Raw genomic sequence first — 174,621 nt, 5'->3', positions numbered from 1 at the left:
GGTGAAGACGGAGGCGTCCGACACCCGCGCCAGTGTCGCCTGGAAGGTCGAGCGCTCGGCGTCGACCAGCCGGGCGAACTGCTTGGGCATGCTCTCCCGCGACGCCGGCCACAGCCGCGTCCCCGTCCCACCGCACAGGATCATCGGGTGGATCTGGATCGAAGGTCGGGACATGGCGGCCTCTCCCGAGACGTCTCGGCGGGGTGGCGCGGCCGAGCCCGCCCCGCGCGGGTGCGATGGAGTGGCGGCCGCCGATTTCCGGATCTGCCCTTACCGTCGGGCCGGGGAGTGAACAACCTGCGCGCATAATCCGCGCCGCGACAGACTGGCCGCGTTCGGGGGGATGGTTATCTCTGGCCTGTCATGACTGAGCCCGTCCCCACCCGCCCGGCCGACGATCCGGATTCGTCCCCGCGCCGGATTCCCTCGGTGGAGCGCCTCGTCGGCGCCGCACCTCCGGCGGATCTCGAGGCCTACGGGCGGACGGGGTACACGGACGCCATCCGGGGGGTGCTGGCGGCGATCCGGGCCGGCGGCGGCCCCGTTCCGGATGCGGCGGCGATCCGGGCCGAAGCGTCCGCGCGGCTTGCCGCCGAGCACCGCCCGTCCCTCAGGCCGGTTTTCAACCTGACCGGGACGGTGCTGCACACCAATCTCGGCCGGGCCCTGCTGCCCCGCTCGGCCGCGGAGGCGGTGGCTGCCGTGATGGTGCAGGCGAGCAACCTCGAATTCGATCTCGCCACCGGCGCCCGGGGTGAGCGGGACGACCATGTCGAGGCTCTGATCTGCCGCCTGACCGGCGCCGAGGCCGCGGTGGTCGTCAACAACAATGCGGCCGCGGTCCTGCTGGTGCTGAACGCGCTGGCGATGCGCAAGGAGGTGGTGGTCTCCCGCGGCGAACTCGTGGAGATCGGCGGCTCGTTCCGCGTGCCGGACGTGATGGTGCGGGCCGGATGCCGCCTGCGCGAGGTCGGCACAACCAACCGCACCCATCTGCGCGACTACGCGGAGGCGCTCGGACCCCGCACCGGCCTCGTGATGAAGGTGCATCCGAGCAATTACGCCATCGCGGGCTTCACCGCGGCCGCGGATCCGGTCGCCCTGCACGCCCTCTGCCGCGAGCGGGGCGTGCCGCTCGCGGACGATCTCGGCAGCGGCAGCCTCGTCGACCTAGCCGCCTACGGGCTGCCCCCCGAGCCGACGGTCCGGGGCGCCCTGGAGCGGGCGGATGTCGTCACCTTCAGTGGCGACAAGCTGCTCGGCGCGGTCCAGTGCGGCATCGTCGCCGGCCGGAAGGACCTGGTCGCCCGCGTGCGCAAGAACCCGCTGAAGCGGGCCCTGCGCGTCGACAAGATGACTTACGCGGCGCTCGAGGCCGTGCTGCGGCTCTACCTCCACCCCGAGCGGCTCCGCGCGGAGCTGCCGACCCTGCGGCTGCTCACCCGCGCGCGGGACGCAATCGCCGCGCAGGCCGAACGCCTTGCCCCCGCGGTGGCGGAGCGGCTCGCCGGCCGGGCCACGATCGCGGTCGCCGACTGCATCAGCCAGATCGGATCCGGCGCCCTGCCGGTGGAGACCCTGCCCAGCGCCGCCCTGGTTCTGACGCCGGGCGGCCGGGGCCGCGGGCGGTGCCGGCGGCTCGCCGAGGATCTGCGCCGGCTTCCGGTGCCGGTGATCGGCCGCATCAGCGACGAGTCCGTCCGCCTCGATCTCCGGACGCTCGAGGACGAGGCCGGCTTCCTCGACACCCTGGCGGCGCTCCCGCCCGCCGAGAACGGGCTACGAACCCCCTAGGGTTGTTAAGAGAACGGATCGGAAGACTGGACCTTGCACGGCGGCCTCCCGTGTTATGGTATGATGACGAACCCGCGGTCGCGGTCGAGAGTGGCGGTGCATGGACCGCGATGGGCGAGCGATATGGCGTATATTGCCGAGACGGCTGAGGCGGAGCCGGAGACGGATCCGCTGCATCTCGATAACCAGCTTTGCTACGCGCTCTATGCTGCCGCGCATCGGATGACCAAGTCGTACCGGCCGCTGCTCGAGCGGCTCGGACTGACCTATCCGCAATATTTGGTCCTGCTGGTGCTGTGGGAACAGGATGGCGTCACGGTCTCGGAGATCGGCCGGCGTCTGCGCCTCGATTCCGGAACGCTCACGCCGGTTCTGAAGCGCCTGGAGAGCGCGGGTTTCCTCCTCCGGACCCGGCGCCAGTCCGACGAGCGCGAGGTCGAGATCGCCCTGACGCCGGAGGGCGCCGCCCTGCGAGCCGACGCGGTCTCGGTCCGCGAGAGCGTGATGTGTCAGCTCGAACTCAGCGAGCCGGAGATCCGCGCCCTGCGCAGGGATCTCAGCCTCGTCATCGAGCGGCTCAGCGTGAACGACTGAGCACCGCTCGGATGCGGGGACGCGGCTCCGGAGCTGGCGGCCTCACCGCCGCAGGCGGTTGCCCAGGACGAAGCCGTAGAGGCCCATCAGGATGATGCCGACGCCGCCCTCGATGCCGACCAGCAGGTTGGTGACGCGGCCGGTGGGCTTGAGGCCGATCTCCGGCGGGTTCGCGGTCATCATGTTGAGCGCGCTGTAGCTCAGGAGATCGAGCGGGTTGTAGGTCGGCCCGGCTTCCGGCCCCTCCACGATGAACAGGCCGCCGGTCAGGCCGAAGAGCCCGCCGAACAGCACGATCAGCAGCGCGAAGGCGCGGGCGATGCGTGACAGGCTCTCGCCGTAATCGCACAGCCACTCGACGAAGCGATCGGCGGTCCAGCGATAGCCGTGCCGCAGGAAGCCGGCCCAGTCCCGGCTGCTCCAGGCGGCGCGGGCCTGCTGCCCGGCATGGAAGCGGCCCATCCGGCGGCCGCGCTTATACGCCCAGCTCGCCGCGTCGTGGCTGCCGATGCTCTTCCAGTTCTGCTCAAGGGCGAGGTAGCTCGCCTGGGCGGCCTCATAGGCGCCGGCCACCTCCTCGCCGACCGCTCCCCCGAGCTGCTCCACGCTCATCCGCGTGCCGTTGAGCCAGGCCCCGGCGAAGCGCGCATGCCGCAGGCGGCACGTGGCGAGATTCAGCCGCACAAGGTCGGTATCCGAGAGATCCGCCCCCGAGAGATCGGCACCGTCGAGCTTCGCGCCGGTGAAATGCGCCCCCCGCAGGCGCGAGCCGGCGAGGCTCGCCTTGGTCAGGCTCGCCTCGGCGAAATCCGCGTGGGTCAGGTTGGCGTCCGCGAGCTTGGCTTCGTCGAGCCGCGCCCCGCGGAAGTTCGTGTCGTCGGCATCCGCCCCGGAAAAATCCGCGCCCCAGAGGTCGGCGCCGGCGAAATCGGTCCCGTCGAGGAGGGCGCCCGACAGGTCGGCGAAGCGCATCGCGGCGCGGCCGAACCGGGCATCCTCCAGCATCGCCCCGGCGAACTTCACCTGTCCGGCGACGATGTCGGTGAAGTCCGCCCCCGAGAGATCGGCCTCGGACAGGTCGGTCTCCTCCAGGATCGCGCCGGTGAAGCGGGTCGAGCGCCCGACCGCGCCCGCGAGCGTGGCCCGGCGCAGGTTGGCGCCGGAGAGGTCGGCCTCCTCCATGCGGGCGCGGGACAGGTCGGCGCCGGCGAGTGACAGGCCGCCGGATTCGGCATCCGTGCCGAGACCAGAATCCGCCTCGGCGGCCAGCGCGCCCGGCCCGGCGCTCAGTTGCGACAGGTCCGCGCCCGGTTCGCACAGCGGCGCCCCGGCGGCGATCCGGCCGAGGAGCGCGCGCAGGCGCGGCTCGGCCTGAGCGTCCGGCCACGCGTCGGTTGGGGTCCCCTGGTCCATGGTCGTTCCTTGCCGGAAGGCGCGACCGGACGCCAGACGCTTCGCTCAGAGGGCGCCGGTCGCCGACGCCACCCGAACGGCGATGGCCTTCGCGGCCGGCGTCTTGGACTGCTCGTCATGGTGCCAGAGCGGCAACAGGACGTTCAGCTCCGGATAGTATCCGGCGCAATTGCCTTCCGGGATGTCGTAGGCCACCACGCGCAGGCCGCCGACGCGCCGCGACACCTGATCGTCGGCCTCGGTCTCCACGGCGACGCTGCCGCCGTCCTTCAAGCCCAACCGCGCGATGTCCCGCCGGTTCATGAACAGCACGTCCCGCGTACCCTTCACCCCGCGGAAGCGGTCGTCGTAGCCGTAGACCGTGGTGTTGAACTGGTCGTTCGACCGCAGAGTGATCAGGTCGAGCACGTCCGGTCCGCGGGCGGGGAGATCCGGGTCGGCTTCGAGGCCCTCGGGCACCGCGAAATTCGCCTTGCCGGTCTCCGTCTCCCATTTGCGGTCGCGGGCGCCCAGCGGCTTCAGCAGGCCCCCGGGCTGGAACATCCGGCCGTTCAGGTCGTGGAACACGCTCGGGTAGGTCGCCTCGATCGCGTCGCGCACCCGCCCGTAATCGGCGACCCAGGCATCCCAGTCGACACGGGGATTGTGCGGCAGGGTCGCCTTGGCGATCTCCGCCACGATCCAGGGCTCGGAGCGCAGGTGCGGCCCGACCGGGTCGGCCACCCCCCGCGAGCCGTGGAACTGCGCGGTGGAACTCTCCATCGACACGGCCTGCGGCCCGCTCGCCTGCCGGTCGATCTCGATCCGTCCGAGGCAGGGCAGGATGTAGGCCACGGCGCCGTTCACGAGGTGGGAGCGGTTGAGCTTGGTCGAGATCTGCACGGTGAGGCGCTGCCGCCGCCAGGCCGGCTCCATCCGGCCGGTGTCGGGCACCGCCCGCAGGAAGTTGCCGCCGAGCCCGATGAAGGCCTTCACGCGTCCGTCGAGGACGCCCTCGCAGGTCTCCACCGTGTTGAGGCCCTTCTCCCGCGGCGGCTCGAAGCCGTAGAGTTCCTGCAGCTTGTCCAGCGGCGCGAGTTCGGGCTTCTCGGTGATGCCGACGGTGCGCTGGCCCTGCACGTTCGAGTGGCCGCGCACCGGGCAGATCCCGGCGCCGGGCTTACCGATATTGCCGCGCAGGAGCAGCAGGTTGACGAGCATCCGGACGGTCTCGGTGCCCTTGCGGTGCTGGGTCAGGCCCATCCCATAGATGCCGATCACCGCCTTCGCGCGGGCGTAGACCCCGGCGGCGGCCTCCAGCGCGGTCCGGGTGAGGCCGGAGCGCCGCTCCAGCGCGGCCCAATCCTGTGCGTCGCAGAAGGCGACGAAGGCCGCGAAGCCGTGGGTGTGTTCGGCGATGAAGGCGTGATCGAGCACCCGGGGCTTGCCGGCGGCCTCGGCCGCCCGGTCCAGGGCGAGCAGGGCCTTGCACAGGCCGGTGAGCGCTGCGAGATCGCCGCCGGCCTTCACCTGATGATACTGCGTCGAGATCTTCGTGGAGTAGCGGGTGAGCATTTCCACCGGCGATTGCGGATCGGTGAAGCGCTCCAGGCCGCGCTCGCGCAGCGGGTTGAAGGTGATGATCTGCGCGCCCCGGCGCCGCGCCTCCTGGAGCGGATGCAGCATGCGCGGCGAATTCGAGCCGACGTTCTGGCCGAAGAAGAGGATCAGGTCGGTGGTCTCGAAATCCTCCAGCAGCACCGTGCCGACCGGGGCACCGATCGATTGCGGCAGCGCCACCGAGGTCGGCTCGTGGCACATGTTGGAGGAGTCCGGCAGGTTGTTGTTGCCGTAGAGCCGCGCGAGCAGCGCCCACATGTAGCTGGTCTCGAGGGAGGCCCGGCCGGAGGCGTAGAACACCACGGATCGCGGATCCTGCGCACGCAGGTCCTTCAGCTCCCGGCCGATCTCGGCGAGGGCTTCGGCCCAGGCGACGGGCCGGTAGCGGTCCGTCGCCGGGTCATAGCGCATCGGGTGGGTCAGGCGGCCCTGCTCCTCGAGGGCGTAGTCGCTCCAGCCGAGGAGTTCCGTCACCGTGTGTTCGGCGAAGAAATCCGGGGTCGCCCGGCGGCGCGTCTGCTCCCAGGCGGTCGCCTTGGCGCCGTTCTCGCAATACTCGAAGGCCAGCGGCTTGGCCGGCTTCGCCCAGGCGCAGGACGTGCACATGTAGCCGTCCGGCTTGTTCTGCTTCAGCAGCATCGCCGAGCCGGTAACCGGCACGCCCTCGCGGGTCAGGATCTCGACGAGGGAGCGCGCCGAGCCCCAGCCGCCCGCGGGCCCTTGATAGGGCTCAATCCGGACGTCGTCGGTGTTCTGCTCGGCCATGGTGCCCTCCCAGCCGGTCCAGCAATGACCAGCACGAGGGAACGCGCGAGCGGGCGAATGGGATCACGGGCGCGTCACCGCGCCCCGGACGGGTTTCCTCGGCGGTGCCGTGGCCCTAACGTCGACATGCGGACAATTCGCCGAGGAGGACATCATGGCCAGCGTCGACGTTGAGATGGTGAAGTGTGCCTGCCAGGACTGCGTCTGCGTGATTTCGGTCTCCAAGGCCGTGTCGCGGGACGGCAAGGCCTATTGCTGCGACGAGTGCGCGGACGGACACAAGGATCACGCCGGCTGCGAGCATGCCGGCTGCGCCTGCCACGGCTGAGGCCGTTCCCGATCGCGTTGCGACGGTCTGGAGGATGCGTCTTCGGCCGAGACTGCCGCGACGCGCGCCCTCTCCCGTGCGGGAGAGGGTTGGGGTAAGGGACAAGACGCTTCCGGATCGCGCGCCATCACGGCTCGGCCGGGGTGCGCTACGTCCGGACGGACCCGAGCCCTCACCCTGTCCCTCTCCCGCACGGGCGAGGGGACCCGCGCCTCGCTGGGGACGGGCTCGGCTATCCTCACCGTCCCGACCTCGGTAAGATCCGGCCTCCTAGAAGTTCAGGCGCCGTCGTTCCGGGGCGCCGAAGGCGGGCCCGGAATGCCGACGCTCTGTCGGCGCGAGACCTGCCGCCGCGGCTGGACCGGGTTTCCGGCTCTCCTGCGCGACCCCGGCATGGCGGGCGATGTGGTCGCGGTCAGGAGACCGCCGCGAGCTTGTCGGCCATCGACTGGTCCTTGTCGCGGCGCGTCGAGAAGATCAGCGTGAAGAAGGTCCTCTGGACGCCGAGTTCGGCGAGCTTGGCCTCGCACCGCTCGGCCAGCGCGCAGATCTCCGACAGTTCACCCTCGATGTTCGTGCCGTTGGGATGCATCGTGGCGGTGAGCCCGCTCGACTCGATGATGTCCTTGATCGCCCGCACGTAGGGCGAGACCGAGGGGCCGACGCCCATCGGCACGATGCAGAGGTCGGCCGAAACTTTCATGGTGCCTGCCTGATCCGGGAGGGGCTGCCCCGGCGCGCTGACGCGACCGGCGGCGGGGCCTGCGGGCAGCCTATCGCCGGCCGTTCCGACTTTCCAGGCCAGCGGCGGGCGGGGCGTCACGCCTCGCCGGTTTCGAGCGCTGCCGCCCGCACGGAGGGCAGGCAGGGATTGGCGTTGTCGCTGCGCCACGCGAGCCACAGCTCCGGCCCGGTCGTCGTGGGGAGGGCGATCGGCCGGAGCCGTATATCGGCCATGCTGTTGCCCCGGGCGCTGCCCGGCACCAGCGCAACACCGATGCCGGCGCCGACGAGCGCCAGCATCGCGTGGACCTGATTCACCCGCTGCACGATCCGCGGCTGCACCCCCCTGGCCTCGAACAGCCGGTCGAGCAGGTCGATGAAGTAGCGACCGCCCCGGGGCGACCACGTCACGAAGGCCTCGCCGTCGAGGTCCCGCAGGGTCGGCGCGCGCGCCGTCGCGAGGCGATGCCCGCGCGGGACCGCGAGCAGGAGCCGCTCCCGCGCCAGCGGCGCGGTGGCGATCGCGGATTTCGGATCCTGCAGGACCGGGGCCGGCCGCAGGATCGCGAGATCGGTGCGGTTCTCGCCCAGCGCCAGGATCTGCTCGTCCGAGACCATCTCCTCCAGCACGAGGTCGACCTCGGGCAGCGTCCGGCGGACATGGGCCACGACCTGCGGCAGCGTCCGGTAGGCCGAAGCGGCGGTGAAGCTGAGGCGCAGCACCCCGCTCTCGCCCCGCGCGGCGCGCCGGGTGATGCGCGCGGCGTTCTCGGCCGCCGCCAGCACTCGATAGGCCTCCGCCAGGAAGGTGCGGCCCGCTGGCGTTAGGCGCACCGCCCGGGTGGTGCGCTCCAGCAGCGTCACGCCGAGCGTCTGCTCCAGCATCTGGATCTGCCGCGACAGCGGCGACTGGGTCAGGTTCAGCCGCGCAGCGGCCCGGCCGAAATGCATCTCCTCGGCGACGGCGACGAAGCTGCGGGCATGGCCGAGGTCGAACATTGATGCACGATCCGGGATAATCCAGCCAAAATCAACGTTGGACGCATCTAACGCCGGCGCCTAACCCCGGACGCGACACCGAACGGTGCGCACCAGGGAGAGGAATCGATGGCGAGCATGACCCCGGCCGAGATGGCCCGCGTGCTGGGCTCCGGCCTGCTGTCCTTCCCGGTCACGCATTTCCACGACGATTTCAGCTTCGACGAGACCGCCTACCGGGACAATCTCGGGCGGCTCGCCGACTACAAGGTGTCAGGCCTGTTCGCCGCCGGCGGCACCGGCGAGTTCTTCTCGCTGACGCCCGCCGAGATTGACCGTGTCCTGCGCGCCGCCGTCGAGGAGACCCGCGGCCGGACCCCGGTCATCGCCCCAGCCGGACAGGGCACAGCACTGGCGGTCGAGATGGCCCAGGCAGCCGAGGCCGCCGGCGCGGACGGAATCCTGCTGCTGCCGCCCTACCTCGTCGGCTCCGAGCAGGCGGGGCTCGCCGCCCATATCGAGGCGGTGTGCCGGGCGACCTCCCTCGGCATCATCGTCTACAACCGCGCCAACGCCCAGCTGAACGAGCAGACGATCACCGGCCTGTGCGAGCGCTGCCCGAACCTCGTCGGGTTCAAGGACGGCGTCGGCGACGTCGAGCTGATGACCCGGGTCTACGCTGCTCTGGGCGACCGCCTGACCTATGTCGGCGGCCTGCCCACCGCCGAGACCTTCGCGCTGCCGTATCTGGAGATGGGCGTCACCACCTACTCCTCGGCGATCTTCAACTTCCTGCCCGAATGGGCGCTGTCCTTCTACGACAGCGTCCGCCGCCGCGACCGCGACGCGGTCTACCGGGAACTGCGTGACTTCGTCCTCCCCTACATCGCGATCCGCAACCGCAAGCGCGGCTACGCGGTCTCGATCGTCAAGGCGGGCATGAGCGCCGTCGGCCGCCACGCCGGCCCGGTCCGGCCGCCGCTGACCGACCTTGACGCGGCCGAGCGCGCCGAGCTGACGGCCCTGATCGGCGACCGCCGCTGAGCCCCCGCGACGCGACCAACGACGGGCCCGCCGAGCCAACGGCGGCCATGACCCGCTTCCTGGATCAACCGGGCGGCGAAGAGCCAGGGAGAACGTCCATGAGTGCCAGTTCGAGCGGCGCGACGAGCACCCTGCTCGACGCCGCCGATGCGGGTCGCCGCACCCGCGTCCGCTTCCTCATCGTGGCGATGCTGTTCGCCGCCACCACGATCAACTACGCCGACCGCGCGACCATCTCGATCGCCGGGCCCGACATGGCCAAGGAACTCGGCCTCTCGCCGGTCCAGATGGGCTACGTCTTCTCGGCCTTCGCGTGGTCCTACGTCCTCGCCCAGATCCCGGGCGGCTGGCTCCTCGACCGCTACAGCGTCAAGTGGGTCTACGCCGCCGCGGTCGCCCTCTGGTCGGGCTTCACGCTGGTCCAGGGCGCCGTCGGCTTCTTCACCGGCCTGACAGCCGTGGTGCTGCTCTTCGCCCTCCGGCTCGCCGTCGGCCTCACCGAGGCGCCGGTCTTCCCCGCCAATGCCCGGATCGTCGCCGCGTGGTTCCCGACCCGGGAGCGCGGCATGGCTTCGGCGTTCTTCAACTCGGCGCAGTACTTCGCCACGGTACTGTTCACGCCGCTGATGGCGTGGATCGTCCACAATTTCGGCTGGCACCACGTCTTCACCAGCATGGGCCTGCTCGGCATCGCCTTCGCGGTGGTGTGGCTGCGCGTCGTCGACAGCCCGAAGAACCACCCGTCGATGAACCGGGCGGAGCGGGACTACATCGAGGCCGGCGGCGCGCTGCTCGACATGGACGGCCAGAGCCGGACCAGGCAGGGCGATGCCGGCCGGACGCTGCGCCAGCTGCTCGCCAACCGGATGCTGCTCGGCATCTACGTCGGTCAGTACTGCATCACCGTGCTGACCTACTTCTTCCTGACGTGGTTCCCGGTTTACCTCGTCAAGGAGCGCGGCCTGTCGATCCTGCAGGCCGGCTTCGCCGCGGTGCTGCCGGCGCTCTGCGGCTTCATCGGCGGCATCCTCGGGGGCGTGATCTCCGACCTGCTCCTGCGCCGCGGCTTCTCGCTGACGGCGGCCCGCAAGATCCCGATCGTCGGCGGCATGCTGCTGTCGATGAGCATCATCGGCTGCAACTACGTCCAGGCGGACGCCCTCGTGGTCGGCCTGATGGCGCTGGCCTTCTTCGGCAAGGGCATCGGCGCCCTCGGCTGGGCGGTCGTCGCCGACACGTCCCCGCGGGAGAGCGGCGGCCTCTCGGGCGGCCTGTTCAACACCTTCGGCAACACCGCCGGCATCACCACGCCGATCGCCATCGGCTACATCGTCCAGAGCACGGGCTCGTTCAACGGCGCCCTGGTCTTCGTCGGCCTGAACGCCCTCGTCGCCTGCTTCTGCTACCTCGTGGTGGTCGGCGAGATCCGCCGCGTCGAGCTCAAGGCCCACTGACCAGCCCGTCGGGCCGGCCCGGGGCCGGTCCGGCCCCGCATCGATCCCGCCTCGCGCCCGGCGAAGACCGGCCGGGGGCCCCGAGGAGGACGCCATGGATCACGCCACGTCGAACGAGAGCCGCCACGCCGCCCGCAACACGCCGACCGTGACCGAGATGACGGTCGTGCCGGTGGCCGGCCACGACAGCATGCTGCTCAACCTCTCGGGCGCGCACGGGCCGTACTTCACCCGCAACCTCGTGATCCTGACCGACTCCACCGGCGCCACCGGCCTCGGCGAGGTCCCCGGCGGCGAGGGCATTCGCAAGACCCTGGAGGATGCCCGGGACCTCGTGGTCGGGCAGCCGCTCGGCGCCTGGAACGCGGTGCTGAACGCCATGCGGACGCGCTTCTCCGACCGCGACATCGGCGGGCGCGGGCTGCAGACCTTCGACCTGCGCATCACCATCCACGCAGTGACGGCGGTCGAATCCGCCTTCCTGGACCTGCTCGGCCAGTACCTCGACGTGCCGGTGGCCGCCCTTCTGGGCGAGGGCCAGCAGCGCGACGCCGTCGAGATGCTGGGCTACCTGTTCTACGTCGGCGACCGCACCCGCACCGATCTCGAGTACCGCGCGCCCACGGCCCGCGACGGCTGGTTCCGCCTGCGCGACGAGGAAGCGCTGACGCCGGAGGCCGTGGCCCGCCTCGCCGAGGCCGCCTACGACCAGTACGGCTTCAACGACTTCAAGCTGAAGGGCGGCGTGCTGCGGGGCGAGGAGGAGATCGCCGCCGTCACCGCGATCCACGCGCGCTTCCCCAGGGCGCGGGTGACGCTGGACCCGAACGGCGCGTGGTCGCTCGACGAGGCGATCCGCCTCTGCAAGGGCCAGGGCCACGTCCTGGCCTACGCGGAGGATCCCTGCGGTGCCGAGGGCGGGTTCTCGGGCCGCGAGATCATGGCCGAGTTCCGCCGCGCCACCGGCCTGCCCACCGCCACCAACATGATCGCCACCGACTGGCGGCAGATGAACCACGCGATCCAGCTCGGCGCCGTCGACATCCCGCTCGCCGACCCGCATTTCTGGACGCTCGCCGGCTCGGTCCGGGTGGCCCAGCTTTGCCGCGACCACGGCCTGACCTGGGGCTCGCACTCGAACAACCACTTCGACGTGTCGCTCGCGATGTTCACCCACGTGGCCGCGGCGGCGCCCGGCAACGTCACGGCGATCGACACCCACTGGATCTGGCAGGACGGCGAGCGCCTGACCAAGGAGCCGCTGGCGATCCGCGGCGGCCTCGTGCGCGTGCCGGAACGGCCAGGCCTCGGTATCGAGCTCGACATGTCGGCGGTGGAGGAGGCGCATGCCCTCTACCGCGACCACGGCCTCGGCGCCCGCGACGACGCGGCCGCCATGCAGTTCCTGATCCCCGGCTGGACCTTCGACAACAAGAAGCCCTGCCTGGTCCGCTGAAGCCCGGCCCGGGCCCGCGCCTCAGACGCGCGAGCTCGGGCGGTAGAACGGCTCGTGCCGCGACGGGTCGATGTAATCGGCGTAGAAGCGTTTCGCGTGCGGCAGCAGGGCCTTCGAGAGCTGGCGCCGTTCGACCTCGTCGTCCGACAGCGCCCGCGACAGGTCGTCGTGCAGCGCCTTGAGGGCGGCGTCGCGGTCGACCCGGGTGAAGCGCCCGTCGGCGTAGAGCACCTCGCCCTCGCACAGCACCGCGGTGACGCCGCCGGTCTTGGCCCGCTGGATCACCGCGTCGAGGAGCGGCGTCTCCGGGTCGAGGTAGGGATAGGCGATCTGGTCCCAGTCGATCAGGACCATGTCGGCGCCCTTGCCCACCTCGATCGTGCCGAGGCTGTCGCCGTAGGGCGTGGTGCGGGCGCCGCCGACGGTCGCCATGCGCAGCACCTGCGCCATGCTCGGCACGTCGGCCTCGTCCATGCCGGGCACCCGGTGGGCGCGCAGCACGAGGCGCATCTCCTGCAGCATGTCGCGGTCGTCGTTGATGCCGGCCTCGTCGAGGCCGATCGCCGTGTTGATCCCCTTGGCCTCGAAGCGGTTGAGGGCCGCCACGCCGGAGCGCAGCCGGAAGTTCGACGAGCAATTGTGGCAGATGCAGGTGCCGGTCGCCGCCACCCGCTCGATGTCGGATTCGTTGAGCCAGACCCCGTGGCCGAGCGTCAGGCGCGGACCGAGCATGCCGAACCGGTCGAGATATTCGACGGCGGTGCCGCCGCCGCGCTTCTCCGCATAGGCCTTCTGGTAGGCGGTCTCGACGAGGTGCATGTGCATCGGCACGTCGTAGGACTCGGACAAACCGGCGAGGCCTTCGAGGGCTGCGTCCGAGCACCAGTGCAGGTTGGCGGGCGCGAGCTGAATCTTGGACCGCGAGGCCCCGGCCTGGCCGGCATGCAAGCTGCGGAACAGGGAGAAATTGTCCTCCAGAGACATCTGGAAGCGCTCGAACCAGCGCTTCATCGGGTCCTGCAGCGGCGCCGGAAGGCTCGCCACGAAGTCCATGTCGGCCTGGTAGACGAGGCGGTTCTGGTCGCGGACCGCGAAGCAGTACGAGACCCGCATGCCGATGTCGCGATAGGCGCGCAGCACCTCGTTGGAGCGCGCCTCGACCTCCTCCAGGCTGCCGGGCATCCAGCCATGGATGTGCTGGACCGTGGTGATCCCGGAGCCGACCATCTCGAAGGCCGAGTACAGGGTGTCGAGGTAGAGGTTCAGGTTGCGCGCCACCATGCGGGTGACGAACCACAGCTCCAGGGGCATGTCGGGCGACCCGAGCTGCACCGGCGTCAGGCCGACATGGTGGTGGCCGTTGACGAAGCCCGGCAGCAGGATTTCGCGGCCGGAGCCGATCACCGGGGCGTCGGGGTAGCGGGCGTGCAGGTCCGCGTAGGTGCCGACAGCCGCGATGATCCCGTCCTTCTGCAGGACCGCGCCGTCGGCGATCTCCTCCCAGCGATCGTGGTCGAGGGTGCGGGTGATCATCCGCCGGCTGCGGATCAGCGATGTGGCCATGGTCGTGTCCGTGTTGGGGGAGGGGTTCAGACGAGCGCTTCCTGCTCGGCGAAGGCCCGGTCGACCTCGTCGCGCAAGAGCTCGGTGAGTTGCCGCCGCATCGCCTCGGCCTCAGCCGAGAACGGGTCGCGCGGGCGGGCGAGGTCGTTGCGGACGATCGTCTTGATCCGCCCGGGGCGGGCGGTGAACACCACCACCCGGTCGGCGAGCGCCACCGCCTCGTCGATATGGTGGGTCACGAACAGCACCGAGGCGCCGCTGTCGCGCCAGACGTCGAGCAGGAAGTCCTGCATCTTCTGGCGGGTCTGGACGTCGAGCGCGGCGAAGGGCTCGTCCATCAGGAGCACCTTCGGGCGCATGGCGAGGGCGCGTGCCACCGCCACCCGCTGGCGCATGCCGCCCGACAGCTCGTCCGGCCGCTTGTCGAAGGCCTCGGCGAGGCCGACGCGCTGGAGCGCGGCCCGCGCGATGCTCCGGCGCTCGGCCTCCGGCACGCCCTTCAGCGACAGGCCGAAGCTGACATTCTGCCAGACGCTGAGCCAGGGCAGCAGCGAGGTCTCCTGGAAGATCAGGCTGCGCTCCGGCGAGGGGCCGGTGACCGGCGCGTCGAAGGCCAGGAGCTCACCGCCGGAGGCGGGTTCGAGCCCGGCGATCAGGTAGAGGAGCGTGCTCTTCCCGCAGCCCGAGGGCCCGAGGAACACCACGAACTCGCCGGGCCGCACGGTGAGGTCGATGTCGCGCAGGGCCTCGTGGGCGCGGGCGGTGCCGGCCGCCCAGACCTTGGCGACGCCGCGGCACGAGACGGCGTCGACGGGATCCGATTCAGAGGCCAAGGGACGACCCCGCGTCGCGCGGCAGCCAGTACAGCATCCGCCGCTGGACCAGCCGGAACAGCAGGTCGAAAGCGAAGCCCAGGAGGCCGATCAGCGTGATGGTGAAGAACACGAGCGACGGGTTGAAGGTGTTGCGCGCCAGCATGATCACCTGCCCGAGCCCGTAGCCGACGCCGGTCGCCTCGGCGACGAGCACGACCATCCAGGCGCCGAACAGGTTGAGGCGCAGCACCGCGAGCAGCCCCGGCAGGATCGCCGGCACGATCACCCGCGCGTAGATCTGGCGCTTCGACGCCCCCATGGTCCGGGCGACGTTGATGTAGTTGCGGTTGACCCCGTCGATCTGGTGGATGGTCGAGAGGACCATCGTGAAGAACAGGGCGATGAACACCATGAAGATCGCCGGGGCATTGCCGATCCCGAACATGAAGATCGCCACCGGCAGCCACGCGATGGGGGAGACCGGGGCGAGCAGCGTGATGGTCGGCAGGGTCAGCCGCTCGAACAGCACGACGTAGCGGATCGCCACCCCGACGAGGATCGACAGGGTCGCGGCCAGGGCGAGGCCCGCCAGCACCCGGCCCGTGGAGGCGAGCACCGTGATCAGCACCGCCATGGCGGGGCTCGGGCCGGCACTCATCCCGGTACCGATCTGCCAGCGCTGAGCGGTGTTGAAGAACCGCGCCTGCTCGGCGAGGTTGCCGAGGAAGATGTGCGGCGGCGGTAGCAGCTTGGCATCGGCGATGCCGAACGCCCAGAGCAGCTCCCACAGGCCGGCGAAGCAGCCGACCGAGACCAGCATCCAGCCGGTCCGGCGCAGCAGGGGGACGAGCCCGTCGGGCAGCGCGACGCGCCGGCCGAACGGGGGGCGCGGCCGGACGTGCGGGACGGCGGCGGCGCGGGCGAGATCTATGGCCATCCGCTCAGGCCGACTTCAGCTTGAGCTTGCCGTAGAGATCCGGGTTCTCGGCGATGACCTGTTCCAGCAGGGTCCAGTCGATCGCGTCGCGGCCGGGCTTCTTCTTGATGTAGCCCATCTCGGCGACGGAATCGGTCCGGTCGAGGATGAACTGCGTCTGGTTGCGGGCGTCCACCACCGAGGGCTGACGGCCCATGGCGAGCTGGGCGTTGCTCATCGAGGTCTTGTAGTAGGAGCCGACGAGCTTGTTCAGGGCGGCCTGGGGGTCGCCCTCCGCCAGGGCCTGGGCCTTCATCATGCCCTTGATCAGGGCCTTCACGGCGGCCGGGTTCTTGGCGATCAGCTCGTTGCGGACCGCCAGCACGCAGTCGGTGTAGCCCTTGCCGTAGATGTCGGTGCCGTCGGAGAGCTTCACGGCGCCCTTCACGTCGGTGAGGAGCGCCGTGCCGTAGGGCTCGATCGTCGAGATGATGTCGAGGGCGCCGGCGCGGAACGCCTCCACGGCCTCCGGGGTCGAGCCCATGTAGCGGACGGTGATGTCCTTGAACGCGACGCCATTCTTCTTCAGCCAGTCGTAGGGCAGGACCTCGAGCGTATCGAGCTGGAAGGTGCCGAGGGTCTTGCCCTTGAGCTTCTCCGGGCTGTCGAGGCCGGGCTGGGCGACCAGCACGCAGCCCTCGATGCCGCCGCCGGCCACGATCTTCACCGGGGCGCCCGCGTCGTAGAGGGCCATGAAGCTCGTGTAGGGCATCACGCCGGCATCGACCTGACCCATGCCGAGGAAGGTGACCTGATCCGAGAAGGTCGGCGTGTTGACGAAGTCGATGGTCAGCCCGTCATCCTTGGCGAGCTGCATCGCCTCGGCCAGGAAGAAGTTCAGGTTGCAGAAGCCGGTGCCGTGGGTCGCCCGGATGCCGGTGGCCGCCGCGGCCGCGCTGGTCAGGCCCGGACCCACCGCCAGGGTCAGCGCGGCGGCGGTCCCGCCAAGGAAGCGCCTGCGGCTGGGCTTGAACCGCGTGAAATCCGGGACGCGATAATCGCCGTGACGGTCGCACATATCGACTCTCCTCAGAGGGCGGATCGCGCGATCCGCCGGACGGCGCGTGCCGGTGCTGAAACGGAGGGATCGGAGCTCGGGACAGGCTCAAGGCAGTCGCGGAGATCCGGTCGCCCGGCACCTCACCACATCGACGGCACGCCAACCTCTAGCCGCCGCCGGGGCGACGCTGCGCTGGTGAATACGAACCAAGAAGCGTGCCAGACGCGGGGATCGACCGTAGTGGCGGCGCGCCTTGCCCGTCGGCGCTGTCGAAGAACTGCACCGCCGTCCTTGCGAGAGGAGCGAAGCAATCCAGCAGCGCCAGGCCTCCGGACGTCGCGCTGCCCTGGGTCACTTCGCTGCGCTCGTGATGACGGACATCGTCTTCGCGCCGCGATTCGACCGGTCCGACGCCCGCGAAAGCAGCTGAATGCCGCCGGCGTATTCAGCCGGGGTCTTTGGACAATGCTGGACCGGCCTCAGCCGCGCGCGGAGCGCTCCGCCCATTCCCGGCGCAGGATGGCGTACTGCATCGTGTTCTCGAAGATCGGGTTGCCCTGATCGTCGTCCGCGAACGAGATGAACTCGCGGAACAGGCCCTCGGGGCGCATCGTCAGCGCCTCGCACAGGCGGCGCGAGGCGGCGTTGTCCTCCTCGACGTAGGCGTAGAGCCGCCGCGCCCGCCGCTCGGAGAACAGGTGTTCGAAGAGCGCGGCCGCGGCCTCGACGGCGTAGCCCGCGCCGCCGTACGCGGCGTTGAAGTTCCAGCCGACCGAGAAGGTGTCGGGCGGTTCCGGGAGGCAGAACAGGTCGCCGATCAGCCGGTCGGTCGCGGCCAGACACACGGCCACGTGCTCGTCATCGCGGCCGCGCCGCTCGGCCTCCGCCTCCGCGTCGGCCGGCGTGTCGAGGCGGCTGCTCAGGAAGCAGCGCGCCCGCGGCCGGTGCAGGTAGGCGAACAGGTCGGCCGCGTCGTCCGGCCTGAAGCGCCGCAGGATCAGGCGGTCGGTCCGGATGGGGATCATCGGGCTCCCGGTCGGCGCCGCGCTACGCGGCCACGAGGTTGAAGGTGCGGTCGGCCGGCGCGAGGCTCACCCGCCGCCCCCAGTCGAAGGCGACGAAATCCTGCTCGATCCCGTCCGAGAACACCACGCCGCCCTCGTTCATCCGCGACACCACAGTGAGGGGCGATCCGGCGAACTTGCCACCGCGCAGGTCGGTGCCGGTGGCGACGCTCGGGAACGGCTCGCGCACCCAGTAGCCGAAGGCCGCCTCCTCGATGCCCACCTCCACGGTGAGGTGCGTCGCCTCGCTGATCGAGCGCGCCCAGCCGGTCAGGCCGGTGCCCGAGGCCACGATCAGGCCGCTCGACGAGTGGTCCTCCGCCCGCGCCCCGTCCTCGATCCGGTAGCGCGCCGACTGGTGGCTGCGGTGGCCGACGAAGATCTCGTTCAGGGCGAGCAGCCGCTCGCCGCCGTCGAAGGTCGCCTGCACCATGGTGCGCCGCTGCAGGGGGGCGGCGCCGGCCGCGCTGGCGGGCAGCAGGGCGCGCAGGGCTTCCACCCGCGCCCGGGCCAGCACGCCGTCGTAGAGGTCGGGCGCCGGGTTGACGCCGACCACCGGCTGCCCGTCGAGGTACTTGGCGACGTTGGCCACGAGCCCGTCCTGCCCCACGGCCACGACCACGTCCTCGGGGGCGAAGAGGAAGCGGTCGAGGTCGGGGCGCCGCACCAGGGCCTGCCGCCAGTCCAGGGGTACGGCGGACCGGGCCTCCGCAAGCACGGCCTGGAACTGGGCGTGGCGCGCCTCGACCTCGGCGAGCGTCTGGCCCCGGCTCTCCAGGAAGAACCGGACCTGGCCGCGGGTCGCGTGCCGGGCGATGAGCAGCTCGTAATCCGTGTCGCGGATCACGAAGACCACGCGGGAGGTGAGGGCCGGCATGGCGGGCCTCCTCAGCGCGGCGCGAGCCGCGCGGGAAGCGCGCCCCGGAACTCGCCGAGGATTGCCGCCAGCAGGTCGGGCGTGACGTTGACGTGCTCGATGGTCTCCAGCTTGCCGGCGAGTTCCCGGGCCGCCAGCCCGAGCAGCACGGCGGGCGGCATGTCCCGGTAGACGGCGGCGCGGCGCTGCTCCGCGTCGGCCCGGGCCCCCTCGACGAGGCGGATCCGCTCGGCCTCCGCGGCCGCCTCCAGGCCCCGCGCCTCCGCGACGCCGGCAGCCCGGTCGCGGGCGTTCTCGGCCTCCTGGGCGATCAGCACGGTCTCGCGCCGGGCGAGCTCGGTCTTCGTCGCGAGCTCGTTCTCCGCGATGGCGCGCTCCTTCTCGACCGCCAGGGCGCGCCGGGAGAAGGTCGCCTCGTCGGCCTTCTGCTGCAGGGCCTCGAAGGTCGGCGTCTGCAGGGCGCGCTCCAGCTCGCTGGTCGGCGCGAGGTTGGTGAGCCGCACCGACACCGCCGCGACGCCGATCTCGGCCAGCGCCGGGGCGGCGAAGAGCACCCGTTCCAGCACGGCGCGCAGCGGCTCCGGCCCGGCGTCGAGGAGGACGCCGATCGGGCTCGCCCCCAGATACTGGAGCGCCGCCTGGCTGGCGATGCCGCCGAGGCGGGCCTCGATCCGCTCGATCGGCTCGCCCTGCAGGCGTCCGGTGCGGAGGTCGATCGAGAAGTCGACCCGGCTCGCCAGCAGCTCCGGATCGACGACGTGCCAGCCGATCGTCCCCTGGACAACGACGGTCTGGAAGTCCCGGCTGCGGCCGCGGACGAACAGGGTCATCTCGCGGTCGTCGACCGGCACCTCGCTGATGCTGGCGGTCTCGGGCCGGAACCAGAAGACCAGACCCCGTCCGCTCTGCCGGACCCGGCCGTTGCGGAAGCGGATGATGTGGCTGCTCGCCTCGCTCCGGAGCTGGGCGATCACACCGATGTTGCGGACCGTGGCCATGATGGTCTCCTCAGAACTGACCCGACCTGTCGAAGCGGAAGAGTTCGGCGGGGCGGAACGCCGTCCCGGCCTCGCGGGCGCCGGTCGGCGCGATCCAGCCCCGGTCGCGCATGCGGCGGCGGAAGGCGGATTTGTTGAGGGGCGCGCCGCGGATCGCCGCGTGCACGTCCTGGAGCTGGCGGAGGGTGAAGTGCTCCGGGAGCAGCGCGAAGCCGACATCCGTGTAGTCGAGCTTGCCGCGCAGCCGCTTCACGGCCAGCGCGAGGATGTCGGCGTGGTCGAAGGCGAGGGCGAGGGGGGCGCCGTCCTCCGCCTCGGCCGAGACCGGGCCGCCGGCCTCGCCCGCCCACGGCACGACCAGCGTCGCCGCCGCGAGCCCGGCGCCGCCCGCCAGGGCCTCGGCGAGGGCCGCCTCCGGCAGCAGCGCCAGGTAGGCGACCGAGACGATGCGCATCCGCGGATCCCGGTCCACGGCGCCGAAGGTGTAGAGCTGCTCGAGCCGCGCCAGCTCGATCTTGGCCTTCTCGCGCAGGACGCGCTCCGCGGCGGCGTCGAGGGTCTCGGCGATGCCCACGAATCCGCCCGGCAGCGCCCAGAGGCCGGCCTGCGGTTCCCGGCTCCGTCGCAGCAGGAGGGCGGCGAGCCGGCCCGACCGGATCCCCAGCAGGACGAGGTCCACCGCCAGGGCAGGCCGGTCGTAGGCCGCCGGATCGTAGCCGGCCAGGAACTCGGGTTCGGTCATCAGTCGATTTCTGCTCATGTTGAGCATAACTAAGACGCAGATTGCGCATATGTCAAGACGAGGGCAGAGCCCGTCGCGCGCCGCCGCGGGGCGCACAGCTCCGCACCGGCTCCGCACAGATCCGCCCAGGCGCGGCCGCCGGGTGCGGTCCGAGCCCGGAAAAGGGCGAAGCTTCTCGTGGCGGCGCAGCTGCGGGCGCGGGAGCTTCAGCGGCGAGCCGGCACCGATCCGCCGGCGCAGGAGGTTTCCCGATGCCGTTCTTCGCTTCACGACCCGCGATCGAGCCCCCCCGCAACGCCGCGCTGTCGCCGCTCTTCCTCGCGCTGCTGGCGCTCCTCGTCATGCTCGCCTCGGCCCACGCGACGCCGAGCCCGACGCGGGGCGGCCTCACGCTGCGCGGCCCGGCCGGCACCGCGCCGGTCGAGGCCGTCCAGCTCGCGACCGACATCAGCGTCGACGTCAGCGGCCCGACCGCCCGGGCCACCGTCACCCAGGCCTTCCGCAACACCACGGCGGAGTGGGTTGAGGGCACCTACGTGTACCCCCTGCCGGAGGACGCAGCCGTCGACGGGATGAAGCTCGTCGTCGGCTCGCGCGTGATCGTCGCCGACATCCGCGAGCGGGCTGCGGCCAAACGCGCCTACGAGGCCGCGAAGGCGGCCGGGCAGTCGGCGGCGCTCACCACGCAGGAGCGGCCCAACATCTTCACCAACGCGGTCGCCAATATCGGCCCCGGCGAGACCGTGCTGGTCCAGATCACCTATCAGCAGACGATCCCCGTCTCCGGCGAGACGCGGACGCTGCGCCTGCCACTGGTGGTCGCGCCCCGCTACAATCCCGCCCCCGCCTCGGTGGACGCGGTCTCCCTCGACGGCGTGGCCGAGGCGGCCCGCGACCCGGTTCCGGACCGCGCCCGGATCAGCCCGCCGGTGCTCGATCCGGCCGTGTCCCCGCCGACCAACCCGGTGGCCGTCACCGTGCGGCTCCAGGCGGGCTTCGCCGTCGGCGCCGTTCACAGCGCCACCCACGCGATCCGCGTGACCGAGACCGGCCCGGAGTCGCGGACCGTCACCCTGGCCGACGGCGTCGTGCCGGCGGACCGCGACCTCGAGCTGACCTGGGCGCCGGTCGCGAGCCGGATGCCCGGTCTCGGCCTGTTCCGCGAGACTGTCTCCGGCCGGACCTACCTGCTGGCCGCCGTGAACCCACCGGCGGTCGAGGTCGACGCGGCCGCCCGGCCGGCGCGCGACGTCACCTTCGTCATCGACAATTCCGGCTCGATGTCCGGCGCCTCGATGCGGCAGGCCAAGGCCGGGCTGCTGGCCGGCCTCGGTCGGCTGACCCCGCGGGACCGCTTCAACGTCATCCGCTTCGACGACACCTGGGACGCGCTGCATCCCGAGCCGGTCCCGGCGACACGCGCGGCCCTGGCAGAGGCTGACGCCTTCGTGAGCGCCCTGGAGGCCCGCGGCGGGACCGAGATGCTGGCGCCGCTCAAGGCCGCCCTGGCGGATCCCCATCCGGAGGACGGGCGCGTGCGCCAGGTCGTGTTCCTCACCGACGGCGCCGTCGGCGACGAGGAGCGGATCTTCGCGGCGATCCACGCCGGTCTCGGGCGCTCGCGCCTGTTCATGGTCGGCATCGGCTCGGCGCCGAACGGCCACCTGATGCGCCACGCGGCCGAGATCGGCCGCGGCAGCTTCACGGAGATCCGCGACCTCGCGCAGGTCGGCGAGCGAACCCGCGCGCTCTACGAGAAGCTGGAATCCCCGGCCGTCACCGACCTGACCGCGACCTTCTCGGTCCCGGGCGTCGCCGTCACACCGGGCGCGCTGCCCGACCTGTACCGCGGCGAGCCGCTGGTCTTCGCCGCGCTTCTGCCGGGGGCGGACCATGAGACGGTCCACGGGACCGTGACCGTCTCGGGCCGGGTTGGCGGCCGGACCTGGACCCGGACGCTCCCTCTCGTCGAGGCGCGCGCCGGTGCCGGCATCTCCAAGGTCTGGGCGCGCTCCCGGATCGGCGAGACCGAGACAGCGCGCATCACCGGGCGCCTCGGCGCGGACGCGGCCGACGCCGCCATCCTGGCCCTCGCCCTGGAGCACGGCCTGACGACACGGCTGACCAGCCTCGTGGCCATCGACGCTACTCCGCGCCGCGCGCCTGGCACGCCGCTCGTCGCCGCCGACCTGCCGCTGAACCTGCCGGCGGGCTGGGACTTCGCCAAGGTGTTCGGCACGGACCGGCCCGGCGCCGCGCCCGCCGACGACGGGGCGGCCCGGATCGTGCCGATCCGCGCCGACGGCGCGGCCATCGACCTGCCGCAGACCGGGGCCGGGATCCGGGCGCAGCTCGGCCTGGGCCTGCTCCTCGCCCTGCTGGGTCTCCTGCTGGGCACCGGCCTGACGATCGGCGGCCGGCGGACCGGGGCCACGCGATGAGCCGCCGTCCGGCGACCGGACTGGGGAGGGCGCTGGCCGCCCTCCTCACCCTCGCGGGAATCGGGATGGCGGCACAGGCCGCCTGGATCCCCGCCAAGGCCGCCCTGGCGCAGGTGCTGCTGGAGCACGCCTTCGCCCGCACCCTGGCCGAGGGCCGGCCGGCCCGGCCCTGGCCCTGGGCGGACACCGAGCCGGTCGCCCGCCTCACGGTCGCCGGCCGCAGCTTCGTGGTGCTGCGGGGCGGGAGCGGTCAGGCCCTGGCCTTCGGCCCCGGCCATCTGGACGGCACCCCGGAGGCCGGCGCGCCCGGAACCGCCGTCATCGCCGCCCACCGCGACACGCAGTTCGCGGTGCTGGGGCAGCTTAGGCGCGGCGATCCCGTCACGGTGACCGGCCGCGATAGCCGGGCCCGGCATTTCCGCGTCACCGGCACGCGGGTGGCGCGCTGGGACGCCTCGGGCATCGACCCCCAGGCCCCCGGCCGGCACCTCGACCTCGTCACCTGCTGGCCCCTGGAGGCGCTGCAGGCCGGCCCGCTCCGGCTGATCGTCGAGACCGAGCTGGCCTCGGAGGCGGGGCGTTCCTGACCGGTCGGCGTGGACGGCCAGCTTGGCCGCGCTTGCGCAAATGTGCGGTTTCGTGCGGATCTGTGCGGGTCAAGCCCGTGCGAGCCGTGCCTGTGAGCGAGATCGAACTGTCCGAGGCGCAGAGCCGTGCCATTGCCCAGACCGTGCGCGAGGCGCTGGCCCGGCGGCGCATCTCCCGGCAGACGCTGGCCGAGGAGGCCCGGATCAGCATCTCGACCCTGGAGAAGGCGCTCGCCGGCCGCCGGCCCTTCACCCTGGCGACGACGATCCGGCTGGAGGAGGCCCTGGGCCAGTCCCTCCGCCAGGAGACGGGGCGACCGGCCCCGGAGACGGCCCGCCACGCACCCGACGATCTCGGCTCCTACTCGCGGGAGAGCGTGGCCTGGATCGAGGGGCGCTATCTCACCCTGCGGCCGTCCTTCGGGTCGGCGGGTGCGATCTTCGCCTACCGCACCGAAATCGCCTGGGATTCGGACGCGGCCCGCCTCGTGTTCCGCGAGGCCGAGCGGCTCGACGCCCCCTTCGCGCAATCGGGCAGCGTCGCCGTGCCGAGCCAGTCGGGCATGATCTATCTAGTGACCAACTGGCACGGGCAGCACCGTCTCGCCGTGCTGTGCCGCCCGAACATCCAGGGCGAGATGTACGGGGTTCTGACCACGCTCCACGCGGGGCGCGGCACGCAACTGACTCCGACGTCGGCGCCGCTGGCGTTGCTGCCCGAGCAGGCGGGCGCGTTCGGCTACGGACGCATCGGGCCGGAGGAGCCGGGCTACGCCCCGTACCGGGCCTATCTCGCCCGGGTGCACGAGGACGGCTACGCCACCTTCTTCACGGGGATCGCCTGACAGGACAGGACAGAGAGCGGAGAGGCCCGCGGCCGCCCGGCGCGGCGGGCAGGCTTGGAGCGGGTGAAGGGAATCGAACCCTCGTATTCAGCTTGGAAGGCTGCTGCTCTACCATTGAGCTACACCCGCGCGGGCGGATCGTTAGCATGCCGCCGGGCCCATGAGAAGGTGGGCTCAGGCGAGCCCGAGCGCGGCGCGGGCCTCCGCGGGCGTGGCGACGCGGCGGCCATGCCGGGCCACGGCCTCGGCGGCGAGCCCGACCAGCTCGGCGTTGCTGGCGGCCAGACGGTCCTTCGTCACCCGGATGTTGTCTTCCAGGCCGGTGCGCACTGCGTCGGCACCGCGGGCGAGCGCCCAGTCCATCACGATCGCTTGGTTGCGGCCGATCCCGGCCGCGGTCCAGGTCGCCTGCGGCAGGATCCGCCGCGTCTCGGCGAGCAGGATGTCGAGGAGGTGCTCCTCGGCCGGCATCGCATTCTGGACGCCCATCACGAATTGCACGTGCGGGCGCGCGTCGATCAGGCCCGCCTCCACGAGGCGCTTGGCGCCGTGCAGGTGCGAGAGGTCGAAGATCTCGATCTCGGGTCGGACGCCATACTGCCTCATCTGACCGGCGAGGTCGGTCACGAGGCTGGCGGAATTCTCATAGACGATCGTCGGGAAGTTCACCGAGCCTGTGGATAGGGAGGCCATGTCGGGCCGGTGCTTGAGCGAGAGGCCGCGCGCGGCCGGGTCGCGCCCGCGCCCGCCCGTGGAGAACTGCACGATCATGCCCGGGCAGTGCTTGCGCAGCCCCTCCTGCACGGCGGCGAACTTGTCGGGGTCGGAGGAGGGCGACTCGTCCGCGTTGCGCACGTGGATGTGGCAGAGCGTGGCGCCCGCCTCGAAGGCCCGGTGCGTCGACTCGACCTGCTCAGAGACCGTGACGGGAACGGCCGGGTTGTCGGTCTTGCGCGGCACCGAGCCGGTGATCGCCACCGCGATGACCACGGGCGCGTCGCTCCGGGATCCTGCCATCCGCCTGTCCTCCCTGCCTCATCCGGCTTTCGCACCGGGATAGCGCCGCGGAACCCGGATCTGAACCGCCCGGCGCGGGCGGCAGGCCCGTGTGCGGGACATCTCCGGCCGGATGACAGCCCGGACTTGTGTCTTGCCGGCGCTTGCCGCACCTCTCGGCCCGCGAGGCACACGATGAACGACACCGTCCTGGTCCTGAACGGGCCGAACCTGAACCTGCTCGGCAAGCGCCAGCCGGAGATCTACGGCCGCGAGACGCTGGCCGACGTCGAGGCCCTGTGCCGCGAGACCGCTGCGGGCCTCGGCCTCGCGGTCGATTGCCGCCAGAGCAACGCCGAGCACGTGCTGATCGACGCGATCCACGAGTTCCGCGTCGGCTCCGCCGGCATCGTCATCAATGCGGGTGCCTACACCCACACCTCGGTGGCGCTCCTCGACGCGCTGAACGCCTGTGAGGTGCCGGTGATCGAGTGCCACATCTCGAACGTCCACCGGCGCGAGGCCTTCCGCCACCATTCCTACATCTCGCTCGCCGCGACGGCCGTGTTGGCCGGGTTCGGGACGCACGGCTACGCGCTCGCCATCCGCCATCTCGCGCATCTGCGGGCCGGCAAGCCCCCGCGAGCCGACAAGACCGCTTGAGGCGCGGATAGCGCCGCGATCAGGGTTGACGCTGGCAGAGACAGGGCGGAGGAGGGCGGTCAGGCCCAATTCCCACGCGCTCGTCCCGGCCGGACCAGTCCTGAGGTCCCCGGAGAGCGCTTCGAGCGGAGCGCGCACGCCGCATGACCAGTCCCTTCCTGCCCCTCGACCGGACAGTGATCGCCCGCGAGGCGGCCAAGATGTTCCTCGAGATCGGCGCGGTGCTCTTCTACAAGGACGAGCCGTTCAAGTTCACCTCCGGCTGGGCGAGCCCGGTCTACACCGACAGCCGGAAGATCATCTCGTTCCCGCGCCTGCGCTCGACCCTCATGGATTTCGCCACCGCCACGATCGTGCGCGAGATCGGCTACGAGAAGCTCACCCACATCGCGGGCGGCGAGACCGCCGGCATCCCCTTCGCGGCCTGGATCGCCGACCGGATGATGCTGCCGATGCAGTACATCCGCAAGAAACCCAAGGGCTTCGGCCGCAATGCCCAGATCGAGGGCGAGATCGTCGAGGGCGCCCGGACCCTGCTGGTCGAGGACCTCGCCACGGACGGGCGCAGCAAGGTCAATTTCTGCAACGCCCTGCGCGAGTCCGGCGCCCAGGTCGATCACTGCTTCGTGCTGTTCTATTACGACATCTTCCCCGACAGCGCCGCCCTGATGCAGGAGATCGGCATCAAGCTTCACTACCTCACCACGTGGTGGGACGTGCTGGCGGTGGCCAAGGAGATGGGTACCTTCGACCCGAAGACACTGGCGGAGGTTGAAAGCTTCCTCAACGCGCCGGCGGAGTGGTCGGCCGCCCATGGCGGCATCTCCGCCTTCGGTCAGGCCTGAGGGGGATCGCGATGGGCGTCGCCGAGCTGTTTCCCGCCGAGCGCCAGGAGGCGAAGCCGGTGGATCGGATCACGATCCGCCGACCGGACGACTGGCACATCCACCTGCGCGACGGTGCGATGCTGAAGGCGGTGCTGCCCTACACGGCGGCGCAATTCGCCCGGGGCATCATCATGCCGAACCTCGTGCCGCCGGTGACGACGGTCGCGGCCGCGCAGGCCTATCGCGAGCGGATCCTCGCCGCGCTGCCCGCCGGCCTGGACTTCACGCCGCTGATGACCTGCTATCTGCGGGACGACACCGACCCGGACGAGATCGAGCGCGGCTTCAAGGACAAGGTCTGGGTCGCCGCCAAGCTCTACCCGGCGGGCGCGACCACGAACTCGCATGCGGGCGTCACCGACCTCCTCGGAATCGCGCCCGTGCTGGAGCGCATGGAGCGGATCGGAATGCCGCTCCTGATCCACGGCGAGGCGACCGATCCGGAGATCGACATCTTCGACCGCGAGGCCGCCTTCATGGAGGGCAGCCTGATCCCGCTGCTCGGCCGCCATCAGGGGCTGAAGGTCACCGTGGAGCACGCCACCACGGCGGAGATCCTGGACGTGGTCCGGGAGCACCGGAGCCGATGCGCGGCCACGATCACGCCGCACCACCTCGTCATCAACCGGACGCACATCTTCCAGGGGGGCTTGCGCCCGCACCTGTACTGCCTGCCGGTGGCCAAGCGCGAGCGGCACCGGCTGGCATTGCGCGCGGCCGCGACCTCGGGCGAGGCCTGCTTCTATCTCGGCACCGATACGGCCCCGCATGTCCGCGGCGCCAAGGAGGCCGCGTGCGGCTGCGCCGGCGTGTTCTGCGGGCCGTCCGCGCTCCAGACCTACGTGCAAGTCTTCGACGAGGAGGGGGCGCTGGACCGGTTCGAGGCTTTCGCGTCGCTCAACGGCGCCCACTTCCACGGGCTGGAGCCGAATGCCGGCACCGTGACCCTGGAGCGGCGGCCGGGGCGCGTCGCCGAGGCGGTCGCGGTCGACGACACCGCGGTCGTGGTGTTCCGGGGTGAGGAGACGCTGCCCTGGTCGGTGGCGTGACGGCCCCGGTCATGCGCCACGACATTATCGCGGGCGCAGCGAAGCAACGCAGGGCGGCGCGACGTCGCCGCGCCTAGCGCCCTGGTCTGCTTCGCTCCGCTCGCAACGACCGCGATGCACGACGGTGATGCGCCTTCCGAAAGAGGCGCGGATCCCCTCTCCCGCAGGTGAGAGGGGGCCGGTCGTGCCGGACCAGCGCGTCGGCGCACGCCTGTCGGGTAATGCGCGCGAAGACGGTTGCCACCGATTCGTTCTTTGAAGAAGAGAGGTCTTCACGCGGCTTGTCGTCCGAATACCGGTCTTGCCATGCGGAGCGACCGCCGCGGCCCGCCAATCCGGAGGAGCGGTACGATGCAGGACGCGCGACAGGACGGCATCACGGCGCTCGGCGCCGTAGACCTCGCCGCCGCCATCCACGGCCGGGTGATCTCCTGCGTCGAGGTGATGCGGGCCTATCTGGAGCGGATCCACCGGCTCAACCCGCAGGTCAACGCCCTCGTGGGCCTGGGCGACCACGCCGCGCTCCTGCGGGAGGCAGAGGCCGCCGACGCCGCGCTGGCGCGGGGGGAGGCCGTCGGGCCGCTGCACGGTTTCCCGCTGGCCGTGAAGGATCTCGACCCGGTCCGCGGCCTGCGCTTCACGCAAGGCTCGCCGATCTTCGCCGACCGGATCGCCGACACCGACTCGATCATGGTGGCTCGCCTGCGCGCCGCCGGGGCGATCTTCATCGGCAAGACCAACGTGCCTGAGTTCGGCCTCGGCTCGCACAGCTTCAACCCGGTCTACGGCGCCACCGGCAACGCCTACGCTCCGGACAGAACCGGGGGCGGGTCGAGCGGCGGGGCCGCAGTGGCGGTGGCCCTGCGGATGCAGCCGGTCGCCGATGGCAGCGACCATGCCGGCTCGCTGCGCAATCCGCCGGCCTTCAACAACTGCTACGGCCTGCGCCCGAGCTGGGGCCGGATCCCCGCGGAGGCCAAGGACGTGTTCAGCCCCGGCCTCGGCGTGCTCGGCGCCATCGGCCGTACGCCCGCCGATATCGGCCTGATGCTGTCCGTCCAGGCGGGCTACGACCCGCGCTGCCCGAACGCCATCCGGCAGGATCCCTTGGCCTTCGCGAGCCCGCTCGCCCGCGACTTCCGCGGGACGCGGATCGCGTGGCTCGGCGATTGCGGCGGCCAGATCCCGTTCGATCCCGGCGTGCTCGAACTCGGACGCTCGGCCCTGGCGAGGTTCGCGGAGATCGGCTGCACCGTCGAGGAGGCGATGCCGCGCTACGACATGGAGCAGCTGTGGCAGGATTGGCTGGTGCTGCGGGCCTTCACGGTCGCGGCGAATCTCCGCCCGTTCTACGATGAGCCCCGCCACCGGGCGCTGCTGAAGCCGGAGGCCGCCTGGGAGGTGGAGCGTGGGTTGGCGCTCGGCGCCGACCAAATCATCGCGGCCCTGGAGGGGCGAACCCGCTGGTACGAGACCCTGCGCCGCTTCATGGAGGCCTACGACTACGTCGTCATGCCGAGCGCCCAGGTCTTCCCGTTCGACAAGACCCTGCGCTGGCCCGAGACGGTGGGCGGCCAGGCGATGGACACCTATCACCGCTGGATGCAGGTCACGATCCCGGCGACGATGTCGGGCCTGCCCGTCCTTGCCGTGCCGGCCGGGTTCGGGGCGGCCGGGTTGCCGACCGGCATTCAGATCGTCGGACCGAACCACGGCGAACTCGCCTGCCTGCAGCTCGGCGCCGCCTACGACGCGGCCAGCAACTGGGTCCGTCGCTATCCGCCGTCGCTGAACTGAGCGGTGCCGCGTCGCGGATTGTTCTTGTGCTGGGTCGCAGTCCGCTTCCGCTGCATGCGCCCGGGAACGGGTGTCGCGTTTCATTCCCAAGCGCCACCCTCTCCCGCACAGGTGGAGCGCCAGCGGATCGCCATCCGGGACCCAGCGCCGTGAGCGCCGCATAGCGGCTCAATGACCGAACCGGCCCGGATGCACGGATGCGTTGACCGGCCCCGCGCTCTCCGCTAAGAGGCCCGACACTTCGCGTGCCGACCATGATCCAGTTCCGAATCATGCGGACGCCGCGAGGCGAGTTCGGATATCCGATGACCACGATCCTTATTGTAGCGGTAGCGTCACCGACGGGGCGGCCCTAAGCGAGGGTCGCGATCCGAGCGGTGGCGCATGCAGGGTCCCTCGGGGCCCTTTTTTGTTGCCCGCTCCAGGGCAGCACGGGATCGGCGCAGACGGGTTACCGACGCGGAAGGCACGTTCGGGCGAGGCGGAGACCGCCCCGCGGGACGAGGGTGCGTGAGAGAGGACGGGGCAGGGCGGCGGTCGTGGACCGCCGTGGCTCCGGAGAGCGCGAGGAGACGAGCATGAGCGGCGAGGTCATGACCGGGGCCGAGATGGTCATCCGGGCCTTCCAGGATCAGGGTGTCGATACGCTGTTCGGGTATCCGGGCGGCGCCGTACTTCCGATCTACGACGCGCTCTTCCACCAGAACGCCGTCAAGCACATCCTCGTCCGCCACGAGCAGGGCGCCGTCCACGCCGCGGAGGGCTATGCCCGCTCCTCCGGCAAGGTCGGCTGCGTCCTCGTCACCTCGGGCCCCGGCGCCACCAACATCGTCACCGGCCTCACCGATGCGATGCTGGATTCGATCCCGCTGGTCTGCATCACCGGCCAGGTCCCGACGCATCTGATCGGCACCGACGCGTTCCAGGAATGCGACACGGTCGGCATCACGCGCCACTGCACGAAGCACAATTACCTGGTCAAATCGATCGACGACCTGCCGCGCATCCTGCACGAGGCGTTCTACGTCGCGGCGAATGGCCGTCCGGGGCCGGTCGTCGTCGACCTGCCCAAGGACATCCAGTTCGCCTCCGGCCTCTACGAGCGCCCGGAGATCGCGAGCCACAAGACCTACCGCCCGGCCGTGAAGGGCGACGCCGACCGGATCCGCGCGGCCGTCGAGCTGATGGCGACCGCGCGCCGGCCGGTCTTCTACACCGGCGGCGGCGTGATCAATTCGGGCCCGGAGGCCTCGCGCCTGCTGCGCGAGCTCGTCCGCGAGACCGGCTTCCCGGTCACCTCGACGCTGATGGGGCTCGGCGCCTATCCGGGCACGGACGAGAAGTTCCTGGGCATGCTCGGCATGCACGGGACCTACGAGGCCAACCTCGCGATGCACGAGTGCGACGTGATGATCTGCGTCGGCGCCCGGTTCGACGACCGGATCACCGGCCGGCTCGACGCGTTCTCGCCCTTCTCCAAGAAGATCCACATCGACGTCGACGCGTCCTCGATCAACAAGGTCGTCAAGGTCGATGTCGGGATCGTCGGCGACTGCGCCTCGGTGCTGGCCGACATGCTGGAGGCGTGGCGCGCCCTGCCGTCGCGGCCCGACAGGTCCAACCTCGATCCGTGGTTCCAGAAGATCGGGACCTGGAAGGCGCGCGACTGCCTCGCCTACTGGCCGTCGGGCACGATCATCAAGCCGCAATACGCCGTCCAGCGCCTCTACGAGGCCTGCAAGAGTCGCGAGACCTACATCACCACCGAAGTCGGCCAGCACCAGATGTGGGCGGCCCAGTACTTCAAGTACGACGAGCCGAACCGCTGGATGACCTCCGGCGGCCTCGGCACGATGGGCTACGGCCTGCCGGCGGCCATCGGCACCCAGCTCGCGCATCCGGACGGGCTCGTCATCGACATCGCCGGCGAGGCCTCGATCCTGATGAACATGCAGGAGATGTCGACGGCGGTTCAGTACCGGCTGCCCGTCAAGGTGTTCATCCTGAACAACGAGTACATGGGAATGGTCCGGCAGTGGCAGGAGCTGCTGCACGGCTCGCGCTACTCGCAGAGCTACTCGGAGAGCCTGCCGGACTTCGTGAAGCTCGCGGAGGCCTACGGCGCCAAGGGCATGCGCTGCGAGAAGCCGGGCGACCTCGACGGCGCCATCGCGGAGATGCTCGCCCATGACGGCCCGGTGATCTTCGACTGCATCGTCGACAAGACCGAGAACTGCTTCCCGATGATCCCGTCGGGCAAGGCGCACAACGAGATGCTCCTGTCCGATTACCTCGGCGAGACCGGCGTCGAACTCGGCGACGTGATCTCCGAGGAAGGCAAGATGCTGGTGTAAACGCGGTGGCGGCGGCCCTCCGGGGCCGCAGCCACCGCATGGGCGGCGGCGCGCAGTGGTGCTTGCCTCGTGCAAGTCGCGCTCGGTCGCCGATGAGCACGCACGGGACGACGAGAACGAGGCCGGCGATGAACGCGATGAACACCCACTACCCCGATGCGGTCCGCGTCGAGCCGGTCAACCGGCACACGCTCGCGGTGATCGTCGACAACGAGCCCGGCGTGCTCGCCCGTATCTCGGGCCTGTTCTCCGGGCGCGGCTACAACATCGAGAGCCTGACGGTCTCCGAGACCGAGGAGGCGCGCCACATCTCGCGCATCACCATCGTGACCACGGGCACGAATGCCGTGATCGAGCAGATCAAGGCGCACCTCGACCGGCTGGTGCCGGTCCACCGGGTCGTCGACCTGACGCTCCAGGGTAACGCGATCGAGCGCGAGATCTGCCTGGTGAAGGTGAAGGGCGAGGGCGAGCACCGCAGCGAGGCCCTGCGGCTCGCCGCCGCCTTCGGCGCCAAGACCCTCGACGCCACCCTCAATTCCTTCGTGTTCGAGCTGACCGGCGCCACCGAGGATGTCGACCGGTTCGTGCGCCTGATGAGCGTGATCGGGCTGGTGGAGATCTGCCGCACCGGCATCTCCGCGATGGGGCGCGGGGCGGAGCCGCTCTAGGGTCCGAAGGACCGGATCTGCTAGGATGTGCCATCCCCGCAGGAGGCGGAGCGATGGAATCCAAGGTCATTCGCTGGGGTGACGATCTCGCCGTGCGGCTGAGCAGCGCGGAGGCCGAGGAACTCGGCATCCGCGAGGGCGAGACCGTGGAGATCGTCTCGAAGCGCCCTCCGCGGCCCGAGCCCACGCAACGGGCTGGGCGCCGGTATGTCGACGGGCTGCCGGTCTACACAATGGAAGAGATGATCGCCGAGGCCGGGCGTCTGGGCCCCGAAGCCCAGCCGCCGACGGTCGATTGGCGGCCGGATCGCGGATCCGAATATGAACCAGTTGACGCGTCGCGTAATCGTCTGCCCGATCACACGTAATCCGCATCCATGGCCGACGAAAGTATTCCTGCCGCCGGGCCCTTCCGTCACGGGTGCTGTCCTTGTGGATCAAGTCCCCTCGATCGACAGGGCCACAGGCATCCTGAGGAGTCTCGGCGGCGCGCCCGATGAGATCGTGGCCGAGGTGCGTGGCAGGCTCAGGACGCTGCTCGGCCTGACCATCTGAGATACGCACGCCCTCCATAAGCTTTCCCCAGCAGAAAGGCTTTCATGACCGCCCGCACCCTCTACTACGCCCCCGGCGCCTGCTCGCTCGCCGCCCACATCATCCTGGAGGAATCCGGGCTGCCCTACGAGGGCATCAAGCTCGACCTCGCCGCGGGCGACCAGCGCCGGCCGGAATATCTCGCGATCAACGATCGCGGCCGCGTACCGGCCCTGACCGAGGACGGCTGGGTGCTCACCGAATGCGCCGCGATCCTGCGCCACGTCGCCCGCTCCGTGCCGGAGAAGGCGCTGTGGCCCGCCGACTTGCGCGCCCAGGCCGCCGCCGACGAGTGGCTCGGCTGGCTGGCCTGCAACCACCACGTGACCTACGCCCATGTCCGCCGCCCGGAGCGCTACACCGAGGATGAGGGCGCCTTCGAAGGCATCAAGGCGAAGGCCGCCAACAGCTACGCCGATCTCGCCACGATGACCGAGGTGCGCCTGTCGCACGGCGGCTGGGCCGTGGGCGACCGCTTCAGCGTGGTCGACGCCTACCTGATGGTCTTCTGGTTCTGGGCCAATGGCCCGGTGCTCCGGTTCGACATGGCTGGGCGCTTCCCGGCTTGGACCGCCCATGCCCGCCGCGCCGCCGAGCGTCCGGCCGTGCAGGCCGTCTTCGCCCGCGAGGGGCTGCCGCTCCCGCGCTGACACGGTCGGGTCGCGGCACGCTCTTGCCGCGGCCCGCGAATCGGCCTAGAGCGCGTACCGTACGGTACGGTACGCCATTCGAGATGATGCAGGCCAGCGCCACAACAGAGCGGGAAGCGCCCTCGGCACGCCAGCAGGCGGTGCTGGACGCCGTGCTTGGCCTCATGGTCGAGGACGGCGAGCAACTGACCATGGACGCCGTCGCGCGCCGGGCGAGCTGCTCGAAGGAGACGCTCTACAAGTGGTTCGGCGACCGGGATGGATTGCTGACCGCGACGGTGCGCTGGCAGGCCTCGCGGGTCCATGCCGGGCACGACGCCGCGCAGGTGCTCGACGGCGCGACCCTGCGCGAGCGCCTGCAGGACTTCGCCGTGACGTGGCTGGAGGTCATCACCGGCCCCACCTCGGTGGCGCTGAACCGGATCGCCATCGCGCATGCCGGGTCGCACAAGAGCAATCTGGGCGGCATCGTCCTGGCGAACGGGCGCTTCGCCATCGGCGAGCGGGTGAAGCCCGTGCTGGAGGCGGGGCGTGCCGCCGGCCTGTTGACCTTCGCCGACAGCGAGGCCGCCTTTCGCACCTTCTTCGGCCTCGTCGGCCGGGATATTCAGATCCGACTTCTGCTCGGCGAGACCCTCGATTTCGACGGGGCCGAGATCCGGCGCGATGCGGGGCGCGCCGTCGAGCAGTTCCTGGCCCTCTACGGCCAGGCCAAACCCGACCCGAACCACCAGGACTGACGAGGAGACAGACATGCGGGTGTATTACGATCGCGACGCCGACCTGAACCTGATCAAGGGCAAGAAGGTCGCCATCGTCGGCTACGGCAGCCAGGGCCACGCCCACGCGCTCAACCTGCGCGATTCGGGCGTGAAGGACATCGTCATCGCCCTGCGCGAGGGCTCCGCTACGGCCAAGAAGGCCGAGCACGAGGGTTTCAAGGTCCTGTCGGTCGCCGAGGCCGCCAAGTGGGCCGACGTGGTGATGATGCTCACCCCTGACGAGCTGCAGGGCGACATCTACCGCGAGTCCCTCGAGGGCAACATGAAGCAGGGCGCCGCGCTCCTGTTCGCCCACGGCCTCAACGTCCACTTCAACCTGATCGAGCCGCGCAAGGACCTCGACGTTCTGATGGTCGCCCCGAAGGGCCCGGGCCACACCGTGCGCTCCGAGTACCTGCGCGGCGGCGGCGTGCCGACCCTGATCGCCATCGCGCAGGACGCCTCCGGAAACGCCCACGACCTCGGCCTGTCGTACGCCTCGGCCAATGGCGGCGGCCGCGCCGGCATCATCGAGACGACCTTCAAGGAGGAGTGTGAGACTGACCTGTTCGGCGAGCAGGCCGTGCTGTGCGGCGGCCTCGTCGAGCTGATCAAGGCCGGCTTCGAGACCCTGGTCGAGGCGGGCTACGCCCCCGAGATGGCCTATTTCGAGTGCCTCCACGAGGTGAAGCTGATCGTCGACCTCATCTACGAGGGCGGCATCGCCAACATGAACTACTCGATCTCCAACACGGCCGAGTACGGCGAGTACGTCACCGGCCCGCGGATCGTCACGCCCGAGACCAAGGCCGAGATGAAGCGTGTGCTGAACGACATCCAGTCGGGCACCTTCACCCGCAACTGGATGCTGGAGAACAAGGTCAACCAGACCTCGTTCAAGGCGACCCGCGCCAAGCTCGCCGCCCACCCGATCGAGGAGGTCGGCGCCAAGCTCCGCGGCATGATGCCGTGGATCTCCGAGAAGGCGCTGGTCGACAAGACCCGCAACTGATCGCTTCGGATCGCGTGGCCGGGCTCTGCTCGGCCGCGCTTGAGGGCCGGTCGCGCGAAGGCGTGGCCGGCCCTGCGCGTTCCGGGTTGTCCGGCACCGGAAATCCCGGCCATAAGCCCGGCAGCGGTCTCGCCTGCATGAGGACCGGCAAACGGAGAGGACACCCATGGCATCGCTCTATTCCGACGCGCACCGGGCGCTGCAGGAGGAGTTCGGCACCACCAAGCTCGCCGTGCGCCTCGACGAGGACTGGGTCCACGAGAGCGTCCAGCCGGACGAGGCCGCCTTCATCGGCTCCCGCGACATGTTCTTCCTCTCGACCGTCGACCCGGACGGCATGCCGACCGTCTCCTACAAGGGTGGCCCCACGGGCTTCGTGAAGGTGCTCGACGCCAGCACGCTGGTGTTCCCGGGCTTCGATGGCAATGGCATGTTCTACTCGATGGGCAACATCGAGGGTCAGGCCAAGGTCGGCCTGCTGTTCATCGACTTCGAGACGCCGCACCGCATCCGCGTGCAGGGCCACGCGACGCTGCTGCGCGACGACGCCCTCATGGCCGAGTACACCGAGGCCAAGTACCTCGTGAAGGTCGCGGTCACCAAGATCTGGATCAACTGCCCGCGCTACATCCACAAGTACCAGAAGCTCGAGCAGAACAAGTACGTGCCGCGGCCCGGCCGCGAGACCCCGCTCGCCGCCTGGAAGCGCCTCGACCTCGCCGGCGACGTGATCAGCGACGCCGACAAGGCCCGCGTCGCCCAGGAGGGCAAACTCGAGGTCTCCGAGTACGAGGCGCTGATGGCCCGCGGCGAGGCCTGAGCCGCTACCGTGCCCGCGCCACGATGAAGACCCGCGGGAAGGCCAGCAGGCGCCGCCCATCGCTGCGCGGCGGGTAGGCGGCCTCGATCTCGGCGGTGTAGGCCGCCAGGAAACCGGCCCGCTCCTCGGCATCGAGCGGGTCGAGGAAGGGCCGGAGCCCCGTGGCGCTCACCCACTCCACGATGGCGGCGGCATCCGCCATCCGGTGGTGATAGGCGGTGCGCCAGACATCGACCTCGGCGGCGTGCGGCGCCAGCAGGTCGTAGTAGGCCGCGGGCTCCAGCATCCGCCCGAGGCGGCCGGCCACGGCCGGATCGCCGATCGCCGCCGCCCAGGATCCGACCCCGGCCACCTCGCGCATCAGGCGATGGGTGGGCTCGGCGAGGTTGTCGGGCATCTGCACGGCGAGCACGCCGTCCGGCGCGAGAAGACCGAACAGCCGCGGCAGCAGGCTCGCGTGGTCCGGCAGCCATTGCAGCACGGCGTTGGCGTAGATCAGGTCCGGCGCGCGCTCCGGAATCCAGGTCGCGGCATCGGCCAGCGCGAAGGCGAGGCCCGGGAGCCGGGCGCGGGCGCTCTCCAGCATGGCGGGCGAGGTGTCGAGGCCGATCACCTCGGCGTCGGGGAAGCGTGCCGCGATCAGCGCGGTGGAATTGCCCGGCCCGCAGCCGAGATCGACGGCCAGAAGCGGTGCGTCGAGGGGCACGCGGGCGAGGAGCTCGGCGGCGGGGCGGGTCCGCTCGTCCTCGAAGCGGGTGTAGAGGGCGGGGTTCCAGTCGGCCATGGCAGCCCTCCGTCCGGTCCGTTCAGCAGCCGAGCTGTTCGGCGAGATCTGCGAGGTCCCGCGCCGCATAGGTAACCGGCACCGTCGGCGCGGTCTCGCCACCGGCCGGCCCGTGCTCCTGCGGGCGAGCGATATGGGCGGTGGACAGCCCATGGCTTGCCGCCGCCGCCAGATCGTTGGAATGAGCTGCGACCATCATCGTCTCGTCCGCCGCGAAGCCGAAGGCCGCGACGGCGTCGCGGTAGAGCGCCGGCTTCGGCTTGTAGTCGCGGGAATAGCCGGCGCCGAGCACCGCGTCGAAGTTCAGGCCGTTGCGGCGAGCGAGGTCGGCCATCAGCCGGACATGCCCGTTCGAGTTCGGCGCCAGGAGGTGCTTCGCCCGCAGCCGCCGCAGCGCGTCCGGCACCTCGGGCCAGGCGTCGAGCCGGTGCCACGCCTGAACCAGTTCGCTCTGGACGTCCTCCGGCACGCCCGCGATGCCGAACTGTGCCAGCACGTCCGGCAGGGACTCGGCCTGGAGCGTGTCGAGGTCGACGAAGGGCCGAGCGCCGGAGCGCACCGTCTCCATCGACGGGTTGTAGCGGGCCCGCCACGCATCCGCGAAGGCACCGGCATCAAGGCCCGGCGCGAGGGGCGCGAGCAGCCGCGCCGCCTCGCGGGCGACGCCGGAGCGCCAGTCGACGAGCGTCCCGAAGACGTCGAAGACGAGCGCGCGGACGGTCACCGCACCGCCTGAAGGCTCGGACCGCGCCGAACGAAGCCGACGATGTCCTTGACCGCGTCCAGCGTCTGCGCCGCGATGGTCTCGGCCCGGGCAGAGCCATCGGCCAGCACGGCGTCGATATGGCCGGGATCGGCCGTGAGGCGGCGCATCTCCCCGGCGATCGGCGCGAGGCTCGTCACCGCGAGGTCGGCGAGCGCCGGCTTGAAGGCCGAGAATTGCGCCCCGCCGTAATCGCGCAGCACCTCTTCGCGGGTGATGCCGGCGAGCGCGGCGTAAATCCCCACGAGGTTGTCGGCCTCGGGCCGCTCCTTCAGTCCCGCCACCTCGGAGGGCAGGGGCTCCGGATCGGTCTTCGCCCGGCGGATCTTCTGGGCGATGGCGTCCGCATCGTCCGTGAGATTGATGCGGGAATTGTCGGACGGGTCCGACTTCGACATCTTCTTGGTGCCGTCGCGCAACGACATGACCCGGGCGGCCGGGCCGCCGATCAGCGGCTCGGTGATCGGGAAGAACGCGTCGCCGTGGCCGTGCGCCGCGATCGAGCCGGCGAAGTCGGTGTTAAACTTCTGGGCGATGTCCCGGGTCAGCTCCAGGTGCTGCTTCTGGTCCTCGCCGACGGGGACATGCGTCGCCCGGTAGGCCAGGATGTCGGCGGCCATCAGCACCGGGTAATCGTAGAGGCCGATCGAGGCGTTCTCCCGGTCCTTGCCGGCCTTCTCCTTGAACTGGGTCATGCGGTTCAGCCAGCCGAGGCGGGCGACGCAGTTGAACACCCAGGCGAGCTCGGCGTGCTGCGGCACCTGGCTCTGGTTGAACACGATCGAGCGCTTCGGATCGATGCCGGCGGCGAGGAACGCGGCCGTGACCTCGCGGATCTGGCCGCGCAGGGCCTCCGGGTCCTGCCAGACGGTGATCGCGTGCAGGTCGACGACGCAATAGAGGCATTGCGCGTCGCGTTCCTGCATCTCCACGAAGCGTTTCACCGCCCCGAGGTAATTGCCGAGATGCAGGTTGCCGGTGGGCTGGACGCCCGAGAAGACCAATTCGGTGAACGCGGCCATCGGCGCCGATCCTGAGCAAGGTAAGACCGGGGCTCCGCGCCGTCCGGGCGCGGGGTTACTCGCACCCGTAGGCCGGAATGGTCAAGGACGCGCTCACGGCTCCCGCACGGGCAGCTTCGCGCTCGGGCAGAGGTCGACCAGGACGCAGCGCCCGCAGGCCGGGCGATGATGATGGCAGACCTTCTGGCCGTGCAGCATCAGGATCTCGTGATTGTCGTAGAGATCCTGCGCGCTCCAGTCGGCGGGGAGCTGCGCCCGCAGGATCGGGTGCGACGGGCCGACATCGACCTTCTTGCCGATGAGCCCGAGACGCTGCGCCACCCGGTGATGGTGGCTGTCCACCGGCAGGGCCGGCATCCGCAGGGTGGAGAAGGACAGGACCGCCGCGCTGGTCTTGGGGCCGACGCCCGGGATCGCCTGCAGCCACGCCCGCGCCGCCTCGACCTCCATGTCGGCCAGGAAGGCAAGGTCGAGGGTGCCGCACCGATCGCGCAGGGCGCGAAGCACGTCGCGGATGCGCGGCGCCTTGAGCTCCGGCCAGGTCACGCCCGCGATGGCGGCCTCGATCTCCGGCACGTCCGCGTCGATCACCGAGTCCCAGGCCGGGAAGCGCGCCCGGAGGGCCTTGAAGGCCCGGCCGGATTCGGCGTTGCGCGTCCGATGCGACAGCAGCGATGAGACGAGTTCGCTGACCGGATCCAGGCTGTGGAAGTACGGGATCGGGCAGCCGTAGACCGGGCAGAGCCGGGCATGGACGGTGAGCGCCTTCTCGGCGAGGGCCGGATCCGTGGCGGCGGGGGCCGTCTTGCGGCGTGGGTGCGGGACGGTCCCGGTTCTGAGGTCGGCGGCGGGCATGTCGGGCGAATCCGCGAGCCGACGCCTGTGTTCCTGCCGGGGCGGGACAGCGGCGATCTGTCCGCCGCGTCGGGTTCGCACGCCGGAGAGGCTGCGCCGCTCGCGCGTCTCCGGTGGAGTGCGCGGCCGACGGCAGCGTGCGACCTGCCCCCTCCCCCGGGCGGGAGAGGGGACCCGCTCTCGATCCCGAAGCGGTCGCCGCCGTCGAGTGCGACGCCGCAGGCCCGCGCCGGATGGTCGCCGCCTACTTCACCAGGGCGTAGATGTTCACGTCGAGGTTGTCGTCGGTGCTGTCCTTCAGGTCGGTGGCGTATTCCTCGACGAACCGGTCCTGCACCACGATGTCTTTGGCATCGAGATAGGCGGTCAGCGTCTCGTAGGTGCTGTCGATCGACTCGTAGGAGCCCTTGTGGGCGAAGCGCAGCGCCTTGCCGGAAGGCGTCGTGCCGAAGCGCAGCCCGTCGGTCTCGGCTGGCGCTGGGCTCGGCGCGGCCGAGACCGGGATCATCGCCTCGAACTCGAAGCCGTCATCGTCGGTGCGGGTGAAGACCGCCAGCGGCCGGCCGGCCGGCGCGACGCCGAGCTTGGCGAGGTCGGCCTCGATCCGCGTGAAGGCCTGCTTCAGGTTCGGCAAGGCCTCTTCCCACTTGGTCTTGCCGGACAGGATCGCGGCGGGCTTGGCCGGCAGGGTGACCTCATCGACGTCCCCAGGATCGCCGGCCTTCTCGATCAGCGTCGGGCGGGCGGGTGTTCCTGCCGGCGCTCCCACCGCGGACTGGCCCGCCGGCGGGGGCGCCACCGATTGCTGGGGGGCCGGGGCCGCGCTCTTGCCCGGATCGGCCACCGGGTTCGGCGCCGTCGTCGTCGGCAGCGGGTTCGTCTGGGCCGGCGCGGGCGCCGTGGACGGCGGCGGCGCGGGCTGCTGTTGCGCGGCGATCGGGCCGCCGGACGCGAGCACGAGAGCGGCCGAGAGGGCGACGAGCGGACGAAGGCGGATCACGGTGGGCGCTCCGGTCGAGGCCCGTGGATGATCGCGCGGGCTCCCGCCGCGTAACCTAGTGGCGAACGGGACGGCCCGCGAGGGCGCCGCGGACGAGAGCCGCGGGTGCGGCGCATCTGCCACGCCGCAGCACCCCTCGCGCCGGGCTGCCGCTTTTGCGATATAGCCGGCCCCTCCCTTGAGTTGCGGGACCGCATGAGCGCACTCGCCCATAGACGCTTCCTGAAGATGCACGGCGCCGGCAACGCGATCGTGGTGCTGGACCTGCGCGGATCCTCCGCGACGGTGCGCCCGGAGGAGGCGCGGGCGATCGCGCAGGATCCCGGCTCGGCCTTCGACCAGCTCATGGTCCTGCACGATCCCGTGAGCCCGGGCACGGACGCGTTCATGCGGATCTACAACACCGACGGCTCGGAATCGGGCGCCTGCGGCAATGGTACCCGCTGCGTCGCCTATGCGATGCTCGACGACCCGGCCATGGCCCGGCCGGCCGAGGGCGGTCGGCTCATCCTGGAGACCGAAGCGGGCCTGCTGGGGGTGCGCCGCGTCTCGGAGCGGGCCTTCACGGTCGATATGGGCCGGCCGCGGCTCGCCTGGGACGAGATCCCCCTGTCGGAGCCGTTCCCCGACACGCGCCGGATCGAGCTGCAGATCGGCCCGATCGACGATCCGATCCTGCACTCGCCGAGCGTCGTGAACATGGGCAACCCGCACGCGGTGTTCTTCGTGGAGCAGGATCCGGACAGCTTCGACCTCGCCCGGATCGGCCCGATGCTGGAGAACCACCCGCTCTTCCCGGAGCGCGCCAACATCTCGGTGGCGCAGGTGACGAGCCGCGAGACGATCAAGCTCCGCGTCTGGGAGCGGGGGGCGGGGCTGACGCTCGCCTGCGGCACCGCCGCCTGCGCCACCGTGGTGGCCGCCTCGCGGCTGCGGATGATCGGCCGGCAGGCCAGCGTCGCGCTGCCGGGCGGCGAGCTGTTCGTCGAGTGGCGGGCCGACGACCACGTCCTGATGACCGGCCCGGTCGCGCTCGTCGCCGAGGGGACCCTGGCGCCGGAGCTGTTCGACAGCGCGGCCTGATGGCGGTCGAGACCCTCACCTTCGGCTGCCGCCTCAACACCGTCGAGTCCGAGGCGCTGCGGGCCCACGCGGCGGCAGACGGGCGCGACCGCGTGGTGGTGAACACCTGCGCGGTGACCACCGAGGCCGGGCGGCAGGCCCGCAAGGCGATCCGGCGCATCGCCCGGGAGCGGCCCGGTGCCGAGATCGTCGTCACCGGCTGCGGCGCCGAGGTCGAGACGGAGGCCTACGCGGCCATGCCTGAGGTCGCGCGGCTCGTCGGCAACGCCGAGAAGCTGCGGCCGGAGGGCTGGTCGGCGGCCGCGACGGGGCCGGGTGCCGTGATGGCGGCGCGGGCGGCGGAGCCGACGCGGATCGAGGCCGTGGCCGGGCATACCCGCGCCTTCGTGCCCGTGCAGAATGGCTGCGACCACCGCTGCACCTTCTGCGTGATCCCGTTCGGGCGGGGAGTCTCCCGCTCGGTGCCGCCCTCCGATGTGATCGCGCAGATCGAGACCATCGTGGCGCATGGCGGGCGCGAGGTGGTCCTCACCGGTGTCGACCTCACGGCCTATGGCCGGGATCTCGCGGGACCGTTCCTGTCCCTGGGCGGCTTGGTGCGCTCGATCCTCCGGGCGGTGCCCGACCTCGCGCGCCTGCGCCTCTCCTCGATCGATTCCGTCGAGGCGGACGACGCCCTGCTCGGGGCGATCGCCGAGGAGGAGCGGCTGATGCCGCACCTGCACCTGTCGCTGCAGGCCGGCGACGACCTGATCCTCAAGCGCATGAAGCGCCGGCACCTGCGCGCCGATGCGATCCGCTTCTGCGAGACGGTGCGGCGTCTGCGGCCCGACATGGTGTTCGGCGCCGACCTGATCGCGGGCTTCCCGACGGAGACGGAGGCGCAGTTCGCCCGCTCCCTCGACCTCGTGGCGGAATGCGGCCTGACGCACCTGCACGTCTTCCCCTATTCCCCGCGCCCCGGGACGCCCGCGGCACGCATGCCGCCGGTGGCCCCCGAGGCGATCGGTGCGCGGGCCGCGCGGCTGCGGGCGGCCGGCGGCGACGCCCTGCACCGGCACCTCGACGCACAAATCGGGCGGCGCCTCACGGTGCTGGCGGAGCGCGGCGGCATCGGGCGGAGCGCGGATTTCACCGCGGTGCGGCTCCCGGACGCGGTCGAGGCGGGGACGTTCCACGACGTCGCCATCGCCGGCCACGACGGCGCGCGGCTCATCGGCGCCTAGCGCGCCTGCGGCTCACACCCCCATCGCGGCGACGGCCTCGGCGATGTGCGGCGGCGGCAGTGCCGTCACGGTGATCGCCACCCGCTTCGGGTAGAGCGGGATCGACAAGGTCCGCGCGTGGAGGTGCAGCGCACTCCCGCGGGGCGCCCCGCCGTAGATCGCGTCGCCCAGGATCGGCCAGCCGGAGGCGGCGCAATGGACCCGGAGCTGGTGGGTGCGGCCCGTGACCGGCTTCAGCTCCAGCCAGGTCCGCCCCACGGCGCGGCCCAGCACCCGCCAATGCGTCAGCGACGGGTCGCCCGCGGGATCGGCCTTCATCCACCACGAGCGCGGATCGTCCGAGCGGCGGGCGAGCGGCAGGTCGATCCGGCCGGCCTCCTCGGTCGGGCCGCCCTCCACGAGGGCCCAGTAGGTCTTGTCGACGGCGCTGCCGGAAAACAGCTTGCCGAGCCGCGCCAGCGCCTTGGCGTGGCGGCCGAGCGCCAGGCAGCCGGAGGTGTCGCGGTCGAGCCGGTGCGCGGCCTCGGGCCGCCGGGGCAGGCCGAAGCGGAGGGCGTCGAGGTGGTCGGTGAGCGTCTCGCCGCCGCGGGGGCCCGGATGGACCGGCAAACCCGCCGGCTTGTCGATGACGAGCAGCAGGGCATCGCGGTAGAGCAGGCGCGCGCCTATGTCGAAGGCGTTGGACATCCGGATCGGCTAGAGGGTCGGTGTCGGCGGGGCAAGGTGGGGCGAGGACGCGAATTCATGGCGAGCGAGGAGAAGCCCGGCTGGTTCGGACGCCTGTTCGGGCGCAAAGGCCAGAGTGCCGCCGACGAGAAGCCCGAGGCCGAGCTGCCCGCGGAGGCGGCCTCGCCGTCCGAGGGGCAGCCCGATTTCGCCACCGGCGCTGAGGATGTCGAGCAGGTCCCGCTGCCGCCCGAGGACAACGCGGAGCCCGTCGCCGACGTCGTCGAGGGGGCGGATCTGCTGCCCATCGAGGGCGAGCCCGAGCGTCCGCCGGCCGGCACCGCCGGCGACGATCCCGCGCACGGAGCCGATCCGGTCGATACCGGGACGGAGAACCGGGCGCCGGTGGTCGAGCCGGTTGCCGACATCCAGCCCGACATCCAGCCCGACATCCAGCCGATCGACAGCGCCGCGGCGCTCGCCCACGACGCGGGGGCCGGGCCGGACCGCGAGCCGGAGGCCAAGGGTTGGTGGAGCCGCCTCACCTCAGGGATGAAGCGGACCTCGTCGGCCCTGTCTGACCGCGTCACCGGCCTGTTCACCAAGCGCAAGCTCGACGCCACCACCCTGGAGGATCTGGAGGACGCGCTGATCCAGGCCGATTTCGGCCTGGAGACCGCCATGCGGGTCTCGGAGGCCGTCGGCAAGGGCCGCTATGAGAAGGGCATCTCGCCCGATGAGGTGCGGGCGATTTTGGCGAGTGAGGTCGAGCGGGCGCTTGAGCCCGTGGCGGTGCCCCTCGCCATCGATGCCACCAGGAAGCCGTTCGTGATCCTGACGGTCGGCGTGAACGGCGCCGGCAAGACCACGACGCTCGGCAAGCTCGCCTCGAAGCTGCGCGCGGAGGGCCGCACCGTGATGCTGGCGGCGGGCGACACGTTCCGGGCGGCGGCGATCGACCAGCTTAAGGTCTGGGGCGCGCGCACCGGCACGCCGGTGGTGAGCGGCGCGCAGGGCGCGGACGCGGCGGGCCTCGCCTTCGACGCCCTCAAGCAGGCCTCCGCCGCCGGGACCGACGTGCTGCTGATCGACACCGCCGGCCGGCTCCAGAACAAGGCCGGCCTGATGGCGGAGCTGGAGAAGATCGTCCGCGTCTTGCGCAAGCAGGACCCGGAGGCGCCGCACGCCACGCTCCTCGTCCTCGACGCCACGGTCGGCCAGAACGCGCTCAGCCAGGTGGAGCTGTTCTCGCAGGCCGCGCCGGTCTCGGGGCTGGTGATGACCAAGCTCGACGGCACCGCCCGGGGCGGCATCCTGGTCGCGCTGGCGGCGAAGTTCGGTCTGCCGGTCCATTTCATCGGCGTCGGCGAGGGCGTGGAGGATCTGGAGCCCTTCGCGGCCCGCGACTTCGCCCGTGCGATCGCCGGGCTCGAGAAGGATTAGCGCGGCCGCCCGCTGATCTTCGGTGCGCGATGTCATGGACATCGCGCGCTTCGCGTTCCACACCCCCCGGCAGATCCCGTTCGGCGCTCCCAGCCAATTGTGAGCGCCGCAACCGAGCCAATCGAGCGTATGCAGATCGAATCCGTCCCCCCCCACCGCCACCTGCCGCCGCTCGTGAAGCTGGCGCTGGAACTCGGGCCGCTGGTGCTGTTCTTCCTCGGCAACGCCTATTCGGAGAAGTTCGGCGTCGCCCCGGACCAGAAGCTGTTCGTGGCCACGGGCGTGTTCATCGCGGCGACCGTGGTGGCGCTGGCGATCCACTACGTGATGGTGCGCCGCCTGCCGATCATGCCCCTCGTGTCGGGTGTCGTCGTGGTGGTGTTCGGCGGCCTCACGCTGCTCCTGCAGGACAAGACCTTCATCATGGTCAAGCCGACCATCGTGAATGCGCTGTTCGGGACGGTGCTGCTCGGCGGCCTCGCCTTCGGGCGCTCGCTGCTGTCGGTGGTGCTCGACTCGATGTTCAGCCTCACCGAGGAGGGCTGGCGCAAGCTCACCTTCCGCTGGGGCGTGTTCTTCTTCGTCCTGGCCGCTCTCAACGAGGTGGTGTGGCGGACGCAGACGGAGGATTTCTGGGTCAATTTCAAGGTGTTCGGCATCATGCCGATCACCGTGCTGTTCGCCCTGGCGCAGACGCCGCTCCTCACGCGCTACGAGCGCAAGCGCCCGCAGCCGGAGGCGTAGCGGCGGCCGCGCCGCTCCCGGGCCGCTACTGCGCCGCCGCCACCTTTCCGGCGGCGCGGATCCGCGCGAGGACGCTCGAAAAATTCTCCGGCGTGAGGATGCCGACCAGCTTGTCGCGGATCACGCCGTCCGGCCCGATGATGAAGGTCTCGGGCACGCCGTAGACGCCGAAATCGATCGCCGCCCGGCCGCCGGCATCGGCGCCCACCGCACTGAACGGCACGCCGTGCCGGGTCAGGAAGCGCTGGCCGGCTTCGGGGCTCGGCTCCTTGTAGTCGATGCCGACGAGCCGGATGCCCGGCTCCTTCGCCAGCCGCATCAGCATCGGGTGCTCCACCTGGCAGGGCGCGCACCACGAGGCGAAGACGTTGAGCACCGTGATCTGGCCCTTCAGATCCGCGCTCGACAGGCCGGGCACGGGCGCGCCGCCGGCATTCAGCCCCGGCACGGCGGGCAGAGCGAAGTGCGGGACCGGCTTGCCGATCATGGCGGAGGGCAGGGCGGCCGGGTCGGCGCCGGAGCGCAGGCGCAGGAACAGCACGGCGGCGAGCGCCGCGAAGGCGAGCGCCGGCGCGATCAGCAGCAGCGAGCGGCGCACCGGCGGCGGCCGCCCGGTCGCTTCGTCGAGGGGCATGGTCATCGCCGGTCCTCGCCGAAACCCTTCAGGGCGCGCAGCTGCGTCCGGCGATCGCGCAGGGCATTGCCGACGAGGCCGACCATGACCAAGGCGGTGAACGCGTAGGCGGCGAGGATGAAGCCGCCATGAGACCCGAGATCCATCGCGGCCCCCTTAGACCGGTTGACTGACCGGCAGGGCGGCCGGTGTCGGAGTGAGCCGCGGCTGGGCGCGGTCGAGGCGTTCGGCCTCGCGGATCGTCAGCGTCCGAACGCGGCGGCGCATGATCTCGGTGCGCATCGCGTAGAGATGCAGCGTGCTCCCGCCCAGAGTCGCGGCGGCGATCATGATCAGCAGCGGGTAGAGCATCGAGGGATCGATGGTCGACCCGCCCATGCGCAGGATCGAGGCCGGCTGGTGCAGGGTCGACCACCAGTTCACCGAGAACTTGATGATCGGCAGGTTCACGGCACCGACCAGCGTCAGGATCGCCACCGCACGGGCGGCTCGGTTCGGATCTTCCAGGGTCCGCCACAGGGCGATGATGCCGCAATAGATCAGCAGCAGGATCAGCATGGAGGTCAGTCGCGCGTCCCAGACCCAGTAGGTGCCCCACATCGGCTTGCCCCAGAGGGAGCCAGTCACGAGGCAGATCAGCGTGAAGGCGGCCCCGATCGGCGCCGCCGCCCGCTGGGCGACGTCGGCGAGCGGGTGGCGCCAGACCAGGGTGCCGATCGCCGACAGGCTCATCGCGCCGTAGAAGAACACGCCGAGCCAGGCTGCGGGGACGTGGATGTACATGATCCGCACGGTCTCGCCCTGCTGGTAGTCGGGCGGCACCACGAAGAAGGTCTGGTACAGGCCCAGGGCCAGGACGGCGAGCGAGAGGGCCGTGAGCCACGGCACCAGCATTCCCGACCACCGCATGAAGTGGCTGGGATTCGACAGGCGGGTCCAGAGGGATGGCGTCATCGCGGCAGCTGTCTCGGACATCGTGGAGGCGGTCTAGCCTAGGGTGCGGTGCAGCAACAATGCGGGCCCTCGGCGCAGTCTGCGGAACCGCCGAGATGTGGTCACGCGCTGGGCCGGTTCGAGTCTGGGCGGTCGGCCGGCGGCGAAGGCGGCTGGAGAGGCGCCGGACGTGGATGTGCCGCTTTGCTGCGTCCCCGCAGGGCCGTACCGGGAAGCAGCCCGTCATTCCGGGGCGCCGCAGACGAGCCCGCAATCCAGAGGCGACGACGGTGCAGGATCTCGGAGACGCGGCGCGGCCGCGGGATGACGGCGGGAAGTCGCGGGCCACAGCGCGTGTCGCGCCGCCTGCACCTTGACAATCTTCCTATTTTGTGCTTCCTAGCCGCACCTGCCCACGGCACTTCGGGAGCGATCCCGCGGCGTCCGTCATGGGGCCCGTCCGGTGGCTGACCGGGCGGGTCCGTGGGTTAGGGCGGTGCCCGCGTCGGTGGCTCTCAGCCGCCATCGCCCCGGGCGGCGAACCGGTACGGGGCGTGTCTCGGTGGCGGGCGTGAGACCGGGCGGCGCTTTTGCCCGGCGGGTGCGGAAATGCCCCCGCGCCGACCCGCTTCTGGGCTGACCCTGAGCGACCTGCGGACCCGCCCACGACGAGGCGGGACGGCTGGAAGGCCACGGCGCTGATAGCGGGTTCCGGAGGTGCGTGCGCCTCGCAGAGACCGCTTGGCAGGCAGGCGCAGGTCCGGGGCGTCGAAAGACACCGCGACGAGAAAGACGGCACCGGCCGGGGACCACGCCCGGTCGATGCCGCGGGCGCCGCGGGGATCGGATCCCGCGCGTTGACTGGCCGACACAGGGTTCCCGCGGCGTCCCGCGTCCCTCGTGATCTCCCGGGCCATGCCCCCGGCGCCAACGGCGCGCGGGGACGATGACGCGTGAAATGCGCCGCACGTTTCGACCCCAAAGCCTTGCGCATCGCGGGAGGATCACGCATATAGGAGTGAACAAAAAGAGAACAAAAGAGCGCCGCCTGAGAAAGCTGTGGACGACGCTCCCACCCCGCCGGAACGAGCCCCGCATGCGAACCGCCGACAAGCAGATCGCCGACATCCTCGTCCGCTACGGCGAGCCCTTCGGGGGCAACGTCTGGCGTGTTCAGGGGACGGCCGTCATCTACCACAAGACTCTGGAGCGCATCGCCGCGCAGGCCGGCATCGTCTTCGAGCCCCCGACGGTCATCCGGGCCGAGCGCGACGAGGCCGTGATCCTGGTGACCGGTCGCTTGCCCGGCGCGAAGCCCGGCACCGAGCGGGTCGAGTGGTCGATGGGCGAGGCGCTGGTCAACGTGAACTACCGCGTCTCGGGCAAGCAGGCGGCCTACGTCTACGCCATGGCCGAGAAGCGCGGGAAGGACCGCGTCATCCTCAAGCTGATCGAATTGCACGGTCTGGTCTACTCGGAGGAGGAGGCCGACGAGTTCCGCGCCCACCAGATCCCGGTCCGCGCCGTCGACGAGGATTTCGAGGAGGCGCCCGCTTTCGACGAGGTCACCGAGGCCGAGGGCGACCTCAAGCGCCGCATCGACGGGGCCGAGACGATCAACGCGGTGACCGACCTGATGCTGGACGGCGCCACCCAGGCCGTCCTGGCCACGATGCCGTCCGGTACCCGGGACGAGGTGCGCGACTACGCCAAGGCGCGTCTCGTCGCGCTCGGCTGGCCGAAGCGTTCCGGCCGCCGCAGCGCCGCCTGATCCCGTTTTCACCCCCACCGAAGGAGACCGCCATGCATCGCGCGACGAGCCGCCGCACCATGAAGGCCCGCCGGGATTCCCACCACGGCTGGAGCATCGAGACGCTGTCCTACAGCCCGACGCGGATCGTCCGCCTCGGTGCCGAGAAGGTCGCGATCCTGTTTCCGCCGGTCGAGCCCGGCGCAGCCTGGCAGCTCTACCCGCATCCCGATACGTTCCCGGGCCTCAATTTCGAGGGCCTGCCCGAGCCGCTGCGCCCGGAATTCCTCGCCTTCCCGGACCTTCCGGAGGTCGAGCGGTTCCTCGGCATCCGCGACGCCGCGCCCACCGCCCTCGCGGCGTGAGTCTGTCTGTCAGGGCGCCGGCCAGGGCGCGCCGCGATGGAGCGCTTCGGCCTCGGGCGTGAAGCTGCCGTCGGGACCATGCAGGACGAGGGGCGGCCGCAGGCTCAAGGCGGCGCGGCTGCCCCGGATCGCCGCGATCAGGACGCGGATCGCGGGCGCGTCGCCGCGGGGATGGACCGGGCGGACCGCCAGCCCGCCATAGCGGCCCGCGAGAGCGGCGAGGCAGGCGGGAAGCGCGTCCGCCCGATGGATCAGGCCGAGCCTTCCGCCGGGCCGCAGGATCGCCGTGCAGGCGCGGATCCAGGTCTCCAGATCGCCGCCCGCGAACGTGTGGGCGGCGGCGCGGCCCGGATCCGGCGAGGCGCGGTGCCTTTCGGCGGCGAAGAACGGTGGGTTGGTGAGCACGACATCGAAACTGTCGGGCAGCAGACCGGCGGCGCGGCGTTCCGTCGCGGGCGCCAGAACGTCGGCGACCAGAACCTGTGCCGCAATGCCGTTGAGGGACGCGTTGGCGCGGGCCTGCTCGGCGAGGATCGGGTCGCGCTCGACCAGTGTCGGCTGCAGGCCCGGGGTCAGGGCGGCGCAGGCGAGGCCGACGGCGCCGGTCGCGGCGCCGACATCGCAGAGCCGATCCCCGGCCTGCGGGACCAGCAGCCGGGCGAGCAACACGGCATCGGTCCCGGCCCGATGCGCACCGCGGGGCGGCTGGCTCAGCCTCAGCCGGCCGCCGAGGAAAGCGTCGGCCTCCGCGGTCACGGCTGGCGCAACTCGTGGGCGATGCCGGCATCCGTGAGCAGGCGGCGCGCCTGGGTCTCGTGGTCGCGCGGCACCATCAGGCGCTGGCCGAACACGCCGATCGATCCTTCCATCAGGCTCATGTGGCTGTCAGCCACGAGGACCGGGATCTCGGCCGCTTCGAGGATCGATCGGGCGAACCCGATCAGCACGACATCGTTAGCCCGGATCAGCTCGATCATCGCAGGTTCGCTCCGAAACGGGCGGGGATCGGCGGTTTCGCCGCGTGAGATCCGCGCTGTCGGCACCCCATATCCAGCCGGCGACGATGTTGCGGCGCCGCGGGGCGCGTGCGAAGGGATCGCCCGCCCCCTGAGGGGCGACCGATCTGGAGGTCACGGATCTTGGGTATGGCCCTCTCCATCGAGAATCCGAAGCCCGAGGCGGAGGCGGGGCTCAACGACCTCGTCGCGCTGGTGGCCGACGGCATGGCGCGGGTCAACACCACGATCCTGTCGCGGACGGGATCGGACGTGGCGATGATCCCCGAGGTCGCCAACCACCTGATCGCCTCCGGCGGCAAGCGCCTGCGCCCGATCCTGACTCTCGCCTGCGCCCAGCTCTGCGGCTATGCCGACGCCACCGACGGGGACGTGAAGCTCGCCGCCAGCGTCGAGTTCATGCACACCGCAACGCTCCTCCACGACGACGTGGTCGACGAGAGCGACATGCGCCGCGGCCGGGTCGCTGCCCGGATCAAGTGGGGCAACGAGGCCTCGGTGCTGGTCGGCGACTTCCTGCTCGGCCAGGCGTTCCGGATGATGGTCGAGGTCGGCTCCCTGCGGGCGCTCGACATCCTCTCGGCCGCCGCCACGGTGATCGCCGAGGGCGAGGTGATGCAGCTCACCAACGCCAAGAATCTGGAGACCGACGAGGCCGCCTATCTGGCGGTGATCCGCGGCAAGACCGCCGAGCTGTTCGCCGCCGCCTGCGAGGTCGGGCCGGTGCTGGCGGGTCGTCCGGCGGCCGAGCAGGCGGCCGCCCGGTCCTACGGGATGAATCTCGGCATCGCCTTCCAGCTGATCGACGACGTGCTCGATTACGGCGGCACCTCGGCGGAGCTCGGCAAGAACGTCGGCGACGATTTCCGCGAAGGCAAGATCACCCTGCCGATCGTGCTGGCCTATCGCCGCGCCAGCGAGGGCGAGCGCGGCTTCTGGCGGCGCACCCTGCAACAGGGCGAGATCGGTGCGGACGACTTGGAGACGGCCCTCGACCTCCTGCAGCGCCACGGCGCCCTGGAGGAGACCGTGGCCCGCGCCCACCATTACGGCGCCGAGGCCCGGGCCGCCCTCGAGATCTTCCCGGATGGACCGGTCAAGACCGCGCTGATCGGAGCCGTCGAGTTCTGCGTGGCCCGGGCGCGCTGAGGGCGGGGCCTCACGGCGCCCGCGTCGGCAGCCATCACGTCCCGCCATCGTACCGGCAGCTCGCTTCGGGCGCAGCACCGAAGCGGACCGACCGGATGGCGGCGAACGCGGCTGCGGCGGACGCTGGCGGCTAGGTCGGTAGAGGTGTCGGAGTGTGGCGCTCGGCCATGACGGCCCTTGCCCGGGGCGGTGTCAGCGACCCTGCTGGCGTCACCGTGCCACGGGCGCGAGGGCTTCGGCGAGGGCGGGGGCAAGGTTGCGCAGCTCGTCGAGATGCGCCGCCGTCAAGGTTCGCAGCAGGGCCTCGGCGCGCGGCGTGAGCGACACTTCGCTCCGACGGCGGTCCTCGACCGAGCGCGTCTTGGTCAGAAGGCCGCCCTCCACCATGCGGGCGACCAGCTCGGCCGCGCTATGCGGAGCAATCAGCAGCTGCTCGGCTAGAAGGCCGACCGTGGCGGGCGCGCGTCCGACATGGCCGGCCAGCGTCAGCAGGGCCTGGTGCTGCTGTGGCGGCAGCCCCGCCCGGGCCGCCGCGGCCTCACTGAACGCCAGGAAGCGGCGGAGACGGAACCGGAAATCGGCGAGCGCCGCATATTGCTCTCGCGACAGCGCATCCTCCCCCGGCGCGCTGGTCCCCATCATCGCCTCCCTGATCGTCCCGTATGTCGCCGACACTGCGCCTTATCACAGGCCCGCCGCGCCTCGCCGTGGCCGCATCGTTGTGGAATATATCGTATCACGACATAAATAGCCGCCCTGAGGAAAGGAGTCTTGGATGATCGGCGGGACTGGGAGCGGGGGCGAGGGCGGCAGGCCGCTGCGTCAGGCATTGGGGGATTTCAGCGCGGATCGACGTGTGCTGCACCTGGCCGGCATGGCAGTCGTGACCGGCAGCGCCGCGAGCGCCACCGCCTGGATCCTGCTCACGCTCATCGGCCTCGTGACCAATCTCGCGTGGTACGGCCGGTTCGACACAGCCCTGACCTCCCTAGCCGGCGCAACGCCGGGACCCTGGATGGTGGCGATACCGGTCATCGGCGCGCTGATCGTCGGCGCCATGGCGCGCTACGGATCAGAGAAGATCCGTGGCCACGGAATCCCGGAGGCGATGGAGGCGATCCTGATCGGCGGTAGCCGGATGTCGCCCAAGGTCGCCGTGCTCAAACCGCTGTCCTCGGCGGTGGCGATCGGCACGGGCGGCCCGTTTGGCGCCGAGGGACCCATCATCGTGACGGGCGGCGCGGTCGGCTCGCTGTTCGCCCAGTTCTTCCATCTGAGCGCTGCCGAGCGGAAGACCCTGCTGGTGGCGGGTGCCGCCGCAGGCATGACCGCCATCTTCGGAACGCCCGTGGCGGCCGTGCTGCTTGCCGTCGAGGTCCTGCTGTTCGAGTGGCGGCCACGCAGTCTCGTCCCGGTGACCGTCGGGGCGGTGACGGCTGCCTGCTGGCGGCCCGCGCTGTTCGGCGCCGGCCCGCTCTTTCCTTTCGCCGATAATCCCGCCCTTCCCTGGTGGGGGCTTCCCGCCTGCGCCCTGCTCGGCGTCGCCTGCGGCCTGATCTCGGGTGCGCTGACACGGGCGCTCTACGCGCTGGAGGACGGCTTCGGGCGGCTTCCCGTGCATTGGATGTGGTGGCCCGCCATCGGCGCCCTCGTGGTCGGCCTGGGCGGCCTCGTGGAACCCCGGGCGCTCGGCGTCGGATACGACGTCATCCACGACCTGCTCTCCGGCCACATGCTGGTGAGCGCCGTCGTGACGATCCTGTTGGTGAAGGCGGTGATCTGGCTCGCCGCCCTGTCGTCGGGCACATCCGGTGGCGTGCTGGCGCCCCTGCTGATCCTCGGTGGCGCCGTCGGCTGGCTGATCGGGCTCCTCCTGCCGGGCGCCCACGGATTCTGGGCGCTGATCGGTATGGCGGCGATGCTCGGCGGCACGCTGCCTGCGCCGCTGACCGGCGTCGTCTTCGCCGTCGAGGTGACGGGCGACGTCGCCGCGCTGGCGCCCCTGCTCGCCGCCACCATGGCGGCCTACGCGGTGACCGTCCTGCTCCTGAAACGCTCGATTCTCACGGAAAAGATCGCCCGGCGCGGGCAGCACGTCACCCGGGAATACGGGATCGATCCCTACGATCTGGCGCGGGTCGAGGCGGTGATGACCCGGACGGTCGAGACGCTGGATGCGGATCTGCCCCTGGCCGAGGCGCTCGCCGCCATCGAGACCGGTCTTCACCATGCCTACCCGGTCGTCGACGGCGCGGGCCGGCCGGTGGGACTCGTCTCGCGCAACGACGCCCTGCGCTGGACCCTGGAAGAGCGCGACGGCACGGTGGCGGAGGGCACCCTCGGCGAGCGCGTCTCGGACGCCGATCTGGCGGTGGTCCATCCGGGCGACGTGGTCTCGCACGCCATCGACGTGATGCTGTCGGCCGGACAGGGACGCCTGCCGGTCACCGATCCGCGGAGCGGCGGCCTCGTGGGCTTGTTGACGCGCAAGGATCTGCTCCAGGTGCGCGCCACCGTGGTGCGGGCGGAAGCCGAGCGCCGTGCGTTCTATCGGAGCAGGCGAAGCGCGCGCCGCGCACGGATGGAAGCATGACCATGGACCTGCGCTTTCCCGGGTGGCCCTCCCGCCTCGACCGGCTCGGTCCGGGCAGCTGTTACCTGATCGCAGGCGCGGACGGGCCGGATCTCGCCCTCGTCGTCCTGCGCGACGGGCGACGGGAGGCCCTGCTCCTGAACCGGCGTGACGACGCCGACGGCCACCTGCGGATCCTGTCGGATGTCGCCCTCGATGCCGATGTGCTGGCTCTGCGGGGCGCCGTCCTGGCGCCCAGCGGTGCACTCTCCGACATCGCCCTCGGCCGAGCCGCGCTCGATCCGGCCGCGCTCCATCTGGGCGACGGCAGCGCCTATCTGTGCGGCCGGGACGGATCGGGCCGGCTGGCGACCTTCGATGTCGGGAGCGGCCGGGCCAGCGCGCTCGATCTCGGGGACCTGCCGCGGGCCCGCCACTGGCGCGTGATGGTGCCGGAGGGCAACGGCGTCGTCACGGTCTACGAAGCGGAACCCAGCTGAACGCGGCTTGCCGCTCTGCTCAACGCAGGAGGGTTGGCGCCACCCACCATCCGGGATGGGCTGCCCGCAGGGTACCAGCGGCCCGGACGGCAGCTCGCCGGTCGGCGAACAACGCGAACACCGTCGCACCGGAGCCCGACATCCGCGCGAGCCCGCAGCCCTGGGCGCGGAGGGCGGCCAGCACGTCGCCGATGACGGGCGCCACCGTCAGCGCTGGCGCTTCGAGATCGTTGCGCGCCTCCGCAAGGGTTTCCAGCAGCGACGCGGTGGCCATATCGCTGCGGATCGCCGGATGCGGCGCGCCGGCGAGATCCTGGCCGACGACGAGGCCCAGCGCCTTGAAGACCGGTGCTGTGGGAACCGGAACGCCGGGATTGATCAGCACCGCCGGCAGCGGCGCGAGCCCGAGGGCCGGACCGATCGTCTCGCCCGCCCCGCGCATCATCCGGGCGCGAGGATCGAGGCAGACCGGCACGTCGGCTCCGGTCTCCCGCGCAACCGCGCCGAGGGCGGTGTGATCGAGGGGCAGCCCATTGAGGCGCGCCAACAGACGCAGGGCCGCGGCGGCGTCGGAGGAGCCGCCGCCGATCCCGGCCGCGACCGGCAAGCGCTTCACCAGATGGAACGCGCCCAGGCGCAGGCCCGGCACCCGCTCGGCAAGCCCTCGGGCAGCCCGGAGGACGAGGTTGTCGTCCGTGGGGCCGGCCGGGCCGGCGGTGGGGCCGGTAACGGTCAGGCCGAGCGGGGCACTGGCGTCCAGCGTCAGGCGATCGGCGGTCCCCGCGAAGGCGACGAGGCTCTCGAGCGCGTGATAGCCGTCGCCGGCGCGGCGGCCGAGGACGTGCAGCGTGAGGTTGACCTTGGCGGGGGCGCGATCGGCGAGCAGGGTCACTGGGTCTCGGAGGGGTCGTGGCAGTGTGTACCGAGGCTCTACAGGCTCACGGCCCGGAACAACAGCTCAGCTGGCCGCGCCGCCGAAGGCCCCATGCGGTCGGTACGGCAGGGCGTCGCCCACGCGGATCGCGGTCACGTCCTCCGCGAGTTCCACCAGCCCGTCACTCGCCGCGAGGCCCGACAGAGCGCCGCCAGGCGCCGGAATCGCCTCGGGCAGACCGTCCGAACCGGCACGCAGGCAGACGCTCAGGTACTCGCGCCGTCCGGGACGCTTCTCGCGGGCGAAGCCGCTGCGCACCACCATCTCGGCTGCCGTATCGCGTGCGCCCGAGAGATGGAGGACCAAGGGACGGAGCACTGCAAGGGCGATCACGTAGGCGGCGGCCGGATTGCCGGGCAGGCCGATGAAGGGGGTCCCGGCCACGGTCCCGAGCGCGACCGGCCGGCCCGGCTTGATCGCCAGCCGCCAGAAGGTCAGGTCTCCCGAGGCCTCGACCGCCGCGCGGACGTGATCCTCCTCGCCGACGGAGACGCCCCCCGATGTCAGGATCAGGTCGTGGGAAGCCGCGGCGGCCACGATGCGCGCCTGCAGCGGCCCGGGCTCGTCGCGCAGGATGCCGAGATCGATGGGCACGGCGCCGAGCCGTCTCAGCAGCGCGGCGAGCATCGGCCGGTTGGCGTCGAAAATGCCGGCCGGCGGCAGGGGCTGGCCGGCCGGCGTCAGCTCGTCGCCGGTGGAGAACAGCGCCACCCTCAGGGGTGTCCGCAGGGTCAGGGCGGGCAGGCCGCAGGCGGCGGCGAGCGCGATGTGCTGCAGCCCGAGCCGGGTCCCGGCGCGGATCACCGTGCTGCCACGGGCGATATCCTCGCCTGCTCGTCGGCGGTTGGAGCCCGGCACCAAACCCGCGGGCAGGACGACGCTGCCGCCATCGACGCGCAAGTCCTCCTGCATGGCGACCGTGTCGGTTCCCGCCGGCATGGGCGCGCCGGTGAAGATCCGCACTGCCGCGCCCGGATCGGGATCGGCCGCCGGATGGCCGGCGGGCACGCGCCCGCCGAGGATCAGCCGGGTCTCGCCTGCGGCCGCAAGGTCAGCGGCGCGAAGGGCGTAGCCGTCGACAGCGGCGTTGTCGAAGGGCGGCAGATCGAGCGGCGCGACCACGTCCTCCGCAAGGATGCGGCCATCCGCCTCCCCGAGCGGGACCGATTCGTGGCCGGACAGGATCGGGAGCCGCGCCCGGATCAGCGCCACCGCATCGGCGACCCGCATGGGGGCGGATGCGGCGTCGAAGCACTCGGGGCTCACGCGGCCCATGGCGATGCTGGCTCAGACGGGGGCGGGCGGGTCGGCACGGGCGGCCTCGCTGGCTGGGACGTGCCGGCTTGCGGCATCGGCGCCGTGCGATCAAGCCCGAGCCGTGGTCGTGGCGGATCCGATCCTCTACGCTTCTGCGCATTATGGCGTTCACCGAATCCGTCGTCACCGCACTCCCGTGCCAGCGTCACCTTTTCGAGGTGCCCGCCGACGTCAGCTACCTCGACGCCGCGGCTTGGTCGCCCCTGCCGCGGTCCGTACGGGCAGCCGGCGAGGCGGGCATCCTGGTCAAGAGCCGCCCCTGGGCTCATCCGCGCTCGGCGGTTCCGGCCTGGGCCGAGCGGGCGCGCGCGGCGGCCGGCGGGCTGATCGGTGCCAGCGCGGACGATATTGCGATCGTCGGTGCGGTCAGTCACGCCATGTCGGTGGCCGCGCACAACCTGAACCCGAGGCCAGGCGGCCGCCTGTTGCGCGTCGCCGACGAGTTCCCATCCCTGCGCTTCGCTTTCGACCGGCTCGCCGGCCGGCAGGGACTCGTGGTGGAGGAGGTGCCGCGCCCCCCGGACGGGGACTGGACCGAAGCGGTCGCGGCCGCGATCACCCGTCCGGGTGCCGCGCCGCTCGCCCTCGCCACCTTGACGCCGCTGCATTGGACCGATGGCAGCCTCATCGACCTCGACCGGCTCGCACCCCTGGTCCACGCGGAGGGGGCGGCCCTGGTGATCGACGCCACGCAGGCTGTCGGCGCCATTCCGGTGAGCGTCGCCCGGTGGCGCCCCGATTTCCTGGCCTTCCCGACCTACAAATGGGCCCTTGGGCCCTACGGCCTCGCCTTCCTCTACGCCGCGCCGCACAGGCAGGACGGGACCGCTATCGAGGAGAATGTCGGGAACCGGCCGCCAGCCGTCGGCGCGCGCCGCTATGACCGGGGCGAACTCTACGACCCGGTCGCTCTGTTCATGGCCGTGGCCGGACTGGAGCAGATCACCGAATGGGGCGTTCCGGCCATCGCAGCCCGGCTGCGGGGGCTGACGGACTACTTGGCGGATGGGGCCGCCGAACTCGCCTTGATGCCAGCGCCGGCTCCCTTGCGTGCGCCGCACATCCTCGGATTGCGGCCGCCTGCGGGTCTGCCGGTCAACCTCGCCGACCGGCTGCGTCGGGACAACGTCTTCGTGAGCGAGCGATCCGGCGCGCTACGCATCAGCCCGCATGTTTGGGCGAATGACGATGACCTCGCGCGCTGCATTGCCGCACTGGGCATCGCCCTCCGGGGTGTCACCTGAGACGGTCCGGAAACGAACATTCCGGAATAGGCACGGGACGGGGGAATGCGGATGTCGCCGCCGCCCGCCGGCTCTAGGTGACGCTACCGGGGCGCTGACTGCCTCCCCACACGGAGACTACCCACACCCACATGCCTCATTGGATGCTGCGTCCGGGTGATCGGGCCCGGATCCCCGGTACTAGCCGCATCCGTCTGCCCGGACCGATGCGCGCCGTCCTTTCCGGGCGGTTCGCCGTGATCCTCTCGGGCGAGCTGATCCAGAGCCTGTTCCACTTCCTCCTCAACATCCTGCTGGTGCGCGAACTCGGAGCACACGATTACGGGTTGTTCGCCATCGTCTTCGCGGCCGGGGCGGTCGGCATCACCTACATCCGGGCCCTGGTCGCGGTCCCAGCGACGATCCATGTCGCCCGGAGCCTGGGCCGGCCTGCCGCGCTCGGCTACGATGTGATGTTCGGCTCGGGGGCGGTGCTCGTCTCGGGTATGATGGCGACCGGCGTCGGCTCGGTGCTCATCCCGGTGATCGGCCTCGGCGCGTTTGCGGCCGGCGCCTTCGTGGGCCTCTACGCCTTCCGCAGCTACCTGCGGATCGTGCTCCTCGCCCGCGGCCGGCCGCGGATCGCCGGCCTCAGCGATCTGGCCTACGCGGTCTGCGGGGTCGCCCTGGTCGCCTGTTGGTTGAACGGGCAGGGCACAGCCCTCCTCGATCGGGCCTTCATGGCGATTGCGCTCGCGCACGCGATCGCGATCACCGTAGCTTATGGGGCGCTCCGCGAGCGGATTCGCTTCTCCCTCCATCCGCGTGCGCGGGCCCGTTACCGGGCTATCTGGCGGACGCTGGCTTGGTCACTGGCGGGTGTCACCAGCCTGACCGTGCAAGGGCAGGGACTGACGCTGCTGCTGGCTCTCTTGGCCGGGCCGGCCGCCTATGCTCCGATCGCCGCCACGATCGTGCTCTACGCGCCGCTGCGCATCCCCGCGAGCGCGCTGCTGAACATGATCCTGCCGGAGATCAGCCGCCAGATCGCGGCCGGTCAGATCGACGCCGCACGCCGGCTCGTCATCCGCAACGGCATCCTGCTCGGCAGCGCCTGTCTCGCCTATGGCGCGCTGATGGCGGCCGCCTTGCCGCTGATCGAGGACATCCTGTTCAAGGGCCGGTTCGCCGAGCAGCCGATGGGCTGGATCGGGCTCGGCGTGTGGGCCGTGGTGACCGTGTCGCTCCTCTACGCGATCCCGCGGGCCTATCTGGAGGCCTCGGCGGCGTTCCGGACGATCACGGCGGGCGCGGTGGCGAGCGCCGCCCTCGGCATGGCCGTGATGGTCCCGGCCCTGCTGCTGCTGCCCCCCGCCACGGCGCTCCTCGGCCTGCTGGCCTCCGAGGTGGCGACGCTGGTCTGGTCGGTCTCGGCCTTTCGGACATTGGCGCGGCATCCGAGATCGGCCCGGCCCGCCGGCGTCCTGTGACGGAACCGGCTTCCGCGCTCAGCGGAGCGAGAGCAGGACCGGCGCCAGCTTCCGCAGAGCGGGCGACGTGCCGTAGACCCACAGCGGGTTGTGCTGGACGACGTTGGTACAGAGTCCGCGCTTGAAGTCGAAGACGGGTCTGTTCACGGCCGGATCGATGCCGCCAAAATCGAAGACCCGGCAGCCCTCGGCCTTCGCACGCTCCACGAAGCGCCAGACCGCGAGGGTCGCGGCGCTCGTCGCGCGCGCCCGCTCGTTCGAGGCGGTATAGAAATCCGTGCATCGCGTCTCCGACAGGTGCGCGATCCGCACGAGGATGCGCTCCCCCTTCTCCCGGACGTCGAGGAAGAGCAGGTGCTCATCCTCGGCCGCGATCTCCCGGTAGGCCTGCGGCTGCAGCGTCGTGGCAAAACCCTTGCGCTCGCGCAGGGCTGCGAACATCGCGGTGAAATCGTCGAAGGCCGACAGGCGCTCGGCTCTGTCTTCCAGGAAATGCGTCGTCACATCGGTGTTGCGCTCGGCTTTGCGCAGGGCCTTGCGCCAGCGCGGCTCCATACCGGCCTGGATGGCATCGAGATCCTGATTCAGGTCGAGTTCGAGGGTGTGGTCGTGTGCGCCGATCACCGGGGTGAAACCGTGCATCAGCAGCGCGAGCGTCGCGTCCCGACTCTCGAACTGCTCGTAGTCGATGGCGAGGATGTCGAGCCGACCGAGCGCGAGATGGTCGATGAAGGCGGCGAACACCGCCTCCGCGCGGTGCGCGCCTGCCTCTGTCAGCAGCGGTCCGCCCTGGACGTGGATGAAGCGCGCAGGACCCTTGCGGCGTGTCTGCCACTGGATGAAGGCGAGGTCTGCACCGTCGCCGCTCACGACCGCGCGCCGCACGTCCAGGCCGCGCCGCGCCTTGTAGGCGCCCCAGGGGCTGCCGCAATAAATGTTGGCACCCGGGCAAGCCCAGATCCGTCGATCCCAGTCCCGGGCATCCGCAGTCTCCTGAACTGCGAGTTTGGCCGCCATGTCGCTCCTCGTCCTGCCCGGGCCGGTTATCCGCGGTGCCTGCCTCATCGGTCAGGCACCGCCGCATTGCATCCTCGCGCCGGCGCTCATCCACAGGGTGACCGTCGCGGTGCGGAATGGGGTCTCCGTCCCCCTGTCGTGGACTCTGCGGGAAATGGGACGGCCGCGGCGCTGGGTCACGGACGACACAGGTCGAAGGCTGGCCTCGGTCGGGAGGGATCGCAGCAGCCGCGGCGGCGGCATCTCGTTCTTGAAACAGGCTGCGCCACTGGATCGGATCCGACGCATAACCGGCGCAGCGTGCTCCTACGTGCCTGGGCCAGCCGAAGCCTTTGCAATGGGCGACGGATCCGTCCCCTGCGGAGGGTGCAGCGTCGTTCGAACCATGGCGTCGATGCCCTCGGCCGCCGAGGCTTCGGAGAACAGGCTCTCGTAGCGCGCCCGTGCCGCCCGGCCGAAATCGCGCCAGTGCGCCGGATGGGCAACCAGCTCCGCGAGCAAAGCGGCGATCGGCTCCGGCCCGCCCGGCGGAACGATCCAGCCCGTCTTCCCGGCCTCCACCACCTCGGGGAGGCCACCGACCGCCGTCACGAGCGGTGGCACGCCGTAGGACATCGCCTCGATCGCCACGCGCCCGAGAGACTCGGGCCGTTGCGACGGCATCGTCACCACGTCGGCCCAGCGGTAGAGCGCCGCGGGGTCGGCTACGAACGGCTCGAGCGTGACCTGAGCGGTGAGGCCGGCTTCAGCGATCCGGTTCAGCAGCGCCCGCTCGCGGGCTTCGTCCTCGAAGGCGCTGCCGACGATGCGCAGCGCGATTTGCCGGCGCACGGTCTCCGGTAACGAGGCCAGCGCCTCCACCAGAACGTCTTGTCCCTTGATCCGGCTGATCCGGCCAAGCATCAGCACCCGGAGCGGGCGGGAGCCGTCATACGCGCTTTGGTTCGGCTCAGTCGGTCCCGCGATACCGTTATAGACGACCCGGGCGATCGTCCCGGGAGGCATCGCGTAGGCCCGTTCGGTCGCGCGCGAGTTGAACACCACATTGGCACCGCTCCAACGGATCAGCCCGCGCAGAACCTTCAGCACAGCGCCTTCCGGGATCTCATGGACGTGCACGATGCTCCGGCCCGGCGCCAGCCGGGCGGCCAGCAGATAATCCGCCACCACGGTGGTGTTGATGTAGACGAGGTCGCTCGCGCGGAGGCGACGCAACGCCCGAACAACCGCGATGGGCAGAGCGATCAGTCCGAGGGTGGCGAGGCGCGCCAGGTTCTTGCGCCGCAAAATCCAGAGCGGCGCGATCACAATGGTGCTGGCATAGGGTTCAAGCGCGGCCACGATCGGACCACTCTGCGGCAGCACCACGTCGATCCGTGCAGCTGGATGAGCGGCCCGGATGGTCCGGACGGTCTCGATGAAGCAGCGATCCGAGCCGTAGAGCTCAAATCCCTGGTGAACACAGGTGATCCTCAACCGCGGCGGAACGTCGCCGCCGGAGGCCGGCGCAACTGCGCAAGAATGGTCGCCGTCGTTGACCGGAACTACTCGAACTCTTGAAATATCAACCATGCGATGACTTCAGTACTATATGAACAACCTAGAGTTTACGACCTCGGTGACTGTAACCGTATGCTTGGGATTTGCAATAGGGGCCCTAAATTGGGAAGGAAGGCCGATGCCTGACCGCCGACCAAAACTGCTAATCCTTGGCACGCGTGGGATCCCGGCGGCCCACGGTGGCTTCGAGACTTTTGCTGAACGTCTCGCGCTTTACTTGGCCGGACGTGGCTGGCAGGTCGGCGTGTACTGTCAGCGGGATGTCGAAACGGTGCGGGAGCGTATTTCGACGCGCTGGTGGAACGGCATCGAACTGATCAGCGTGGAGATTGGCCTCAGCGGCCCTGCCGCAACGCTCGCCTTCGACGCCCTCTGTGCGCACGACGCGGCGGCCCGCGGCGGCGTCTGCCTCGTGCTCGGCTATAACGGCGCCGTGTTCCTGCCCTACCTGCGGGCGCGGGGCGGCCGGATCGTCACCAACATGGACGGGATCGAGTGGCGCCGCCCGAAATGGTCGCTGGCCGTCCGCGCCTTCTTCTACGTCAGCGAGTGGATCGCCGCGTGGTCTTCGCAGCGGCTCGTGGCCGACCACCCCATCATCGCCGACCATCTCGCCCTGCGGCGGCCGCGCGGCGCCATCGCGACAATTCCATATGGGGGCGATCCACCCCCGGCCGACCCCGGACCGCCGCCCCTCGGCCTTGAGCCCGACCGCTACCTCGTCTCGATTGCCCGCATCGAGCCGGACAACAACATCCTGACGCTCGTCGAGGCATTCTCGCGCCGCCCCCGGGGCGTGCGGCTGGTGGTGCTCGGAACGTTGAAGGTCGGCAATCCGTATCATCGCGCCGTGGAGGATGCCGCCTCGCCTGAGGTGCTCTTCCCCGGCGCCATCTACGAGCCCGAGCAGGTCCAGGCCCTGCGGGTTCATGCGCGCGCCTACCTTCATGGGCACACCGTCGGCGGCACCAACCCGTCGCTGGTGGAGGCGCTGTGGGCGGGCAACGCCGTGATCGCCCACGACAATCCTTTCAACCGAGGCACGGCCGGCGACGGTCAGTTCTACTTCTCGGATCTGGGCAACTGCGCCGATGCGATTGAGCGCGTGCTCACCGATAAGGCCGCGGTCGCGACAGCCCGTAAGGCGGCGCGGCTTCGCGCCGACCAGTTCCGCTGGGACGACGTGCTGGCCTCCTACGAGAACGCGCTGCGCCGGGTCGGCGGCTACCCGCCGGCACCGCAAGCGCCGACGGCCGGAGCCGCGACCGTCGGCGCCGCGGCCGGTTCGGAATGGTAGATCCCGACCGGCGGTCGCTACTCGCCGGCGCCCTCGCGCTGGCAGGTGTGGGGGGACGTCCCGTCCAAGGTACGCCCGCGCCGATTGCGCTGCGCCGGGGTATCGCGGTCTGGCCGTGGTTCTCGCTGACGACCGAGTACCCGCCGCCACGGACCGACTACGCCTGGCCGCCATTCCAGGCCGGCCGGCCGATACCGACGCTCCAGGACCTGGGCCGCCTCGCCGAACTCGGCTTCGATTTCGTCCGGCTGCCCCTCGATCCCGGACCATTCGTGGCATTCACCGGTGCCCGGCGCGCCGAACTCCTCAGCGGGCTGTCGGCCGCCATCGATGCGGCCCTGGCAGCCGGGCTGCGCGTCGTAGTCAATGTCCAGGCGAATGCCGCGACCCATCATTACACGCCAGAGGCGTTCTACGGCTCGGACCAGGCGCCGCTGTTGGCTGCCTATCGCGACCTCGTCGGCGACCTCGCGCGCCTGTGCGCCCGCAAGGGGCCGGACCGGGTTGCACTGGAGCCGGTGAACGAGCCGCCGCAGGCCTGCGGTGCGCTCGCCTGGAATCAGGTACAGGACCAGCTTCTGATCGCAGCCCGGGCGGCCGCGCCGGCGCTCACCCTGGTGGCGACGGGATCCTGCGGCAGCCTCGTCGCCGGCCTGACCGCCCTTGATCCGGCCAAGCTCGCGCGGTTCGCGCCGCTGCTCTACACGTTCCATTTCTACGAGCCGTACCTGTTCTCCCACCAGGGGGCGACCTGGCTCACCGAGGAGCCGTTCTACCGCTGGCTCACCGCGGTGCCCTGGCCCGGCACGCGCGGTACGCTCGTCGAGACGCTCGCGACGGTGCAGGCGCGCATGGACGCCGACCGCACGGTGTCGCAGATCGAGAAGGCGCGCGACCGCGCGGTGATTGAGGCGAAGCTGCGCGAGTATTTCGGGGCCGTGCCGGGCCCCGCCTACATCGCCGACGCGATGGCGCCGGTGGCCACCTGGGCGGAACTCTACGGGATCGCGCCGGGGCTGATCCTGATGGGCGAGTTCGGGGCCCTGCGCACCGATGCCCGCTTCACGGCCGCCCGGGCCGCGGACCGGGCCGCCTACATCCGCGACGTCCGGATGGCGGCCGAGACGAACCGCTTCGCCTGGTCGTTCTGGAACCTGTTCGACGGCCTCGGCCTCATGGACGAGGCGCACGTCGCCGATCCCGCCCTCATCGCCGCTCTCGGCCTCCGGACCCGGGCCTGAAACGGCTGTCGATCAGGCGGCCCTTCGCCCACGATCAGCCACGGCTGCGGCCGGGAACAGGACGATGAGCATCAGGGCGAACTTGGCTAGCAGGGTGGTCTTGCCGGCGAGACCCTCGAAGGTGTTCACGAGGATCACGAAAGCCAGGATCGGCAGCCAGACGCCGCGCCGGCAATCCCGGGCAATCTCCGCCAGGTAGAGCCCCACCGCGATCACCAGCACCCCCGTGACCAGGATGCCGTGGTAGAGCACGGCCGAGATGACCGAGTTCTCGATACCCCATTCGAGTCCGTAGATCCGGCGCAGGGTGTTCACCTGCAGGAGGTCGGGGGCGAGCAGGAGTTGCCGGAACGGGATCGCGTCGAACACCGTGAGCATGTCGACCCGGGCCTGTGCGCTGCCGCCGTCCGAGACGAACCGGTCCAGCAAGGTGTCGAAGAAGCCGGCGGTAGCCAGGACGGCGACCAGGACCGGCAGCAGGGTGAGGGTGAAACAGGCGCAGGCTGCCGCCGCCAGCGGGACGCGCCCGGTGCGCAGTGTGCGGTTCAGGGCCACGAGCCCGACGCTGCCCCCGAGGACCAGCGTCGTGACGGTGGCCGAGCGGCCGCCGAACGTGACCAGAGCAACCAGCTGGAGCCCGATCACGGCGGCGCGCGTCATCGGTGCCAGCCGGCCGCCGCCTTTGGCGAGCGCCAGGATGTAGCACGCCGTCATGGTCGCATTGGCCAGGGGATGCCCCTGCAGCGCCGCCGAGCGGGTGTCGGATTCGAACGCCACGCCGTCGAACCGGTAGGGGAAGAAGCGCTGGCCGCTCGCGAGTTCGAACAGGCCGAGAAGGGCGTTGGCGAGCATCACGAGGTGGAAGACGGTCTCCAGCCGCCCGAGGGTGGCGGCATCGCGATCCAACAGCAGGATCGGGACGAGGCCGGCGAGCACGAACGTGTCGATCGAGCCGGCGAGGCCTGCGCCGCCCCGCGCCGCGATCAGCGCGAGGAGCAGCACGCCGCAGGCGGCCAGGAGCACGCTCGCCGGCTGCCGGTTCAGCGCGCCCGCCACCGGGATCACGGGATTGCCCGCCCGCATCAGGGTCCAGCCAATCAGGATCACCGCTAGATAGGTGGCCGGGTGGATCTTGGAGGCGGCCGAACCGGTGACCCCCTCGTAGTTGAGGCCCAGCACCCATAGGAGGCCGCCCGAGACGCCGACGAGGAGCAAGGCCCAGCCCGAGAGCGCTGCAGATTCCAAGCGCAGGAGGACGCGCAGAACCGGACCCGGGCGCGCCGCGGCGTCGTGGCGGCGCGCGTAGGCGGTCTGCCGGATTGACCTCATGCTTTACGCCGGCTGAGGAGCAGAGAGCCGGAGATCGGTCGGCCGAGGGCTTCCGACGTGTCGACGAGGTCGATCAGGTCGCTTTGGCGCGTCGCGCCGTTGCAGGCGACGAGCAGCAGCCGGTCGGCGGCCGCCGCCAGGGGGCCGAGCCGCAGGTTCTCGGTGAGCACGCCGCCATCCACGAGTACGAGGTCGAAGCGGCCCTTCACACCCGCGATGAAGCGCTCGACATTAGCGGGGGTCAGCGCATCGCGCAGGGGCTTCTGGGTCTCGCCGAGTCCGATCAGGCGCGCACCGGAGGCTGGGTCGGTCCGGGTCACGGCGTTGAGGCTCTGCTCGCCGCGCAGCACGTCGAGCAGGCCGCCGCTGCCGGATCCGTCGGCTCGCAGATCAGCATCGATACGGAGGACCCGGTCGCCGCGGCCGACCGCCACTGCGGCGAGCAAGGCGATCACGGCCCGCCGCTCTGCATCATCGGATTCGCCCGAAGTCACGAGCAGCGCCAGGGAGCGGCCGCGGCTGCCGGAGGTCGCGGCGAGGTGGTCGAGCGTCATGCTCGCGGCGGTCGCGTTCGCGCCACCCTGCCGAAGACCAGACAGCACCGCGACGACCGGGGCGTTCGACAGCCGTTCCAGCTGACGGGGCGACAGCACGGTCGGCGCGACGTATTCGCGCGTCAGCGCGAGGCCTGCACCGAAGCCGAGGCCGCCCGCCAGGGCGGCGGCCACCAGGATCAGCCGCGGCGGCCAGCTCGGATCCTGCGGCGGGCGGGCCGCGGTGATGATCCGCGCATTCGAACTGTCGATGCTGGTCTGCTGCTTGATCTCCCGGGCACGGACCAGGAAGGCGTTGTAGACCGAGCGCGCCGCATCGACCTCCCGTTCCAGTTCGCGCTGCTGCACCGACGACTGGGCGTTCACCGCCGCTTGCCGCTGCAGGCGCTCCAGTTCCCCCGTGAGGGTCCGCTCGTTGGCCTGGGCACGTTGGTATTCGGTCTCGGCAGCGCCCGCGATGCGGTTCAGCTCGGCATCGATCAGTCGGCGGACGTCCTGCATCTGCGTGCGCACGGCGGCGATGAACGGGTGACGCTCGCCAAGATTGGTGCGCAGGTCGGCTTCCTTGGCGGCAAGTTCCGCGTATTGGCCGCGCAGCCGGTCGATCACCGAGGACTGAACTGCCTCCGGCATCGCTCCGGATCCGATCGCCTGCCCACGCGCGTCCCGGATCCCCTGAAGGCGCGCCTTGGCCTCGGCGGTCCGCGCCCGCGCGGCGACCAGCCGCGCGTTCAGGTCGGTGAGCTGCTGCTCGTTCACGAGCCGGCCGCTGGAGGCGATCAGGCCGTTGCGGGCCTTGTAATCCTCGAGCTTCTTGTCGGCGGCGTTGACGGCGCTGCGCAACTCGTCGAGCCGCCCGCGCAGATCCCCTGCGGCGCGCTTGGCCGCGTCCGAGCGGGCCTCGGTCTGATCCGTCAGATAGGCGTTCGCGATGGCATTGACGATCTGCGCCGAAAGATCGGGATCGGTCGTGGTGACCACCAGGTCGATGACAAAGACCTTGTCGGCGCGCTTGACCGCGAGGCGCCGTCTCAACTGGTCCAGCGCCCGGCCGTGTGCATCGACCTGCCGCTCTGCCTTCGGTCCTGTCAGCATCTCCCGGAGAGACGCGAGGGCACGAGTGACGGCGCTATCCTGTGGCACGCCGAAGCCCGGTAGGCGTTCGAGGCCGGCCTGATCGACCGCACGACCCAGGACGGCGTCCGACTCGATCACCTTCACTTGGCTCTCGACCTGCGCGATGCCGCCATCTGGCGACAGCGCGGCGGGATTGACATCATTCGTGACGACCTGACGATCACGAGGATCGATCAGGATCTGCCCCGTGGCCGTGTAGAGCGACGGCGTAATCAGGGCGTAGGCCAGAACGATGAGCCCGAGCAGAAGCGCCGTGCCGAAGACCAGGCGCTTACGCCGCCACAGGATCCGCCACAGGTCGCCCAACTCGGCCGTGGTGTCCGGACGGTTCGGGCCCGGCCGCTCAGGATGCACCGGGCGAACGGGTCCGAGCCATGTCGCGACAGCGATGTTATTGTCGATCTGTGCCACGATCGGTCACCGTCGTCTCAATCCTGGTCGGTCCCTCGCGGGCGCCTTCTCTACTGCAAGAGTCGCGCAGTTTGCTGACAATGTATCGCGACCGCGATCCGCGCCTTAACGGCTGCTATGACTGGGTTCGTGGTAAACACTCTGCGCGCGGCGCGCGCTCCCGTGCCCGCGTCCTTCGTCGAGTTCCTCGTGTTGCTGCAGCCTGTCCGTGGCGCGCGACGCGGATTCGTCGCCGCGTGCGAGCCCTTTCGGCGGCGCGGACGAAGGACGAGGCGCGCGGGCTCGATGCCGCGGCCTGCGGATTTTGGTGCGCATGACCCTGGCGGGATCGTGCCGGGACCGCTACATGACGGAGGCGGGGCTGCAGAGTTCGTCAGGAGCACTATCCCCGGGGCCTTATCGACTCCCTCGGGAGCTGTCCCTGGCCTCGTCCCTGGACTTGGCCAACACGGCGCCCACCTACGCTGTAGGTTTCCCGGGATCGATCCTCCAACGGCTCACGTGGCTCCGCACCCGAATTCCCCTTCCAAGACCGGCGCCGAGGCTCCGGACGTCGCCCGCAAGGCGAAATTGCGTCGCGCAGCTCTCGGTGCCCGCGACGCCCTCGATCCCGCGGTCCGGCAGTCGGCCTCGGCGGCGATCGGGCGCGCGCTCCTCGCGCTGCCCGAACTCGCGCAGGCCCGTCTGGTCGGAGCCTTCTGGCCGATCCGCAGCGAAGTCGATCCCCGGCCCGCCGTCGAGGGCCTGCGCGCCCGCTCTCAGGCCGTGGCCCTGCCGCACGTGACGCCGGATGGCTTGGTGTTTCGCGAATGGCGTGTGGGCGACGCGCTGGCCGCCGGCCGGTTCGGCCTCAGCGAGCCGGACCCGTCGCTGCCCCCGGTCGAGCCCGACGCGCTGATCGTGCCCCTTGCCGCCTTCGACCGGTCCGGGCAACGCATCGGATACGGCCGCGGCTACTATGACGGCGCGATCGCGCGCCTCTCCAAGAGCCGTCCGATTCTCACCGTTGGCATCGGCTTCGCCGCCCAGGAGGTGGAGCGTGTGCCGGCCGAGCCGCATGACCGTCCCCTCCAGTTCGTGATCACCGAAGACGGCGTGATCCGCTGCGACAGGATCGCCTGACCCATGCGTCTGCTCTTCCTCGGCGACGTCGTCGGGCGCTCGGGCCGCACCGTGGTGTGCGAGCACCTGCCGCGCCTGCGCGAGCGCTGGCGCCTCGATTGCGTGGTGGTCAACGGCGAGAACGCGGCCGGCGGCTTCGGTATCTCGGAGACCATCTGCGACGAACTGATCCAGGCCGGCGCCGATGCGGTGACGCTGGGCAACCACAGCTTCGACCAGCGCGAGGCGATGGTGTTCATCGCTCGCCAGCCGCGTCTGGTGCGGCCGGCGAACTATCCCCCCGGCACGCCGGGCCGCGGCGCCACGGTGGTTGAGACCCAGGGCGGTGCCCGCGTCCTCGTGGTCAATGTGATGGGTCGCGTCTTCCTCGACGCGATGGACGACCCCTTCGCGGCGGTGGAGCGCGAGCTCATCGCCTGCCCCCTCGGCGCGGCGGCTGACGCCGTGATCGTCGACGTCCACGCCGAAGCGACGAGCGAGAAGCAGGCCTTCGGTCACTACCTCGACGGCCGGGCGAGCCTCGTGGTCGGCACGCACACGCATACGCCCACTGCGGACCACCGGATCCTGCCCGGCGGCACGGCCTACATGTCGGATGCCGGCATGTGCGGCGATTACGACTCGGTGATCGGCATGCAGAAGGACGAGCCGATCCGCCGTATGATCCAGAAGACACCGGGCGCACGCTGGGAGGTCGCCGTCGGCGAGGGCACCTTGTGCGGCATCGCGGTGGAAACGGATGCGCGCGGCCTCGCCACGCGCGTCGCGGCGCTCCGCCTCGGGCCGAATCTGGAAGAGAGTGCGCCGCATTTCTGGGATGAGTGACCCGTTCGATTCAGCCGCTGCCGGTTCGGGGTAGCATGGGCCGGAGCGTTTAAGCCTTTTGCGCACACCCCGTCCCGATGAGGGTGGGCACAGCTTCGCGGTTGCCTTCGCAAGACTTGATCGCATGCGGACCTACCCCCACAGTGCCCCGGATGGGCGCCGATGGCCGGCTGCCGCGTAGTATGATCAGGCTAGAGCGACCGATGGCCGCCCGAGAAACCGGCGACGACAAAAATGGGCCGCTGGCGAAACCCGGGATCTATCTCGGGCGCATGGTCATCTTCTTGATCTTGGTGGGCTTCCTCGCCTTCATCCTGTTCAAGCAGATCACCCCCGCCTTCCTGGCCAACCCCGGGCTCAACGGTCTGATCCTCGGGGTACTGCTGATCGCCGTCCTGATCGCCTTCGGGCAGGTCGTCAGGCTCTTCCGCGAGACCGCCTACGTCAATGCCGTCGCCAACGGCGCGCAGGTCAAGCAGGCGCCCGCCCTCCTGACCCCGATGGCGCCGATGATCGCCGCCCGGGCCGATGGGGCCATCCTGCCGGGTACCACCGGCTATCTGGACACGATCGCGGTGCGCCTGGACGAGGGCCGCGAGATCCTGCGCTACATCGCCGGGATCCTGATCCTGCTCGGCCTGCTCGGGACCTTCTGGGGGCTGATCGATACGTTGTCGGCGGTCGGGGGCGTGATCAAGGGTATGCGCGGCGGCGGCGATGCCGGCGTGATGTTCGACGAGCTGAAATCCGGCCTCGCCGTGCCGCTCTCAGGCATCGGTCTGGCCTTCTCGGCCTCGCTGTTCGGCCTTGCCTCGTCACTGATCACGGGCTTCCTGGAACTGCAGGCCGGCCAAGCCCATGCGCGGTTCCACAACGAGTTGCAGGACTGGCTGATGTCCGGCGCGACCGCCCCCGAGGCCGCAACGGCCGCGACGGCCGTGGCGGTGCGGCCGGCCGCCGGCACGCAGGAACTGAAGGAGGCGATCGACCGTCTGACTGCCCTGGTGGCCGAGGGCGGCGGCAGCCGTGCGGCCACGCAGGCGATGACCAATCTCGCGGAGGGCATCCAGGGCCTCGTCCAGCACATGCGCGCCGAGCAGCAGATGATCCGCGACTGGGTGGAGGCGCAGGCGAGTCGTGAGCGCGAGCTGAAGCAGGTGCTCGACCGGCTGGGCAGGGAGCGCGTCTAGTGGCTTCCACGGCGACACGGACCCGGCGCACGCTCAACGTCTGGCCCGGCTACGTTGACGCGCTGGCGACGCTGCTTCTCTCGGTGGTCTTCCTGCTCACGGTTTTCGTCGTCGGCCAGTTCTTCCTGTCGCAGGAGCTGACCGGCCGCGATGAGACTCTGGCCAAGCTCAACCGCCAGATCGCCGACCTCACCGACCTGCTCGCCCTGGAGCGGACGAACCGCCGCAACCAAGAGGAGGACGTGCGAAACCTCCGCACGACGCTGGCCGGCGTCGAGGCGGAGCGCGACCGGGCCAAGGTGCAGGCGGAGGCCGCGACCGTCAGCCAGGGTGCGGCGGGCACCCTCGACAAGCAGCTGGAGGCTGAGCGCGGCGCAACCAAGCGGGCGCAGTCCCAAATCGACCTTCTGAACGAGCAGATCAGCGCCATGCGCCGTCAGCTCGCCGCCCTAGAGGATGCGCTGGCGGCCTCCGAAAACCGCGACAGGGAATCCCAGGCCCGGATCGCCGAACTCGGCAGCCGGCTGAACGTCGCCCTGGCACAGAAGGTTCAGGAACTGGCCCGCTACCGGTCCGACTTCTTCGGCCGCCTGCGCCAGATCCTCGGCAACAGGCCCGATATCCGGGTGGTGGGCGACCGCTTCGTGCTGCAATCCGAGGTGCTGTTTCCGGGCGGTTCCGCGACCCTCAAGCCTGAGGCCGGACCGGAACTCGACCGCATCGCCGGGGCGGTCTCGGATCTCGCCAAGCAGATCCCGGCGGATCTACCCTGGGTGCTGCGCGTCGACGGGCACACCGACGCGCGCCCGATCAGCACGTCGCAATTCCCGTCGAACTGGTCGCTCTCTGCGGCGCGCGCCATCGCGGTTGTGCAGTACCTCGCCGGCAAGGGGATCCCGCCGCAGCATCTCCTCGCGGGCGCGTTCGGCGAGTTCCAGCCTCTCGAGGCTGGTGCCAGCGAGGAAGCCTATGCCCGCAACCGCCGGATCGAGATGAAGCTCACCGAACGGTAGGGGCGGGTGACCACCCCGGCGGCGGTGGTGCCGGCTGGCGGCGGAGAAAAGGCCGAAGCCTCCCGATCGTCATCAATCGATTTAAGTCTTGATGGATGTCGATCTGACTGATTGCCAGATCGTCGTGTATTTCGACGGTATTTCTGCTGCTATCTGTGAATTCCGTCGAAAATTTTTCTCAAAAATTTCGGATCTCAACGTGGTTCTTGGCCGGCATGCCGCTTTAACCTGTCGTTATCCTTGACGACGCAGGGTGCGGGAGATTCGGGGAGTATGCCATCGATGTCGAATCTCAACGTGTCCAAGAAGCCGGCTGGGCCCGAGACCGCGGATCGTTCCGAGGGCGCGGCTGCGGGTCTTCAGTCGGCCCTGCGCCATCGGGAACTCGGCGATCACGCGGGCGAGACGCGTGCCATCGCGGCGGCCGTGCAGGTGTTCGAAGACGGTCTGATGCGCTTGGCCGCGGGCGCGACCGGTGCGCGTCCGAGTCAGCTGGCAGCCGATGAGGCGACCGGTCTGCTTGCCGGCATTGCCGGGCAGACGAGCCTGATGGCGCTTCGGGCCGCGATTGAGGCGGCCCGCGATGGCGGCGAAGGCCGGAGCTTTGCGGCCGCCGCCGCGGAGGTCAGAGATCTGGCCGGGCAAATGGCGCGGGCGACCGAGACAATCGTCGCACAGGTCGGGCTGATCCAGGCCGCTGCGGAGCGGGCGCAGGGTGCGTCCGTCCGAGAGAACCGCAGAGCCGAACAGATCTCTGCCGCCTGACGCGGCGCTGTTCGTCCCGAGGGGCCTGAGCGGCCAGGCAATCGCGCGGTTCGACCCGGAGGGCGCGTGGCCGCCCGCCGTGGGTTCCGCCGCCCTGGCCCGGGGCGACGCCGCAGCCCGGGGACTGTCCGAACGAGGCTTGGCTATTCCGCGGCCGGCAGACGCTCACCCCGGCTGCGGGGTTCCTTGCCTCGCGCCGTCTCGTCCAGCGCATCGGTAAACTGCAGATTCGCGAGCTGAGCGTAGAGCGCGCCCTGCGCGAGCAGGCTCTCGTGGGTTCCGGTCTCGACGATGCGGCCGTCGTCGAGCACCAGGATGCGGTCCGCGGCGCGGATCGTGGCGAGGCGATGGGCGATCACCAGGGTCGTGCGGCCGTGCATCAAGGTGGCGAGGGCCGCCTGGACGGCGCGCTCGGATTCGGCGTCCAGAGCTGAGGTTGCTTCGTCGAGGAGCAGGATCGGCGCGTCCTTGAGGATCGCCCGGGCGATGGCGATGCGCTGCCGCTGGCCGCCGGAGAGCGTCACGCCGCGCTCGCCCACCTGCGTCGCGTAGCCCTGCGGCAGGGCCGTGACGAAGCCGTGTGCGTTGGCGAGTTCGGCCGCGCGCCGCACCTCCGCCTCGCTGGCCTCCGGACGGCCGTAGCGGATGTTCTCCGTGACCGTGCCGGAAAATACCACCGGGTCCTGCGGGACCAGGGCGATGCGGGATCGGAAGCGCTCCGGGTCGACCTGGGCGACATCGGTCCCGTCGACCAAGATCCGGCCGCCCTGCGGATCATAGAAGCGCAGCAGCAACTGGAACACCGTCGACTTGCCGGCTCCGGAGGGCCCCACGATGGCGATGCGTTCGCCGGGCGCGGCCGCGAAGCTCAGCCCGCCGAGGGCCGCATGTTCCGGGCGCGTCGGGTAGGCGAAGCGCACGTCTTCGAAGGACACTGCCCCCCGCGCCGGCTCGGGCAGCGGCAGGGCCGGGGACGGCACGCGGATCGCGGGTTCCGTGGCGAGGATCTCGGTGAGCCGCTCGGCCGCGCCGGCCGACATCGCGAGGTCGCCGTAGACCTCGGAGAGTTGGCCGAGGGCGCCCGCGCCGAACACGGCGTAGAGCACGAATTGCGAGAGTTCGCCGCCGGTCATCGTGTGATTGAGGACGCCCTGGGCGCCGTACCACATCACGCCGACCACGGACGCCGAGATCAGGAAGATCGCGACCCCGGTGAGGAGCGCCCGGGCCCGGATCGAGGCGCGTGCGGCCGCGTAGGCGTCTTCGGAAGCCGCCTCGTACCGGGCTGCCGTCGAGGCCGAGCGGCCGAAGGCCTGCATGGTCCGCACCGCCCCGATTGCCTCGGCGGCGTACGCGGAGGCCTCGGCGAGCCGGTCCTGGGCCGCCCGGGAGCGCCGTCGCACGCCGCGGCCTGACACGATCAGCGGGAAGACGATGACGGGGATCGCGGCCAGCACCATCACGGACAGGCGCGGGCTGGTCACCACCATCATGGCGGTGGCGCCCACGAACAGGAACAGGTTGCGCAGCAGGATCGAGATCGAGACGCCGAAGGCCGATTTGATCTGCGTCGCGTCCGCGGTGAGCCGCGAGACGATCTCGCCGGATTGCGCCCGGTCGAAGAAGGCAGGGTCCAGCAGGGTCAGCCGTGCGAAGACGGCGCTGCGCAGGTCCGCGACCACCCGCTCGCCCAAAGTCACGACCGTGTAGACGCGCGCGGCGCTCGACAGCGCGAAGGCCGTGACGACGCCGAGCAGGCCCAGGAAATAGGCATCGATCACCCCCGAGCCGTCGGCGGTGAAGCCGTGGTCGATGACCCGGCGCATGGCGATCGGCACGACCAGCGTCGAGGCCGAGGCGCAACCGAGGGCGATCAGGCCGGCGGCGATCCGCACGCGGTAGCGCAGGGCGAAGGGAAGGAGCGGCCGGAGGGCGCTCAGCGGGGCTCTGGGCCGTCCGTCTGCGGCCGCCTTGGTCTTACGGGCCATCACGCCTCACGTGTTATCGTTCTCCCGGTCCGCGGCGCTTGTGACCGGGGAGCGGCTGCGGTATAGGCCGCCGCTCATCCGATTGCGTGTGTTCAATGGCCGCGGGCCGCCACCACGGTCGGCTTGGACGTGCCGTTGCCACGAACCCATGGTTCGGTGCAACCGGTGACATCTTCCGCATTCCGGGCCGGGCGGCGCCTCCTGCGCTTCCCGCCGGCGTGCCAGACAGGGACCAAGGTCATGGCGAAGGACGCGGCCGCGAAGGCCAAGGGGACCGAGCACCCCGATTACCACTTCATCAAGGTCGTGATGACGGATGGTACCGAGTACCAGACCCGTTCGACCTACGGGAAGGAGGGCGATACCCTCAATCTCGATATCGATCCGCTGACCCATCCGGCCTGGACTGGTGGCGAGCAGAAGATGCTCGATCGCGGCGGCCGGGTGTCGCGCTTCAACTCGCGGTTCGGCAATCTCGGCAAGCGCTGAGCGCAGCCGCTGCGGCGTCGAAGCTGTTCAAGACGGGCGGTTCCTCGCGGGACCGCCCGTTTTTCGTGCGTCGCCTCGCGCGGCAGAGGCAGCGCTCGTTATCCACAGGACACGTTTGCAAAGATCGCGCGAAGCGCGCGTCCATGCACGCGGGCGGAAACGCTTCTTCTCGTGCGGGCGGCGCTCGCGGCCTCCATGGCCGGGCCCGGCCGTTGCCGATTCATTCAAAGCGCGGCTGGGACGTCGTATCCTTCTCCGGTCACCCGCGGTTCGTTCGGAAGCCGCGGCGGGCGCGCGGGCGCCCCTGCCTGTCCGGGGGGCGGCGCTCTTCGGATGTACTGATAGGATCGAGAGACGATGAGACGTTTGCTGCTGTTGGTTTTCGCCATGATCGCTCTGGCCGCCGCGCCGGCCGTGGCCGCGGACAAGATCAAGGTCGGCATCATGGGCGGGGATGCCGAAGTCCTCTGGGCGAAGGCCAAGGAGATCGCGGCCCGCGACGGGCTCGACATCAACCTGGTGGTGTTCTCCGACTACCTGCTGCCGAACGAGGCGCTCCACTCCGGCGACCTCGACGCTAACGCCTTCCAGCACAAGCCGTTTCTCGCCAACCAGATCAAGGCGCGCGGCTACAAGATCGTCCCCGTCGGCGAGACGATCGTGACGCCGATCGGCCTGTACTCCAAGCGGGTCAAGGCCGTCGGGGATCTGAAGGACGGCGCGCTGGTCGGGATCCCGAACGACCCGTCGAACGGCGGCCGGGCACTGCTGCTGCTGCAGGCCGAGAAGCTGATCCGCCTGAAGGACGGGGTCGGCCTGCTGCCGACGGTGTTCGACGTCGTCGACAATCCCAAGCGGCTGAAGTTCCAGGAGGTCGACGCCGCGCAACTGCCCCGCAGCCTTGAGGATCTCGACGCCGCGGTGATCAACACCAACTACGCCGTCGATGCCGGCCTGACCCCGGGCAAGGATTCCATCGCCATCGAGTCCAAGGTCGACAATCCCTACAACAACGTCATCGTCGTCCGCGAGGCGGACACGAAGGCGCCCTGGGTGTCGAAGCTGCTCCACGCCTTTCAGAATGACGCGATCCGCCAGATCCTGAAGGAGCAGTTCCCGGGCCAGTTTCCGGCATTCTGATTGTCGGGGCCGGTCACGCCGGCCCTGAGCGGCGGCGCCCCGGGGGCGCCGCTCAGCCCTCGCTCATCCGGAACGCCATCCGCAGCAGGCCCTGCTGCGCGGCGACCGGGCTCTCCACGGGCGTGGGGGTCGGTCGGTCCTCGGCGATCAGAGCGTCGAGGTGCAGGATACGGCTGTGCAGCCGCCGCGCCCGGATGATCAGCTGCTGGAGGCGCATCGGCAGCAGGTTGAAATCCTGCTGCTTCGGCGGCTCGGACGTTCCGAGCTTGACCCGGTGCTTCTCCTGGAGCGCCTCGGCCGGCGTCATCTCGCCTTCAGCGACCGCGCGCTGCACCAGAAGCCACGAGGCGATCTGCATCAAGAGCGTGGTCAGGCGCATGCTCTCGGCCGCGTAGCTGAGCGTCGCGTCCCGGGAGACGAGGCGCGACTCGTCTCGCCCTTCGCCGTCGAGATACGCGGCCGTCTCCTCGACCATGGTCATCCCGTCGCGGAACAGTGCCTTGAAGGCTTCCGAATTGACGTAGGACCTGCCGAAATCGACCCAGTCCTGATCGTCCCGGAATGTGACATCGAAGCCGTTCATCTGCCTCTCCTGTGCCGTCCGACGGCCCGGCTCGTTCCGATCCGGGACGCTCCGTCCGTGGCTTTCGGACGACACCGCAATCCTAGCGCCGATTGGCTCGAACATCAGGGTTCATGTTTTTTTAACCTTAACCCGCCGTCCGTGGCCTGGAGAAGAGCCCAGGATGGTGGCACGCGCGCTCAGAACGAGGCGCGGATACCGCCGAAGACGCTGCGGCCGCTGCCGGGATAGAAGGCGGCCAGGGCGCCCGGGCCGCCCGCCGTCGCGGCGGCGTTGGCCACCACGGCGATGTCCGAGACGTAGCGGGCATTCGTGAGGTTGCGGGCATCCACGAACAGGGCGACGCCGTCCGCGAGGTCGAGGCCGGCCTCGACGCCGAGCAGGGCGTAGCCGGGCACCCGCAGGGTGTTGGCGTGATCGGCGAAGGCGCCCTGCGGCACCCAGTCGAGCGACGGCGCGACGTGGAAGCCGCTCGGGTGCCGGTAGCCCAGGACGGTGCGCAGCACGTCCGTCGGGATTCCGGCGATGCGGTTGTTGCCGAAGACCGGGTCGCCGACGAACCGGAAATCGTTGTGGGTCCAGATCTGGGTCACGCTGAGCCCGTCGCCCGGCCCCACGAGGTCGCGAGCCAGGTCCAGGGTGACGGCCGCCTCGACGCCCTGGTGCACCGAGCGCGGCGTATTGAAGGTCGCGGCCGGGATGTTGAGGCCGGGATTGGTCGCGAAGTTGATCAGCTCGTCGCGCAGGTCCGACCGGTAGAGCGTCAGGTCGAAGGTGAGGCGGTCGACGCGCCCGCGGGCGCCGGCCTCGTAGGTCCAGGCGCGCTGCGCCCGGAGGGGCACGAAGGTGGTGCTCAGCAGGTTCTGCTGCACGAGGTCGGAGAAGTCCGGCACGTCCCGGGACCGGACGACGTCGCCGAAGATCTGGATGTCGGGCCGCGGCTGCCACAGCAGGCCGACCTTCGGGTTGATCCCCGCGTAGGTCACGTCGGCGAAGCGCGGGTTTGGGTTGCCCGGCAATCCGCCCTTGTCGCTGAAGGTCCGGTTCGACGAGAACGCCTTCGCGCCGGTCATCAGCGCAACGTCCGGCAGGAACCAGAATCGGTTCTCTCCGTAGGCCTCCAGGCTCGAGGCGCTCTGGAGTGCGTTGAGCGTCTGTGCGCCCCGCTGCCCGCGGACATTGACGAATTGCAGCGCGGAGTTCTGGCCCGCGAAGGCGCGCAGACCCAGCACCACGTCGTCGCGAAAACCGCCGAGATCGACGGTCCCGGCCCAGTGCGGGCTGATCCCGTAGGTCCAGCCATCCTGGTCGATCGCCTGGAAGATTGGGTGGTACAGGCTCTTGTGAATCGCCCAGGTGTCGACGTCGAGCTTGCCCACGTCGAGCAGGAACGAGATACGGTTCGCGATCCGCTCCGTCTCGACCTTGCGGGACTGATTGCCGGTGATTGCCGTGGGGTTGGCCAGCGTCGGGGTGGAGAGGCTCTGGCCGAGGGTCAGGGTGCCCGGCAGCTTCTGATCGGTGAGATAGGTGCCGAGATAGAAGCGGGTCTCGATGTCGGGGGCGATCCGGTAGCCGATGTTGGCGTTGACGTTCTTCGTGGCCTGGGCCTCGTGGGCGCGGAACCCGTCGGAATTGGTCAGCGTCGCGTTGACCAGCACGTCGAGCGGCCCGTCGATGCGGGACATCTGCGCCTGCTCGCGGATCGTGCCGAAGCTGCCGCCGTCGACCCGCAGGATGTTGGGCGCCAGCGCCGTGTAGGCCGTGGGCGTGACGGCGTTGACCGCGCCGCCGAGCGTCGTCGCCCCGAAGGTGAGGGCGTTGCCGCCCTTGTAGACCTCCACCGAGCGTAGGGCGAGCGGGTCGACCTGATAGAAGTCGCCGCTCCCGTCCGCGAGGTTGAGCGGGATCCCGTCCTGGAGAAGCTCGATGCCGCGCAGGTGGAAGGCGCGGGCGATGCCGGAGCCGCGGACCGACAGGCGCAGCTCCTGCCCGTAGCGCTCCTGCACGTAGACGCCGGGCACGTCCTTGAGCACGTCGCGGAGCGTGTTGGTGTAGCGGTCCTGGAGCGCCGCGGCGTCGACGAAGGCCACGGAGCCGAAGGTTCCCGCGAGGGCGGCCCTCTGGCGGTCGACGCTCGGCACCGAGAGCGAGCCGCGGGTCTCGTCCGACGGCGCGTCCGCGGCGGCGGTGCCGACGACGCTGAGTTCGGACAGGGTGACCGAGGCGGCGGACGGCGTCTGCGGCTGCGCTGCGGCCGGCGTCGCGCAGGTGAACAGCAGGAGCGCGGCGCGTCGGCCGGCCCGGAACTGGAGGGGCATGGGGCGGAATCCGTGTCTGGTGATCGGGAGGGAGCGGCGATCGGTCAGACGTCGGGTGGGGCGCGGGCTCCGAGACCGGGACGCGGGGGTGCCCGCGGGAGGGCGACGCGCCGCGGCCGCGGGCCGGCGGCTACGACAGGCCGGGCGACCGGGATGGCCGTGGCGGCCGACGGCGCGGGGAGGGTGGCCGGCCCGGCCGCTTGACAGGCGACGCAGCAATCCCCGCTGTGATGGGCCGGCAGGTGCTTGCCGGTCGGTGCCGGATCGGTCTGGCCATCATCGGCGAGGCAGAGGATATGGACCGGCCCCGCGTCGGCGGACGCCAGGCCGCCGAGGATGCCCTGCAGCGCCAGGGCGTAGAGGGCGAGCAGTGCCACGATCCGGGCGAGCGCGCACGCCGACCGCGCGGGGGCGACCCGAGGGGCCGCGCGGCCGCGACGGCCGGGCGCCGCGGCGGCCCGGCCTCGTGGATCTGCTGGCGTCACGGCGGTCGCCCGACAGCCGATGCTCCGTCCGGGCGGCTAGTGCTGGTGCTGGTGCTGGCCGCCCGGTGCGCCCGCGCCGATCGGCGCCACCGTGAAGGTCACCGGCACGGCGCCGGCCCGCTGGAAGGTGAGCGTCCCCGCGATGGCCTCGCCCGCCTTCGGCGCGCCGGTCAGGTCCTCGAACATCAGGTGATAGCCGCCGGGCTTCAGCTCCACGGTCTCGCCGGGCTTGATCGTGAGGCCGCCCGAGACCGGCGCCATCTTCATGACGCTGCCCTCCATCGACATGGAGTGGATGTCGCTGCTCTTGGCGAAGGGCACCGTCGCGCCCGTGAGCGTGTCTGGCGCGCTCCCCGTGTTGGTGATGCGCACGTACCCGCCCGCGACCTTGGCGCCGTTCGGGGTGGCGCGCAGCCACGGCGTCTCGATCGTCAGATCACCGGACTTCACGGTTGAGGCGGCGGGCGCGGCCGCGGCCGGCGCACCGCCCGCCTGGGCGACCTGGACGATTCGGAAGGACGGCGCGGCCGCCTTCAGGTCGTGGGCGTCCTGACCGGCCTTGGGGATCTCCGACCAGGAATGGCTGCCCTCCGCGCAATCCTGCTGGACCGGGACGTAGACGGTCGCGCCGGGCTCGAACGTGCCGGCGACCTGCGCCAGGAAGGTGAACTCGTCGACCTGGTCGTCCGGCAGGGAGCCGCCGCTCCAGGTGATCGCCGTCACGCCCTCCGAGGCCGTGCCGTGGTGGGTCGCGTAGGTCTTGGCGTAGGGCCCGCGCGTCGTCGCGAGGGTCCAGCCGGGCTTCGGCATCGGCTTGGCGCCGATCAGGCCCTCCGGGATGGTGACGCTCACGCGGGTCGTCGGCTTGCCGTTGCAGCCGTGCATGATCTGGACGACGCCGCGATACGAGACGCCGGGGGCGGCCTGTTTGCGTTCCAGCACCGCGTGGGCCTGCGCCGCGGAAGCGAGCAGCCCGAGGCCGAGGGCGGCCGAGACAAGGGTCTTCATGGGAGTACATCCGTCCTGAGGGATCCGAAGGGTGGTGATCGCTCAGGCGGTTGGCGGCCCCCTCGGGGACGCGATGGTGCCGGGCGGCGCGCGGGCGCCGACGCTGCCGGTGAAGGGCCAGGCCGAATGACGGTTCGTGGCCACGGCCCATCGGACGCCGATGGCGGCTGGCCGCGGCGGAAGCGCCGGGCCGGTGGCCTGGGCCGCCGTGCAGCAATCGCCCTGGCCATGGGGGAGGGGCGCGCCCGGTACGGCGGACCCGTCGGAATGCTGCGCGCAGAGACCGTCGATCGTCGTCGGCAACGGCATCAGGCCGCCGAGAAAGGCCTGAAGCAGCAGGGCGTAGAGCGCCAGCACGGCGATCGCGGCCCGCAGGGCCGGCCCGACACGTCGATCCGAATGCGGCTCGCCCGAATCCATGCTGCTCCCGCGCGCCGTCCGAACCGGGCCGCTATGGCATCTCTGCCACACCTGGCCGACTTAGGCTGTTGCCAGGGTGCCGCACCGAAACGCAGCGTGCGCTGGCGCACGGCGATGCCACATTCCGGCCCCTTCGATAGGGAGTCTTAACGCCATCCCGACACCGTGGCGCCCGAGACAATCCGCTCCCGTCACGCCCTGACGAACCCCGGACCAGAGCCAGGACCGATGCGCAACAAGGCACAAAACCGGTTCACCGCAGTCCTCAGCGTTGCCGCTCTCGGCGCGCTCGGCCTCGGCGGCGCCCAAGCCCGCGATCAAGGCAACTATGCTCAGGCCGAATGGGCGCAGGACTACGCCTCGCCCGCCGGCATGCAGGTGCAGCGCGAGACGGTGCCGATCCTCTCGCCCCAGACCGTGGCGTCCACCGACCAGATGGTGGAGCGCTACAAGGACATTGTCGCTCGCGGGGGCTGGCGGCAGGTTTCCGGCGCCGACCATCTGCGGATCGGCTCGCGCGGCCCGGCCGTGGCGGCCATCCGCCAGCGCTTGATCGTCACCGGCGACCTCGATCCGGCCGCGGGCAGCTCAGGCGTCTACGATTCCTACGTCGCCGCGGGCGTGAAGCGGTTCCAGGCCCGGCACGGCCTCAGCCAGACCGGCGCGATGACCCCCGCCACCCAGCAGGCCATGAACGTGCCGGCCGAGGTGCGCCTGCGCCAGCTCGAGATCAACGTCGTGCGCCTGCGCTCCTACTCGGGCGACCTGGGTCGGCGCTTCGTGATCACCAACATCCCGGCCGCGCTCGTCGAGACGGTCGAGAACGGCCAGGTCGTCACGCTCCACGCCGCGGGCGTGGGCAAGATCGACCGCCAGTCGCCGATCATGAACACCAAGGCGACGCAGATCAATTTCAACCCGACCTGGACGGTCCCGGCTTCCATCGTGAAGAAGGACCTGATCCCGAAGATGCAGAAGGATCCAAATTACCTCACGGACAACAAGATCCGGATCCTTTCGAACGGCTCCGAGGTCTCGCCGAAGTCGGTGAACTGGTTCTCGGACGAGGGCACCCGCTACACCTACCGGCAGGATTCGGGCGCCGACTTCAACTCGATGGGCATCGTCCGGATCAATATTCCGAACCCCTACGGCGTGTTCATGCACGACACGAACACCAAGGGCGTGTTCGGCGACGATTTCCGCTTCATCTCGTCGGGCTGCGTGCGCGTGCAGAACGTGCGCGAGTACATCACGTGGCTGCTGAAGGACACGCCCGGCTGGGGCCGCCAGCAGGTCGAGGAGGCGATCGAGAGTGGCAAGCGCATCGACGCCAACATCGCCCAGCCGGTGCCGGTCTACTGGACCTACATCACCGCTTGGTCGACCCCGGACGGTATCGTCCAGTTCCGTGACGACATCTACAAGCGTGACGGCGTGAACGTCCCCTCGACCATCGGCGCACCGACCCCGGTCGCCAGCGCCGAGCCGATGCCCCAGACCTTCGAGCCCGGCGACGAGGAATAGTCGATCCCGGGCGCCGGCCACTTCCGGCGGCGCCCGCCCGTCGAACCCGATCCGAGGCCCGCACCTCCGCCGAGGCGCGGGCCTCGCGCGTTCGGGGCCGTGCCTGTCATCGGGAGGTCAAACGCGTCTGCTTGGCCGCGGAGGCTGCGTCCCGGAGCCGGTTGCCGGCCCCCGCGGGACGACGCGCCGCGCAGCCGTCCAGGAGCCGTCCATGTCGCGCGACACCCAACCCGGAGGCCTGACCCGCCGGAGCACCATGGCGGGCGCCGCCGCCCTCGGCCTCGTCGCGGGCCGGGCCGGCGCCCAGGAGGCCGCGGAGGCCACCGGGATCGTCACCGCGCGCGACGCGGCCGGCGCCGAGCCGGTCCCGCTGCCGGGCGTGCTGGTGTCCAACGGCCGCGAGATCGCGCGGACCGACGACCGCGGCCGCTACCGCCTGCCGATGCCGGGCGACGGCGTGGTCTTCGTCATCAAGCCGCCGGGCTACGCGCTGCCGCGCGACGCCGACAACGTGCCGCGCCATTCCTACATCCACCAGCCCGGGGGCACGCCCGCCGAGGTGGGCCTGCGCTATCGCGGGCTCGCGCCCACCGGCCCGCTCCCGGCCTCGATCGACTTCACCCTGACCCGCGCGGGCGAGCCTGACGACTTCGACGTCGTGCTGTTCACCGATCCCCAGCCCGAGAGCCGGTTCGAACTGGACCATGTGCGGGACACCGCGGTCGCCCGCGCCATGGCGATCCCGGCGGCGTTCGGTCTGACCACCGGCGACGTGCTGTTCGACGATCTCTCGCTCTACGGTCGCTCCAACCGGATCGTCGGGCGGATCGGCCTGCCCTGGTACAACCTGCCGGGCAACCACGATCTCAACATGCAGGCGCCGGACGCGCGCTACAGCCGCGAGACCTGGAAGCGGGTGTTCGGCGCGCCGACCTACGCGTTCCGGCACGGCCGGGCGTGGTTCGTGATGCTCGACAACGTCGAGTGGCTCGGGCCGCCAGTACCGGTGGGCGCCAACACCTACCGGGGCCGGATCGGCGACCGCGGCCTGGCCTTCCTGCGCAACCTCCTGGCCGAGATCCCCCGGGATGATCTGATCGTGCTGGCCATGCACATCCCGCTGCACACCGACACGGCGCCGGACGATCCCCGCAGCACCACGACCGACCGCGCCGCGCTCCTCGAGCTGCTTGCCGGCCGCAAGGTCTTGAGCCTCGCCGGCCACACCCACACGACCGAGCACCATTACCTCGCCGAAGGCCACCACCATCACGTGCTCACCGCCGTCTCGGGCTCGTGGTGGAGCGGGCCCGACACCCGCACCGGCATCCCCTCGGCCGACAGCCGCGACGGCACGCCGAACGGGTTCCACGTGCTCTCGATCCGCGGCACCGCCTACACCTCGCGCTACGTTGCCGCGCAGGGCCAGCCGGACGAGACCATGCGGATCCTCTTCGAGAGCGAGTTGCGGGCCGGCGCGCCCGAGGTGGTGCGCTGGACCCGGCCCGTACAGGGGCTCCGGCCACCGGTGCCGCAAGACGCGCTCGCCGACACGGCCCTTGTTGTGAACGTATTCGATGGCGGCCCGCGCACGCAGCTCGCGTTCCGGATCGGCGACGCGCCGCCGCGGTCGATGGAGCGCACCCGCCGCCTCGACCCGTTCGTCACCGAACTCTACGAGCGCTATCCGGAGACCAAGAAGAGCTGGGTGAAGGCGGTGCCCTCGACCCATATCTGGACCGCGCGGCTTCCGGACGACCTGGCACCCGGGGCCCACCGGGTCACCGTGGAGGGCGCGGACGAGTACGGCCGCCCGATCCGCGGCTGCACGGTGCTGGAAGTCACCGCCGAGGGCGGCCGCGGCTGAGCCCGGGCGCCGCGCGCTCGGCGGCGCCCGGGCGGGTCACACCGCCAGCTGGCGGGCGCCGTGGCCACCTTCCTGGATCTCCTCGATGACCTTCGCGCAGAAGGCGTCGAGGTCGCCCGGATTGCGGCTCGTGATGATGCCGTGATCGGTCACGACTTCCTTATCGTGCCAGCGGCCTCCGGCATTGATCACGTCGGTCCGGATCGAGCTGAACGAGGTCAGGTCGCGGCCCTTGGCCGCGCCGGTCTCGATGAGCAGCCAGGGGGCGTGGCAGATCGCGGCCACGACCTTGCCGGACGTGAGGAAGCTCTTGATCAGGGCCAAAGCCTTGGGCTCCAGCCGGAGCTTGTCCGGATTGATCTGCCCGCCCGGAAGGACAAGCGCGTCGAAGCCCGAGGGGTCGACCTGCTCGAGGTCGGTGTCGACCGCGACCTCCTTGCCCCAGTCGGTCTTGTCCCAGCCGCGGATCGTGCCCTTGCTCTGGCGCGACTGCGGGGCGGCGACGGTCACGGTCGCGCCGGCTTCGGACAGCTTGGCCTGCGGAACGGTCAGCTCGCTCTCCTCGAACCCGTCTGTCGCGAGGATCAGGACCTTGGCTTGGCGAATGTCGGGCATGGTGTACCTCCGGTCGGGGATCTGCCCGGCTAACGGAGGGTCGCCCGTCGCGTTCCTGCGGCCCTCGGCCGCCTGGCCGCTCCCGCGATTGGACTTCGGAACAGAGATCGGAACCGCCGCGAAGGCGACCCGTTGGTCACCATCCCAACCACCAGGAGTCGCGTCATGGCCAATCCAGGCCTTCCCGATCCCACGCCCGGCGATCTACCGCCGCCCCCGCCGACGCCCGAAGAGGAGCCCGACATCGGCCCGACCGGCCCGCGCACGCCCTATCCGGTGAACGATCCGGGGATCGGAGAGCCCGGCGGTCCGGGCTCGGAGCCCGACATCTTCCCCGGGGCACCGACGGATCCCGGCACGCGCATGTGACCCGCTGTCAGTGACCGCCGTGCGACGTGCGCACGTCGCGCGGGGCATTGAGGATCTCGGAGAGGCTCGTCACCACGTGGCGGGCCTCTTCGTCCGTCAGCCGGAGCTGGAACGGCGGCAGCGCACCGGCCTGCAGGGCTACAACGGCCTGGCCCTCGTCGTCGGTCCCGATCTCGATGGCCGACGACGTCACGTCGAGCATGGCGACCTCCTCGTCGCCCATCTCGTCGGCCATATCGGGCTCGTCGGTATCGTCGATCGCTGTGAGGAGTTGCCCGACGGCGCGCACCAGTGCCCGGGCGGCGCGGGCATCCATCACCACTGCCGTCGCCTGATCGTCCTTCTGGAAGGACAGCTGGATGTTCGCACCGTCCAGCGAGACCGAGATGCCTGCCATGTATCGTCCAGAGCCACGTGCCTTAACTGCTTGAGCGCATTCCGTATATGCATCGTGAATGCCCGGAATCCCAGGGGGCGGTGCGTGTCGGCCACCTCCCGATCCGCGCCTGCGACGCAGATGGTACGCCGCTCATGCCTTGTTGCGGCCGCAGCCATCGCCTAAATACGTCCCCGGGGGGCTCTTCCACCGAGGCTGACGCTGTTTAAGGTTCAGCGACTCGCGCCCCGCCGCACTGGCCAAATCCAGAAAGACCGTGGTGCATCACGCGGCCCTCGCGCCGCGCAGGTGACCTATGGACGAACGAGGTACGCTACGTGAATACCGGTACTGTGAAGTGGTTCAACGAGACCAAGGGCTATGGCTTCATCCAGCCCGATGATGGCGGCAAGGACGTGTTCGTCCATATCTCGGCTGTGGAGCGTGCCGGGATGCGCAACCTGATCGAAGGTCAGCGGGTCACTTACGAGATCCTCACGGACAAGCGGAGCGGCAAGGACGCCGCCGGCAACCTCCAGGCGGCCTAACCGCCGCGCAGATCTAAGGGCTCACCTCGCAACTCCCGCGGCTCCATTGTGTGCAACGGGAGTCGCCGGTGACGCTCAAAGCGGCCGCCAGAAGCGGTTACCCCTTCCGACGCTGCCATCCCGGGCAAGACCGCCCGGGCAGGTCGCGTCGGAGGCAATATCCCAGAAACGACCCCGGGCGAAGCCAACGTCCGGTCCAGAAAAGAAAAGACATAGATGTTGTTCGAATACACACGGCGCCGCGGCGTCCGTTCCCCCGTCACCGATGCACCGACCTTCCGGGTGGGCAAGCTGGCGCGGGCCAAGACCGCGGATCAGACCGGGGTCGATATCAGCGATCTGATCGACCGGTCCTACAACTACCATTCCTCGCGGGAGCTGCACTGGCACTTGGCCGAGCGCCTCGGGCTCGCGCCCGGCGCGATGAAGATCCGCGAGGCCGCGGCGGCCTGAAAGGGCCGTCGAGCCTCACTTGAATACCTGTCCTCAGCGGCCCCAGGCCGCCAGGACGGGGTTCTGCAAGGCGACTGGCGCGGCGAGCAATTCGCCGTGGACCGGATCGGCGCGATTGTAGGGCGTCGCTGCACCATTGAAGTCGCAGACGATCCCACCCGCCTCGCGCAGGACGAGATCGGCGGCGGCGAGGTCCCAGTCGCGGGCATTGCCCGAAATCATGCCGACATCGACCGTTCCGTCCGCCACACGGGCGAGGCGGAGGGCGAGCGAGGGAATCCGCGCGATCACCTCGAAATCAGCGGCCGCGTCGGCGCCTCGGGTCAGACGGTCGAGCATTGGCTTCGGGCCGGTAATGCGCGCACCTGACAGGTTCTGCCGAGCGTGGACGCGGATCGGTTCGCCGTTCCGCGTCGCGCCACGCCCGCGCACGGCCTCGTAATCCGCGTCGCCCACAGGGGCATGCACGAAGCCGATGAGCGGTTCGCCGCCCGACAGGAGCGCCACTGCGATCGACCAATCCGGATGACCCGACAGGAAAGCCCGCGTCCCGTCGATCGGATCCACGATCCAGACGAGGTCGTGGCCGAGACGCGCGGGGTCGTCCGCGGTTTCCTCAGACAGCCACGCCGCACGCGGCACGAGGGCGCTCAGGCGCACTTTCAGAAAGGCGTCGACCGCGACATCCGCCTCCGTTACCGGCGAGCCGCCGGCCTTGGACCAGATGCGGGCCGAGGTCTGTCCGCCCAGCCTGAAGAACGGTCGCGCGATCTCGGCTGCCTCGCGCATCACGGCGCGCAGCTCCGGCATCAGGGCAGATACGGCATCGTCGCTGAGGGGCTCGGGCATCGCGCTCCGCGTGTAATCCGTGAGGCCCGCGAGGGCCTCGCCGCGCCGTCCATCCGCTGGCTCGGACGTCCGGGCCCGCCTGGGCACACCCGCTTGGGCTGAGAACACCTGGCGCGGAGGATCGCGCGCCCGGTCGCCCCGTTGTACGGCGCCTCCTGCAGCGCCACAAGGATGCCGGGTGATCGATCGATAACGACCGATCTGCGCAAGGAAATGTTGAGCATTCAAGGAAGCATTGAGCATTCCGCAAATGACAGCGCTGTCCAGATTCGCTTAACGACGGCTCTTAAGCGGTGCGGAGGAGTTCGGGTGCGATTTTGCTTGGCATAACGGAGGGCCCGGCAGGGTCAGCCACTTGCTCCAGGGACTCGGACAGATGAACACTTCCCCGGTCACGGACAAAAGCGCTGCAGGATACGCAATGCACGGTGCCGACACCGCGCCCCGTTTCGTCGCTTCGGCGCTTCCGGTGATCGGGCGCGTTTCCGGCGCCCGCCGGGCGGCCGGCATCGCGCTGGCCTACGCCGCCGAGGATGCGGAGATCACCGGTTCGGACCGGTTCACCTTGATGCTGGTCGATGCCGAGGGGGAGGTGCTGCAGCGCCTCGGCAGCTTCGAGGAGGACGACGTCGTCGCCGTGTGGCGCGACATCGCAGCACGGGCCGGACTGGTGCGGATGATCGTCCGCGAGGACGGCCTTCTCGTCCCGGTTTCGCAACAGATCGGCCGCCTCATCCTCGGTCAGGTCCGCATCCGCCGCCGCCATGCCGGCCTCGGCCGCCGCCGCCCCCGTTTCCTCACCCGCCGGAAGACCGGTCGGCTGCCGGCACGTCCGCAGATCTTCCGCGGCGAGAACGAGATCATCGCCCGCACCTGAGGGCGTCGGCCAATCCTAGAACAGGTTGCGCAGCAGCGCGTCGGCGGTGAAGCCGACGAACAGAATCAGCCCGGCATCCCGGTTCGCCCGGAATAACGCGAGTGCCCCGCGCCCGTCCCGTTCGCGCAGCGACAGGACCTGCCAAGCCAGATGGCCGGCAAAGGCCGCGGCTCCCAGATACCCGATGAAGCCCGCGCCGGCCCCGCGGGCCGCCAGCACCACGAAGATCGCCGCCAGCGCGTAGCAGATCCCCACGGCAAGTCGCACGTGCCGGCCGAACAGGCGGGCCGAAGATCGGATCCCCGCGATTTCGTCGTCCTCGATATCCTGCACCGCGTAGATCGTGTCGTATCCGATCACCCAGCAGAGCGCGCCCGCGTAGAGCAGGAGCGCCGGCGGATCGAGGCGGGCGAACACGGCGGCCCAACCCATCAGCGCGCCCCAGGCAAAGGCGAGGCCCAGAACCGCCTGCGGCAGCGGCATGACCCGCTTCATGAACGGGTAGATAGCCACCGGCAGCAGCGAACAGAGGCCGATGATGACCGCCTCGGCGTTGAACTGCAGCAGGACTGCCAGTCCGATCAGCGCCTGTATCACCAGAAACAGGGCCGCATGGCGCGGGCGCACCTGCCCGGAGGGCAGCGGGCGCAGGCGCGTGCGTTCGACCTGCGCGTCGAGGTCGCGGTCCGCAAGGTCGTTGTAGGTCGAGCCCGCCCCGCGCATCGCCACCGCGCCGATCAGGAACAGGAGGCAGTGCCACGGATCAGGGAAGGCCTGATCCGCAGCGATGGCCGCCAGGGCGGCCGACCACCAGCAGGGCAGGAGGAGGAGCCACCACCCGATCGGCCGGTCGATCCGGGCAAGGCGCAGATAGGGGCGCCAGGGCCGTGGCGCCAAGCGATCGACCCAGTGTCCGGAGACGGAGTCGGCTGGCCGCCCGTCGTCAAGCGCCGTCCCGTTCATCGATCGGATCTCCGGTCGTGCCACACGTGCGTCCCCCGCCGTTGCAGAGGGGACCCATGCCGGATCCGTGATCCTCTCAAACGGTCTTACAGAGCGCCCTGCGGCAGCTTGAAGCTGCCGGTCAAGCCCGGGCCGCCAAGCAGGCCACCGCCACCACCACCGGCCTGAGCCTGGGCCTGAGCGCGAGCCTGCGCCTCCATCTTGGTCGCCTGGGCAGCGACGCTGCAGATCTTGGTGCGGATACCGCTGACCTTCATGTGGTCAGCCTTGAAGCCCTCAGCGAATGAATCGGGGATCGAGCACCATTCCTTGTTGGCCGAGATCCACTTCATGCCCTCGGCGCCGTTACTCTGAAGCTTCCCGAACAGGGCGCAGGCCTCTTGCGGGGTCATCTTCTTCTTGGATTGCGAGGCCGCGTTGGCCCGGCCGACCAACGCCTTGCGCTCGGCCAGCGTCTTCTGAATCGCGCCGCATTCCGGCGCCGCGCTCTGGGCGGAGGCCGCCGTGCCAAACAGGACGGTGCCAGCCAGCACCGCAGCCCCCAGAGTGAAGCTCCCCTTCGCCATTCCGCAACTCCCTCGACGCCCCTGCCGAATCCGCACCCGGCCGGCTTTCTTCCGTTCTCCTGGGTTCGCCATAGGATTGTGGCGTCAATCGAGCGGCAAACCGGCTGCGCCATGCACCGGTGGACCGGCTGCGAAAAACCGGCCTTCGTAACCATTCGGCAACACTTTCGGGCGCGGACGGTCCGTTGACAGTCGTGTCGACCCGCGCAACCACGCTGCCATGCCGGCCTATGACTTCACCGCCCCGCGCCTCCATGTCGCGGCCGATCTCGCCGCGGGCGTGATTCTCCCCCTCGACCGGGCCCAGGCCAACTACCTGCTCAATGTGCTGCGCCGCGGACCGGATGATCCGGTGCTCGTCTTCAACGGACGCCATGGCGAATGGCGAGCCCATCTGGTCCAGACCGGGCGGAAGGGGGCCGATCTGCACGTTGCGGCGCAGACGCGCCCGCAGCCGGAGCGCGCCGACCTGCATTATCTCTTCGCACCGCTGAAGAGCGCCCGCCTGGATTATCTCGCGCAGAAGGCGGTGGAGATGGGCGCCGGCACCATTCGGCCGGTCATCACGCGGTTCACGCAGGGTGACCGCGTTAACATGGACCGGCTGCGGGCCAACGCCGTCGAGGCTGCCGAGCAATGCGGCATTCTGGCAATTCCCGAATGCCCTGAGCCCGAGCGACTCGCGCCGGCGCTCGCGGCGCTCGCGCCCGAGCGGCTTCTGGTGTTCTGCGACGAGGACGCTCCGGTCCGCGATCCCGTGCAGGCCCTGCGGGCGGCCGGCAATCCACCGGACTCGGTGCCGCTCGCCGTGCTGGTCGGTCCGGAAGGCGGCTTCTCGGCCGAGGAGCGGGCGTTGATCCGGGCGCGGCCGAACACCGTCGCGCTTTCCCTGGGGCCGCGCATTCTGCGAGCCGACACGGCCGCCGTCGCCGTCCTGGCGTTGGTGCAGGCGGTGCTGGGTGACGCGCGTTGAGGCGGCGCTGGACCAATCCATGTGCGCGGGCGCACATAGAGGCCTCGGCGAGGGCGATTGTTTCCTACGATCAGACGTGAAGCGGGGCACCTGCCGAGGCCGCCGCGTTGTGGGTTCCCGGCGGCTCGATTATGTCCCGGAGCGGACGCCGCCTGCGCCACGTGCTCATCGGGGTCGGGGGCGGGTGTCCGCCCGGATCCCGTTCGCAAGGGCGGGTTTGTACCGGGTGGATCCGCCGGAGTAGTTCGGCGCGCCCATTCCCAGGCACAGGTCAGACGCGGGCAGGCAGCGCATGGCGCGCGACAGCAACGATACCACGCCGCTCACCACGCGCGCCGAACTGGTCGAATGGTTCGCGGCGGGCGAGAAACCGCGCGCGCGCTTCGCGATCGGCACCGAGCACGAGAAGATACCGTTCTACCGGGAGAACCGGGCACCGGTTCCCTATGAGGGCGGCAACGGCATCCGAGCGCTTCTCGAAGGGCTTGCCCGCGAGACCGGCTGGGAACCGATCCTCGATCTCGGCAACATCATCGGCCTGTCGGCGGAGGCGGGCGGCGCGATCTCGATCGAGCCCGGCGGCCAGTTCGAGCTGTCCGGTGCGGCGCTTCCCGACGTACATGCCACCGCGGCGGAACTCGCCACGCATCTCGCTGCCACCAAGCGGGTAGCCGATCCCCTGGGCATCGGCTTCCTGACGCTGGGCATGAGCCCGAAATGGCGGCGGGATGAGACTCCGGTCATGCCCAAGAGCCGCTACCGGATCATGGCCGGCTACATGCCGAAGGTCGGGTCCCTCGGCCTGGACATGATGCTGCGTACCGCCACCGTGCAGGTGAATCTCGACTTCGCCTCCGAGGCCGACATGGTGCGCAAGATGCGCGCATCCCTGGCGCTGCAGCCGGTGGCCACCGCACTCTTCGCCAACTCGCCCTTCACCGACGGCCGGCCGAACGGCTTCCTCTCCCGCCGGTCCGAGATCTGGCGCGACACCGATGCCGATAGGACCGGGATGCTTCCCTTCGCGTTCGATTTGGGGTTCGGCTACGAGGCCTATGTCGATTGGCTGCTCGACATGCCGATGTACTTCGTCAAGCGGGGCGACACCTACCACGATGTGTCCGGCGCCTCGTTCCGCGATCTGATGGCCGGCAACCTGCCGCAACTCCCCGGCGAATTCGCGACGGTATCGGACTGGGCTAACCACGCCTCCACCGCCTTCCCCGAGGTGCGGCTCAAGCGCTTCCTGGAAATGCGCGGCGCCGATGTCGGCGACCCGGGCATGATCGCCGCCCAGGCGGCCTTCTGGGCCGGGCTCCTCTACGACGAGGTCGCCCTCGATGCGGCGCTCGACCTCGTGAAGGGGTGGAGCACGGCCAACCGCGAGGCCGCGCGGGCAACCGCGCCGCGCCTCGGCCTCGCAACCCCGGTGGCCAACACCACGCTCGGTGCTGTCGCCGCCGAGGCCCTGGCCATCGCCCGAGCGGGACTGCGGGCACGCGGCCGCCGCGACGCCGAGGGGCGGGACGAGGCGATCTACCTGCAACCCCTCGAGGCTATCGTCGCAGCGGGCCGGACCAGAGCCGAGGATCTGCTCGCTGACTATGAACGCCGCTGGGGCGCCTGCGTGCGTCCGGCCTTCACCGAATGCGTCTTCTGAGCGCCGTCTGACTGATCGCGGAAGCCGAAGCGAATCGCGGTCCGAACGTGCTAATGGAACGTTCCATCGGGCCTCGAGCCCTGGAGGGTCCGTATCGTGATTCGCATCCTTGCCCTCGTCCTGCTTGGGATGGCTTCCTTGTCTGCAGGAGTGGATGCAGGTCAGGCCGCTGACTTAGGGCGCTTCGAGGCTCCCGGTCCGTCGCCAACGGCTGGCCGCTGGCATAACGGACGCGGCGGCCGCATCGCGGTCACCGTGGCCGCACGCGGCCGGCCGCAATACAGCTATTACGGCGAGTACGGCTATCCCGCACCATTCGGCTACGGCTACGCCTACGCCCCGGTGCCGAGCCACGGCTTCGACTATGGCTATTCGGGCCCGCGCTATGCCTGGACTGCGCCGGACCGCTATTATGGACCGGCCTTCGGCTATTACGAATGGTGAGGATGGCGGCTGGCGTTGCGACGCGGGGATGCCTATGACGCGCCGGGAGCCGGCCTCAGCGCTGGCTCGGGAGCTTCCGGCGTGCGGGATGAGGATGCGGACTGCGTCGATCTCGACCTCAGCGGCCTGAAATGTCCGCTCCCGGTTCTGCGCACGCGCAAGGTCCTGCGCAGCCTCGCAGGCGGCCGAACCCTCGTGGTGACCTGCACCGATCCACTGGCCGCCCTCGACATCCCGAACCTCGTGCGGGAGGAAGGCGCCCGCCTCGACGCCGTCGAGCGGCTCGAGGGGCCGCTTGAGCGACGCCTGCGCTTCCGCATCACCCTGTCCGCAAGGCCGCCGCATTCCTGAACGATCCGTCAGCCTTCCGGAAGCAAGGTGGGATTGGCATGGCAGCGAGGATCGGGGGCGTGCGCCTCGTACACGACGGTTGGGCGCGCTACCTCGTCGCCGAGGTGATGCAGGAGGATGGGACCCGCATCACGCGGGAGATGGAGGATCACGGCCGCGCGGTTGCGGTGCTCCCCTACGATCCGGAGCGTCGGGTCGCCACGCTTGTCTCGCAGTTCCGGGCGCCGGTCCTCTATTCCGGCGGACCACCGAGCCATATCGAGGTGCCGGCCGGTCTCCTCGATGAAGGTGACTCCGCGGACGAGGCGCGGCGCGAGGCGATGGAGGAGACGGGCTTGCGCCTGAGCCAGCTCGACTTCGTTGCCAGCACCTGGTCGATGCCGGGGATCTCCACGGAGCGGATGGACCTGTTCCTCGCTGCCTATGGCGAGGCCGACCGGACCGGGACCGGCGGCGGATTGGCCGCAGAGGGCGAGGCCGTGGCGGTGCACGAGATCCCGCTGCCGGAACTGGCCGCCATGGGGCGCCGTGGGGCGATCACCGACATGAAGTCGCTGACGCTGCTGTTCGCGCTCCAATTGCAGCGGCCGGACCTCTTCGCAGAGAGTCGCTGAGGTCAGTTTGCGCTTCGCCGCGTCCGATCCTGCAGGGCGAGGCCGATGAAGCGCCAGGACTTGATGAAGTAGCGGCGGAACAGCCGCCGCGGCGCCTGCAGGAATCGGTAGATCCACTCGAGGCCGAGACGCTGCATCAAGTCCGGCGCACGCGGCAGGAACCCAGCCGCGACGTTCAGGGCGTCGCCCACGCAGAACACCACCGGTTCGCCGAGCGCTTGGCCGTGCCGGTCCACCCAGATCTCGGATTTGGGGGCGCCGACTCCCATCACCAGCAGCGTGGTCCCGTGGGCACGGATCCGCTCTGCCAGGGCGCGGCTGTAAGCCGGATCGTTCTCGAAACCGAAGGGCGGCACCGCACTGGCCACGGCTCCAGATGGAAGGCCCGCTGCTTGAAGCCGGGTGGCAAGCGCGTCAGCCGCATCCTGGCGGGCGGAGACGAAGAACACCCGCTGCGCGAAGTTCGGCGGATCAGCCAGGATGCAGCCCAGGAGATCGTGGCCCGTGATCCGATGCACGGGCTGGCCGCAGGCCTTCCGAGCCAGCCAGACCAGGGGCATCCCGTCGAGGGTCCTGGCCGCGGCGCGCGCGTAGGCCTCGCGGAACAGGGCATTCTCGCTGAGCTGGACGATATGATCGACATTCGCCGTGACGATCATCCGCGGCCGGCCGTCCCGCCGGGCCGCGATAGCGGCTAAGAGGGCCTCTGCGGAACCGGTATGGAATCGATATCCGAAGAGCGCGACGGTCGTGGCCGCCTGCGGCGACCCGGATGCCGTGGTAGCCGGGGCGCTCATTGTCTGTGCCTCCCCGCGGACCGGATCCACGGCGCCCAGGTAGAGACCGATCTCCCCGATGTCACGCATCGGCGGCCCGGAAGCTCGCAGCCGGCCGGGTGGCGGCGCGCCGATGGCGGCGGCGGTCGCTGTCGGCGCCGAGGAGCAGGGCAATGCCGGCGCCGAGGAGCAGGCCCAGGACCAGGGCCACAGGCAGGACGATCTTGGGTGAGGGCGGGAAGGTCCGCTGGCGCGCCGGCGTCGCGGCCGAGATGATCCGGACGTTGGTGGTGTTGAGCCGCTCCTGCTCGCTCGCCTCGCGGGCGCGCTTCAGGTAGGCCTCGTAGATGCCGCGGCGGGCATCGAGGGTCCGCTCCAGCTCGCGCAGGCCGACATAGGCCCGGTCGCTGGTCGCCGTCTCGTTCTTCACCCGGTCGAGACTGGCCCGGATCGCCGCCTCGCTGGCGGCGGCGCGGTCGTAATCCTTCTGAGTCGTCTCGATGATCCGCTCCTTCTCGCGCTGGATCAGGCGCTGCAGGTCGCGCTGCTGGGCGTATTGCTCGGCCATGGCCGGGTGGCGCTCGCCGAGGCGGGTGGCGAGTTCCGCGGTGTTGCGGGACAGCGTGGCATATTGCTGCCGCAGAGCCTGCATCTCGAGGGATTGCAGCATCTCCGGCAAAGCGGTGCTGGGATCGGACGAGCGCATCCGGCGCGCCTGATCGAGCCGCGACTTCGCCTCGGCCGTTTTGATGGAAGCGGTGACGAGCTGCTGGTTCAGGTCGCCGAGCTGCTGGTCGGTGAGCAGGCGGCCGCTGGCGGCCACGAGCTTGTGATCCTCGCGGTAGCGGACCACGGCGCCCTCTGCTTGCTCGACGTCTCGCTTCAGGCTGTTGAGCCGCCCGGCCAGGGCCTCGGAGGCGCGGCGCGCGGTCTCGGTGCGGGCTGCGGCCTCCTCGGCGAAGTACGCGTCGCCGATGGCATTGGCGATGCGGGCGGCCTTCTCGGGATCGCGGGACTGCACCGAGACGTCGATCACGAACGTCCGCTCGGCCCGCCGGACGCTGAGCCGGTTCTGCAGCGTGTCGAGGGCGGTGTTGACGGGGTCGCGGCTCGCCGGCGGGGGCAGCATGCCAAGGGCGCCCTTGATCCAGGTGAGAGTCGGGTTGTCGCCGTCCGGCAGGACGAACTCCTCGTCCTGATCGAGACGGAGCTTGGCGATCACGCGGCGCAGGACGCTGTCGGACTGGATCACCCGCACCTGGCTCTCGGCGATCGAGACGCCGCTGTCGGCCTGGGGCTGGCGCGCATTCACGTCGTTCTCGACGACCCGCAGGTCGCTGGGATCCACGAGAACCTGGATGCTGGATGTATAACGCGGCGGGATCAGGCCGAGCAGGGCGACCGCCACGGCGACCATGAACAGGCCGCCCAGCACGATGAAGCCGCTGCCGCGCCACAGGCGCCGCAGGATCACGCGGCTGTCCGGCGACGGCGTGACCTGCGGCAGCACCATCCGGACGGGCTGGTCGCCGCTCATCCGTGTCGAGAAGTCGAACATACGCCTCGCTCCCTGACCTGCCCGGGCGGAGACCACCGCCCGTCGCCCCCTGCATCGCCCGTCCCCTTTCTGACCAGCTTCGTGCCGATCCGGAACAGGTGCTCGCCCGAGGCGTCGCCTTCTTCGGGAGCCCAGCAATCAGCATACCGGACCAGTCGTATCGCCCCGATGTGGCTCTTGCGTCAGGAAGCCCGCAGATATCGCTTACCGATGCGATCATGAGTGTCACGATAACAGAGCACTTAAAGTTTCCGATTTGCTGGGGACGACGTGAGCCACCTCAGGCGCTGCCACCCTGTGCGACAATTGACTCCAGCGCCGCGTATGCGGTCGGATCGCCCGCCAGGAACCGTTGGAAGCGCCGGCCGTCCTCGGCCGCGGTCGCGTTCCACCCGGCCACGTTGGCCCGGCTCGCCGCCGCCGCGCGGGCCGGGCCGCCATCCCGAAGCCAGGCGCCGACGGCCCGGGCTGCCCCGTCGGGATCCTCCGGCCGGATGAGCAGGCCGGATGTCCCCAGCACCTCGCGGAACACCGGGTCATCCGGCGCCACGACCGGCAGGCCGCCATGCTGGACTTCCAGCAGCGGCAGGCCCAGCCCCTCCGCCTTGGAGGTGGAGACCAGCAGGTGGCACGACCCGGCGAGGGCACGCAGCTCTGCGTCGGCGAGGTACCCGTGCCGGTGCAGGAATGGCGGCGGCGCCTCCAGGAAGGCATGCCGTCCCCAGCCGACCCGGCCGACGAGGTGGAGTTCCGCAGGGATGCCGGCGCGGATCAGCGCCGCCGTCAGGGCGAGGGTCGCCGGATAGTTCTTGCGCGGCTCGATGGTCCCGATGGCGAGGAGCCGCAGCGTTCCGCCCGGCCCGTAGGCCGCCGGTCCCGGCAGGTCGCCAAGGCCGAAGGCGTCGCGGACGGGGGGCCGCAGCAGGGCGACGCGGGCGCGCGCCGCGCAGAGCGCGCGCACGGCCGCGCCGGTGGTGCGGCTGTTGACGAACAGGTTCGGGCACCAGCGCAGGGCGAGGGCGAAGCTCGGGCTCATGTAGATTCGGCTGCGCAGGCTCAGATCCGCCTTCCGCGTCAGAAGGAACGTGTCGTGGACGTAGAGCAGGCACCGCGCCGCCGCGACGGCGCAGAGAGGCCCCGGTGGGAAACCCGGGAACAGGAACAGCGCGTCCCGGTCCAGGAGCGCCCGCGCGGGGAGGCCGACTTGCTGCGCGGCGATCATGTCCGGCAGGGAGCCGGCGGTCACCGGCCGCACCGTGTGCGGAGCGAGCCTGTCCGGGGCGAAGAGGTCGAGGGTGACCCGCTCGATCCCCGTGACATGGGCCCGCAGATGGGTCTGGTCGAGGTAGATCCGCCGCCGCACCATATCGGGATTCGCCTTGCCGGCCGTCATGGCGCACGCCGCCGCAGCGCGCCGGCAAGATAGAGGCACCGGCGCACGAAGAGCGGCATCCGGCGCCCGAACATCATCTGTTTGGCCCGCCGCAGCCGGCGCACGAGCGGAGGCGAGACCGCCGGAACGGTGCCGGTCGCGCCTGTCTGCAGATCGGCCGCGAAGGGGAAATGCCCGAGCATCGCGGGTGCGAAGCGTGGATGGGTCGCGCGGTCCGGCAAGCCCTGTCGCCGGAACACCGCCTCCAGGGACAGCGCCGCCGCGGCCGGGCTGTAGCGGCTCTCGAGGGCGATGCGCGCGAAGGCTCCGAGCCGCGTGCGGGCCTCCCGGTCACCGACCAGGGCGGCCAGGGCTTCGGTGAGGGCGCCCGGCCGCGTCGGCACGAGGCGGCCGGATACGCCGTCGATCACCGCCGAGGTCAGCCCTGAGGTGCGATAGGCCAGGGTCGGCACGCCGCACAGGCCGGCTTCGATGGGCGTCTGCCCAAGAGTCTCGTGACGGCTCGCGGTGACGTGGAGGTCGCAGGCGCCGTACCACGCCGCCAGCACCGCCTCGTCCGCGATGAGGCCGGGCGCGAAGAGGTTCGCGACGCCGAGCCGGGCCGGATCGTCGAGCCGGCCGATCGCCACCACGCCGACGCCCGGCCCCGCTACGGCCTGCAGCGCCGCCCGGAGATCGGCAAAGCCCTTGTCGGGCCCGTCGACGATCACCGAGGAGACAAGGATCAGCACGTCGTCGGGCGGCAGGCCGAGGCGGCCGCGTAGCTCCGCGCGAGCACCGGGCCGGAACACGGCGGTCGGGAAGGCGAGGCGGATCGGCTCGACCACAGTTCCGGGCGGCGCGAGTTCGCGAGCCCGCGCCAGCGTCCAGTCGGAATTGGCGAGCAGCCAGGGAGCCGGTGATGGGGTCGCGGATACCCCTGCGTCGCCGGCCAGCACCGCGCGCTTGCGGCCATGCATGTCGGCGATCCGGCCGGGGGCCAGCTGCGGGTATTCGTCCGGGCTGGGGCAGGCCGCATCGCAGCCGATCGCGGCGCGTCCGCATGCGCGCGGATGGGCGCACCGGCCCGTGAGAGGGAAGAGGTCGTGCAGAACGAGGCCGACCGGTCCCTGTCGGGCCAGACGGCCGACGACGTCGAGGCTGCGGGTGGCGCCGTGCAGGTTGCCGGCGAGGACGAGATCCGGGGCGGCCTCCGCGATTGCCGCCTCCGCCCGGGGGAAGACGTCGCGCCACTCGGCAGCTTCGGGGCGGCCGCTCAGGATGATCTCCGCGACCCGATGACCCGCGAGGGTCAGCGCCTCCGCGAGCCGGCGCTGGGCCACGCCGGCGCCGCCCTGGGTGCCCGTCCCGGTGAGCGACACGATCGACAGGCCGTTGCCGGGCGGAGGCACATCCGCATGCAGCCTGTGGAGGAGCGCCGGACGGCCGATCAGGCTCCGCCGGTTCCCGGCGGTCCTCGACCAGGCGGTCGCTTCATGCAGCATACCGTCGGCGTCGAGGACCGCGTGGGTAGCCACGGCGTTACGCCGCCAGAGGATCCCGCCGCCCGCGGACAGGCGGCCGCCGATCACCTCCGCAGGACCGGGTCCGTCGAGGCCGCGGACGGCGTCGTCGAACAGGACGCGCAGCCCAGCGACCGCGTCGCCATCGGTGAGCGATGCCTCCAGCGCCAGCGCGATCAGCGCCCCCGGGGCGAGCAGGTCGCCGGCGCTGAGCCAGAGCAGGTGGTCCGGACCGGGATCGGCCAGGATCCGCTCCACGGCGGCGCGGGCGGTTCCCGGCGCCAGCACGTCGTGCCGGAGTTCCGGATAGTCCTGACGCAGGACCGACGCGACGGTCCCCGTCGGCGCCGCGCCCGCCCGGGCCACCGTGACGATCCGGATCCGCGGCCATGGGCGCCCGTCGGGCAGCGACGCCGGACGAGCAGGGCCGGGGGCTTGGCGCCCGAACGGCCAGCCGGCGACGCCGTGGGCAGGCGATGAGATGTCTGCGGCGTCGGTCAAGGCGGCTCTGACGGCGGCTCGGGTCTCGTTCGGGGCGGCAGCGTGGACGGGAAGGTTGAAGATTGCCTCTCGGTGCCGGCGGCGTGTCAGCCGTCCACGCGGATCCGGGCCGGGCCGGCCGCGATCCGGCCGATGCGGGCGGCTGCCGGGTAGCCGGCCTCGCGGATGCGCGCGAGGATCGCCTCGGCCCGGTCGGACGAGCAGGTCACCAGCAGGCCGCCCGAGGTCTGTGGATCGGTCAGGAGGTGGCGGCGCCAGTCCGGGAAGTCCTCCGGCAGGTCGACCGCCTCGCCGAACGCCGCCCAGTTCCGGTGCGAGGCGCCGGTGACGGCGCCGGCGCGCGCCAGCGCCTCCGCCTGCGGCAGCAGGGGGAGTGCATCGGCCTCGAGGGTGAACGTGAGGCCGGCGCCGCGGGCGATCTCCAGGCCGTGACCCAGGATGCCGAAGCCGGTCACGTCGGTGAGGGCGTGGACGGCGGGATCGGCCGCCAGTTCGGGTCCGATCCGGTTGAGCAGGGTGGTGGTGGCGATGAAGTCGCGGTAGCCGGCCTCGTCGAGGGTCGCCCGCTTGATCGCCGCCGAGTAGACTCCGACCCCGATCGCCTTGGTGAGCAGGACGACGTCTCCGGCCATCGCGTCGGCGTTGCGCCGCACCGCCTCCCGGCGGCAGGTGCCGATCACCGCGAGCCCGTAGATCGGCTCGGGCGCGTCGATCGAGTGGCCGCCCGCCACCGGGATGCCGGCCTCGGCGCATGTCTCGGCGCCGCCCCGCAGGATCCGCGCAACGACCTCCGGGTCGATCTTGCCGAGCGGCATGCCGAGGATCGCGAGCGCCAGGATCGGGCGGCCGCCCATGGCATAGACGTCCGAGATGGCGTTCGTCGCAGCGATCCGGCCGAAATCGACGGGGTCGTCCACCATCGGGGTGAAGAAATCCGTGGTGGCGATGATGCAGGTGCCGTCTTCCAGCTCCCACACGGCCGCATCGTCCGCGGTCTCGTTGCCGACGAGGAGCCGTTCGAACGGGCCGGCCGCCGGCTGCTGGGCGAGGAGCTGGCGCAGGGTGGCGGGGTCGAGCTTGCAGCCGCAGCCGCCGCCATGGGCAAGACTGGTCAGGCGGGGGGCATCGGTCATCGCTGATCTCCGTTCCGGACGTCCTGGGCCGTTCCCGAGTCAGTACCGCGTCGTCAGCGCGTTGAGCCAGTCCGGGGAGGCCGCGACGGCCGCAGCCTCGACCCGCTTGTCGAGCCCTGTCAGCACCAGCAGGCCGAGCAGCACCATCACGGCGCCCAGAGCGGACTTCGCGGCCCGTCCGGCCGCGGCGAGGCCGCTGCGCCAGCGCAGCAGCGCCTGGCGGGAGACGAAGCCCAGGAGCATCAGGGGGGCCGCGGCCCCGATCCCGAAGGCCAGCATCGTCAGGGCGACGCTCCCGAGATGCTCGCCCCGGGCCGCCATCAGCGAAGCGGCGCCGAGCGTCGGTCCCACGCAGGGGCTCCAGGCGGCGCCGAGCAGCAGGCCCACCGCGAATTGGCCGGACAAGCCCCCCGCGCCGAAGCCGCCGAAGCGTTCCTCGGCCCAGGCTCCGACCGGACCAGCCGCCGTCGCGACCCCGGCCTGCAGCCGCGGCACCATCAGCACCACGCCCAACAGCACGAGGAGCACCGCGCCGGCGCTCCGGAACACGTCGCCGTCCAGGCCGAGGGTGAACCCGATCGTGGCGACGAACAGCCCGATCGCCGTGAAGGCGATCGAAAGCCCGGCGGCGAGCGCCACCGGGCCGAGGCGATGCTCCGCGGCCGCGGTGCCGAGCACGATCGGGATCAGCGGCAGCACGCAGGGCGAGAGCACCGACAGGAGTCCGGCCAGGAAGGCGAATCCCACCGTTCCGAGCATACCCTCGCGCTCCCGATCCCGCTCGCCGGGCGGAGGTCTCGGCCCTGCCGCGCGGGCCGTCAACGCGCCAGGCGGACGCGGGGCCGCGGGAACAAGGCGGCCGCCGGCCGATTTCGGCGGCAGTCCCGTGGCGTTCCCGGGCGAGGCGGAGCAGACCGGTGGCCATCTTCTTCACGGGCGACACGCATTTCGGCGATCCGCGGGCGCTGCGCTTCGACCACCGGCCCTATCCGGATCTCGCGGCCCACGATGCCGGGCTGATCGCGGCCTGGAACGCGGCGGTCGCGCCCGGCGACACGGTCTGGCACCTCGGCGACTTCGCCCTCGGGCCGAGCGGCGCCCGGATCCGCGAGATCCTCGCCGGCCTGAACGGCGAGAAGCACCTGATCGTCGGCAACAACGACGGGCCCGATACCCTCGACGCGCCCGACTGGGCCTCGGTGCGGCACTACGCGGAAGTCGCGGTCGAGGGGCGGATGGTGGTGCTCTGCCACTACGCGTTCCGCACCTGGAACGGCATGAGCCGGGGTGCCCTCAACCTCCACGGGCACAGCCACGGCAAGCTCAAGCCGATGCCGAAGCAGTACGATGTCGGCGTCGACCCGATGGGGCCGGCCCCGGTGCCGCTCGCCGCGATTCTGACCTCCCGCCTGCGCCGGAAGCGGTGATTCGGGTCGGAACTTTCACATGAGCTTCACCGTTTCAGCGGACAGAGAGGGAGTGGACCCGTGCCGCTCCGAGAAACCAGGTCGATCCGCCTACGGATCGACCTTCACAAGCCGTGTGTGAGTGTTCCCGTGAGTGCCATGTCGGCCACTCTGACCCGTTGCCTCGCCAGCCTTCTGGCAGGCCTCGCCCTGACTTCCGCGGCGTCGGCTGTGCCGGCCTGCATCGAAGCCCAGCGCAAGGTCGACGAGGCCAATGCCCTGCGCTTTCAGGCGCGTCAGGAAGCCCGCCTGGGCAATCATGACCGCGTCTGCGACACGCTCGACGAGGTCGGCGACCGCTACGACGATGCCCGCGACGCATTCGAGCGATGCGGCGAGGGCGTCGTGGCGATCGATCTCCGCAGCGAATTGCGGGGCCTGCGGATCGCCAAGAAAATTAACCGCTGCGATTGATCGGGTGCGCGCCCGCACCTCGGACACCCCGTTCCTGCAGCATCACCCCGATACGCGCGACACAGGTCGCCGAAAAGGTTCTGCGCCCATGACCCCCGCCACGCTTTCGAACGAGATCGAGCCCGCCGTGACCCGCACGGGCCCGTCCTTCGCGGCCGCCCTCTGCGGCTTCGTCAGCACCACCGTCGCGACGACGATGCTGCTCATGCTGATCGGCACGTTCTGATCACGGCGCGACCGACCAGAACCGCTGGCGGTTGAACAGCATATCCTGGGAGCCGACCTTCGGAGCCGGCTCCGTCCGCCGTCCGCAATCGGGCTCGGACGGCTTCGTGACCGCCGCGAGGGTCGTCGGAACCGCCGCGGGAACCAGGCCGAGGCGGGCCTGAACCTCCGGCTGCCGTGCTGCCGCGATGGTCAGCACGCAGGCGATCAGACCGCCGGCCACAGTTCCGAGAACGAAATTCAGCATCGGGGTTGGGATCCGGGGGCCGAGCCCTTGGGGCCACACAGCGTGGTTGATAACCAACCCGGCGGCATCATGGCGGATCTGACGCTCACGCGCTTTTAACTCCTGGTCTGCGACAGCTACGCGCCAGCTTGCCGCCCAGGCAGGCCCGACGACGGGGCTGGACCGCCGATGAACTACGCCGCCAACGCCTACGCCAAGACCTCCCACAGCGCGCTGACGCCCCGCGAAGCCGAATCCGCGGTCCTGCTGAAGGCGGCGCAGAAGCTGCTCGGTGCCAGTCAGGGCCTCGCCACCGGCGATGCCGGACGCATCAACGAGGCCCTGACCTACAACCAGCGCGTCTGGACGCTGCTGACCTCGGAGGCGACGTCCGACGAGAACCCGCTTCCCAGTGACGTCAAGCAGGGCGTCGGGCGCCTGGGCGTGTACGTGCTCCAGAGCTGCATCGACGCAATGATCGCGCCGACGCCGGAGAAGATCGCCACTTTGGTGTCGATCAACAACCACATCGCCGCGGGCCTCCAGGGCAATCCCGGCTGAGGCCTGGCGCCTCTCAGGGAACCGCCGGAGCCTGTGCCTCAGCCTCGGGGACCGCGCCGGCGGTCTCCCATTCCACGAGCTTGCGGCTCAGCTTGAGCGCCCGGTAATACTCGCCGGCCTCGACGGCCTCCGCGATGGCGGCGATCTGCGCGGCTGCGGCCGGCGCGAGCCCGAGCAGATCCGTCGCCTGCCGGAAGAACAGGTCGATGCCCGGCGTCGGATCGTCGGCGAGGTAGATGACCGTCAGCGTCAGGTGAAGACGCTTGCAGACGGTGTCGGCCTCGGTCTCCGTGATGATCTCGCTCTCGCGCAGGAACTTGCACTGCGTCTCGATCAGGAAGGTCGAGCGCCGGTCGCCGTTGCGCAGCAGCGCGCCGTTGATGATCAGCCGCTCGAACGGCTTGAGTTCCAAGCGCAGGGGCATCGGGCGTTCCTTTCTAGAAGACCCGGCCATCTCATGCGCGAACCGTTAACGCTTTGAGAACTCCCATCCTGCGCGCCGCCGTTGCGGTCGCGGGCGATGGTGATAAACTCAGACAAATCAAGTCGCGACGGATGTGGCGAGGAGGTCCGATGACGGCTCGACCCGATCAGCGTGCCCGGTATCCGAGCCTCGCCGGCAAGCGCGTTCTGGTCACCGGCGGCGCCTCGGGGATCGGGGAGGGGCTTGTCGACGCTTTCGTCGGGCAGGGCGCGCGGGTCCTGTTCTGCGATATCGCGGAGGATGCGGCCCGCGCCCTGGTGGCGCGTGTCGGGCCGGGAGCCGTGCACGCGCCGCTCTACCGGCACTGCGACCTGACCGATGTCGAGGCGGTCCGCACGCTGGTCGCGGAGGCGGATACGGTCCTGGGCGGCCTCGATGTCCTGATCAACAATGCCGGAAACGACGACCGCCACAGCCTCGCGGAGGTGACACCCGCCTACTGGGATGACCGGATGGCGGTGAATCTGCGCCATCTGTTCTTCGCCGCCCAGGCGGCGATTCCGGCGATGCGGCGCGCGGGCGGCGGCGTGATCCTCAATTTCGGATCGATCAGCTGGCATCTCGGGCTCAAGGAGATGCCGCTCTATCAGACCGCCAAGGCGGCGATTGAGGGCATGACCCGCGCCCTGGCCCGCGACCTCGGCCGCGATAACATCCGGGTGGCGACGATCGTGCCCGGCAGCGTCCAGACGCCCCGCCAGGAGAGATGGTACACGCCGGAGGGCGAGGCGGAGATCGTCGCCGCACAATGCCTCGACGGCCGGATCCAGCCGGCCGATGTCGCCGCCTTGGTCCTGTTCCTGGCCTCGGACGATGCCCGGATGTGTACGGGCCATGGCTATTTCGTGGATGCCGGCTGGCGCTGAGCAGGGCGGGTCAACGCACCGGCGCGGCCCCCGCCGCCGACCGCGCCGGCCTGTCCCGGCGCCGCAGGAGGCGACCGTCGGTGGCGGCGAGACCGACGGCGAACACGACCATGCCGGACAGGTGGCGGGCGTCCACACGCTTACCGAGGACCAGCGCACCCGACAGGATCGCCGAGACCCGGACCAGGACGGTGACCCGCGACAGGTTCGTCGCGCCCGCCCGCGCCCGGATCCGGAAATAGACGACATAGACGAGGTTTAGGGCGAGCGCGGCGATCCCGACCCGGCGGAGCACCAGGGTCAAGGGCGGCAGTGCCGAAAGGGCGACGCCCGCGAAGAAGAACGAGCCACCCCACAGGACCGAGAGACCGACCAGCACCGCCCGGTCGGACGTGGACATGCTCGGATGACCGGCGGGTCGCATGACGAAGCTTCTGGAGAACAGGGCTCATGCTGCGACGGTATCTGGCCCGCCAGCATCCCGATTCCTGCTCTGGAACCGGCCGCGGCGGCGTGTCGATCCTCGATCCCGGGACCCACGAAGGAGGGGCCGTGCCAGAGGCCGATGAATAGACTGGACTTTCCGACGCCTCCTCATCCCGTCGTCCCGGAGCCGCGCAGGGGAAGCCGGGATCCAGCCACGCCGACGTGCCAGAACAGGGCGCCGTCGGTGGGGCTGGGTTCCGGGCTCGCCTTCGGCGGCCCGGAATGACGGCGCGGCGCATTCGGTGCGAGACAGTGACGCGCGGAGTAGTCTTGCCGTTTGTGACGCCCCGAACCGGCAGAGGAGGGCGCCACTTCCCGGCAGCCCCCGAGGACGCTGTCCTTTGAACCCGCACCCGCGCACAGGCGCGGCCTTCGAGTGCCGAAGGCCGACGCGTCAGCCGCGCAGGGCCGGACGACTCAGTCGCACGTCTCTTTCTTCACGGTCTTCGAGTCGCCCATGTCGTTCTCCTTGCGCACCGTCTTGGTCACGCAGCCGTCGCCATGCTCATGAACGGTCACGGACTTGGACTCGGAGGCCGGACGATCGACGACGACGGCGGGCCGGTCGCGCTCGATGACGGTGGTCTGGGCCTGCGCGGCGGCGCCGAGGCTCAACAGGGCGGCGGTCGCGAGGAAGGTCATGCGCATGCTGAAACTCCAATACCGATTTCGGTACCGGGTAACGGCCATGCCAACTTGAGCGTTCCGCGGATTCTGAGGGCCGAAGGCGGGCCGAGCCCGTAGGAAACTTGGCTCGGCCCGCGCGCCGTTCGGCCTGAAGCGCAGCCGGAGCGACGGCGCTAAGGACCGCGGAACCGGCGCCGATTCAACCCCGGTGAACTACGTGCGCGGCCCAGCCGGGGCTCAGCCGCCCGTCATCGGCGGGAAGAAGGCGATCTCGCGGGCCCCCGCGATCGGCGCGTCCGGCTTGGCATGCGTCCGGTCGATCGCGGCCCGGACGACGCCCGGATCCTCGAAGGCGTAGGCATATTCCTCGCCCCGGCCCCGAAGCCACCCGACCAGATCGGCCACGGTGGCGACCTCCGGCGGCGGCGCCAGCTCCTCCTCGGGGCGGCCGATCCGCTCGCGGACCCAGGCGAAATAGACGAGCTTCATCGCATCACCGTAGCCAAGGCAGGGTCGGAACCGCGCATCCCGCGAGCAGATCCGTCAGCGCGGATCGTCGATGACGTGCTTGATCCCGGCCCGCATGTAGTCCCAGCCGGTCCAGAGCGTGAGCGCGGCGGCGAGCCACAGCAGCGTGAGCCCGATCGACTCGGTCCCGGGCAGCACCGTCTCGCCCGCCGGGCCGGCCACGAGGAAGCCGAGGGCCAGGAGCTGCACGGTGGTCTTCCACTTCGCGATCCTGCTGACCGGCACACCGACCTTCAGCTCGGCGAGGTACTCGCGCAGGCCGGAGACCAGCACCTCGCGACACAGGATCACGATCGCCGCCCAGATGTTCGGGCCGGCGATGGTGTGATCCGCCGCCAGCATCAGCAGGCAGGCCGAGACGAGAAGCTTGTCGGCGATCGGATCCAGCATCCGCCCGAGCGCCGAGCTCTGATGGTAGGTCCGGGCGACGTAGCCGTCCAGGTAATCGGTGATCGCAGCCGCGACGAACACGCCCAAAGCCGTCCACCGGGCGGTGTGGGATTCGGGCCAGAACAGAAGCGCGACCATCACCGGCACGGCAACGAGGCGCCCGTAGGTCAGGCAGTTCGCGAGCGTCCAGGCCGGCGACCGTCGTCGGGGAAGGACGGCGTTCATCGCTGGGGTGAAATCAGAGCGCGGCCCGGGCGTCAACGCCCCGGGACCGGGCTCGGCCATCGCGGCCGGGTTCTCAGGCGCCGGCATGGAAGAAGTCGTAGACCGCCCGCGCAGTGGCGGCGTTGACGCCCGGGGTCTTGGCCAGATCCTCGAAGGCGGCGCTCTGGATCGCCTTCACCGTCCCGAAGTGATGCAGCAGCGCGCGTTTGCGGCTTGGCCCGATTCCGGCGATCTCGTCCAAGGGGTTCCTCACCATCTCACGCTTCCGCTTGGCTCGATGGCTGCCGATGGCGAAGCGGTGCGCCTCGTCGCGGAGCCGCTGCACGAAGTAGAGCGTCGGATCGCGCGGCGGAAGCTTGAAGGGCGGCCGACCGGGCACGAAAAACGTCTCGCGCCCGGCATCCCGGTCGCGGCCCTTGGCGACGCCGATCAGCGGTACTCCCGAGACGCCGACCTCTTCCAGCGCCGCCCGCGCGGCATCGAGCTGGCCCTTGCCGCCGTCGATCAGCACGAGGTCCGGCCAGGCCGGAAACGCCTCGCTCTCCTCCGCCGGGGCCGGACCCGGCTCCGGCGCGCCGCCCTCGGCGGCCGCCGCATTCGCCTCGCGCTCGGTCCTCGGCGCCTCCTTCACGAGCCTCTTGAAGCGTCGCTGCAGCACCTCGCGCATCATGCCGTAATCGTCGCCCGGGGTGAGATCCTCGGACTTGATGTTGAACGTGCGGTAATGCGTCTTCATGAAGCCCGTCGGGCCGGCGACGATCATGCCCCCGACCGCGTTCGTGCCCATGATGTGCGAATTGTCGTAGACCTCGATTCGGCGCGGCGTTCGGCCGAGTGCGAAGGCCTGGCCGAGGGCTGTCAGCAGCTTGCCCTGGGAGGCCGTGTCGGCCAGGCGCCGGGCCAGGGCTTCCTTGGCGTTGCGCTGGGCGTAGTCGACGATGTTCTTCCGCTCGCCGCGGCTCGGCCTGTGGATCTCGACCCGGTACTCCACGCGGCTCGACAGCGCCGCCGCCACCAGCTCGGCATCCTCGATCGTGTGGCTCGTCAGCACGGTCCGCGGCGCCGGCTTGTCGTCGTAGAACTGGCCGATGAACGAGCCCAGCACCTCGTCGGGGGTCATGGTCCGGTCGGCCTTCGGGAAATACGCGCGGTTGCCCCAGTTCTGGAAGTTCCGGAAGAAGAACACCTCGATGCAGAACTGGCCGGCCTGCTCGTCGAGGGCGAACACGTCCGCCTCCTCGACGCCCTGCGTGTTGACCCCCTGAACGCCCTGGATCGCCGAGAGCGCGGCGATCCGGTCCCGGAAGCGGGCGGCGCGCTCGAATTCCATCGCCTCCGAGGCTGCCTGCATCTCGGTGCGCATCCGGTCTTTCACGGCATTCGACTTGCCCGCCAGGAACGCACGGGCGGAATCCGCCATGGCGGCGTAATCCTCCTTGGCGATCTCACCGGTGCAGGGGCCGGAGCAGCGCTTGATCTGGTAGAGCAGACAGGGCCGGGTGCGGTTCTCGTAGTAGCTGTCGGTGCAGGTGCGCAGCAGGAAGGCGCGCTGCAGGGCGTTCACCGTCCGGTTCACCGCCCAGACGCTGGCGAAGGGGCCGTAATAGTTGCCCTTCCGGCGCCGGGCGCCCCGGTGCTTGACGATCTGCGGGGCCGGGCCGTCGTCGGTGACCAGAATGTAGGGGAACGACTTGTCGTCCCGCATCAGCACGTTGAAGCGGGGCTTCAGCTGCTTGATCAGGTTGGCTTCGAGAAGCAGGGCCTCGGTCTCGGTCGCGGTTGTGACGAACTCCATCGCCGCCGTCTGCGAGATCATCCGGGCGATGCGGTTGGAGTGCGCCTGGCCCCGCGCGTAGGAGCCGACCCGCGCCTTCAGGTTTTTGGCCTTGCCGACGTAGAGGACGTCGCCGCGATGATCGAACATCCGGTAGACGCCGGGCGAGGTCGGCAGGGTCGACCAGAACCGGCGGATCACCTCGGTGCCGGCCTGGACGGCGCCCGGCTCAAAGTCGAAGTCGATCTCCGGCGCCTCCGAATCGGGGAGGCCGGCTTCCGGCTCGTCGGCGGTCTCGTCCCGCTCGGCGTCGCGGCCGTCGTCGAAGGTGTCGGGGGGCAGGTCTGTCAGGGCTCTGCGGCTCATACCGCAGATCTAAGCGTTCCGGACCGCCAGGGGGACCGGGGCGGCGACAAAAATCGCGCGCCCGGTCCGATCGGTCAATCGAACAGCGAGTCGATGTCGCTCTGGTCCACGTGGCCGATATCGTGGTCGAGCTTGGGCCCGTTGAGGAGCGAGCTCTCGTCGTCCAGGGAGGTCGGCACCGGCATGACGGTGATGAGCTCCTTGAAGCTGTCGAGCTCCGACCACGTGGCGATCAGCCGGTCGAGGTGCTCCTCGATGAACTTCATCACGCTGACGATCTTGGTGATCCGCTGGCCGGTCAGGTCCTGGAAGTTGCAGGCCTCGTAGGCGGTGATCACGCGCTCGAGGATCACGTCGACATGCGGCTTCACGCCGGGCGGCAGCGTCGCGGCGTTGAGCATGCCGGCGTGGCTCTCGATCTCCTCGATCGCGCCGAGCAGCTGCGTGGTGGCGCGCTCTGTCGAATCGACCACCGCATCGAGTTCGTCGGCCGCACGCCGCATGCCCTTGCCGGTATTCTCGGTCCGGTGCAGCGTCGCCAGCTCCGACTTGGTGCGGGTGATCGCCTCCTTCATCACGTCGAGTTCCGTGCGCATCGCCAGCGCCTCGTGCAGCTCGCGGCGACACGACTCGATGGTCTCGCTCGCGCTCATCTGCGTGACGCGGCGCAAGTCCTGGATGGCGCTGAAGATTTCCTCGAGTCGCGCGCTCGATGCGGTGAGGCCTGGCTCAGGCGGGGGAGCCACGGCAAGCCCGAGGCTGTCTTCGATGCGATAGCGCTTCTGGGTCATCGTCCGGGCGTGAGCGTTCGTGTTCGGTCGACGCAACTCTCTACCACATCGGTTAGCGGACTGTGACCGCCAAGCTTTTTCCGGGGCCTTGGCGCGTTCGATCGCGGGCGCGATGCGCGGCTTAACCCGCGATTCACGCTGGCGGCGTCTGACGCCGGAGAGGCCGTGCTTCCGAAGCAATTCACCACGTTCGTTCACCGGATTCGGTAAAATGCCGCGGGATTGTTCGCGGGCCGGGAGCACGAGCCCCGGCGCGGGAGCGTGCGGCGATGCGGGGTTCAGTCCGATTCGGAATGGGGGTGGCCGCGGCCGCACTCGTCTTGTGCAGCCCGGTGCAGGCGCAACAGGCGCGCTACGCCGAGGGCGGCTACGGCGGCGGCCTGATCGAGTACCTCGTCACCGGCCAAGCGGGCGGGGGCGGGCGCGCCTGGCCGCGGCGCTCCGCGGCGCCGCAGCGGGTCGCGGCCTATTCCGGCGACCTTATTCCGGCCGAGCCGGAGCCCGCCCAGGCCTACGGCCAAGCGTCCGGACAGGCCTATGGACAGGCTTACGGCGCGCCGCCCGCGGTCGCTTACGGAGCGCCCCAGGCGGATCCGAGCCGGATCGCCCGCGCGGTCGCACCCGAATACCAGCGCCAGGAAGTCGCCTTCGCGGGGCGGCAGAAGCCCGGCACGATCGTGATCGACACCGCCGCCAAGCACCTCTATCTCGTGCAAGGCGGGCAGCGCGCCCTGCGCTACGGGATCGGCGTCGGCCGGCCCGGCTTCGCCTGGAGCGGACTCAAGACGGTCAGCCGCAAGGCCGAATGGCCGGACTGGACGCCGCCGCCCGAGATGCTCGCCCGCCGCCCCGATCTGCCGCGCCACATGGCCGGCGGGCCGGAGAACCCGCTGGGCGCCCGCGCCCTGTATCTCGGCTCGTCGCTCTACCGCATCCACGGCACCAACGAGCCCAACACGATCGGGCAGTCGGTCTCGTCGGGCTGCATCCGGATGATGAACGACGACGTCATCGACCTCTACGACCGCGTGCCGGTGGGCGCGCGCGTCGAGGTGCTCTGAGCGCCCGTCGGCGCCGCCCGATCGCGGGCCCGCCTCATCCGGATACGGGAAGGCCCGGCCGCGCCTGACGCGACCGGGCCTTCCGCGTCTGAAGCCGGCTCGATCAGGTCCAGTCGCTGTCGTCGCCGCCGCCCAGGTCGCCGCCGAAATCACCGCCCGGATCGCTGTAGCCGGCATCCTGGAGGCCGCCCAGATCGCCGCCGCTGTTGTCGAGGGCCGAGCCGAGATCCTGGTTGCCGCCGTCGCCGTAGTAATTGTTGACGATGGTCTCGCCGCTGCCGCCGCCGAGGCCGGCCGCCGCCGCGCTGCCGAGGCTCGAATGACCGCCCGCGAAGGCGTTCGAGAGGGCGCTGCCGAGGAGCATGCCGCCCGCCGCGCCCGCCGCCATCGGCAGGGCCGTCGCCATGAAGCCGCCGCCCCGCGCCGGGGCCTGCGGCTGCCCGCCCCACGGACCGCCCTGCTGCTGCGGGTAGCCACCCTGCTGCGGATAGCCCTGCTGCGGGTAGCCCTGCGGCGGGCCACCCTGATTGCCCCAGGGCTGACCGGCCGGACGCGGCTGGCCGTAACCGGGCTGGGGCTCCTGGCGCTGCTGGCCGCCGCCGAAGATGCTCGACAGGAAGCCGCCGCCCCCGGAGGGCTGGGCCGAGGCCGCCTGGCTTCGGGCCTGCTCCAGCTGCTGGTTCAGGCTCTTGATCGCCTCTTCCTGCACGTAGATCAGCTGCGCCATCGCGTAGGGGGCGTAGGGCTGGGTGCGGATCTTCTCGGCGATGAAGCGCTCCGCCTCCGCATCGCGGGGCTGGGACTGCGCCTGCTCCAGCCGCTGGAAGATTCCCGAAATGACGTCGCGTTCTTCGCTGTTCATGGAGTCGTCCTCCTCGAATCTCACCCGCGGGCCCGAACGCGCCGCATGGCAGACACGACATGGGTGCGCGGCGACGCTTTGTCAGGGGGATTGCGAAAACTTCATCTGCAGGCCGTCAAAAGCGAGAAGCCCGGCCTGGCGGCCGGGCTTCCCGTGTTCGGAGGCTTTGGGCGCGGCGCGAGCCGCGCCGGTGAGCGGATCCTAGAACGTGCCGAACTTGTAGTTCAGGCCGGCGCGGACGACGGCGAACTGGTCGTCGCGGCGGCCGACGCCGCTGTAGACGACCGGGAAGTTGTTGGCGGCGTTGATGACGAACGCGCCCTGGTTGCGGGTGCCGCGGTCGAGGTTGACGTACAGGCCTTCGACCTTGAGCGTCACGGCCGAGGAGCGGAAGAAGTTCAGGAACGAGTCGGTGGGCAGGGCGTACTCGATGCCGCCGCCGGCGGCCCAGCCGGTGCGGAAGCTGTCGTTGCCGGCGAAGCCGCCGAAGGAGCGGTCGGCGCTGCCCGAGCCGTAGGCGAAGCCGCCGGTGCCGTACACGAGGGTGCGGTCGAAGGCGTAGCCGAGGCGGCCGCGGACGGTGCCGAAGAAGTCGAGGCTGGAGAGGCCGCGCGGATCGGTCAGGTAGTAGCCGGGGGCGACGGCGCCGGAGACGAAGGCGTTGTTCCGGCTGCGGCCGAAGTCGAGGTACTGGGCGTCGGCCTCGAAGCCGATCACGACACCCGAACCCGGGGTGAACTGGTAGTTGTAGCCGACCTGGCCACCGCCGGAGAAGCCGTCCTGGCTGCGGTTGCGGAAGGAGGCGACGGTGCCGGGGGCGCCGTAGGGGAAGGGGACGGCGAAGGTGTTGCCGGTGTTGCGGTCGCTGGCGTCGAAGGCGTAGCCGGCGTTGATACCGAAATAGGCGCCGGTCCAAGTGAAGACCGGGACGGGGGTGAAGACCGGCGGCGGCGCGGCGCGGCGCGGAAGGTCGGCGGCGAAGGCCGAGCCGGCGAAGGCGACGCCCGCGAGGGCGGTGGTGACGCGGAGCAGGGATTTCATGATCTGGTCCTCACTGGTGGTTCGCGCCGCCCGTGGACCGGACAGCGGCGTAACCGGATCTGGTTGTGTTCCAGCGGTTCCAGGGCTGCTTTTCGCTCCGCGGTGTCGCCGACCGCTCACGCGGCCCCTTATGGCAACCCGCCGTTTTTCCCCGGCACCTTGACCCCCCAACGCTGTCGAATGGCCAAGGTTCATTTACGGCTACGCTTTTTTCCAGGTCCCGCCTCGACAAAGTGTCGCACCCCCTGTCCCGACGGGAACCGCGGCGTCAGGGCACGAGCGTCACGGCGGAGATGAGACGGCCGTAATCGCTCTCGCCGCGATGCGTGGTCCGCCGAAAGCTGTAGAATCGTTCGGGATCCGCGTAGGTGCAGAGGTTGAGCGCTTTGGCTTCGCCCACCTCGGCTTCGACGAGCCGGGCCAGGATGAAACCCGGCAGGTCGAACTGCGCGTGTCCCGGCCGCGTGCCGGGTCCGAGGAAGCGCTCCAGGCCGGGGGCCTCGCTCCGGAACCGCGCGATGAAATCCGCGCCGACCTCGTAGGAAGCCTGCCCGATCGTCGGGCCCAGCACGGCAACGATCCGGCTCCGCCGCGCGCCGAGCGCCTCCATGGCCGTCACGGTCGCGCCGATCACGCCTGTCAGGGCGCCCTTCCAGCCGGCATGGGCGGCGCCGACCACCCCGTTCTCGGGATCCGCGAAGAGGATCGGTCCGCAATCCGCCGTGGCGATGCCGAGCGCGAGGCCCGGCACCCGCGTGACCATGGCGTCGGCCTTCGGTCGCTCGGGGCCGGCAAAGGGCGCCTCGACGGTGACCACGTCGGCCGAGTGGACCTGATACAGGCTCACGAGCCGATCCGGCATCAGGCCGAGCTGGGCGCACATCCGCGCCCGGTTCTCGGCGACCCGCTCTGGCGCATCGTGGGAACCGAGACCGCCGTTGAGGGTCGCGTAGAGACCCTCCGAAACCCCGCCGACGCGGGTGAAGAAGGCGTGGCGCACGCCCGCATGCGCCGAGAGTTCCGGCGCCTCGATGAACATCCCTGCGGTCACGGTCGGCCTCTCGCTTGCCCCTGAGGCGCCCGGATACCGCAAGGGTTGTCCCTTGACGATGTCGTTCAAGCGTCAGATTCTTGCTGCATTGCAGTATGGAGCCGATCCGGCTCCGCCTTGAGAAGGATCGCAATGTCACGAGGGATCGAAACCGACGCCCTGCCTGAGACGCCCGAGGCCGAAGAGCCCCGGATCCCGACTGCGGCCGCCCATCCCGTCACGGGCGAGCCCGCTGCCTTCGACCCGAACGACCTTAACCCGCCGGCGCCGCCGACACCGCGGCCGTCCAGCCAGACCGATTCCGGCTTCGGTTCCTTCGGCTGACCGATTCCGGCCCCGCGCGGGGCCGAGGATCGGCCCGGCGGTTCAGGGCGCCGCAAATCCCGGGAGCGGCCCTAGCGACGGGCCGCTCACCGCCAGCACCTTGAACAGACTGCCCATGCCGCCCCGGCCCGGATCCGTGAGGCGGCTGACGGCCGCGTCGATTGCGGCGGATTGCGCCGGATTGGCCCGGGCCTTCAGACGTCCGGCACGGGCGAAGAGGCCGATTGCGGCCAGGAAATCGCCCTGATCGACCGGCCCGTGGCGCGCGGCGCCCTCGGCCTCCGCGGCCTTGGCGAGGGCGGCGAAATCGACATGATGCGTCAGATCTGCCTCACCGGGCGCGGCCAGCGGATCGGCGAAGCGGTGCCCCGACAGAGCCTGGAGCGTATCGCCGAAGCCGGGGCGAACATGGCCGTAATCGATGGCCAGAAGGGCACCTCCTTCGGCGCACAGCCGCCGGGCCAAGCTGCGCATCAGCGCGAGCCCGGCCGTCGGCACGCTCATCAGCGCGCCATCCCGGCCATCCGCCTCGAGGCCGGGGATCGGCTCCGGCGACAGGCCGAAGGCAAGAGCACCGTCCCGAGCGAGGCCGACCTGCCGCTCGTGCCAGCCGGTCGGACGGCGTTCGAACTGGCGCACCGGCAGGCAATCGAAGAATTCGTTGGCCAGGATGAGCGCGGGACCCGGAGGCAGCGATTCGATGCCCTCGTGCCACACCGCACCGGTCCCGGTGAGGGTGCGTTCCTGCGCTTCCCGCAGCACCGGGCTGGTCTCAACCAGATGCGGCGCCACGCGTACCTCCGGGAGCGCCGCCCGCAACGCCCGCAGCGCGTCCGCCATCAGCGTGCCACGGCCGGGTCCCAGCTCCACCAGGACGAGCGGATCCGGCCGTCCGATCAGCCCGTGGACGTAGGCGCTCCAGGCGCCGATCAGCTCCCCGAACATCTGGCTGATCTCGGGCGCGGTGGTGAAGTCACCCTGGGCGCCCAGAGGATCGCGGGTGCGGTAGTAGCCGTGAATCGGATGGCCGAGGCAGAGGGCCATGTAGCGGTCGACGCCGATCGGCCCGTTCTGGCGGATCAGCGCCGCGATCTCGGCTCCCAGCGGCGTCACGCCTCGACGGCCGCCTTGCCGTCTGCCGCGGCGGCCGGCGACCCGACCGGATGGCGGGGCCGTGTCCGGCCGCTTCCGGCCAGCACGATGTAGGTGAGGCCGACGATCATCATGGGCACGCAGAGCAGCATGCCCATGGTGACGCCGCCGCCCATCGGACCGAGATGGTCACCGAACAGGAAGCCGAGCTGGCGATCCGGCTCGCGGAAGAACTCGCAAAAGGTCCGGGCGAGGGCGTAGCCGAGGACGAAGATGCCGCCGAGGAGCCCGGGCTTGCGGAAGCCGAACCGGCGGACGCTCACGGCCATCACGATGAACAGCAGCAGGCCTTCGGTCGCCGCCTCGTAGAGCTGGCTCGGGTGGCGCGGCAAGGGGCCGCCGCTCGGGAATACGATGGCGTAGGGGAAGTCGGGCGCCACGCGGCCCCAGAGCTCGCCGTTCACGAAATTGGCGATCCGCCCGAAGAACAGGCCAATCGGCACGACCACGGCGCCGATATCGAGGAGCGTGTAGCCGTTGAGGCCCTTGCCGCGGGCGAAGAGCAGGAAGGCCAGGATCGCCCCGATGAAGCCGCCATGGAACGACATGCCGCCGTTGCGGATCGCCAGGATCTCCATCGGATCGGAGATGTACATGGGGAGATTGTAGAACAGCACGTAGCCGATCCGGCCGCCGAGCACGACGCCGAGCGCCACCCAGACGACGAGATCGTCGATATCCGCGACCTGCGGGCGCTTCACCACGCCCCAGAGGCTGTCGGCCATGACGAGGCGGCGCGCATAGTACCAGCCGCCGATCAGGCCGGCGATATAGGCGAGCGCGTACCATTTGATCGTGATCGGACCGATCGCGAGCGCCACCGGATCGATGGCCGGAAAGGGCAGGGCGAGGAACGGCATCTATCTCACCTCCGGGGCGGCCGGATTGGACACCGGAGGGGCGACGCGTCAAGTCCGGGGCAGGCCGTCGGAACGGAGGCCCTAGGCCCGCACGAACAAGAAGCCGTGTCCGTCCGGCCCGGCGCAATAGATCACCGTCCCGTCGGCCGAGGCCTGCGGAGCCAGTCCGGTCTCGCGGAGGCGTCGCGACAAGCCCTGCATATCGGCCGCGGAGAAGACGTAGCGGGTCGCGGACCGGTCACTCGGGCCGACTGAAAGCCGGCGCCTTGTGGCTGGCACGCGGTAATGCAGCAGTTCCACGTGAGGCGCGGGCTCCGGAGGCTCCAGGGCGATCACATCGACCTGCGGATCGTCGACACCGTCGAGGCGCGCCTGTTCCGGACCCTGATTCAGGCCGCGCGCCGCCAGCGTCAGGCCGAGAGGGCCGATCAGGAAGGCCAGGCCGGCGTCAAGATCGGCGACGGTGATCGCCGAGTGATCGATACCCAGAAACAGGCCCGGTGCATCGCGCCAACGGGCAGCCGGCGCACCGTCCGGAAAGAAGATCAGCTCCAGCGGATGCCCGTCGGGGTCGCGGAACTTGAAGGCGGTCACACCGCCCGTGGAGGCGGGCAGGCGCTGGGCACCGCCGCGGCTGATGGGGAACGGGGCAAGCCGCGACAGCTGTGCCATCGCGGCTTCCATGTCGCGGACCGGGATCGCGAGATGCTGGAAGAACGGGTCCGTCGCCGCGGGATCGCCCGGGTAGCGCGCGCCGGGCGGATCCACCGCCAGGAAGGTCACGGTCTGCCCGCCAAGGCGCATGCGCAGCTGCGTGGCGCGCCGGTCCGCCAGCCCCATCGCTTCCGCCTGCCCGGCGGGCACGGGTTCAGGCGGGGCGACCCGCGCGAAGCCGAGCCCGTCCCGGTAGAAGGCCTCGGTGACGGCGAGGTCCGCGACGGTGCGGCCGAACCCGATGAGGGCCCGCACGCCGCTCACAGGAGCGGTGCCCCCCGCACGTTCACGTAGATCGCGTAGAGCGCCTGCGAGGCGCACAGGAACAGGCGGCTGTTGTTGCGGCCGCCGAAGGTGAGGTTGGCGACCGTCGCGGGTACGAGGATCTTGCCGACCAGCTCGCCGCCGGGGTCGATGCAGTGGACCCCGTCGCCGGCGCTCGACCAGACATTGCCATGCTCGTCGCAGCGGATGCCGTCGGCGTTCCCGGGCGCGATCGTGCAGAACACCGCGCCGCCGGACAGGCTGCCGTCATCGGCCACGTCGAAGACGCGCACATGCTGGAGCGGCTCGGTGGCGAATTGCAGCCCGGTCTCGACGATGTAGAGCCTGCGCTCGTCGGGCGAGAAGCAGAGCCCGTTCGGTCCCTGGAAATCGTCGGCCACCACCCGGAGCGAGCCGTCGCGGGGGTCGAAGCGGTAGACGGCGGCGGGCAGCTCGGATTCCTGCTTGCCGCCTTCGTAATCGGTCTGGATTCCGTAGGGCGGATCCGAGAACCAGATCGTCCCGTCCGACTTGCAGACGATGTCGTTGGGCGAGTTCAGCCTCCGCCCCTGGTAGCGCTCGACCAGGCCGGTGATGCGGCCGTCGAGTTCGGTGCGGTGGATGCGCCGGCCGCGATGCGAGCAGGACAGCATCCGTCCCTGCCGGTCCCGGGCGTGGCCGTTCTCGAAGTCGCCCGCCTCCCGGTAGACGCTGAGGCCGGCCGAGTCCGACCAGCGCATCACTCGGTTGTTGGGCAGGTCGGAGAACAGCAGCTCGTCGCGGTCGCCGAACCAGACCGGACCTTCCGTCCAGCGGAAACCCTCGGCGAGCTTCTGCAGCGGCGCGTTGGGCAGGACGTAGCCCTTGAAGCGCGGCTGCGTGAGTTCGAAACCGTCCATCGGCCGACGCCTACTTGAAGCGCCCGGGCCGGTTCACCGTCGGCTCGACCTGCAAACCGGTCACGATCATCGTGCAGGGCTCGTCGCCGACCGTGCCGGAGAGATGGCCCTTCTTACCGTCGCGTACCTTCGTGTTCTGGTCCTCGCCCATCATCAGCTCGCCCGGACCCATCTCGACCCGATGGCCGTCCATGGTCTCGACGAACCAGCGGCCCGAGAGGATGGCGATCCATTGCGGCCGCGGGTTCTCGTGCCACTCGCCGACCCAGCCCACCGGCAGGACCGTGAAGGTCACGACCGACGGCGCCGGATCCATCTTGTCGTTCCATTGAGGCGCGGTCTCAGGGTTGATCCCCTCGAACTTGAAGCGCTCGAGGTGGAACAGCTCCTGGCGGCTCACCCCTTCCGCGTCGGTGTAGACGTGCCAGTAGGGCATCTTCGGAGGGGTCGGCTCGCTCATCGTCGCTCCTGCCGCGGCGGGACACTCGTCCTCCCACAACGGCCGGGCTTGGCGATGGTTCGCGCGCGGATGCTCGGCGATAAGGACGGCCGACACGCTGTTCCGAGACCTGAACCGCGGGCGCCCCGCGCCGTCACATCTGCTCGGGGATCCGATCCGTCTGTGCAAGATTCGAGAACCGGGTGATGTTGGCGTCGAACTGCAGCTCCACCGTCCCGGTCGGTCCGTGACGCTGCTTGCCGATGATCACCTCGGCCTTGCCGTGGACGCGCTGCATCTCGGCTTCCCAGGCGAAGAACTCCTCCGTGCCTTCGCGGGGCTTCTTGTTGCCGACGTAATATTCCTCGCGGAACACGAACATCACCACGTCGGCGTCCTGCTCGATCGAGCCCGATTCGCGCAGGTCCGAGAGCTGCGGTCGCTTGTCGTCGCGGCTCTCGACCTGACGGGAGAGCTGGGACAGGCCGATGATCGGCACAGCCAACTCCTTGGCCAAAGCCTTCATCCCGGTTGTGATCTCGGTCATCTCCTGCACGCGGTTGTCGCTGCGCTTGCCGGAGCCCGAGAGGAGCTGGAGATAGTCGACGATCAGCAGGTCGAGGCCCTTCTGACGTTTCAGGCGTCGGGCGCGGGCGGCGAGCTGCGCGATCGAGATGCCGCCGGTCTGGTCGATGTAGAACGGGATCGTCTGCATGTCCCGGGCGGCGTCGGTGATCTTGTAGAAGTCCTCCGGGCGAATGTCGCCGCGGCGGATCTTGTAGGAGGGAACGCCCGATTGCTCGGCGATGATACGGGTCGCGAGCTGCTCGGCCGACATTTCGAGGGAGAAGAAGCCCACGATGCCGCCATTGACCGTCTTGGTGACGCCGTCGGGCTGCTTCTCGCCGCGATAGGCCTTGGCGATGTTGAAGGCGATGTTGGTCACCAGCGAGGTCTTGCCCATGGCCGGGCGCCCCGCGAGGATGATCAGATCGGAGGGTTGCAGGCCGCCCAGCTTGTTATCGAGGTCGGACAGGCCGGTGGCGATGCCCGAGAGCTTGCCGTCGCGCTGGTAGGCCTTGGCGGCCATGTCGACCGCGGCAGTGAGCGCGTCCGAGAATTTCTGGAAGCCGCCGTCGTAGCGCCCGGCCTCGGCCAGTTCGTAGAGCCGCCGCTCGGTGTGCTCGATCTGGTCCCGGGGCGATTCCTCCACGGGTGCTTCGTAGGCGCCGTTCACCAGATCCTCGCCGATGGTGATCAGCCGGCGGCGGATGGCGAGGTCGTAGATCGTGCGGCCGTACTCGCCGGCGTTGATCACCGTGGTGGCGTCGGCGGCCAGCCGCGCAAGGTACTGCATCACTGTCTGGCCGCCGAAATCGGCGTCGCCCAGATAGGTCTTCATGGTGATGGGCGTGGCGAGCTTGCCGGCCTTGATCAGCGACGCGGCCACCGTGAAGATCTGCTGGTGGGCATCCTCCATGAAGTGCTCGGGCAGCAGGAAGTCAGACACCCGGTAATAGGCGTCGTTGTTCACCAGGATCGCGCCCAGCAGCGCCTGCTCGGCGTCGATGTTGTGCGGGGCGACGCGGTACTCGGCCTGCACGGTCTCGAGCTTGGCCGTGAGCGCATTGGGCAGGGCCATCGGCGGACGACTCCGTATCAGGCGCCGCGGCGGGCGCGCCAGGATCACACCGCACGACCTTGGCCCCGGTATGGTTACCGAAGCCTAGCCGACGGCCGGTTCTCCCGGGCCGGGGCGCGGAAAAGCGGACGCCCGCCGACTCTCGCGAGGGGCTGACGTCCATGCTGGAACAAAACTGGAACGTGTCAAGTCTCGGGGCCGCTCGTCCCCAGTGTTCACCGGTATACAGGGTTGGGGACTGTGCCGAGCGGACTTGCGCCACAGCGTGCCATGCGCGGGATCCCGGGTCGCGTTCCGCCGGCGCTACGCGCTCGGACCGCGGGAGCGAAGCTCTGCCTGATCCGGGGCCTGGCCAGTTCATAGTTCGCAGGTCCGACCGGCGGCGAAGCCGGTCGGACCATCGGCGAAATGTCAGCCGCGGTCGTCGGCACCCTCGCCGGCATCGGCGAGCGCCATGCCGACCTCGAGGCCGAGGTCGTCGAGGTTGAACGCCTCGCGCTCGGTGACAGACTCGCCGCGGGCCTGACGCTCGGCCTCCTCGGGGCTGCGGGCGACGTTGACGGTGATCTCGACCTCAACCTCGGGGTGCAGCACCACCGGGACCGTGTGCAGGCCCAGCGTCTTGATCGGCTGGTTCAGGGTGAACTGGCCGCGGTCGACCGTGAAGCCCTCCTTCGCGACGACCTCGGCGAGGTCGCGGGTCGAGACGGAGCCGTAGAGCACGCCGGTCTCGCCCGACTGGCGGATCAGGATGAAGCTCTGGCCGTTCAGCTTCTCGGCCACCGCCTCGGCGTCCTTCTTGCGGTCGAGGTTGCGGGCCTCGAGCTGGGCGCGCTGGGACTCGAAATGCTTCTTGTTGGCTTCCGTCGCGCGCAGGGCCTTGCCGCGGGCGAGCAGGAAGTTGCGGGCGAAGCCCGGACGGACGTTCACGGTCTCGCCCATCTGGCCGAGCTTGGCCACGCGCTCGAGCAGGATCACTTCCATGGTCTTTCTCCTTCAGGTGGTCGGCCACTTGAGGCCGGGGTCTCACGGCGCCGGATTGTCCTTGGGACGTCGGCGGTCGAGGGCTGTGTCGGCAAGGCCGAACAGGGTGAGGGCGACCAGGGCGATGCCCTGGGTCACGAACAGGATCAGGTACATGCCGAACAGCATCAGCCCGCGCCCCGGCCGGCCGCGCGAACGGTCGTGGAAGGCAGCGAGCCCCTGAAGCGCGAACGCCGCGCTGAACGCGCCGAGGAGCGCGACGCCGAACACGCCGACATAGCCCGGGGCGAAGCACATCGCGACGGCCGCAGCGACCGCCACGAGCGCCGTGCGCGGCATGGCGGTGGAGGGGATATCGGGCCAGGGCCGTGGCAGGCGGCCGGAGATCTTCACGATCCGGGCGGACGCCCAGAGGTAGAAGGCCAGCAGCAGGGCGAGGCCGTTCGCCGCGAAGGCCGGGACCACCCGGGCGAGGGCATCCGCGACCTCGGCCCGCGTGACATCGGTGGGATCGGTGCCGGCCTGCGGCGCCGGATCGGGTGCGGCCGCGCCATCCTGGCCGGCATCGGCCGCCGGCGCGTCGGCCGGTCGGGCGTCGGCGGCCGGGCGGGCGGCGGGCAGTCGCGTCTGGACGAGGGTCTGGGAAAGGCCGCGCAGCTGCGCGTCGAAGGCGGCGTGGTTCGGCGAGGACAGGACCGCGATGGCGATGAAGGCGAGGGCGGCCGTGGCGGCGATCCATCCGAGCAGGCGGCCGGTCGGGTACCATTCGAGGCCGGCGGGCGTCTCGCGTCCGAGGAGCGTGAGATAGGCGAGCCACCAGGCGGGCAGCGCGATATAGGCCGCGAAGGCCAGCCCCATGAAGGGGGCGATCGCCAGCATCAGCGCGAGACTGCCGGCGGCAGCGGCTGCGAGCGCGGCCTTGTGGCTCCAGCCGAGGCCGACGATCAGGATCGGCAGAGGCGCCACGAGGTAGAGCAGGATCGCCAGCGGCGTCGCCTTCAGCAGCACCCCGAACAGGAGTGCCGAGACGAGGCCCGCGCCGATACCGATGCCGATATGCTGTGCCATGAAATCCGCTGTCCCGCTGCCTCTGCGGCAGGGTTAGAGGCGACCATGCGCCCCAACGATCGGGCGGCGCGAGCCGCCCTCTGCGAGGACCGGCCCGGGCAGATGCCGGGCCGGCGGGTTTCGAGAGCCTACTTGATCACGTAGGGCAGCAGGCCGAGGAAGCGGGCGCGCTTGATCGCCTGGGCGAGCTCGCGCTGCTTCTTGGCCGAGACCGCGGTGATCCGCGACGGCACGATCTTGCCGCGCTCGGACACGTAGCGGGACAGGAGCTTGACGTCCTTGTAGTCGATCTTCGGCGCGTTGGCGCCGGAGAACGGGCAGGTCTTGCGACGACGGAAGAAGGGACGGCGTCCGCCGCCCGCACCAGCACCGAAAGCCATGATCAGCCCTCCCCGCCGAAGCTGCGCTCGCCGCGATCACCGCGATCGCCGCGGTCACCCCGGTCGCCGCCGAAGCCGCCACCACCGAAGCCCTCGTCATCGCGACGACGGCCGCGCTCGCGATCCTTGCGGTCGTCGCGGTCGCGCTTCTGCATCATGGCGGACGGCTCGGAATCGAGCTCCTCGACCCGGATGGTCATGAAGCGCAGCACGTCCTCGGAGATCTGCATCTGGCGCTCCATCTCGGCGATGGCCGCCGGCGGGGCGTCGATGTTGAGGAGCGCGAAATGCGCCTTGCGGTTCTTCTTGATCCGGTAGGCGAGGGACTTCACGCCCCACATCTCGATCTTCTCGAGACGGCCACCGTTCTGCTCGATCACACCCTTATAGGTGTCGATCATCGTCTCGACCTGCTGGGACGTCACGTCCTGGCGGGCCAAGAGCACATGCTCGTAGAGAGGCATCGTCGGGCCTTTCATCGTCAAAAGGAGCCCGGCCGCCGGATGGCGGTTGATTCGGGCCGGTTCATCTCGCGATACGGTCGGCGCCAAGCCCTTCGAGCCGATTTTCAGGCCCGAGCGGTTGATCGAAGGCGGAGACACCGGACGACGGGATCTGGGAGAGCCCTGTGCCGCAAGCGGCACCGTCCGTTCAGCCCCCGGCCGGAGCGAACGCGAGGGGCGGCGCATAGTCGGTTTTTTCAGAGCTGGCAAGGTCGCCGCGCCCGTCGTCGAACCGCACGGCCGTCCAGTGTCGGTGTTCGATGCCCGATGACGCACCGTCGTTCCAGGGCAGCGGAGGCAAGCCCGGCATCCAGAACCTCCGTCAGCGCAAGATCTTGCGCATCGGCATGTCTGGATCCCGCCTTCCGCTGCGCAGCCGCAGGATGACAGGGCAGGGCGGCGGCGATGGATGCCCGGATCACCATATCCGCCCGCTTCGGAGCCGAACCCTGCGCGATGCGGAGGCGGGCGCGCCCGGTCGCGCCGCGCCGCCGGGGGCTGTCCCGCACCGCCGAAGCTTGCCGCTCGGGCAGTTCGATGACACAAGCGCGGCGCGGCCGGGGACCCCCGGCCGCACCGGTTTTGGTAATCCTCCAGATCTGTAATGGCAGAGGCCCCAGCTTCCGGCCCGTCCGAGGTCGGTCCCGTGCTGATCACCGGCGCGAGCGGCTTCCTCGGCTCCGCCCTGGTCGACGTGTTCCGCCGGGCCGGCTTCCCGGTGCGCATCCTCGTGCGCGCGTCGAGCCCCCGCCGGAACCTGACCTGGACCGATGTCGAGATCGCCGAGGGCGACATGCGCGATCCGGCCGCCGTGGCGGCTGCGATGCGCGGCCAGCGCTACCTGATCCATGCCGCGGCCGATTACCGACTCTGGGCACCGGACATGGAGGAGATCGTCCGCACCAACCGCGACGGCACGCGCCTCATGATGCGCGCAGCGCTGGAGGCCGGTGTCGAGCGGGTCGTCTACACGTCGAGCGTCGCGACGATCAAACCGCCGGCCGACGGCGTCACGCCCTCCGACGAGACCATGCCGCTGACGCCCGAGACCGCGATCGGTGCCTACAAGCGCAGCAAGGTCGTGGCCGAGCGTGTGGTCGAGGAGATGGTCGCCCGCGACGGGCTGCAGGCGGTGATCGTCAACCCGTCGACGCCGATCGGCCCGCGCGACGTCAAGCCGACGCCCACCGGGCGGATCATCCAGGAGGCCGCTCTCGGCAAGATGCCGGCCTTCGTCGATACCGGCCTCAACCTCGCCCACGTGGACGACGTGGCTTACGGTCACCTGCTGGCGCTCCGCAACGGGCGGATCGGCGAGCGCTACATCCTGGGCGGCGAGGACGTGTTCCTGTCGCAGATGCTCGCCGACATCGCCGGCATGGTCGGGCGCAAGCCACCGACCGTGAGCCTGCCGCGAGCGGCCGTGTATCCGGTGGCGTTCTTCGCGCAGCTCGCCGCGCGGGTCACCGGCAAGCAGCCCTTCGCGACGATCGACGGCATCCGCATGTCGCGCTACCGGATGTTCTTCTCGGACCGGAAGGCGCGCGCCGAGCTCGGCTACACGGCGCGGCCCTATCGCGAGGGGCTGTCCGACGCGATCACGTGGTTCCGAGAAGCGGGCTACCTCGCATGAGCACCCCCGAATCCGCCACCGCGACGCGCTCCGGCAAGGGGCACCAGGACGAGAACTTCCCCGTCGCCTCGCACCTGATCCACCCGCGCCATCGGGGCGCGATCCTGGCATTCTACAACTTCGTCCGCGCCGGCGACGACGTGGCCGACCACGCCGCGCTGTCGCCCGAGCGCAAGATCGCGCTCCTCGATCAGCTGGCGGATGCGCTCACCGGCGCCGGCCCGTCCGATCCCGAGGCGGAGCCGCTGAAGCGCGAGCTCGCCGCCCGGGGCCTGCCGCCGCGGCACGCCCTGGAACTCCTCGACGCGTTCCGCATGGACGCGCACAAGAGCCGCTACGCGGATTGGGACGAGCTGATCCACTACTGCCGCTACTCGGCCATGCCGGTAGGGCGCTTCGTTCTCGACGTGCACGGCGAGGATCCGGCGCGGGTTTACCGGGCCTCCGACGCGATCTGCGCGGCGCTCCAGGTGATCAATCACCTTCAGGATTGCGGCAAGGACTACGCTGCCCTCGACCGGGTCTATCTCCCGCAGGATTGCCTCGACCGCCACGGCGCCACCGTGGCGATGCTGGGTGAGGCCAAGGCGCCGCCCCAGCTCCGGGCCGTCATCCGTGAGCTGGCGCAGAGATGCCTGGACCTGCTCGACGAGGGCGCGGTCCTGCCAGACCTGATCGATGACCTGCGCCTGTCGCTGGAGATCGCCGCGATCCACCGGCTCGCCGTGGTGCTGAGCCGTGGCCTGCTGGAGCGCGACCCGCTCTCGGAGAAGGTCCATCACGACAAGGTCGCCTTCGCGCTGACCGCGCTGGGCGGCGTCGCCGCTACCCTGGCGCGCCGGCCCTTCCGCGGCCGGACCGTCCGGGCCGCGGCTCAAGGAATTCGCTCGTGACTGCCACCGCCTCGCCAGCCCAGGATCAAGAGAGCGCCGCTCCGGCCCTGCCCGCCGCCGGCTCTTCCTTCTATACGGCGATGCGCCTGCTGCCGAAGGAGCGTCGGGAGGCGATGTACGCCGTCTACGCCTTCTGCCGCGCCGTCGACGACGTCGCCGACGACGGCGGGACCCGGGCCGTCCGGCAGGTCGAGCTCGACCGCTGGCGGGCCGACATCGACGCGCTCTACGCCGGCCGCCCGGCCCCGCGCGTGCGCGACCTCGTGGAGCCCGTGCGCCGCTTCGGCCTGAAGCGCGAGGATTTCCAGGCGGTCATCGACGGCATGGCGATGGACGCCGTCGCGGACATCGTCGCCCCCGACGCGGAGACCCTCGACCTCTATTGCGACCGGGTCGCGAGCGCGGTCGGCCGGCTGTCGGTGCGGATCTTCGGCATGCCGGAGGCGGACGGCATCCGGCTGGCGTGGCACCAGGGCCGCGCACTCCAGCTCACCAACATCCTGCGCGACATCGACGAGGATGCCGAGCGCGGCCGCCTCTACCTGCCGCGCGAGAAGCTCCAGGCGATCGGCCTCACCGACCCGACGCCGGTCCAGGCGATCAGCCATCCCCGCATCGGCGAGGTCTGCATCTCCCTCGCCCGCGAGGCCGAGGACCATTATCAGGCGACCTGGGAGATCATCCGGCGCAGTCCCCGCAAGGCGACCAAGGCCGCCCGGCTGATGGCGGCGGCCTATCACCTCTACCTCAAGGCGGTCCTCGAACGCGGCTGGGCGATGCCCCGCGCCCGGGTGAAGCCCGGCAAGCTCGCGCTGCTGAGCGTCGTCCTCCGCCATGGCCTGATCTGATGGGAACCGTCCACGTCGTCGGCGCCGGCCTGGCCGGCCTCTCCGCGGCGGTCGCGCTCGCGGAATCCGGAGCCCGGGTTGTTCTGCACGAGGCCGCCAAGCAGGCAGGTGGCCGCTGCCGCTCGTACTATGATCCGGCCCTCGGCCTGACCATCGACAACGGCAACCACCTGCTGCTGTCCGGCAATGCCGATTCCCTGAGCTTCCTCAGGACCATCGGCGCGCCGGCCGACGCCCTGGTCGGTCCGGACGTGGCGGAGTTCGACTTCGCCGACCTGAAGTCCGGCGAGCGCTGGCGCCTGCGTCCCAATGCCGGGCGGCTGCCCTGGTGGGTGATGAGCCCGGCGCGCCGCGTCCCCGGCACCCGGGCGCGGGACTATCTGGCGCCCCTCGGCATCCTGCGGGCGGCTTCCGGCAAGGCGGAAGGCGCGGGCGGGACCATCGGCGCCCACATGGCCTGCGAGGGCACGCTCTACCGGCGCCTCTGGCATCCGGTGCTGCTGGCCGCCCTCAACACCGAGCCCCGCGACAGCGATGTCGGGCTGGCGGCGCGGATCCTGCGCGAGACCCTGGGCGCGGGCGGGAAGGCGTGCCGGCCCCTCGTCGCCGTCGAGGGCCTGTCCTACGCCTTCGTCGATCCGGCGATCCGCTATCTGACGGCCCGTGGCTGCGAAATCCGCCTCGGCCGACGCCTGCGCGCGCTTGAGTCGGTGGACGGCCGGGTCGGGCAGCTCGTCTTCTCGGACGGCGCCGAGAGCCTCGGCCCGGAGGACGGCGTCGTGCTGGCGCTGCCGCCCTGGGTAGCCCGGGAAGTGTTGCCCGGTCTCCTCGCCCCGACGGAATTCCGCTCCATCGTGAACGCGCATTTCGCGATGGTGCCGAAGCCCGGCAGCCCCCTCGTCCTCGGCGTGGTCAACAGCCTGACAGAGTGGCTTTTCGCCTATCCGGACCGGTATTCGGTGACGATCAGCGGCGCCGATCGGCTTCTCGACGTACCCCGCGAAGACCTCGCCCGGCAGATCTGGGCCGAGATCACACAGTTGTGCAACCTTGCACCGGACCTGCCCAGCTGGCAGATCGTAAAGGAGAAGCGTGCGACCTTTGCGGCGACGCCGGCGGAAGCCGCGCGGCGCGCGAAGGCTGAAACCGCCTACGAAAATCTCGTCCTGGCAGGCGACTGGACCGCGACCGGCCTGCCGTCGACGATCGAGGGAGCGATCCGCTCGGGTCAGACGGCCGCACGTTCCTTGCGTGCGGGATCTGCCGTGCGTGCCGGAACCCGGGCGCGCGGCGCAGCTTGAGGCATGGCGTCCGCCGCGAGGCGGTCGTTCGAGGCGAGGACTATGAGAGAGGCCGTAAGCAAAGTCGAGGCGCTGCAGCGCTCGAAGACGCAGGGGATCTCGCTCGAGGATGTCGAGCGCGGCGTGGCGCAGGCGACGCGCGCGCTGACCGCCCTGGCACATGACGACGGGCATATCTGCTTCGAGCTCGAGGCGGATGCGACGATCCCGTCCGAGTACATCCTGTTCCATCATTTCCGCGGCACGCAGGTCCCCGGCGACCTCGAGGCCAAGATCGGCAACTACCTCCGGCGCACCCAGGGCCGGCATGGCGGCTGGGCCCTCGTCCACGAGGGGCCGTTCGACATGAGCTGCACGGTCAAGGCGTATTTCGCCCTCAAGATGATCGGCGACGATATCGAGGCGCCGCACATGCGCCGCGCGCGCGAGGGCATCCTGTCCCGCGGCGGCGCGGCCAACGCCAACGTGTTCACCCGCTTCATGCTGGCCCTCTACGGCGAGGTGCCCTGGCGTGCCGTGCCGGTGATGCCCGTCGAGGTGATGTTCCTGCCGAAGTGGTTCCCGTTCCACCTCGACAAGATCAGCTACTGGGCCCGCACCACCGTGGTGCCGCTGTTCGTGCTCCAGGCGACCAAGCCCCGGGCCCGCAACCCGCGCGGCATCAGCGTGCAGGAGCTGTTCGTGACGCCGCCCGAGAGCGTGCGCTCCTGGCCCGGCTCCCCGCATGCCACGTGGCCGTGGACGCCGATCTTCGGCTTCATCGACCGGGTGCTGCAGCGGGTCGAGAACCACATGCCGCGCAAGCGCCGGCAGCGCGCCATGGAGAAGGCCCGCGCCTGGGTCAGCGAGCGCCTGAACGGCGAGGACGGACTGGGGGCGATCTTCCCCGCCATGGTCAATTCGGTGCTGATGTACGAGGTGATGGGCTACCGGCCCGATCATCCGCAGGTCCGCGTCGCCTGCGACGCCATCGAGAAGCTCGTCGTCGAGAAGGCCGACGAGGCCTATGTCCAGCCTTGCGTCTCGCCGGTCTGGGACACGGCGCTCGCGAGCCACGCGCTGCTCGAGGCCGGCGGCCCCGAGGCCGAGGCCCAGGCCCGCGCCGGGCTCGACTGGCTGAAGCCCCGGCAGGTGCTCGACATCGTGGGTGACTGGGCGGCCCGCAAGCCGAAGGTCCGGCCGGGCGGCTGGGCGTTCCAGTACGCCAACGCCCATTACCCCGACCTCGACGACACCGCCGTGGTGGTGATGGCGATGGACCGGGCCATGCACCAGCACGGGTTGGTCGCCGGCATGCCGGACTACAAGGCCTCGATCGCCCGCGCCCGGGAATGGGTCGAGGGGCTGCAGTCGGAGGATGGCGGCTGGGCGGCATTCGACGCCGACAACAACCACATGTATCTCAACCACATCCCGTTCTCGGATCACGGCGCGCTGCTCGATCCGCCGACCGCGGACGTGACCGCCCGTGTGGTCGGCATGCTGGCCCAGCTCGGCGAGACGCGGGAGACCTCCCGGGCGCTGGACCGCGGCGTCAACTACCTCCTGAACGACCAGGAGGAGGACGGCTCCTGGTACGGCCGCTGGGGCATGAACTTCATCTACGGCACGTGGTCGGTGCTCTGCGCCCTCAACGCCGCGAGTGTCGATTCCGCCGATCCCCGCATCCAGCGGGCCGTGAACTGGCTGATCCGCATCCAGAACCCGGATGGCGGCTGGGGCGAGGATGCCTCCTCGTACAAGATCGACCCGGCCTTCGAGGCGGGCTCGTCCACGGCCTCGCAGACCGCCTGGGCGCTGCTCGCGCTGATGGCGGCCGGCGCGGTCGACGATCCAGCCGTGACCCGGGGCATCAACTTCCTAACCCGCACGCAGGGCGCGGACGGCTTCTGGAAAGAGGAGCGCTACACCGCCACCGGCTTCCCGCGGGTGTTCTACCTGCGCTACCACGGCTACCCGAAGTTCTTCCCGCTCTGGGCCATGGCCCGCTACCGCAACCTGAAGCGTGGCAACAGCCGGCGCGTCCAGTTCGGCATGTGACGTCTTGTGACGTTCTGGGGCCGGTCCGCAGGACCGGCTCCGCCCCGCCGGATCGCAGCGCGCTCGACCGTCCCGAACGCCGCTTCGCGAGCCCCGGTACCCGACACGTGGCTATCTCAGACAGCGATCCTGCGGGACCGGACAAGCCGCTCCCGGCGCCGGATCCGCCCGCGACTCCGCCCCGGCGATCGCGCCTGCTTGCGGACCTCGCCGGACTGGTCCACCAGCGCGCCATGATCGATCCCGCTGCACCCGTCCTGGCCGTCACCGGCCTCGCCCGCGAGCGCCGCATGGCGGCCGGGGAGGGAGTCGAGGCGGTGGGAGCCGGCGGCAATCCTCACCGGCTCCGTCAGGTCCTCGAGGCCCGCGTGCCGCCCGCCTGCCGGGCGGTGATCAGCTTCGGAATCGCGGGCGGCCTCGATCCGTCGCTCAAGCCCGGCGACGTCGTGGTCGGCACCGGCGTGGTGAGCGAGGAGGGCCGTCGCGCCGCCGATCTCGACCTGTCGGCCACGCTCCTCAACATCCTGTCCGGGATCGGCCCGCGGGTGATCCCCGCGGATCTCGCGGGCGTCGACACTGCGGTCCTTGCCGTCGATGGCAAGACGGATCTGCGGAATGCGACGGGCGCGGCGGCCGTCGACATGGAATCGCACGTGGCCGCGTCCTTCGCGGGTCGGCACGGCCTGCCCTTCGCGGCGCTCCGGGTGATCTGCGACCCGGCCGATCAGGCCCTGCCGGCCTTCGCGGCTTCGGCGCTCACGCCGGACGGCGAGCCCGACATCGCCGCCGTTTTCTTCGCCTTCGCGCGGGGCCGGGCGCGGCTGGGGGACCTGATGCGCCTCGCCCGGGATTCGAATGCCGCCTTCGCGGCGCTCGGACGGTGTCGCACCCGGCTTGGGCCGGGCTTGGGGATCCCGGTTCCGGAGCGCTGAGACGCCGCCGCGTTCGCACAGGCGGTCCGTGCCCGCGCACAAAAACGCCGGCCTGTTCGGCCGGCGCCAGTCGGAGGTCACCACGAGACGGCGCGGGGAGGGGCCCCCGCGCCGGGAGGAGCCAGCCTCAGCCGGCCTTGTTGAGCGAGACCGCCACGAACCGGGTCTGGCCCTTACCGCTCTTCACCCGCATCAGCACGGCCTTGCGTCCGCTCGACTCGGCCGCCCGGATCTGCGTCGCGACATCCGCCGGACGGGACACGCTCTGGCCGCCGACGTCGAGGATCACGTCGCCCGCCTCGATGCCCTTGGCGGCCGCCGGTCCGTCCGGATCGACCTGTACCACCGCGACGCCCTGATCCGACAGGCCGACATCGCCGGCCGGTGCGAGCTGCAGGCCGAGCCGCGGCTGACCGTTGCTGGACTCGTCGTCACGGCTCGCCACCTTGGTGCCGTCGGTCGGCATCGCGCCCAGCGTCACCGTCGCGGTGTCGGACTTGCCGCCGCGCAGGTAGCTCAGCTCGACCTTGGCGCCGGGCTTCAGACCGGCGATCTTGCGCGACAGCTCGCGGGCGCTGTCCACCGTGTCGCCGTTGACCTTCTCGATCACGTCGCCCGCCTTCAGGCCGGCCTTGGCCGCCGGAGTGCCGTTCTCGGCGTGGTCGACGAGGGCGCCCTTGGCCTTGTCGAGGCCGAGACCCTCGGCGATGTCCTGGGTCACGGGCTGGATCTGGACGCCCAGATAGCCGCGGGCGACCTTGCCGTCGGTGCGGAGCTGGTCGACCACCGCCTGCACGGTCTCGGCGGGGATGGCGAAGGCGAGGCCGACGCTGCCGCCCGAGGGAGATGCGATGGCGGTGTTCACGCCGACCACCTCGCCGTTGACGTTGAAGGTTGGGCCGCCTGAATTGCCCTTGTTGATCGGGGCATCGATCTGCAGGAAGTCGTCGTAGGGGCCGGCGCCGATGTCGCGGCCGCGGGCAGAGACGATGCCGGCGGTGACGGTGCCGCCGAGGCCGAACGGGTTACCGATCGCCACCACCCAGTCGCCGACTTGCGGCGCGGCCTTGCCGAACTGCACGTAGGGGAAGTTCGAGCCCTCGGTGATCTTCAGCAGGGCGACGTCGGTCTTGGAATCCTTGCCGATGACCTTCGCGTCGAGGGTGCGGCCGTCGTCGAGCGTCACCTGCACGGTCTTCGCATGGTCAACGACGTGGTTGTTGGTGACCACATAGCCGTCGGCCGAGATGATGAAGCCGGAGCCGACCGCGCCGCGCGGGCCCTGGTGCTGGGGCTGCATGCCGCCGGGACCATTCTGGCCGAAGCGCTTGAAGAACTCGCGCAGCTGCGGCGGTACGTTCTGGAGGTTGCGACCCTGGCTCGGACCATCCTCGTCGTCGCTGCTCGCCGAGTCGTCGAGCTTCACCTTCACCGAGACGACGCCCGGCTTGACCTTGTTGACGATGCCGGCGAACGAGCCCGGCGGATGCTCGGGGGCCTCGATCGGCGACTTGGGGAGAGCCTGGGCATAGGCCGGGGTGGCAGTCGGCAGGTATCCGCTGCCGATGGCGCCGCCGGCGATCAGCGCGGCGGCGGCCACAGAGGCGAGGGCACGGCGCGAGGTGCGGGCTGAGGGACGGGTCTCGGTCATGGGGGTCTGAAACCTCTCGGGACTGATCGGGACGACGCCGGCTCACGCGGCGGTCGATGGGATCTGTCTAGGGAATGGCCCCTGACCCAGGAGTGGCGGTCACATTACGGTTCGGACAGGTGGCCGGACGGTCGCGGAGCGCCATCGCGGTTCTGACGACCGCCGTCCGTCGACCGGCCGCGACCGCCCTCTGCGACGTGGGAAAGGCCCAGGCTTGTGCCGTCCGGCACCGCGCTTCCCGAGCGTCTGCCTACAATCCCGCTCAGTTCGGCAGGCCGGCGCAAACTCCGGTGCTGCGAGATGCCAGTGTACGGTAGAGGGGGTACAATGAAGACGCTGTTGGCAGCCGCCATCTTCTTCGGGTCGACTGTCGGCGCCATGGCGGTCGAGTCCTACACGGATTACCGTGACTACTTTGACGCGAAGTCCACCGTCACAAATGCAGCGCGCAGCGTTTCCGAGACGACGTACGGCGTCGATACGCGCCGCTACGATGACGGGCGTGCGGGCCGTGCGGCGACCAACCTGAAGCCCGGGCATTGGAACCAAGCGGGAGGGTATGTCCCGCCGGACTATTCTACGCATCCCCACGGCGCGTCACAGGACGGCTTCTGGAGCCCGATCGACACGTCGTCCGCAAGCTGGGGGACCCCGAAGGCCTTCACCGGGACCCTCGGTACCCGCCGGTGATTACGGCTTCCTGGGCAGGGGACATCGACGCCGGCGCAATTACCGCCAGCGGCTGCTGTCCGATCCGGACGCCTGTGTGATCGCCCGACGCAGGGTGCGCCCCGACGGTGTCGCACACCCACCCGCATCCCGAGGAGCCTTGCCGAGGAGCCTTGCTCCGGCACCTCAGGATCGGGGCGCAGCTTCAGAGGTGCCGTGAACCGGCGCTCAGTCCCCGCTGAGCCGGGCCAGGGCCTCCTCGATCTTCACCAGCCGCGCCGCCTCGCTCTCGCGACGCTCCCGGTTCTCCTCGATGATCTCCTCGGGCGCACGGGCCACGAAGTCGGCGTTGCCGAGCTTGGCGTCGATCTTCTTGATCTCGCCCTGCGCCTTGCCCTGCTCCTTCTTCAGGCGCGCGACCTCGGCGGCGAGGTCGACCACGCCCTCCAGCGGCAGCGCGGCGACGCTGCCGCGCACCAGGAGCTGGACCGAGTTCTTCGGCGGCGTGTCCGCGAAGGTAATCTCCGACAGCCGGGCGAGGCGCAGGAGCGTGTCATGCCACGCCTCGACCCGCGCGCGGACCTCAGGTGCGGCGCCGACCATCACCAGCGGGATCTGCGCGGCGGCGGGGACATTGGTCTCAGACCGCGCCGAGCGGATCTGGCTGACGAGATCGACCACGAACCCGACCTCGGCCTCCGCGGCCGCGTCGGCCAGGCCGCCGAGTTCCGGCCAGGAGGCCAGGGTCAGCAGGCCGCGCTCCGGCCGGTCGGCGCCCTTGATCGCCCACAGCTCCTCCGTGAGGAAGGGCATGAACGGATGCAGCAGCTTGGCGACCTGATCGATCAGGAACGCCACGCTCGCCTGCGTCTCCGCCTTGATCACGGGATCGACGCTCTCGCCCTGGAGCACGGGCTTGGCGAGTTCGAGATACCAGTCGCAGAAGATGTTCCAGACGAAGCGGTAGGCGGCCGCAGCCGCGTCGTTGAAGCGGAAGGCCTCGAGGGCGCTCGTGACCTCGTCGACCGCGCGGGCCGCCTCGGTGAGCGCCCAGCGGTTGATCGCCCCGGTGGCCGAACGCGGGTCGAAGGCCGGATCGAGGCTGCAGCCGTTCAGCTCGGCGAAGCGGGCGGCGTTCCAGAGCTTGGTCGCGAAGTTGCGGTAGCCCTGGACGCGATCGGTGGACAGCTTGATGTCGCGGCCCTGGACGGCGAGCGCGCAGAGGGTGAAGCGCAGGGCGTCGGCGCCGACCTGATCGATCAGCTCGAGCGGGTCGACGACGTTGCCCTTCGACTTCGACATCTTCGCGCCCGACGCGTCCCGCACCAGGGTGTGCAGGTAGACCGTGTCGAAGGGCGCCCGGTCGGTGAGGTGCAGGCCCATCATCATCATCCGGGCGACCCAGAAGAACAGGATGTCCTTGCCGGTCACCAGGGTGTTGGTCGGATAGTAGCGGGCGAGCTCCGGGGTCGCGTCCGGCCAGCCCAGCGTCGAGAACGGCCAGAGCGCCGAGGAGAACCACGTGTCGAGGACGTCCTCGTCGCGGGTGAGCGCGACCGGTCGGCCGTGCTGCGCCGCGGCCGCGGCCAGGGCCTCGGCCTCGCTCTCGGCGACGAAGATGCCGCCCGCCTCGTCGTACCAGACCGGGATCTGGTGGCCCCACCAGAGCTGGCGCGAGATGCACCACGGCTCGATGTTGGTGAGCCACTGGAAGAAGATCTTCTCGTAGTTCTCGGGGACGAACTTGGTCTGCCCGTCGCGCACCGCCTGGAGAGCGCGCTCCGCGAGCGGCTTGACGTTCACGTACCACTGATCGGTCAGGTAGGGCTCGATGACCACGCCTGAGCGGTCGCCGTGCGGGACCGCGTGCGTGTTCGGCTCGATCGCGCGCAGGCGCCCGCGCGCCTCCATCAGCGCGACGACCTCCTTCCGGGCCTGCGCCCGGTCGAGCCCGTGGAGCGCCAGGGCCTCCGCCTCGGGCGCGACGCCGTCGAGGAAGTCGGCATTGCCGTCGAGCAGCATCCGGCCCTCGGGGTCGAGGACGTTGATCAGGCCGAGTCCGTGGCGGCGGCCGACGTCGAAGTCGTTGAAGTCGTGGGCCGGGGTGATCTTGACCGCGCCCGTGCCCTTCTCGGGATCCGAGTAGGTATCGGCCACGATCGGGATCAGGCGGCCGACCAGCGGCAGGCGCACGCGCTTGCCGACGAGTGCCGTGTAGCGCTCGTCCTCGGGATGGACCGCGACGCCGGTATCGCCCAGCATCGTCTCGGGGCGCGTGGTCGCGACCGTGATGACGGTGCCGGTCTCGGTGCCCGCCTCGTCCACCACCGGGTAGTCGAAGTGCCAGAGATGGCCCTTCGTCTCGATCTGCTGGACCTCCAGGTCCGAGATCGCGGTCTGGAACTTCGGATCCCAGTTCACCAGCCGCTTGTCGCGGTAGATCAGGCCCTGCCGGTGCAGGTCGACGAAGGTCTTCAGGACGGCCCGGCTCAGGCCCTCGTCCATGGTGAAGCGCTCGCGGGACCAGTCGCAGGAGGCACCCAGACGCTTCAGCTGATTGACGATCGCACCGCCGGATTCCGCCTTCCAGGCCCAGACCTTCTCGACGAAGGCCGCGCGGCCGATCTCGCGGCGGCCGGGCTCCTGGCGCTCCATCATCCGCCGCTCGACCACCATCTGGGTGGCGATGCCGGCATGGTCTGTGCCGGGCTGCCAGAGCACGTCCTTGCCGCGCATGCGCTCGAAGCGGCAGAGGATGTCCTGCAGCGTGTTGTTGAGGGCATGCCCCATGTGGAGCGAGCCCGTCACGTTCGGCGGCGGGATCACGATGCAGTAGGGCGGAGCCCCGGCGCGTTCGGGGCGGCCGGCACGGAAGGCGTCCGCCTCGACCCAGGCGGCGGAGATCCGCGCCTCGACGGTGGCGGGCTCGAAGGTCTTGTCCATCATCGCGGGTACGGGCCGGCGCTTGTCCAAACGGGATTGGCCCCGCTTTCGACCGTCACGCCGCTCCCGTCAACACGCGGACGGCGACCCGCGGCCGCCGTACCCAGGCTGCCGGCTCAGCGCCCGCGCGAGACCCGCTCGATCTCGGCGCGCACCAGCCGCTCGACTACGGCCGGAAGGTTGTCGTCGAGCCAGGTTTTCAGCATCGGCCGGAGCATCTCCTTGACGAGATCCTCCAGCGTCCGGGCGTTCTGCGTCAGCACCGTATGGGCCAGCAGGTTGAACGCGCCGCTGACGCTGGCATCGGTCGCCGGGGAGACCAGAGCCTCCGGCCCCGGCTCCGGCGCGCGCACGACCTGGAGCACGGGCTCCGGGGGCGGGGGCGGCGGGGCAGGCGGCTCCGGGATCGGTTCGGGCTCCGGCTCCGGCGCGGCCGTGACCGGGTCCTCGAAATCGATCGCATCGAAATCGAGCAGGTCCGGAGCAGGTTCCGGCTCCGGCTCCGGCTCCACGATGCGCGGGCGCATCACAGGCTCGGCGGCCTCCGCGAGGTCGAGCACGTCCTCGGGCTCCGGGGCAGGGGCCGGAACATCGGCCGGCTTGGCCGCCTGATCGTCGGCGATGATCCTCCGGATCGACGCGAGGATCTCTTCCATCGAAGGCTCGTGCGCCTTATCGGCAGCCTTGTCCTGGAATTTCGTGTCCGGGATCTTGGGGCTTGCTGCACTCATAGGCAGGCGCACTCGGGCATGGGAGACTGGAAAGCGATCCGAATGAATCGATGTTCAATCAGTATTCCATGCCGTTTCATGGCGGCAAGCGCGCCCGCAACACACTCCCCGTGGAAAAGCCCTCAGCGACCGTCCGGCGTGCGCAGGCCGAACCACAGGTCCTTGACCTGATCGTAGTGGACCTTGGCGCTGTAATATTCGACCGGGAGCGCCGTGAAGCGGGCGGTCAGTTGTCCGATCGCCTGGACCACGCCGTATGAGAAGATCACGCGGTCGCGCTGGGCGACGATGAGGCTCACGCGGGAGTTCAGCAATTCCTGCTGCGCGTTGAGCACGTCGAGGGTCGTGCGCTGGCCGACGCGAGCCTCCTCGCGCACGCCGTTCAGCGCCACCTCGTTGGCCTGGACCTGGGCCTGGGCGGCGATGACCTGCGCCTTGGCTGCTTCCAGTCGGCCCCAGAAGTCGACGATCTGGGCGCGGACCTGATCCCGGATCTGGTCGACCTGGATGCGGGCCTGGCCTACCGATTCCTTGGCCTGCCGGATCTGCGCGTAGGTCTGGCCGCCCTCATAGATCGGGATGGAGAGCCGGCCGCCGACGAAGCCGACGAAGAAGCTCTGATTCGGGCCGTTCTGATCGTAGAGCTGGCTGAGGGAGCCCTGCAGGCTGAGCTGCGGTGCGAGCTGACCTTCCAGCACCTTCACCTGGGCTTCGTACGAATCGACATTGTGGATGGCCGAAACGACCTGCGGATGTTCGCTCAGGCCGATGGCGATGGCCGCGTCGAGATTGCGCGGCACGAACCGATCCAGCGGCCGACCCGGCGCGAGCTGGCGCGGCTCGACGCCGATATTCTGTCGGTAGACGCCGATGCTCGTGCGCAGGTTGGACTCGGCGGTGCTCACCTGCGAACGCGCGCCGGCCAGCCGCGCTTCGGCCTGCGCGACGTCGGTGCGGGTCACCTCACCGACGTTGAACCGGTCCCGCGTCTGGCGGAGTTGTTCTTCCAGAACTTCGACGTTGTTCCGGTTCAGCTCCAGCGTGGCCGTGTTGCTGAGCACGTTCATGTATGCCTGAACGGCGTTGTAGAGCACCGTCAGCTCGGTGAAGCGCAGGCTCTCGCGCTGGCTGTAGACCTGCGACTCGGCCCGGCGGACCTGATTGTCGGTCTGGAAGCCGTTGAAGATCGTCTGCGTGACGTTCAGGCTGGCAGAGCTGGGCAGGTAGGTGGTGCGCGTCGTCCGCTTGGAGGTGATCACCTGGCTGGCGATGTCGGACGTTGCGCCCTCGGACAGGCCCCCACCGCCCGCTGCGGACCCGGATGTTCCGGTACCCGTGGTCCCGACGCTCGTGGTTCCGCCTCCCGTGGTCCCGACCCCCGTGGTCCCCACGCCCGTCGTCCCGACGCCGCTTGTCCCGCCGCCTGCCGTTCCAAGGCCGCCGCCCGTCGACCCGAGGGAAGAGCCGCCGCTGGCGGCCCCCGTACCGGCGGTGCCCGCGGACGCGACGCTGCTGGAGGAGCGGGTTTGAAGGTACTGGACGCCGATCGCGGCGTTGACGCTGACGGTTGGCCGGTAGCCGGACTGCGCGATCGCCACGTTTTCATCGATCGCGCGCACCCCGGCGCGACCGGCATTCAAGGATGGATTGCCCTGATAGGCCTTCGCGAGGGCGCTCTCCAGGGTCTCGGCGGAGGCCGGCATGGCTGCCAGCATCGCGAGCCCGGACACCATCCCGGCCAGGCGGAACGTCGGACAACTTGCTGGTGGACGTCGTGTCACGATGAACAAGCCCTTGCGGTCTCTTTCGGTCCGGATGTCCGAGACGAAAACGGCCAAGGTACGGCGTTTCGCCCGTCTCCGATCAAGCCCGCCCCACCGTCACGCTTAGCGCAAACCGGACGTCTTGGCTCGCCTCGGCGTGGGTGCGGCGTCGGAATGTGCCGCGTTGGGGCATTAAGGTGACACACCCTGCGATCGCTATGGGGCGCGTACGCGTATTGAACTGTCTAGCTCTATAAATGCGACGCATCAGAGACTATCGCCTGCTTGCGAAGACGGGAGAATGTGATCGAGGCGTCGGACCGGTGCGCGACGACCGACGGCCTCACGCGGCCGCTGGATCGGGCGTCGCGCCCGCCGGGCCGGCTTGCTCTTAGTACCGATCCATCCCCCCGCCGCCCGCATCCGGCTCGAGATCTTGTGGGTTGTAGGGGGCGGGATCAGGCTCCGGGTCACGGGGCGGGCGCGCCGCCGGGCGGTGCCTGGGCACCGATCCCGTCAAGGCGGGCGGAGGCTTCGGTTTCGGCGCTGCGATCGGGGGCGTTTGCTGTCCCCGGGGCCCGGGCGGCCCGGGCGGCCCGGCCGGGCCCGTGGCACCCATCAGCCCTGGCGTGCCGATCAGGCCGGCAGGCCCACGCTGGCCGGCTGGACCCTGCGGGCCCGGCGGTCCGGCGAGGCCTTGCTCGCCGGCGGGGCCCTGCAGCCCGGGTGGTCCGGGCGGTCCCATCGCGCCCCGCTCACCGGGCGGCCCGGCCTCGCCGCGCGGACCCGTCTCACCGCGCGGCCCGGCCGGCCCGGCCGGGCCGACGAGGCCGGGGGCCTGCTGGCCGCATTCGCCGACGACGATGCTGCGAGTCTGTTTCGGCGTCCGCAGCGTCGCGATGCAGGTGGCCGGATGGTAGACGACGCGGAACTCGAAATAGCCTCGGTTGTCGGTCCGCTGCGGGAACTGGCCGTCCAGCGTGATCTCCACGCCCGGATCGTCGGCGTAGCCGATGATCCAGAGGTCGCCGCCGGTGATCTTGGCGGCCTCGATACGCATATCGGCCGCCTGGGTCGGCACCGGACAGGCGGCCGAAAGGGCCAGAATCAACCAGAGCGCAGTGCGCTTGCGCTGCAGGCGATTGACAGATCTCATGGCGGGTCACGCAGTCTTTTCGTCGGTCAGAATGCCATACTCCGCAAACTAAGCAATAAATTGCTGAGAAAGTTGGATGTGGAAAAACGCGGCTGGCCGACGGGCGTAGTCCGAATTGGGTATTCAGCCACCCCGCGACGAGGCCTGTAGCGTGCCGACGCCGGGCCGGTTCGGGCCGTCGCAGGCTGCGCGGGAACGAGGAGCATTGCGCTCAATTCGGATGGGCCCGACGGACCAGCGCGGATGTCCGTGCCGCGATCAACCCCGGCGATCCGGCGGCCGGCGCCTTGTGAGCGCCTTGGGGCCGCGCGTCGGATTCGCTGTGGAGGGTTCGACCGTGGACGAGAACGATCCGGCCTGGGACACGGATCCGCTCTGGTACGACCGGACGGAGTCCGGACCGGAGCCGGGGTTCATCCTCGAAGCTCTGGCTTGGCTGTTCCTGCTGACGATCGCCGGCAGCTTGGCCCTCGTCTTGGCCCTGGTGTGGCTCTACCGGCTGCCGGATCGCCTGTGGCGCGCGGCGACGCGCAGGCTCCTGAGTCGCGGGCCGGCGGATCTGGAGCGCTTCTGAGCGGGTCGAGCGGCCCCGAGTTCCCTTCGCAACGCCGTCTCTTCAGGCCGCCGCGATGCGCGTGGTGAGCAGGGTTGCCTCCAGGGCTTCCACCGGCATCGGGCGCCCGAGGTGGTAGCCCTGCAGAAACGGGCACCCCATCGCCTGCAGAATGTGCAGGTCCTCGGCCGATTCGACCCCTTCCGCCACCACGTCGAGACCGAGCAGACGGCCGAGGCCGAGGACGGCGAGGACGAGCCCGCGCTTGTCGTCGCTCGATCCGAGCCCGGTGACGAAGCTCCGGTCGATCTTGATCCGGTCCGCCTTGAGCTGCCGCAGCGAGGAGAGGGACGAGTAGCCGATGCCGAAATCGTCCAGGGCGACCCGGATGCCGGCGCGGGACAGCGCCTGCAGTTTGCTCTGGACCGCACCGATGTCGAGGGCGGTTTCCTCGGTGATCTCGATCTCCAGCATCGTGGGCGGCAGGCCGAGAAGGGTCAGGCGCTCGATGACGATCTCGTCCACCGGTACCTGCGCCATCTCCCGCGGTGAGACGTTCATCGCCACGCGCACGCCCTGCAGGCCGCGGCGATGTAGGATCTCCAGCATCGCGGTGACCTGCTCGAGGATGTAGCGGAACAGGGATTCGGTGAGGCCCGCCATCCCGGCGGCGGCGATCAGGTCCGGCGGGGCGATCCAGCCGAGGCGCGGATGCTCCCACCGGACCAGCGCCTCCAGCCCGGCCAGGATGCGGCCATCCGCGGCGTAGATCGGCTGAAACCAGACCTTCGGGGCGTTCTCGACCAAGGCCTGCGACAGGTCGCGCTCCAGATCGCGCCGCATCTGCAGCCGCTCGCGCAGGCCCTGGTCGAACACCCGGAAGCGGTTCCGGCCGGTCGCCTTCGCGGCGTAGAGCGCCTCGTCGGCGCAGCTCAGCATCTCGGTCAGGCCGGGCTCCGGACCGTCATGAATGCCGATGCTGACACCGAGCCGGCCCGCGTCGAAACCCTCGAACGGCTGTGCCACCGTGGTGATCAGAGTCGCCGCCATGACGCCGTGGGGCACGCCGGACGTGGCGGGATCGTACAGCACGGCGAATTCGTCGCCGCCGAGCCGGGCCGCAAGGCTGTTCTCCGGCAGCGCACCGCTCAGCCGGCGCGCGACCTCCACGAGCACGCGGTCGCCCGCCTTGTGTCCGTAGACGTCGTTGACGAACTTGAAACCGTCCAGGTCGAGCATCAGCAGGCTGAGCGTGCCGGTGTGAAGCCGATGCTCGGTCGCCTGCAGAAGGCCCGCGCGGTTCAGAAGGCCGGTGAGGTCGTCATGCGTGGCGCGCCAGCGCATCTCATCGACGAGGGCGCTGGCGCTGGCATGCGCCTCGGCGCGCGATCGGGCGAGGGCGTGGGCCTCGTTCTTGAGCCGGCTCGCGTCGCGAAACACGGCCTCGCTCCGGAACGCGGTGTGCGTCAGGGCCAAGAAGTAGAGGATGACACAGGCTGCGAGGCAGTTCCGGTCGAAGTCACCGGTCAGGACAAGGCAGACGGCGACCGACAGCAACGGCATCACGATGAAGCTGAGCGGGATGCGGGCATACGCGGTCCCGTGCGTCACCGCGCCAGCGGTCACGCCGCAGGTGATCGCGAGATAGAACAGGGCCTGCGCGGAGGTATAGCCCTCGCATAGCAGCGGCTGGCAGGCCCAGACCACACCGGACAGGAACGCCGCAGCCGTGAAGGCGCGCAGCCGCCTGTCGATGGAGCGGCCGGCATGTGCGGCGAGGCTCGGCGTCATGTCCGCGGTCAGCGCCAGGCCGAGGCAGGGGATCCGGCACAAGGTGATTCGCAGGAGATTGACGCTGGTCGATGCCGCAAACCAGACGGCCCCCGCGGTCCCGTGCCCGCTGCGATAGGCGACCAGTAGACTCGCCAGTCCGAGAAGCATGTTGACCGGAATAGCGGCCAGCACGCTCCCGCGCATCGCATCCAGCTGGTCCCGCCGGATCAGCGCATCCCAGCTCGGAACCGAAGGGTCGAGAGATTCGCCGGGACCGGGCGGTTCCGGCTGAGATCTCTCCTGGTCCCGAACGATCATCGTACGTCCACTCGAAGCTGAGGGACTCATGACAGGGAATCGTAAGATAACGTTGAACGATCAGCGAAAGCCGCTGCCGTCGAGAACGCTCCGGGCGTCGGCCGGGGCAGGACGACAGGTCGCAAGACATTCCGGCCGCGTCCGGGCGCACCATATCGTCGACCGGGCCGTCTTCGGGCCCGGGATCCTCCATGGCCCTGACTCGCGATCTTCTCGATATCCGGACGATCTACCATGAACCTGCGGTCGGCGACTTCCCGCTCGGCCGGGAGATCCTGACGCGCTTTGCCGAAGCCGAGCGCATCGTCGTGCCGTCGCACTGGAACATCCCGGAACTCCACGGCAATGCGGGATCGGTGGAGGACTGGGTGCGGATCAAGCGTTCGACCCTGGTCCTCGGCGTGAAGAAGGGGCTCGCCATGCGGCCCAATGGCCGCAGCGCCCATTTCATCGCGCCCTCGACCTCCAACGGCTGCGCCATGGCCTGCGCCTATTGCTACGTGCCCCGCCGCAAGGGCTTCTCCAATCCGATCTCGCTGTTCGTGAACGTCGAGCAGGCCTGTGCGGCGATCGCCCGCCATGCCGGACGCCAGGGGCGCCTGTCGGAGCCGGATCCGATCGATCCGGAATACTGGGTCTACGACATCGGCGAGAACGGTGACCTCTCGGTGGACGCCGCGGTGAGTGACGGTGTGCGCAGCCTGGTCGCGCTGTTCCGCACTCTGCCCAACGCCAAGGCCTCCTTCGCCACCAAGGCCGTGAACCGCGATCTCCTCGCCTACGACCCGCAGGGCAAGACGCGCATCCGCTTCTCGCTCATGCCCGCACGGATCGCCCGGATCGTGGACGTGCGCACGGCCCCGATCCCGGAGCGGATCGCGGCCATCGATGACTTCGTGACCGCCGGTTACGAGGTCCACGTCAATTTCTCGCCCGTGATCCTCTACGAGGGCTGGGAGGAGGACTGGCGGGCGCTGTTCGCCGAAATCGACGCCACGCTGTCGGACGCCGCCAAGGCGCAGCTCAAGTGCGAGATCATCATGCTGACCCACAATGCGGATCTGCATGCGGTCAATCTCGGCTGGCACCCGAGGGCCGAGGACCTGCTCTGGCGCCCGGACATCCAGGAAACGAAGGTTTCGGAAGGCGGCGGCCTCAACCTGCGCTACCGGTCCGGCTGGAAGGGCCGATGGCTTGCCCGGTTCAAGGCGCTCCTCGCGGAATCGATGCCCTATTGCACGGTGCGCTACGCGTTCTGAGCGCCGGTCGCCGAACTTCCCGCCGCGCCCGGCGTTGCCGCGCCAGCGCAAGGGGGGATCAGGCCATGGCGACGCACGAGGATCATATCCGCGAGGCTGTCGCCCTCGCCGAGGCCAATGTGGAGGCCGGCGGTGCCCCGTATGGCGCTGTGATCGTGCAGGACGGCGCCGTGCTGGTCCGCGCGGCCAATCGGGTGCACGCCACCAACGATCCGAGCGCCCATGCCGAGATGGTCGCGCTGCGCGAGGCGAGCCGGCTGCTCGGCCGCCGCGACCTCGGCGACTGCGTGATGTATGCGAGCGGCCGCCCGTGCCCGATGTGTCACGCCGCGATGCGGCTCGCCGGCTTCACGGAAGGCTATTTCGCCTTCTCGGCCGAGGAAGCCGCAGAACATGGCGCCGGCAGCGCGACGATCTATGCGGAACTTTGCCAGCCGCTCGATGCGCAGCCGATGCGGATCAGCCAGATACGGCCAGACGGCGATTCCCCTTACGCTGCCTGGAAGGCGCGTCGCAGGGCGTGAGCCGGCTCCGCCGGCCTCAATGCGTCCACGGCGCCGTGCGGTTGAACTTGAAATTGTCCGAGTAGGACAGGCCCTTGCGATGGACCGGCTTGGCCGGCTGCTCGACGCGGAAGGCGATGCCCTCGCGCTTCGCGTAGGCCACGGCCTCCTCCTCGGTGTCGAATTCCAGGCGCACCTGCTGAAGCATGTCGGAGGATCCGTTCCAACCCATCAGCGGATCGATCTCGCGCGGGCTGGTCCGGTCGAACTCCAGGATCCACTGCTTGGTGCGGGCGAGGCCCGACTGCGTGGCATCCCGAGACGGACGGAAGATGCGGGCGCTCGGCATCGGATTCGACAAGCTCCTGATCGAATGGTCGGGGCGATAGGATTCGAACCTACGACCCCCTGGTCCCAAACCAGGTGCGCTACCAGACTGCGCCACACCCCGACTGCCACACGGCCTCAATGCCGTAGCGGTTCCGCCGTTCCCCTGCAAGACGCGTCGCGGGTTCCGCGCGCCGATGTGCCGTCACCCGCGGCGGCGCGGCACCGTACGGGCGAGAGCCTCATCGACTTGTCAGACAAATCGCCGCGTTGTAGCGTTTGACTTGGGACGAGGGCTGGGCCTGCCTGCTGACGAACCGGCGCCTGCCATCACTGGGGGGCGGAGGATGGCAAGTTTCGGATCGCCGCGCCGGACGGTTCCGGTCCTCGTCACCGCCGCGGCATGCTTCGGGCCTCAGGGCCGCTCTTGCCGGCCCGGCCCGAAACCGTGACGATCGCGGCGAGCGACATGGACCTTCCCGTGTGGACACCGAGCCCGCGCTATCCCGACCCGGCCGTCGAGATCCTCGACGACACCTTTGCCCGCTACCGGGTGTTCAACGCGGCGGTCGAGCGCCTCGCCACCGGATTCCGCTGGTGCGAGGGACCGGTCTGGTTCGGCGACGGCCGCTACCTGCTCTGGAGCGATATCCCGAACGACCGCATCCTGCGTTGGGACGAGGAGAGCGGGGCGGTCGGCCTCTACCGGAAGCCGTCGGGCTTCGCCAACGGCAACACCCGGGACCGGCAGGGGCGGCTCGTCACCTGCGAGCACGGGGGCCGTCGAGTCACCCGGACCGAGCATGACGGCGCGATCACCGTTCTGGCGGATATGTTCGAGGGCCGCCGGCTCAATTCGCCGAACGACGTCGTGACCGCTGCCGACGGGGCGGTCTGGTTCACCGATCCGCCCTTCGGGATCGGCGGCTTCTACGAGGGCGCCCGCGCCGAACCCGAACTCCCGCAGAACGTCTATCGACTCGATCCGGTCAGCGGCGTGCTGGAGGCGGCGGCCTCCGACCTCGCCGGTCCCAACGGCCTGTGCTTCTCCCCCGACGGCTGCGTGCTCTACCTGGTGGAATCGCGTGGGCGGCCGACCCGGCGGATCGTTGCCTACGACGTCGTCGGCGGCCGCGCTCTCCGAGACCGGCGTGTGCTGATCGACGCCGGGCCGGGCACGCCGGACGGCCTCCGGTGCGATGTCGACGGCAATCTCTGGTGCGGCTGGGGCATGGGCGACGACGCCCTGGACGGCGTCATGGTGTTCAACCCCGAGGGCCGGGCGATCGGCCGGATCCGCCTGCCGGAGCGCTGCGCCAACCTCTGCTTCGGGGGCCGGCATCGCAACCGCCTGTTCATGGCGGCCAGCCAGTCGCTCTATGCGATCTACGTCGACGTCCAGGGCTGCGTCGGCGGATGAAGCCGAGAGTAGACGGCCCGACCATGCCGTCGGCGGCATGCTTGACCGGAGCGCCACGGCGACCCACTTCCCGTCCGCCGGGGGTATAGCGGGACACCAGCCGATGATCGAACTCCACTACTGGCCGACGCCAAACGGCCATAAGATCACGATGTTTCTCGAAGAGACGGGGCTGCCCTACCGAATCCATCCTGTGAATATTGGTAAGGGCGAGCAGTTCAATCCGGATTTTCTCAGGATCGCCCCCAACAACCGCATGCCGGCGATCGTCGACGACGAGCCGGCGGGCGGCGGCGCGCCGGTCTCGCTGTTCGAGTCGGGGGCGATCCTGCTCTATCTCGCCGAGAAGACCGGGCGCTTCATCCCGAGCGACCTTCGCAGTCGGGCGGAGGTGCTGCAATGGCTGTTCTGGCAGATGGGCGGTCTCGGCCCGATGCTCGGCCAGAACCACCATTTCTCGCAATATGCGCCCGAGAAGATCGAGTACGCGATCAAGCGCTACGTCAATGAAACCAACCGGCTCTACGGCGTGCTCGACCGGCGGCTGGCCGACCGTGCCTTCGTGGCCGGCCCGGATTACTCCATCGCCGACATGGCCTGCTATCCCTGGATCGTCCCGTACGAGAAGCAGGGCCAGAACCTTGACGAGCACCCGAACCTGAAGCGCTGGTTCACGGTGATCGCCGAGCGGCCCGCCACGAAGGCAGCCTATGCCCGCGCGCCGGAGGTCAATCCGGATTTCGGCAAGACCATGAGCGAGGACGCCAAGAAGGTGATGTTCGGCCAGACCGCCACCAACACGAAGCGCTGAGCTGGTCATGACCGAGCCCGTGCCTGCCCTGCCGCTGGAGGTGCTCCACCGCGGCTGGAACACCTTCGGCATCGCCACGCTGACGCTGCAGGATGGCAGCACCGTGCGGCGCGCGCTGGAGGATCACGGGCAGGCGGCCTGCGTGCTGCCCTACGATCCCGAGCGGCGCGTGGCGCTGCTCGTGCGGCAGGCGCGGGTGGGGCCGGCCTTCTGGGGCGAATCGGCGGAGTTCGACGAAGCCCCGGCCGGCGGCCTCGACGGGGACACGCCGGAGGCAGCGGCGATCCGGGAGGCGATGGAGGAAGCGGGCGTGCGCCTGCGACGGCTGGAGCCGGTGGCCCACGCCTACAGCATGCCGAGCGTCTCCTCCGAACGTCTCTGGCTCTACCTCGCGCCCTATGGATCGGCCGACCGGGTCGGGTCCGGTGGCGGGCTTCACGCTGAGGGCGAGCAGGTGCTCGTCGTGGAAGTGCCGCTGGCCGCGCTGGCGGATCAGGCCCGCACCGGCCGCCTGCCCGACCTCAAGACCCTGGTCCTGGTTCAGGCCCTGATGCTCCGCGCCCCCGCCTTGTTCGCCGCATGACGCTCCCGCCCGCCACGCCCGAATCCGATGTCTTCGCGCAGATGCTCGCCTTCGCCGAGGAGGCGGCGCCGCTGGCCCTCGCCATGCGGGCGACCGGCCTTGCGATGAGCAACAAGGGCCCGGATCTGGGCCAGGCCCTGACCGAGGCCGATCTCGCCGTCAGCCGGTTGCTGCACGCGCGGTTCGGCCCCGACCTGATCGAGGAGGAGACGGCCGAGGATCTCGGGCATGCGGCGGCCCGGGCGATGCTCGCCCGCGATACCTGGACCTTCGTGGGCGACCCGATCGACGGCACCCGGCCCTTCGCGGGCGGCCTGTCGGGCTGGGGCGTGATGGTGGCGGCCTGCCGCGCCGGCTGGCCCCGGGCCTGCGTGATGAGCCTTCCGGCCTGGAACGAGGATCGCTCGGAGCCGGCCCGGAGCGTAGCCGCGGAGGCGACGGAGGGCATCCTGCTCGCGGCGAGCGCGGGCCGCGCCTTCTGGGCGCCGACACGCGGCGGCCGCATGGTTGCGGCGTTGCGTCCGCTCGAGCAGGCGGAGCGCCGGACCGGCCATGTCGGCTGGCTGTCGGTCACGGCGCAGCGCTATATCCTGGATTACGGCCGCGGCTGGTTCCCCTGGAGCGAGGGCGGCGCGATCTCGGACGCCGCGCTCCTGGCCACTGGACGCCTCGACGCGACCTTGAGCAACAACCGCTTGTGGGACCTTGGCCCGATCCTGCCCCTGTTCGAGGCGCTCGGCTTCCGCCTGTTCCACTGGCCCGACCTCGGCGACCCGCCGGCCGCCTTCGCCGACCTGTTCGACGCGGATCTGTCGGCCCATGACGACCTCTGGCTCATCTGTCGGGATCGAAATCAGGCGGCCGATCTGGCAAGGGCGATCCGGCGCGTCGAGCGCCTTGATTGAATTCAGGCGTCAGCCCAAACGCTTTACAATGTATTCAGCGCTCGACCTGTCGATCCTCTCCCGTCGTCGCTGCTGGGCAGCCGATCCGAAAGTTCCTCGCGCTCGATCCTGACAGCGCGACCGCGTCCGGCGTCGCACTGCCCTGGGTCACTTCGCTCCGCTCGTGGTGACGGCGCGGGCTACGTCGACGGAGGGGTTCGAAGGAAACCATATGACAGCCCGCGCTTCAGAGGCATGAAAAGAGGGACGGCGCACCACGTTGTGGCGCGCCGTCCGTTCTCGTCTTCGCCGATGGACCAATCAGTTCAGCGTCGCGTTGACCGGCCGGCGCTCGGTGCCGACCGTGACGTCGCCGATCATCAGGCCCATCGGGCCGACCCTGACCGGCACCGTCTCTCCGTCGTGGACCTTGCCGGAGAGGACCAGCTCGGCCAGGGGATCCTGGACGTTCTTCTGGATCACCCGCTTCAGCGGCCGCGCCCCGTAGGCCGGGTCGTAACCCTTGTCGGCGAGCCAGCTCTTGGCGTCCTCGTCGACCTCCAGGGTGATCTTGCGATCGTCCAGGAGCTTCTGCAGGCGCCCGAGCTGGATCTCCACGATCGCCCCCATCTCCGACCGCGCGAGGCGGTGGAACAGGATGATCTCGTCGACCCGGTTCAGGAATTCCGGCCGGAAGTGACCCCGCACCACGCCCATCACCTCGTCGCGGACCGCGTCGGTGTCCTGGCCCGCAGGCTGGTTCACCAGATACTCCGACCCGAGATTCGAGGTCATGATCAGCAGGGTGTTGCGGAAGTCGACCGTCCGCCCCTGGCCGTCGGTGAGCCGCCCGTCGTCGAGCACCTGCAGCAGGACGTTGAACACGTCCGGATGCGCCTTCTCGACCTCGTCGAACAGCACGACCTGATAGGGCCGGCGCCGCACGGCCTCGGTCAGCGCGCCGCCCTCCTCGTAGCCGACATAGCCCGGAGGCGCGCCGATCAGCCGGGCGACCGCGTGCTTCTCCATGTACTCGGACATGTCGATGCGCACGAGCGCCGTGTCGTCGTCGAACAGGAAGCCGGCCAGAGCCTTGGTCAGCTCGGTCTTGCCGACACCCGTCGGCCCGAGGAACATGAACGAGCCGATCGGCCGGTTCGGATCCTGCAGCCCGGCCCGGGCGCGCCGGACCGCGGTCGAGACCGCCTCGACCGCCTCGCGCTGGCCGACGACGCGCTTGGCCAGCGCCTCCTCCATGGCCAGAAGCTTCTCGCGCTCGCCCTCCAGCATCTTGTCCACCGGCACCCCGGTCCAGCGGGAGACCACCCCGGCGATGTGGGCGGGCGTCACCGCCTCCTCCATCATCGTATCGCGCCCGTTCTCCGCCTTCGCCTCGATCTCGGCGAGCTGCTTCTCCAGCCCGGGGATGACCCCGTAGGCCAGCTCGCCCGCGCGCTGGTACTGGCCCTGGCGCTGCGCCGCGGCCAGCTCGTTGCGGGCCTCGTCGAGCTTCTTCTTGAGGCCGGCGGCCGTGCCGAGCTTGTCCTTCTCGGCCTTCCAGCGGGCGGTGATCGCCGCCGAGCGCTCCTCCAGGTCGCCGAGTTCCTTCTCCAGCCGGACCAGCCGGTCGCGGGAGGCGGAATCGGTCTCCTTCTTGAGCGCCTCGGCCTCGATCTTCAGCCGGACGATCTCGCGGTCGACGTTGTCGAGCTCCTCGGGCTTGGAATCGACCTGCATGCGCAGGCGCGAGCCGGCCTCGTCGACGAGGTCGATCGCCTTGTCGGGCAGGAACCGGTCGGTGATGTAGCGGTTCGACAGCGTCGCGGCCGCCACCAGGGCCGCATCCTGGATGCGCACGCCGTGGTGCTGCTCGTACTTCTCCTTCAATCCGCGCAGGATCGAGACCGTGTCCTCCACGGTCGGCTCCGACACGAAGACCGGCTGGAAGCGCCGGGCGAGCGCCGCGTCCTTCTCGACGTGCTTGCGGTACTCGTCCAGCGTGGTCGCGCCGACGCAGTGCAGCTCGCCGCGGGCGAGCGCCGGCTTCAGCAGGTTCGAGGCGTCCATCGCCCCGTCGGCCTTGCCGGCGCCGACCAGCGTGTGCATCTCGTCGATGAACAGGATGATCCCGCCCTCGGCCGCCGTGACCTCGGAGAGCACGCCCTTCAGCCGCTCCTCGAACTCGCCGCGATACTTCGCGCCGGCGATCAGCGCGCCCATGTCGAGGGCGAGCAGGCTCTTGTCGCGCAGGCTCTCGGGCACGTCGCCGTTGACGATGCGCAGGGCCAGACCCTCGACGATCGCGGTCTTGCCGACGCCGGGTTCGCCGATGAGGACCGGGTTGTTCTTGGTGCGCCGGGACAGGACCTGGATGGTCCGCCGGATCTCCTCGTCGCGGCCGATCACCGGGTCGAGCTTGCCCTCCCGGGCGGCCTCGGTGAGGTCGCGGGCGTACTTCTTGAGCGCGTCGTAGGCGTTCTCGGCCGAGGCGTTGTCGGCGGTGCGGCCCTTGCGCAGCGCGTTGATGGCGGCGTTCAGCGAGGCGGGGGTGACGCCCGCCGCCTGGAGCGCGCGGCCGGCCTCGGAATCCTTCTCCACCGCGAGGGCGAGGAGCAGCCGCTCCACCGTGACGTAGGAATCGCCCGCCTTCTCGGCGGCCTTCTCGGCGGTGTCGAACAGGCGCATCAGCTCGCGCGTGGCCTGCGGGGCCGCGGCGTTGCCGGAGACCTTCGGCTGCTTGGCGAGCCACTGCTCGGTCTGGGCCAGGGCCACGCGCGACTGGCCGCCGGCGCGGTCGATCAGGCCGGCGCACAGGCCCTCCGGATCGTCGAGCAGCACCTTGAGCAGGTGACCCGGCTGAAGCTGGGGGTGTCCCTCGCGCGTCGCGAGGTTCTGAGCCGCCTGCACGAAGCCGCGGGCGCGCTCGGTGTACTTTTCGAAATTCATGCACAACCCTCCCGTACCGGCATCCGCCGCCCGATGAGAGGCGCGGCGCCACCGAAACGTCGCCCTCCGGCTATCCGCCGCGCGAGGACCCCGGCGCCGCTGGTGGCCGCCGGTAGACCCGATGTGGTGTTGCAAATGGGCACCACAAGGGGCCGCGAAGCTCTTGCGCGACGGATCAATTCAGGGCCACGCTCCGCGCATGACCGCATTGATTCATGTCAGCGCCCTGTACCGCTATCCCGTGAAGGGCCTGACCCCCGAACCCGTCGAGCGGGCGGAGCTGGAGACCAGCGGCTTCTTCCCGGGCGACCGGCTCTACGCCATCGAGAACGGCCCTTCGGGCTTCAACGCCGTGGCGTACCGGCATCAGCCGAAGACCAAGTACCTGATGCTCATGCGCGACGAGGCGCTCGCCCGCCTGCGCACCCGCTACGACGATGCCACGGCGACGCTCACCGTGGACGGGCACGGCGAGCTGCAGGCCTTTCGCCTCGACACCGAGGCCGGCCGCCAGGGACTGGCCGACCTGATGCGGCGGTTCGTCCCCGAGAGCCTGCGCGGGGAGCCGAAGGTGCTCGCCGCCCCGCCGCAACACCGATTCACGGATTCGCCGACCGGCTACGTGTCGCTAATCAACCGGGCGAGCGTGGCGGCGGTCGAGGATTATCTCGGCGCGCCCGTGGATCCGCTGCGCTTCCGCGGCAATCTGCTGGTCGAGGGGCTCGCGCCCTTCGCCGAGTTGGAGATGGTCGGGCAGGTCGTCGAGGCGCCGAGCGGGCTGCGGCTCAAGATCACCAAGCGCACGGTGCGTTGCGCGGCCACCAACGTCGATCCGACGAGCGGCGTGCGGGACTGCGACATCCCTTGGACCCTGGATGCCCGGCTCGGCCACCGGGACCTCGGCGTCTACGCCGAGGTGATCGCCGGCGGCGCGCTGGCGAGGGGCGACGCGTTGCGGGTGGTCGGGTGATCGATCAGGGCGATCTGTCGAACCCGATCCCCTCTTCCTGAAGCGCGCACCGGCGGGCCTTCACGCTGCCCTCCAGGATGGCGCGACATCCGGCGGCCTTCTTCGAGGCCTCCGCCGCGTTCGGCCTCTCCGGATGAGGGTGAGACTCTGTTCGCCCGTCGTAACGGCCCTCAGAGCCGCGACACGTAGGCCGCCAGATCCTTGATGTCGCCCTCGCTCAGCCCTTGCGCGACCTCGTTCATGGCCGGGTCGTAACCCGGCCGGGCGTTCGACTTGTAGCCGGCGAGCGCCTTGGCGAGATAATCCTCTCGCTGCGCCCGGATCCGCGGGATCGCGTCGCGGCCGGCAAGGTCGGAGCCGTGGCAGGAATTGCACTGGTGCTTGGCGACGAGCCCCTGGGCCCGCTCGGCCAGGGCCGGGTCGGCGGCCGGTCCGGACCGGCTGGGCGGCGGCAAGGTCGCCACCGCATCGGCATAGGCCCGCAGATCGTCGTCGGAGAACCCGGCGGCGACGTCGTTCATGGGAGGCGCCTCGCGCTGCTTCTCCCGGAATTGGAAGAGCTGCGTGACCACGTAGTCCGGGAGCTGACCGCCGAGGGAGGGCACCCCCTCGGTTTCGGAGGTGCCGTTTCCGTGGCAGCCGATGCAGGGCGCGAGGCGCTCCTGCATCGCCGCATCGGGCGCGGCGAGCGCCGCACCCGCCAGAACCGTGCCGAGGATGGGTCCCAATCCCCGGATCGCCCGTGACGATCGGCGCATCACTTGCCGTAGCTGACGCGGTAGATCGCGCCGTTATAATCGTCCGAGACGAGCAGCGATCCGTCCTTGGCGACGAGGACATCGACCGGCCGGCCGGCATACTTGTTGTCCTGGAGGAAGCCGGTCAGGAACGGCTCAACCGAGGCGATCTTGCCGTCCGATCCGGGCTTGGCCAGGACCACGTCGCCGCCGAGCTTGGCGGTGCGGTTCCACGAGCCGTGCCGCGCGACGAAGATCGCGTCCCGGTAGGCGTCCGGGAACTGCGTGCCGGTGTAGAACCGCAGGCCGAGCGAAGCCGTGTGCGGGCCGAGGAGCGCCGCCGGCGCGGTGAATTCCGCGCAGGAATGGCCCCAGCCGTATTCCGGATCGGTGAAGGTGCCCTGGTGGCAGAACGGGTAGCCGAAATGCTGCTTGCCCGGCTCGGTGACCACGTTCAGCTCGTCGTTCGGGATGTCCTCCGACACCCAGTCGCGGCCGTTGTCGGTGAACCAGAGCTGCTTCGTCTTCGGGTTCCAGTCGAAGCCGACCGTGTTGCGCACGCCGCGGGCGACGACCTCGGCGTTCTTGCCATCGAGGTCGATCCGGCGGATCTGCGCGTGCGTGTCCGGCGGCATCAGGATGTTACCCGGTGCGCCGATCGGCACGTAGAGCTTGTTGTCGGGCCCGATGGCGATGAACTTCCAGCCATGCGCCTCGTCCTTGGGGAGGTCGTCGTAGACCAGGGTCGGCTTCGCCGCGCCGTCGAGGTGGTTGGCGATGTCGTCGTAGCGCCAGATCTTCGAGAGTTCCGCGACGTAGAGCGCACCGTCATGGAAGGCGACGCCGTTCGGCCGGTGCAGGCCCGACGCAATGGTCTTGACCACGCGCTTCCCGTCCTGGCCCGCCTCCGGCAGCACCGCGTAGACCTTGCCCACGGTCCGGGTGCCGACATACAGCGTCCCGTCCGGCGCTTGGGTCATCTCGCGGGCATTGGCGAGGCCGCTGGCATAGACCTCGACGTGGAAGCCTTCCGGCACCTTGAGCTTGTCCAGCGGCAGCTTGGCCGGGGCGGTCGCGAGCGGCGGCCCCGCGACGGGCGCGAGCTTCGCGGCCGCACCACCTTCGGGGCGGCCATAGAGGGCGTCACCGCGTTCGACCGCCTTCACGCTCGCCGGCGGCGCCGCGGATGCGGGCGTCTCCTGTGCGTGCGCGACGTAAGATCCCGCCGTCCCGAGGCCCAGGCAGGCGAGGGCGACGGCGAGGGAACCGGCGACGGTCGGTGTGCGGATCGGCGTCATGGTGTCTCCCGATGCGAACCGGTGCTCGGCCGGCCGCTTATGCTGAACTCATTATTCACCGATCCGCGCCAATGGCGCGACCCGTCGGATGAACGCGAGGGCGACAGCGCGCAGCCGACGTAACACGACGCCGAGTGACGGCTTTGGCGAGCGATCGAGGGGCTGAAAGCCGTCTGTCGACAGCGTGCCGGAAGCGTCGCATTTCGCTCCGTCGTCAGCCGGGATGGCGATGGGACGGGAGCCGACCCGACGTTCGACACGTACCCTCGCCTTGCGTTTTGGCCAACGATCTCCGAAAACGCCCCCCGTCCGGGAAGCTTAGGCTTGGCCGGGGATGCCGGCCGCGGGCCGGAGCCCGGCCGATGCGGCGTTCCGATCCGTTTCGAGGACACGGTTCGATGATCGATTACGCGCAGGCGCGGCGGATGATGGTCGACTGCCAGTTGCGGACCTTCGACGTGAACGACAACACGGTGCTCGACGCCTTCGACACCGTAAAGCGCGAGGCCTTCGTGCCCAGGGGCCGTGAGGCCTTCGCGTATATCGACCAGACCCTGAATTTCGGCGACGGAGCCGGAGAGACCCGCTGCCTACCGGCGCCGATGGTGCTGGCGCGGATGGTCCAGGCCCTCCGGGTTCGGCCGGGTGTCGCCGCCCTCGACGTCGCCAGCGGCACCGGCTACGCGGCGGCGATCATGGCGCACCTCGGCGCGCAGGTCACCGCCGTCGAATCGGTCCCCGATCTCGCCGCCGAGGCTCGCGCCCGCCTCGGCGCCACCGCCCAGGTGGTGGAGGGCCCGATCGCCTCCGGCGCGCCCAAGCAGGCGCCCTTCGACGTGATCCTGATCAACGGTCGCGTCGAGGTCCGGCCGCAGGCCCTCCTGGAGCAGCTCAAGGATGACGGCCGTCTCGTCTGCGTGATGGGCCCGCACCGCAACGCCAAGGTGACGCTGTTCGTGCGCGCCGGCGATGCCTTCGGCGCGCGCCCGCTGTTCGATGCCTCGCTGCCCGGTCTCGAGGCCTTCGCGGCGGAAGCCGGCTTCGCGTTCTGAGGAGCCGTCCCGCTCACCCCCCGCTCACCCCAATCGATAATCCGACAGGCGGGCGCGTCGCGCACTCCGGCGGTACGCCATCACCGAGTCCGGCCACAGCGTCGTGTTGCGTCCGCTCGCGTCGAGGTACCAGCTCCGGCAGCCGCCGGCCTGCCAGATGCTGTCGGCCATCCGGCTGCGGATCCGGTCGAGGAAGCGCGCCTGCGCCTCCGGCCGCACCTCGATGGCCCGATTGCTCGTCCGCAAGGTCTTCAAGCAGTCGAGCACGTGCTGCACCTGGATCTCGATCATCGACACGACCGAGTTATGGCCGAGGCCGGAATTGGGCCCGAGCAGCATGAAGTAGTTGGGAAACCCAGCGACCGTGATGCCCTGATAGGCCCCCATGCCGTTGGACCAAGCTTGCGTCAGCCGCAGGCCGTCGCGGCCGACGAGGTGCATCCGCGCGAAAGTCGCGGTGACGTCGAAGCCGGTGGCGTAGACGATCACGTCAAGGTCGTGGCTCCGTCCGGCTTCCGTGGTGAGGCCGGTCTCGGTGATCCGGGCGATGCCGTCCGTTTCCAGGGTGACGTTCGGACGCTGGAGCGTCGGATAATAGTCATCGGAGATCAGGACGCGCTTGCAGCCGAGCCGATAATCGGGCGTGAGCTTCGCCCGCAGGTCCTTGTCCTTCACGGCTTTCGCGAGATGCCGGCGGGCGAGCGCCTCGGCCTGTCCGGTGAGCTTCGAGACCTTGGTGAAGCCCAGGAAGGCGCGCACCTCGTGCAGCCAGAACAGCCGGGCCCGTTCGAGCCGACGGGCCAGGGGCAGGCGCCGGTAGCGCGCCTTCGCGCCTTCGGGAATGGCGTGATCGTGCTTGGGCATGATCCAGGGCGGCGTGCGCTGGAACAGCGTGAGCTGCGCGGCGACCTTGGCGAGTTCGGGCACGACCTGAATCGCGCTCGCCCCCGTGCCGATGACGCCGACGCGCTTGCCGGTGAGGTCGACGGAATGGTCCCAGGCCGCCGTGTGGAAGGCCGCGCCCGCGAAGGCGTCACGGCCGGGTATGTTCGGGTAGGCCGGATGGTGCAGGCCGCCCATGCCCGAGACGATCGCCCGCGTCAGGATCGGCCCGCGGTCTGTTTCCACCTGCCAGAGGGCGCGCGTCTCGTCCCAGGTCGCACCCCTGAACGTCGTCCCGAGCCGGATCAGAGGCATCAGCCCGTTCCGCTCGGCGGTCTCCCGAAGGTAGGCCAGGATCTCCGGCTGCGGCGCGTACATCCGGCTCCAATCGGCTTTCGGAGCGAAGGACAGCGAGTAGAGGTGCGAGGGGATATCGCAGGCCGCCCCCGGATAGGTGTTGTCGTGCCAAGTGCCGCCGATTCCGTCGGCCTTCTCGATCACCTGCAGCGGACCGATACCCGCCTGCCGGCAGCGGATCGCCATCGCGAGCCCCGAGAAGCCGGCGCCGACGATCAGGACGGCGAGGGTCTCGGAGGCGGGCTCGGTCATCGCAGGGGGCTCCCGGACGGGGCGTGGGGTGCGTGCGCATTCAGGAAGGCCGCGGCCTCGTCGAGGGACGTCCGCGCCTCCGGCAGCATGCTGGCCGCGAATTGCCAGGCGTGGGACACGACCGGGAAGAGCTTGAGTTCGGTCTCGACGCCGGCCGCCCGGGCCCGCTCGGCCATGCGAACGGAATCGTCGCGCAGGACCTCGCGGGCGCCGACATGGAACAGCAGCGGCGGGAAGCCGGTCGGGTCGCCGTAGATCGGCGAGATCCGCGGGTCGGCCGGATCGGCATCGCCCAGATACATCGGCCGGATCGCCGCAAGCGCCTGCGGATCGAACATGGCATCGCGCCATGCGTTGGTGACCCGCGACCCGCCCTCCGACACGAAATCTGTGGCGGGGGAGAACAGGGCCGCCGCCCAGGGCATCGGCAGGCGCCGGGTGCGGGCCTCAGCCATCAGAACGAGGGCGAGGTTGCCGCCAGCCGATTCGCCGGCCACGCAGGCCGTCCCGTCCGCGCTGAACGCCGCCCAGACCGCCGCCACGTCGTCGACCGCGGCGGGGAACGGGTGCTCGGGGGCGAGGCGGTAATCGGGCGCGAAGATCGTGAAGCCGCGGCTCGCCAGCGCACCCGTGACGGGGCGGTGCGTCCGGGGTGAGCAGGCGATGAAGCCGCCGCCATGGATGTAGAGCATCCGTCGGCCGGGACCCGCCTTCGGTCGGATCCACTCGCCTTTGACGCCGCCGACGAGGCCCGGCTCGTAGGTCACGCCCTTGGGATCCGGGAAGGCCGGCGCCTCGAAGATCCGGCGGAACGCGGCCGCGTCGCGGGCCCGGGACAAAGGGCCCCGGATGCGGCTGCGGACCATGTAGGCCCCGAGATACGCACGCAGGCTTGCCATCAGAGGGTCCCGCCGGACAGGCGCACGATCGTCTTCCAGTAGCTGACCGGCATCAGCCGCTGGATCAACGCGGCGTTCTTGGCGTCCTTGCCGACGACGATCCGGGGGGACCGGGTCTCGATTCCGCGGATGATCGCGGCGGCGGCATCCGCGGGCGCGAGCGTCAGCAGCTTGCCGAATGCCTCCCGCGCCTTCTCGTCTTCCACGGCCGCGCGCTTGGCCGCCTCGGGATCGGTCGGGGGCCGCCGGCCGCGGGCGTTGCGCGAGATCGCGGTGGCCACGCCGCCCGGATGGACCACCGTCACCCCGAGGCCGGTGCCGGCATATTCGTGCCGGAGGGCCTCGGAGAAGCCGCGCACCCCGAACTTGCTCGTGCAATAGGCGACCTGGCCCGGCGGCGCGATCAGCCCGAACAGGCTCGACAGGTTGACGATCTGGGCCGCTGGACGGGCGCGTAGCATCGGCAGGAAGGCGTGGCACATCCGCACGACGGCGCGGAGGTTGATGTCGAGCAGCCACTCGAAATCGTCGAGATGCGTCTCGTCGAACCGGCCGCCGAGGGCGACGCCGGCATTGTTGATCAGGAGGTCGAGGTGCCCGAACCGCTCCGCGACCCAGTCCGGCAGGAGGCGGATCGCTTCGGCATCGGTGAGATCGAGGACCCGCATCTCGACCGCGACGCCGCGGATCTTCGCGGCGGTGGCCGCCAAGCCGGCCTCGTCCCGGTCCAGCAGAAGAAGGTTGCAGCCCTTCGCGGCGAGGCCCTCGGCGAGGGCCGCGCCGATGCCGCTGGCCGCGCCGGTGATCAGGGCAACCGCCCCCGCGAGCTGGAACCGCTGTGCCAAACCGCGCCCCCCGTGTCGCCGACCTGGATCGGACTTCCATCGGGGGATAGTCCCGGCCGGCCGGATTGTCTAGGGTGAACACCCTAGACGGGGACGGGGACATGAAGCGGGGCGCGGGCCGCAGGATCGAGTTCGGTGCGGAGGTCGGCCCGCGGACCGGTGGTGCGGCGCCGAGCCCGGACACGCGCACGCGAATTCTCGCAGTAAGCCTCGCGCTGTTCAACGCCCGCGGACTCGGCCATGTCACCACGGCGGAGATCGCGGCTGCGGCGGGGATCCGCGAGGGCAATCTGCAGTACCATTTCCCGCGCAAGAGCGGCCTGGTCGAGGCCGTGTTCGGGGCCTTCGAGGCCGAGGCCCTGGCGGTCGCGGGCCGGATGCCTGCCGACCCCGCGGCGCCGGAGGCGCTGCTCGCCTACCAGCGGGCGTGGTTCGATCTGATCTGGCGCTATTGCTGCATCTACCGCGACGGCATCGCCATGGTGGAGATCGCCCCGGCTCTGCGTCCGCGGGTCCATGCCCTCCGGGCCGAGACCCAGGCGCTGGCGCGCGGCGTCTTCCAGGCGGCCGTGCGGGCAGGGCGGCTTCATATCGGCCCGGACGCCCTCGGGCGGCTCATCGACAATGCCTGGATCGTGTCCAGCCACTGGATGAGCCACCGCCTCCAGGGGGGTACGACCCTGACCGAGGCCGACCGCGACTGGGGCTTCGCGCAGGTCCGCGACCTGTTCGCGCCCTATCTCGCGCCCGACCGCCCGGACTGACGGCCTCTGGCCCGAACCTTCCATACGCTCAGGCCAAGCTCGGACCCGAAGGACGCGATGCTCGACCGCCTGATCCATGCCGGCCTCAGCCTTCTGGTGCTGCTCGCCGTCGCCCTCCTGTTCTCGACGAACCGGCGGGCGATCAGCCCCCGCGTCATCCTCACCGGTCTGGCGCTGCAGGTGGGCCTCGGCGCAGCGGTGCTGTTCCTTCCTGCCGGACGGGCGGCGCTGGCGGCCGCCGCCGACGGAGTCGTGGCGGTGCTGTCCTACGGTGACCGCGGTACGGCCTTCCTGTTCGGTGGCCTCGTCGAGCCGAAGATGTTCGAACTGTTCGGCGGCTCGGGCTTCATCCTGGCGCTGCGGGTCCTGCCGCAGATCCTCTACGTCTCCGCGCTCATCGGCGTGCTCTACCATCTCGGCGTGATGCAGGTGCTCGCCCGAGGGCTCGGCGCGGTGCTCCGGCGGATTCTCGGCACCTCGCCGATCGAGTCGTTCTCGGCGGTCATCACCATCGCCATCGGCCAGAGCGAGATCGCCGTGGCCCTGCGCCCGTTCCTCGCCCTGCTCACCGGCGCTGAATTGTTCGCCGTCATGTCGAGCGGCGCCGCGTCCACGGCGGGATCGATCCTGGCGGGCTACGCGGCCCTCGGCGTGCCGATGACCTATTTGCTCGCGGCCTCGGTGATGGCGATCCCGGGGGGGCTCGTCTACGCCAAGATCCTGATGCCCACCACGGAGCCGACCCGGATCGCCACCACGCGGGTCGAGTTCGGCGAGACGCGTGCGGCCAACATCATCGAGGCGGCGGCCGACGGCACCCAGAAGGGGCTGGCGGTCGCGGTCTCGGTGGGGGCGATGCTGATCGCCTTCGTCGGGCTGATCGCCCTGGCGGACGGCCTGTTCGGCGCACTGGGCGGATGGTTCGGGTATCCCGCCGCCTCGTTCGTGGCCGTGCTCGGCTGGGCGCTCGCCCCGCTGGCGTGGCTGCTCGGGGTTCCCTGGGACCAGGCGACCTTGGTGGGCGGCGCGATCGGCCAGAAGCTCGCCTTCAACGAGTTCCTGGCCTATGCCAACCTGTCGCCGGTCCTGAAGGCCGGCACCCTGGAGCCGCGCGCGCAGGCCATCGTCTGCTTCGCCCTGTGCGGCTTCGCCAATTTCGCCTCGATTGCGATCCAGCTCGCGAGCTTCTCCAGCCTCGTCCCGGAGCGGCGCTCCGAGGTTGCCCGTTACGGCCTGCGGGCGATCCTGGCGGGGACGCTGTCGAACCTCACGAGCGCGGCGATCGCGGGGCTGTTCGTCGCGTGAGGGATCCGCTGCCCTTCCGCGCCACCAACGGAAGCGCCTTCGGGCGCGCGTGCTTCGGCACCGGCAGGAGGCGGTCGAGGATCGATCCGATCCATACGAAGGCGGGGCGCAGCAGCGCCCCGGCGTCGACGCGACCGGAATCATGCCAGAGGGGCGCGAGGAAGGTGGTGTCCGGGCGCTCCACGCAGCGCAGGGCTGGCACGCCGGTGATCGGGCAGCGTCGGCTTGCCGGATGGGTCGCAGATGCTGCGTCCGCCAACCTGTCGTCGTTCGCTCCGCGGCCCTGGATGGCCCTATTGCGGTTCAGCGACACAGGTTCGGGGCAGCACGTCGGGCCGCGGTGCGGCTTATCCCGAGAACGCAAAAGAAAAGCGCCGCTTCGGAAGAAGCGGCGCTCGAACAAGCCGTGTCGACGTCTTAGTTGAACGTGTCGATCTCAGCCGACTCGTAGCTGGTGACTTCCATGCCGACGCAGATCTCGGAGACGACGGGAGCGGACCAAGGCATGATTTCCTCCAGGTAGATTGAAGCGATGGATAAAGAAATCGCTGAGGCCGGAGCGAAGCGCTCCGGACGGTGCGCGACTTAGTTGAACGTGTCGATCTCAGCCGACTCGTAGCTGGTGACTTCCATGCCGACGCAGATCTCGGACACGATCGGGGCGGACCAGGCCATGGCGTTTCTCCTCGCTGTTGGTGAGATCCATATAGGCAATATCTTGGACGCAATACAAGCGAGCACAACACTTATATTTCTCATATGGAGCCTGGGAGTCGGCCGGGTCGCACTCCGCCGTGGCCCTGTGGCCACCCGGCGGAGCGCCGTTCAGCATCGGCTGCGGACAGGCGCGCTTTCGGCTTGACGGGCCCTTTGCGCGGGCGCACGACGCACCCGCGCGACGTTGTCATGGACGAGGCCGCGCTCCCATTCCAGCAGCGACCCGCGAAGCGACGTGCCCGACCGATCGTGCCTGCCGTGCCCAGCCACGCGCCGTCATCCCGCCTGAGCCGCTGAAAGGCCTGGCCGCGGGGCGATCGACGCGGCGGCCGGCCACGGCCCTGACCTAGGATGACCGGCGACGCGTCGCCTCGTAACCCACGAGGCGAGGCCATGAACGAGATCGCGCCCTTCGACACGCGAGTCGATCCCTCCGTCTTGGCCGCACGCCTGTCAGACGAACGGGCACCCGACATCGTCGAGGCCCTGAACGAGGAAGCGCCCGAGGTCGCCGCCGCCATCCTGCTCGGACTTCCGATGGAACGGGCGGTCGAGGTGCTGGACCAGCCCGAACTCGACTGTGCCGCCGACATCATCGAGATGCTGCCCCGGGACCGGGTTGCCGCCTACCTGTCGGGCATGTCAGCCGACCGGGTCACGGACGTGTTCCGCGAGATCGAGGAGCCCGGCCGCTCCGATCTGCGCGCCCGCCTCGATGCCGAGACCCGCGGCGCCGTCGACCGGCTCTCGGCCTATGGCGAGGAGACGGTGGGCTCACTGATGACGACCGAGTTCGTCACCGTTCCGGGCACCTGGACGGTGGGCCAGACCCTGGAGCACATCCGCCACGTCGAGAAGACCCGCGAGACGATCTACGCGATCTTCGTGCTCGACCCGCGCACCCGCGCGCTCACCAAGGCGGTGCCGCTGCGCCGGCTGATTTCCGGGGATCCCGCCGACAACGTGCTCAGCGTCGCGCCGGGGCGGCGGCCGCTCGCCGTGTCGCCGACCGCGAGCCGCGAGGAGGCGGCCCGGCTGATCTCCAAGTACGACCTTCTGGCGCTGCCGGTGGTCGATGCGGTCGGCCACGTCATCGGCATCGTCACCGTCGACGACATGATCGACGCGATGATCGAGAAGCAGACGCAGGACGTCCAGCGCTTCGGCGGCATGGAAGCGTTGCCCGAGCCCTACATGGATATCGGCTTCTTCACGATGATCCGGAAGCGCGCCGGCTGGCTCTGCGCGCTCTTCCTGTCGGAGATGCTCACGGCCTCGGCCATGCAGGGCTTCGAGGGGGAGCTGGAAAAGGCGATCGTCCTGACGCTGTTCATCCCGCTGATCATGAGTTCGGGCGGCAATTCCGGCTCGCAGGCGACCTCGCTGCTGATCCGGGCGCTCGCCCTGCACCAGATCCGGCTGCGGGACTGGTGGCGGGTGGCTTTGCGGGAACTGCCGACCGGAATCTTCCTCGGCGCGATCCTCGGCGTGATCGCGGTGATCCGGATCGTGGCGTGGCAGAAGCTCGGCCTCTACGATTACGGCGAGCACTGGCCGCTGGTCGCCGCCACGGTGGGCGCGGCGCTCGTCGGGATCGTGACGTTCGGCTCGCTCGCCGGCTCGATGCTGCCGTTCCTGCTCCAGCGGATCGGCTTCGATCCGGCCACCGCCTCGGCGCCCTTCGTGGCGACGCTGGTCGACGTCACCGGTCTCGTCATCTATTTCTCAGTGGCGCTGCTGATCCTGCGCGGGACGCTACTGTAGCGCGGCGCCGCTCTACCCCGCCACAGCCTCGACCAGCCGCTTGCGCTGCACCTTGCCGTTGGCCGTCCTCGGCAGCGCGTCGAGAAATCTGATCTCCCGCGGCCGCTTGTAGGCGGCGAGCCGTTCGGCGCACCACGCGAGCAGCGCCGCCGCGTCGGGCTCGGCATCGGGTTGGAGCACCACGAAACCGCAGATCACGGTGACGTCGGCGCGCACCGGCAACTCGGCCACGCCGACCTCCGCCACGGAGGGATGGGCCGCGAGCACCACCTCCACCTCGTTGGGCGAGACGCGGTAGCCCATCGCCTTCATCAGGTCGTTGTTGCGGCCCTCGAACCAGAGATAGCCGTCGGCGTCGAGCCGGGCGAGGTCGCCGCCGGTGAACCAGTCGCCGCGCAGGACCTCGGCCTCCTCCTCGGGCCGGTTCCAGTAGCCGAGCATCAGGGCTGGCTCCGAGCGGTGGACGGCGAGCAGGCCGGTCTCGCCCACCGCCAGGGGCACGGGCTCGCCCGCGACGGGCAGGATCGCCACCCGCCGGCCGGGCTGCGGCTTGCCGGGCGAGCCCGGCCGCACCGGGATGTTCGGGCCGCTGGAGATGTAGGTCGAGATCTCGCTCATCCCGAGGGCCTCGTAGAGCGGTTTGCCCGTCGCATGCGTCCAGGCGTCGAGCAGCTCCACCGGCAGCGGCTCGCCCGCCGTGCAGCCGTGGCGCAGGCTCGACAGGTCGTGCGCGCTCAGATCGCCGTATTTGAGGATCTGCCGGTAGAGGGTCGGGACGGCGGCGAACAGGGTGGCGCGGTACTCGGCGATCAGCCGCGGCCAAACGGCGGGGTCGCGCGGGCCGTTATAGAGCACCGCGGTGGCGCCCACCGACCATGGATCGCTCAGGCCGACACCCAGCGTGTAGGTCCAGTTCATGGTGCCGGCATGCAGCATCACGTCGGTTTCGGTGAGCCCGAGCCAGTGGTCGAGCATGGGCCGGCGGCCGTAGGCGGCGCGGTGGGCGTGCAGCACACCCTTCGGCCGGCTGGTCGTGCCCGAGGTGTAGATCAGCATCGCCGGGTCGTCCGCGGCGGTGTCGGCGTAGTCGGGCAGCTTTGGGCCGGCCTTCAGGGCGGCGATGGCGGCGGTATCGAGGAGGAGGCGGTCGCCCAGAGCCTCGGGCGCGAGAGCACAGCCGCTGCCGACCACCACGGCCGCCGCGCCGGAATTCTCCATGAGGAACGCCGCCTCGCCCTCGGTCAGCTGCGGCGAGGAGGGCAGGGCCACGAGTCCGGCGGCCAAGGCGCCGAAATAGACGAGGACGTAATCGGCCTCGTTGCCCATCCGGATCATCACCCGGTCGCCGCGCCTCAGGCCGAGCCCGAGCAGGCCCGCCGCGATGGCGCGCACCGAATGCTCGACCGCGCCGAAGCTGAGTCGATCGGCCGTGCCGTCCCCGATGAGGAGGAGGGCCGTCTTGTCGGGCCGCAGGCGCGCGTTCTCGGCGAGGCAGTACCGCGCGGCGTTGAACCGCGCGGGCGGATGGCGGTCGTCGGACAGGCTCTCGGGCACCGGGCACTCCCCGCTTTCGGGCTTTTGGCCGGGTGTCCCGCCTGGGCGTGGTTCCGTCAACCTTGGGTGACGTGCTGCCGCGAGCGCGGCTCCGGATTCACGTCCGCCGCTGCGCCTGACTCTCCTGCTCTTCAAAACCCTTCAGCATCTTGTCGAGCGTCAGCGGGTATTCGCGAACGCGGATCCCGGTGGCGTTGTAGATCGCATTGGCGAGCGAAGCGCCGGCGCCGCAGATGCCGAGTTCACCGAGGCCCTTGCTCTTCAGCGGGTTCGCCTTGTCGTCGAGCTCTGGCAGGAACACCGCGTCGATCTCCGGGAGATCGGCGTGGACCGGCACGTGGTACTCGGCCATGTCGTGGTTGACGAAGTAGCTGTGGCGCGGATCGACCACCGCATCCTCCATCAGCGCCGCACCGACGCCGAAGGTCATGCCGCCGATCGCCTGGCTGCGGGCGGTCTTGGCGTTGAGGATGCGCCCGCCGGTGAAGACCCCGAGCATCCGGCGCAGGCGGATCTCGCCGGTATCGGCGTCGACGCCGACCTCCGCGAAGTGGGCGCCGTAGGAATACTGCGAGAATTTCTGCTTCATCTCGCCGGGCTTGATCTCGCCCGCCGCCTCCAGCCCCGAGCCGGCGAGGTCGGTGAGTGCCTCGGTGCGATTGCCGGACGTGACCGCGCCGTCGCGGAACGTGGCGCCGTCGGGATTGAGGTCGCCGGCCTTGAGCAGGGCCTGACGCAGGTTATCGCAGGCGACATACAGGGCCGAGCCCGCCGAGGCGGCGCCGAACGAGCCGCCGGAGCCCGCCGCGAAGGGAAAATCGGTGTCGCCCATCTCGACCCGGACGCGCTCAGGGGGAAGACCCAGCATCTCGCCGGCGATCTGCGTGAGGATCGTGTAGGTGCCGGTGCCGGGATCGGTCATGGCCATCCGCACCACCAGCACGCCGTCCGGTCCGATCCGCACCTTGGCGGAGGAGGGCATCAGCGGGTTGAGGCGGGCGGCCGCCGACATGCCCATGCCGACGAGCCAGTTGCCCTCGCGCCGGCTGCCCGCCGCCTGCCGCTTGTCCCAGCCGAACAGGCGCGCACCCTCGCGCATGCAGGGCACGAGCTGACGTGTGGAGAACGGCACCTTCTTCTCGGGATCCTCGGCCGGCTCGTTGCGCACACGCAGCTCGATCGGATCGACCTTCAACTGCTCGGCCAGCTCGTCCATGGCGCATTCGAAGGCGAGCTGACCCACGGCCTCGCCGGGGGCACGCATCGACGAGGCGATGGGCATGTTGAGGTTCACGAGCCGGTGGCGCGTCACGCGGTTCTGCGCCGCGTAGAGCGAGCGGGTGACGTTGGCGGAGGTCTCGAAGAAGCCGTCACCCTCGGCGGTGTCGGACCAGGATTCGTGGCTGATCGCCGAGAGGCGCCCGTCCTTATCGACACCGAGCCGGATCCGCTGGATCGTGTCGGTCCGGTGGGTCGCGACGTGGAACTCCTGCTGCCGGGTCAGCGCCACCTTCACGGGGCGCTGGATGACCTTCGAGGCCAGGATCGCGAGGGTCGCCTCCGGCTGGACCTGCAACTTCGCGCCGAAGCCGCCGCCGATATAGGGGCTGACGATCCGCACCTTCTCGGGCGGCAGCTTCAGCACGGAGCCCAGGGCCTTCTGCCCCCGGTTGGGCATCTGGTTGGACGTGTGCAGCACGACGCCGTCGCCCTCCCACGACGCGATGGTCGCGTGCGGCTCCATCTGCGCGTGGATCTGGTTCGGCGTGACGTATTCTACGTCCAGCTTCACCGGTGCGGCCGCGAAGGCGGCGTCGAAGTCGCCGAGCTTCGAATCCGGCGGCGAATTGACCGGCTTCGGCTCATAGGCCGCCGCGAGGTTGTCCTTGAGCAGGCCCTTTGGCGTGCCGGCATCGTACCGGACCCTGACCAGCATGGCGGCCGCCCGGGCTTGCTCGAAGGTCTCCGCCACCACGAAGGCGACGGCCTGCCCGTAGAACCTGACCTCGGTCCCCTGGAGCTGCGGCCAGACCTGCTCCTTCTTCTCGCCCTGCTCGGGCACGTTCTCATGGGTCAGGACCAGGATCGTGCCCGGCGCCTTGCGGGCGGCCTCCGCGTCGATCGACCGGATCGTCCCGGAGGCGATCGTCGCCGGCACGATGAAGCCGTAGGCGGGGTCCTTCAGCGCCCGGGTCTCGTAGGCGTAGGGCGCGCGGCCCGTGACCTTGAGTTTGCCTTCGACCCGGTTCAGCGGCTTGCCGACGAGACCGTCGGGCCGGTCGTCGAGGGGCGTCCGGCCGATCGGCTGGTTCATCTCCATGGGAACGGTCCTTGCCGAGGCTTACGCGCGGGTCACCTGCGCCACGACGGCGCGCAGGGTCCGCCGGGTCAGCGGAATCTTGAAATCGTTGCTGCCGTAGCCGCGGGCGCCTTTGAGCACCGCGTCGGCGGCGGCGTCGGCCGAGCCGGTCTGCACCAGGGCCGTCTCGGCCTCGGCGACCCGCCAGGGCTTGTGCGCCAGACCGCCGAAGGCGAGGCGCGCCGCGGTCGGCTTGCCGCCCTCGGCGCCCGCGATCACGGCGGCCACTGACACGGTGGCGAAGGCGTAGGACGCCCGATCGCGCACCTTGCGATAGATGTGCGCGCCCGCCACCGGCTTCGGCAGCGTCACGGCTGTGATGATCTCGCCCTTGCGGAGATCCGTCTCGATCTGCGGGGTGTCGCCCGGCAGCTTGTGGAAGTCGGCGATCGGAATGGCCCGCGCCTGCCCGTCCGAGTTCATCGTCTCGACGGTGGCGTCCAGCGCCCGCATGGCGACGGCCATGTCGGACGGGTTGGTGGCGATGCAGTCCTCGCTCGCGCCCACCACCGCCATGATCCGGTTGAAGCCGCCGATCGCCGAGCAGCCGGAGCCCGGCGCGCGCTTATTGCAGGGCATGGCGGTGTCGTAGAAATAGTAGCAGCGCGTCCGCTGGAGGAGGTTGCCGGCGGTGGTCGCCTTGTTGCGCAGCTGCCCCGACGCACCGGCCAGCAGCGCCTTGGCCAGCACGGCGTAATCCTTCCGCACCCGCGGGTCGGCGGCGAGGTCGGAGTTGCGCACCAGCGCGCCGACGCGCAGGCCGCCCTCCGGCGTGGCCTCGACCTTGTCGAGGGGCAGCCGGTTGACGTCGATCAGCGTCGCCGGGGTCTCGATCTGGAGCTTCATCAGGTCGAGGAGGTTGGTGCCGCCGGCGATGAACTTGGCGTTCGGCCGCTCGGCCGCGAGCTTTGCGGCGTCCTGAACCGTGGCCGGACGCTCGTACGTGAAAGCCTTCATGTCCGCCCCCTTCAGAGGTTGCTGGCGGCGGTGTCGCGGATCGCCGCGACGATGTTGGGGTAGGCGCTGCAGCGGCAGATGTTGCCGCTCATCCGCTCGCGAATCTCGGCGTCGCTGAGCGTCGGCGTCGCGGCGATGTCCTCGGTGACGTGGCTCGGCCAGCCGGCCTTGGCCTCGCTCAGCATGCCGACCGAGGAGCAGATCTGGCCCGGCGTGCAGTAGCCGCACTGGAAGCCGTCATGCTCTAGGAACGCCGCCTGCATCGGGTGAAGCTGGTCGCCGGTGGCGAGCCCCTCGATCGTAGTGATCTGATCGCCCTCGTGCATCGCCGCGAGGGTCAGGCAGGAATTGATCCGCCTTCCGTCCACCAGCACTGTGCAGGCGCCGCACTGGCCGTGATCGCAGCCCTTCTTGGTACCGGTGAGCGCCAGATGCTCGCGCAGGGCGTCGAGCAGCGTCGTGCGGGTATCGAGGACGAGATCCTGCGGCTGGCCGTTGATCGTGAGCCGCACCGGCATGGTCTGCGGGGCGGGGTCGCCCGTGGCCGCAGCCGCGGGCGCAGGCCGGAAGCCCAGGGCGCCGAGCGCCCCGGCCGCGGCGCAGCCCTCCACCACGGCCCGCCGCGTCAAGGCGAACGGCTTCTTCGGAGTCGCGTCTGTCATGCTGCTATCCCGCCCATGCGCAACGCATCACGGCGCAACGCAGTCTGGAATTCGGTGTGCCAACGCCGAGCTCGAGGGATTAGATCCGGTCCAGACTGCGCCCGTTCACCGCGGCTTCGCGGCTGCGCGTGCTGGCCTCCGGCAGTTCGTCATCGCGAGCAACGCGAAGCGATCCAGGGCAGCGCGACATCTGTGACCGTGGCGCCGCTGGATTGCTTCGCGTTGCTCGCAAAGACGGCGGCGCCTAGGAACGCGTCCCGTCGCGGGCGTTTGGGTTGATCGGACAACGTCACCGGAGCTTTCCCCAATGGCCGTTCCGACCCTGCCGCTCAATGACGGGCGCCGCATTCCCCAGATCGGCTACGGCTGCTGGCAGCTCTCGGACGAGCAGGCGCCGGACCTCGTCGGCCGGGCGCTTCAGGCGGGCTATCGCCTGATCGACACCGCTTCCGTCTACGGCAACGAGGCCGGCGTCGGCCGCGGCATCCGCGACGCGCAGGTGCCCCGGGACGCGATCTTCCTCACCACGAAGCTCTGGAACGACCGTCAGGGCCGCGACGAGACGCGGCGCGCCTTCGACGAGAGCCTGCAGCGCCTCGGCCTCCCCTATGTCGACCTCTACCTGATCCACTGGCCGTGCCCGCAGCGGCGCCTGTTCGTCGAGACCTGGAAGACGCTGATCCAGCTGCGCGAGGAGGGGCGGGCGAAGTCGATCGGCGTCTCGAACTTCACGCCCGAGCACATCGCCACCCTCGTCGGCGAGACCGGGGTGGCGCCCGCGGTGAACCAGATCGAGTTGCACCCGCGCTTCCAGCGCAAGGCGCCGCGGGCCGACGATTCCCGTCACGGCATTGTGACCGAATCCTGGAGTCCCCTGGGACAGGGCAAGGAGCTGAATGACCCGGTGATCGGTGCGATCGCGAAGGCCCACGAGAAGAGCCCCGCCCAGGTAGTGCTGCGCTGGCAGGTGCAGATCGGCTGCGTGGCCATCCCGAAGACCGCCCGGCCCGAGCGTATCCTCGAGAACATCGCGCTGTTCGATTTCGAGCTCGGCGCCGACGAGATGGAGAGAATCGCCGCGCTCGACCGGCCCGACGGCCGGATCGGGCCGGACCCCGCCACCTTCTGCTGACCGGTCGGCCTTCGGCGGCGCAGCATAACATCGCGCCGCAAAAGATTTATGCTCACAGCTAGCATATCTGGACAGGCGCGTCCGGCCCCCATAAGTTAGGCGGCACAATGCTCAAACTGAGCATAATGGAGGACGCCATGGCGGCGACCGTTGCACCCGTCTCCCGCACGCCCATCCCGGGCCTGCCGCTTCCGGATCTCTACGCGCGTGTCAGCCGGCACGTTCCCGCGATCGAGTGGCCGGCGCTGGCTCCGGACATCGAGGCGATCCTGCGCCTGAAGCGCGAGCGGAACGCCGTGATCCTGGCGCACAACTACCAAGCGCCCGAGATCTTCCACACGGTGGCCGATATCGTCGGCGACAGCCTCGCGCTCGCCCGCGAGGCGGTGAACGTGGACGCCGACGTGATCGTGCTGGCGGGCGTCCACTTCATGGCCGAGACGGCGAAGCTCCTGAACCCGAGCAAGACCGTGCTGATCCCCGACATGGGTGCGGGCTGCTCGCTGGCCGACTCGATTACCGCCGCGGACGTGCGCGGCCTGCGCGCCAAGTATCCGGGCGTGCCGATCGTGACCTACGTGAACACCTCGGCGGCCGTGAAGGCCGAGTCGGACCTGTGCTGCACCTCGGGCAACGCCGTCGCGGTGGTGAGGTCGCTGAACGCCCCCCGCGTGCTGATGATCCCGGACGAGTTCCTGGCGCAGAACGTCCAGGCCGAGATCCCCGAGGTCGAGATCCTGACCTGGGCCGGCCATTGCGAGGTGCATGAGCGCTTCACGCCGGCCGATATCCGCGATGTCCGCGACAGCTACCCCGGCGTGACGGTGATCGCGCATCCGGAATGCCCGCCGGACGTGGTGGCCGAGTCGGACTTCTCCGGCTCCACCGCGATGATGATGGACTTCGTCGTCGAGAAGCGGCCGAAGCAGGTGGTGCTCGTCACCGAATGCTCGATGGCCGACAACATCGCGGCCCAGAATCCCGATATCGAGTTCATCAAGCCCTGCAACATGTGCCCGCACATGAAGCGGATGAGCCTGCGCAACATCCGCCGGTCGCTCGAGACGATGACCCACGAGGTCACGGTCGATCCGGCGCTCGCCGACCGCGCCCGGGCGGCGGTGGAGCGCATGCTCCAGGTGCGCACGCGATGAACGCCTTTGCCCGGAACACTGCCGACCGCGTCGTCGTGGTCGGCGGCGGCGTCGCGGGTCTCAGCGTCGCGCTGCGCCTCGCGCCCCGCCCGGTGACGCTGGTCACCGCATCCCCCCTCGGTCTCGGAACCGCCACCGGCTGGGCGCAGGGCGGTATCGCCGCCGCGGTCGGCGCTGACGATGCGGCGGACCTTCACGCCGCCGACACGGAAGCGGCCGGCGCCGGGCTGACCGAGCCCGACGTGGCGCTCCGCGTCGCCCAGGAGGGCCCCGCGCTGATCGACTGGCTGGTGCGGATCGGCGTGCCGTTCGACCGGGCCGACGACGGCGCTCTCGCCCTCGGGCTCGAAGCCGCGCATGGCCGCCGCCGCATCGTTCGCTCCGGCGGTGATGCCACCGGCGCGCGCGTCCTCGAAGGGCTCGTCCGGGCCGTGCTGGCCGCACCCTCCGTCGAGGTCGTCACGGCGCGCGCCTGCGACCTGCTCCGGGACACGAACGGGGCTGTGGCGGGCATCGTCGCCGAGCGCGACGGTGCCCTGTTCCGCATCCCGGCCCGCGCCGTGGTGCTGGCCACCGGCGGCGTCGGCGCCCTCTACGCGGCGACCACGAACCCGCCGGGTGCGGTCGGTCGCGGGCTGGCGCTGGCCGCCCGCGCCGGGGCGGTGATGCGCGACATGGAGTTCGTGCAGTTCCACCCCACCGCCATCGCGGCCGGCGCCGACCCGATGCCGCTCGCCACCGAGGCCCTGCGCGGGGAGGGCGCCCGCCTGATCGACGAGACCGGCGCGCCCGTGATGGCGGGAATCCGTGGGGGCGACCTCGCCCCGCGCGACGTGGTCGCCCGCGGCATCTTCCAGGCGCTGCAGCGGGGCCGTACCGTCTATCTCGACGCGCGGGGTGCGCTCGGCGCCGCGATGCCGACGCGGTTCCCGACGGTGGCGGGCCTCTGCGCCGCCGTCGGCATCGATCCGGCGGTGCAGCCGATCCCGGTCCGCCCGGCGGCGCATTACCACATGGGCGGCGTGAAGGTGGACGCGCACGGCGCCACCTCGGTGCCGGGCCTCTACGCCTGCGGCGAGGTCTCCTCCACGGGCCTGCACGGCGCCAACCGGCTCGCCAGCAACTCGCTGCTGGAGGGGCTCGCCTATGCGCGCTTCATCGCTGACGGGCTCGACGCGCCGGTGCCGGCGGCCATCGTGCCGCAAGCCGTGCCCGCCCGCACCTCCGGCGACCTGCCGGCGATCCGCACCCTGATGGAGCGCCAAGTCGGGGTCGTGCGTGACGCCGCCGGTCTCGCGGTGGCTGTAGCCGCCCTGACGCCCGCGGCGGAATCCTGCGACGCGGCGCTGGTGGCGCTGCTGATTGCCCGGGGCGCGCTGGAGCGCCAGGAGAGCCGCGGCGCCCATTGGCGCAGCGACCATCCGCATCTCATGGCCGCGACCCACACCGAGACCACGCTGGCCGATCTCCGGGCGGCGGAGCGCGGCCGGGCGGCCGCCGAGGAGGCCCTGACGCCATGACCCGATCGGTCCTCTCCGACGAGATCCTGCCGCTGCCGCGGCTCCTGGTCGAGCCGGTGGTGCGCGCCGCCCTGCTGGAGGATCTCGGCCGGGCCGGCGACATCACCACCGACGCCATCGTGCCCCCGGGTGCGCGGATGCGCGGCGTGATCGCCTCCCGCCAGGATGGCGTCATCTCGGGCACCGACGCCGCCGCCATCGCGTTCGCGCTGGTGGACCCGGCCGTGACCGTTACGGTCGAGCGCGGCGACGGCGCGCGCGTCGCTCCGGGCGACGTGGTGCTGCGCCTCGAAGGCCCGGCCCGGGCGATCCTCACCGCCGAGCGCGTGGCCCTGAACCTGCTCTGCCGCATGTCGGGCGTCGCCACCGCCACGCACGGCCTCGTCGAGGCGGCCCGCCCGCACGGCAAGGCCTCGATCGTCTGCACCCGAAAGACCACGCCGGGCCTGCGCGCCCTGGAGAAGCACGCCGTGCGGGCCGGAGGCGGCTCGAATCACCGCTTCGGCCTCGACGACGCGGTGCTGATCAAGGACAACCACGTGGCGGTGGCCGGTGGGATCGTGCCGGCGATCGCGCGCGCCCGGGCCAGGGCCGGCCATCTCGTGAAGATCGAGTGCGAGGTCGACAGCCTGGAGCAGCTGGACGAGGCGCTCTCGGTCGGGATCGACGCCGTGCTCCTCGACAACATGAGCCCCGACCAGCTCACCCGCGCGGTGGCGATGATCGACGGCCGCGCGCTCTCCGAGGCCTCGGGCCGGATCACCCGCGAGACGGTGGGCGCGGTCGCGGCGTCGGGCGTCGACCTGATCTCCTGCGGCTGGATCACCCACTCGGCCGCGATCATCGACCTGGGCTTGGACGCCGCCTGACCGGCAGGCGCCGGGCTCACCGGCGCCTGCCGTCGTTTCACTGTCATCACGTTCGGGTGACAGGTCTTCGTCGTGGTCGCATCGGACAAGTCCTGAGTCTATCGCCGCGCGAGTGACTTGCTAGGGTTTCGCGGGACCGCGAAGCCACCGATCGGATCTGCCCGTGAGCCAAGCCCTGCATTCCACGGCTGCCCCGGCGGTCGATCTTCCGGCGGCTCCGGTGGCACGCAAGCCCGGTGCGGTCCGCCACGGGCCCGGCGGGGCGCTGATGCTCGGCGCGCTGGGTGTCGTGTACGGCGACATTGGCACGAGCCCGCTCTACGCGTTCAAGGAGGCCGTGAAGGCGGCGACCGCCGGCGGCGCGGCCGTGCCG

At 70.3% G+C, this 174,621-nt stretch carries 172 protein-coding genes, 2 tRNA genes and 1 other RNA gene; 84 read left to right on the top strand and 91 right to left on the bottom strand.

What is annotated here, in order from left to right; all coding sequences use genetic code 11:
• Window positions 1–174 (bottom strand): sugar phosphate nucleotidyltransferase (locus CIW48_RS15340; RefSeq protein ID WP_246695256.1); only part of this gene is annotated, 174 nt, incomplete at its 3' end.
• 189 nt (window positions 175–363) lie between these two features.
• Here CIW48_RS15340 and selA point away from each other — a divergent pair.
• Both selA and CIW48_RS15330 read left to right on the top strand, forming a co-directional pair.
• Entirely contained in the window at window positions 364–1,794 is a 1,431-nt protein-coding gene (gene selA / locus CIW48_RS15335; protein ID WP_149311544.1) for an L-seryl-tRNA(Sec) selenium transferase, read from the top strand.
• Window positions 1,795–1,917: 123 nt separating this feature from the next.
• Window positions 1,918–2,388, top strand: a complete 471-nt coding sequence (locus CIW48_RS15330) for a MarR family transcriptional regulator (RefSeq protein ID WP_091788961.1) — start codon at window positions 1,918–1,920, stop codon at window positions 2,386–2,388.
• Window positions 2,389–2,430: 42 nt separating this feature from the next.
• Here CIW48_RS15330 and CIW48_RS15325 read toward each other — a convergent pair whose 3' ends face one another.
• Together CIW48_RS15325 and CIW48_RS15320 are read right to left on the bottom strand one after the other, a co-directional pair.
• Window positions 2,431–3,801 carry a pentapeptide repeat-containing protein gene (locus tag CIW48_RS15325; protein WP_149311543.1) on the bottom strand — a complete coding sequence of 457 codons (1,371 nt, stop codon included), beginning with the start codon at window positions 3,799–3,801 and terminating at the stop codon, window positions 2,431–2,433.
• A 45-nt stretch (window positions 3,802–3,846) separates the two neighbouring features.
• Window positions 3,847–6,165: an FdhF/YdeP family oxidoreductase gene (locus tag CIW48_RS15320; protein WP_149311542.1), complete on the bottom strand. Its 2,319-nt coding sequence runs from the start codon at window positions 6,163–6,165 to the stop codon at window positions 3,847–3,849.
• Window positions 6,166–6,319: 154 nt separating this feature from the next.
• On the opposite strand from CIW48_RS15320, the gene CIW48_RS15315 reads away from it, so the two are divergent.
• Window positions 6,320–6,493: a metallothionein gene (locus CIW48_RS15315; RefSeq protein ID WP_149311541.1), complete on the top strand. Its 174-nt coding sequence runs from the start codon at window positions 6,320–6,322 to the stop codon at window positions 6,491–6,493.
• A gap of 415 nt (window positions 6,494–6,908) precedes the next feature.
• Here CIW48_RS15315 and CIW48_RS15310 read toward each other — a convergent pair whose 3' ends face one another.
• Window positions 6,909–7,196 (bottom strand): MTH1187 family thiamine-binding protein, encoded by a 288-nt coding sequence (locus CIW48_RS15310; RefSeq protein WP_091788950.1) that lies wholly within the window; start codon window positions 7,194–7,196, stop codon window positions 6,909–6,911.
• A gap of 116 nt (window positions 7,197–7,312) precedes the next feature.
• A complete protein-coding gene (locus CIW48_RS15305) occupies window positions 7,313–8,215 on the bottom strand; it encodes a LysR family transcriptional regulator (protein ID WP_149311540.1) in 903 nt (300 codons plus the stop codon).
• 108 nt (window positions 8,216–8,323) lie between these two features.
• Here CIW48_RS15305 and kdgD point away from each other — a divergent pair, with 108 nt between their 5' ends.
• From kdgD to gudD, 3 genes are all read left to right on the top strand, one after another.
• A complete protein-coding gene (kdgD, locus tag CIW48_RS15300; RefSeq protein WP_149311539.1) occupies window positions 8,324–9,238 on the top strand; it encodes a 5-dehydro-4-deoxyglucarate dehydratase in 915 nt (304 codons plus the stop codon).
• 98 nt (window positions 9,239–9,336) lie between these two features.
• The gene (locus tag CIW48_RS15295) at window positions 9,337–10,692 is read left to right on the top strand and encodes an MFS transporter (protein ID WP_149311538.1); all 1,356 of its coding nucleotides are present in this window, start codon (window positions 9,337–9,339) and stop codon (window positions 10,690–10,692) included.
• 94 nt (window positions 10,693–10,786) lie between these two features.
• On the top strand, window positions 10,787–12,148 hold the full coding sequence (gene gudD, locus CIW48_RS15290; RefSeq protein ID WP_149311537.1) for a glucarate dehydratase: 1,362 nt from the start codon (window positions 10,787–10,789) through the stop codon (window positions 12,146–12,148).
• Between the two features lie 21 nt (window positions 12,149–12,169).
• Here gudD and CIW48_RS15285 read toward each other — a convergent pair whose 3' ends face one another.
• From CIW48_RS15285 to CIW48_RS15250, 8 genes are all read right to left on the bottom strand, one after another.
• The gene (locus CIW48_RS15285; protein WP_149311536.1) at window positions 12,170–13,711 is read right to left on the bottom strand and encodes an amidohydrolase family protein; all 1,542 of its coding nucleotides are present in this window, start codon (window positions 13,709–13,711) and stop codon (window positions 12,170–12,172) included.
• A 26-nt stretch (window positions 13,712–13,737) separates the two neighbouring features.
• Complete coding sequence (locus tag CIW48_RS15280; protein ID WP_149311535.1) at window positions 13,738–14,544, bottom strand: ABC transporter ATP-binding protein; 807 nt, start codon at window positions 14,542–14,544, stop codon at window positions 13,738–13,740.
• Complete coding sequence (locus CIW48_RS15275; protein WP_149311534.1) at window positions 14,534–15,463, bottom strand: ABC transporter permease; 930 nt, start codon at window positions 15,461–15,463, stop codon at window positions 14,534–14,536. Before CIW48_RS15275 ends, CIW48_RS15280 begins: the two co-directional genes overlap by 11 nt.
• 4 nt (window positions 15,464–15,467) lie before the next feature.
• Window positions 15,468–16,520 carry an ABC transporter substrate-binding protein gene (locus CIW48_RS15270; protein WP_149311533.1) on the bottom strand — a complete coding sequence of 351 codons (1,053 nt, stop codon included), beginning with the start codon at window positions 16,518–16,520 and terminating at the stop codon, window positions 15,468–15,470.
• Window positions 16,521–16,981: 461 nt separating this feature from the next.
• Window positions 16,982–17,527, bottom strand: a complete 546-nt coding sequence (locus tag CIW48_RS15265) for a GNAT family protein (protein ID WP_149311532.1) — start codon at window positions 17,525–17,527, stop codon at window positions 16,982–16,984.
• Between the two features lie 22 nt (window positions 17,528–17,549).
• Complete coding sequence (locus CIW48_RS15260; RefSeq protein WP_149311531.1) at window positions 17,550–18,443, bottom strand: NAD(+)/NADH kinase; 894 nt, start codon at window positions 18,441–18,443, stop codon at window positions 17,550–17,552.
• A gap of 11 nt (window positions 18,444–18,454) precedes the next feature.
• Complete coding sequence (locus CIW48_RS15255) at window positions 18,455–19,441, bottom strand: SPFH domain-containing protein (RefSeq protein ID WP_149311530.1); 987 nt, start codon at window positions 19,439–19,441, stop codon at window positions 18,455–18,457.
• Between the two features lie 10 nt (window positions 19,442–19,451).
• The gene (locus tag CIW48_RS15250; RefSeq protein WP_149311529.1) at window positions 19,452–20,183 is read right to left on the bottom strand and encodes an NUDIX domain-containing protein; all 732 of its coding nucleotides are present in this window, start codon (window positions 20,181–20,183) and stop codon (window positions 19,452–19,454) included.
• Window positions 20,184–20,434: 251 nt separating this feature from the next.
• Here CIW48_RS15250 and CIW48_RS15245 point away from each other — a divergent pair, with 251 nt between their 5' ends.
• The 3 genes from CIW48_RS15245 to CIW48_RS15235 all read left to right on the top strand — a co-directional run bounded on the left by CIW48_RS15245 (window position 20,435) and on the right by CIW48_RS15235 (window position 24,056).
• The gene (locus tag CIW48_RS15245) at window positions 20,435–22,624 is read left to right on the top strand and encodes a marine proteobacterial sortase target protein (RefSeq protein WP_149311528.1); all 2,190 of its coding nucleotides are present in this window, start codon (window positions 20,435–20,437) and stop codon (window positions 22,622–22,624) included.
• Complete coding sequence (locus tag CIW48_RS15240; protein ID WP_149311527.1) at window positions 22,621–23,211, top strand: class GN sortase; 591 nt, start codon at window positions 22,621–22,623, stop codon at window positions 23,209–23,211. Before CIW48_RS15245 ends, CIW48_RS15240 begins: the two co-directional genes overlap by 4 nt.
• Before the next feature lie 92 nt (window positions 23,212–23,303).
• On the top strand, window positions 23,304–24,056 hold the full coding sequence (locus CIW48_RS15235) for a helix-turn-helix transcriptional regulator (protein ID WP_149311526.1): 753 nt from the start codon (window positions 23,304–23,306) through the stop codon (window positions 24,054–24,056).
• Between the two features lie 55 nt (window positions 24,057–24,111).
• On the opposite strand, the gene CIW48_RS15230 is transcribed toward CIW48_RS15235, so the two are convergent.
• Window positions 24,112–24,185, bottom strand: a tRNA-Gly gene (locus CIW48_RS15230).
• 45 nt (window positions 24,186–24,230) lie between these two features.
• A complete protein-coding gene (locus CIW48_RS15225) occupies window positions 24,231–25,073 on the bottom strand; it encodes a 3-keto-5-aminohexanoate cleavage protein (protein WP_149311525.1) in 843 nt (280 codons plus the stop codon).
• A 174-nt stretch (window positions 25,074–25,247) separates the two neighbouring features.
• Between CIW48_RS15225 and aroQ the strand changes: the two genes are divergently transcribed.
• From aroQ to CIW48_RS15165, 12 genes are all read left to right on the top strand, one after another.
• A complete protein-coding gene (gene aroQ / locus CIW48_RS15220; RefSeq protein WP_149311524.1) occupies window positions 25,248–25,715 on the top strand; it encodes a type II 3-dehydroquinate dehydratase in 468 nt (155 codons plus the stop codon).
• Window positions 25,716–25,858: 143 nt separating this feature from the next.
• Window positions 25,859–26,560 carry an orotate phosphoribosyltransferase gene (locus CIW48_RS15215; protein WP_091789205.1) on the top strand — a complete coding sequence of 234 codons (702 nt, stop codon included), beginning with the start codon at window positions 25,859–25,861 and terminating at the stop codon, window positions 26,558–26,560.
• Window positions 26,561–26,571: 11 nt separating this feature from the next.
• Entirely contained in the window at window positions 26,572–27,651 is a 1,080-nt protein-coding gene (pyrC, locus tag CIW48_RS15210; protein WP_149311523.1) for a dihydroorotase, read from the top strand.
• Window positions 27,652–28,002: 351 nt separating this feature from the next.
• Window positions 28,003–29,448, top strand: coding sequence for an amidase (locus CIW48_RS15205; protein WP_149311522.1), 1,446 nt, complete (start codon window positions 28,003–28,005; stop codon window positions 29,446–29,448).
• A gap of 578 nt (window positions 29,449–30,026) precedes the next feature.
• The gene (locus tag CIW48_RS15200) at window positions 30,027–31,802 is read left to right on the top strand and encodes an acetolactate synthase 3 large subunit (RefSeq protein WP_149311521.1); all 1,776 of its coding nucleotides are present in this window, start codon (window positions 30,027–30,029) and stop codon (window positions 31,800–31,802) included.
• A 128-nt stretch (window positions 31,803–31,930) separates the two neighbouring features.
• Window positions 31,931–32,473: an acetolactate synthase small subunit gene (gene ilvN, locus CIW48_RS15195; protein WP_149311520.1), complete on the top strand. Its 543-nt coding sequence runs from the start codon at window positions 31,931–31,933 to the stop codon at window positions 32,471–32,473.
• A gap of 53 nt (window positions 32,474–32,526) precedes the next feature.
• On the top strand, window positions 32,527–32,841 hold the full coding sequence (locus tag CIW48_RS15190; protein ID WP_149311519.1) for a MazF family transcriptional regulator: 315 nt from the start codon (window positions 32,527–32,529) through the stop codon (window positions 32,839–32,841).
• Window positions 32,795–33,028 (top strand): type II toxin-antitoxin system PemK/MazF family toxin, encoded by a 234-nt coding sequence (locus CIW48_RS15185; RefSeq protein WP_149311518.1) that lies wholly within the window; start codon window positions 32,795–32,797, stop codon window positions 33,026–33,028. The genes CIW48_RS15190 and CIW48_RS15185 overlap by 47 nt, the downstream gene beginning before the upstream one ends.
• A gap of 44 nt (window positions 33,029–33,072) precedes the next feature.
• The gene (locus tag CIW48_RS15180; protein WP_149311517.1) at window positions 33,073–33,717 is read left to right on the top strand and encodes a glutathione S-transferase N-terminal domain-containing protein; all 645 of its coding nucleotides are present in this window, start codon (window positions 33,073–33,075) and stop codon (window positions 33,715–33,717) included.
• An 83-nt stretch (window positions 33,718–33,800) separates the two neighbouring features.
• Window positions 33,801–34,457 carry a TetR/AcrR family transcriptional regulator C-terminal domain-containing protein gene (locus CIW48_RS15175; RefSeq protein ID WP_149311516.1) on the top strand — a complete coding sequence of 219 codons (657 nt, stop codon included), beginning with the start codon at window positions 33,801–33,803 and terminating at the stop codon, window positions 34,455–34,457.
• 13 nt (window positions 34,458–34,470) lie between these two features.
• Window positions 34,471–35,490: a ketol-acid reductoisomerase gene (gene ilvC, locus CIW48_RS15170; protein WP_012322218.1), complete on the top strand. Its 1,020-nt coding sequence runs from the start codon at window positions 34,471–34,473 to the stop codon at window positions 35,488–35,490.
• Window positions 35,491–35,656: 166 nt separating this feature from the next.
• Window positions 35,657–36,310, top strand: a complete 654-nt coding sequence (locus CIW48_RS15165) for a pyridoxamine 5'-phosphate oxidase family protein (protein ID WP_149311515.1) — start codon at window positions 35,657–35,659, stop codon at window positions 36,308–36,310.
• Between the two features lie 4 nt (window positions 36,311–36,314).
• Here the strand turns inward: CIW48_RS15165 and tam are convergent, their stop codons facing one another.
• The 5 genes from tam to CIW48_RS15140 form a co-directional block, all read right to left on the bottom strand.
• Window positions 36,315–37,094, bottom strand: coding sequence for a trans-aconitate 2-methyltransferase (gene tam / locus CIW48_RS15160; protein WP_149311514.1), 780 nt, complete (start codon window positions 37,092–37,094; stop codon window positions 36,315–36,317).
• 22 nt (window positions 37,095–37,116) lie between these two features.
• Entirely contained in the window at window positions 37,117–37,818 is a 702-nt protein-coding gene (locus CIW48_RS15155; protein WP_149311513.1) for a haloacid dehalogenase type II, read from the bottom strand.
• Window positions 37,815–38,879 (bottom strand): tryptophan--tRNA ligase, encoded by a 1,065-nt coding sequence (gene trpS / locus CIW48_RS15150; RefSeq protein ID WP_149311512.1) that lies wholly within the window; start codon window positions 38,877–38,879, stop codon window positions 37,815–37,817. The genes CIW48_RS15155 and trpS overlap by 4 nt, the downstream gene beginning before the upstream one ends.
• Before the next feature lie 93 nt (window positions 38,880–38,972).
• The gene (locus tag CIW48_RS15145; protein WP_149311511.1) at window positions 38,973–39,734 is read right to left on the bottom strand and encodes a Fe-S cluster assembly protein HesB; all 762 of its coding nucleotides are present in this window, start codon (window positions 39,732–39,734) and stop codon (window positions 38,973–38,975) included.
• 244 nt (window positions 39,735–39,978) lie between these two features.
• Window positions 39,979–40,734 (bottom strand): GyrI-like domain-containing protein, encoded by a 756-nt coding sequence (locus tag CIW48_RS15140; protein ID WP_149311510.1) that lies wholly within the window; start codon window positions 40,732–40,734, stop codon window positions 39,979–39,981.
• 195 nt (window positions 40,735–40,929) lie between these two features.
• On the opposite strand from CIW48_RS15140, the gene dapF reads away from it, so the two are divergent.
• The gene (gene dapF, locus CIW48_RS15135) at window positions 40,930–41,817 is read left to right on the top strand and encodes a diaminopimelate epimerase (RefSeq protein ID WP_149311509.1); all 888 of its coding nucleotides are present in this window, start codon (window positions 40,930–40,932) and stop codon (window positions 41,815–41,817) included.
• Window positions 41,817–43,043 (top strand): tRNA (N(6)-L-threonylcarbamoyladenosine(37)-C(2))-methylthiotransferase MtaB, encoded by a 1,227-nt coding sequence (mtaB, locus tag CIW48_RS15130; protein ID WP_149311508.1) that lies wholly within the window; start codon window positions 41,817–41,819, stop codon window positions 43,041–43,043. Before dapF ends, mtaB begins: the two co-directional genes overlap by 1 nt.
• Before the next feature lie 12 nt (window positions 43,044–43,055).
• Here mtaB and CIW48_RS15125 read toward each other — a convergent pair whose 3' ends face one another.
• Window positions 43,056–43,730 (bottom strand): RNA pseudouridine synthase, encoded by a 675-nt coding sequence (locus tag CIW48_RS15125; protein ID WP_149311507.1) that lies wholly within the window; start codon window positions 43,728–43,730, stop codon window positions 43,056–43,058.
• Between the two features lie 57 nt (window positions 43,731–43,787).
• Here CIW48_RS15125 and ftsY point away from each other — a divergent pair, with 57 nt between their 5' ends.
• Complete coding sequence (ftsY, locus tag CIW48_RS15120) at window positions 43,788–45,152, top strand: signal recognition particle-docking protein FtsY (protein WP_149311506.1); 1,365 nt, start codon at window positions 43,788–43,790, stop codon at window positions 45,150–45,152.
• A gap of 129 nt (window positions 45,153–45,281) precedes the next feature.
• Window positions 45,282–45,896 (top strand): septation protein A, encoded by a 615-nt coding sequence (locus tag CIW48_RS15115; protein WP_149311505.1) that lies wholly within the window; start codon window positions 45,282–45,284, stop codon window positions 45,894–45,896.
• A gap of 25 nt (window positions 45,897–45,921) precedes the next feature.
• Here the strand turns inward: CIW48_RS15115 and CIW48_RS15110 are convergent, their stop codons facing one another.
• From CIW48_RS15110 to CIW48_RS15100, 3 genes are read right to left on the bottom strand one after another with little or no spacing between them, the layout of a single operon-like run.
• Complete coding sequence (locus CIW48_RS15110; RefSeq protein WP_091789147.1) at window positions 45,922–46,536, bottom strand: DsbE family thiol:disulfide interchange protein; 615 nt, start codon at window positions 46,534–46,536, stop codon at window positions 45,922–45,924.
• Window positions 46,533–46,676 (bottom strand): heme exporter protein CcmD, encoded by a 144-nt coding sequence (ccmD, locus tag CIW48_RS15105; RefSeq protein ID WP_149311504.1) that lies wholly within the window; start codon window positions 46,674–46,676, stop codon window positions 46,533–46,535. The genes CIW48_RS15110 and ccmD overlap by 4 nt, the downstream gene beginning before the upstream one ends.
• A gap of 10 nt (window positions 46,677–46,686) precedes the next feature.
• Window positions 46,687–47,484 (bottom strand): heme ABC transporter permease, encoded by a 798-nt coding sequence (locus CIW48_RS15100; RefSeq protein ID WP_149311548.1) that lies wholly within the window; start codon window positions 47,482–47,484, stop codon window positions 46,687–46,689.
• 1,075 nt (window positions 47,485–48,559) lie between these two features.
• Here CIW48_RS15100 and CIW48_RS15095 point away from each other — a divergent pair.
• Both CIW48_RS15095 and CIW48_RS15090 read left to right on the top strand, forming a co-directional pair.
• Complete coding sequence (locus CIW48_RS15095) at window positions 48,560–49,234, top strand: trna delta -isopentenylpyrophosphate transferase (protein ID WP_091787553.1); 675 nt, start codon at window positions 48,560–48,562, stop codon at window positions 49,232–49,234.
• 32 nt (window positions 49,235–49,266) lie between these two features.
• The gene (locus CIW48_RS15090; RefSeq protein WP_091787555.1) at window positions 49,267–49,578 is read left to right on the top strand and encodes a hypothetical protein; all 312 of its coding nucleotides are present in this window, start codon (window positions 49,267–49,269) and stop codon (window positions 49,576–49,578) included.
• Window positions 49,579–49,587: 9 nt separating this feature from the next.
• Here the strand turns inward: CIW48_RS15090 and CIW48_RS15085 are convergent, their stop codons facing one another.
• Both CIW48_RS15085 and CIW48_RS15080 read right to left on the bottom strand, forming a co-directional pair.
• Entirely contained in the window at window positions 49,588–50,334 is a 747-nt protein-coding gene (locus CIW48_RS15085; RefSeq protein ID WP_149311503.1) for a methyltransferase, read from the bottom strand.
• A complete protein-coding gene (locus tag CIW48_RS15080) occupies window positions 50,331–50,555 on the bottom strand; it encodes a DUF2007 domain-containing protein (RefSeq protein ID WP_149311502.1) in 225 nt (74 codons plus the stop codon). The genes CIW48_RS15085 and CIW48_RS15080 overlap by 4 nt, the downstream gene beginning before the upstream one ends.
• A gap of 168 nt (window positions 50,556–50,723) precedes the next feature.
• Between CIW48_RS15080 and CIW48_RS15075 the strand changes: the two genes are divergently transcribed.
• Window positions 50,724–51,743: a polyprenyl synthetase family protein gene (locus CIW48_RS15075; RefSeq protein WP_149311501.1), complete on the top strand. Its 1,020-nt coding sequence runs from the start codon at window positions 50,724–50,726 to the stop codon at window positions 51,741–51,743.
• A 210-nt stretch (window positions 51,744–51,953) separates the two neighbouring features.
• On the opposite strand, the gene CIW48_RS15070 is transcribed toward CIW48_RS15075, so the two are convergent.
• Window positions 51,954–52,382: a helix-turn-helix domain-containing protein gene (locus tag CIW48_RS15070; protein ID WP_149311500.1), complete on the bottom strand. Its 429-nt coding sequence runs from the start codon at window positions 52,380–52,382 to the stop codon at window positions 51,954–51,956.
• Between the two features lie 136 nt (window positions 52,383–52,518).
• Between CIW48_RS15070 and CIW48_RS15065 the strand changes: the two genes are divergently transcribed.
• Together CIW48_RS15065 and CIW48_RS15060 are read left to right on the top strand one after the other, a co-directional pair.
• Window positions 52,519–54,336, top strand: coding sequence for a chloride channel protein (locus CIW48_RS15065; RefSeq protein WP_149311499.1), 1,818 nt, complete (start codon window positions 52,519–52,521; stop codon window positions 54,334–54,336).
• Window positions 54,333–54,815, top strand: coding sequence for a hypothetical protein (locus tag CIW48_RS15060; protein ID WP_149311498.1), 483 nt, complete (start codon window positions 54,333–54,335; stop codon window positions 54,813–54,815). Before CIW48_RS15065 ends, CIW48_RS15060 begins: the two co-directional genes overlap by 4 nt.
• Before the next feature lie 19 nt (window positions 54,816–54,834).
• Here the strand turns inward: CIW48_RS15060 and CIW48_RS15055 are convergent, their stop codons facing one another.
• Window positions 54,835–55,707, bottom strand: coding sequence for a 4-(cytidine 5'-diphospho)-2-C-methyl-D-erythritol kinase (locus tag CIW48_RS15055; protein WP_149311497.1), 873 nt, complete (start codon window positions 55,705–55,707; stop codon window positions 54,835–54,837).
• A 66-nt stretch (window positions 55,708–55,773) separates the two neighbouring features.
• The gene (glp, locus tag CIW48_RS15050; protein ID WP_149311496.1) at window positions 55,774–57,024 is read right to left on the bottom strand and encodes a gephyrin-like molybdotransferase Glp; all 1,251 of its coding nucleotides are present in this window, start codon (window positions 57,022–57,024) and stop codon (window positions 55,774–55,776) included.
• A 143-nt stretch (window positions 57,025–57,167) separates the two neighbouring features.
• Between glp and CIW48_RS15045 the strand changes: the two genes are divergently transcribed.
• Window positions 57,168–58,310 carry an aminotransferase class V-fold PLP-dependent enzyme gene (locus CIW48_RS15045; protein ID WP_149311495.1) on the top strand — a complete coding sequence of 381 codons (1,143 nt, stop codon included), beginning with the start codon at window positions 57,168–57,170 and terminating at the stop codon, window positions 58,308–58,310.
• Window positions 58,311–58,516: 206 nt separating this feature from the next.
• Window positions 58,517–59,779, top strand: coding sequence for a hypothetical protein (locus CIW48_RS15040; protein ID WP_149311494.1), 1,263 nt, complete (start codon window positions 58,517–58,519; stop codon window positions 59,777–59,779).
• 18 nt (window positions 59,780–59,797) lie between these two features.
• On the opposite strand, the gene CIW48_RS15035 is transcribed toward CIW48_RS15040, so the two are convergent.
• A complete protein-coding gene (locus CIW48_RS15035) occupies window positions 59,798–60,796 on the bottom strand; it encodes a GNAT family N-acetyltransferase (RefSeq protein ID WP_149311493.1) in 999 nt (332 codons plus the stop codon).
• Between the two features lie 306 nt (window positions 60,797–61,102).
• Window positions 61,103–62,161 (bottom strand): glycosyltransferase family 4 protein, encoded by a 1,059-nt coding sequence (locus CIW48_RS15030; RefSeq protein WP_348645128.1) that lies wholly within the window; start codon window positions 62,159–62,161, stop codon window positions 61,103–61,105.
• Between the two features lie 313 nt (window positions 62,162–62,474).
• Between CIW48_RS15030 and CIW48_RS15025 the strand changes: the two genes are divergently transcribed.
• Window positions 62,475–63,653 (top strand): DUF1972 domain-containing protein, encoded by a 1,179-nt coding sequence (locus CIW48_RS15025; RefSeq protein WP_149311492.1) that lies wholly within the window; start codon window positions 62,475–62,477, stop codon window positions 63,651–63,653.
• Entirely contained in the window at window positions 63,647–64,894 is a 1,248-nt protein-coding gene (locus tag CIW48_RS15020) for a cellulase family glycosylhydrolase (RefSeq protein WP_149311491.1), read from the top strand. The genes CIW48_RS15025 and CIW48_RS15020 overlap by 7 nt, the downstream gene beginning before the upstream one ends.
• A gap of 12 nt (window positions 64,895–64,906) precedes the next feature.
• Here the strand turns inward: CIW48_RS15020 and CIW48_RS15015 are convergent, their stop codons facing one another.
• Both CIW48_RS15015 and CIW48_RS15010 read right to left on the bottom strand, forming a co-directional pair.
• Window positions 64,907–66,223 (bottom strand): VpsF family polysaccharide biosynthesis protein, encoded by a 1,317-nt coding sequence (locus CIW48_RS15015; protein WP_149311490.1) that lies wholly within the window; start codon window positions 66,221–66,223, stop codon window positions 64,907–64,909.
• Entirely contained in the window at window positions 66,220–68,325 is a 2,106-nt protein-coding gene (locus CIW48_RS15010) for an exopolysaccharide transport family protein (protein WP_149311489.1), read from the bottom strand. The genes CIW48_RS15015 and CIW48_RS15010 overlap by 4 nt, the downstream gene beginning before the upstream one ends.
• A 355-nt stretch (window positions 68,326–68,680) precedes the next feature.
• Between CIW48_RS15010 and ssrS the strand changes: the two genes are divergently transcribed.
• From ssrS to CIW48_RS14980, 6 genes are all read left to right on the top strand, one after another.
• Window positions 68,681–68,837: non-coding RNA, 6S RNA (gene ssrS, locus CIW48_RS15005), on the top strand.
• Window positions 68,827–69,447, top strand: coding sequence for a 5-formyltetrahydrofolate cyclo-ligase (locus tag CIW48_RS15000; protein ID WP_149311488.1), 621 nt, complete (start codon window positions 68,827–68,829; stop codon window positions 69,445–69,447). The genes ssrS and CIW48_RS15000 overlap by 11 nt, the downstream gene beginning before the upstream one ends.
• A gap of 3 nt (window positions 69,448–69,450) precedes the next feature.
• Complete coding sequence (locus CIW48_RS14995) at window positions 69,451–70,272, top strand: TIGR00282 family metallophosphoesterase (RefSeq protein ID WP_091787604.1); 822 nt, start codon at window positions 69,451–69,453, stop codon at window positions 70,270–70,272.
• A 203-nt stretch (window positions 70,273–70,475) separates the two neighbouring features.
• Window positions 70,476–71,462, top strand: a complete 987-nt coding sequence (locus CIW48_RS14990) for a MotA/TolQ/ExbB proton channel family protein (protein ID WP_149311487.1) — start codon at window positions 70,476–70,478, stop codon at window positions 71,460–71,462.
• The gene (locus CIW48_RS14985) at window positions 71,462–72,475 is read left to right on the top strand and encodes a peptidoglycan -binding protein (protein ID WP_149311486.1); all 1,014 of its coding nucleotides are present in this window, start codon (window positions 71,462–71,464) and stop codon (window positions 72,473–72,475) included. Before CIW48_RS14990 ends, CIW48_RS14985 begins: the two co-directional genes overlap by 1 nt.
• 282 nt (window positions 72,476–72,757) lie before the next feature.
• The gene (locus tag CIW48_RS14980; protein ID WP_149311485.1) at window positions 72,758–73,240 is read left to right on the top strand and encodes a methyl-accepting chemotaxis protein; all 483 of its coding nucleotides are present in this window, start codon (window positions 72,758–72,760) and stop codon (window positions 73,238–73,240) included.
• A gap of 143 nt (window positions 73,241–73,383) precedes the next feature.
• On the opposite strand, the gene CIW48_RS14975 is transcribed toward CIW48_RS14980, so the two are convergent.
• Entirely contained in the window at window positions 73,384–75,228 is a 1,845-nt protein-coding gene (locus CIW48_RS14975; protein ID WP_149311484.1) for an ABC transporter transmembrane domain-containing protein, read from the bottom strand.
• A gap of 240 nt (window positions 75,229–75,468) precedes the next feature.
• Here CIW48_RS14975 and rpmE point away from each other — a divergent pair, with 240 nt between their 5' ends.
• Window positions 75,469–75,717: a 50S ribosomal protein L31 gene (rpmE, locus tag CIW48_RS14970; RefSeq protein WP_012322259.1), complete on the top strand. Its 249-nt coding sequence runs from the start codon at window positions 75,469–75,471 to the stop codon at window positions 75,715–75,717.
• Between the two features lie 357 nt (window positions 75,718–76,074).
• The gene (locus CIW48_RS14965) at window positions 76,075–76,857 is read left to right on the top strand and encodes a MetQ/NlpA family lipoprotein (RefSeq protein WP_149311483.1); all 783 of its coding nucleotides are present in this window, start codon (window positions 76,075–76,077) and stop codon (window positions 76,855–76,857) included.
• 52 nt (window positions 76,858–76,909) lie between these two features.
• Here CIW48_RS14965 and CIW48_RS14960 read toward each other — a convergent pair whose 3' ends face one another.
• From CIW48_RS14960 to CIW48_RS14940, 5 genes are all read right to left on the bottom strand, one after another.
• Complete coding sequence (locus CIW48_RS14960; RefSeq protein ID WP_149311482.1) at window positions 76,910–77,440, bottom strand: DUF1465 family protein; 531 nt, start codon at window positions 77,438–77,440, stop codon at window positions 76,910–76,912.
• Window positions 77,441–77,619: 179 nt separating this feature from the next.
• On the bottom strand, window positions 77,620–79,761 hold the full coding sequence (locus CIW48_RS14955) for a TonB-dependent receptor (RefSeq protein ID WP_149311481.1): 2,142 nt from the start codon (window positions 79,759–79,761) through the stop codon (window positions 77,620–77,622).
• A gap of 44 nt (window positions 79,762–79,805) precedes the next feature.
• Window positions 79,806–80,246: a hypothetical protein gene (locus tag CIW48_RS14950; protein ID WP_173009272.1), complete on the bottom strand. Its 441-nt coding sequence runs from the start codon at window positions 80,244–80,246 to the stop codon at window positions 79,806–79,808.
• A 36-nt stretch (window positions 80,247–80,282) separates the two neighbouring features.
• Entirely contained in the window at window positions 80,283–81,254 is a 972-nt protein-coding gene (locus CIW48_RS14945) for a DUF1775 domain-containing protein (protein WP_149311479.1), read from the bottom strand.
• A 42-nt stretch (window positions 81,255–81,296) separates the two neighbouring features.
• Window positions 81,297–81,674: a hypothetical protein gene (locus tag CIW48_RS14940; RefSeq protein WP_149311478.1), complete on the bottom strand. Its 378-nt coding sequence runs from the start codon at window positions 81,672–81,674 to the stop codon at window positions 81,297–81,299.
• 228 nt (window positions 81,675–81,902) lie between these two features.
• On the opposite strand from CIW48_RS14940, the gene CIW48_RS14935 reads away from it, so the two are divergent.
• Together CIW48_RS14935 and CIW48_RS14930 are read left to right on the top strand one after the other, a co-directional pair.
• Entirely contained in the window at window positions 81,903–83,201 is a 1,299-nt protein-coding gene (locus CIW48_RS14935) for a L,D-transpeptidase family protein (RefSeq protein ID WP_091787633.1), read from the top strand.
• A 211-nt stretch (window positions 83,202–83,412) separates the two neighbouring features.
• Window positions 83,413–85,068: a calcineurin-like phosphoesterase family protein gene (locus CIW48_RS14930; RefSeq protein WP_149311477.1), complete on the top strand. Its 1,656-nt coding sequence runs from the start codon at window positions 83,413–83,415 to the stop codon at window positions 85,066–85,068.
• Window positions 85,069–85,104: 36 nt separating this feature from the next.
• Here CIW48_RS14930 and CIW48_RS14925 read toward each other — a convergent pair whose 3' ends face one another.
• Window positions 85,105–85,683: a type 1 glutamine amidotransferase domain-containing protein gene (locus CIW48_RS14925; RefSeq protein WP_149311476.1), complete on the bottom strand. Its 579-nt coding sequence runs from the start codon at window positions 85,681–85,683 to the stop codon at window positions 85,105–85,107.
• Window positions 85,684–85,848: 165 nt separating this feature from the next.
• On the opposite strand from CIW48_RS14925, the gene CIW48_RS14920 reads away from it, so the two are divergent.
• Window positions 85,849–86,052, top strand: a complete 204-nt coding sequence (locus CIW48_RS14920) for a hypothetical protein (RefSeq protein ID WP_091787642.1) — start codon at window positions 85,849–85,851, stop codon at window positions 86,050–86,052.
• A 7-nt stretch (window positions 86,053–86,059) separates the two neighbouring features.
• Here the strand turns inward: CIW48_RS14920 and CIW48_RS14915 are convergent, their stop codons facing one another.
• Complete coding sequence (locus tag CIW48_RS14915) at window positions 86,060–86,449, bottom strand: hypothetical protein (RefSeq protein ID WP_012322268.1); 390 nt, start codon at window positions 86,447–86,449, stop codon at window positions 86,060–86,062.
• A 317-nt stretch (window positions 86,450–86,766) separates the two neighbouring features.
• Between CIW48_RS14915 and CIW48_RS14910 the strand changes: the two genes are divergently transcribed.
• Together CIW48_RS14910 and CIW48_RS14905 are read left to right on the top strand one after the other, a co-directional pair.
• Window positions 86,767–86,976 carry a cold-shock protein gene (locus CIW48_RS14910; protein ID WP_091712733.1) on the top strand — a complete coding sequence of 70 codons (210 nt, stop codon included), beginning with the start codon at window positions 86,767–86,769 and terminating at the stop codon, window positions 86,974–86,976.
• Between the two features lie 216 nt (window positions 86,977–87,192).
• Window positions 87,193–87,429 carry an AsnC family transcriptional regulator gene (locus tag CIW48_RS14905; protein WP_149311475.1) on the top strand — a complete coding sequence of 79 codons (237 nt, stop codon included), beginning with the start codon at window positions 87,193–87,195 and terminating at the stop codon, window positions 87,427–87,429.
• A 33-nt stretch (window positions 87,430–87,462) separates the two neighbouring features.
• On the opposite strand, the gene CIW48_RS14900 is transcribed toward CIW48_RS14905, so the two are convergent.
• Complete coding sequence (locus CIW48_RS14900) at window positions 87,463–88,278, bottom strand: 3'(2'),5'-bisphosphate nucleotidase CysQ (RefSeq protein WP_149311474.1); 816 nt, start codon at window positions 88,276–88,278, stop codon at window positions 87,463–87,465.
• Window positions 88,279–88,699: 421 nt separating this feature from the next.
• Here CIW48_RS14900 and CIW48_RS14895 point away from each other — a divergent pair, with 421 nt between their 5' ends.
• Window positions 88,700–89,155, top strand: a complete 456-nt coding sequence (locus CIW48_RS14895; RefSeq protein ID WP_149311473.1) for a DUF6101 family protein — start codon at window positions 88,700–88,702, stop codon at window positions 89,153–89,155.
• 15 nt (window positions 89,156–89,170) lie between these two features.
• On the opposite strand, the gene ubiA is transcribed toward CIW48_RS14895, so the two are convergent.
• On the bottom strand, window positions 89,171–90,118 hold the full coding sequence (gene ubiA / locus CIW48_RS14890) for a 4-hydroxybenzoate octaprenyltransferase (protein ID WP_149311472.1): 948 nt from the start codon (window positions 90,116–90,118) through the stop codon (window positions 89,171–89,173).
• An 86-nt stretch (window positions 90,119–90,204) separates the two neighbouring features.
• Window positions 90,205–90,684 (bottom strand): hypothetical protein, encoded by a 480-nt coding sequence (locus CIW48_RS14885; protein WP_091787656.1) that lies wholly within the window; start codon window positions 90,682–90,684, stop codon window positions 90,205–90,207.
• Between the two features lie 220 nt (window positions 90,685–90,904).
• Here CIW48_RS14885 and CIW48_RS14880 point away from each other — a divergent pair, with 220 nt between their 5' ends.
• The 5 genes from CIW48_RS14880 to CIW48_RS14860 all read left to right on the top strand — a co-directional run bounded on the left by CIW48_RS14880 (window position 90,905) and on the right by CIW48_RS14860 (window position 94,726).
• Entirely contained in the window at window positions 90,905–91,657 is a 753-nt protein-coding gene (locus CIW48_RS14880) for a 16S rRNA (uracil(1498)-N(3))-methyltransferase (protein ID WP_149311471.1), read from the top strand.
• Window positions 91,658–91,949: 292 nt separating this feature from the next.
• Complete coding sequence (locus CIW48_RS14875) at window positions 91,950–93,317, top strand: glutamate--cysteine ligase (RefSeq protein ID WP_149311470.1); 1,368 nt, start codon at window positions 91,950–91,952, stop codon at window positions 93,315–93,317.
• 129 nt (window positions 93,318–93,446) lie between these two features.
• Window positions 93,447–93,761 carry a hypothetical protein gene (locus CIW48_RS14870; RefSeq protein WP_246695254.1) on the top strand — a complete coding sequence of 105 codons (315 nt, stop codon included), beginning with the start codon at window positions 93,447–93,449 and terminating at the stop codon, window positions 93,759–93,761.
• Between the two features lie 81 nt (window positions 93,762–93,842).
• On the top strand, window positions 93,843–94,112 hold the full coding sequence (locus CIW48_RS14865; RefSeq protein ID WP_149311468.1) for a sulfurtransferase TusA family protein: 270 nt from the start codon (window positions 93,843–93,845) through the stop codon (window positions 94,110–94,112).
• Window positions 94,113–94,150: 38 nt separating this feature from the next.
• Window positions 94,151–94,726 carry an NUDIX hydrolase gene (locus CIW48_RS14860; RefSeq protein ID WP_091787671.1) on the top strand — a complete coding sequence of 192 codons (576 nt, stop codon included), beginning with the start codon at window positions 94,151–94,153 and terminating at the stop codon, window positions 94,724–94,726.
• Window positions 94,727–94,728: 2 nt separating this feature from the next.
• Here CIW48_RS14860 and CIW48_RS14855 read toward each other — a convergent pair whose 3' ends face one another.
• From CIW48_RS14855 to CIW48_RS14830, 6 genes are all read right to left on the bottom strand, one after another.
• The gene (locus CIW48_RS14855; protein ID WP_246695251.1) at window positions 94,729–95,523 is read right to left on the bottom strand and encodes a WecB/TagA/CpsF family glycosyltransferase; all 795 of its coding nucleotides are present in this window, start codon (window positions 95,521–95,523) and stop codon (window positions 94,729–94,731) included.
• A 61-nt stretch (window positions 95,524–95,584) separates the two neighbouring features.
• Window positions 95,585–97,060 carry a GumC family protein gene (locus CIW48_RS14850; RefSeq protein WP_149311466.1) on the bottom strand — a complete coding sequence of 492 codons (1,476 nt, stop codon included), beginning with the start codon at window positions 97,058–97,060 and terminating at the stop codon, window positions 95,585–95,587.
• Window positions 97,061–97,340: 280 nt separating this feature from the next.
• A complete protein-coding gene (locus CIW48_RS14845; RefSeq protein WP_149311465.1) occupies window positions 97,341–98,453 on the bottom strand; it encodes a glycosyltransferase in 1,113 nt (370 codons plus the stop codon).
• Window positions 98,450–100,456: a glycosyltransferase gene (locus tag CIW48_RS14840; protein ID WP_149311464.1), complete on the bottom strand. Its 2,007-nt coding sequence runs from the start codon at window positions 100,454–100,456 to the stop codon at window positions 98,450–98,452. The genes CIW48_RS14845 and CIW48_RS14840 overlap by 4 nt, the downstream gene beginning before the upstream one ends.
• A gap of 86 nt (window positions 100,457–100,542) precedes the next feature.
• Window positions 100,543–101,589: a selenide, water dikinase SelD gene (gene selD, locus CIW48_RS14835; protein WP_149311463.1), complete on the bottom strand. Its 1,047-nt coding sequence runs from the start codon at window positions 101,587–101,589 to the stop codon at window positions 100,543–100,545.
• A 39-nt stretch (window positions 101,590–101,628) separates the two neighbouring features.
• On the bottom strand, window positions 101,629–102,348 hold the full coding sequence (locus CIW48_RS14830) for a cytochrome c biogenesis protein CcdA (RefSeq protein WP_149311462.1): 720 nt from the start codon (window positions 102,346–102,348) through the stop codon (window positions 101,629–101,631).
• A gap of 158 nt (window positions 102,349–102,506) precedes the next feature.
• Between CIW48_RS14830 and CIW48_RS14825 the strand changes: the two genes are divergently transcribed.
• From CIW48_RS14825 to CIW48_RS33250, 3 genes are all read left to right on the top strand, one after another.
• The gene (locus CIW48_RS14825; RefSeq protein ID WP_149311461.1) at window positions 102,507–103,016 is read left to right on the top strand and encodes a metallophosphoesterase; all 510 of its coding nucleotides are present in this window, start codon (window positions 102,507–102,509) and stop codon (window positions 103,014–103,016) included.
• Between the two features lie 138 nt (window positions 103,017–103,154).
• A complete protein-coding gene (locus tag CIW48_RS14820) occupies window positions 103,155–103,469 on the top strand; it encodes a hypothetical protein (RefSeq protein ID WP_244514146.1) in 315 nt (104 codons plus the stop codon).
• Between the two features lie 88 nt (window positions 103,470–103,557).
• On the top strand, window positions 103,558–103,695 hold the full coding sequence (locus CIW48_RS33250; protein WP_173009271.1) for a hypothetical protein: 138 nt from the start codon (window positions 103,558–103,560) through the stop codon (window positions 103,693–103,695).
• On the opposite strand, the gene CIW48_RS14815 is transcribed toward CIW48_RS33250, so the two are convergent.
• Window positions 103,696–103,941, bottom strand: a complete 246-nt coding sequence (locus CIW48_RS14815; protein ID WP_149311460.1) for a hypothetical protein — start codon at window positions 103,939–103,941, stop codon at window positions 103,696–103,698. It lies immediately after the preceding gene.
• Window positions 103,942–104,109: 168 nt separating this feature from the next.
• On the opposite strand from CIW48_RS14815, the gene flaF reads away from it, so the two are divergent.
• Window positions 104,110–104,481, top strand: coding sequence for a flagellar biosynthesis regulator FlaF (flaF, locus tag CIW48_RS14810; RefSeq protein ID WP_149311459.1), 372 nt, complete (start codon window positions 104,110–104,112; stop codon window positions 104,479–104,481).
• Between the two features lie 13 nt (window positions 104,482–104,494).
• On the opposite strand, the gene CIW48_RS14805 is transcribed toward flaF, so the two are convergent.
• On the bottom strand, window positions 104,495–104,905 hold the full coding sequence (locus tag CIW48_RS14805) for a flagellar biosynthesis repressor FlbT (protein ID WP_149311458.1): 411 nt from the start codon (window positions 104,903–104,905) through the stop codon (window positions 104,495–104,497).
• Window positions 104,906–105,054: 149 nt separating this feature from the next.
• Here CIW48_RS14805 and CIW48_RS14800 point away from each other — a divergent pair, with 149 nt between their 5' ends.
• A complete protein-coding gene (locus tag CIW48_RS14800; protein WP_149311457.1) occupies window positions 105,055–105,831 on the top strand; it encodes an SDR family oxidoreductase in 777 nt (258 codons plus the stop codon).
• Between the two features lie 10 nt (window positions 105,832–105,841).
• Here CIW48_RS14800 and CIW48_RS14795 read toward each other — a convergent pair whose 3' ends face one another.
• The 6 genes from CIW48_RS14795 to CIW48_RS14770 form a co-directional block, all read right to left on the bottom strand.
• Entirely contained in the window at window positions 105,842–106,231 is a 390-nt protein-coding gene (locus CIW48_RS14795; RefSeq protein WP_149311456.1) for a hypothetical protein, read from the bottom strand.
• A 503-nt stretch (window positions 106,232–106,734) separates the two neighbouring features.
• Entirely contained in the window at window positions 106,735–106,965 is a 231-nt protein-coding gene (locus CIW48_RS14790; RefSeq protein WP_149311455.1) for a hypothetical protein, read from the bottom strand.
• A 216-nt stretch (window positions 106,966–107,181) separates the two neighbouring features.
• On the bottom strand, window positions 107,182–107,433 hold the full coding sequence (moaD, locus tag CIW48_RS14785) for a molybdopterin converting factor subunit 1 (protein ID WP_091787718.1): 252 nt from the start codon (window positions 107,431–107,433) through the stop codon (window positions 107,182–107,184).
• A 54-nt stretch (window positions 107,434–107,487) separates the two neighbouring features.
• A complete protein-coding gene (gene pgsA, locus CIW48_RS14780; RefSeq protein ID WP_173009270.1) occupies window positions 107,488–108,087 on the bottom strand; it encodes a CDP-diacylglycerol--glycerol-3-phosphate 3-phosphatidyltransferase in 600 nt (199 codons plus the stop codon).
• A gap of 73 nt (window positions 108,088–108,160) precedes the next feature.
• On the bottom strand, window positions 108,161–110,227 hold the full coding sequence (gene uvrC, locus CIW48_RS14775) for an excinuclease ABC subunit UvrC (protein WP_149311454.1): 2,067 nt from the start codon (window positions 110,225–110,227) through the stop codon (window positions 108,161–108,163).
• A gap of 74 nt (window positions 110,228–110,301) precedes the next feature.
• The gene (locus tag CIW48_RS14770; RefSeq protein WP_091787727.1) at window positions 110,302–111,018 is read right to left on the bottom strand and encodes a protein phosphatase CheZ; all 717 of its coding nucleotides are present in this window, start codon (window positions 111,016–111,018) and stop codon (window positions 110,302–110,304) included.
• A gap of 269 nt (window positions 111,019–111,287) precedes the next feature.
• Here CIW48_RS14770 and CIW48_RS14765 point away from each other — a divergent pair, with 269 nt between their 5' ends.
• Complete coding sequence (locus CIW48_RS14765) at window positions 111,288–112,079, top strand: L,D-transpeptidase (protein ID WP_149311453.1); 792 nt, start codon at window positions 111,288–111,290, stop codon at window positions 112,077–112,079.
• Between the two features lie 103 nt (window positions 112,080–112,182).
• Here the strand turns inward: CIW48_RS14765 and CIW48_RS14760 are convergent, their stop codons facing one another.
• The 3 genes from CIW48_RS14760 to pgeF all read right to left on the bottom strand — a co-directional run bounded on the left by CIW48_RS14760 (window position 112,183) and on the right by pgeF (window position 115,021).
• Window positions 112,183–112,941 carry a DUF2076 domain-containing protein gene (locus CIW48_RS14760; RefSeq protein ID WP_149311452.1) on the bottom strand — a complete coding sequence of 253 codons (759 nt, stop codon included), beginning with the start codon at window positions 112,939–112,941 and terminating at the stop codon, window positions 112,183–112,185.
• A 201-nt stretch (window positions 112,942–113,142) separates the two neighbouring features.
• Entirely contained in the window at window positions 113,143–113,982 is an 840-nt protein-coding gene (locus tag CIW48_RS14755; RefSeq protein WP_149311451.1) for a porin family protein, read from the bottom strand.
• A gap of 268 nt (window positions 113,983–114,250) precedes the next feature.
• A complete protein-coding gene (pgeF, locus tag CIW48_RS14750; protein WP_149311547.1) occupies window positions 114,251–115,021 on the bottom strand; it encodes a peptidoglycan editing factor PgeF in 771 nt (256 codons plus the stop codon).
• Window positions 115,022–115,165: 144 nt separating this feature from the next.
• Here pgeF and CIW48_RS14745 point away from each other — a divergent pair, with 144 nt between their 5' ends.
• The gene (locus tag CIW48_RS14745; RefSeq protein ID WP_149311450.1) at window positions 115,166–115,357 is read left to right on the top strand and encodes a fibronectin-attachment protein (FAP); all 192 of its coding nucleotides are present in this window, start codon (window positions 115,166–115,168) and stop codon (window positions 115,355–115,357) included.
• 42 nt (window positions 115,358–115,399) lie between these two features.
• Here CIW48_RS14745 and CIW48_RS14740 read toward each other — a convergent pair whose 3' ends face one another.
• From CIW48_RS14740 to rpsF, 10 genes are all read right to left on the bottom strand, one after another.
• Window positions 115,400–116,470 (bottom strand): SAM-dependent methyltransferase, encoded by a 1,071-nt coding sequence (locus tag CIW48_RS14740; RefSeq protein ID WP_149311449.1) that lies wholly within the window; start codon window positions 116,468–116,470, stop codon window positions 115,400–115,402.
• A complete protein-coding gene (gene lgt, locus CIW48_RS14735) occupies window positions 116,467–117,369 on the bottom strand; it encodes a prolipoprotein diacylglyceryl transferase (RefSeq protein WP_149311448.1) in 903 nt (300 codons plus the stop codon). Before lgt ends, CIW48_RS14740 begins: the two co-directional genes overlap by 4 nt.
• Before the next feature lie 81 nt (window positions 117,370–117,450).
• The gene (locus CIW48_RS14730; RefSeq protein WP_246695250.1) at window positions 117,451–118,338 is read right to left on the bottom strand and encodes a VOC family protein; all 888 of its coding nucleotides are present in this window, start codon (window positions 118,336–118,338) and stop codon (window positions 117,451–117,453) included.
• A 5-nt stretch (window positions 118,339–118,343) separates the two neighbouring features.
• Window positions 118,344–119,246 (bottom strand): SMP-30/gluconolactonase/LRE family protein, encoded by a 903-nt coding sequence (locus tag CIW48_RS14725; protein ID WP_149311446.1) that lies wholly within the window; start codon window positions 119,244–119,246, stop codon window positions 118,344–118,346.
• Window positions 119,247–119,256: 10 nt separating this feature from the next.
• Window positions 119,257–119,706: a cupin domain-containing protein gene (locus CIW48_RS14720; RefSeq protein ID WP_149311445.1), complete on the bottom strand. Its 450-nt coding sequence runs from the start codon at window positions 119,704–119,706 to the stop codon at window positions 119,257–119,259.
• A 133-nt stretch (window positions 119,707–119,839) separates the two neighbouring features.
• On the bottom strand, window positions 119,840–121,327 hold the full coding sequence (locus CIW48_RS14715) for a replicative DNA helicase (RefSeq protein WP_091787973.1): 1,488 nt from the start codon (window positions 121,325–121,327) through the stop codon (window positions 119,840–119,842).
• A gap of 411 nt (window positions 121,328–121,738) precedes the next feature.
• The gene (rplI, locus tag CIW48_RS14710; RefSeq protein WP_091787970.1) at window positions 121,739–122,311 is read right to left on the bottom strand and encodes a 50S ribosomal protein L9; all 573 of its coding nucleotides are present in this window, start codon (window positions 122,309–122,311) and stop codon (window positions 121,739–121,741) included.
• A 42-nt stretch (window positions 122,312–122,353) separates the two neighbouring features.
• Window positions 122,354–123,379 carry a DUF2232 domain-containing protein gene (locus CIW48_RS14705; RefSeq protein ID WP_149311444.1) on the bottom strand — a complete coding sequence of 342 codons (1,026 nt, stop codon included), beginning with the start codon at window positions 123,377–123,379 and terminating at the stop codon, window positions 122,354–122,356.
• A gap of 128 nt (window positions 123,380–123,507) precedes the next feature.
• Window positions 123,508–123,759, bottom strand: coding sequence for a 30S ribosomal protein S18 (rpsR, locus tag CIW48_RS14700; RefSeq protein ID WP_007561044.1), 252 nt, complete (start codon window positions 123,757–123,759; stop codon window positions 123,508–123,510).
• 2 nt (window positions 123,760–123,761) lie between these two features.
• Entirely contained in the window at window positions 123,762–124,223 is a 462-nt protein-coding gene (gene rpsF / locus CIW48_RS14695) for a 30S ribosomal protein S6 (RefSeq protein ID WP_020090632.1), read from the bottom strand.
• A 643-nt stretch (window positions 124,224–124,866) separates the two neighbouring features.
• On the opposite strand from rpsF, the gene hpnA reads away from it, so the two are divergent.
• The 6 genes from hpnA (at window position 124,867) to CIW48_RS14665 (ending at window position 131,909) form a co-directional block, all read left to right on the top strand.
• Window positions 124,867–125,895, top strand: a complete 1,029-nt coding sequence (gene hpnA / locus CIW48_RS14690; RefSeq protein WP_149311443.1) for a hopanoid-associated sugar epimerase — start codon at window positions 124,867–124,869, stop codon at window positions 125,893–125,895.
• Window positions 125,892–126,788, top strand: coding sequence for a squalene synthase HpnC (hpnC, locus tag CIW48_RS14685; protein WP_149311442.1), 897 nt, complete (start codon window positions 125,892–125,894; stop codon window positions 126,786–126,788). The genes hpnA and hpnC overlap by 4 nt, the downstream gene beginning before the upstream one ends.
• Complete coding sequence (gene hpnD / locus CIW48_RS14680; protein ID WP_149311441.1) at window positions 126,785–127,636, top strand: presqualene diphosphate synthase HpnD; 852 nt, start codon at window positions 126,785–126,787, stop codon at window positions 127,634–127,636. The genes hpnC and hpnD overlap by 4 nt, the downstream gene beginning before the upstream one ends.
• Window positions 127,636–128,937 carry a hydroxysqualene dehydroxylase HpnE gene (hpnE, locus tag CIW48_RS14675; RefSeq protein WP_149311440.1) on the top strand — a complete coding sequence of 434 codons (1,302 nt, stop codon included), beginning with the start codon at window positions 127,636–127,638 and terminating at the stop codon, window positions 128,935–128,937. The genes hpnD and hpnE overlap by 1 nt, the downstream gene beginning before the upstream one ends.
• A gap of 42 nt (window positions 128,938–128,979) precedes the next feature.
• Entirely contained in the window at window positions 128,980–130,977 is a 1,998-nt protein-coding gene (gene shc, locus CIW48_RS14670; protein WP_149311439.1) for a squalene--hopene cyclase, read from the top strand.
• 233 nt (window positions 130,978–131,210) lie between these two features.
• The gene (locus tag CIW48_RS14665) at window positions 131,211–131,909 is read left to right on the top strand and encodes a phosphorylase (RefSeq protein ID WP_149311438.1); all 699 of its coding nucleotides are present in this window, start codon (window positions 131,211–131,213) and stop codon (window positions 131,907–131,909) included.
• Between the two features lie 127 nt (window positions 131,910–132,036).
• Here the strand turns inward: CIW48_RS14665 and CIW48_RS14660 are convergent, their stop codons facing one another.
• Window positions 132,037–133,560 (bottom strand): Do family serine endopeptidase, encoded by a 1,524-nt coding sequence (locus CIW48_RS14660; protein WP_149311437.1) that lies wholly within the window; start codon window positions 133,558–133,560, stop codon window positions 132,037–132,039.
• A gap of 327 nt (window positions 133,561–133,887) precedes the next feature.
• On the opposite strand from CIW48_RS14660, the gene CIW48_RS14655 reads away from it, so the two are divergent.
• Entirely contained in the window at window positions 133,888–134,250 is a 363-nt protein-coding gene (locus tag CIW48_RS14655; protein ID WP_149311436.1) for a hypothetical protein, read from the top strand.
• 207 nt (window positions 134,251–134,457) lie between these two features.
• On the opposite strand, the gene CIW48_RS14650 is transcribed toward CIW48_RS14655, so the two are convergent.
• The 4 genes from CIW48_RS14650 to CIW48_RS34525 form a co-directional block, all read right to left on the bottom strand.
• Window positions 134,458–137,175, bottom strand: a complete 2,718-nt coding sequence (locus CIW48_RS14650; protein WP_149311435.1) for a valine--tRNA ligase — start codon at window positions 137,173–137,175, stop codon at window positions 134,458–134,460.
• Between the two features lie 113 nt (window positions 137,176–137,288).
• Window positions 137,289–137,828: a DUF2497 domain-containing protein gene (locus tag CIW48_RS14645; RefSeq protein WP_149311434.1), complete on the bottom strand. Its 540-nt coding sequence runs from the start codon at window positions 137,826–137,828 to the stop codon at window positions 137,289–137,291.
• A 197-nt stretch (window positions 137,829–138,025) separates the two neighbouring features.
• A complete protein-coding gene (locus tag CIW48_RS14640) occupies window positions 138,026–139,636 on the bottom strand; it encodes a TolC family outer membrane protein (protein ID WP_149311433.1) in 1,611 nt (536 codons plus the stop codon).
• A gap of 421 nt (window positions 139,637–140,057) precedes the next feature.
• Window positions 140,058–140,822, bottom strand: a complete 765-nt coding sequence (locus tag CIW48_RS34525; protein ID WP_281407347.1) for a collagen-like protein — start codon at window positions 140,820–140,822, stop codon at window positions 140,058–140,060.
• A 337-nt stretch (window positions 140,823–141,159) separates the two neighbouring features.
• On the opposite strand from CIW48_RS34525, the gene CIW48_RS14630 reads away from it, so the two are divergent.
• Window positions 141,160–141,396: a hypothetical protein gene (locus tag CIW48_RS14630; RefSeq protein ID WP_149311432.1), complete on the top strand. Its 237-nt coding sequence runs from the start codon at window positions 141,160–141,162 to the stop codon at window positions 141,394–141,396.
• Window positions 141,397–141,438: 42 nt separating this feature from the next.
• Here the strand turns inward: CIW48_RS14630 and CIW48_RS14625 are convergent, their stop codons facing one another.
• On the bottom strand, window positions 141,439–143,352 hold the full coding sequence (locus CIW48_RS14625) for an EAL domain-containing protein (protein ID WP_246695249.1): 1,914 nt from the start codon (window positions 143,350–143,352) through the stop codon (window positions 141,439–141,441).
• A gap of 305 nt (window positions 143,353–143,657) precedes the next feature.
• On the opposite strand from CIW48_RS14625, the gene CIW48_RS14620 reads away from it, so the two are divergent.
• Window positions 143,658–144,725 carry a spore photoproduct lyase family protein gene (locus tag CIW48_RS14620; RefSeq protein ID WP_149311430.1) on the top strand — a complete coding sequence of 356 codons (1,068 nt, stop codon included), beginning with the start codon at window positions 143,658–143,660 and terminating at the stop codon, window positions 144,723–144,725.
• Between the two features lie 65 nt (window positions 144,726–144,790).
• Window positions 144,791–145,249 carry a nucleoside deaminase gene (locus CIW48_RS14615; RefSeq protein ID WP_149311429.1) on the top strand — a complete coding sequence of 153 codons (459 nt, stop codon included), beginning with the start codon at window positions 144,791–144,793 and terminating at the stop codon, window positions 145,247–145,249.
• Between the two features lie 16 nt (window positions 145,250–145,265).
• Here CIW48_RS14615 and CIW48_RS14610 read toward each other — a convergent pair whose 3' ends face one another.
• Both CIW48_RS14610 and CIW48_RS14605 read right to left on the bottom strand, forming a co-directional pair.
• Complete coding sequence (locus CIW48_RS14610; RefSeq protein ID WP_091787937.1) at window positions 145,266–145,577, bottom strand: ETC complex I subunit; 312 nt, start codon at window positions 145,575–145,577, stop codon at window positions 145,266–145,268.
• Between the two features lie 25 nt (window positions 145,578–145,602).
• A tRNA-Pro gene (locus CIW48_RS14605) sits at window positions 145,603–145,679 on the bottom strand.
• A 345-nt stretch (window positions 145,680–146,024) separates the two neighbouring features.
• Here CIW48_RS14605 and CIW48_RS14600 point away from each other — a divergent pair.
• From CIW48_RS14600 to CIW48_RS14585, 4 genes are all read left to right on the top strand, one after another.
• Entirely contained in the window at window positions 146,025–146,975 is a 951-nt protein-coding gene (locus CIW48_RS14600) for an SMP-30/gluconolactonase/LRE family protein (RefSeq protein ID WP_173009269.1), read from the top strand.
• Between the two features lie 103 nt (window positions 146,976–147,078).
• Entirely contained in the window at window positions 147,079–147,786 is a 708-nt protein-coding gene (locus CIW48_RS14595; protein WP_149311428.1) for a glutathione S-transferase N-terminal domain-containing protein, read from the top strand.
• 7 nt (window positions 147,787–147,793) lie between these two features.
• Window positions 147,794–148,369: an NUDIX hydrolase gene (locus tag CIW48_RS14590; protein WP_149311427.1), complete on the top strand. Its 576-nt coding sequence runs from the start codon at window positions 147,794–147,796 to the stop codon at window positions 148,367–148,369.
• Window positions 148,366–149,274, top strand: coding sequence for an inositol monophosphatase family protein (locus CIW48_RS14585; RefSeq protein ID WP_149311426.1), 909 nt, complete (start codon window positions 148,366–148,368; stop codon window positions 149,272–149,274). The genes CIW48_RS14590 and CIW48_RS14585 overlap by 4 nt, the downstream gene beginning before the upstream one ends.
• Before the next feature lie 300 nt (window positions 149,275–149,574).
• Here CIW48_RS14585 and clpB read toward each other — a convergent pair whose 3' ends face one another.
• Entirely contained in the window at window positions 149,575–152,199 is a 2,625-nt protein-coding gene (gene clpB / locus CIW48_RS14580) for an ATP-dependent chaperone ClpB (RefSeq protein WP_149311425.1), read from the bottom strand.
• A gap of 199 nt (window positions 152,200–152,398) precedes the next feature.
• Between clpB and CIW48_RS14575 the strand changes: the two genes are divergently transcribed.
• On the top strand, window positions 152,399–153,169 hold the full coding sequence (locus CIW48_RS14575) for an MOSC N-terminal beta barrel domain-containing protein (RefSeq protein ID WP_149311424.1): 771 nt from the start codon (window positions 152,399–152,401) through the stop codon (window positions 153,167–153,169).
• 170 nt (window positions 153,170–153,339) lie between these two features.
• On the opposite strand, the gene CIW48_RS14570 is transcribed toward CIW48_RS14575, so the two are convergent.
• Entirely contained in the window at window positions 153,340–153,927 is a 588-nt protein-coding gene (locus tag CIW48_RS14570) for a c-type cytochrome (protein ID WP_149311423.1), read from the bottom strand.
• The gene (locus tag CIW48_RS14565; protein ID WP_149311422.1) at window positions 153,927–155,204 is read right to left on the bottom strand and encodes a PQQ-dependent sugar dehydrogenase; all 1,278 of its coding nucleotides are present in this window, start codon (window positions 155,202–155,204) and stop codon (window positions 153,927–153,929) included. The genes CIW48_RS14570 and CIW48_RS14565 overlap by 1 nt, the downstream gene beginning before the upstream one ends.
• A 398-nt stretch (window positions 155,205–155,602) precedes the next feature.
• On the opposite strand from CIW48_RS14565, the gene CIW48_RS14560 reads away from it, so the two are divergent.
• Window positions 155,603–156,256, top strand: a complete 654-nt coding sequence (locus tag CIW48_RS14560; RefSeq protein ID WP_149311421.1) for a protein-L-isoaspartate O-methyltransferase — start codon at window positions 155,603–155,605, stop codon at window positions 156,254–156,256.
• A 24-nt stretch (window positions 156,257–156,280) separates the two neighbouring features.
• Here the strand turns inward: CIW48_RS14560 and CIW48_RS14555 are convergent, their stop codons facing one another.
• From CIW48_RS14555 to CIW48_RS14545, 3 genes are read right to left on the bottom strand one after another with little or no spacing between them, the layout of a single operon-like run.
• A complete protein-coding gene (locus CIW48_RS14555; protein ID WP_149311420.1) occupies window positions 156,281–157,747 on the bottom strand; it encodes an NAD(P)/FAD-dependent oxidoreductase in 1,467 nt (488 codons plus the stop codon).
• Window positions 157,744–158,646 (bottom strand): alpha/beta hydrolase, encoded by a 903-nt coding sequence (locus CIW48_RS14550; protein WP_149311419.1) that lies wholly within the window; start codon window positions 158,644–158,646, stop codon window positions 157,744–157,746. The genes CIW48_RS14555 and CIW48_RS14550 overlap by 4 nt, the downstream gene beginning before the upstream one ends.
• A complete protein-coding gene (locus CIW48_RS14545) occupies window positions 158,646–159,491 on the bottom strand; it encodes an SDR family oxidoreductase (RefSeq protein WP_149311418.1) in 846 nt (281 codons plus the stop codon). The genes CIW48_RS14550 and CIW48_RS14545 overlap by 1 nt, the downstream gene beginning before the upstream one ends.
• Before the next feature lie 74 nt (window positions 159,492–159,565).
• Between CIW48_RS14545 and CIW48_RS14540 the strand changes: the two genes are divergently transcribed.
• Both CIW48_RS14540 and CIW48_RS14535 read left to right on the top strand, forming a co-directional pair.
• Complete coding sequence (locus tag CIW48_RS14540) at window positions 159,566–160,255, top strand: TetR/AcrR family transcriptional regulator (RefSeq protein WP_246695247.1); 690 nt, start codon at window positions 159,566–159,568, stop codon at window positions 160,253–160,255.
• 57 nt (window positions 160,256–160,312) lie between these two features.
• Complete coding sequence (locus CIW48_RS14535) at window positions 160,313–161,560, top strand: nucleoside transporter C-terminal domain-containing protein (RefSeq protein WP_149311417.1); 1,248 nt, start codon at window positions 160,313–160,315, stop codon at window positions 161,558–161,560.
• 417 nt (window positions 161,561–161,977) lie between these two features.
• On the opposite strand, the gene pqqA (CIW48_RS14525) is transcribed toward CIW48_RS14535, so the two are convergent.
• Window positions 161,978–162,067, bottom strand: coding sequence for a pyrroloquinoline quinone precursor peptide PqqA (gene pqqA / locus CIW48_RS14525; protein ID WP_149311416.1), 90 nt, complete (start codon window positions 162,065–162,067; stop codon window positions 161,978–161,980).
• 78 nt (window positions 162,068–162,145) lie between these two features.
• Entirely contained in the window at window positions 162,146–162,235 is a 90-nt protein-coding gene (pqqA, locus tag CIW48_RS14520) for a pyrroloquinoline quinone precursor peptide PqqA (protein ID WP_007559223.1), read from the bottom strand.
• A 435-nt stretch (window positions 162,236–162,670) separates the two neighbouring features.
• On the opposite strand from pqqA (CIW48_RS14520), the gene mgtE reads away from it, so the two are divergent.
• A complete protein-coding gene (mgtE, locus tag CIW48_RS14515; RefSeq protein ID WP_091787893.1) occupies window positions 162,671–164,041 on the top strand; it encodes a magnesium transporter in 1,371 nt (456 codons plus the stop codon).
• A 12-nt stretch (window positions 164,042–164,053) separates the two neighbouring features.
• Here mgtE and CIW48_RS14510 read toward each other — a convergent pair whose 3' ends face one another.
• The 4 genes from CIW48_RS14510 to paoA all read right to left on the bottom strand — a co-directional run bounded on the left by CIW48_RS14510 (window position 164,054) and on the right by paoA (window position 169,573).
• Window positions 164,054–165,595: an AMP-binding protein gene (locus CIW48_RS14510; protein ID WP_149311415.1), complete on the bottom strand. Its 1,542-nt coding sequence runs from the start codon at window positions 165,593–165,595 to the stop codon at window positions 164,054–164,056.
• 97 nt (window positions 165,596–165,692) lie between these two features.
• Window positions 165,693–167,915, bottom strand: a complete 2,223-nt coding sequence (locus CIW48_RS14505; RefSeq protein WP_149311414.1) for a xanthine dehydrogenase family protein molybdopterin-binding subunit — start codon at window positions 167,913–167,915, stop codon at window positions 165,693–165,695.
• Between the two features lie 21 nt (window positions 167,916–167,936).
• The gene (locus CIW48_RS14500; RefSeq protein WP_149311413.1) at window positions 167,937–168,911 is read right to left on the bottom strand and encodes a xanthine dehydrogenase family protein subunit M; all 975 of its coding nucleotides are present in this window, start codon (window positions 168,909–168,911) and stop codon (window positions 167,937–167,939) included.
• An 11-nt stretch (window positions 168,912–168,922) separates the two neighbouring features.
• On the bottom strand, window positions 168,923–169,573 hold the full coding sequence (paoA, locus tag CIW48_RS14495) for an aldehyde dehydrogenase iron-sulfur subunit PaoA (RefSeq protein ID WP_149311412.1): 651 nt from the start codon (window positions 169,571–169,573) through the stop codon (window positions 168,923–168,925).
• A 307-nt stretch (window positions 169,574–169,880) separates the two neighbouring features.
• Between paoA and CIW48_RS14490 the strand changes: the two genes are divergently transcribed.
• The 5 genes from CIW48_RS14490 to CIW48_RS14470 all read left to right on the top strand — a co-directional run.
• Window positions 169,881–170,705, top strand: a complete 825-nt coding sequence (locus CIW48_RS14490) for an aldo/keto reductase (protein WP_149311411.1) — start codon at window positions 169,881–169,883, stop codon at window positions 170,703–170,705.
• Between the two features lie 137 nt (window positions 170,706–170,842).
• The gene (gene nadA, locus CIW48_RS14485) at window positions 170,843–171,859 is read left to right on the top strand and encodes a quinolinate synthase NadA (protein WP_149311410.1); all 1,017 of its coding nucleotides are present in this window, start codon (window positions 170,843–170,845) and stop codon (window positions 171,857–171,859) included.
• Window positions 171,856–173,379: an L-aspartate oxidase gene (locus CIW48_RS14480; protein ID WP_149311409.1), complete on the top strand. Its 1,524-nt coding sequence runs from the start codon at window positions 171,856–171,858 to the stop codon at window positions 173,377–173,379. The genes nadA and CIW48_RS14480 overlap by 4 nt, the downstream gene beginning before the upstream one ends.
• Window positions 173,376–174,248 (top strand): carboxylating nicotinate-nucleotide diphosphorylase, encoded by an 873-nt coding sequence (gene nadC, locus CIW48_RS14475; RefSeq protein WP_149311408.1) that lies wholly within the window; start codon window positions 173,376–173,378, stop codon window positions 174,246–174,248. Before CIW48_RS14480 ends, nadC begins: the two co-directional genes overlap by 4 nt.
• A gap of 220 nt (window positions 174,249–174,468) precedes the next feature.
• The coding region (locus CIW48_RS14470; protein ID WP_246695253.1) for a KUP/HAK/KT family potassium transporter at window positions 174,469–174,621 on the top strand (153 nt) is incomplete at its 3' end.

The organism is Methylobacterium sp. P1-11, from assembly GCF_008329595.1.
Taxonomy (GTDB): domain Bacteria; phylum Pseudomonadota; class Alphaproteobacteria; order Rhizobiales; family Beijerinckiaceae; genus Methylobacterium.
Note: the sequence above shows the minus strand (reverse complement) of the source record. Positions and strands in the feature narration are given on the sequence as shown.

Coding starts and splice junctions, on each gene's coding strand:
- selA (WP_149311544.1), top strand. CDS start 364: ATGACTGAGCCCGTCCCCACCCGCCCGGCCGACGATCCGGATTCGTCC.
- CIW48_RS15330 (WP_091788961.1), top strand. CDS start 1,918: ATGGCGTATATTGCCGAGACGGCTGAGGCGGAGCCGGAGACGGATCCG.
- CIW48_RS15325 (WP_149311543.1), bottom strand. CDS start 3,801: ATGGACCAGGGGACCCCAACCGACGCGTGGCCGGACGCTCAGGCCGAG.
- CIW48_RS15320 (WP_149311542.1), bottom strand. CDS start 6,165: ATGGCCGAGCAGAACACCGACGACGTCCGGATTGAGCCCTATCAAGGG.
- CIW48_RS15315 (WP_149311541.1), top strand. CDS start 6,320: ATGGCCAGCGTCGACGTTGAGATGGTGAAGTGTGCCTGCCAGGACTGC.
- CIW48_RS15310 (WP_091788950.1), bottom strand. CDS start 7,196: ATGAAAGTTTCGGCCGACCTCTGCATCGTGCCGATGGGCGTCGGCCCC.
- CIW48_RS15305 (WP_149311540.1), bottom strand. CDS start 8,215: ATGTTCGACCTCGGCCATGCCCGCAGCTTCGTCGCCGTCGCCGAGGAG.
- kdgD (WP_149311539.1), top strand. CDS start 8,324: ATGGCGAGCATGACCCCGGCCGAGATGGCCCGCGTGCTGGGCTCCGGC.
- CIW48_RS15295 (WP_149311538.1), top strand. CDS start 9,337: ATGAGTGCCAGTTCGAGCGGCGCGACGAGCACCCTGCTCGACGCCGCC.
- gudD (WP_149311537.1), top strand. CDS start 10,787: ATGGATCACGCCACGTCGAACGAGAGCCGCCACGCCGCCCGCAACACG.
- CIW48_RS15285 (WP_149311536.1), bottom strand. CDS start 13,711: ATGGCCACATCGCTGATCCGCAGCCGGCGGATGATCACCCGCACCCTC.
- CIW48_RS15275 (WP_149311534.1), bottom strand. CDS start 15,463: ATGGCCATAGATCTCGCCCGCGCCGCCGCCGTCCCGCACGTCCGGCCG.
- CIW48_RS15270 (WP_149311533.1), bottom strand. CDS start 16,520: ATGTGCGACCGTCACGGCGATTATCGCGTCCCGGATTTCACGCGGTTC.
- CIW48_RS15265 (WP_149311532.1), bottom strand. CDS start 17,527: ATGATCCCCATCCGGACCGACCGCCTGATCCTGCGGCGCTTCAGGCCG.
- CIW48_RS15260 (WP_149311531.1), bottom strand. CDS start 18,443: ATGCCGGCCCTCACCTCCCGCGTGGTCTTCGTGATCCGCGACACGGAT.
- CIW48_RS15255 (WP_149311530.1), bottom strand. CDS start 19,441: ATGGCCACGGTCCGCAACATCGGTGTGATCGCCCAGCTCCGGAGCGAG.
- CIW48_RS15250 (WP_149311529.1), bottom strand. CDS start 20,183: ATGACCGAACCCGAGTTCCTGGCCGGCTACGATCCGGCGGCCTACGAC.
- CIW48_RS15245 (WP_149311528.1), top strand. CDS start 20,435: ATGCCGTTCTTCGCTTCACGACCCGCGATCGAGCCCCCCCGCAACGCC.
- CIW48_RS15240 (WP_149311527.1), top strand. CDS start 22,621: ATGAGCCGCCGTCCGGCGACCGGACTGGGGAGGGCGCTGGCCGCCCTC.
- CIW48_RS15225 (WP_149311525.1), bottom strand. CDS start 25,073: ATGGCAGGATCCCGGAGCGACGCGCCCGTGGTCATCGCGGTGGCGATC.
- aroQ (WP_149311524.1), top strand. CDS start 25,248: ATGAACGACACCGTCCTGGTCCTGAACGGGCCGAACCTGAACCTGCTC.
- CIW48_RS15215 (WP_091789205.1), top strand. CDS start 25,859: ATGACCAGTCCCTTCCTGCCCCTCGACCGGACAGTGATCGCCCGCGAG.
- pyrC (WP_149311523.1), top strand. CDS start 26,572: ATGGGCGTCGCCGAGCTGTTTCCCGCCGAGCGCCAGGAGGCGAAGCCG.
- CIW48_RS15205 (WP_149311522.1), top strand. CDS start 28,003: ATGCAGGACGCGCGACAGGACGGCATCACGGCGCTCGGCGCCGTAGAC.
- CIW48_RS15200 (WP_149311521.1), top strand. CDS start 30,027: ATGAGCGGCGAGGTCATGACCGGGGCCGAGATGGTCATCCGGGCCTTC.
- ilvN (WP_149311520.1), top strand. CDS start 31,931: ATGAACGCGATGAACACCCACTACCCCGATGCGGTCCGCGTCGAGCCG.
- CIW48_RS15190 (WP_149311519.1), top strand. CDS start 32,527: ATGGAATCCAAGGTCATTCGCTGGGGTGACGATCTCGCCGTGCGGCTG.
- CIW48_RS15185 (WP_149311518.1), top strand. CDS start 32,795: ATGAACCAGTTGACGCGTCGCGTAATCGTCTGCCCGATCACACGTAAT.
- CIW48_RS15180 (WP_149311517.1), top strand. CDS start 33,073: ATGACCGCCCGCACCCTCTACTACGCCCCCGGCGCCTGCTCGCTCGCC.
- CIW48_RS15175 (WP_149311516.1), top strand. CDS start 33,801: ATGATGCAGGCCAGCGCCACAACAGAGCGGGAAGCGCCCTCGGCACGC.
- ilvC (WP_012322218.1), top strand. CDS start 34,471: ATGCGGGTGTATTACGATCGCGACGCCGACCTGAACCTGATCAAGGGC.
- CIW48_RS15165 (WP_149311515.1), top strand. CDS start 35,657: ATGGCATCGCTCTATTCCGACGCGCACCGGGCGCTGCAGGAGGAGTTC.
- tam (WP_149311514.1), bottom strand. CDS start 37,094: ATGGCCGACTGGAACCCCGCCCTCTACACCCGCTTCGAGGACGAGCGG.
- trpS (WP_149311512.1), bottom strand. CDS start 38,879: ATGGCCGCGTTCACCGAATTGGTCTTCTCGGGCGTCCAGCCCACCGGC.
- CIW48_RS15145 (WP_149311511.1), bottom strand. CDS start 39,734: ATGCCCGCCGCCGACCTCAGAACCGGGACCGTCCCGCACCCACGCCGC.
- dapF (WP_149311509.1), top strand. CDS start 40,930: ATGAGCGCACTCGCCCATAGACGCTTCCTGAAGATGCACGGCGCCGGC.
- mtaB (WP_149311508.1), top strand. CDS start 41,817: ATGGCGGTCGAGACCCTCACCTTCGGCTGCCGCCTCAACACCGTCGAG.
- CIW48_RS15125 (WP_149311507.1), bottom strand. CDS start 43,730: ATGTCCAACGCCTTCGACATAGGCGCGCGCCTGCTCTACCGCGATGCC.
- ftsY (WP_149311506.1), top strand. CDS start 43,788: ATGGCGAGCGAGGAGAAGCCCGGCTGGTTCGGACGCCTGTTCGGGCGC.
- CIW48_RS15115 (WP_149311505.1), top strand. CDS start 45,282: ATGCAGATCGAATCCGTCCCCCCCCACCGCCACCTGCCGCCGCTCGTG.
- CIW48_RS15110 (WP_091789147.1), bottom strand. CDS start 46,536: ATGACCATGCCCCTCGACGAAGCGACCGGGCGGCCGCCGCCGGTGCGC.
- ccmD (WP_149311504.1), bottom strand. CDS start 46,676: ATGGATCTCGGGTCTCATGGCGGCTTCATCCTCGCCGCCTACGCGTTC.
- CIW48_RS15100 (WP_149311548.1), bottom strand. CDS start 47,484: ATGACGCCATCCCTCTGGACCCGCCTGTCGAATCCCAGCCACTTCATG.
- CIW48_RS15095 (WP_091787553.1), top strand. CDS start 48,560: ATGCGAACCGCCGACAAGCAGATCGCCGACATCCTCGTCCGCTACGGC.
- CIW48_RS15090 (WP_091787555.1), top strand. CDS start 49,267: ATGCATCGCGCGACGAGCCGCCGCACCATGAAGGCCCGCCGGGATTCC.
- CIW48_RS15080 (WP_149311502.1), bottom strand. CDS start 50,555: ATGATCGAGCTGATCCGGGCTAACGATGTCGTGCTGATCGGGTTCGCC.
- CIW48_RS15075 (WP_149311501.1), top strand. CDS start 50,724: ATGGCCCTCTCCATCGAGAATCCGAAGCCCGAGGCGGAGGCGGGGCTC.
- CIW48_RS15070 (WP_149311500.1), bottom strand. CDS start 52,382: ATGGGGACCAGCGCGCCGGGGGAGGATGCGCTGTCGCGAGAGCAATAT.
- CIW48_RS15065 (WP_149311499.1), top strand. CDS start 52,519: ATGATCGGCGGGACTGGGAGCGGGGGCGAGGGCGGCAGGCCGCTGCGT.
- CIW48_RS15060 (WP_149311498.1), top strand. CDS start 54,333: ATGACCATGGACCTGCGCTTTCCCGGGTGGCCCTCCCGCCTCGACCGG.
- glp (WP_149311496.1), bottom strand. CDS start 57,024: ATGGGCCGCGTGAGCCCCGAGTGCTTCGACGCCGCATCCGCCCCCATG.
- CIW48_RS15045 (WP_149311495.1), top strand. CDS start 57,168: ATGGCGTTCACCGAATCCGTCGTCACCGCACTCCCGTGCCAGCGTCAC.
- CIW48_RS15040 (WP_149311494.1), top strand. CDS start 58,517: ATGCGCGCCGTCCTTTCCGGGCGGTTCGCCGTGATCCTCTCGGGCGAG.
- CIW48_RS15035 (WP_149311493.1), bottom strand. CDS start 60,796: ATGGCGGCCAAACTCGCAGTTCAGGAGACTGCGGATGCCCGGGACTGG.
- CIW48_RS15025 (WP_149311492.1), top strand. CDS start 62,475: ATGCCTGACCGCCGACCAAAACTGCTAATCCTTGGCACGCGTGGGATC.
- CIW48_RS15020 (WP_149311491.1), top strand. CDS start 63,647: ATGGTAGATCCCGACCGGCGGTCGCTACTCGCCGGCGCCCTCGCGCTG.
- CIW48_RS15015 (WP_149311490.1), bottom strand. CDS start 66,223: ATGAGGTCAATCCGGCAGACCGCCTACGCGCGCCGCCACGACGCCGCG.
- CIW48_RS14995 (WP_091787604.1), top strand. CDS start 69,451: ATGCGTCTGCTCTTCCTCGGCGACGTCGTCGGGCGCTCGGGCCGCACC.
- CIW48_RS14990 (WP_149311487.1), top strand. CDS start 70,476: ATGGCCGCCCGAGAAACCGGCGACGACAAAAATGGGCCGCTGGCGAAA.
- CIW48_RS14980 (WP_149311485.1), top strand. CDS start 72,758: ATGTCGAATCTCAACGTGTCCAAGAAGCCGGCTGGGCCCGAGACCGCG.
- CIW48_RS14975 (WP_149311484.1), bottom strand. CDS start 75,228: ATGGCCCGTAAGACCAAGGCGGCCGCAGACGGACGGCCCAGAGCCCCG.
- rpmE (WP_012322259.1), top strand. CDS start 75,469: ATGGCGAAGGACGCGGCCGCGAAGGCCAAGGGGACCGAGCACCCCGAT.
- CIW48_RS14965 (WP_149311483.1), top strand. CDS start 76,075: ATGAGACGTTTGCTGCTGTTGGTTTTCGCCATGATCGCTCTGGCCGCC.
- CIW48_RS14960 (WP_149311482.1), bottom strand. CDS start 77,440: ATGAACGGCTTCGATGTCACATTCCGGGACGATCAGGACTGGGTCGAT.
- CIW48_RS14955 (WP_149311481.1), bottom strand. CDS start 79,761: ATGCCCCTCCAGTTCCGGGCCGGCCGACGCGCCGCGCTCCTGCTGTTC.
- CIW48_RS14945 (WP_149311479.1), bottom strand. CDS start 81,254: ATGAAGACCCTTGTCTCGGCCGCCCTCGGCCTCGGGCTGCTCGCTTCC.
- CIW48_RS14940 (WP_149311478.1), bottom strand. CDS start 81,674: ATGGATTCGGGCGAGCCGCATTCGGATCGACGTGTCGGGCCGGCCCTG.
- CIW48_RS14935 (WP_091787633.1), top strand. CDS start 81,903: ATGCGCAACAAGGCACAAAACCGGTTCACCGCAGTCCTCAGCGTTGCC.
- CIW48_RS14930 (WP_149311477.1), top strand. CDS start 83,413: ATGTCGCGCGACACCCAACCCGGAGGCCTGACCCGCCGGAGCACCATG.
- CIW48_RS14925 (WP_149311476.1), bottom strand. CDS start 85,683: ATGCCCGACATTCGCCAAGCCAAGGTCCTGATCCTCGCGACAGACGGG.
- CIW48_RS14920 (WP_091787642.1), top strand. CDS start 85,849: ATGGCCAATCCAGGCCTTCCCGATCCCACGCCCGGCGATCTACCGCCG.
- CIW48_RS14915 (WP_012322268.1), bottom strand. CDS start 86,449: ATGGCAGGCATCTCGGTCTCGCTGGACGGTGCGAACATCCAGCTGTCC.
- CIW48_RS14905 (WP_149311475.1), top strand. CDS start 87,193: ATGTTGTTCGAATACACACGGCGCCGCGGCGTCCGTTCCCCCGTCACC.
- CIW48_RS14900 (WP_149311474.1), bottom strand. CDS start 88,278: ATGCCCGAGCCCCTCAGCGACGATGCCGTATCTGCCCTGATGCCGGAG.
- CIW48_RS14895 (WP_149311473.1), top strand. CDS start 88,700: ATGCACGGTGCCGACACCGCGCCCCGTTTCGTCGCTTCGGCGCTTCCG.
- ubiA (WP_149311472.1), bottom strand. CDS start 90,118: ATGAACGGGACGGCGCTTGACGACGGGCGGCCAGCCGACTCCGTCTCC.
- CIW48_RS14885 (WP_091787656.1), bottom strand. CDS start 90,684: ATGGCGAAGGGGAGCTTCACTCTGGGGGCTGCGGTGCTGGCTGGCACC.
- CIW48_RS14880 (WP_149311471.1), top strand. CDS start 90,905: ATGCCGGCCTATGACTTCACCGCCCCGCGCCTCCATGTCGCGGCCGAT.
- CIW48_RS14875 (WP_149311470.1), top strand. CDS start 91,950: ATGGCGCGCGACAGCAACGATACCACGCCGCTCACCACGCGCGCCGAA.
- CIW48_RS14870 (WP_246695254.1), top strand. CDS start 93,447: ATGGCTTCCTTGTCTGCAGGAGTGGATGCAGGTCAGGCCGCTGACTTA.
- CIW48_RS14860 (WP_091787671.1), top strand. CDS start 94,151: ATGGCAGCGAGGATCGGGGGCGTGCGCCTCGTACACGACGGTTGGGCG.
- CIW48_RS14855 (WP_246695251.1), bottom strand. CDS start 95,523: ATGAGCGCCCCGGCTACCACGGCATCCGGGTCGCCGCAGGCGGCCACG.
- CIW48_RS14850 (WP_149311466.1), bottom strand. CDS start 97,060: ATGTTCGACTTCTCGACACGGATGAGCGGCGACCAGCCCGTCCGGATG.
- CIW48_RS14845 (WP_149311465.1), bottom strand. CDS start 98,453: ATGACGGCCGGCAAGGCGAATCCCGATATGGTGCGGCGGCGGATCTAC.
- selD (WP_149311463.1), bottom strand. CDS start 101,589: ATGACCGATGCCCCCCGCCTGACCAGTCTTGCCCATGGCGGCGGCTGC.
- CIW48_RS14830 (WP_149311462.1), bottom strand. CDS start 102,348: ATGCTCGGAACGGTGGGATTCGCCTTCCTGGCCGGACTCCTGTCGGTG.
- CIW48_RS14820 (WP_244514146.1), top strand. CDS start 103,155: ATGTCGGCCACTCTGACCCGTTGCCTCGCCAGCCTTCTGGCAGGCCTC.
- CIW48_RS33250 (WP_173009271.1), top strand. CDS start 103,558: ATGACCCCCGCCACGCTTTCGAACGAGATCGAGCCCGCCGTGACCCGC.
- CIW48_RS14815 (WP_149311460.1), bottom strand. CDS start 103,941: ATGCTGAATTTCGTTCTCGGAACTGTGGCCGGCGGTCTGATCGCCTGC.
- flaF (WP_149311459.1), top strand. CDS start 104,110: ATGAACTACGCCGCCAACGCCTACGCCAAGACCTCCCACAGCGCGCTG.
- CIW48_RS14805 (WP_149311458.1), bottom strand. CDS start 104,905: ATGCCCCTGCGCTTGGAACTCAAGCCGTTCGAGCGGCTGATCATCAAC.
- CIW48_RS14800 (WP_149311457.1), top strand. CDS start 105,055: ATGACGGCTCGACCCGATCAGCGTGCCCGGTATCCGAGCCTCGCCGGC.
- CIW48_RS14795 (WP_149311456.1), bottom strand. CDS start 106,231: ATGTCCACGTCCGACCGGGCGGTGCTGGTCGGTCTCTCGGTCCTGTGG.
- CIW48_RS14790 (WP_149311455.1), bottom strand. CDS start 106,965: ATGCGCATGACCTTCCTCGCGACCGCCGCCCTGTTGAGCCTCGGCGCC.
- moaD (WP_091787718.1), bottom strand. CDS start 107,433: ATGAAGCTCGTCTATTTCGCCTGGGTCCGCGAGCGGATCGGCCGCCCC.
- pgsA (WP_173009270.1), bottom strand. CDS start 108,087: ATGAACGCCGTCCTTCCCCGACGACGGTCGCCGGCCTGGACGCTCGCG.
- uvrC (WP_149311454.1), bottom strand. CDS start 110,227: ATGAGCCGCAGAGCCCTGACAGACCTGCCCCCCGACACCTTCGACGAC.
- CIW48_RS14770 (WP_091787727.1), bottom strand. CDS start 111,018: ATGACCCAGAAGCGCTATCGCATCGAAGACAGCCTCGGGCTTGCCGTG.
- CIW48_RS14765 (WP_149311453.1), top strand. CDS start 111,288: ATGCGGGGTTCAGTCCGATTCGGAATGGGGGTGGCCGCGGCCGCACTC.
- CIW48_RS14760 (WP_149311452.1), bottom strand. CDS start 112,941: ATGAACAGCGAAGAACGCGACGTCATTTCGGGAATCTTCCAGCGGCTG.
- CIW48_RS14755 (WP_149311451.1), bottom strand. CDS start 113,982: ATGAAATCCCTGCTCCGCGTCACCACCGCCCTCGCGGGCGTCGCCTTC.
- pgeF (WP_149311547.1), bottom strand. CDS start 115,021: ATGTTCATCGAGGCGCCGGAACTCTCGGCGCATGCGGGCGTGCGCCAC.
- CIW48_RS14745 (WP_149311450.1), top strand. CDS start 115,166: ATGTCACGAGGGATCGAAACCGACGCCCTGCCTGAGACGCCCGAGGCC.
- lgt (WP_149311448.1), bottom strand. CDS start 117,369: ATGCCGTTCCTCGCCCTGCCCTTTCCGGCCATCGATCCGGTGGCGCTC.
- CIW48_RS14725 (WP_149311446.1), bottom strand. CDS start 119,246: ATGGACGGTTTCGAACTCACGCAGCCGCGCTTCAAGGGCTACGTCCTG.
- CIW48_RS14720 (WP_149311445.1), bottom strand. CDS start 119,706: ATGAGCGAGCCGACCCCTCCGAAGATGCCCTACTGGCACGTCTACACC.
- CIW48_RS14715 (WP_091787973.1), bottom strand. CDS start 121,327: ATGGCCCTGCCCAATGCGCTCACGGCCAAGCTCGAGACCGTGCAGGCC.
- rplI (WP_091787970.1), bottom strand. CDS start 122,311: ATGGAAGTGATCCTGCTCGAGCGCGTGGCCAAGCTCGGCCAGATGGGC.
- CIW48_RS14705 (WP_149311444.1), bottom strand. CDS start 123,379: ATGGCACAGCATATCGGCATCGGTATCGGCGCGGGCCTCGTCTCGGCA.
- rpsR (WP_007561044.1), bottom strand. CDS start 123,759: ATGGCTTTCGGTGCTGGTGCGGGCGGCGGACGCCGTCCCTTCTTCCGT.
- rpsF (WP_020090632.1), bottom strand. CDS start 124,223: ATGCCTCTCTACGAGCATGTGCTCTTGGCCCGCCAGGACGTGACGTCC.
- hpnA (WP_149311443.1), top strand. CDS start 124,867: ATGGCAGAGGCCCCAGCTTCCGGCCCGTCCGAGGTCGGTCCCGTGCTG.
- hpnC (WP_149311442.1), top strand. CDS start 125,892: ATGAGCACCCCCGAATCCGCCACCGCGACGCGCTCCGGCAAGGGGCAC.
- hpnE (WP_149311440.1), top strand. CDS start 127,636: ATGGGAACCGTCCACGTCGTCGGCGCCGGCCTGGCCGGCCTCTCCGCG.
- shc (WP_149311439.1), top strand. CDS start 128,980: ATGAGAGAGGCCGTAAGCAAAGTCGAGGCGCTGCAGCGCTCGAAGACG.
- CIW48_RS14665 (WP_149311438.1), top strand. CDS start 131,211: ATGATCGATCCCGCTGCACCCGTCCTGGCCGTCACCGGCCTCGCCCGC.
- CIW48_RS14660 (WP_149311437.1), bottom strand. CDS start 133,560: ATGACCGAGACCCGTCCCTCAGCCCGCACCTCGCGCCGTGCCCTCGCC.
- CIW48_RS14655 (WP_149311436.1), top strand. CDS start 133,888: ATGAAGACGCTGTTGGCAGCCGCCATCTTCTTCGGGTCGACTGTCGGC.
- CIW48_RS14650 (WP_149311435.1), bottom strand. CDS start 137,175: ATGATGGACAAGACCTTCGAGCCCGCCACCGTCGAGGCGCGGATCTCC.
- CIW48_RS14645 (WP_149311434.1), bottom strand. CDS start 137,828: ATGGAAGAGATCCTCGCGTCGATCCGGAGGATCATCGCCGACGATCAG.
- CIW48_RS14640 (WP_149311433.1), bottom strand. CDS start 139,636: ATGGTGTCCGGGCTCGCGATGCTGGCAGCCATGCCGGCCTCCGCCGAG.
- CIW48_RS34525 (WP_281407347.1), bottom strand. CDS start 140,822: ATGAGATCTGTCAATCGCCTGCAGCGCAAGCGCACTGCGCTCTGGTTG.
- CIW48_RS14625 (WP_246695249.1), bottom strand. CDS start 143,352: ATGCGCGGGAGCGTGCTGGCCGCTATTCCGGTCAACATGCTTCTCGGA.
- CIW48_RS14620 (WP_149311430.1), top strand. CDS start 143,658: ATGGCCCTGACTCGCGATCTTCTCGATATCCGGACGATCTACCATGAA.
- CIW48_RS14615 (WP_149311429.1), top strand. CDS start 144,791: ATGGCGACGCACGAGGATCATATCCGCGAGGCTGTCGCCCTCGCCGAG.
- CIW48_RS14610 (WP_091787937.1), bottom strand. CDS start 145,577: ATGCCGAGCGCCCGCATCTTCCGTCCGTCTCGGGATGCCACGCAGTCG.
- CIW48_RS14600 (WP_173009269.1), top strand. CDS start 146,025: ATGGACCTTCCCGTGTGGACACCGAGCCCGCGCTATCCCGACCCGGCC.
- CIW48_RS14595 (WP_149311428.1), top strand. CDS start 147,079: ATGATCGAACTCCACTACTGGCCGACGCCAAACGGCCATAAGATCACG.
- CIW48_RS14590 (WP_149311427.1), top strand. CDS start 147,794: ATGACCGAGCCCGTGCCTGCCCTGCCGCTGGAGGTGCTCCACCGCGGC.
- CIW48_RS14585 (WP_149311426.1), top strand. CDS start 148,366: ATGACGCTCCCGCCCGCCACGCCCGAATCCGATGTCTTCGCGCAGATG.
- clpB (WP_149311425.1), bottom strand. CDS start 152,199: ATGAATTTCGAAAAGTACACCGAGCGCGCCCGCGGCTTCGTGCAGGCG.
- CIW48_RS14575 (WP_149311424.1), top strand. CDS start 152,399: ATGACCGCATTGATTCATGTCAGCGCCCTGTACCGCTATCCCGTGAAG.
- CIW48_RS14570 (WP_149311423.1), bottom strand. CDS start 153,927: ATGCGCCGATCGTCACGGGCGATCCGGGGATTGGGACCCATCCTCGGC.
- CIW48_RS14565 (WP_149311422.1), bottom strand. CDS start 155,204: ATGACGCCGATCCGCACACCGACCGTCGCCGGTTCCCTCGCCGTCGCC.
- CIW48_RS14560 (WP_149311421.1), top strand. CDS start 155,603: ATGATCGATTACGCGCAGGCGCGGCGGATGATGGTCGACTGCCAGTTG.
- CIW48_RS14555 (WP_149311420.1), bottom strand. CDS start 157,747: ATGACCGAGCCCGCCTCCGAGACCCTCGCCGTCCTGATCGTCGGCGCC.
- CIW48_RS14550 (WP_149311419.1), bottom strand. CDS start 158,646: ATGGCAAGCCTGCGTGCGTATCTCGGGGCCTACATGGTCCGCAGCCGC.
- CIW48_RS14535 (WP_149311417.1), top strand. CDS start 160,313: ATGCTCGACCGCCTGATCCATGCCGGCCTCAGCCTTCTGGTGCTGCTC.
- pqqA (WP_149311416.1), bottom strand. CDS start 162,067: ATGCCTTGGTCCGCTCCCGTCGTCTCCGAGATCTGCGTCGGCATGGAA.
- pqqA (WP_007559223.1), bottom strand. CDS start 162,235: ATGGCCTGGTCCGCCCCGATCGTGTCCGAGATCTGCGTCGGCATGGAA.
- mgtE (WP_091787893.1), top strand. CDS start 162,671: ATGAACGAGATCGCGCCCTTCGACACGCGAGTCGATCCCTCCGTCTTG.
- CIW48_RS14505 (WP_149311414.1), bottom strand. CDS start 167,915: ATGGAGATGAACCAGCCGATCGGCCGGACGCCCCTCGACGACCGGCCC.
- CIW48_RS14500 (WP_149311413.1), bottom strand. CDS start 168,911: ATGAAGGCTTTCACGTACGAGCGTCCGGCCACGGTTCAGGACGCCGCA.
- paoA (WP_149311412.1), bottom strand. CDS start 169,573: ATGACAGACGCGACTCCGAAGAAGCCGTTCGCCTTGACGCGGCGGGCC.
- CIW48_RS14490 (WP_149311411.1), top strand. CDS start 169,881: ATGGCCGTTCCGACCCTGCCGCTCAATGACGGGCGCCGCATTCCCCAG.
- nadA (WP_149311410.1), top strand. CDS start 170,843: ATGGCGGCGACCGTTGCACCCGTCTCCCGCACGCCCATCCCGGGCCTG.
- CIW48_RS14480 (WP_149311409.1), top strand. CDS start 171,856: ATGAACGCCTTTGCCCGGAACACTGCCGACCGCGTCGTCGTGGTCGGC.
- nadC (WP_149311408.1), top strand. CDS start 173,376: ATGACCCGATCGGTCCTCTCCGACGAGATCCTGCCGCTGCCGCGGCTC.